Here is a 230686-nt window from a genome sequence, read left to right as displayed (position 1 = left end):
GAAGGATTCGGACCGCTCGGCCGTCCATTTGATCGGCCGGCCGACCTTTTTCGATGCCCACGTGAGCGCGACGTCTTCCGGGTAAAGAAAGATCTTCGAGCCGAACCCGCCGCCCACGTCCGGCGCAATCACCCGCACCTTGGCTTCAGTCAGGCCCAGCACGAACGCCGACATCAGCAGGCGTTCCACGTGCGGGTTCTGGTTGGCGACGTAGAGCGTGTAGCTGTCGTCCTGGCGCGAATGGCTGGCGTTGACGGCGCGCGGCTCAATCGCGTTCGGAATCAGCCGGTTGTTGACGATATCCAGCTGCGTCACATGCGTGGCCTTGGCGAAGGCGGCGTCGGTGGCGGCCTTGTCGCCGTGGCCCCAGGTGTAGCAGGTGTTGTCGGGCACGTCGTCGTGCACGGCGGAGCCGGCCGTTGGTGCGGTGGCGGTGTCCACCACGGCGGGCAGTTCGTCGTACTCCACGTCGATCATCTCGACGGCGTCCTTGGCGATCTTCACCGATTCGGCTACCACCAGCGCCACCTGGTCGCCCACGTGGCGCACCTTGCCTTGCGCGAGCACGGGGTGGGGCGGCTCCTTCATCGGCGTGCCGTCAATGCTGTGGATCAGCCAGCCGCACGGCAGGCCGTTGACCTTGTCGGCAGCCAGGTCGTCGCCCGTGAGTACGGCCAGGACACCCGGATGCTTACGCGCCGCATCCGCGTTGATGTGCTTGATGCGGGCATGCGCATACGGCGAGCGCAGGAATACGGCGTACGACTGGTGCGCTTGGACGACGTCGTCCGTGTACTGTCCGGCGCCTGTGAGGAAGCGGAAGTCTTCCTTGCGTTTGACGGATGCGCCGATCAGGTGGTTGTTGGGTTCTGCGGGAGCGTTCATGGTGGTCTCCTCGCTCATGTCAGGCAGCGTGGGCGCGCGCGGCGGCCAGGTTTTGCAGTGAGGCGTCGCTGCCCTCGGCCTCGGCCATGGCTTCGGCGCCCTTCATCACGGCGCGCACGATGTTGTGATACCCGGTGCAGCGGCATAGGTTGCCGTCGAGCTGCTCGCGCACCATGTGTTCATCCGGATGGGGGTGTTGCGCGACCAGCGCCGTGGCAGCCATCACCATGCCGGGGGTGCAGAAGCCGCATTGCAGGCCATGGCACTCGCGAAAGGCTTCCTGCATCGGGTGCAGCGCACCATCTTTTGACAGCCCTTCGATGGTCGTCACTTCGGCGCCGTCAGCCTGGACGGCCAGGATGTTGCACGATTTCACCGCGCGTCCGTTCATGTGCACCGTGCAGGCGCCGCACTGCGCGGTATCGCAGCCAACGTGCGTACCGGTCAGGCGCAGGTGCTCGCGCAACAATTGGACCAACAGGGTATGGGGTTCGACACTGACGGTGACAGGCGCACCGTTGACCGACAGCTTGAGGCTGATCGCCATGGAAGTCTCCTTGGGGGATGGGCGCCGGGTGCCACGCTGTGTGCCTTCCTTGCAGCGGAAATGCGTGCGTGGTCTCGATATCGGTGGTCGCGGCTCTACTCAGTAAAGCACAGGCAAATGAGAAGACAACCGCAGCGCGGTTGGGGGCAGCAGAGGTGAAAGGAGGATGCCGCGGCACGCAGCGGGTTGCGCAAAGCAGGCGCCGCAGAAATGACAAAGGGCCGGAATCCGGCCCTCGATTGGCACCAGGCGGTCATGACCTGGCGGGTGTGGCGGCGAGTGTAAAAACACGCGGCCGGCGCACGGTACTTCTGGTATTGCGATGACTACGCTACACAGCTAGCTTGGGCACACGCCCATCGACAATGCAGGCGGATTAGGCCTTGGCGGTGCGTTGCGTGCTGAACAGGTTCGCGATTGCCGAGAAGAACTGGGCGAAGGAGAACGCATGGCCCGACGGGCGGCGATAGTAGTAAATACCTTCCGACATTTCGCGCTCGATGAGTTCGCGTTCGAGTTGGTCGGTCAGCTTCAGGTCGTTCGTGTTTTGCATGATTGGCCTCTTAGGGATTTCCCGGTTAGGGAATACCCCTATGATAGACCAAATATTGCAATGCACCATACGTAAGCCTACGTATGCACCAGCCGGCGTTGTTTGGCTACCACGCTCACGTTGCGGTGCACCATCGTGGTGCTCGCGCCGCATGGGGCCTTTATTTGACCGGAATCGGCTGGCTGGCCGGGATCGGCACCGCCGTCACGCTGTTCTTGGGGCTGCCGGAAATGACCTTGTCCGAATAGGTCAGGTAGACCAGCACGTTGCGCTTGCGGTCGACCGTGCGCACCACGTGCAGCGTCTTGAAGATGAGCGACAAGCGCTGCGTGAACATGTCGTCCTGCTGCGGCAGCGGCTTGACGAAGGTGATGTCACCGACTTGGCGGCAAGCCACGGCGGCCTCGCTCACGTCTTCGGCCACGCCCAGCGTGCCCTTGATGCCACCCGTGCGGGCGCGCGATACGTAGCAGGTGACGCCTTGCACGAGCGGATCATCAAAGGCCTCGATGACGATCTTGTCCGAGCCGGTGATGCGGAAATTGGTGCTGACGCTGCCGATGTCTTCAGCACGGGAGCACGCCGTCGTGCACAGCGTGCCGACGGTCAGGAGAAGCGTCAGAACGCGGATGGGGGAGCGGGCAAAGGAGCGCATCGTCATATGGGTATTTAGAAGAAAGCGTCTTGAGGCAAGGTCAAAGCAGGGATTCCGGCGGCCACGGCGGCGTCGTTTCGTCAACGAAGGTGGGCCGGACGTCGGCATGCTGGCGGGAGTGCTCGATGCGGCGGTGCAGGGCGTCCATGAACACCTTCACCTTGGCCGGCATCAGACGGCGGCCGGGGAAGATGGCATACACGCGCATCGGCGGGGATTGGAAATCGGTCAACACCTCTTGCAGCGCACCCGAGGTGATCAGATCCGTGGCGAACACGGATGTGATGCGCGCAACACCCAGGCCGGCAATGGCCGCCTGCATGCGCAGTTCGCTATTGGAGGTGCGCATGCGGAAGTCCAGCGGCAAGTTCATGGTCTCGCCGCCGGGTGTGCGGAACTGCCATTCGGATTCGTTCGAGATACCGAGGCAGGGCCAATCGGCCAGTTGATCGGGGTGGGTAAGCGGCCCCAGGCGTTCCAGCAGTTGCGGGGCGACCACCACCGCGCGCCGCAGGTCGAACACGCGCTGGGCGACCAGGCCGGAATCGGGCAGCGGCCCACGCGGTACGGTCAGCATGATGTCGTAGCCCTGGGCAAGCGGGGCGATCTGGCGCGGGGCCACATCCACCTCGATGCGCAGGCCGGTGTGCTTGCGCATGACTTCCAGCACAACCTCGGCAAATTGTCTGGCGGCAAATTCATAGGGCATGGCAATGCGCAGGGTACCTGCCGGCGACTGGAACGTCGCCGCCGCATCTTCTGACACTTCGCGCAGCCGCTGGAACAATGGGCCGGCGTCGCGCAGCAGGGCCTCGCCGGCGTCGGTCAGGCGCAGGCGACGCGTACTACGCTCGAACAGGCGCGCGCCCAGTTTGCCTTCCAGTCGTGACACGGCTGTGCTGACCGATGACTTGGGCAGCCCCAGCCGGTCAGCCGCACGCGTGAAGCTGCCAAGGGTGGCCACGGTGCAAAACGTGTCCCAGTCGTTCCAGTCCGTCGTTCGCATAATTGAACAATGAATTTGTGGGATGGCGGTTTCCGCCGGTTTTCAGGCAAATTACCATCCCAGCATGAACACGCCAAGCACAGACCACATGGTTTCCCCCGCGCCCGCGCCACGCCCCCCGGTTGCCGAATCGACCGTCGGCAGCCGCATGGAATTGCGCATGGTGGGCATGGTGATCGGGCTGGCGACGGGCGTGGACTACATGTCCAACCTGATGTTTTCGATTGCGGGGCCGCATATCGAAGGCGGGGTGCTGGCCTCACAGGATGTTTACCTGTGGGCTGTGACGGCCTATGCAGCGGCGGCCAGCCTGGCGATTCTGGTGATGGGCCGGCTGGCCGATCACATGACGTACCGCAAGCACACGTTGCTGTCGCTGGGGGTGTTCATCGTCGGCACGCTGATGTGCGCGGCAGCCGAGGGCGGCACGATGCTGATCGTCGGCCGGGCCGTGCAGGGGTTTGGCGGCGGGCCGATGTTGTCTACCTCGCGCATCTTCGTGCAGCACAGCCCGGCGCATGAACGCCGCACGATGATGAAGGGGATGATCTACGGCATCTTCGGGTTGAGTTGCGTGTCGCCGATCCTGTCGGCCGCGCTGAACGAGCAGTTTGGCTGGCGCGCCACCTTTGTCGCGCAGTTGCTGGTGGCCGTGGTGGTGTGCGTTCTGGTGGCGGCGTTCTATCCGCACCCGAAAATGCAGGAGCGCAAGAGCGACTTCGCTTCGCTCGATTGGCCGTCCGCCATTGCGTTCGGGCTGGCTGCGCTGATTGCGCTGCACGGGTTTCAGCAGGCGCGCTTCGTGCACCCGGATGGCTCGCCTGCGCAGGTGGTGCCGATCATTGCCGTGGTGGCGCTCATCCTCTGGATCGGTATCCGCCAGACAGGCCACCCGCTGCCGTGGGTGGACCTGCGCGCCACGCTGCAACGCCGTTTCATGATGGGGATGGTCTTTTACGCCATCTATTACATGTTTGCCAGCGCGTGGAGTTTTCTCTCATCGAGCCTGTTGCAGAACGGCCTGGGCTTCCGTTATGAGACCACTGCGCAGCTCATCAGCCTGGGCGGGCTGGTGACGGTGGTGCTGGGCATCTTGAACTTTCAGTTGACCAACGTGCTGCCGCCCAAGCGGGTGCTGATCTCCATCGGCTTTGTGCTGATGGCGACGGCGCTGTTGTGGATGTCGCATGTGGCGATGCCGGGGGCCTCGGTGGCGGCAGTGGCACCGGCCTTCATGATCGAAGGCATGGTGGGGATGTTTGTGGTGATCCAGGTGGCGGGGCTGACGTATGTGGATCTGCCGGCCAAAGATTTCGGCCATGCCTATCAGTTCAAGGGGATCATGCGGGCCTGGGCGCAGGCCTTCGGCACGATGGGCGCCACGCTGCTGCTGCAGCGGGGGCAGGCGCAGCATCGGACGGATCTGGTGGGGCATGTGAGTGCGCTCACGCCGGCCTGGCAGTGGCCGCATCCGTTGCAGGGGGTTGAGTTGGTGCGGATTTCTGCTGAGATTGATCGGCAGGCGACGTTGCTGGCTGTGGGGGACCTATTTGCCTGGGGGGCGGTGGTTGCACTGGTGTGTGCTGGGGCGATTTGGTTGCAGCGGCATTTGCGCTGAGTTTGCGTTGCGGGTGCATCCCCTGTTTCATCCCCTGCCGGGGCTGACTCACTTTCTTTGTCTTGCCAAAGAAAGTAAGCAAAGAAAGGCGCGCCCGAGATGGCGACTTCCCCTTGAATTTATGTCGCAGGGAGGGGAAGGAGGCAAACTCGCTGCGCTCAGACAAGCCTCCTTCCTTTTTCCTCCCTGCAACAGAAATTCAAGGCGCCATCTAGGGCAGGGTACGGCCACACCGTCTGGGGGCATGTGCTGACGCTGGGTGTGCTTGGCTGGCTGGGGATCAATCCAGTTTTTGTTCTTGTGCGGTGGCTTGCGGCACCTTGCAGTTGAACGCGGGGGCTGCCTCTGCCAAATCCAGGTAGCCCATCAGGGTGGGCGCCAGCACTTTTAATACTTGCACCGTCAATGCGCTGGTGAACTTGTACTTGGCCGCATCCGCGCCAGCCACATAGGCGACGACCGTGCCGAAGTAGCGATCCCCCAGGTAGAAGACGAACGCGCCCGAACGGCTGACCACGCGTTCGGAGATGAGCCCGCCGCCGCGACTGAAGGTCTTGAAGCGGTTGTCGCCCGTGCCGGTTTTGCCGCCCACGGCGACGGGTTTGCCGTCTGCATCAACAAAGGTGCCGTCGATGCGCTTGGCGGTGCCGCCTTGTACGACGCCGGCCAACGCGGTTTTGACGATGGACGGAATCTCTGGCGGCAACACGCGCTCGCCAGCGCCAGGGTCGCGGCAGAGCAGCACTTCGTAGGGCGTGTTGGCGGCAAAGCGCAAGCGGTCGATGCGCACGCTGGGCAGGCGTATGCCGTCGTTCTCGATGATGCCCATCAGCTCCGCCAGTGCGGCCGGGCGATCTGCGGAGGCACCGATGGCTGTGCCGTACGACGGCACCAGCGATTCAAACGGATACCCAAGCCGCTTCCACATCGTGTGGATGGACTGGAAGGCCTCGATCTCCAGCAACTGCTTGATGCGCTTGTCCTGCGCGCCCTTGCGGTGGGATTGCAGCAGCCACTTGTAGACGGCCTGCCGCTCGGCTGCGCTGTCCTGGTTGACCTGCGCCAACGTGGCCTGCGGATGCTCACGCAAGTACGCCACCAGCCACAGCTCCAGCGGATGCAGCCGTGCGATGTAGCCGCGGTCCGCCAGGTCGAAGCGCTGGATCGCATAGTTGTTATAGAGCTTGGTGACTGTCGCCTCATCCAGCTTGGCGCCAGGCAGATAGGCGCGAATGAAGGCCGCCATTTTGTCCGGCCCGGCTTGCGGGTTGATGCTGCGGAAGATCGTTGCCAGCCGCACGGGGGTCGCATGCGTGCTCTGCACGAGCGTGTCTTCCTGCTCCTCAGCCGTCTTGCCCCGGTATTTCTTATAGAAGCGGCCCATGAAGAGCTTGCCTTCGCGGTCGGCAAAGCGTTGCAGGTAGATCTGCCGTTGGGGGGAATCCGTGTCCTCCAGTGCTTCTGCGCCGGCGCTGGGCAACTGGTGCTGAAAGTAGCGCGAGATGTCGCGCATGATCCGCACGAAGACGAGGTTGACGGAGTGCTTAAGCCCCTCGCGCACGGTGAATTGCTGATAGCTCTCCCATTTCTCGAAGTTCTCGAAGCTCTGCATGCCGCCGCCGGTGGTAAACCATTCACCGGCGTTGCCGGAGTACTTGCGCTCCATCGATGCTTCCAGCATGGCGTTCAGGGAGCGGTCCTGCGCGTGTGCGAGGTAGTCGACGGCCCAGCGCTCGATCGGGTTCTGCGGGGAGATGTTGAGCTTGCGCAGCGCGGCCGGCGGCTGGTCGACATAACGCTTGTGCAGCTCGGCCACGATCTCCAGATAGGTCACCAGCGTGCGCAGCTTGGCGGTGGAGCCCAGATCCAGTTTCACACCTTCGTTGATATCGAATGGCTGGTCGAAGGTATCGGCCTGCACCAGCACGCGGTTGCCACCGGGCGCGCGTTCGTAAAGCGTAAAGCTATAGGTGACGCCGCGCGGGTCGCCGTGTTCGAGCATCTTGTCGCCGACGAGGCCGGCGGCCTTGGCACGTGCCGGGTCTTGCAGCTTGCGCAGCTCGGTGGTGATCTCATGCTGCAGCGGCGCGTCGAGTGTGCTGCTGGCGGTCAGGTCCAGCCGGTCGAGTGCATACATGCGCGGCACGCCCAGCATGCCCGCCAGGTTGACGCGCACGGCGTTGGTGCCTTTGCGCTCGATGGGTGTGGCGGGTGGGTGCACGCGCTGGGCCTGCTGCTTGAGCGATTGCGCAAGTGCCGAATCACGCAAATCCGCCGGAACGACGCCTGCCGTGGCCAGGATGCGCAGGTAGGCATTCGTCAACGATTCGAGATCGTCGAGATTCTCCTGGTAGTACGACGGCCGCCGCTGCGACACCAGCAGGCTCAACGCCTCCTTGTACGCCAGCGCGCGGGCAGCTACCGGCGCGGTGGAATCTGCCGCCAGCAGTTTGTTGACCTCCGCAAAATCGCGCCCGTACCAGACCCACAGTGCATCGCCAATGCCCTGGATTTCGCCAAAGCCGGCGCGCGCGCCCAGCGGCACGGTGTTCAGGTAGGTGACGGCGAGCTGGTGGCGCGCGGCGGTGGTGTCTTCGCCATTCAGATAGGCGCGTACGGAGGCGGAAGCCATCTGCCGCAGTTTCTCGCTGGGGGAATCGGTGCGGCCTTCGGGTGAGTGACGGTATTTTTCGATTTGCGTGGCGAGTGTGCTGCCGCCGGGGGATTCGTGCTCCGAATCGGCCAAGCGAAGCGCGCGGTCCCACACGGCGCGCGCCAGGCGGGTCCATTCAACGGCGGGGTTGCGCTTGGGATAGTCGGTTTGGAGCAGGGTGCGGTTCTCGATCCCGAGTAGCGAGTTGACCAGCAGCGGCGGAACGGCGTCAAAGCGGTCGTAGATGCGTTCGGGGTGACGCACGCGGTAGATTGGTCGGCCGTCATCGTCGAGCAGTTCCAGGCCGGCCTGGTCTTTCTCACGGTAAGGCGCATTCAGGCCGCGCTCCATGAGTGAGAGCATGTCGTTTGACGGCACGGCTTGCTGGGCGACGATGTAGCCCCGCGTATGCAGGCGGTCGAGAAATGCAGGGAGCTGGTGGTAGCCCAGGCGCTCGTCGTATGGGCCGGAATTCGGGTAGCGCGCGGAAGCGTTGGGCCCCGGCTTGACGGGAAAGGTTTGCGCTTTGCCCAGGCGGGCGAGGTAGTCGGCCTGCCACGCCGATGTCCGCAATTCTTCGGCGACAAACCAGGCAGCTACCGCAAGCAGCAGGAGTGGCGCGGCAATCAGGGCCAACAACTTGAACGGGCGGCGTATTCTTTTCACTCGCTACGCTCCAATCGCAGGCAGACGGGCGCTTCACTTCAATCTAGCCCATGCGGCCGTCGTGTCCAGTCCACCGACATGCCTCCGCATGTGTAACTTTGCGCGCCCGTATTGCAAGGCTTACGTCGGCCGGTAGTGCGGAATCTTCTGCTCTTCGTACAGCCGGTAGGTCAGGTTCAGTATGGCCTGGATGTCTTCCGACTCATCCAGCAGACGCGTGCTGAAGATAATGGGCGAGACCAGCTGCGGGTCGTCCAGTTCCATATAACTGACATCTTCGCGCTGCAGGCCGGCCACGCTGCGCGGCACCACCGATACGCCTTCGCCCGCGGCAACCAGCCCGAGGGCGATTTGCAATTCCCGTGCCTCGTAGATACTGGCCGGCTCCAGCGCACGGTCGTGGAACAGCGCGAGCACCTGGTCGGCATAGCTCGGGCGCGGCGCACGGGGGTAGATGATGAGCGTATCGCCCACCAGGTCGCGCAGCGACGCCGCAGGCTTGGCGCCCAGCAACGGATGGCCCGAGGGCAGAGCAACCATCAGCCGCTCATCGCGCAGCAGGATGCGGCGCACGTTCGGGTCTTCATAGCGGATGCGGCCGAAGCCCACGTCGATGCGGCCGTCCTTGAGCGCCTGGATCTGGTCCATGGTGGTCATCTCGTGCATGGTCAGATCGACCATCGGGTACTCCACCCGAAACCGCCGGATGACCTTCGGCAGCATCCCGTACAGCGTCGAGGCAACAAAGCCGATCGACAGGCGCCGCTCGATCTGGCCGACGCGCTGCGTCATCGAGGCCAGTTCAGCCGTCTGCGCCAGCAACTGGCGCGCGTGCGCGTGGAAGAAGCGGCCAGCCTCGGTCAGCTTGAGCGGGCGGCTACCGCGCTCGAACAGCAGCACGCCGATTTCCTCTTCCAGTTGCTGAATCTGTCGCGAGAGCGGCGGCTGTGCGATATGCAGGCGCTCGGCCGCGCGGGTGAAGTTCAGTTCTTCAGCGACGGCCACGAAGTAGCGTAGGTGGCGCAGTTCCATATCCAACCTTATAGGTATGAAGCCGATACTAAATCGGTGTTGGACGCAATAAATCGCGCTGCGTAATCTGGTTTCCACGTTGAACGCAGTTCTTCTGATACCTGGAAAACATGATTCGCTCGATCGAGGCCATTCTAGTGGATGTGCCGACCATCCGTCCCCACAAGCTCTCCGTTGCCACCATGCACGTGCAGACGCTGGTCCTCGTGCACGTGTGCTGCGAAGACGGCATCGAAGGCTGGGGCGAGGCCACCACCATCGGCGGCCTCAACTACGGCGAAGAGAGCCCCGAGAGCATCAAGGTCAACATCGACACGCATATCGCGCCGCTGCTGATCGGCATGGATGCACGCAACGTGGCGGCTGCCATGGCAAAGGTGCGCAAGACCATCCAGGGCAACCGCTTTGCCAAGTGCGCGCTGGAAACGGCACTACTCGATGCCCAGGCGCGTCGGCTGGGCGTACCACTGTCGGAACTGCTGGGCGGCCGCCTGCGTGACGCGCTGCCGGTGGCTTGGACGCTAGCCAGCGGCGACACCAAGAAGGACATTGCCGAGGCAGAAACGATGCTGGCCGAGCGCCGCCACCGCATCTTCAAGCTGAAGATTGGCCTGCGCCCGGTGGCCGACGACGTGGCCCATGTGCTGGCGATCAAGCGCGCGCTGGGTGACGCCGTGAGTGTGCGTGTGGACGTCAACCAGGCCTGGAGCGAACTCGACGCCGCCAACGGCATCGCCGCGCTGCAAGCCGGCGGCATCGACCTGATCGAACAACCGGTCCGCGCTGAAAACCGCGCCGCGCTGGAACGCCTCGCCCGTCAGTTTGCTGTGCCGATGATGGCCGACGAAGCGCTGCACGGTCCGATGGACGCCTTCGAACTGGCGTGCAGCGCGAGCGCCGATGTCTTTGCCGTGAAGATCGCGCAGTCCGGCGGGCTAGTTCCGGCCATGCAGGTGGCGGCCATCGCGCAGCTCGCGGGCATCAGCCTCTACGGCGGAACGATGCTCGAAGGTGCGGTTGGCACGGCTGCCTCGGCACACGTGTTTTCCACCTTCAGCGATCTGCAGTTCGGCACCGAGCTGTTCGGCCCGTTGTTGCTCACGCAAGAACTGCTGACCGAGCCACTGCAGTACCGCGACTTCATGTTGCAGGTGCCGACCGGCCCCGGCCTGGGCATCCAGATTGACCGCGACAAGCTTGCTCGCTTGCGCAGGCAATAAAGAAAAAACCAAGACAACAACACCCCACCAAGGAGACTGCGATGCTGTTCCACGTCCGCATGGATGTCCGCCTGCCTGCCGACATGCCCACCGATGTCGCCAACGAGATCAAGACGCGCGAAAAAGCCTACTCGCAGGAGCTGCAGCGCAGCGGCAAGTGGCGCCACATCTGGCGCCTGGTTGGCGAGTACGCGAACGTCAGCATCTTCGATGTGCAGAGCAACGCCGAGCTGCACGACATCCTGACGGCGTTGCCGTTGTTTCCGTACATGCAGATTGCCGTGACGCCGCTGTGCCGGCACCCGTCGTCCGTCCGCGGCGACGACGCCTGAGTCAGGAAGATTGCCCGGACATTCCCCCAAAAGAACCCAATGGAGACACCCATCATGAACGCGCGCGTATTCGAAACGAAAGAAGTGCAGGACCTGCTGAAGGCTGCGACCAACCTGGATGGCAAAGAAGGCAACGCCCGCCTGAAGCAGATCACCCACCGTCTGCTGGCGGATCTGTTCAAGGCCATCGACGATCTCGACATCACGCCGGATGAGGTCTGGGCCGGGATCAATTACCTGAACAAGCTCGGCCAGGACGGAGAGGCAGCACTGCTCGCCGCTGGTGTGGGCCTGGAGAAGTACCTCGACATCCGTATGGACGCCGCGGACGAAGCGCTCGGCATCAACGGCGGTACGCCGCGCACGATCGAAGGCCCGCTGTACGTGGCGGGCGCAACGGTGCGCGATGGCGTGTCCCGTATCGACGTTGACCCGGACCCGGCCGCGGGCCCGCTGATCATTCACGGCACGGTGACGGGCCAGGACGGCAAGCCGGTGGCCGGCGCCCTGCTCGAGTGCTGGCATGCGAACTCGAACGGCTTCTACTCGCACTTCGATCCGACCGGTGAGCAGAGCCCGTTCAACCTGCGCGGCGCCGTCCGGACCGGTGCCGATGGCAAGTACGAATTCCGCACGCTCATGCCGGTGGGCTACGGTTGCCCGCCGCAAGGCGCGACCCAGCAACTGCTGAATGGGCTGGCCCGCCACGGCAATCGTCCGGCGCACGTGCACTTCTTCGTCTCCAGCGATGGGCACCGCAAGTTGACGACGCAATTCAACATCGAAGGCGATCCGCTGATCTGGGACGACTTTGCCTATGCCACCCGCGAAGAGTTGATTCCGCATGTGGTCGAGAAAACCGGCGGTGCCGCGCTCGACCTGAAAACCGACGCGTACAAGGACATCGAATTCAACGTCGTCCTGACGCCGCTGGTGCAGGGCAAGGACAACCAGCGCGTGAACCGCCTGCGCGCTTCGGCCGAGGTCTGAGACCTTAGAACGCTAAGTGGAGACGACCATGTCCGCCTTGATCGACAAAGCCAACGAACTGGATCACCTGCTCTCGACCGCGGTGGTGGATGACGAAGAGGCGGGCATTTTCCGCTGCCGTCGCGACATCTTCACCAACCCCGGTCTGTTCGAACTGGAGATGAAGCACATCTTCGAGAACAACTGGGTGTATCTCGCGCACGAAAGCCAGATTCCGAACAACAACGATTACTACACCACGTGGATCGGTCGCCAGCCGATCGTTATCACCCGCGACAAGACTGGGGAGCTGAACGCAGTCATCAACGCCTGCGCGCACAAGGGAGCAATGCTGTGCCGCCGCAAGCACGGCAACAAGGGCAGCTTCACGTGTCCGTTTCACGGCTGGACGTTCTCCAACACCGGCAAGCTGCTCAAAGTGAAGGACGAAAAGACCACCGAGTATCCGGTGCAGTTCAACACGCACTGCTCGCATGATCTGCGCAAGGTCGCACGATTCGAGAACTACCGTGGTTTCCTGTTCGGCAGCCTCAACGCCGATGTGCAGCCGCTCGAAACGTACCTGGGCGAAGCCCGCGTGATCATCGACCAGATCGTCGACCAGGCGCCGGAAGGCCTGGAAGTGCTGCGCGGCAACTCCTCGTACGTCTACGACGGCAACTGGAAGATGCAGATGGAGAACGGCTGCGACGGCTACCACGTCAGCACCGTGCACTGGAATTACGCCGCGACGATGGGGCGGCGCAAGGAGGGCGGCACGCAGGCGGTGGATGCGAACAGCTGGAGCAAGTCTGTGGCGGGCGTCTATGGGTTCGAGCACGGCCACATCCTGCTGTGGACCCAGACGATGAACCCCGAAGTGCGCCCCGTCTATGCGCACCGTGACGAAATCAAGGCACGCGTGGGCGAGACGCAGACGGACTTCATCATCAACCAGACCCGCAACCTGTGTGTGTATCCGAACGTGTTCCTGATGGATCAGTTCAGCACGCAGATTCGCGTGGTGCGGCCGATCAGCGTGGACAAGACCGAAGTTTCGATCTTCTGCTTTGCGCCGAAGGGCGAGAGCGCTACCGATCGCGCAACGCGCATCCGCCAGTACGAGGATTTCTTCAACGTCACCGGCATGGGCACCGCGGATGACCTGGAGGAATTCCGCGCCTGCCAGAACGGCTATGCCGGCACCACCGCCCTGTGGAACGACCTCTCGCGCGGCGCGCCGCTGTGGGTGCACGGCCCCGACGAGAACGCCACGAAGATGGGCTTGAAGCCCCTCATCTCGGGCGAGCGTAGTGAAGACGAAGGCCTGTTCGTCTGCCAGCACGAATACTGGGTGCAAGTCATGCGCAATGCACTGAAGACGGAACGCGAAGGGGTGCCAGCATGAGCGCCGACTACCAGAACATCTGCGCGGCCCTGTACCGCGAGGCGCGCCTGCTGGACGACCGCCAGTGGGACGCGTGGCTGGAGTGCTACGCGGAAGACGTCACCTACTGGATGCCGGCTTGGGATGACGACGACCAGTTGACCGAAGACCCGCAGAGCGAAATCTCGTTGATGTACTACGCCAATCGCTGCGGGCTGGAGGATCGCGTCTTCCGCATCAAGACCGAGCGCAGTGGCGCGTCCACGCCGGAGCCGAGAACCAGCCACTGCATTACCAACGTGGAGGTCCTGGCCGAACGCGACAGTGAAGTCGACGTGCGCTACAACTTCCACACGATCAGCCACCGGTACAAGACCACTGACCACTTCTTCGGCACGATGTTCGTCACCCTGCGCAAAGCCGGTGACGACTTCCTGATCGCATCCAAGAAGATCGTCCTGAAGAACGACTACATCCGGCAGGTGCTCGACGTCTATCACGTTTGACCTCAGGTAGATGAACGACGCACGTATCCAAGGCAGTGGAGGTATCCCATGTCCAGTTTCACAGTTGCACTGAATTTCGAGGACGGCGTTACGCGGTTCATCGATTGCAAAGCGGGCGAGAAGGTGCTCGACGCCGCCTTCCGCGCCAAGATCAACCTGCCGATGGATTGCTCCGACGGCGTGTGCGGCACCTGCAAGTGCCGCGCCGAGAGCGGCAGCTACGACCTCGGTGACGATTACATCGACGACGCCCTGACCGAAGACGAGAAGAACACCGGCCTCGTCCTGACGTGCCAGATGGTGCCGCAAAGCGATTGCGTGATCGCGGTGCCGACCACGTCGACCACGTGCAAGACCGGGCAGAGCAGCTTCGGGGCAACGCTGTCGAAAGTCGAGCTGCACAACGATGCGGCGGTGGTACTCGAATTGGATGTCGATGCGACTGCGCCAGTGTTCCTGCCCGGTCAGTACGTCAACATCGGCGTGCCGGGGAGCGGCCAGCATCGCTCGTATTCGTTCTCTTCGGCGCCCGGTAAAACGAAGGTCAGCTTTCTGATCAAGAAGATTCCCGGCGGCGTGATGAGCACCTGGCTCGAAGCCGCAAAGCCGGGCGACAAGCTCGATCTGCAGGGGCCGTTGGGCAGTTTCTATCTGCGCGATGTGCAACGCCCGCTGTTATTCCTGGCCGGCGGCACCGGCCTTGCGCCGTTCCTGTCGATGCTCGAGGTGCTGGCGCGCGCCAATTCTCAGCAGCAGGTGCATCTGATCTACGGCGTGACGCGTGACCTTGACCTCGTCCAGGTCGAGGCCATCGATGCCTACGTGGCACGGCTGCCGAATTTCAGCTACGCCACCGTTGTGGCCGACGCCGCGTCGAGCCACCCGCGCAAGGGTTGGGTGACGCAGCACATCCCAGCCGACGCACTGAACGATGGTGACGTGGATGTCTATCTGTGTGGTCCGCCGCCGATGGTCGATGCCGTGCGCAAATACTTCGACGACGAAGGTGTGAAACCCAACAGCTTCCACTACGAGAAGTTCACGCCCAACGCAGTACCGAACGCAAAGGCAGCATGAGCATGCAACGATTCTCAGGCAAGGCCGTCGTCGTGACTGGGGCGGCGCAGGGCATCGGGCGCGGCGTTGCACTGGCGGCGGCAGAAGAGGGTGCCAAGGCGCTGCTGGTGGACCGCGCCGAACTGGTCTACGAAGTGCAGGCCGAAATCGCCGCAGCCGGCGGTCAGGCGCACGCTGTCACGGCGGATCTGGAAACCTACGCAGGCGCCCAGCATGCCGTGCAGACCGCACTCGACACCTTCGGCCGCATCGACGTGCTCATCAACAACGTTGGCGGCACGATCTGGGCCAAGCCATATCAGCACTATGAAGAGGCGCAGATCGAGGCGGAGATCCGCCGCTCGCTGTTCCCGACCCTTTGGTGCTGCCGCGCGGTGCTGCCGCACATGGTCGAGCGCCAGCAGGGTGTGATCGTGAACGTGTCGTCGATTGCCACGCGCGGTATCTACCGGATTCCGTATTCAGCGGCCAAGGGCGGCGTGAATGCGCTCACGGCGAGCCTGGCGTTGGAGCATGCGGGAGACAACATCCGCGTCAACGCCGTCGCCACGGGCGGTACGGAGGCACCGCCGCGCAAGATTCCGCGCAATGCGGCGCCCATGTCGGAGCAGGAAACCGTCTGGTACCAGGGCATCGTCGACCAGACCATTGCCTGCAGCCCGATGCACCGCTACGGCACGATCGGCGAGCAGGTGCGGGCGATCCTGTTCCTGGCATCAGACGAGGCCTCCTACATCACCGGGACAGTGCTGCCGGTTGGCGGCGGAGACCTGGGCTAGTCAGGGACACACTGCAGCTCCAGTGGGTCGCGCGATAAAAAAAACGCCAAGCGGGCACGCCGCTTGGCGCTGCACAACGTGGCATGAATGGACATTCATGCGACGGGGAACCGAACTGCTAAGGGGGGTGGGGCAGCAGTTCGATTCGTTCAGGTTAAGCATTGCAATTGTGAGGAAAGCAAGGCTTTGTCAAATGCCGGGGCTAATTCGCTGACGACCTGCAGTGTCCTACCACGCCTTATCTCAATGTCGCATGCATTACTAAGGTCGTGATATCCACGATCGATTCACATTGCGATTTTTCTTTCATCAGCAGCGACACTTATGGCTCGGTAGAACCACCGCATGCCATCCATCTCGGTTCTCATGAGGTCTGACTGCAAAATGCTTACATGAAAGTGATTGGGTGAGCATTTTCGCAAATATCCATCGACGAAGCGCTCACAATGCCCCTGATTCAAACGGCCGCCTGACCATAGATGAAACAAGGGCGCGAGGATCTTGCAATTGTTTGGAATTCCCCCGCGATAGGCATGCTATTTCTAGCCTTGTCACGCTGCTTCAACAAGGAACTTTCCTGAAAAAGAAAGCGGCCGACTGGTGCTGTACATAGTATCGATTATTAAAAATAAATAACGATATCTAAGTCAACGGGGAAGTAGCAATGCGGATCGCTGTATTGGAAGACGATCCTGGATTTCTTTCGCTGATGGAATCAGTGATTGATCGTCTAGGGCATGTTTGCGTTTCATTCTCGGACGGCATGCAGATATTCAAGAATCTGCAGCGCGAGTCTTATGATCTCCTGATTCTTGATTGGCATGTTCCAAGAATGTCAGGGATGGAAATACTGCTTTGGCTGAGGCAGAAAAAAGAAGATCGAACGCCCGTTGCTTTCGTAACAAGCGCGGCGTTCGAGTCGGAGATCGTGGCAGCCCTGCGTCAGGGCGCAGATGACTACATCATCAAGCCGATCAGCGCCGCCGTGCTGGAGGCCCGCATCGAAGCCATTCTGAGAAGGCTGTATCAGGAAGAGGCCGAAAGCACGCTCGAGCTGGGAGCGTTCAAGTTCGACAACGCGCGTCGTGTTGCCTTTGTGGAAGGTCGGGAGATCAAGCTCACAAGCAAGGAGTACGAGCTTGCCTACAAGCTTTTCTCCCGCAAGGGAAAGCTCCTGACGCGAGACTATCTGGTGAGCGCGATCTGGGGCGAGTCCTATGCTGGGGAGTCCCGCACGCTGGATACGCACATCTCGCAGATCCGGCTGAAGCTTGGACTGAACCCCGGAAACGGCGTGAAGCTGATCTCGGTGTACGGGGCCGGGTACCGACTGGAGAGCGCATGACGTGGGATGGGCGGGTTCTTCGCAACGGCCTTCTTGCTCTTGGCATGCTGATATCGGCGACGGTCCAGGCACAGGTACAGGCGGCGCCGGGAACGTCTGCCGACGAAATCCTGCAGCTGGCGGATCGCGTTGTTGGCCAGCTGGAGATGGGGCAATACGGCGCCGTCTGGGACGGGGCCGCACCCTTGGTTCGAGCGGTTGTCAGCAAAGAGGCGTTCGTCCAGCAGATGCAAGCCACCCACCGAGATGGTGGCGGGATACTGGATCATGGCTGGGCATCCATCGTTCGTATCGAATATCAGCATGATCGAGATATTCCGGACGGCCTCTATGCCAATGTCGATTATGCCGCGCATTTGAAAATGGGGGGTATTACATACAAGTTACTGAGCTTTCGAGCGGAGTTGGATGGGCAATGGCATTTTGTCGGCGACTCTGAGCGGAGGGGTTCAAACGGAATCCCTACGCGACCGGCAATTTTCTCGTTATCGCCAATTTCCTCGATCGGCCGCAGTCCAGCGCCTTGAGGCGATTTCTGCGGCCGGTATACCTAGATGGATACCGGGCCTTTCTGCGCCTCAGTTCTCAACGCCTCCTCTTTTGAATTGACGGATCAGCCCGTCGATTGATTCACATTTGCTACATTTCTTAGTTGAGAGAAACTCGCGGTGAATCGCTCTGCTGAGATTTGACATTGCATTGCATTCGCTTGTAGAAATTTTGCATTGAACGCGTCTCCCCTTATTACATTTGCTTCAAGAATGCCATCAACTCCGACGTAATCGGAGGCACGCCGCATACGGCCGTCAGGCATTCAATAAGAAAAGCAGAGCGAGCATTTTATCGTGCCGCTTCTGCGTAATACGTTTTCTGGGGAAGCGAATTGAACCTGATCTATAAGACAAAACACAGCGCCGTCAAAAACCTGACGGTTGTGGTGGCAGAGACATGTCGCGGCGGAGGCAAGACCGGCACGGCACGGGGCAAGACCGTTGGTGCGCGTGTCTCGCAAGCAGGCGGTGAGTGGCACAGGAAGTCTGCCATCGCGTTGGTGCTGGCGACTCTGCTCGGCGGCACCGCCCATGCCCAGTACACGAATGGCACGTTCGGCACGGCAACGGGCACCGCGGTGGCCATCGGCAGCGGTACCGGCGCGAATGCCGCCAGTGCATCGGGTGCGGCTTCTGTTGCCATCGGTAGCGGCGCGGCAGCCACGGGCGGCTCGACGAGTGCTGGCGCCATCGCCATCGGCAGCGCAAAGGCCGGTACATCGGGCACGGCGTTTCAGAACGGTGCCATCGCCATCGGGCAGGGTGCGCAGGCATTGAGCAGCAACCCCACTGGCGGCACATCGCCGATTGCCATCGGTGCGACCTCCAACGCGAACGGCACGGGTTCTCAGGTCGCCATCGGTGACCAGGCAGTGGCGACGGGCGTCGATGCGATCGGGATCGGCGGACATGCGAATGCCGCCGGCGTAAAAGCGACCGGCAACGAGTCCACCGCAATCGGCCAGTCTTCCGCCGCCACGAATACAGGTTCCGTTGCGCTGGGCTATTCCGCCACTTCATCCGGTGTCGGCTCGGTGGCGTTGGGCGGCAACGGTACGGTTGGCTCCAGTGCGACGGGCAATGCGTCGTTTGCCGTGGGCGGTGGCGCTTCGGCCGCGACGGCGGGCGCAATTGCAGTGGGCTCCGCTGGCGCTGGTGGGGTGGCTGCAGGAGGCGCTGGCGCGCAGGCGAAGTCGGGCGTGGGTGTGATAGCGATCGGTGCCGGCGGCACGGGTGGTTCGGCCGCGGGCGCGACCGGAGGCGCAGGTGCCGCGGCAACCGGCTCGGGCTCCATTGCCCTCGGTGATGGTGGAGCTGGAGGCTCTGCAGCTGCGGGCTCGGGCGGTGCAGGCGCAGTGGCAAGCGGCACAAGCGCGATCGCTATTGGCTCGGGTACGGCTGGGTCCACAACCGCAGGCTTGGCCGGGGCGTCAGCCACGGGCAGCAGTGCGATTGCCATTGGCGCGGGCTCTTCGAGTGCGGGGGCAGGCGCATCGGCACTCGGTACATCGGCATCCGCTATCGGGGGGAATAGTGTTGCCCTGGGCAACGGGGCGGTTGCCAACTTTACGAAGGATGTGGCACTGGGTTCGGGTTCCTCCACGGCTGCCGCTGTGAGTACCGCAAGCGTGACCGTGGCAGGCACGACCTATGCCGTGGCGGGCACCGGCCCGACAAGCACGGTGAGCGTGGGCACCGCAGGTGGGGAACGCACCCTCACCAATGTCGCAGCAGGCCGCGTCAGCGCCACCAGCACAGATGCCGTCAACGGCTCCGAACTCTACGCCACCAATCAGGCGATCGCTGCTGTCAATACGGTCGCCAACAAGGGCTGGAACGTGACGACGGCGCAAAGCGGCACCGGCACGGCCGCGGGTACTACCGTGACCAATGTCGCACCGGGCGCCACCGCAACGTTCACCGCAGGCAACAACGTCGCCATCACGCAAAACGGCGCAAACATCACGCTGGCAACCAGCATGACGCCGACGTTCACCAGCGTGACAACCGGCAACAGCGTGCTGAACACCAATGGCCTGACGATCACGGGTGGCCCGAGTGTCACCAGCGCGGGCATCAACGCTGCCAACACCACGATCACGAACGTGGCTGCCGGCACGGCATCGACTGATGCGGTGAATGTGAGTCAACTGAATGCCGTCAACGCGATCGCCGGTGCCGGCTGGAATGTCAGTGCACAGGGCGCCAACGCCACCAACGTCGGCCCGAACAGCGCAACCGGCACCAAGGTGGATCTGAACAACACCGACGGCAACATCGCCGTGAGCAAGACGACGGCAAGCAACAACGTTACCTTCAACCTGGCGCCCAACGTCAACGTCGCCAATAGCGTGACCGTGGGCCCCGCTGCCAGCGGTACAACCATCACAGCGACGGGCGTGACAACCAACGGTGGCAATGGCCCGAGTCTGACCACGGGTGGCATCAACGGCGGAGGCCTGACGGTCACCAACATTGCACCGGGGGTCAATGGCACGGATGCCGTGGACATGAACCAACTCAACGCGGTCAGCGCGGTTGCGAACAAAGGTTGGAACGTGACGACGGCCCAGACGGGTACCGGCACGGCCAGCGGCACCTCTGTGACCAATGTCGCACCGGGTGGCACGGCAACGTTCACCGCAGGCAACAACATCGCCATCACGCAGAACGGATCGAACATCACGCTGGCAACCAGCATGACGCCGACGTTCACCAGCGTGACAACCGGCAACTCGACGTTGAACAACGGCGGTCTGACGATCACTGGCGGGCCGAGTGTGACCAGCACAGGCATCAACGGTGGTGGCTTAGCCGTGACCAATATCGCGCCCGGCGTCAATGGCACGGATGCCGTGGACATGAACCAACTCAACGCGGTCAGCGCGGTTGCGAACAAAGGCTGGAACGTGACGACGGCCCAGACGGGTACCGGCACGGCCAGCGGCACCTCTGTGACCAATGTCGCACCGGGCGGCACCGCAACGTTCACGGCGGGCAACAACGTCACCATCACGCAGAACGGCTCAAACATCACGCTGGCAACCAGCATGACGCCAACGTTCACCAGCGTGACGACCGGCAACAGTGTGCTCAACACCAACGGCCTGACCATCATCGGCGGCCCGAGTGTCACGAGCGCCGGCATCAACGGCGGCGGCCACGCCATCACCAACATCGCGCCCGGTGTAAATGGCACCGACGCGGTCGACGTGAACCAGCTCAACTCCGCCGTGCAGGCGGCGGGTGCAGGGTGGGGCGTCAGCGCGCAGGGTGCAAATGCGACTACGGTGTCGTCGGCAAGCCCGACAGGCAGCACCGTTGATCTGAACAACACCGACGGCAACATCGTCGTGAGTAAGTCGAAGACGAGCAACAACGTCAGCTTCAATCTGGCGCCCAGCGTCAACGTCGCCAATAGCTTGACCGTCGGCCCGGCCGCCAGCGGCACAACCATCACGTCGACGGGTGTGACGACCAACGGCGGCACGGGCCCGAGCCTGACCACCACAGGCATCAACGCTGCCAACACCGTCATCACCAACGTGGCAGCGGGCACAGCCCCGACCGATGCGGTGAACGTGAGCCAACTCAACGCCGTAAATGCGACGGCCGGTGCCGGCTGGAATGTCAGTGCACAAGGCGCGAACGCCACCAACGTGGGCCCGAACAGCGCAACGGGCAGCACTGTTGACCTCAACAATACGGATGGCAACATCGTCGTGAGCAAGTCGAAGACGAGCAACAACGTCAGCTTCAATCTCGCGAACAACGTCAATGTGGCAAGCAGCGTGACGGTGGGGCCGTCGGCCAGCGGCACAACCATCACCTCGAGTGGCGTAACCACCAATGGCGGCACGGGCCCGAGCCTGACCACCTCGGGCATCAACGCCGCCAACACCGTCATCACCAACGTGGCGGCCGGTACAGCCCCAACCGATGCGGTGAACGTGAGCCAACTCAACGCCGTAAATGCGACGGCCGGTGCCGGCTGGAATGTCAGTGCACAAGGCGCGAACGCCACCAACGTGGGCCCGAACAGCGCAACGGGCAGCACTGTTGACCTCAAAAACACGGACGGCAATATCGTCGTGAGCAAGTCGTCGACAAGCAACAACGTCACCTTCAACCTGGCGAACAACGTCAACGTGGCCGGCAGCGTGACGGTGGGGCCGGCTGCCAGCGGCACGAGCATCACTTCGACAGGCGTGACCACCAATGGTGGTAGCGGCCCGAGCCTGACCATCACCGGCATCAATGCAGCCAACACCGTCATCACCAACGTGGCGAAGGGGCAGGTTTCTGCGACCAGCACGGATGCCGTCAACGGCTCGCAGCTCTATGCGACCAACCAGACGATTAACAATCTTGTCAGTTCCGTGGCAAATGGCGGTGTGGGGCCGGTGCAATACAGCAATCCGTCTTCGCCCACGACGCCCAATGGTGGTAAGCCATCGCAAGACCTGACACTGGTGGGAGCCGCAACCGGGCCGGTGACATTGCACAACGTGGCCCCCGGCGTTGCGCAGACCGATGCCGTGAACGTCGGCCAACTCGGTAGTGCTGTGGCTGGCCTGGGCGGCGGGGCATCCATCAACCCGTCGACCGGCGCGGTCACTGGGCCGACCTACACCGTCAGCAACGCCAACGGTACAACGTCCACCGTCAATAACGTGGGTGCGGCGCTGGACGCAATCAACAGCACGGGCATCAAGTACTTCCACGCCAACAGCACGGCTCCGGACAGCCAGGCATTGGGCATGGACAGTGTCGCGATCGGTCCGAAGGCCATCTCCAACTATGCCGGCGACATCGCACTGGGCGCTGGCAGCGTGACTGCAGCAACGGTTGCCACGCCTTCTGCCACGATCAACGGAACGCTCTATACGTTTGCCGGTGGCGCCCCGATCAGCACCGTCAGTGTGGGCGCACCGGGTGCCGAGCGCACCATCACCAATGTGGCAGCAGGGCGGATCAACGCAAGCAGCACAGATGCGATCAATGGTTCGCAACTGAACGCCGCCGATCAGGCCATTGCCGCGCTGAGCAGCAAGGTCAACAGCCTGGGCTCGACGGTGGCAAACAACCTGGGGGGCGGTTCGAGCTACAACACGTCGACCGGCGCGGTGACATCGCCAACGTATGGCAACGTAGGCAACGGCAGCGGTGGGTTGGGTAACAACGTCGGTGGGGGGACTGGGCCAGCGGCCAATGTGTCTTCAGGCCTGCAGGCTGCAGCCAACACCTGGATCACAGGCAACCCGACCACCTATACGCCCCCGCTGGCCACTGGAGCAAACAGCACTGCTGCTGGCAGCGGTGCCGTCAGCACGGGCAACAACTCTGTCGCGCTGGGCGGCAACTCCAGCGATAGCGGGCGGGCAAACGTGGTGAGCGTGGGGGCAGCCGGCGCCGAGCGGCAGATCACCAATGTGGCTGCCGGCACGCAGAGCACGGATGCCGTCAACCTGAGCCAGCTCAACTCCGCGATCGGCCAGTCGAACGCCAACGTGACACAGCAGCTCAATGGCTTGCAGCAGAACGTCAACAACGTGGCACGTAACGCCTATGCCGGGGTTGCGGCGGCAACCGCGCTGACGATGATCCCCGACGTCGACAAGGACAAAACGCTCTCGCTCGGCATCGGCTCGGGCTTCTATCACGGCTATCAGGCCGTGGCCGTGGGTGGCACCGCACGTGTGACCGAGAACATCAAGGTTCGGGCCGGGGTCAGCACGAGCCCCGGCAACGGCACGACATTCGGCATGGGCGCATCCATGCAGTGGTAAGCCGCATGACCCAATCCACAGAGCTCCTCAGCACACATTCATCATGAAGACATCCGCAATTTGGGTATTGACCCTTGCCGTGCCGTTGGCCGCGTGCTCAAGCGCGTCGGGGCCAACCTTCAACGCTTATCAGGTCAACCCGCAAGACGGCCTGCCGACGTACCGCGTCGAATGCCATGGTCTGCTCCAGGGGCAGAGCGTCTGCACCGACAAGGCCAAAGAGATGTGCGGCGACCTGCCTGTGCGCCCGCTGGAACCGGTGACACCGTTCGGCCGCAGCACCGATGTGCGTACATTGACCTTCCAGTGCGGGCAGGCGCCCGCCAAACCTGTCACGGCGACGGAGCCGGTGCCGGTGCCAATTGCCATGCCGGTTGTGGTCAAACGCCTTGACCTGGGTGGGGATGCCAATTTCGATACCGACCAGGCTACGCTCACGCCCGCGGCCAAACGCAAGCTGGACCAGCTTGTTGCTGATAGCCGTGGCATCACCTTCAAGCACGGCGAGATCAGCGGCTTCACAGATTCGCGTGCCTCAGCTGCACACAACCTTGCACTCTCACAGCGCCGTGCCGACAGCGTGGCGGCCTACCTGCGCGAGCATGGCCTGCAATGCGACGATTTGATCGTGCGTGGTTTCGGCAAGGACAGCCCGGTTGCTTCCAATGCCACGGCAGCAGGGCGCGCGATGAACCGCCGGGTCGAGATTCGTCTGATCCAGTCTTGACCGATAGCGTGAGTCAGCACGCTGCTGCAAAAAACAAAAACGGCGCCAATGCGCCGTTTTTTTGCGATGTGCCTTTGCGGCTGGGCTGAAAGTTCAGCCGCGGGGCTTAGCCGAGGTACGAACCCGACTTGCCAACCACTTCAGCGTACGCCAGGTTGTCATCCCAACCCTTGCGGAAATAGTTGACGACTGCGCGCAGCAGCGACGGGCGGCGAGCGGCTTGAACTTGGGCTTCACCGGCGAACTTCGGGGTGTAATAGGCTTGCTGGATCATGATGTTTTCTCTCGTTCTCTAGGGTTTTCCCGAGTATAGGGTTATCCCTAGGGCTGAGCAATGTTGCACGCGATACTTTCAGTACATTCTGAATATCACCCGCTCCTGATGTGCGGGCTGCCCGGTAGGTGACGAAAAAAGCGCTCGCTCGCATTTCTCCGAAAAATTTTTTGCGCAAAGATCACCGCAAGACCGCCGACGTTTTGCCGAAAAACATGGCTTCATCGTGCTTTGTCGGTAATTTTTGCAGCAAAAAGCGTTGATCTGTCCGCTTGTTGATTGACCGGCAAGCCGCCTACCATACGCCGCCATGTGCCGGTTCCGTTCTGCAACACGACGGGGCCGGCGTCGCTACTTGGAGGTTCGTATGGCGTATCCCCCCATCCCCGTGTCGGCCGCATCGGTTCATGGCGCGCAAGGTGCCCGCTCGGCCAACACGGCGTGGCAGGCGCGCAGCCGTGCGGCCGTCTGGCATCCGTGCACGCAAAACGCACGGCTCGATGCCATGCCGCCGCTGCCCATCGCACGCGGCCAGGGGCCGTGGCTGATCGACTTTGACGGCAAGCGCTATCTGGATGGCACCAGTTCGTGGTGGGTCAACCTGTTTGGTCACGCCAATCCGCACATCAATGCGGCACTCAAGACACAGCTTGACTCGCTGGAGCACGTGATGCTGGCCGGCGCCACGCACCGCCCGGCGGTCGAGTTGGCGGAGCGCTTGATTGACCTGACGGGCGGAGCGCTCGGCCACAGCTTCTTCGGCTCGGATGGCGCATCCGCGGTGGAAATCGCACTGAAGATGAGCTTCCACGCGCATCGAAATGCAACAAGCAGCGCAGGGCAGGGCGCGCGCAACCGCTTCATCTGCCTGGAACACGGCTACCACGGTGAAACGCTCGGCGCGCTGGGCGTGACGGATGTGGCGATCTTCCGCGATGCGTATGACCCGCTGATCCTGCAATCGCACCGCGTGCCGTCACCTGACGCACGCTTGGCTGGTCTGGGCGAAACCGCCGCCGACGTGGCAGAGCGCGCACTGGCTGCGTTGCGCGATTGCCTGAGTACCAACGCCGGCACCATCGCCGCCGTCATCATTGAACCGCTGGTGCAGTGCGCCGCCGGCATGGCCATGCACGACGTGAGCTACCTGCGCGGCGTGCGTGCGCTGTGCGATGAGTTTGGCGTGCACTGGATTGCGGACGAGATTGCCGTCGGCTGCGGCCGCACCGGCACCTTCTTCGCGTGCGAGCAGGCCGGCGTGTGGCCGGATCTGCTGTGCCTGTCCAAGGGTATCAGCGGCGGGTATCTGCCGCTGTCGATCGTGCTGTCGCGCGATGCCATCTACAACGCCTTCAACGACGACGCGCCGGTACGCAGCTTCCTGCATTCGCACTCGTACACGGGCAATCCGCTGGCCTGCCGGGCGGCGCTTGCCACGCTTGACTTGTTTGCGGAGGAGGACGTCTTCGCCCGCAACCGCGTGACCGCCGCGCGCATCGCGCAGGGGCTCGCGCCGCTATCGCACGACGCACGATTTGCGCATCTGCGGCAGACCGGGATGATCACCGCGTTTGACGTGCACCCCGACGTGGCCGGCGCGCGCTTTGCTGAACGCTTTGCGTTGACTGCGCGCACGCACGGGCTGCTGCTGCGCCCCATCGGCAACACCGTCTATCTGCTGCCGCCCTATGTGCTGACCGACGAAGAAACCGACACCCTGGTCGAGCGCACGCTGCAAACCCTGGAGGACACGCTCGCCCATGCAGGCGATGCGTACGAAGGAGAAACCTATGCGATTGCTTGACGACCTGCAGGCGGGCCTGGACGCCATTGACGCCGCCCACTTGCGTCGCGTGCGCCGCACCGCCTATAGCCCGACCGACCGCAGCCAGCGCATCAGCGTGCCGGGTGGAGAGCCGCGTGACATTCTTGGCTTCTGCGGCAATGACTACCTGGGCCTCGCAGCGCATCCCGCCCTGGGCGAAGCGGTGGTGGAGGGCATACGCCAGTACGGTTTCGGCAGCGGTGCATCGTCTCTGGTCAGTGGTCATTCGATTGCGCATGCGCGCTTGGAGGCTCGCATGGCAGCGCTGCAGGCACCGCACATTCCCGAAGCGGATGCGCTGGAGTTCTGCACCGGCTATATGGCCAACCTGGCCGTGGTGAGTGCCTTGGCGCAGTCTGGCGGCATCCAGCCGGCCCAAGACTGCACGATCTTCTCCGACGCGCTAAACCACGCCTCGCTCATCGACGGCGCGCGGCTTTCGCGGGCGCGGGTCTTGGTCTATCCCCATGCCGACGTGGCTGCGCTGGAGGCGCTCCTCGCCGCCAGCACGAGCCGCAACAAGCTGATCGTGACCGATGGCGTGTTCAGCATGGACGGCGACATCGCGCCGCTGCCCGAACTGCTCGCGCTGGCTGAGCGTTACGACGCCTGGCTCATCGTGGACGATGCGCACGGTCTGGGCGTGCTCGGCGAGAACGGCGCGGGTGTGTTGTCGCACTTCGGGCTGCATTCGGAGCGTCTCGTTTACGTCGGCACATTCGGCAAGGCAGCGGGAGGCGCGGGTGCGGCCATCGTGGCGCACCGCATGGTGATCGACTGGCTGGTCCAGCGCGCACGCACCTATATCTTCACGACGGCCACACCACCGGTGATTGCCTGCGCAGTGGAAGCCGCGCTGGACGTGATTGCGAGCGAGGAGGGCGCCGAACGCCGTGCGCGCCTGAACCGCCATATCGCGGTATGGAGCGCGCATGCGCAGCGTCTGGCGGCCCGCTTCGGCTGGCAGTGGATGCCATCGCCCACGGCCATTCAACCCATCGTCATCGGGGAGAACGCGCCTGCACTGGAACTGGCCGCCGCACTGGAGCGCGAAGGCATCCGCATCGCCGCCATCCGCCCACCGACGGTACCGGCCGGTACGGCGCGACTGCGCATCACACTGTCGGCTGCGCATACTGCCGACGACATCGAGCGGTTGGCACAGGCGCTGGAAGCGGCCGGCCAATCGCTGCACTCGCCTGCCAAGGCTGCCTGAAATGCCGCCGCGCTTCGACTGTTTCGTGACCGGCACCGATACCGAGATCGGCAAGACGTTGGTTAGCGCCGCATTGCTGACCAAGTTGGCCGATGCCGGCTACCGCAGCGCCGGCCTCAAACCGATTGCGGCTGGCACGCTGCCTGACGCGTCAGTGCGCACCAATGAAGACATCGAGCAGCTACGCGCCGCCGCTTCGGTGGATCTGCCGCTTGCAACGATTTGCCCGTGGTTGCTGGATGCGCCGATGTCGCCGCACCTGGCGGCTGCACGCGAGGGCGTAACGATTGCGCTGCCGCCCATTCTCGATGCATTCGTGCAGGCCAAGTCGCTGGCCGACGCGGTCGTGGTGGAGGGCGTAGGCGGTTTTCGCGTGCCGCTGTCCGACGATTTTGATACGGCAGAAATGGCCGTGGCGCTGGGCCTGCCAGTGGTGCTGGTGGTCGGACTGCGCCTGGGCTGCCTGAACCACGCAGCGCTGACCGCCGAGGCAATCGCCGCGCGCGGGCTGCACCTGGCGGGGTGGGTTGGCAACGTGGTCGACCCGGCTATGGCTGGTCTGGACGATAACGTCGCCACCCTGCGTCGCTGGATCGGGGCGCCGCATCTGGGCACCATTCCGCGTCTGCCGCACGCAGATGCACGCCTTGCTGCTGCACACCTCGACATTGCACCGTTGCTTGCACGCTGAACCGCTGGCCAGCGCTACACTGTCCACCCTCGAAAGACAGGATGGAGGCGGTTGTCATGCGCGCAATGCGTTGGCTGGCGGCGATCATGATGGTGGCCACGCTGGCAGGGTGTGCCGCGTTGGAATCCCCAGTGACGAAGGGGCAGCGCCTGGTCGGCAGTGACCAATCTGCGGTGCAGGCGCAGTTTGGCCCGCCGCGCGAATCCTACCCGCTGGATGGCGGCACGCGCTGGCTGTATCCCACGCAGCCTTATGGCCAGTTCACCTACGCGGCAGATTTTGATGCCAGCGGCAAGCTCATCGACTTCAAGCAGGTGCTGCGCAGCCTTGAGTTTGCCCAGGCCAAGATCGGCGTCTGGACCAAGGACGACGTGCTGCGGCATTTCGGCAAGCCGGTCGAAACGGCGTATTTCTCCCGCATGGACCGTCTCGTCTGGTCATACCGTTTCAAGTCGGACGACGTCTGGCCATCTCTGATGCATTTCTACTTTGATCCGGCTGGCGTGCTGCAGCTCACGCAGATCACGCCCGACCCACTGTATGACCCGGATCGCCCGCGCCTTTTCCGTCGATAGGCCGAGACAGCGCACCGGATTGATGCTGAGGTGCCAAGCCGGATTGCCATGCAACACCGGCTGCCCAGAGCGCACCGCCCAGCAGAACCGCGTCCTTGATGATGAATCCATCAAGGCCAATACCCGGTGTGGTGATAAGAAACGAGAGCGTGCTCAGCAAGGCGCCGGCAATCCCCAGTGCGCCGATCAAGCGCACGCGCCAGTGGCCGCGCCAGAGCATGGCCAGCGCCAGCACGATTTCAGCCACGCCAATCAGGTTGGACACACCTTGCTTGCTGAGCACGGTATAGAGCCACGAAAACAGCGGGCTGTTGCTCGTGAGCGGATAGATGGCCTCTGCCTCAACCGCGGTGAACTTGTATGCGCCGTACCCCAGAAAGATCAGCACAACGGTGTAGAAAACGATGGCCTGCCCGGTTTTCTGTAGGGCCGACGGGGAAAACAGTTCTCGTTGCATGCAATACCTCCTGGTGGATTTCCGTCTGGTGACCGGTGTTCAGAAGCGCCTCTGAGAGGGGGCAACCTGTCTGCCCCGTCGCTCAGATGCGAGCTATGCAGGTTGGTCGCCCAGGCATGCGATACCTGACACGTCGGTAGCAATTTCCACACTTTTGACCGCGCCTTTTCCGCCGATACGCCGTCCGTTGATCTGGCACAACCTGTTTGTGCGCTCAGGGTTCCTCCGGCATTGCGCGCTGTGCGCTGCGACCTAAGCTAAGCGTTAGGAGAGGCGGGTATCGCTGGGTACCTGCCGGAGCAACCCGGCATCAGACCGGGCGCGCATATTGGGGGTGCATCATGCTGACGCATCGCTGGGTCGACATCGACCCGATCGAAGCAGAACACCATCCGCTATATGGCATTGCCGGCTGGCTGCCATGGGTGCTGGCCGTTGCCATTGCGGGGCCGACCTGGGTGTTCTGGCAAGGCTTGTCTATTGATGCGCTGCAGTTGGCTGGTTCGGATCTTTTCGACGCCAACACGCCAGGCAGCGGGGCCGTCAATCTGACCACATTGCTTTACTTGATCTCCTGCGTGACGGTGCTGGTGCTGGCCACCACGCACGACAGCGCATTTCGGCCAGCCATGATCGTGCACATGGCGCTGCTGCCCCCGCTGATCGGGCTGATGCTGATGGCGGGTGGTGTTCCGGGGGCACGTGCCACCGTGGTCGACGGCGTGGTGATAGCCGTAGCGATGCTGTTGACCTGTGGCGTCTACCTGCAATTCTCACGCCGCGTGCGCGTGACGTTCGAGCTGCGCGATCGGGCGCCCGCTGAACAAGCCGATCTCAAGCACCCTCAACGGGCTGCGGCGGGTTGACCAGCGTCACCATCACGTAGCTCATGATGGTCAGCAGGAACCACGCGCCAAGCTTGGCGATCGACACCATTTCCCAGCTCTGCAACTGGTTCGGATAGAGCCAGGTGCGTGTGAATGTGCCGATGTTTTCTGCCAGCCAGATGAACAGTGCGACCAGCGTAAAGCCGAGTAGGAACGGCATGCGCCGGTGCACGCGATCAATGCGGAAATGAATCCAGCAGCGGCGAAACGCCATGGCAATCAGCACCATCAGCGCGTAGCGCAAATCCCACCAGTAGTGGTGCAGGAAAAAGTTGGCGTAGATGCCCAGCGAGAGCAGGGCAGTGACCACCAGCGGCGGATGGTGCGAGAACCGCAGATCAAACTCGCGCCACGCCCGCGCGATATAGCTGCCCACCGAGGCATACATGAAGCCGGTAAACAGCGGTACACCACCGATGCGCAGCAATGACGCCTCTGGATAGATCCATGAGCCGACGGCTGTCTTGAACACCTCCATGCCCGTGCCGGCCACGTGGAACATCAGGATCACCTTGGCTTCATCCCACGTTTCCAGCTTCAGCCAAAGCAGGGCGATCTGAATGATGACCGCGGCAATCGTTAGCGCGTCGTACCGGGCAATCGGCGCATTGGCCGGATACCAGAGGTGCGTACCGATCAGCAGGGCGACCATCAGCCCGCCAAACAGACACGCCCACGCCTGCTTGATGCCGAAGACGACAAACTCGTGCAGCCCCGCCGCCAGTTGGCCATGGCGGGCAGCCCAGACACCGGTCAGGTCGCGCCAATATGTGAAGCGGGCCCGCAGGCCCGCTCGTATCGAAACGCTATCGCTCGTCATTCAGTCGATGCGCGCGAATCGCGGCACCTGACGGCCGTCAATTTCCACCATCTCGTGGAACATCGTCGACGGGCGTGTCCAGATCGTGCCGTTGGCAGCGCGATAGACCGTCATCTTGATGGATGGATCCGGCTCGTACGTGGCCTCGCACAGCCATTCGTATTCGCCGCCCTTGTAGTGGCGGTAGCGGTGCACCGGGGTGTCTTGCATGGTGGGCTCGGTGCTCAATGTTGCGTGGGCTTGTCTTCTTCGTCCACGTACGGCACGTGCTTGCCTTCCTGCGTCTGCGCGCCGAGCTTGGCATCTTCCATGGCGTCTTGATACGCCAGCATGGCGGCAGCCACGGCTTCGGGCTCGCCGTTGAACGAGATCACGCTCTCGCCGCAGTTCGGGCATTCGCCGCCAAAGATGGCGTGGATGCCAGGCATGTCGCGCGGCTCCATCCCTTCAAACTCGGTGAAGGCGGTCTGGCAGGCGCCGCAGACCAGCTTTTCAGGACGCAGCGCGTCCAGCCGGGATTTCGCTTGGGTAACGCGTTCGGCTTGCGTGCCGCGTCGTTTGGCTTCGCCCATGATGACCTCCCAGATCGGGTAAAAACGTTGAAGACGGGATGATACCGAAGGGCGATGCCAACAAGATGATTGCGCGGTGATGCTGGCTCAGCGTGCGGCGCAGGTTGCCGCCGGCACCTCTTCGGATTGCCGTGCCAGGCGCAGCGAAAGCGGAAATGCGATGCATCCGAAGGCGGCTACGCACGCAACAAATGCCGCCAGTGCGGAAACGGTGCCCGGCAATGCGGCAACCGTGTAGATGGCTGCCGATCCGGCGGCCAGATGCATCGCCCCCATCAGGCCCGAAGCGGCACCCGCTGTGGACGGAAAGCTCGTCACACCGCCCGCAAACGACAGCGGTATCAGTACACCATTGGCCAGCGTGATGATGGAGATGGCAAAGATCACCGGCCAGGGCGTGCTCACGCCCGCCAGCGCTACGCCGACCAGGCACGCTGCGCCAAGCGCAAAGAATGCATAGCCGACGCCGAGCAGCCGATCGAGCGCATACCGGCCCGCAAAATGTCGCGACACCAGGTTGCTGAAGATGTACGTGACCGACAGGCTGATGTAGCACGTGCTTGCGGCCTTGGGCCCCAGCCCCATGTGTTCAAGAATCACGGGTGACGCTGCCAGATAGCCGAGGTAGGCCGCATAGCCGACGCACAGGTTGAGCGCGTACGTCCAGAAGCGCGGCTGACGCAGCAGCATCGGGTAATTGCGGAACGTCACGAACGCGCTGCGCTGCCGACGCGCTTGGGGCATGGTTTCCGGGATATAGAGCAGCATCAGCACGACCGCCGCGACGCCCAGGGTGGCGGTCAGCAGGAACGGTGCGTGCCACGAGACGGCGTCCGTCAGATAGCCGCCCACCAGCGGCGCCAGCGCGGGCGACGCCCCGACGATCGGCATGATGGTGGTGAAGATGCGCGCGGCCCGCTTGGCATCGAAGATGTCGCCGATGATGGCGCGGCCAATCACCATTCCTGCCCCGGCACCGAGCGCCTGGAATACGCGCGCCAGGCCAAACAGCGCCACGCTGGGCGCCAGGGCACAGGCGATCGACGCCAGCGCATAGATCATCATGCCGCCGATCACCAGGTGCCGGCGCCCGTAGGTGTCCGACAGCGCGCCATACAGCGCTTGCGCGACCGCCAGCCCGATCACGTACACGCTGAAGGTCTGCTGCAAGGCTGTGATGGGGGCATCCAGCGCCTGGGCTGCGAGCGGCATGCCGGGCAGGTTGATGTCTGAGGCAACCAGGCCGGAGGCGCTCAGCAAGACGAGCGTGCTCAGCAGAATGCCCTGGGGAATCGTCAGATGCGGCGTCAGGCCGGGCCGATGTGTGGCGGTATCCATGTCAAGTCCTTTCGCAATCGGTGCGAAGTCGCGATGCGTTGACTCTATGGCCGCCCATATAATGCTGTCCAAGACTGAATTTGGCAGACTTGATGCACTACAGGACTCACCATGGAACTGCAACAGCTCCGGTATTTCGTCGCCGTGGCAGAGACGGAAAACGTTGGGCGTGCCGCTGAACGGCTGCACATCTCGCAATCGCCGCTCTCGCGCCAGATCCGCCAGTTGGAAGATCACCTCGGGCTGCAACTGTTCGAGCGCGTCAAACAACGCGTGCGGCTGACCACCGCAGGCCGGGATTTCCTCCAAGAGGCCCGCAACCTGCTCGCCCAGGCCGAACGGGTGGAAGAGCAGGCGCGCCAGGCGGGCAGGGGAGAAGCCTGCACGCTCGGCATCGGCTATTGCGAAGGGGTGATCCACAGCGGGCGGCTACCGGCTGCCCTGCGGCAGTTCCGGGCGGCGTATCCGCGTGTGAACCTGAAGCTGTCAACCATGCGCTCCGGCGAACAGGCCGAGGCGCTGGAGCGTTCAGCGATCGATGTCGGCTTCGTCTACAACCCGCCAAAACCCGATGGCACCCTGGCCAGCCGCCTGCTGACGCGCGAGCCGTTCGTGCTGGTGGTGGCCGAAGATCATCCGCTGGCCGCTCGGCCCACTGTGACGGCACAAGACCTGGACGGCCTGCCGTGGATCGCGTTTCCCAAGGCGCTCAACCCGGCGGGGCGCGTGCGGCTGCTGGAGGCGTGCGAATCGAGCGGATTCCGTCCGGATATCCAGTTCGAGGCGCCGCAGATCTCGATCATCCTGGGGCTGGTCAGCGCAGGCCTGGGTGTGGCCGTCATGCAGGACAGCATCCGGCGCATGAACCCGCCCGGCGTAGTATTCAAGCGGGTGGACTGGCTGCCGCTGGCGGTGGAGGTCCATTTGCTGTGGCGGGAACAGGCGCAGAGTGCGGCGCTGTGCAATTTCATGGATGTACTGGGCGCCCCGGCGTGACGATCATCAACCGTTGGGTGGCATCACGGCTGCTATAGTGCGACCCCATTTCGCCAATTTCATGCAACTCGATCGATATGTCCGTCATTCCAGCTTGTCCGCTATGCGCCTCTGAAAACACCTACCAAGATGGCGAGCTCTTCATCTGCCCGGATTGCGCGCACGAATGGAACCCGGCAGCGCAGGAAGTCGAAGTGGAAGCTGAGCCCGTGATCAAGGACAGCAACGGCAACATTCTGAACGTTGGCGATTCAGCCACGCTGGTCAAGGATTTGAAGCTCAAGGGCGGGTCGGGCACGCTCAAGGCCGGCACCAAGATCAAGAACATCCGCTTCGTTGCGGGCGATCATCCGATCGATTGCAAGATCGATGGGGTGAGCTATCTGCTCAAGCCGGAGTTTTTGAAGAAGGCTTAGTCAAGAACGGGTTGGGATCGGCGATGCTGGTTCGTATCAAATTTAACATAATGCAAATTATGAGAAAAACATCCAGGCCAGAGAACAGTGCCGCCAGCGAGCTGATCAGCCCATCAACCCGCCAGCCCGCATCCGCACATCACTCGGCCAGCGCGGCCACCATCCCAACCCGCTTCGGCACGCCCGCCATGATCGTTGCGACCGCGATGGCCAGCACGACCGCGGCGCCCACAAACACGCCAGCCGCACCGTTCGCATCGAACACAACGCCGCCAGCCGCTGCGCCAGTCGCGATGGCAAGTTGGATGGCCGCGACAATCAGGCCGCCAGCACTCTCGGCCTCATCCGGCACCGTGCGCGTAACCCACGTCGACCAGGCCACCGGCACGCCGCCGAACGCCATGCCCCAGAGTGCGATCAGTACGGCGTCGATGACCGGGGCACGGCCCAGCGCGACGAGCGCGATGCCGAGCACCACCATCAGCGCCGGCATTGCAATCAACATCGGCCGCAGACGGCGCTCAAGCACACGGCCGGCGAGCGACGTACCGACAAAGTTGGCGATGCCGTAGCCCAGCAAAATCGCCGACAGCCCGTTCACACCCACGCCGGCAACCTGTTCAAGGAACGGCCGCAGATACGTGAAGAACGCGAAATGCCCGGTGAATACGAGGATCGTGGCAAACATCCCGATGCCGACGGTCGGCCGGCGCAGCACGTCGACCAGCGTGCGCAGCCGGGTCGTTCCGCTCGGCGCCATCGACGGCAGTGTCGCGATCTGCGATGCAAAGGCGATGGCACCCAATGCTGCCGCCGCCAGGAACACATTGCGCCAGCCAATCAGATGGCCGAAGTAACTGCCTAGCGGTGCGGCGGCAATCGTCGCGACAGCAACGCCGCTGAAAATGATCGACAGTGCGCGCGGCACCATCGCGGCGGGCACGAGCCGCATCGCGGTCGCGGTTGCCATGGTCCAGAAGCCGCCGAGTGCGATGCCCAGCACCACGCGGCCGATCAGGATCGTCGTCAGGTTGGTCGCAAATGCAACCGCCAGGTTGGATGCGATGAGCAGCACCGAGAACGCCAGCAGCACGCGGCGCCGGTCGATCGCGCGGGTCGCGGCGGCTGTCAGCAGGCTTGTAACGAGGGCGACCGCTGCGGTGGCTGTCACGGCCTGCCCGGCAACGCCTTCGGTCACGCCCAGGCTTTCGGCCATTGGCGTGAGCAGGCTGGCGGGCAGGAATTCGGCCGTGACGAGCCCGAACACGCCAAGCGTCATTGCAAAGACCGCGCCCCAGGCCGGTTCACGGGGGGCCGCGATTGAGGCGGTGGTGGAGATTCCGGGATTCATGCGTCGTTCCGTATGAGGAAACATCAGGGAAAGTACCAATAAGGGCGCATGGTAGGCCCTGATGATGGGACGGTCTATGACATACAATCCGTTATTGTTGATTGATCGTCCGGAACCCATGTCCGAGCCCCTGCTTTCTCCCCTGCCCGACGTGCATGACCTTGTCAGCGAGCTGTTGCTGGGCATGCGGTTGAGCGGCGTTCAATACCGGCGCATCCAGGTCGCACGGCCCTTCGGGTTGAGCTTCGGCCATGCGCCGGGGCGTGCACAGTTCCATTTCGTTGGGCGCGGGCCTGTGCTGCTGCGGGATGCGACCGGCGCGACGATGTGGCTTGAAGCCGGTGATGCGATCCTGCTGCCGCACGGCAGCACGCATGCGCTGATGTCTGATGTGGATGCCCCGTGTCGCGAAATCGGTGGCTTTGAGGCTGCCAAGATCTGCGACACGGTCGCATCGGTCGGTGTGTCGTCGTGCGCCGGGACGGAGCAGACGGCCGGCGATGCGCTGATCTTCAGTGCGTGCATGGAGCTGGATCTGGGCGGCATGCAGCCGCTCGTCGGCACGATGCCGCAGTTCATGCATGTTGGCACCCTGCTCGCCCGTTACCCTGAAATCCGCCCGATGCTCGACGCGATGGAACGTGAATCGTGCTCAGAGCGCGCGGGTTTTGCGGGCATCCTCGCGCGGCTCGCCGATGTGGTGGCCGCATTCATCGTGCGTGGCTGGGTCGAGTGCGGCTGCGGCGACGCAACGGGCTGGGTGCAGGCACTGCGCGAACCGAAGCTTGGCCGCGCGATCGTCGCGCTGCATCGTGATCCGGGCCGCAATTGGAGCGTTGCAGAGTTGGCTGCGCAGGCGGGCGTGTCACGCTCCGTGTTTGCCGAGCGCTTTCTTGCGGCGACCGGGATGACGCCGGTGCGCTACCTGACCGAACTGCGGATGCGGCTTGCCGCGCAATGGATCGCGCGCGACCACGAGGCGATCGAAGCCGTCGCCTATCGGCTTGGCTACGGGTCACTTGCTGCGTTCAGCCGGGCATTCAAGCGGGTGGTCGGACGGCCACCGGGAGCAGTACGCGCGGAAGCTGGCGCATGACGCACCACGCATGCCGGCGCGTCGTCTTGCCGACGTTCAGCGTTGGCGGTAGCTCTGCGCGAAGTGCCGGATCTCCTTGCTGAACTCCGCACAGACATGCGTCATCAGGTCTGCCGACCGATAGACCATGTAGACGTTGAAGTCGGGCAATTCATCCTCCATCGGCAGCACGTCCAGCGAGCCGGGCACCATGCGCAAGGGGCCGCCAGTGCCGCTGAAGACAAAGTCCGACCACATGCTGATGAGATCGGTCTTGGTGGCCAATTGCAGCCCGAGCAGATTGGATCCGCTCTGCACGATGCGGCGCGGGATGTCGAGCCGGTGCAGGCGCATCAGGCTGACCATCGGGCTGCCGGGGTCATCCAGCGGATCCAGCACGAGCCAGTCTGCATCAAGTAACGGGCGCAGCCGACGCACCCGTCGCAAGGGATGGCCGGGGCGCACAGCCAGGCGCATCGATACAGAGAACAGCGGTTCCCACTGAAAGCTACCAGTGCCAGGCCCGCTGTTGCTGGAGATCAGCGCGAGATCGAGCCGCCCTTCGCGCAAGCCCTCCAAAAGCTGCTGCGGACGTTGCTCGAAGCCGCGCAGTGCAACGTTGGGAAAACGCGTGCGCAACGCTGCCATTGCGTCAGGTAGCGGTCCACCGGAGGCCACGGCGGTAAAGCCGATATTGAGCTCGGCTTCTGCGTGCCCACGGATGGATTCAATGTCTTCCAGCGCGTGACGCAACTCCTGCTCAACCACGCTGGCGCGCTTGACCAGCGCCATCCCATACGCCGTCAGGCTCACACCACGCACCGAGCGCGACAGCAGCGTGACGCCCAACTCCCGTTCCAGTTCAGCAATGGCCTTGGAGAGCGCCGGCTGCGAGATATGCAGGCTGCGCGACGCCTCATGGATGCTGCCGTGCTGTGCCACCGCCAGCAGGATGCGTAGTTGGTGCAGCTTCATGTGGCCCTCCTCTTCTCTCGGGCTGCGCCCTCGCACGGGGCAAGCCTCTTCACCACGGTGCGCCCCGACGATAGGTGACGCGGTCGTCCCTATGTGTCTGATGCCTGTTGGGCAAGGCTTCGCGGGCTTTCCCTGATGGCGGATACGCACCGGTTATGACGGTGATTCTATTTGGTTATCGGGATGAATATTTGCGATTTTTTCTGCGCGCGCGTTCCCGGAATACTTCAAACGCCCAAGGGCTCGCAGAAGCCCTTCCCCAACTCGCGGATGGAGACCCTCATGAACGACGCCACCCTGCAGCCGGCCCTGCCCGCCTCGGCCATCGCTACACCCAAGCCCACCAGCCAGGCGCGGTTGATTGCGGCATGCTCGATCGGCAATGCGCTGGAGATGTACGACTTCACGGTCTACAGCTTCTTTGCGCTGATGATCGGCAAGCTGTTCTTCCCGTCGGATAGCGCCTATGGCTCGCTGCTGCTGGCGGTGGCGACGTTTGGTATCGGCTTTGTGATGCGGCCGCTGGGTGGCTTCGTGATCGGCAACTATGCCGACCGCCACGGACGCAAGGCCGCCATGACACTGACGATCGGCCTGATGGTCATCGGCACGCTGTGCCTGGCCGTCGCGCCGACGTACGCCACCGCAGGCCTGTTTGGCCCGCTGGTGATTCTGGCGGGGCGTCTGCTGCAGGGCTTTTCGCTGGGCGGTGAGATTGGTGCATCGACCGCCATGCTGATGGAGTCCGGCGGCATCAAAGGGCGTGGCTTTCGCGTGAGCTGGCAGTTGGGTAGCCAGGGCATCGCCGCGCTGTGTGGCGCGCTCACTGCCGCCATTCTGTACGGCAGCCTATCGCCGGAAGCGCTGCAGAGCTGGGGCTGGCGTGTGCCGTTTTTCCTGGGCCTGCTGATTGCGCCCGTCGGTCTCTACATCCGATCGCACCTGGACGAAACCCATACGGCCGAAACGCACGCACCCAGCCCGCTCGGCATGCTGTTCCGCGAGCACGGCGGGCTGGTGGTCAAGGGCGTTCTCACCATCATCGGTGGGACGGTAGGCACGTATCTGGTGATCTATTTCATGCCGACCTACATGATCCGCGAGCTGCATCTGCCGGCGTCGCTGTCGTTGCTCGCGGGTTGCGTGACGGGCCTGACCAGCTTTGGCGCTTCGCTGCTTTCCGGTTGGCTGGCCGATCGTCTGCCGCGCCGCAAGCCGCTGGTGGTGGGCGCAACGCTGGTGACCGTGGTGCTGCTCTATCCCGCCTTCTGGCTGATGACGCATTACCCGAGCGTGCCGCTGGTGCTGGCGCTGTCGGCGCTGCTGACCGGCACCCTGTACCTCGGCACCACGCCCATGCTGCTCATGATGATGGAGTTGCTGCCCATCAAGGTGCGCGCCAGCGGCCTGTCGGTGATCTACGCGATTGGCGTGACGGTGTTTGGCGGCTCGTGCCAGTTTGTCGTGACGTGGCTGCTGGCCCGCACCGGCAATCCGCTCTCCCCTGCCTTCTACATGATGGCGTGCAGCGCCATCACGCTGTTGACCGTGCTGAGCCTGCGCGAAGCGCGCGAGTCTCACTAACAACCCATTCCCATTCCAGCAAGGAGCCCCGACATGACCAAAGCGCCTACGCTCACGCCCTTTCAACTGCTGCCGCATCTGCTGCCCCCCATCCATATCGACGCAGAAACCTTCGTCAACATCCGCCGCCAGATCCACGCCCAGCCCGAACTGGGTTTCGAGGTGGGCGGCACGAGCATGCTGGTGGCCGATCTGCTGAAAAGCTGGGGCTACGAGGTGCACACCGGCATCGGCAAAAGCGGCGTGGTGGGCCAGTTGAAGCTCGGTAATGGCACCCGCAAGCTCGGCATCCGTGCCGACATGGATGCACTGCCCATCATCGAAGCCACCGGCCTGCCCTATGCCAGCCGCAACCACGGCAAGATGCACGCCTGCGGCCATGACGGGCACACCGCCATCCTGCTGGCGGCAGCCAAGGCACTGGCCGACAGCCGCAACTTTGACGGCACGCTCAACCTGATCTTCCAGCCCGACGAAGAAAACCTGTGCGGCGCACGCGCCATGATTGAAGACGGGCTGTTCGAGCGTTTTCCGTGCGATGCGGTGTTCGCGCTGCACAACATGCCGGGCGTGGCGGCTGGCAGCTTCCGCGTCTTGCCGGGGCCGGTCAGTCTGTCTTCCGATGTGGCGGACGTCACCATCAAGGGCGTGGGCGGGCATGGCGCGATGCCGCATCGTGCGAGCGATCCGATCGTGGCATCTGCGGCCATCGTCACTGCGCTGCAGACCGTGGTGGCCCGCAATGTCGCGCCGGATGACACCGCCGTTGTCTCCGTTGGCTTCATCCGTGGCGGCATGACGCACAACGTGATCCCCGAATCGGTGACGATCGGCGTCAACGTGCGCGCGGCGCGGCCGGAAACGCGCGCCATGGTGGAGAAGCGCATCCGCGAGATCGTCAGCCTGACCGCACAGGCGCATGGCGTGGAAGCACAGATCGACTATCGCCAACTGACCCCGCCCATGGTCAATACCTTGGCCGAGACCCAGCTCGCGCAGCAGGTCTGCACCGAACTGGTTGGCGCAGACAACGTCGTCACGCAGGCGCCCAAAGGACTCAACGGCAGTGAAGACTTTGCCTGGATGCTCAATGAAGTGCCCGGCTGCTACCTGATTCTGGGCAATGGCGAAGGCGAATTTGGTGGCTGCATGGTCCACAATCCCGGCTACGACTTCAACGATCAGGTGCTGCCGCTGGGCGCAGCCTGCTGGGTGCGACTGGCGCAAACCTACCTGTCCGCCTAATCCCCTGAGTGCAGATGAGAGCCATGCAAAACGTCGCCCTGTCCTCCGCAGCAACACATTCGCCGACGCACCAGGAGATCGTGCAGTGGAGCGCGATCGAGCTGTCTAGGCGCATCCACGCGCGTGACGTTTCCTGCGTGGAAGTCATGGAAGCCTTCCTGGCACAGATCGATCGCCTCAACCCAACGGTCAACGCCGTGGTGGCTCGTGTGGACGCCGCGTGGGCGATCGACCAGGCGCGCGAGCGCGATGTGCTGCTGTCGCAAGGGCTGTCGGGTGGCTGGATGCATGGTTTTCCGCAGGCGCCCAAGGATCTGACGGCTGTCGCCGGCATGGTGACGACGATGGGCAGCCGTGCGCTGGCGCGCAACGTGCCGGCGCGCGACAGCATCATGGCGGAGCGCCTGCGCCGGCAGGGCACGGTGTTCATCGGCAAGACCAATACGCCCGAGTTCGGCCTGGGCTCGCACACCTACAACCAGGTCTATGGCATCACGCGCAACGCGTGGAACCCGGCCCATTCGGCCGGTGGCAGCAGCGGCGGTACGGCAGTCGCGGTGGCGCTGCAGATGCTGCCGGTGGCAGACGGCAGCGACATGATGGGCTCGCTGCGCAATCCCGCCGCGTGGAACAACATCTACGGCCTGCGCCCCAGTCTTGGCCGCGTGCCTTACGGCCCCACCGGCGACGTGTTCTTTCAGCAACTGGGTACCGAAGGCCCGATGGCGCGCAATCCGCAAGACCTTGCCTGGCTGCTTGCCACCCAGGCGGGCTACGACCCGCGTGCACCGCTGTCATTGCAAGACGATCCTGCCGGCTTCACGCGCCCGCTGCATCGCGATTTCCGGCAGGCGCGCATTGGCTGGCTGGGCGACTTTGGCGGCTATCTGGCCGTTGAGCCGGAAGTCATGGCCGTCAACGAGCGGGCGTTGGACACCTTCCGCAACCTGGGCTGCCACGTTGAGGCTCTGCAGCCGTTCTTCCCGATGGATGCGCTGTGGGAATGCTGGTGCACGCTGCGCGCCATGATCGTGACCGGCAACCTTGGCCAGCTGTACGCCAACCCAACCACGCGGGAGTTGCTCAAGCCCGAAGCGATCTGGGAAGTGGAACAAGGCCATCGCCGCGGGGTGGTTGACATCAACCGCGCCACTACCACCCGCGCGAACTGGTATCAGGCGTTGCTGGCACAGTTTGCCGAGTACGACTTCTTGGTCCTGCCGAGCAGCCAGACCGCACCGTTCGCGGCAGAGGAACATTGGCCCAAGACGGTTGCCGGCCGCGCGATGGATACGTATCACCGCTGGATGGAAGTGGTCATCGGCCCGACGCTTGCCGGTGTTCCGGCGGCAAGCTTGCCGTCGGGCTTCACAGCCGATGGTCTTCCGCTGGGTCTGCAGGTGATTGCACCACCGCGCTCAGACTTTGCCTTGCTGCAGCTTGCCGCCGCATGGCACGAGGCATTTGCGCCGGCGCACAGCACATCGCCCTTGCTGCGCTGATCGTCTGCAGAATGGACTACGCAGCGGCTTCCAGATCGGCAATCACTGCCGCCAGGAATCTTGCCGCTTCACCGCCGGTTACGACGCGGTGGTCAAACGTCAGACTCAGCGGCAAGACACGGTGGACGGCAGGCGCGCCGCCGGCCGCAACCACCTGCTCGTGGATGCGCCCTGCGCCCAGAATTGCCACCGTGGGCGGCACGACGATCGGTGCGGCATATTTGCCCGCGATCATGCCGAAGTTCGACAGCGTGATCGTGTTGCCGCGCAGCTCTTCCGGTGGAATCTTGCGCGCCTTGATGTCGGCGCGCATGCGATCCAGCCCGGCACGCAGGTCGGCGGCATCTCGATGCGCGACGTTGCGCAGCACGGGCACAAACAACCCGTCTGGCAGATCCACAGCGATACCCACGTCGATTTTTTCCAGCACGTGGCGCCGCCCGGCATTGCCGTCAAACCAGGCGTTCAAGCCGGGCACTGCGCGGCAGCCAGCCACCAGCGCACGGATCAGACGGATCGTCACGTCCGTGCCCGGCGCCCAGGCGTGAATGTCGGCATCATCGATGACGGTGGCAGCAGCCACCTCGTTCTGCGCACGGGCCATGTTCTGGGCCATCGCACGCCGCACGCCGCGCAGCACTTCGGGCGGGCCCAGATCGGCAAACGTCTTGGCGGCACGTTCGACATCGGCGGCGGTGATCACGCCATCCGGCCCCGACGGCGTGACCATCGAGAGGTCCACATCCAGCTTGCGCGCCAGTGCCCGGACAGCGGGCATCGCCTTGACACCACCCGCGCCGGCGCCTGCTGCGCCTCGGCCCAGCGCGGCGGGCGCTTCGTGCACCACGTGTTGCCCCGCCGGCATCTGGCCCACCACCGTGCCGGCATCGGCATCGCCCCCACCGTCGCCCTCAAAAGCGACCAGCGCCGCGCCAAGATGCACGATGTCGCCGGGTTGACCGAACAGCTTGGCAACGCGGCCCGATTGCGGCGACGGAATCTCCACGATCGCCTTGGCGGTCTCCACCGATACCAGTGGCTGATCGGCCTGGATGGCATCGCCCACCTTGACGTGCCATTCCACGATCTCCGCCTCTTGCAGCCCCTCACCGAGGTCCGGCAGTTTGAAGACGATCATTGTTCAGGTGCCCTCCAGCGTTTTCCTGACCGCCGCGAGAATGCGCTCCACGCTCGGCAGGTAGTGGTGCTCAAGCCGGGGCAGCGGCATGACCACGTCGTAGCCCGTCACGCGCTGCACGGGTGCCAGCAGTGAATACAAGCCGTGTTCAGCAATGTTGGCGGCAATCTCCGCGCCTACCCCTGACGTGCGTGCGGCCTCGTGCACGATCACGCACCGGCCGGTCTTGGCCACCGATGCCAGGATCGAATCCATATCCAACGGCTTAAGCGTGGCCACGTCGATCACCTCGGCGGCGATGCCCTCTTCGGCAAGCTGGTCGGCAGCGGCCAGCGTTTCCTGCAAGGCACCGCCCCAGCTCACCAGCGTGACGTCGGTGCCGTCGCGCAGCACAAAGCAGGTATCCAGTGGCAGGGCTTGACCGTCGTCTTCCACCGGTTGCTTGAACACGCGATACAACCGCGTCGGCTCGAAAAAGATCACCGGGTCCGGATCACGAATGGCTGCCAGCAGCAGCCCATACGCCCGCGCCGGAGACGACGGCACCACCACGCGCAACCCCGGCATATGCGTGAACAGCGCCTCCGGGCTTTCCGAGTGGTGCTCAGGTGCGTGGATGCCACCGCCGCTGGGCGCGCGAATCACCATCGGGCACGACAGCCGCCCGCGTGTGCGGTTGCGCAACCGCGCGGCGTGGTTGAGCACGTTGTCGATGGCCGGATAGATGAAACCGCTGAACTGGATCTCCACCACCGGCTTGAGGCCCACCGCCGCCATGCCGATGGCCGTGCCGGCCAGCGCGGTTTCCGCCAGCGGGCTGTCGAGCACACGCTGCGGCCCGAAGCGTGCCTGCAACCCCACCGTGGCACGGAACACACCGCCATTGACGCCAATGTCTTCGCCCAGCAGCACAACGGACGGGTCGTGCTCCAGCGCATGCGCCAGCGCCAGGTTGACGGCCTCGACGAGGTTGACGTCAGCCATGTGCACCCCCGTTGGAGGCGAATGCCAGCGCCATGGCACGCTGCCATTCGAGTGCGCTGGGCAAGGTCGCGTACAAGTGGTCGAACATCGCATCCGGCCCCGGATGTTCGACAGCCATGTATTCGGCAACCGCCTCTTCTACCTGCGCATAGCAGGCGCGGCCGAGTTGGTCTTCCTGCGCCTTGTCCCACGCGTTAATGCTGGTCAGGTACTTGCGCAGTCGCAGGATGGGCTCGGCTTCCCAGGCTTGCTTGACGATGTCGGAATCGCGGTAGCGCGTGGCGTCGTCGGCGGTGGTGTGGTCGCCTAGGCGGTACGTCACGGCTTCAATGAGCGTGGGGCCGCCCCCCGCCCTGGCGCGATCCAACGCTTCCTGCGCGGCTTGCCGTACCGCAATCACATCGTTGCCGTCGACCTGCAGGCCGGCAATCCCGGCGGCGATGGCTTTTTGCGCCAGCGTCTGCGCAATGGTCTGCCGGCTACGCGGCACCGAGATCGCCCACTGGTTGTTGTTGATGATGATTACCAGCGGCGCGTTCCACACGCCCGCGAAGTTCATGCCTTCGTAGAAATCGCCCTTGGAGGTGCCACCGTCACCGATGATCGCGACCGCCACGCGGGGCTCGCCGCGCAACTGGAACGCGTAGGCCGCACCCGCTGCGTGGCACACCTGGGTGCCGATCGGCACGCAGTTCGGAAAATCATTGGGTACCTTGCTGAACGCGCTGCCGCGCTCGTCGCCGCCCCAGTACAGCAGGCTCTCGGCCATCGTGACGCCGCGCAGCAATTGCGCGCTGTGGTCTCGATAGGACGGGAACAGCACGTCGTCCGAATGCATGACGCTGGCGACGCCCACACCAATCGCCTCCTGCCCCACAGAAGACGCAAACGTGCCAAGCTTGCCGGTGCGCTGCAGCGCAACCGCCTTGGTGTCGAATGCACGGGTGAGCACCATCGCGCGGTACAGCGCGAGGAGCGTTTGCACGTCCTGCGCAAACGCCGGGAGTGGCTGGACCGGCTTGCCCTCGCGGTCCAGGACCTGCAGATAGTCGATCTGAAAGCTGCCGACCGTGGTCATGACTGCAGCCCCTTTGTTCTTTTGGTCTCCTTCCCACACTAGACGTTGGGCGACCGAAAACAAGCCCAGCCGTTTGGCTGAGGCGCGTGGGGGTGTAGACGGCGGCTTTCGCTTTTGCGGTGCAGCGTGCTGCGTTCAGAACTCCACGTCCAGCTCGTCGATGTCTTCGGTCTCAAGCTGTGCGGCTTCCATCCACTCGCGCACGAACGGATGTTTGAGCACGGTCGCGCAGTACTCGGCGATGTCCGGGTCGAGCTTGACGTCGTAGGTGAGAAAGCGCGTCACAACCGGGGCGTACATCGCATCGGCCATGCCGGGCGCCTTGCCGAACAACCACGGGCCGCCATAGCGCTGCAGGCATTCGCGCCAGATGGCGACGATGCGTTCGATATCGTCCTGCGCACGCGACCAGACCCGGAAGTTTGGAAACTGTGCGCGCAAGTTCATCGGCAATGCAGAGCGCAGTGCGCTGAAGCCGGAATGCATCTCGCCACAGACGGCGCGGCAATGCGCGCGCGCCGCGCGGTCGGCCGGCAGCAGATGCGCCTGCGGACGGATCTCGTTGAGGTATTCGGCAATGGCAAGGGTGTCCCACACCTTGATGCCCTCGTGGTGGAGACACGGCACGAGAATCGACGGCGACAGCAGCAGCAACTCGGCACGCGCGGCGGCATCGTCGACCGGCACCACCACCGTTTCAAACTCGATGCCGGCCAGCCGGGCGAGCAGCCAGCCCCGCAACGACCACGACGAATAGTTGCGGCTGCTGATGGTCAGCGTAGTGGTCGTCCGGCTCATGGCGGTCTCCGTGGGTGCCTGCCTGGGCGCGCTTCACCAAATCTGGACGTTCTGCACCGAAACGCCGCATGCGCACCATTGCATGACGTGGCGCGCAGCCCGCGCAAAGCAGGCCGTCGTCGCCTGGCGCGCGCTATGTCGCCTTGGATGGCGCGCCGTGCCTGGCGATTCGCAAACACCATGCCAGTGCAAACCGGTCTGGCATATGACTTGCCTTGCCCCTTGTCTGACCGGTACGCCCACGCTGCAGGCCTGCGCCAACGACGCCATGAATATCCTTGCCTATCCCGCCTACCAGGCGATCACGGAGCTGATGCGGCCGTGGCGGGATGCTGCAGCCATTGCGCGGGCAACGATTGCGGCGACCCCCGCGTTGGCCGAGAGCCCACACGGCCGCTACATCGATGCCTGCTGTGAGCTCGTACAGATGGCCGGCCTATCGCACCACCGGCCGCCCTTTGGCATCGACACCGTGCGCTCGGGCGGTGAGCCTGTCGCCGTAACGGAAGAGATCATCTGCAATACCCCCTTTGGTGCGTTGCTTCATTTCCGCAAGGCCGGCGGTCCGCAGCAGCCACGGGTGCTGATCGTCGCGCCGATGTCCGGACACTTCGCCACGCTGCTGCGCGGCACGGTGCGGACCATGCTGGCCGACCACGATGTGTACATCACCGATTGGCACAACCCGCGCGACATTCCGCTGTCCGCCGGCAGTTTTGGTTTTGGCGACTACGTTGGCCACGTTATCGGGTTCCTGCAACAACTCGGGCCCGATGCTCACCTCGTGGCCATCTGCCAACCCACCGTGGCCGCGCTGGCTGCCGTGGCGCTCATGGCTGAAGACGGCGACCCCGCCCAGCCCGCCAGCATGACGCTGATGGCTGGGCCGATCGACTGCCGCGTCAATCCGACCAAGGTCAACGCACTGGCCAACAGCCGGCCGATCGAGTGGTTCGAGCGCAACCTGATCAGCGTGGTGCCAGCAGGCTTTGTGGGTGCGCAGCGGCGTGTGTATCCAGGCTTCATGCAGTTGTGCGCCTTCATGTCGATGAACCTGGATCGGCACGCGGCATCGTTCTCTGACCTGCACCATGAGCGCGCGAAGGGCGACCCAACCAAGGCCGAGACGATCCGCACGTTCTACGAGGAGTACTTCGCCACCACTGACCTGACGGCCGAGTTCTACCTGGAAACCGTGAGCACGGTGTTTCAGCAGTACGCGCTGCCGCTCGGGCAGTTGCGCGTAGGTGGCCGACGGGTCGAGCCGCGCGCCATTCGCCATACCGCCTTGCTGACCATCGAGGGCGAGAAGGACGACATCTGCGCGGTCGGCCAGACGGTGGCCGCGCAGGACTTGTGCAGCAGTCTTAGGCCGTACATGAAGCGGCACCACGTGCAGACCGGCGTGGGGCACTACGGTGTATTCAATGGCCGCAAATGGGAAACGCAGATCTATCCGATGGTGCGCGCCACCATCCATGACCATGAACCGCGTGAGCGCAGCGCAGCCACCGCGTCGCAGGCCGGTGGTCAGGTTGTCAGCCTGCGTAACTGGATCGAATCCTCAAAGGCCGCGGCTCCCGGCCAGATGTAGCCAATCCCACACGGCCCGCACGGCGCCTTCCTCCAGGCGTGTTGCTGGCATCACGGCCCAGAACGCATAGCGGCGGATGACCGGCCCCTCGAACGGCTGCACGAGCGCGCCCGCATCCAGCGCGTCGCGCACCAACGGCAGGTTCGCCAGGATCACGCCCTGCCCCGCCATGGCCGCAGACATGGCGTGCCCGTCGTCGGACAGCACGATGCCCGACTCGATCTTGAGCACGTGTTCGATGCCAGCCGCACGGGCCCACAGAGGCCAGCCGATGGGTTGTGGCAACGTGCGCTGCCATTCCGAGTGGATGAGCGGCACACGCGCCAGATCGTCGTGCGACCGGATGTTCAGCCCCGGGTGGCAGACCGGTGCATAGGCGTCGTCAAAGAGGTGCTCGGCGACGAGGCCAGCGCTGGCGGCAGGCGACTCGCCATAACGCACGGCCAGATCCGCACTGCCGCCATGCAGATCGACCACCGTGTCGGACGCATGGATGCGCAGATCCACCTCCGGATGCTGCGTGGCGAACTCCCCGAGCCTCGGCACGAGCCAGCGTGCGGCCAGCCCCATTGGCGCGGTGAGCGTGACGCGCTGGCGGGCCGGCTGAGCCTCCGGCGCCCGGATGGCATCGACGGCCTGCGCAAACGCATCAAAGCCCGTGTTGAGCACCGGGTACAGCCGCTCGCCGGCCTTCGACAACCGTAGCGCGCGCACCTGCCGCTCAAACAGCGTCACACCCAGCGTCTCTTCCAGCCGGCGGATCTGGTGGCTGATGGCCGTGGGCGTGACCGACAGTTCGTCGGCAGCGCGCTTCATGCTGAGATGGCGCGCGGTGGCCTCAAAGGCCCGCAGCGCGCTCAGGGGTGGGAGTTTCCGCATGCGCGGATTGTGTCACGGGCACGTTACCCGCATCGTCGGCGTGGATGAATCCATGTCATCCATCGTGCGCAAAACTTGTCGTTTGTCGCAGTGCAGCGCGGTTCATAGAGTGGGCACACCTCCACTCACAACGGATTCGACATGACCCGTCTTCTGCACCTTGATTCCAGCGCCCGGCCGGGCAGTTCCGACACGGTGCGCCACGGTTCGCATACCCGCCGGCTCTCGGCACGCTTCGTGGCGCGCTGGCGCGAACGTGAGCCCGATGCGCACATCGTCTACCAAGACGTCGGCGCACAACCGCCGCCGCCCGTGGATGGCCACTGGGTGCACGCCGCGTTCACGCCCCCCGCACAACGCGAACCGTGGATGCACGACCGGCTTGCGCAAAGCGACGCACTGATCGACGAGTTGCTCGCTGCGGATGTGATCGTGGCCGGCGTGCCCATGTACAACTTCGGCATGCCGGCGCAGTTCAAGGCCTACATCGACAATATCGTGCGCGTAGGCCGCACCTTCGGCTTCGACCGCAGCCGCGCTGGTGCGCCCTACTGGCCGCTGCTTGCCGGCATGAACAAGCGCCTCGTCATCCTCAGTTCACGCGGTGACTTCGGCTATAGCCCCGGCCAGCGCATCGCCCATATGAACCACGTGGAAGGCGGTGTGGCCACGGCGTTCGGCTACATCGGCATCACCGATGTGGCGTCGGTTGCGATTGAGTACGACGAGTTTGCGGATGATCGCCTGCACGCATCCATTGCGGCAGCAGAAGCCGGCGTCGATGCGCTGGTTGCGCGTATGGCGGTCGGCGTCATTCCGGAGGTGATCTAGTCAGGCATGGGAGCGATCGTGTAGCAGTTTTCTACGCACGGCGTAACACAACTCAAGACTGGCGAAAAAGCGTGACAGGACAATGGCTTTCCATTTCCGCTCAGGGAGCCAGGATGTTCTCCGATTGCCACGAACGTATCGCAAAGCTCAAGACGCAAGACCCACGCTTCTCAAGGCTGCTCCGTCGCCACACCGCGCTGGAGCAGCATGTCCGCAACATGGAATCCGCCAAGGCCACGCCGGCCCAGCCCGTGCTCGCGATGCTCAAGCGCGAGAAGCAAGTGCTTGAAGGTGAGCTTCGCGCCATCCTGCAAGGGATGCCGGTCGCTGAAGCGGCTTAGTCAATCAACCGCCCGTCCGGCTCGAAGAACGGGTGCGGGCCATCGAATTCGCCCACGTAGGCGAGATGGCTCACCAGCCCCTGGCCCGTCACCCATGCATGCACCTTGTAGGCGGGCGGCTCCATTACAAAGCCGGGCTTGCCTGCCGGGTCCAGATCCAACGCCACCTGGTGCGCGGGCGATGGGCAGGTCGATGCCACCGTGCCCGCAAAGCGTATGTCGATGGAGCGATGCAGATGGCCGCAGATGATGCGCTCGACATTGCCGGCCGCGCGCACGATCTGCGCAAACGGCGGGATGTCGTCTTCAGCCAGCGACTGCACATCCATGTGATGGATGCCCGTGGCAAACGGCGGATGGTGCATGGCGATGACGGTCGGGCGCTGCGTTTCCTGCGCCAGCGCATCGGCCAGCCAGCCGAGCCGCTGCATGCCCAGGCGGCCGCCCGGGTGACCGGCGTCCAATGTATCGAGCACGATCAGGCGCACGTCGCCAATGTCGGTCCAATACTGGAAGGCATGCGGGTCTTGTGCCGCAGCCGGAATGGGCGCGAGCCAGTCGGCAAAAGCCTCGCGCGCGGCGTCTCGCGCGTCATGGTTGCCGAGTACCGGCAGCATGCGGATGCCTGCTGCATCCAGCGGGGCCAGCACGGCGCGCAGGTGCGCGTATTCCTCGGGGGAGCCGGCATCCACCAGATCGCCGGTCAGCACAATGGCCTCGGGGCGCTCCGGCTGCGCGAGGACGTGCGCCACGGTGCGTGCCAGATAGGCGGCGGAATCGACGCGCCGATACGCTAGTCGCCCCGGGCGCTTGATATGAAGATCGGTCAGTTGCAGGAAGTGCATCACGCTTGCAAGGTGAGGAGTCGGTCTGCCGGAACATCAAAGCCGACCGCATGGCCCGGCGCAAAGTGCTGGCGGCCGGGCACGTCAATGAACAACGGCGTGGCCGACACCCCCGCCACGCGCACTCGGGTGCGGAACCCGAGAAACACCGCCGATTCCACCGTGCCCTTGAGCGCGGCATGCGCCGGATCGGCCAGCACGGCATCTTCCGGGCGGAAGAACACGGTATCGCCCTCGCCCGCCAGCACGGGCACACGACCACCCGCACAGACGAACGCACCATCCCGCCGCAGGCCGTCTAGCCGGTTCATGATGCCGATGAAATCCGCCACATGCCGGTTGGCCGGTTGGAAGTAGATCTCACGCGGCGTGCCGATCTGCGCGATGCGCCCGGCTTCCATCACGACGATGCGATCGGCCAGTGCCATCGCCTCTTCCTGGTCGTGTGTGACATAGATAGTGGTGATGCCGAGGCTGCGCAGCAGGCGGTCCATTTCGGCGCGCACGGATTCGCGCAGCTTGGCGTCGAGCGCCGTGAGTGGTTCGTCGAGCAGCAGCACGCGCGGTTCGGGCGCCAGGGCACGCGCCAGGGCCACACGCTGGCGCTGGCCGCCGGAGAGCTGATCGACAGCGCGATCGGCATACGGCGTGAGATGCATCATCTCCAGTAGCGTGTCTGCACGGGCGCTGATCTGCGTGTCGGACAGGCCATTCTGGCGACGCTGGATGCGCAGGCCGTATTCCACGTTGCCGCGCACGCTCAGGTTGGGAAACAGTGCGTAGTTCTGGAACACCATGCCGACACGGCGACGCTCAATCGGGCGTGCGGTGACATCCTCGTCGCCAAAGCGCACGGTGCCGCCCGCATCTGGCGCCTCCAGCCCGGCGACGATGCGCAGCGTGGTGGTCTTGCCGCAGCCCGAGGGGCCGAGCAGCACGACGGTCTCGCCTGCGCCGATATCGAGGTCGAGCGGGTCCAGCACACGCTGGCCGCCGAAGTGCTTGCCGCAGCCGCGCAACTGGATCGGCACGGGCGCGAGATTGAGAGAATCGTTGCTCATCGGGAAGTCTTTCCGTTGCGGGTGTCGCTCGTGCGCAGCCCGCCAAAGCGCTGCATCAGCACCAGCAGCGGCACGATCATGACGAAGAAGATCAGCGTGTAGGCGCTGGCAATCTCCAGGCGCATCGACGCATAGGTGTCGGCCAGGCCGACCGGCAGGGTCTTGGTTTGCGGGGTGTGCAGCATCCAGGTCAGGTTGAATTCACCCACCGACAGCGTCACCACCGTCAGCGCGCCGGCCAAGATGCCGGGCTGTACGTTGGGCAGCACGATGGTGCGAAAGCGCTGAGCAAACGTTGCGCCCAGGCTGGCGGCGCCCTCCTCCAGCGTCTTCAGGTTCTGTCCCGACGCCACGGCCGCCACCGAGCGCACCATGAATGGCAGCGTGAACACCACGTGCCCGACGACGATGAACCAGAGGCTTTCGCGAAAACTGCCGAATCCGCCATACGCGACGATCAACCCCAGCGCCGTCGCCAAGCCCGGTAGTGCCACGGGCAGCGTCAGGAATTCTTCGATCAGGCGGCTTGTGCGGCTCTGGCGGCGCGCCAGCACATAGCCGGCCGGCACGCCTGCGGCCAGCACGATCACCAGCGTGCACAGCGCCACGAGCAGCGACATCCAGATCGAGGCCTGGTACATGTCCCACACCTGGGCGACCCAATCGAGCGTCCAACCGCTCTTGAAACCGCGGATGTAGTTGCGTGTCAGGCCCACGGCCATCGACAGCACAACCGGCACGATCAGGAACAGGCAAAGCAGCAGCGTGATGAGCCACTGCGAGAGGGAAAGCAGGCGTTTCATGCTGCCGCTCCCGTCTGCCCACCACTGGCCGTGCGCGCAATTGCCAGCACCAGCCAGGTCACTACACCCAGCACCACTGACAGCGCCGCCGCCATCGCAATGCCTGCGTTGAGCGTGAACTCGGTATAGATCGTCATCGGCAACACGTCGATTTCGGTGGCGAGCGTGAAAGCCGTGCCGAACGCGCCCATCGACGTGGCAAAGCAGATCGCCCCGGAGGCGATGAGCGCGGGCGCCAGCCCCGGCACCAGCACATCGCGCGTCACCTGCCACGACGACGCCCCGAGCGAGCGGGCCGCCTCTTCCAGCGAGCGGTCGAGCTTTTCCGCTGCCGCCATCACCGTCAGCACCACGCGCGGGATCGAGAAATACAGGTAGCCGAGAAACAGACCACCGATGGAATAGGCGAAGACCCATTTCTCACCGGTCAACTGGCGTGTCAGGTCACCCAGCAGGCCCTGGCGCCCGGCCAGCAGGATCACCATGAAGCCAACCACCACGCCCGGAAACGCCAGCGGAAACGTCAGCATGGCCGTGATGAGCCGTTTGCCCGGTACGTTATGGCGCACCAGGAACAGCCCCGCGATGGTCGAGAGCACAAGCGTTGCCAGTGTCACGGCCGCCGACAGCAGCACCGTGGAAACAAGACTACTCAGATAGCGCGGCGTGGTGAGCGCTGCCGTGTAAGTGGCGATCAGGCCTTCGCTGCCGCTCACACGCAGCAGCGCAGCCATCGGCAGCAGCCAGAACGCACAGAACAGCGCGACGGCTGGCGCCAGCAACGCCACCCGCCACCGTGCGGGCAGTACCGCGTCCTTGGGCAAGGTGGTTCGGGTGACGGTGCTCATGCTCAGCGGACCTCGTCCAGATAGCGTGTGCCGAATGCCTGCTGGCCGGCAGCCATCTTGTTGAAGTCGACCGTTTTCACGCGGGCGTATTCGCTGGCCGGCAGGAAGCGCGATGCGGCTTCCTTGCTCATGGCGTTGGCACGCACCGGACGCAGGTAGGCGTTGGCCCACAGTGCCTGGCCTTCATCCGACAGCACGAAATCCAGCACCTTCTTGGCGTTGTCGGCATGCGGCGCGCCGGCGGTCAGGCTCATCACGTACGGCACGGCAATCGAGCCCTCCTGCGGAATCACGAACTCCACATTGGCGTGATCCTTGTACTTGGCGCGGTAGGCGTTGAAGTCGTAGTCGAGCAGGATGGGGATCTCACCGGCCACGACACGGGCGTAGGCCGTTTGCTTCGGCACGATCGGCGCGTTCTTCTTCAGTTGCTTGAACCACTCGATGCCGGGGGTGAAGTTGTCCAGCGTGCCGCCCAGTGCCTGGTTGACTGCCACGGCGCCCACATAGCCAACGAATGCGCTGCTCGGGTCCAGGTAGCCGACCATGCCCTTGTACTCAGGCTTGAGCAGATCCTTCCATGAGCGCGGCACGGGCTTGCCCTCCAGCGCGTCCTTGTTGACGAAGAAGCCCAGCGTGCCGGAGTGGATCGAGAAAAACGCGCCGTCCGGGTCCTTCATGCCGGCCGGAATGTCTTCCCAGTGCTTGGGCTTGTAGTTGGCGACCAGACCCTTCTCTTTGGCCTGATATGCGGACGTGATACCCAGATAGGCCACGTCCGCCACCGGGTGCGACTTCTCCGCCAGCATTTGCGCGATGGCCTGGCCGGAGTTCTTGTTGTCGAACGGCACGGTGATGCCGGTCTTGTCCTTGATGGCCTTGATCTGGCTGGCCCAGTCGGCCCATTCCGGCGGGCAGTTGTAGCAGATGGCGACCTGCTGGCCGGCCGGCTGAGCCTGCACCGGCGCTGCGAGGGCGAAGGCGCCAGCAGCGATGGTGGCACCAGCAAGGCCGCACGCGCGCAGCCATTGAACGAGACGTTTCATCGAGACGCTCCTTGCGTATCAGACGTGAGGGAAGAAGGCACAACGGAAAGCGATGCGGGCACGGCCGGCGCTTTGGCCAGCGTGCCGCCATGCAGCAGGCGATGCGGCAGCGTGATCGAGGGTACGACCTCGCCCGCGATGCGGCGGGCCAGCGCCTGGGCGGCATCCGCGCCAATCTGGCGATGCGGTTGCGCCACCGTGGCAAGCGTGGGCATGAGCCACTGCCCCATCGCCAGGCCGTCAAAGCCGATCACGCTGACGTCTTCCGGCACGCGCAGGCCCATCTCGCGCAGCGAGCGGATCGTGAGCAATGCCAGGCGGTCGTTGCTGCAGAAAATGGCGGTCGGGCGCGGTGGCGCCAGCAGACGGGCCAGTTCGGTGGGCAGCATGGCATCGGCGTTGAAGTCGATTTCCACCGGCGGTTGCGGGGCAATGCCAGCGGCTTCCAATGCCTCGCGGTAGCCGTCGTGGCGTAGCGCGGCACGGTCCGATGCCGACAGCGTGCCGGTCAGCATGCGGATCTGCTTGTGGCCCTGCGCCAGCAACGCGCGGATGGCATCGCGCGCAGCGGCCCGGTTGTCGACGGTGACGCAGCAGCGTGCGGGAATGCGCGGCTGGCCGACGGTGTCGTTGTAGACCAGCACGTACGGCACGTGCTCGGCGTCCAGGCGATCGAGATGGGGGTTGGCGGCGGCATCGGCCACCGTCAGGACCAGGCCGTCGACGCGCTGCTCCAGCAGGGTCTCGATGGCACGGGCTTCGCGCTCAAGGTCGTAAGCGGTGGTCATCAGCATGACACGCTGGCCCGTGATGGACGCCGCGTCTTCAATGCCCTGCATGCACTCGGCAAACACCGGGTTGGCCAGCGAGGGCAACACCACGCCCAGCAGCCCCGTATGCATCGCGCGCAGCTGGCGGCCCAATGCGTTGGGGCGGTACTGCAGCGCATCCATGGCGGCCTGCACGCGGGCGAGCGTCTCGGCGCTCACACGCTCCGGCGTATTGACGGCACGCGACACGGTGGCGATGGAGATGCCCGCCCGTGTTGCCACGTCCTTGATGCTGCTTGCCACGGCGCCCTCGTTTGAATTTGTAAACGTTTACATCGTAGGCGACCGGAGTGACTGTTTCATGACAGGCGATGCTGCACTGCAGCCACCAGTGCAATGCAGCATGACCACTGTTGCGCATAGCAAAGTTACAAAGCTCGCATATGCTTCTTACGAGCCGAGACATGCGCGGGTGAACGCGGCGCGCCAGCATGCGCCCTGCAAGCATGGCCCGCTTGCTGCTCTGTCGTTCTGACCGCCTGCTCTTGCCGCCAGCCTGGAGACTGAAGACGTCATGCGTGTATCGCCCGCCTTCGATGTGCCCGCCAATACCCCGTCTGCCCTGCCCGACCTTTTGCAGCACTACAGCGCCGTGCGGACACAGTCCCTGGCCCTGGCTGCGCCGCTGTCGGACGCCGATGCCACCGTTCAGTCGATGGACGATGCCAGCCCCGCCAAATGGCACCTGGCCCATACCACGTGGTTCTTCGAGGAGTTCATCCTCGGCCCCAACGTGCCGGGTTACCGCTCGCCGGATGCGCGCTACCGCTACCTGTTCAACTCGTATTACGAGACCGTCGGCGCACGGCACCCACGCCCACGCCGGGGCATGCTCACGCGCCCGACACTCGATGCGGTGCGCACCTATCGTGCGCATGTGGATGCGGCCATGCAGCAGTTGCTGGCCGAAGGCGTATCGGCGGAGCTTGCCCGGCTGATCACGCTCGGGTTGCATCACGAGCAGCAGCACCAGGAGTTGCTGTTGACCGACCTGCTGCACCTGTTTGCGCAGAACCCACTGTGTCCGGCCTACGCGCAGATTCGCCCCGCGCCAGTACGGGCGACTGGAGCACAGCCAGGCTGGGTCGCATTCCAAGGCGGCGCCGCGCAGATCGGCAAGACCGATTCCGGCGCCGACTTCATGTTCGACTGCGAGGGCCCGCGCCACACCGTCTGGCTGGAACCCTACGCACTGGCGACACACCCCATCACCAACCGAGAGTGGATCGCTTTCATGGAGGACGGCGGCTATCGCCAGCCCACGCTGTGGCTATCCGATGGCTGGGCCTGGGTGCAGCGCGAAGGAGTCGACGCCCCGCTCTATTGGCGCTCTGACGTAGATGGCGCGGCGGGTTGGCAGCAGATGTCGCTGCATGGTCTGCAGCCCGTTGACCTGGACGCGCCCGTCACGCACGTCAGCTTCTACGAGGCCGATGCCTATGCCCGCTGGGCCGGCGCCCGCCTGCCCACCGAGGCCGAATGGGAGCACGCCGCCGAGGGCATGCCGGTGCAAGGCAACTTCGCCGATCGTGGCGCGTTCATGCCATTGCCCGACCATGGCATCGCCCAGGCCGGCGGACTGCGGCAACTCTTCGGAGATGTATGGGAATGGACCGCCAGCCCCTATGGCCCCTACCCGGGCTTTCAGCCGGCCGAGGGCGCCGTGGGTGAGTACAACGGCAAGTTCATGTGCAGCCAGATGGTGCTGCGCGGCGGGTCATGCGTGTCGCCCGAGGGGCACCTGCGGGCGACGTACCGCAACTTCTTCTATCCGCACCAGCGCTGGCAATTCACCGGGGTGCGGTTGGCGCGACGGGCGTGATGCGCATCGCGCCCGGCCGCAATGCAGTCGGTGCCTAGCGGTTGCTATCGAACAGCATGTTGGTTGGGGTGCCGATCGCGTCTTGGCTACGCGGTGCTGCTTCAGCCGGTTTGGCGGCCGGCATCGACGTTGGCGCATCGGGCACCTGGGGCTTCTTGGCAGGCTGGGCAGTTGCCGCCGCCGGCGCTTGTACTGGAGCGGGCTTGCCCGCCTGCTCCGCCAGCTTGCGCCGGCGTGACTCCAGCCCCGTCGCAATCTCGTCCTGGTGATACCGCTTGGCAAAGTCGATCACGTCCATCTTCTGCTGGTTGCGCAGGTTCATGTCCGCGCCCTCGTCCAGCAGCAGCTTGACCGTGGTGATGTGGCCGTTCATGGCCGCCATCATCAGCGGCGTCGTGGCGTTGGGGCTTTCCGCGTCGATGTAGGCGGCGTGGTCGAGCAAGTATTTGACGACGTTATCGTGCCCATTGGTGGCGGCGTAGTGCAGCGCGGTCCAGCCGGTCTTGTTGACCTCCACCTCGTACGTTTCCACCATCAGCTTCACCATGGACAGCAGGCCCTGGTAGGCGGCCATCATCAGCGCGTTCTCGCCAGCAGCGTTGGTGCGCTCGAAATCGATGTTCTTGGCGCGGATCAGCGCCTCGGCCACGTCGAGGTTCTTGTCCTTAAGCGCATCCACCAGCAGCGGATTGCCTTCGCGCGTGTTCAGGTTCGGGTCCACGCCCTGCGCAACGTACTTCTGCACCAGCACCGGCCGGTTGTATTCCACCGCAGCGCGCAGGTCGTCCTGCGGCGTGGCGAATGCGGCGCTCGACAGCGCCATCGCCAAGCTGGCGGCCAGTGTGATTTTTCGCATGGTTTGCTTCAAGTGATACCGCAACTTATCGCGGTATTTTATTGAATAGATTGAAAAAATTCTCAGTCGTGACACCGGCAATACGGTCCAGCGGTTCCCCGCGGAGCGTCGCGATGAATTCACCCACATGCCGCACATAGGCCGGCTCGTTGGTCTTGCCGCGAAACGGTACCGGCGCCAGGTAAGGCGAATCGGTCTCGATCAACATGCGGTCCAGTGGCACCTTCTTGGCGGTTTCCTGCAGGTCCACCGCGCTCTTGAACGTGACGATGCCCGAGAACGAGATGTAGAACCCCAGGTCCAGCGCGGCCCTGGCCACATCCCAGCTTTCGGTAAAGCAATGCATGACACCGCGCGCGGTCTGGGCGTCTTCTTCGCGCATGATGGCCAGCGTGTCGTCCGCCGACGAGCGCGTGTGGATCACCAGCGGCTTGCCGGTCTGCTTGGAGGCGCGGATATGCGTGCGAAACCGCTCGCGCTGCCACTCCATGTCGGCCACGGTGCGGTCGCCCAGGCGGTAGTAGTCGAGCCCGGTCTCGCCGATGCCGACCACGCGCGGGTGATCGGCCAGCGCCAGCAGGCGCTCCAGCGTCGGCTCTTCAATGCGCGTGCCTTCTTCGATGTCCGCTTCGGCATCCGGGTGCACACCCACGGTGGCGTACACGTTCGGCTCCTGCTCGGCGATCTCCAGCACGCTGGGGAAGTCTTCCAGCGTGACGGAGATGCACAGCGCATGCGTGACGCGGTTTTCGCGCATGCGGGTCAGCAGCTCCGGCAGGCGCGCCCGGAGATCCGGGAAATTGATATGGCAGTGGGAATCGACAAACATCAGAAAATCAGTAAGTTACGGCGCAAACTTTGTGCGCCGTCTCAGAAGAACGTCACAGCGTTTGCGTGGGGCGTTGCGAGTTGATCTGCTTGCCCAGCAGCTCTTCAACGACGCGGCGCAGCGTGCGGCACGGCTCGTCTTCACCCAGGTGCACGCCAATCCCCGGCGTCTTGTTGGGCGTGCCGACGGGCGTGATCCAGGCCACCTTGCCGGCCACCTGGTACTTTTGCGGACGGTCCAGCAGCGACAACACGAGGAAGACGTCTTCCCCGATACGGTAAGGGCGCTGGGTCGGCACAAAGATGCCGCCGTTCTTCAGGAACGGCATGTAGGCGGCGTGCAGGCCGGCTTCATCCTTGATGGCCAGGGAGACGATGCCCGGGCGCGTCGGGGCGCCGGCAGCCATGCCAGGAGCGGCAGGGGCGCCAGGGGTGACCGGTGTACCAGGCGTGCGAAGAGGTGCAGTGCTCACAGAGGTTCCAGGAGTTCAGTGTCAGGCAGCCGGGAAGAGCTGCCGGTAATCCAGCAAAAGGCTTTCGATGACGAGCCGCGCGGCCAGCGGGTGCTGCTCGGTGCGGCGTCGCTCCGGCAAGGCACGCGCGAAACGTTCCAGGCGGTCCAGCGGGATGGCGCTTGCGCAGCGCTGCAATGCGTCGCGTTGTCCCGGGAAATACCGCGGGCGCCCCGCTAGCCTCGCCGCCATCAGATCAAAGACCCATCGGTGCATGGTACTGAGAACGGCCGGAACGGACAATTTCTGTAAATGATCAGCGGTGGCCAGTGCATCGAGTTTCGAGCCTTGGCCCAACTGTTCTAGCAAGAACTGCAACAGCGGCCGGTCTTCGGACTCGGCGGCAGACAGCGCGGCCAGCGGCGCATTGCCGTATTCAGCCAGCAGGTTCTGCGCATGTGGCACGCCCTGCTGCTCCAGCCACTGGCGTGCGGCCTCGGGGTGTGGCGGCTGCAGCGGAAACTGCCGGCAGCGCGACAGGATGGTCGGCAGGATACGGTCGATACGGTCCGTTACCAGCAGGAAGACGGTGTCCTGCGGCGGCTCTTCCAGCGTCTTGAGTAGGGCATTCGCCCCCTCGGTCTGCAGGGCGTCTAGCGGATACAGCACTACCACGCGCAGCCCCGCCCGGTGCGTGCCCACGCCAATGCCTTCGATCAGGTTGCGCACCTGCTCCATGCGGATGATCTTGCTGGGCGCCTTCTTCTTGCCCTCGGCGTCCTTCTCCGTTTCGGGCGCGTCTTCCATCGCCTCGGGGCGCACGAGGTGGAAGTCCGGATGGTTGCCCTGTGCGAACCAGTTGCAGGCCGCGCAGGTACCGCATGGCTGACCGTCGGCCGCGGGCGTGTCGCACAGCAGACCCTGCGCAAAGTGCATGGCGAAATCGCGCTTGCCGGTGCCGGCCTGGCCGTTCAGCAGGATGGCGTGCGGCAGCTTGGCTCGCATGGCCTGCAGGCGCGCCCAGTCAGCGGATTGCCAAGGATAAAGCATCATGAATCAATGGGTTACGCTAGATTGTTGATGCGAAAACTCGCCGTGAAACCATTATTTCGGTATTGGAAATTGCGTGCCAAATCAAAGCGTTGCAAGCAACTTCTCTAAGTCTTTCTGGAGTTCACCGCGCTCGCGGTTGGCATCCAGCACGACAAAACGCTGCGGCTCGGTGGCGGCTCGGCGCAGGTATTCGGCGCGCGTGCGCAGGAAGAACTGGGCGGACTCCGCTTCGAACTTGTCGGGCGTGCGGGCGTCGGCCAGGCGTGCGGCGGCAATTTCAGGGGCCAGGTCGAAGAGGATGGTCTTGGTTGGCTGCAGGCCCTGCTGCACCCACTGCTCCAGTGCTTCGAGCCGGTCGATGGCCAAGCCCCTGCCCCCGCCCTGGTAGGCGAAGGTGGCGTCGGTGAAGCGGTCGGAGATGACCCAGTCACCGGCGTCGAGCGCAGGCTGAATCACCTCGGCGATGTGCTCGCGGCGGCTGGCGAACATCAGCAGCGCTTCGGTTTCCAGGTGCATGCGCTCGTGCAGCAGCACCTCGCGCAGACGTTCGCCCAGGGGGGTGCCACCCGGCTCACGGGTGACAACCACCTTTTTGCCCTGCGGCGCGAGCTTGGCCTGCAATTGCTGGGCGAACCACGCCAGGTGCGTGCTCTTGCCCGCCCCGTCGATACCTTCGAATGTGATGAACTTGCCAGTCATGGTTGGCCGCGCACGTATTTATTGACGGCCCGGTTGTGGTCCGTCAGGTTGGTCGAAAACTGGCTGCTGCCGTCGCCGCGCGCCACAAAGTACAGCGCGTCGGATGTTGCCGGATTCAGCGCCGCCTGCAGCGAGGCCATGCCCGGCAGCGAGATCGGCGTAGGCGGCAGGCCGGCGCGCGTGTAGGTGTTGTACGGCGTGTCGGCCTGCAGGTCGCGCTTGCGCAAATTGCCGTCAAAGCCAGCACCGATGCCGTAGATGACGGTCGGGTCGGTCTGCAGCAGCATGTTCTTGCGCAGGCGGTTGACGAACACCGCCGCAATCATCGGCCGGTCGATCTTCTGGCCGGTCTCCTTCTCGATGATGGAGGCCATGGTCAGGGCTTCGTACGGGGTCTTGTACGGCAGGTCGAGCGGCCGCTTGGCCCAGGCGTCGGCCAGGCGCTTCTGCATGGCCTGGTAGGCGTGGCGGTAGAGCTCCACGTCGCTACTGCCGCGCGCAAACAGGTAAGTATCGGGGAAGAACAGGCCTTCCGGATTGGCTTCGGGCGCGCCAATTTTGCGCATCAGATCGGCATCGGACAGGCCAACCGTATCGTGCTTGAGCGCAGGCTCCGCATCCACCGCCGCGCGCATCTGGCGCATCGACCAGCCCTCAATGACGGTGACGACGTAGTGCGTGACCTCGCCTCGCGCCATTTTGTCGAGGATGGACAGCGGCGTGGCGCCGGCTTCCAGCTCGTAGCCGCCAGCCTTCAGGCTCTTGGCGTTGCCGGTGGCGCGCGCCACCAGCGAGAACAGCTGCGGTTGCACGCCCACGCCCGCACTGGCGAGCTGCTTGCCGACCGAGATGACGCTCGAGTTCGGCTTGATCACGACTTCCAGCGACGGGGCCGGAAGGCTTACCGGCTGCTGGGCCCACCACACCACGCCGCCTGCCGCAGCAAGCGCGATCAGGATCGCGAGAACAACCAGGCGTTTGAGAAAAGAGAACATTGCGTTGCGAATCTATGCGCGGAACCGCCCGACCATGGCCTTGTCCGCACTCTTGAAATGGGTTGCGAGGGCACAAACTGCCCGTCAGACAGCCTCATATAATACCGGGTCAACCTCTGGCAGCCTGCACACCATGAATGACGTTTTTCAGGATTTCGTCGATACGCTCAGCTTTCCGCCGCTCGACGTACAGTTTGACGCTGCCGCACGCGGCAGCGTTCTGTGCCCGCCGACCAATCTCGCGCGCATTGCCGTTGAAGGCGCGGATGCGGCCGAATTCCTCCATAACCAGTTGACCAACGCCGTCACGGGCCTGGGGCCCAACCAGGCTCGCCTGGCCGGCTACTGCTCGCCTAAAGGGCGCCTGCTGGCCACGCTGTTGATGTGGCGTCAGGCCGATACGATCGTGCTGCAGGCCGACAAGCTGGTCGCCCCGGCGCTGAGCAAACGCCTGTCGATGTTCGTGCTGCGCGCCAAGGCCAAGCTGCGGCCGATGGACGAGTTCATCGCTATCGGCGTGGCCGGGCCGGATGCGGCTGACGCGCTGCGCGAAGCCGGCGCCGTGCTGCCGGAGTCAGACGCCATCTACGCGGTCGCACAGCAGCCGGCCACGGTGGGCCAGCAGGTTGGTGCAGTCATCCGCTTGCCCGACGCCGACGGCCGTCCGCGCTATCAATGGATGGTGCACGCCGAGCATTTCCAGCATGCGTGGAAGACGCTGTCGTCGCGCCTCTCGCTCGTCGGCACGGAGGTGTGGGACTGGTTGAGCCTGCAGGCAGGTGTGCCGCAAATCACCCTGCCCACGCAAGAGCAGTTCGTGCCGCAGATGGTGAACCTGGAGTTGTTGGGCGGCGTCGATTTCAAAAAGGGCTGCTACCCCGGCCAGGAAATCGTCGCGCGCAGCCAGTATCGCGGCACGCTCAAGCGGCGCATGCAGCGCGCCCACGTGAATGCCCCCACCTCCGCAGGCGCCGAGGTCTACAGCGCAGCCGATCCGAACCAGCCGTGCGGCATGGTCGTGAATGCGGCGATGGCACCGGACGGCGGCACGGACTTGCTGGTCGAATTGAAGCTGGATGCGCTGGACACCGCCATCCACCTCGCCACGTTTGACGGCCCAGTACTGACGTTGCAGAACCTGCCGTACACGATTCCCGTTTCAGAAAACGCCTGATACCGGACACCCACCATGGCCGACCACCTGTTCGTCTACTTCCGCATCGCCGAGCGCGACGCTGCCGCCGCCCTGCCACGCTGGCAACGCTGGCTCGACACGGTGGAAGAAGCAACCGGCGTGGCCGGCACGGTGATGCGTCGCCCCGAACTACGCGACGGGCAGGCCACGTGGATGGAGTGCTACCACGACATCCCGCCGGCCTTTACCGCCACGCTGGCCGGTCTGTGGGAGACCGGCGGCCCGCGCGAATTCGTCGCAGGCGAACGCCATACCGAGCTTTTCGTCGATCTGGAAAACGGTTAGGCCCGTATCCATGTAATCGTCATCGCAAAAGTTCGGCCGGCTGCTATGCTTGGCCGAAGCCCTCGCGACACAGGTCATCACATTGACCACTCGCTTGGCATGTTCAAAGGAAGTGCTCATGTGTTTGATTCTCACGGCCTGGCACGCCCACCCCGCCTACGCGCTGGTGGTGGCCGCCAACCGGGACGAATTCTATGACCGCCCCGCCGCGCCACTGGCGTGGTGGAGCGATGCGCCCAACGTACTGGCCGGGCGTGATCTGGCCCAGGTGGTCGGCCATGCAGGCACGTGGATGGGGATGACACGCGACGGCCGTTTTGCCGCGCTGACCAACTACCGTGCGCCGTCCGAGCGCCGCCCCGATGCGCGTTCGCGCGGTGAATTGGTCTCCAATTTTCTGATGGCCGAAGAGGCGTCGATCCCGACGTACCTCGATAGCCTCACCACCCGCGACCGCGCCTACAACGGCTACAACCTGCTGACCGCCACGCGCGACGAGCTCTGGTGGACCAGCAACCGCGCAGACGCCCCACGCAAGCTGGCACCCGGCGTGTACGGGCTGTCGAATGCGCTGCTCGATACGCCGTGGTTCAAGGTGCGCCATCGCATGGCTGCGTTTGCCGAAGCCTTGGCCGCGGATACAGGCCGGCACGGCAACGCGCTGGACGTGGCCCGCTACATCAACCTGATGGCCGAGACGCGAGAAGCCCCCACCGGCGCCCTGCCCGCCACCGGCGTGGCGCCTGAGTGGGAAAAGCTGCTCTCCGCCGCTTTCATTCGCTCGCCGCGCTACGGCACGCGTGCCACCACCGTGCTGCGCATCCGCCACGATGGCTGCTTCGACGTGACCGAGCGCCGCTTCGACGCACAGGGGCAGATTGGCGAAACGCGCTACCTTGGCGCGCTCGATACCGTCACGCACGCCGATACGTAAGCGCGGCACAGGGGCTACGCCCGTTTTTGCGCCGGCTCGACTTCCGTAAAGCCATAGCCACCCGGGCGCAGCGCCGAATGCTCACGCTTGGATTGCACCAGCGGATAGAACATCTGTGCAGTCCACCGTTCTGCGCCGTACAAGGCGTCATCCTGCAAGCCGATCTGCGCGGGGTACTTGCGCGTGATGTGGGCCGTGCCGAACAGCACATCCCAGAAGAACAGCAGGTTGCCGAAATTGCCCTTGTAGTGGCCAATGCCATCGGCGTTGGTGAGCGCGTGGTGTGCCCAATGCGTGGCGGGTGTGGAAATGGTGCGCTCAATCACCCACATCAACGGGCGCAGCGCGCGGATGCGGTACAGCGGCGCATCCCATGGCCAGGCGCAGTGCGCACCCAGGATGACGGCCACCTTCACCACCAGATACACCCCGTAGACGCTGCCGAAGCCCAGGTACACCGCCACCCCGCCGATCCACAGGCCGGGCATCATCAGGTAGTAGAAGAAGTTGTTGCGGTATGTGATGCGCACGCTCATGTACGACGAGCTGTGATGCGCGCGGTGCAGCGGCCATAGCAGCGGCGAATGCGAGGCGCGGTGCCAGAGGTATTGCGTGAGGTCGTCGCCGATCAGCAGCAGGCCCGTCATGGCCCACCACGGTAGGTTGGCCCAGGCGTTGTGCTGCGCGGGCATGAGCCAGTTGCACAGCGCGTTGCTGCCCAGCAGCGCAATCGGCTGGGTGATGGCGACCAGGCTGACGAACATCAGCACTTCCAGCCACGCATCGTTGGCGGTGGCCTTGCCGCTGACACTTGCTTGGTAGCGCCGGGTAACGAACTCCATGGCGCCAAAGCCCAGGATGCAGGCACTGATCAGGAGCAACTGCTGGTGTGAACTCATCGGGGTGTCTCCTCGCTTGTCTTGCGAATTTTTGTGAAGACAAGCCTAGGAGGGCTGATTCAATGCGTCCAATGCATAATGAGCATCCATTCAATGCAATAGACGCAACACCATGGACTTGCGCCGCCTGAGTCACGTCGTTGCCCTGGCTGACACCCTGCACTTCGCCCGTGCCGCCGAATTGGTGCACTTGAGCCAGCCCGCCTTCAGCCGCAGCATCCAGGCCATTGAAGATGACCTGGGCATCCGCCTGTTCGACCGGGATGTGGGCGGTGTGCGCCCCACTGCAGCAGGTGATTTCGTGATCGCACGGGGGCGCAAGCTGTTGTTCGAGGCACGGTGCCTGCAGCGTGACGTAGATCTCTACCGCGACAGCCAACTGGGCGATACCGCCTTTGGCGTGGGGCCGCTGCTGACCGCCACGCTCATGCCGCAGGCACTGCGGGAGCTGCGGCAACAGCATCCGCAGGTGGCGCTGCGCATGGAAGTCGGCAACTGGGTGCAACTGCTGGAAAGCCTGCGCACGGAGAACATCGAGTTCTTCGCAGCAGACGTGCGCGACATGCCAAGAGACGCTGCGCTGGACATTCAGCCGATTGGCGGTCAGCCGCCCCACCTGTACGTGCGGGCTGGCCATCCGCTGGCGCAGCACGAGCACACGCTGCGCGAAGTGTGGGAGTACGGCATTGCCGTACCGAAGCTGTTGAGCCCCTCAAAGGTGGAACTGGCCGCCCTGCTGGGCCTGCCGGCGGGCGAGGAAGCCAGCATCGCGCTCGAATGCGACAACTATGGCGTGCTCAAGACAGTGGCGCTCACCACCGACACCGTGCTGGGCGCAACGGATGCTGCGGTATGGGAGGAACTGGAGTCCGGCACGCTCGTCCGGCTGGCAGTGAAAGGCTGGCTGTCGCCGCCATCCATCACGGGGATTGTGCGACTGCACGGCAGAACGTCGTCGCCGGCGGCACAGGCAGCAATCGAAGCGATCGTGCGCGCCGCCCGGGCGATCAACGTGTAGGTGGTCTGTTACAGCACGCGGCGCATGGTCCGGTGCGGGATGCCGGCCTCTTCAAACTCTGCGCCCTCGGCCGCAAAGCCCGCGCGCGCATAGAACGGCATCGCGTGGGTTTGCGCGTTCAGGATCAGTTCCGGATAACCGAGCGAGCGCGCCTTGTCGATCAACGCCTCCAGCACGCGCGCGCCAACGCCTGTGCCGCGCGCTTCCTTGCGCACCGCCATGCGGCCGATATGGCCGTCAGGCAGCAGGCGGCCCGTGGCCACTGCACGGCCAGCCGTGTCGCGCGCGAGGGCGTGCCAGCATTGGTCGTCCCATTCATCCCATTCGAGTTCGACAGGCACGCCCTGCTCGATAACAAACACGTCGTAGCGGATGGCGCGCGCTTCTTCGCGCACGGCGTCCCAGCGGTCGACTTCAACGCCAGCAAGCGGGCGGACAGATTCAGGGGCAGTCATGCTCAGTTCTCACACTTCAGGCTTCAAGACTTCAAAATTGAGGATGCGATCGCGCAGCGGGTCGGGGATCGGCGCGGAGGTCTGCGTGGCAGGATCGGCGCACACGTAGATGACTTCGCCGGTGACGAGGTGCTCCTCTGCGCGATACATCTCGATGATAAAGCGCATGCTCGAGCGGCCCAGACGTGCCACGCGGCAACGCAGGTCCAGCTCGTCGTCAAAGCGCGCGGACGCATGGTATTCGAGCGTGGATTTGACCACGTAGAAGTCGACACCAAACGTATCGACCACATCCACCGGATACCGCACGCCGATGCTGCGCCAGTACTCGGTGATACAGACATCGGCATATAGCAGGTAGTGGCCGTTGAAGACGATGCTCTGCGCATCGACTTCGGCCCAGCGCACACGCAGCGGCGTGCTGTGGCGGAAATCCTCAATCGCCATGCGGGTCTCCTTGGTGTTCGGGGTTACTCAGTTTCAGTGCCGAAGGCGCGGCGCAGTGCCGTGGCGGCGTCTCGATGAGCATCTTCAACTGCCGGCACAAAGCGGCCGATCTTGAAGAAGTCGTGGATCATGCCTTCATACAGCTTCAGTTCGACCGGCACCTCCGCCGCACGCAACTTGTTCGCGTAGCGAATGCCAGCATCGCGGATGGGGTCGAAGCCAGCTACGGCAATCCACGCGGGGCACACGCCCTGTACATCGGCGCCGTGACCACCGGCATCCAGCGGGGCGAAGCGCCAGTCGTCGCGGTCGGCATCGTCGCGCAGGTATTGCGAGAAGAACCAGTGAATCATCTCCTGCGTGAGCAGGTAGCCCTCGGCGAATTCACGATGCGACGGTGTGTTCTCCCGCGCTGTGGTGCCGGGGTAGATCAGCAGTTGCAACACCGGCTGAAAGCCACGGTTGCGCGCTTCGACTGCGGTGACGGCCGCCAGCGTACCGCCTGCACTGTCGCCACCGAACGCGATGCGTGCCGGGTCTGCGCCGATGGTGGCGGCTTCGTCGAACACCCACTGCAGCACGTCGAAGGCGTCGTTGGCCGCAGTCGGAAACTTCCAGTCAGGCCCGAGCCGATAGTCCACCGACAACACCATCGCCCCGGATTTGGCCGCGAGCGAGCGGCAGAGCTGATCGTGCGTCTTGATGCTGCCCACCGTAAAACCGCCGCCGTGGAAGTACACCAGCAACGGCAGCGGATCGGCCCAGCTCGCTTCGCGCGCGGCATAGGTACGGATGGGAATCGCATGACCGTCGCGCGCGGAGACCGTCAGGTCATGCACGGCTTCCAGCGGGATGCTTGGGATATCAACAATCGGGCTGCTCTTTTCGTAGGCGATCTTGGCGTCGGCGGGGTCGAGCGCATTCAACGGCGGACGCTTGGCACGCGCCACCAGATCGAGCAACTGGGCGACGTGCGGGTCGAGAGACGGGTGCTGCATGAGGGCGAGAACTGAACGATCGTTCTAATTTGGCTATTATCGGAGTATCCATTGAACCACGCCCGCACGACAAGACGGGTGATGCACACATCCTTCGGAGACAGCGCATGGCCCTCATCTACTACCTCACCCACGTCCACCTAGGTTTCGGCACGGTCAACGAACTGAAGGGCGAATGCGCACGCGTCGGCATCCGCCGGCCGATGATCGTGACCGACAAGGGCGTGGCCACCGCCGGGCTGGCCCAGCGGGCCATCGATGCCACGGGTGGGCTGCCCGTCACCGTGTTCGACGAAACGCCCTCCAACCCGACCGAGGCGATGGTGCTGAAGGCCACCGCGCAATACAAGGAAGCCGGCTGCGACGGGCTGATCGCCATTGGGGGCGGGTCGTCGATCGACCTGGCCAAGGGCATTGCCATTGCGGCGACGCACCCCGAGCCGCTGACCACCTACGCGACCATCGAGGGTGGCAGCACAAAGATCACGGAAGCAGCGGCACCGCTGATCGCCATTCCCACCACGGCCGGCACTGGCAGCGAGGTGGCGCGCGGCGCCATCATCATCCTGGAGGACGGCCGCAAGCTTGGCTTTCACTCTTGGCACCTGCTGCCCAAATCTGCCATCTGCGATGCGGAATTGACGCTCGGCTTGCCGCCCATGCTGACGGCCGCCACCGGCATGGATGCCATCGCGCACTGCATTGAGACGTTTCTCGCGCCCGCCTTCAACCCGCCTGCTGACGGTATCGCACTGGATGGCCTGGAGCGCGCCTGGGCCAACATCGAGCGCGCCACGCGTGATGGTTCAGACCGCGATGCGCGGCTGAACATGATGAGCGCCTCCATGCAGGGCGCGATGGCATTCCAGAAGGGGCTCGGGTGCGTGCATTCACTGTCGCACCCGCTGGGCGGTGTGAAGGTAAACGGCAAGACAGGGCTGCACCATGGCACGCTCAACGCGGTGGTGCTGCCGGCAGTGCTGCGCTTTAACGAGACAGCGGAATCTGTGGTGCGTGACAACCGCTATGCGCGCATGCGTCGTGTGATGAATCTGCCGGCGGGCGCCGACCTCGCCCAGGCCGTGCATGACCTGACCGCACGGCTAGGCTTGCCGACAGGCCTGCGCCAGATGGGCGTGCCGGAAGATGCGCTGGAGCATGTAGTGGAAGGCGCCCTCCTCGACCACTGCCACAAGACCAACCCGCGCATCGCCACAGCGGACGACTACCGCCGCATGCTGGCGGAATCGATGTAACGTTGAGAACGCGTTACGAAACGAACGGCCGGATCAACGCAGTAATGCGCTCCGGCTGTTCGTGCACCACCCAGTGCGTGCCGTTGGGAATGCGCTCAAGACGCATATCGGGAATAAAGCGCTCCAACCCGTTGAGCAGGCCCTTCGGCAGCGCCATGTCCATCTCGCCCCAGATCACCAGCGTTGGCACCTTCACGACAAACGCTTCGGGCGGCATCTGGTCGATGCGCAGCGGCGCGGTGCCCTCGGTGGGCGGGTGCAATGGCGAAGCGCGGTAGTAGTTCACGCCGCCCGTCAGGCCATGCGAGCCGCCCTCGCCCGGTTGGCTCCATGCAGCGTGATAGCGTGCCCGCACCTCCGGCGTAAACCACTCGGCCACCGGCTGTCCCATGCCGTGGAAGAAGCCTTCCAGCTTCTCGAATTCGTTGGCGGCCAGCGCCTCTTCCGAGCCCGGTTTGCGCAGCCAGTTCATGTACGCCGATGAAGCCTGCTGTGCCGGATCGCTCAGCAGCGCATTCGCAAACACCCACGGGTGCGGTGAGTTGACGATCACCAGCCGTTCAACCAACTCCGGATGCTGGATTGCCAGGTTCCAGCAGATCGCGCCACCCCAATCGTGCGCCACCACGATGGCGCGCTCATACCCCAGCGCCGTGATGAACTGCACCAGATCCTGCACCAGCAGCTTCGGGCGATACGCATCCACCGCCGCTGGCTTGCTCGACAGGTTATAGCCGCGCATATCGGGCGCCACGGCAAAGTGCGTATCACCGAATGCCGCAAGCTGTGCTTCCCACTCGTACCAGAACTCCGGAAAGCCATGCACGAACAGCATCAGCGGCCCACCGCGCTTGCCGGCGCTGGCGTAATGCAGCCGCGTGCCGTTGGGCAGATCGGCGAACTGCGATTCAGTGATGGCGGCTGCAGTGGTGGCGGTCATGGCGGCTCCGGAGTCTTGGGGTGAGCGTTAGTCGCGCAGTGCATCCACTAGGCGTGCGCGCACGTCCGGCTTGCCCTCGAACGGGTCTGACGGGTTGCGCTGCGAGATGATGTCTTCAAAACGATGCTGCACCGGCGCCAGCGCATGCGGGTGCGAGTAAATGTAGAAGCTCGCATCGCGAATCGCATCAAACGTCATCTGGCCAACCTGTTCCGCCGTCACCTTGCCGGAGCTGACCGCCTTGTCCGACATGGCTTGCGACACAAGCTGCGATTTCGTGGGCGGCGCCGTATTGGCGAGGTCCTGTGGGCGATTGCGGTGTGATTTCGTAATGCCCGTCGGCACAAAGTACGGGCACAGCACCGAGCAATGAATCTGTTCGGTCACCAGGCTCAAGTCCTGATACAGCGATTCGGACAACGCCACCACCGCGTGCTTGGATACGTTGTAGATGCCCATGGCCGGCGCATTCAGCAGCCCCGCCATCGACGCCGTGTTGACGATATGGCCCTCGTACGACGGGTCTTTCTTCGCCGCTGCCAGCATCAGCGGCGTGAAGATGCGCACGCCATGGATCACGCCGTGCAGGTTCACGCCCAGCACCCAATCCCAATCGCGCTCGGAGTTCTCCCAGATCAGGCCACCGGCGCCCACGCCTGCGTTGTTGAATAGCAGGTTGACCTTGCCGAACGTCTTGATGGCGGCATCCGCCAGCGCCTGCACGTCTTCCACCTTCGACACGTCAACGCGCAGGCCGATGACTTCCACGCCCTGCGCTGCAAACTCAGCCACCGCGGCATCCAGCGCGTCCTGCTGGATATCGGCCAGCACCAGCTTCATGCCCAACCCGGCCGCGTTCTTCGCGAACTCTTTGCCGAAACCCGACGCACCACCCGTGATGACGGCCACGCCGCCTGCGAATTGCTTCATACGTGTCTCTCTCGTGTTGTTGTCATGAAAGGTGATCGAAACAGCAAGCCCCCTTAGCCTGCCGCTTCAACCTTGCGCACGGCGTAACCCACGCGCGGGAAATGCACCACCACCTTGCCAACGCGTGCGTCTTCACGCAGCACGCCCACCGTGTCGCGGGTGGAAACGATCAACTCGCCTTCGATCGGGTCGACGCCGTAGTCGACGGCGGCCACCGTCACGCGTGTGCCCTTGGGCAGGCCGTAGCGATCGTCGAATGGCGTGTTCGGCTCGGTCAGCGCGTGCGGTGTGGCGGCGCGGGCAACGTCCAGCGCTTCGGCCGGCGTCATCGGCTGGGCCTGCGAGTGCCCAAACGCGGCGATGCGATGCATCCACGCCACGACCTCCGGATGCGCGTCCAGAATGCCCGCCACGCCCGTTGCTCGGCGGATGAACCACAGGCAGTGGTAGACGGAGAAATCAGCCACGCTCGGCTGCTCACCGAACAGGAAGATGTGCTCACCGGTGGCGAGTTGCCGCTCCAGTTGCGCGAGGAAGACATGCAGCGTGGAGGCCGCCTCCTGCGGCGGTGTGCGCAGCCCGGTACCGCCTGCGCGCATGGCCTTGCGGTCTTCAACGAAGGCTTTGACAAACTCCTCAGGCATGCTGCCGAACAGACTTTGAAAACCGGCAGGCTGCATGACAAAGGTGGCTGACGCCCAGAACAGCGTCGTATCCGCCCATTGCGCCATGGCAAATATCGCCGCCGCCTGCTCGGACGGCACCAGCTTTGGTAGCGGATGAATCGATTCGAGCACCTGCGCAATCAACGCGGTGTCGCAGTAGATGTCTGCGCCGATCTGCAGAAACGGCGTGCGCCGGTAGCCGCCCGTGAGCGGCATCACATCCGGCTTGGGCAGGATGACGGGCACCGTGACGGACTTCCACGGCTGGTCTTTGTAGCCGAGGATCAAACGCACCTTCTCTGAAAACGGCGAGGTGGCGTAATGATGCAGAATCAGATCCGTCATGGATGCTCCAGGTGTTTAGGACCGATCAGTCGAGCAGATCGGGTTGTTCTTTGACGATGCGGGCATAGAGCGGCTGGAACTGGAACCACCCTGCCTGCGCCGAGCCGACGATGGAATACGCCTGCCGCGCAGCGGCATCGGAAATCGTACGCGGTGCCTCGCCGGTGCGTGCGGCTGCAGCTTCGGCCAGCAGTTGCACCTGGCAGGAGCGCTCCATGGTGATGAACCACCAGGCCGCCTCGTCCACCGTCTTGCCGACGGTCAGCAGGCCGTGGTTCTGCAGGATGGCGGCCTTGTTGTTGCCGAGTGCCTCGGCAATGCGCTGGCCTTCATCCAGCTCGACCACCACACCGCCGAAATCGTCATACACCGCATGGTCGCCATAGAACGCGCACACGTCTTGCGTGAGCGGGTCGAGCTTGCGGCCGAGCGTCGACCACGCGCGGCCATACGTGCTGTGCGAATGCGCTGCAGCCACGGCATCTGGCCGTGCCCCATGCACGCGCGAGTGAATGGCAAACGCCGCTGCGTTGACCGGGTAATCCCCCTCGACCACGTTGCCGTGGTGATCGCAGCGGATCAGGTTCGACACCGTCACTTGGCTGAAGTGCACACCGAAGGGGTTCACCCAGAAGCTGTCCTGGTGCTCCGGATCGCGCGCCGTAATGTGCCCGGCCACGCCTTCGTCGAAACCGAATTTGGAGAACAGCCGGAACGCTGCGGCCAGACGCTGTTTGCGATGCAGGCGTTCTTCGGCAACGGTGGCGAATTGCGGCGGGCGCGGCAGGTTGCGATAACGGGCAGCAGCCTCGGGGCTGAGGCTGCTGGCCATGTCTTCGGGCCGCTTGGCTTGGGCGGTGTCGGGTGCGTTCATGGTGTCTCCTTCACGCAAAGATTGTGGGTGGAGCCATTCTGTTGCGGCCCTCGCCCGGCGGACTGTCAAGCGATTGACAGTCCGCGCATGGACGTCGAAACGTCAGGTCAAAACGTCAGACCAGCTTCACCAGTTGCTTGCCGAAGTTCTTGCCCTTGAGCAGACCTATGAAGGCTTCCGGCGCACTTGCCAGACCGTCTGCCACGCTCTCGCGGAATTTCAGCTTGCCCTGTGCCACGAAGCCACCCAGCTCGCGCAGTGCTTCCGGCCACACGTCCATGTGTTCGGAGACGATGAAGCCTTCGATGGTCAGGCGCGACACCAGAATCAGTTGCGGGTTCTGCAGCGGCAGCGGCTGGCCGTCGTAGCCGGCGATCATGCCGCACATGGCGATCCGGCCGAAGGCGTTCATGCGCGACAGCACTGCATCCAGAATCGAACCGCCAACGTTCTCAAAGTACGAGTCGATGCCGTCGGGCGTCGCTTCCTTGAGCATTTTGTAGAGCTCTTTCGGATCCTTGGCGGCCTTGTAGTCAATGCAGGCATCAAAGCCCAGCTCGTTGACCACGTAGTCGCACTTGTCCTTGCCGCCGGCAAAGCCCACGGCACGGCAACCCTTGAGCTTGGCGAGTTGGCCAACCACGCTGCCCACAGCACCCGATGCGGCGCTCACCGCCACGGTTTGGCCCGGCTTCGGCAGCATGATCTTGTTCAGGCCGTACCATGCGGTCACGCCGGGCATGCCCACCGAACCCAGGTACGCCGACAGCGGAATGTGGCGCGTATCCACCTTCTGGATGCCGCGGCCATCCGACACGCCTACTTCCTGCCAGCCGAACATGCCGACCACGTTGTCGCCCACGGCAAATGACGGGTTCTTGGAGGCCTCCACCACGCCCACTGTGCCGCCGATCATCACTTCATCGAGCGGCTGCGGCTGCGCATACGACTTGCTGTCGTTCATGCGGCCGCGCATGTACGGATCGAGCGATAGGAAATGGTTGCGCACCAGCACTTGGCCGTCCTGCAGTTCGGGGATGTCGGCCGTCTCCAGGCGGAAGTTGTCCGGCGTCACGGCACCCTGCGGACGGGACGCCAGAACGATGCGCTGATAAGTCTTCGACATGAAAAACACTCCTAGGTAAGCGAATGGGTCACTTCTGATGCATGAGGAAATCTGCCAGCGCACCAAAGGCCGGCAGCGTGATCGGATCGTTGGCGCCGTTGGCGGCGATGGGGTGCGAGGCATAGCGCACGACCGTCATCTGGGCCACCGGATCAATATAGATCGCTTGGCCATGGATGCCGCGCGCCTCGAAAGCGTGGTGGGCATTGTTCGAGATCCACCACATATTGCGGTACGACCAGCCCGGCAGTGTGGCGTAGCCGGCCTTGGCAAACTTGGCAGGATCACCACCGCGGCGGATATCGTCGATCACGCTCTTGGGCAGGATCTGGCGGCCGTTGAAGCGGCCGTCGTTGCGGATCATCTCGCCAAAGCGGGCCAAATCACGCAGCGTCGTGTTCAGACCACCACCACCGGATTCGGTGCCGATACTGTCCACCCCAAAGTACGCATCGTTCTCTGCCCCCATCGGTTGCCAGATGCGCTCGGACAGCAGCGCGGCCAATGATTTGTTGGACGCGCGACGGACGATCCAGGCCAGGACTTCTGCGTTGACGGTCTTGTACGAGAATGCCTCGCCGTGCTCGCCTTCCTTCTTCAGCGTGATGAGATAGTCGTAAAAGTTGTCCGGCCCTTTGTAGCCTGCTGGGCGCGGCAGCATGCCGCCGGCACGGGCGTAGGCCCAGACATCAGCATTCGGGTCGGCGTAGTTTTCGGAATAGTGCACGCCGATAGTCATATCCATGACCTGGCGCACGGTGGCATCGCTGTACGCACTGTCCTTGAGTTCCGGCACGTATTGCGTGACAGGCGCGGCCGGATCGAGCTTGCCGTCTGCCACCAGCATGGCGGCCAGCGTGCCTACAAACGATTTCGTGACCGACATGGCAATGTGCTGTGTGTGCGCATCGAGCGCGCCAAAGTAGCGCTCGTACACCACCTTGCCCTTGTGCATGACGAGGATGCCGTCGGTGTAGGTCAGCTTCAGGGCTTCGGCAAAAGTGCGGCGCACGCCCTCAGGGTCGGTGAACAGCACGCCGTTGATATCGCGTTCAGCGCGCGGCAGCTTGCTAACCGGGCCATCGCCGTGCCAAACCGCGCGTGTCGGCACGAATTCACGCACGTGGCTGTAGCCATAGCGCGTGCGGGGGAACATGTTGCCGGCCAGGTCGAAGCGGATGATGCGATCGGGCGGCGGCGGGAAGCCCTGCATCCAGCCCATCTTGTTCGGGTCGGATTCATCAGCCGTGAGGGGTTTCTGCACCGGAGGGTTCGGGGCAGGCGGTGCCTGCACGGCGGTGGGCGTCTCCGCGGCCGGCGCGGAGTTGGAGGCGCATCCTTCCAGGGTCATGGTCAGTCCGGTGCAGCAAAGCAGCGTGATGGCAAAAGCGGACGCCGTCCGCCGTGCGGGTTGTTGCATGGTTGTCTCCGTGGTTGCTCTTCTTATGTGCCGGACGCTGTCCGGTGTGCAACTGGGTACTGCCTTACTGCAACTACGTAGGTCAATCAGCCGTCCGCGCCTGGCTCGGGGGTGCGCGGCGGCGGCATACGCTTGACGAACTTGAACGTGCCCGAGCCGCGGGCGACCAGCTTGCCGGTGTCGTCCGTCACCTCACCCTCGCAGAAGGCCATGGTGGTGGACTGGTGCACGCAGCGCGCACTGGCCTTGAGCGTGCCGCGCCCGGGCTGCATGAACGCCGTCTTCATCTCAATCGTCACCACGCCGCGGCCATGCACATCGGCGGAGCGGCCAGCCATGGCCATGGCGACGTCGAGCATCGTCATGGTCACGCCGCCGTGGGCCATCTCCCAGCTGTTCATGTGGCGCTCTTCCAGCGCCAGCTCGACGATGCCCTCGCCATCCGCCGCCTTCAGGCAGCGCATGTCGATGAGCTTTAGGAAAGGAATGTCGATCGGAAAACCGTTGTTGTCTGCGCTCATGCTGCGTTCAAAAGAGTGGAAAGCAGCCGAAATTAGACCACGCTCACGCCACCATCGACGGCAAGGATCTGCCCGGTGATGTGCTTGGACGCATCCGACGCGAACAGCGCAGCCACGCCCTTGAGGTCTTCGTCATCGCCAATGCGGTGCAGCGGCGACTTCTCGGTCAGCTTATCGACGCCGAGTTTCTCCAGCGAACCGCGCGTCATCTTCGAGGGGAAGAAGCCCGGGGCGATGGCGTTGACGGTGATGTTGTGCTCGCCCCATTCGCCGGCCAACGCGCGCGTAAAGTTGACCACGGCGCCCTTGCTGGTGTTGTACGCAATCGTGTCGAGCGAGCCCGGCGGGTTGCCTTTCAGGCCGGCAATCGATGCCACGTTGACGATCTTGCCGTACTTGCGCGGGATCATCGAACGCTTGCCGATCTGCTGCGTGAGCAGGAACAGGCCACGGATGTTCAGGTTCATCACCTTGTCCCACGCCTCAACCGGGTGGTCTTCGGCCGGCGCACCCCACGTGGCACCAGCGTTGTTGACGAGGATGTCGATGTGGCCCAGCTTGGCGAGCGCCTCGTCAGCCAGGCGCTGGATGTCGGCTTCGACCGCGCCGTCGGCGGCAATCCAGTCGGCCTCGATACCGAGCGACTTCAGGTGTGCCTGCGCTTCCTTCAGTTCATCAGCCTTGCGCGCCGATAGCACGATGCGCGCGCCCTGCTCACCCAGTGCTTCGGCAATCTGCAGGCCAAGCCCGCGCGAACCGCCGGTGATCAGCGCCGTCTTGCCGGAAAGATCGAACAGATGCTTGAGCGTACCCATGGTGTCTCCTGTCTATCGTTGTCGTTGTTAGAACCAAGCGTCCTGCATATCCAGCGTGGTCGTGTCGAGCGAGCCCAGCAGCGCGATCTGCGGGTCGATCTTGGGCAGTTCCCACTGGAAGAAGTAGCGCGCGGCTTGCAGCTTGCCGCGGTAGAAATCGGCATCCTCGCCTTGTGCGTTCGGCAATGCCTTGGCGGCGGACAGCGCCTGCTCCAGCCAAATCCAGGCCACGACCACGTGGCCGAAGGCCTCCAGGTAGACCGATGCATTGGCCAGCGCCACGCGCGGGTCGCCGGCGGCCCACAGCGTCTGCGTGACCTTGGCCAGCTTCTGCGTGGCCATGCCGAGCGCGCGGCCGTAGCTGATCAATGTTTCATCGCCGGTCTCCAACGCGCGGCCGACGGTGGCTTGCACACGCTCGCCGAGCGCGACAAATGCTGCGCCGTCCTGCATCACAACCTTGCGGCCCAGAAGGTCCAGGCCCTGGATGCCGTGCGTGCCTTCGTGGATCGGGTTGAGACGGTTGTCGCGGTAGAACTGTTCGACGTTGTATTCACGCGTGTAGCCGTAGCCGCCGTGCACCTGGATCGCCAGGCTGTTGGCCTCCAGGCACCACTGCGACGGCCAGCTCTTCGCGATGGGCGTGAGGATGTCCAGTAGCAGGCCGAGCTTGGCGCGTTTCGCTGGATCGGTCTCACCACGTTCTTCATCGACGAGCTTGGCGCAATACAGGTTCAGGCCGAGTGCGCCTTCCACATACGCCTTCTGGGCCAGCAGCATGCGGCGCACGTCTGCGTGGTCAACGATGCGGATTTGCGGAGATGCCGCATCCTTGCCCGACGGACCGATGGGGCGGCCTTGCGGGCGATTGCGCGCGTAGTCCACCGCGTGCAGGTAGCCCGTGTAGCCCAACATCGTCGCGCCCATGCCGACGCCAATGCGCGCCTCGTTCATCATGTGGAACATGCACGCCAAGCCCTTGTGCGGTTCGCCAACGAGGTAGCCGATGGCGCCGGCACGTGGCTGGCCATCTGCTCCTTTGGGGCGGAACTGCGTGCCCTCGCCAAAGTTCAGCAGGCAGTTGGTCGTGCCGCGATAGCCCATCTTATGATTCAGGCCGGCCAGCACCACGTCATTGCGCTCGCCAAGCGAGCCATCGGCATTGACCAGAAACTTGGGCACGATGAAGAGCGAGATGCCCTTCACGCCCGGAATCAGCTTGCCATCTGGGCCGGGGATCTTCGCCAGCACGAGGTGGACGATGTTGTCCGACAGTTCGTGCTCGCCGGCGGAGATCCACATCTTGTTGCCGGTCAGGCGGTATTGCGCGCCGAGCGGCGATTCGCCTTCGTACTCGGCGCGCGTGACGATGTCCGACAGAGATGACCCGGCCTGCGGCTCCGACAGGCACATCGTGCCGTAGAAGCGGCCTTCCATCTCGGGCTGCACAAACGTCTCGATTTGCGCGGGCGTGCCGTGGGCAAGCAGCAGGTTTGCGTTGCCGATGGTGAGGAACGGATACGAGCTCGTGCCGACGTTGGCAGCCTTGAAGAAGCCGAAGCCGGCCTTCTCGACCACGGTGGGGAGTTGCATGCCGCCGCGTTCGAAGTCTTGTCCTGCGGCCATCAGGCCGGCCTTGTTGAAGGCGTCCAGCGCCACCTTCACTTCGGGAATGATGTGAACCGTGGTGCCGTCGAAGTGCGGCTCTTGCTGGTCGTTCTTCTTGTTGTGCGGGGCGAAGAGGTCCGTTGCGATGCGCTCGCACGTGTCGAGTGCGGCATCGAAGGTTTCGCGGGAATGGTCAGCGTAACGTGGAATGCGGGTGAGCGATTCGACGTTGAGCCATTCGTAGAGCAGGAAGCTCAGGTCGCGGCGCGACAGCAGCAGAGAAGACATGATGTTAGTGGTCCATCCCTTGTTTCATCCCCTGCCGGGGCTGACTCACTTTCTTTGTCTTGCCAAAGAAAGTAAGCAAAGAAAGGCGCGCCCAAGATGGCGAAAGATTCCTTGAATTTCCGTAACCGGGCGGAGACGGGAAAAACTCGCTTCGCTCAGACAGTTTCCCGTCTTGTTTCCGCCCGCTTACAGAAATTCAAGGCGCCATCTAGGGCAAGAACGGCCAAACCGTCTGGGTGCATCGGCTGGCGCTCATGCGGGTTTCGTTGGTGCCAGAAAAAAGGCTCCCGTTTTGAGTGGGAGCCTGTGTCTCTTTAGAGCACCTCGAACAGACCAGCAGCGCCTTGGCCGCCGCCGATGCACATGGTCACGACCACGTACTTGACGCCACGGCGCTTGCCTTCGATCAGCGCATGGCCGACCAGGCGTGCGCCCGACACGCCGTACGGGTGGCCCACAGCGATGGCGCCGCCGTTGACGTTCAGACGGTCCATCGGGATGCCCAGCTTGTCGGCGCAGTACAGCACTTGCACGGCAAACGCTTCGTTCAGTTCCCACAGGCCGATGTCTTCGACCTTCAGGCCGGCTTTCTTGAGCAGCTTGGGCACGGCAAACACCGGGCCGATGCCCATTTCGTCCGGCTCGCAACCGGCCACAGCAAAGCCACGGAACACGCCCAGCGGCTGCAGGCCCTTGGCAGCGGCCACTTTGCCGTTCATCACCACGGCAGCGGATGCACCGTCGGAGAACTGGCTGGCGTTGCCTGCCGTGATCACGCCGCCGGGCACGGCCGAGCGGATCTTCGCCACGCCTTCCAGCGTGGTGTCCGGGCGAATGCCTTCGTCCGCGGAGATGGTCACTTCGCGCGTCATGAGCTGGCCGGTCTTGGCATCGGCTACGCCCATCACCGTGGTCATCGGGACGATTTCGTCGTTGAACTTACCAGCGGCAGCGGCGGCGGCGGCACGCTGCTGGCTCTGCACGCCGTATTCGTCCATGCGCTCCTTGGCGATGTTGTAGCGCTTGGCGACGTTCTCGGCGGTCTGGAGCATGTTCCAGTAGATCTCGGGCTTGTGCTTGTTGAGCCAGCCTTCGGTCATCATGTGGCGGTTCATCTCTTGCTGCACGCACGAGATGGATTCCACGCCGCCGGCCACGAAGATGTCGCCCTCATCAGCAATCACGCGCTGCGCGGCCATTGCGATGGTTTGCAGGCCCGACGAGCAGAAACGGTTGACGGTCGCGCCCGGCACGGTCACGGGGCAGCCGGCGCGCAGGGCGATCTGGCGGGCGATGTTGGCGCCCGTCGCACCTTCTGGGTTCGCGCAGCCCATCAGGATGTCTTCGACTTCACCCGGCTCGATCTTGGCGCGCGCAATGGCGTGCTGCACGGCATGGCCGCCCAGCGTGGCGCCGTGGGTCATGTTGAAGGCGCCCTTCCAGCTCTTGGCCAGGCCGGTACGTGCGGTGGAAACGATGACTGCTTCGGTCATGGTGTTGCTCCTCGTATCTGGTGGCGGGCGCGGCTTCTAAGCGCACCCGATGTATTCCGTTATCCGTTCAGAACTTCGTGCGACTGCAACCGCGCGATACCCGCATCCGTCATGTTCTGCCACGCCTGCGCAAGCGACCCATTCAGGTCAATCGCGCGGCAAGCATCCTCAATGACAGCCACGTCCAGCCCCGCAGCACGCGCATCCAGCGCCGACCACGCCACGCAAAAGTCCGTGGCCAGACCGACGCAGAACACGCGCTTAATCCCAAGCTCGCGCAGGCAGCCGAGCAAACCGGTCGGCGTCTTGCGGTCCGCTTCAAAGAACGCGGAGTAGCTGTCGATGTGCGGGTGATAGCCCTTGCGGACGATCAACTGCGCATGTGGCACGTCCAGCCCATCGGCCAGAGCAGCGCCGGTGCTGTGCTGCACGCAATGGGTAGGCCATAGCACCTGCTGCCCGTACGGCAAATCAATCGTGCCGAACGGCTCTTTGCCAGCATGATTGGCCGCGAACGACACATGCTCGCGCGGGTGCCAGTCCTGCGTCAGCACCACACGTCCGAATGCCTTGGCGAGCCGGTTGACGACCGGGATGACCTGGTCGCCGTCCGGCACCGCCAGCGCACCGCCGGGCAGAAAATCTTTCTGCACGTCAATGACCAGCAGGCAGTCGGTGGGCGTGAGTTGCATGGCGGTTCAGTCGCTTGCGTCGATGGCTTAGCCGTTGAAGCCCTTGCCTTCATCGGCCAGCTTCTGCAGCAGCGGCGCAACCTTCCACGCTTCACCGTGGTAGCCCTTGCTGTAGCGGTGCATGGTCTGAGCGACGTTGTACAAGCCGACGGTGTCTGCGTAGAGCATCGGGCCACCGCGGAACAGCGGGAAGCCGTAGCCGGTCAGGTAGACCATGTCGATGTCCGACGCCTTGGAGGCAATGCCCTCTTCCAGGATCTTTGCGCCTTCATTCACCAGCGCGAACACCAGGCGCTCGACGATCTCTTCATCCGAGATCTTGCGGCGCGTGATGCCCAGGTCCTTCGAATGCTGGACGATCATGTCGTTGACTTGCTGGTTCGGATACGGCTTGCGGTCGCCCGGCTTGTAGTCGTACCAGCCGCCGCCCGTCTTCTGGCCGAAGCGGCCCATCTCGCACAGCAGGTCGGCCGTCTTCGAGTAAACGATGTCCGGCTTGTCCACGGCGCGGCGCTTGCGGATGGCCCAGCCGATGTCATTGCCGGCCAGATCGCCCATGCGGAACGGGCCCATCGCAAAGCCGAACTTCTCGATGGCCTTGTCGACTTGCTCCGGCAGCGCGCCTTCGTCCAGCAGGTAACCGGCTTGGCGGCTGTATTGCTCAATCATGCGGTTGCCGATAAAGCCGTCGCACACGCCCGAGACCACGGCCGTCTTCTTGATGGCCTTGGCCAGCTTCATGACGGTCGCCAGCACGTCCTTGGCGGTCTCCTTGCCGCGCACCACTTCCAGCAGCTTCATCACGTTGGCCGGGCTGAAGAAGTGCATGCCGACCACGTCTTGCGGGCGCTTGGTGAAGCTGGCGATCTTGTCCACGTCCAGCGTGGAGGTGTTCGACGCCAGAATCGCACCTTGCTTGACGACTTCGTCCAGCTTCTTGAACACGACTTCCTTGACGCCCATTTCTTCAAACACGGCCTCGATGACGAGGTCGGCGTCTTTGATGTCGTCGTACGAGAGCGTCGGGGTTAGCAGCGCCATGCGTTGCTCGACCTTCTCCTGCGTCAGCTTGCCCTTCTTGGCGCTGTTCTCGTAGTTCTTGCGGATAGTGGCGACGCCGCGGTCCAGCGCCTCCTGCTTGGTTTCCAGCATCGTGACCGGAATGCCCGCGTTCAGGAAGTTCATGGAGATACCGCCACCCATGGTGCCGGCACCAATCACGGCAACCTTCTCCACCTTGCGCACCGGGGTGTCTTCCGGCACATCGGGGATCTTGCTGGCAGCGCGTTCGCCGAAGAAGGCGTGACGCAGTGCGCGCGATTCGCTGGTGTTCACCAGTTCGATGAACAGGTCACGCTCGAACTTGATGCCGTCGTCAAAGCGCTTCTGCACGGCGGCCTGCACGGCGTCGACGCACTTGCCCGGTGCCGGGAAGTTCTTGGCGACAGCGGCCACGGTGTTGCGGGCAAATTGCAGGAAACCTTCGGGGTTGTCGTGCTCGATCTTGCGGTCACGCACCTTCGGCAGCTTGCCCTCGGCAGCGGCCTTCAGCGCAAAGTCGATGGCACCGGCCATCAGGTCGCCTTCGACCATCTGGTCGAATAGGCCGCTCTTGGCCAGCTTTTCCGACGGAATGGCAGTGCCCGAAACGATCATGTTCAGAGCGGGCTCCAGGCCGATCGCGCGCGGCAGGCGCTGCGTACCGCCGGCGCCCGGCAGAATGCCCAGCTTCACTTCCGGCAGCGCGATCTGCGCGCCCGGTGCGGCCACACGGTAGTGGCAGCCCAATGCCAGTTCCAGCCCGCCGCCCATCGCCACCGAGTGGATGGCGGCCACGACCGGCTTGCTGCTCGACTCAACCGCCTTGATGACAGCGTGCAACGTCGGCTCTTGCGTTGCCTTGGGCGTGTTGAACTCGCGGATATCAGCGCCGCCCGAGAAGGCCTTGCCTGCACCGGTGATCACAATGGCCTTGACGCTGGGGTCATCACCAGCCTTGACCATGCCCTCAACGATACCCAGGCGCGTGGAATGGCCAAGGCCGTTGACCGGCGGGTTGCTGAGCGTAATGACGGCAACGCCGTCCTGGACCTTGTACTCCGCAGTCATGCTGGTTCCTTTGGTGATGCGAGGGCCGGCTCGATTGATGCCAAAGCAGCGCACCGTGCCTCGCGGTTGAACTGTCTCTTAAGTATCGTTTTTTTAACGCGCGGTAAGGCCGCGACTCGACACAGAATACACAAAATAGCACGGTCGTTCAATTTTTATTTTTGCGCTGCACGGCGCCGTTCAGCGGGCCATGCAGCGGGCTGCGGCAGGTTCAAACGCGTGTGCTGCAGCGTCGATTTTTTGCCCGGCACATGACGGTTTTGATAGAGTCGCGCATTTCGTTGCTTGGGATGATCCTGGGTGCCCATCAGGCGCGGGGACGTCTCGTCACATTTCGTCGATTCCATTCGCGATCCGAGCGGAATCGTCCACTCTGTATCCATGTCAGAACACGCTACCCCGTCCACAGAGACGCCGGGCTTGCGCCGCACCTTGCGCGCGCGCCATCTCACCATGATCGCCATTGGCGGATCGATCGGTACCGGGCTCTTCGTTGCCTCGGGCGCGACGGTCTCGCAAGCGGGCCCCGGCGGCGCACTCGCCGCCTACATCCTGATCGGGGTGATGGTCTACTTCTTGATGACCAGTCTGGGCGAGCTTGCCGCCTATATGCCCGTCTCCGGTTCGTTCGCCACCTATGGCGCGCTGTACGTGGACGAGGGCTTCGGCTTCGCGCTGGGCTGGAACTATTGGTACAACTGGGCGGTGACGATTGCCGTTGAGCTGGCGGCCGCGCAGCTCGTCATGCACTACTGGTTCCCCGATGTACCGGGCGTGCTGTGGAGTGCGGTGTTCCTCCTCATCATGTTCCTGCTCAACGCCATCTCCGTACGGGGCTTTGGCGAGGCGGAATACTGGTTCGCGCTCATCAAGGTCGTCACCGTCATCTTCTTCATCGGTATTGGCCTGGCGATGATCTTCGGGATCATGAAGGGCGGCCCTCAGTCGGGCCTGCAGAACCTGACGATGGGCGATGCGCCGTTCGTGGGCGGGCTGCCGGCGATGATCGGCGTGGCGATGATCGCGGGGTTCTCGTTCCAGGGGACGGAGCTGATCGGCGTGGCGGCGGGCGAATCGGCTGATCCGGCGCGCACGATTCCGCGTGCGGTCAAGCAGGTGTTCTGGCGGATCCTGCTGTTCTATGTGCTGGCGATCTTCATCATCGGTGTGCTGGTGCCGTACACAGATCCGAATCTGCTCTCCACGGAAGTCACCAACATTGGCGTGAGCCCGTTCACGCTGGTGTTCAAGCATGCCGGCCTGGCGTTTGCGGCCGGGCTGATGAACGCGGTGATCCTGACTGCCGTGCTGTCGGCGGGTAACTCGGGCATGTACGCGTCCACGCGCATGCTCTACAACCTGGCGACCGAAGGCCGTGCACCGCGCATCTTTGCGCAACTCACCAAGAACGGCGTGCCGCGCAATGCGCTGCTGGCCACGACGGCCGTTGGCGCGCTGTGTTTCCTCAGCTCGCTGTATGGCGACAAGACGGTCTATCTGTGGCTGCTGAATACGTCGGGCATGACCGGCTTTGTGGCGTGGCTCGGCATTGCCATCAGCCACTATCGCTTCCGCAAGGGGCTGGTGGCGCAGGGGCATGATCCGGCGCAGTTGCCATATCGCTCGAAGTTCTTCCCGTATGGTCCCCTCTTTGCGTTCGGGCTGTGCCTGATCATTACGCTCGGCCAGAACTACCAGGCGTTCACCAGCGGCACGATCGACTGGCCCGCGGTGATCGCCACCTACATCGGTATCCCGGTCTTCTTCCTGATCTGGATTGGCTACCGGCTTGTGCGGGGCGGCGGCATTGTCCGTTACCACGACATGCACTTCCCGCGCCCGCCCGTGGTGCGTGATCCGCTGGCCGGCCAGGACCCTGGCCCCGAACTGCCCACCGTCGCTCTCCCCACACAGCAATAACACTCGCCCCGCCTGCCGTTTGCCTCGCATTCGGCGGGCGTTTTTCATTTGCGCGCCCCACCCTGGCGCACCCGCTATGCACACACCGATTACCCCGACCGGCCTCGAAGCCCAATCCGAACTGCGCCGACGCCTGCGCTCGCGGCACATCATGATGATCGCCCTGAGCGGCGCCATCGGCACGGGCCTCTTCGTGGCGTCTGGCGCATCGATTGCAACGGCTGGCCCCGGCGGCGCCTTGCTCACCTACACGCTGATCGGCGTGATGGTCTATTGCCTGATGACGAGCCTGGGTGAGCTGGCCGTGCATCTGCCAGTGTCGGGATCGTTCGTGACCTATAGCCGCCTGTATGTGGAAGAAGGCTTCGGCTTTGCGCTCGGCTGGAACTACTGGTTCTCGTTAGCCGTGACGGTGGCCGTCGAGCTGGCCGCCGCGCAACTGGTGATGAAGTACTGGTTTCCGGGTGTGTCGGGCATGGTGTGGAGCGCGGCGTTCCTGCTGCTGATGTTCGGCCTCAACGCGATCTCCGTGCGTGGTTTTGGCGAGGCGGAATACTGGTTCTCGATGATCAAGGTGGTGACGATTGTCGTATTCCTGCTGATCGGCCTGGCGATGATCTTCGGCATCATGCACGGTGGCCCGCAGTCAGGCTGGCAAAACTTCACCGTGGGCGATGCGCCGTTCGTGGGCGGCCCCGCTGCAATGATCGGCGTAGCCATGATCGCGGGGTTTTCGTTCCAGGGCGTTGAGACCGTCGGTGTGGCCGCTGGCGAAGCGGAGAACCCCTCTCGCACGATCCCACGCGCCATTCGCCAGACGTTCTGGCGCATTCTGCTGTTCTACGTGCTGGCGATCCTGATCATCGGTGTGTTGCTGCCCTACACCGATCCCAACCTGCTGCGCAATGAGGCAACCGATGTTGGTGTGAGCCCGTTCACGCTGGTGTTCCAGCATGCAGGCCTGGCGTTTGCCGCCGGGATGATGAATGCGGTGGTGCTGACCGCACTGCTGTCGTCGGGCACATCGAGCCTGTATGTATCGACGCGGATCCTGTACGACCTGTCACTCGAAGGCCAGGCGCCGCGCTGGTTTGCCAAGGTGTCGGGCGATGGCGTACCACTTCGGGCGCTGCTGGCCACTTCGGCCGTGGGCGCACTGTGCTTCTTCAGCTCATTGTTTGGCGATCAGGTGGTCTATCTGTGGTTGCTGAACACGTCGGCGGTAACGTGTTTCATTGCCTGGTTTGGCATTGCCGTGGCGCACTACCGCTTCCGCAAGGGCTTCGTGAGCCAGGGCCATTCGGTGAATCAACTGGCGTATCGGTCGCCGTTCTTCCCGTTCGGGCCGATCATGGTGGCGATCCTGTGCGTGGTGATCATCCTTGGGCAGAACACCAAAGCGCTGTTTGCACCGATCGACAACTTCGGCCCGTTCGTTGCGACGTACTGCGGGGTGTTCCTGTTTATGGCGATTTGGTTGGGGTACCGCTGGAAGTTCAAGACGCGGTTTGTGAAGTATTCGGAGATGCAATTTAGCGGGGAGCATCTCCAGCAGGCCAAGGCGGCCTCGGAAGCCGCCTCGCCTGCTGCCGGCGCCATCGCTCACTGAGCGACGGCCACAGGTTCACGGCCCAACGGATCGCAGCGTCGAAAGATTGACCGCATTGGCCATCGCCGCATAGCCCGCGTCATTCGGGTGCAGGTGGTCTCCGCCGTCGAACGCCGGCAGCAGGTTTTGTGGACTTGCCGGATCGCGCACTACCGCATCGAAATCGACCACCGCATCGAACGCGCCACTGGTACGGATCCAGTGATTCACCGCTTGGCGCGTCGCCTCTTTCTGGGCCGACCAATAGTTCGGATACGGCACCTCCGAGCCCTTGAACGGCATCAACGTGCCGCCCATGATCTTGATGCCGTGTTGCCGGCTACGCACGATGATCTGCCGGTACCCGTTGATGATGTCTTCCGCCGCAACAAGCGGGCTGGAGGGAGCCAACGATGTACCGGGAAAGCCAATATCGTTGATCCCCTCCAGCAGGACGACCCACTGCACGCCCGGCAGGCTCAGGACATCCCGGTCATAGCGCGCCAGAGCGCTCACCCCTGCCAAGTCTGCGAGGACGCGGTTGCCGGCAATCCCCTGGTTGAGCACGGCAAACGCGCCCCACGGGCCATTGCTATTCAGGCGCTTTGACAGCACATCCGGCCAGCGCTTGTTGGCATCGGTCGTGGAATTCTGGCCATCCGTAATCGAGTCCCCAAACGCAACGACGGTGCGCGGCTGGTTCTGTGTCTTGACCAGCAAGCCCGACACGTAGAACCGGCTCGTGTGCCGCGTTGACGATGGCTGATCGGGCGCAGCCGTGTTGTCGCCGCTCGATACATAGGCGGTTTGCGCCGCGTAGTTGTGGATCGTGCCCAGCGTCGTCGCGTTGGGCAGGAACAGTGAGATGGCAACATCCGACAACGGTGCAACGGGAAGGTCGATCGGGTCACTGATCAACGGTGCGCCGGCATAGAGCGTGGTGGTGGCTTTTCCGCCAAACGTGACAGTGCGATCCGAGTTCGGGAGGATTCTCGATCCCCCGGCAGATAGCGCAACATGCACCGGGCCGACGATCACGGGCGCCGTCCCAAATTCATTGCTCAACCGCAGGCGCAACTGGCCGCCACCCGCACTGGTATGGACGATCTGGCGAATGGTCGTTGCTGCGGGAAAACTCTTAGGCGCAGTCGGATAGATATTGCGATCCGCGCTGGTTGTCCAGGTTGCTACCCAACGGTCATTGAATCCGTTGGCCCGATTGTCCTCGTCGGCATGCAGCGCCGGAGAGGTCAGTGAGATCAAGGTGATCGCCGCGATTGCACGGCCAAGACGCTGCGGAAAGAAGCTTCTGCGCATGTGGTGTCTCCATTGAGTGTTATCGCATGAGTCGGGCCAGATCGAATGCGTGGCCCATTCGATTCGTAGCGACCGATCTCGCTGACTTCAAGGAGAAATTTGTCAACTGAGGGAGCAACTCGACAAAAGAAGAAGCCCGCACGGTTCTCCATGCGGGCCCTCTGTCGAACGAGAAGCTCAAAGCGGTGTTTAAACCTCCAGCCACTCCTGCCGGACTTTCGCGTCCGCCTTCAGCTGCTGGGGCGTTCCCTCAAACACGATCTGCCCATGCCCCATCACATACACACGCTGTGAGATGTCGAGGGCAATGGCCAGCTTCTGCTCCACCAGCAGCACCGAGATCCCCCGCTCCTTGAGCGTCTTCAGATACTCGCCCACCAGCGTCACGATCAGCGGTGCCAGCCCTTCGGTCGGCTCGTCGATGATGATGAAATCCGGATCACCCATCAGCGTGCGGCACAGCGTCAGCATCTGCTGCTCGCCGCCGGAGAGCACACCTGCCGGCGTGTTCTCCCGCTCCTGCAGCCGGGGGAACATCCGGTACATGTCTTCCAACAGCCAACGCGGTTTCGGCTGACTCGGGTTGCGCTTCTCGCCCAGCAACAGGTTCTGCCGTACCGTCAGCGTCGGGAAGATGTCGCGGTTCTCCGGCACATAGCCGATACCCTGATGCGCCACTTCGAAGGTGCGCATACCGCTCACATTCTTGCCGCGCAGCAGGATCTCGCCTTCGTGCTTGACCATGCCCATGATGGACTTGGCCAGGGTCGAGCGCCCCACCCCGTTGCGGCCGAGCAAGGCGACGATCTCGCCCTCGCCCACGTGCATGTCGACACCGTGCAGGATGTGGCTCTTGCCGTAGTACGCGTGCAGGTCGCGTACTTCGAGCATGGGAGTATTGGTTGCCATCAATGCGCTCCTGCAGGTTCGTCCAGCGTGGTGCCGAGGTAGGCCTCCTTCACGCGACGATTGTTGCGAATGGCCTCGGGCGTGTCGGTGGCAATCACCTCGCCGTAGACCAATACCGAGATGCGATCGGCCAGGCCAAAGACCACGCTCATGTCGTGCTCGACCATCACCAGCGTCTTGCCGACTGTCACCTTGCGGATCAAGTCGACTGCGTGGTCGGACTCGGAGCGGCTCATACCGGCAGTCGGCTCGTCCAGCAGGATCACGTCGGCACCGCCGGCGATGGTGATGCCGATCTCCAGCGCACGCTGTTCGGCATACGTCAGCATGCCTGCGGCGGCATCGCGCCGATGCGTCATGCCAATCTGCTCAAGCACCTCCTCGGCGCGTTCACGTGCATCGCGCAACTCGGCCAGCTTGTGCCAGAACGAGTACTTGTAGCCCAGCGACCAGAGCACTGCGCAACGCAGGTTCTCGAACACCGTCAGCCGATGAAAGATGTTGGTGATCTGGAAGCTGCGCGACAGGCCTTTGCGGTTGATCTCGAACGGGGCGAGACCGCTGATCTCTTCACCATTCAGGCGCACGCTGCCCGAGCTGGCTGGGAAGCGGCCCGAGATCAGGTTGAACGTGGTCGACTTGCCTGCGCCATTCGGGCCGATGAGCGCGTGGCGCTCGCCCTTGCCGATGGTGAGGTTCACGCCCCGGATGATCTCGGTCTGACCGAAACGCTTGCGGACATCGCGCAGTTCCAGCGCGGGAATGGGTTGGCTCATGGTTGCGGCTCCTGCAAGGCGTTGTCCCAGGCGGTGCGCAGCTTGCCCGCTGCGACACGTAGGCCGAAGGCACCCACCAGCCACAGCACGGCGGTCACGGCCCACGGCATCCAGGTGGTCGGTGCGACGGACATGCCGAACAGCGTTGCCACGCCGCCCGAACCCTCGTCCTGCACGGCGTAGATCATCTCTACGGTGGAAATCAGCGCCACCAGCAGGATGGCCGCCGGCACGAATGCCACGCCGTAGGCCGGCAGCAGCGTCTTCAACTTGCCGCGCCGCGCGATCGGCAGATGCATCACCAGCAGGCTGGCGATACCGCCCGGCGCATACATGACCATCAGCACGAAGAACAAGCCCAGATAAAGCAACCACGCCTTGGTGATACCCGACAGCGCCACGGTAAAGAACACCGTGAGCACCGCGCCAATGATCGGACCGAAGAAGCTACCCATACCGCCAATGAACGCCGCCAGCAGCACCGCCCCCGACCTCACCGCCGAGACGTTCTCAGCCGTCACAATCTCAAAGTTGATGCAAGACAGCGCCCCGGCAATGCCCGCGAAGAACGCTGACAGAATCACCACCAGAAAACGCACGCGCTGCGTGTTGTAGCCGATGAATTCCACACGCTCCGGGTTGTCACGCACGGCGTTGGCGATACGGCCCAGCGGCGTCTGCGTCCACGCGTACATCAGCGCCATCGAGATCAGGCACCAAGCGGCGATCAGGTAATACACCTGGCGCGCCGGGCCAAAGCTGACGCCGGCAAGCGCATCGCCGATGCTGCGGTTGGTCGACACACCGCCTTCGCCACCGAAGAAGTCCGGAAACATGAGCGCGCTGGCGAAGACCATCTCGCCGATGCCCATCGTGATCATCGCGAACGTCGTGCCAGCCTTCTTGGTGGTGACGTAGCCGAAGATCACGCCGAACAGCGCGCCGCCCAAGCCGCCCACGATGGGCAGCAACGCCACGGCCAGCGGCCCGGCAACACCCAGCGTCTGCATCGCGCCGATCTTGTTGAGCACGTGCACGGCCATGAAGGCACCCAGGCCGGCGTACACCGCGTGCCCGAACGACAGCATGCCCGACTGCCCCAGCAGCATGTTGTACGACAGCGCGAAGATGATCATGATGCCCATCTGCGAGAGCAGCGTGATGGCAAAACCCTGCGGCCAGATCAGCGGCAGGACGATCATCACCAGCGCCGTGATGCTCCAGATGAGCCAGCGGGCGAGGTTGACCGGCCTGAACTTCATTGTTCGCGCGCGATCATTGGCCGGCAATGCCCCTTGTTGTTGCGCTTGTTGGTGCATAGTGCGTTCCATTTAGCTCTCCCGCGTACCCATGAGCCCACGCGGGCGGAAGATCAGCATCAGCACCAGCAGCAGGTACGGCAGCACCGGCGCGACTTGCGCAATCGTCAGGTTCCAGACCGAGATGAGCGGCACGTCCGGATGGAGCGTGACACCGATCGTCTGGAGCACGCTCGTCACCGAAATATCCAGCGTGACGGCAAACGTCTGAATGCAGCCGATCAGCAGCGATGCGATGAACGCGCCCACCAGCGACCCCATGCCGCCCACCACCGCCACCACGAAGACGATGGAGCCGACTGCCGCCGCCATCGACGGCTCGGTCACGAAGGCGTTGCCGCCGATCACGCCGGCCAGCCCGGCCAATGCACAGCCGCCGCCGAACACCAGCATGAACACACGCGGCACGTTGTGGCCGAGCGCTTCCACCATGTCTGGATGCGTGAGCGCGGCCTGAATGACCAGGCCGATGCGCGTGCGCGTGAGCAGCAGGAAAATTCCCACCAGCATCAACAGCGACACCAGCATCATGAACGCGCGGTACTTGGGGAACGACGACGTGAACAGCGTGAACAGCGGACCGTCCAGCACCTCTGGCACGCGGTATGGCACGGCCGGCAGGCCCCACACCAGCTTCACGCCTTCTTCAATGAGGTAGGCCAGGCCGAAGGTGAACAGCAGCTCGGCAACGTGGCCATAGCGGTGCACGGTACGCAGGCCGAAGCGCTCGACCACCGCACCCAGGGCGCCCACCAGCAGCGGCGCCACGATCAGCGCGGTCCAGAAGCCCAGATACCCGCTGACGACGTAGGCGAAATACGCCCCCAGCATGTAGAAGCTGGCATGCGCAAAGTTGAGAACGCCCATCATGCTGAAGATCAGCGTCAGGCCCGAAGACAGCATGAACAGCAGCAGCCCGTAGCTGATGCCGTTCAAGAGATTGATGACTAGAAATTCCACGCTACAGCCCTCTCGGCAAGGCATGGACCGTCCCGCAAAAATGCGGCAGCGGCCCACGCCTTTCCCCGTTTAAAACATCGCCGCACGATAGCATCGGGCGGCCCTTCGGCACACCACCTACCGTTTTACTGCGGACGTTTCATCTGGCAGGAGGTCGGCTGCGACGCGACGTACTGGTCGAGCACGGCGTCGGTCTTCCAGCCGTAGCCGGTGTTTTCCTGGTCGTATTTGACGTTCTTGCCGTTGGTCTTTTCCCAGGTGGCGATGTAGAGCGGCTGCTGGCCCTGGTGGTCCGATGCGCGCATCTCGAAGGTGCCGTTCAGGCTGTCGACCTTCATGCCTTCGAAGGCCTTGGCGACCTTGGCTGGCTCGGCCGACTTGGTCTGCTTGATGGCCTTGGCCAGCATGGCAACACCGGTGTACGAGGCCATCAGGTAGAAGTCGTCGTTGTACTTCTTCTTGAAGCCGTCGACGATGTCCGCACCCTTGTAGCCGTCGTTGTTGACGTTCCAATAGCCGACAAACTTCACGTGGTCGGCGCCGGCTGCGCCCATGGCGGTCGGCACACCTGTCGTGGCACCGTAGTACGTATAGAAGTTGGCGTTCAGGCCCGCATCCTTACCTGCCTTGATCAGCAGAGCCAGATCGCTACCCCAGTTGCCGGTGATGACGGTATCTGCGCCGGACGATTTGATTTTCGAAACGTACGGCGAGAAGTCCTTCACCTGTGCCAGCGGGTGCAGATCCTCACCCACGATCTCGATGTCCGGGCGCTTGCGCTTGAGGTATTCCTTGGCCGCACGCGCCACCTGGTGACCGAACGAATAGTTCTGGTTGATCAGATAGACCTTCTTCACCTTCGGGTCCTTGGCCAGGTAACTGGTCAAGGCTTCCATCTTCATGTCGGAGTTGGCGTCCAGGCGGAAGTGCCAGTAGTTGCACTTGCTGTTCGTCATGTCCGGGTCGACCGCCGCGTAGTTCAGGTAGACGATTTCCTTGCCCGGATTACGCTCGTTGTACTTGGCTACGGCGTCTTCCAGCGCCATGCCGACGCTCGAGCCGTTGCCCTGCACGATGTAATGGATGCCCTGGTCGGCCACCTGCTTGAGCACGGTCAGGCTCTCCTGCGGCGAGAGCTTGTTGTCGAACCCCACCACCTCGAACTTGGTGCCGTCGCCGGCCCAGTTCTTCTGCGTGGCCATGTCGGCGATGTACTGCCAGCTGCGCAACTGGTTCTGGCCCAGCGCGCCCATCAGGCCAGACAGCGGATCAATCCAGGCGATCTTGACGGTTTCAGCGGCGGATGCAGCAGCGCTCCCCAGCGCCCCACCGATTGCCACCACACTTGCCACAGCCACAATCAACGGACGGAACTTCGTCATGCGTGTCTCCTTCAGGTGGTGGAGTCGCCGGCGAGTCACTCTCCCGCGTGCCACGGATGGGCACGTCGGCTGCTTGCGTCTCCAGGTTGCAACGCGCCCGGGCTTCATTCCGCCGCATCCCGACTGCTGGTGGGTGCGCGGCGGCTGGCCCTGATCCGGTTGTCTTACGTCCGCCGTCCTCACGCCCGGCCTGTTGCCGGTGCGCGGGCGGCGGTTTCTGTTCTGACTGCTAGGCCTGTGCGGCCGGGAACTGGTAATCCTTGAACTGCTCGCGCAGCTTGAGCTTCTGCATCTTGCCGGTAGCCGTGAGCGGAATCTCGGTGACGAACACCACGTCATCCGGAATCCACCACTTGGCAACCTTGCCTTCGAAGAACTTGAGCATCTCCTCACGCGTGAGTTCGGCGCCCGGCTTCTTCATCACCACCAGCAGCGGACGCTCGTCCCACTTCGGGTGGTGGCAGGCAATGCACGCTGCCATGTGCACGGCGGGGTGCGCGGCGGCCACGTTCTCCACATCGATGGACGAAATCCACTCGCCGCCGGACTTGATCACGTCCTTGCTGCGATCGGTGATCTGCATGTAGCCGTCGGCATCGATATTGGCAACGTCACCCGTCGGGAACCAGCCGTCCACCAGCGGTGAATGGTCACCGCGGAAATAGCTGTCGATGATCCACGGCCCACGCACGTACAGGTCACCGAAGGCCTTGCCGTCCCACGGCAACTCGTGGCCTTCTGCATCGACGATCTTCATGTCGACGCCATAGATGGCGCGGCCTTGGCGTTCGAGCACGTGCTGCTTGGCTTCTTCAGGCAGATCGGCGTGTTTGCCCATCAGCTTGCAGGTCGTGCCCAGCGGCGACATCTCCGTCATACCCCAGGCGTGGATGACTTCCACGTCGAGCGATTTCAGCGTCCGGATCATGGCCGGCGGCGCAGCCGAGCCACCAATCACGGTACGGCGGAATGTCGAGAACCTGAGGTTATTGGACTGCACGTGCTGCAGCAGGCCCAGCCACACGGTCGGCACGCCGGCGGAGAAGGTCACCTTCTCCTGCTCGAACAACTCGTAGATGGAAGCGCCGTCCAGCTTCGGCCCCGGAAAGACCAGCTTGGCCCCCACCAGCGGCACCGAATACGGGAGCCCCCACGCATTGACGTGGAACATCGGCACCACCGGTAGGATCACGTCCTGCGCTGAGCACCCCAGCGCATCCGGCAATGCCGATGCGTATGAGTGCAGCACAGTGGAACGATGCGAATACAGCGCGCCCTTCGGATTGCCCGTCGTACCCGACGTGTAGCAGAGGCTGGAAGCGGTGTTCTCGTCGAACTGCGGCCAGGTGTATTCGGCGCTTTGCGCATCCAGCAGCTCTTCATAACAGAGCATCGGCACGCTGGAGTTAGGCATGTGCGCCCGGTCAGTCATCGCCACCCAACCCTTCACGTTCGGGCAATGCGCAGCAATGCCCTCGATGAGCGGCACGAACGTCAGATCAAAGAAGACGTACTGGTCGTCAGCGTGATTGACGATGTAGGCGATCTGGTCTGGAAACAGCCGCGGGTTGATGGTGTGGCACACCGAACCCGAGCCAGACACACCGTAATAAATTTCAAGATGGCGATAGCCGTTCCAGGCCAGCGTACCGACGCGCTCGCCGGGCTGCACGCCCAGTGCGGCCAGCGCATTTGCCAGTTGCTTGGAACGATCCCGCACTTGCCGGTACGTGGTGCGATGGATATCGCCCTCGACACGGCGTGACACGACTTCAGTCGAACCGGAATTGCGCGCTGCATGTTCGATGATGGTCGAGATGAGCAAAGGGTTGCTCATCATTTGTCCCATCAGGGCCATGGTGTCTCCTAAAAAAACTGAACAACCGTTCTATTTTTTGGGCCGATTGTTCCCGTGATCGTCTAGCACGTCAACGGGTTGTTGTTGTGCGCTGCGGCATGTCACACAATCGCGGCCCCCATGTTTACCCGGCCATCTGAAAAACCCTGGGAACCGTTGTGGTGCAAGGGTTCGCAGGCTGTAGCTTTTTTTTACTCGCAAGTACAATACGCGATAGCGTTGCTGCGTCTCAACATGGCGTTTTCCCCTACGCAGAGCGCATTTTTCTGCACTGCGGAATTCACAACACTTGACGATTCGGCACTGTTTTTGCGCCATTTCCTGTGCTAATCGAGCGCCCCGATCCATGCCGACTTCCCCTGCCGTCCTGCCTGACGATTCCCTTATCAGCACCTTCGACTGGGCCGACCGCCCCGCCGCTGCCCCCGGATTCTCCGCACTGGGTGAGCGTTTTCTAACGCGTCTGCCACCCATGCCGATGTCCTCGGCGGGCGCACCGTATCTCGTGGGCTTCTCACCCGATGCGGCCGCCCCGCTGGGCATTGCGCGCGCAGCACTCGATACACCTGCCGGCCTGGATGTGTTCACGGGCAACACGATTGCCGCATGGAGCGATCCGCTCGCCACGGTCTACTCCGGTCACCAATTCGGTGTGTGGGCCGGCCAGCTAGGTGATGGCCGCGCGCTGCTGCTCACTGAGCTGCAGACCGCCAACGGCCCCTGCGAAATCCAGCTCAAAGGCGCCGGCCGCACGCCGTATTCGCGCATGGGCGACGGACGTGCCGTGCTGCGCTCGTCCATCCGCGAATTCCTGTGCTCGGAGGCGATGGCCGGCCTCGGCATCCCGACCACGCGCGCGCTGTGCGTGACCGGCTCCGATGCCCCGGTGCGCCGCGAAGAGATCGAAACAGCCGCCGTCGTCACGCGCCTGGCGCCGTCGTTTGTGCGCTTCGGTCACTTCGAGCACTTTGCCGCCAACGAGAAGCTGCCCGAACTGCGCGCGCTGGCTGACTACGTCATCGACCGCTTCTACCCGGACTGCCGCACCGCACCACAGCCTTACCTGGCCATGCTGCGCGAAGTCGCCCGCCGCACCGCCGAGTTGATGGCGCAATGGCAGGCCGTCGGCTTCTGCCACGGCGTGATGAACACCGACAACATGTCGATCCTCGGCCTCACGCTCGACTACGGCCCGTTCGGCTTCCTGGATGGCTTCAACGCCAACCACATCTGCAACCACTCCGACACCGGCGGCCGCTACGCCTACGCCCAGCAGCCGCAGATCGGCTACTGGAACCTGTTCTGCCTCGCACAGGCCCTACTGCCGCTGTTCGGCGAAGATCCCGACGTTTTCGTTGACTTGAGTGACGAAGCGCAGGCCCAGCCCGCCATTGATGCCGCACAAGACACGCTGCTCACCTACCGTGACGTCTACGGCGCGGCCTTCCACGCCCGCTACCGCGCCAAGCTCGGCCTGTCGACCGCTCAGGATGCCGATGAGACCCTCTTCGGCGACCTGTTCAAGCTGCTGCACACGCAGCGTACGGACTACACGCTCTTCTTCCGCCACCTCGCCGATGTGCGTCGTGACGACACACCCGCCGCGGCAGAAGCGCGCACCGTGCGCGACTTCTTCTTCGACCGCGCCGCTGCCGACGTGTGGCTGGCCGCGTATCGCCAGCGCCTGCAGGCCGAACCGCAATCCGACGATGAACGCGCGACCGCCATGCACCGCGTCAACCCGAAATACGTGCTACGCAACCATCTGGCCGAGATCGCCATCCGCCGCGCCAAAGAAAAAGATTTCTCCGAAGTCGAGAACCTGCGTGCCGTGCTGGCCCGTCCGTTTGACGATCACCCCGGCTTCGAGCACTACGCGCAGCCGGCACCGGATTGGGCGTCATCGCTGGAGGTCAGTTGCTCGTCGTGATCCGACATACCGACATGCGCCGCGCGTGATGCGCCGGAACTGACGCCATGCTCTAATCCGCGCCTGTCAGGATCGCCGCCGCAACACGACAAAACAACGTCAGCCGCCCACGAAGCGGCTGTCGATACCAACAAGGAGTCTCATCACCATGACCGTCCAGAAAACCAACGCCGAATGGCGTGACCAGCTCTCCGACATCGAATACCGCGTCACTCGCGAGGCCGCCACCGAACGCCCCTTCACCGGCGAGTACTGGGACCACTGGGAGCGCGGCGTCTACAACTGCGTGTGCTGCGGCACCCCGCTGTTTGGATCGTCGACCAAGTTCGATGCCGGTTGCGGCTGGCCGAGCTATTTCCAGCCTATCAACGGCGAGGTAATCGCCGAGAAGACCGACCATTCGCACGGCATGTTGCGCATCGAGGTGCAGTGCAAGAATTGCGGCGCGCACCTGGGCCACGTTTTTGAAGACGGTCCTGCGCCGACCGGCCTGCGGTATTGCATCAACTCGGCTGCGCTAAAATTCGGCGATTGATCTTTCGCATAGGCCCGCGCAAGCGCCCTACACGCACATTCACGCATGAAATTCCTGTTCGATCTGTTCCCGGTCATCCTGTTCTTCGCTGCCTTCAAGGTGGCCGGTATTTATGTGGCGACCACCGTCGCGATGGTCGCCACCGTGCTGCAGATCGCCTGGGTGTGGTTCAAGCACCGCAAGGTGGACGCCATGCAGTGGCTGTCGCTGCTCATCATCGGCGTGTTTGGCGGCGCAACGCTCATCTTCCACAACGACACCTTCATCAAGTGGAAGCCGACGGTGCTGTACTGGCTGTTTGGCGTTGTACTGCTGGGTAGCGTCGTGTTCGTCCGCAAGAACCTGATTCGCGCCATGATGGAGCAGCAGGTGTCGCTGCCCGAGTCGATGTGGGGCCGCCTGAACCTAGTGTGGGCCATCTTCTTTCTGGCCATGGGCGGCCTGAATCTGTACGTGGCTTACAACTACGACACCGACGTCTGGGTCAACTTCAAGCTGTTCGGCTCGATGGGCCTGATGGTGGTGTTCATCCTGGTGCAAAGCGTCTGGCTGGCGCGCCACATGCAGGAGCGCCCCGCCGAGGCCGCCAATGACCCCAGCGCCAAGGACAACTCGAAGGAACAGATCTGATGGCCGCAGACCCGCGCGAAATCGAGCGCCTGTTGCGCGAAGCCTTTCAGCCTGCCCACCTCGTCGTTGAAGACGACAGCGCCAAGCACGCCGGCCACGCCGGGGCAGCCTCTGGCGGCGGGCATTACAACGTCGACATCGTCAGCGCGGCCTTTGCCGGCAAGAGCCGCGTGGCGCGTCATCGCATGGTGTATGATGCGCTGCGCACGCTGTGGCCCACCGCCATTCATGCCCTGGCGATCCGCGCGGTCACACCCGAAGAAAACGTCTGAGTCCTTCCCTCGAACGCAATCCCATGAAGATTTCCAGCCTTACCGCCAGCCTGCTGGCTGTTGCCCTTGCTGCGACCGTCGCACCTGCCCTGGCCCAGAACGCTGCCGTGGTCAACGGCAAAGCCATCCCGAGCGCCAAGGTGGACGCGCTGATCAAGAAGTCGGGTCAGCCCGAATCGCCGGAGCTGCGCGGCAAAGCCCGCGAGATGCTGATCGACCGCGAACTGATTGAGCAGGACGCCGCCAAGCGTGGTCTGCTGGAGCGCGATGACGTGCAGGAACAGCTCGCTGCATCCCGCCTGAACGTGCTGGTTGCCGCCGAGTTTGAAGACTACGTCAAGAACAGCCCCGCCACCGAAGACGAACTGCACAAGCAGTACGACAAGATCAAGGCGCAGTTCGGCAACGGCAAGGAATACCACGCCCACCACATCCTGGTGGACAAGGAAGCCGACGCCAAGGCGATCATCGCCAAGCTCAAGGCCGGCGGCAATTTTGAAGCCATCGCCAAGGCACAGTCGAAGGACAAGGGATCGGGCGCCAACGGCGGCGATCTGGACTGGGCCAATCCGGGCACCTACGTGCCGGAGTTCTCGGCAGCGCTCACGGGCCTGAAGAAGGGTGAGATCACCCAGACGCCAGTCAAGTCGCAATTCGGCTGGCACGTGATCCGCCTGGACGACACGCGCGACGCGAAGATCCCGTCGTACGAAGAGGTCAAGCCGCAACTGCTCGAAATGATGATGGGCGACCAGAACTGGCAACGCAGCAAGTTCCAGGCAATGCTGAAGGATCTGCGCGAAAAGGCGAAGATCCAGTAACCAGCGCCCCGCACGGGGCCGTCAAAAAAGGGGCCTCGTGCCCCTTTTTGATTTTTGGGCCGCCGATAGATAGCGCGCAACCCGAAACCCTTGCCCAGTCAATCAGGTATGCCCCAAAACGCTTCTGAAGTGTTTGCTGAAAAGCGGTGAGATTTGTCTCATAATGTGCGCCCACGTGCGCCAGCTTTGCACTGCTTCGGTGCGCTCAAGAACGTCTGAAAACCAACCACGCCAGCGCGGGCTCATCCCGCCCGTTGTCAGAGCGAAACCACCCAAAAGGGAAACAGGAGATCCGTATGTCCAGCTTCAAGAATGCCGTTCGCCTTGCAGCGCTTGCCGCCATTCCGATGGCGCTTCTGCAAGCCACGCCGGCACTGGCCCAGGCCACCAAGTCGGTCGAAGTGTTGGCGATCGTTGAGCACCCGGCACTCGATGCCATCCGCGACGGCGCCAAGGAACAGCTGAAGGCCGAAGGCTTCGACGCCGGCAAGAACCTGAAGTGGGAATACCAGAGCGCCCAAGGCAGCACCGCTACCGCCGCGCAGATCGCCCGCAAGTTCATCGGTGACAAGCCGGATGCCATCGTCGCCATCGCCACGCCGTCGGCGCAGGCTGTTGTGGCTGCCACGAAGACCATCCCGGTGGTGTATTCCGGCGTGACGGACCCGGTTGCCGCGCAACTGGTCAAGAGCTGGGAGCCGACCGGCACCAACGTGACCGGTGTGTCGGACAAGCTGCCACTGGACAAGCAGATCGCTCTGATCAAGCGCGTGGTGCCGAATGCCAAGCGCGTGGGCATGGTCTACAACCCGGGTGAAGCCAACTCGGTGGTGGTCGTCAACGAACTGAAGAAGCTGCTGTCGGCCCAAGGCATGACGCTGGTGGAATCGGCTGCTCCGCGCACCGTGGACATCGCTCCGTCCGCCAAAAACCTGATCGGCAAGGTCGACGTGATCTACACGAACACCGACAACAACGTGGTGTCGGCGTATGAGTCGCTGGTGAAGGTGGCCAACGAAGCGAAGATCCCGCTGGTGGCTGGCGATACGGACAGCGTGAAGCGCGGTGCCATCGCTGCACTGGGCATCAACTACTACAAGCTCGGCCAGCAGACCGGCAAGGTCGTCGCCCGCATCCTGAAGGGTGAGAAGCCGGGCGCGATCGCTTCGGCCGGCAGCACCGATCTGGAACTGTTCGTGAACGAAGGCGCCGCCAAGAAGCAAGGCGTGACCCTGTCGGCAGACCTGCTGAAGGACGCCAAGGAAGTCATCAAGTAACTCGCAAGGCGCCAGGTCGGCCTCCGCACAACCGGAGCCGGCCCGGCGCGGGTCTGGCTGCCCGAGCCCCAACGTGGCTATCCGCCGCATAATGGCCGGGCGCTTACGCTCCTACCCACAAGCGTCCCCGTTCATTGCACACAGGCCGGTGCCCAACCACCGCGCTTTACTCTGTCATGTCACTGTTTTCATTGCTCGGCGCCCTGGAGATCGGTCTGATCTTCAGTCTCGTGGCGCTCGGGGTGCTGATCTCCTTCCGCATCCTCAACTTCCCTGACCTCACTGTCGACGGCAGCTTCCCCATGGGCGGCGCGGTGGCGGCCACGCTCATCGCCGGCGGACACGATCCGTTCGTGTCGACCCTGTGCGGCACGCTGGCCGGTGCCTTCGCGGGCTTCGTCACGGGCTGGCTCAACGTGCGCCTGAAAATCATGGATCTGCTCGCCAGTATCCTGATGATGATCGCGCTGTACTCGGTCAACCTGCGCATCATGGGCAAGCCGAACGTACCGCTCATCTCTGAGCCGACGGTGTTCTCGCTGCTGCAGCCGGAATGGATGCCTGACTACGTCTTCCGCCCGGTGCTGCTGGGTGTGGTCGTGGTGATCGTCAAGCTGCTGGTGGACTGGTTCTTCTCCACGCAGATTGGCCTGTCGTTGCGTGCCACCGGCGCCAACCCGCGCATGGCGCGCGCCCAAGGCGTGGCTACCGGCCGCGCCACGCTGGCCGGCATGGCGCTGTCCAACGCGCTGGTCGCCCTTGCTGGTGCGCTTTACGCGCAAACGCAAGGCGGCGCTGACGTGTCGATGGGTATCGGCACCATCGTCATCGGCCTGGCTGCCGTCATCATCGGCGAGACCGTGCTGCCGGCACGCCGCCTGGTGCTGACCACGCTGGCCGTGGTGGTGGGCGCGATCTTGTATCGCTTTTTCATCGCCCTGGCGCTCAACAGCGATTTCATCGGCCTGCAGGCGCAGGATCTGAACATGGTGACCGCCGCGCTGGTGGTGATCGCGCTCGTGCTGCCGGGTGTGCGCCGCAAGGTGTTCGGCAAGTTCGCCAAGACTGCAACCAAGGGGAACTGACATGCTGAGCGCACAAAACCTCACCCTCACCTTCAACCCCGGCACCCCCATCGAAACGCGCGCACTGCGCGGCCTGTCACTGGAGATTCCCACGGGCCAGTTCGTGGCCGTGATCGGCTCGAACGGCGCTGGCAAGTCGACGTTCCTGAACTCCATCAGCGGCGACCAGTTGGTCGATTCGGGCAGCATCACCATCAACGGTGAAGACGTTACCCGCAAGACCGCATGGCAACGTGCCGACAAGGTCGCCCGCGTGTTCCAGGACCCGATGGCCGGCACCTGCGAGAACCTGACCATCGAAGAGAACATGTCGCTGGCCATGTGCCGCGGGCAGCGTCGCGGCTTCAAGTTCGCGACCAACCGCAAGTGGCGCGAGATCTTCCGCGAGCAACTGCGCCGGCTGGACCTCGGGCTGGAGAACCGCCTGACCGATCGCATCGGTCTGCTCTCCGGCGGCCAGCGCCAGGCCGTGAGCCTGCTGATGGCCTCGCTGCAGCCGTCGCGCATCCTGCTGCTGGATGAGCACACCGCCGCGCTGGACCCGAAAACGGCTGCCTTCGTGCTGGAGCTGACCGCCAAGATCGTCTCGGAGTCCAAGCTGACGACGATGATGGTGACGCACTCCATGCGCCAGGCGCTCGACTACGGCGACCGCACGGTGATGCTGCACCAGGGCAACGTGATCCTCGACGTGCAAGGCGAGGAGCGCAAAGGCCTGGATGTGCCGCACCTGCTGCAGAAGTTCGAAGAAACGCGCGGCGCCAAGGTGGACGACGACGCGCTGCTGCTGGGCTGATGCCGGCGTAACGCTTCAACGCACCATGAAGAACGGGCACCTTCGGGTGCCCGTTTTCTTTTCACCCATGGAGTCGCCGCCAAGCCGCCTGCCTACAATGCACAGTCAACCGTGATGTCTTTCGCATTCTTGAACACCCTGCCATGACCAAGGCACGCCGTCCGGCCATCAGCATTGCGCCCGATCAGAACCAACAAGACGCGCCAACGCTGTCGAAAGGGCAGAAATCATTCAACGCACTGATCAAGCAGATCGAGAATCGGCGCAAGCGGCTAGCTGACTGGGAGGCAGCCACCATCCAGTTTCAGGGCCGGTATGCCGGCGAGTTCTTGCCGCTTGAGCGAACACGCGTCGATTTGCAAATCCGGATGGTGCGCAGCCTTGACCAGGCCTACGAGCACGATGGGCTCACCAAGCCCGAGCGCCGCAAGATATCCGCCCTCATCGTCGATCTGGCCGGCAACTTGATCGATGAAGAAGCCAGCCTCAAGGCCATCTACAACAAGTACAGCGGAACGGACTTCGATCGTGAAGCCTCAGCACAAGCCGCGGAAATGAAATCGCGGCTGGAGGCGATGCTTGGTGTCGATCTGGGGGATGACGCGGATGCGCATTCGCAGGACACCGTGCTGAAACGCGCCCGAGCGCACATCGAGCAGCAGGCGGCGAAAAAGGCAGCACTCGCAAGCAAGCGCGAAGCCCGCCGGGCTGCCCGGGAAAAATCCCCCAAACAGCTTGCGGCGGAAGCACGCGAGCAAGAGGAACAGGCGCAGATCACCCTGTCCATTCGCGAGGTCTATCGCAAGCTCGCCAGCGCCCTGCACCCCGACCGCGAGACCGATCCACAGGAACGCGATCGGAAGACTCGGCTCATGCAGCGCGTCAACGAGGCCTATGACAAGGGCAACCTGTTGCACCTGCTGGAGTTACAGCTTGAACTCGACCACATCGACCAGCGCTCAATCAACCACCTGAGCGAAGCGCGGCTGACGCACTACAACGAGATTCTGAAAGACCAGGTGCGCGAACTCGACCGACAAATCCACCGCGTCGAGACGACGTTCCGGCACACCTACGGGTACCATCGGGCCGGGGCGCTATCTCCGGATGCGCCCCTGCAGAACCTCGCCACCAACATCGGTGCCCTGCACCACACGATTCGCAACCTTGAGCAGGACCTTGCCGCATTTGACGACATCAAGGATCTGAGGCGCATGTTGAAACGCGCGCAATCGACCAGCGATTCGATACCCTTTTGAAAGGGAATCGGTTCAATCCAACAAAACGGGCACCCGAAGGTGCCCGCCCTGTTTGGTGCGACCGAAACTACGATCAGAAGCGGTGCTGCAGACCCGCCGTCACACCAATCTGGCTGTTGCCGTAGCCAACCACATCACGCGACAGGCTCACGTTCTGGCCGTTCTGGGCCTTGGCGTAGGCCGCCGACAGATACGCCGTGGTGCGCTTGGACAGCGCGTACTGGCCACGCAGCGAGAACAGGATCGGATCCGCCGAGTTGTTCACGCCCTTGATGTTCTGCTTGTACACCGCGCCGTACAGCGTGAACGCCGGCGTGAAGTCGTAGCTGGCACCGGCCCAATACATGTCGCTGCGCTGGGTGGCGGCGGTCGTGGTGAACGCGCGCTTGTAGTTGCGGTAGCCCGCGAACAGCTTCAGTGCACCGAAGTCGTAGCTGGCACCGGCGTGGATGCCCTGGATGTAGTCCGTCGTGTCAGCCGGCGTCACGCTCGTGCCCGCGCCGTTCTGGCGATCCCACGTGGCGGCAGCCGAGAAGCCGCCCACGCTGTAGCCGACACCCAGGTCGTACTTGGACGAGCGCTTGAAGTTGCCTGCTGCCTCGCCAAAGCCAACGGTGGCGCCCAGCTTCAGGCCACCGAAGGTGCCGTCATAGCGGATGGCATCCGACGAGCGCGAGAACAGACCGTCCTTGCGGCCGCCCGTGGCGGTGGACGACGTGGCCCACGAGTAGTTCGGTGCGTAGCCCATCGGGTCATACGGCAGCATGAAGTCGTACGTGGTCGTGAAGGTGCGACCGGCCACCACTTGGCCAAAGCCACCTGCCAGACCCACCACGGCGCGGCGGTCGAACAGCACGTTGTCGGTGTCCAGCTTGCCGGTGTCGACGGCGATGCCGCTTTCCAGGTTGAACAGGGCCTTCAAGCCGCCGCCCAGGTCTTCCGTGCCGCGCATGCCCCAGCGCGACGTATTCTTGCCGCCCGACACCAGACGGGTGACGCTGCCACCGTTCTGGCCAGCGTGGTTCACATACTCGACGCCCGAGTCGACGATCCCGTACAGGGTCACGTTGGAGGATTGTGCGGCTGCAGAGCCGGCGGTGGCGAATGCAACTGCCGCCAGCGCCATCGAAGTCATTTTCATCAGGTCTCCCTTATTCGTTGTCCTGCCGCAAGCGCCGCCGTGACGGGGTCTTGGGCGGCACGGATCGTATGAGGGACGCACTTTCAGTTCACTTTCGATTGCCGGGAAATTGGGAGGGTGTACCTAGGCAGAATCGGGGGTTTCCCCTAGCTTCAAAACGCGGAGGGATATCTGTATTTCTCTGCGGCTCTGCAAGAAGAATCCGATATGCGCATCCTGTTGGTCGAAGACAACCTGAAGCTGGCCAGTACGCTGGAAGAAGCCCTCAGCCAGGCCGGCTTTACGGTTGACTGCGTGCACGACGGCCACGCGGCTGATCTGCTGCTGACCACGCAGGACTACGCCCTGGCCATTCTCGACCTCGGCCTGCCGCGCCTGGATGGGCTGGAAGTGCTGCGCCGCCTGCGCGCCCGCAAGAACCCCCTGCCGGTGATGATCCTGACCGCACACGGCGCCGTGGAAGAACGCGTGCGCGGCCTGAACCTCGGGGCTGACGATTACCTTGCGAAACCGTTCGACCTGACCGAAGTGGAAGCGCGCGCCCGCGCATTGATCCGCCGCAGCCACGGCCACGAGAGCACGCAGTTGCAATGCGGCCCGCTGCACTACGACGGCATCAGCGGGGCCTTCACGCTCAACGGCGAACTGCTCGCCCTCACCGGCCGCGAGCGCGCTGTGCTGGAGGTGCTGATGCTGCGCGACGGCCGCGCCGTCAACAAAGCCGCCATCTCGGAAAAGATCTTCAGCATCAACGAATCGGTCAACGCCGATGCCATCGAGATCTATGTGCACCGCCTGCGCAAGAAGCTCGACGGCAGTGGCGTGGCCATCGTCATGCTGCGCGGACTCGGCTATTTGCTGGAAGCCACACCGGGCGCGCCAGCAGATGCGGCCCCATGAGCCAGCCGAGCCTACGCCGGCAGCTCTCGCTCTGGCTGCTGTTGCCGCTGTTGGGGCTGCTCGCGCTGGATGCCTGGCTGACCTACGCGCGCGCCATGAACGCCGCGCACGCCGCGTTTGACCGCACGCTGGGCGCATCGCTCAAGGCCATGCACGAAGGCGTACGCCTGCGCGAAGGGCGCTTCGGCATCGACCTGCCCTATCTGGCGCTGGAAATTCTGGAGTCGGAAACCGGCAGCAGCATCTTCTACCGGATTGCCGATACCGCTGGCAACACGCTCACCGGCTACAACGAACTGCCTCTGCCCGGTGGGCGGCAACCCACGCCGTATCACTCCGTTTTCTACGACACCACGTTCCGCAATATGCAGGTGCGCGTAGCAGCCCAGGCGGTACCCGTGCGCGACGCGCAGTCCTCGCAGATTCAGTTGGTGTGGCTACTGGTGGGCGAAACGCTGGAGCCGCGTGAGGCGTTGGCCCACGAGATCCTGGCGGGCTCGCTGCAGCAGGAAGTGCTGCTGGTGGTGCTGGCCGTCGGCATTGTCTGGCTGGGCGTACGGCGCGGGCTGCGGCCGTTACGGCAGTTGAGCGAAAGCATGGCCGGCCGCGGCACCGATGAACTGGCCCCCCTGCACCAGCACGGCTTGCCTGCGGAAGTCGCCCCGCTGGTGGAGGCCATCAACCAGTACGTGGCGCGCCTGCTGCGCATGGTGCAGGCCCGCAAGCGCTTCTTTGCCGATGCGGCACATCAATTGAAGACGCCGCTGGCCGTCATCCAGGCGCAATCGGAACTCGCCCTACGCGAGCCCGACGGCGATCGCATCCGCCGCCACCTTGAGCCGCTGCACGGCACCGTGCGACAGGCCGCGCGTGGCGTGCAGCAGTTGCTGTCGCTTTCGCGTCTGGAAACCGACAGCGGTTACGCCCCGCAACTCCAGCCGCTGCGCCTCGACACGCTGGCCGGTGATGTGGCGCTCGAACTGGCACCGGTGGCACGCAAATCCGGCGTCGATCTCGGCTTTGAAGGCGACGAACCCGTGACCGTGGCCGGCGAGCCCCAGTGGCTGCAAGAACTGGTCGGCAACCTGCTTGACAACGCCATCCTCTATGCCGGCCACGGCGCGCGGGTCACGCTGCGGGTCAAACGGCAGGCGATGGCCATGCTCGGCGAACAGGCCGTGCTGCAAGTGGAAGATGACGGCCCCGGCATTGCCGTGCCCGAGCGCGATGCGGTCTTCAGCCGGTTCTATCGTGGCGCTGTATCGGAGGGCCACGACGGCAGTGGCCTGGGCCTGGCCATTGTGCGCGAGATTGCGCGCATGCATGGTGGCACCGTTGCACTGTCGGAAACACATGGCGGTGGGCTGACTGTCAGCGTCTATCTGGCGCTCGCGCCGGTCGACGAATCTGTGTAGCGGTTGCTGCAGGACAACATCTATTTCTGAGCGACACGGCATGCGGCCACGCGCCGTGCACCGTTTGCGTGACGACGCGGCGCACCAATTCCAGGCAGATTAATCGCCCGGTCTGCTCCGGCAGAATTGGCTCCATTCCCCATCTGTAACGCCCGCCGCACCTGCGCTGGCCGCGACCTACACTCAGAGCACACCCCAGTCGTCACCCAATCGGCCGCCGAGCTTGCTCGGGCAAGGCATCCGGGGTTTTCCCTATTGTGGTGCCGTGGGCCCCTACGCCCATTGGCCGTGCCTGTGGCACCGCCTGAAATGGCTCCATCAAATAACCAGGATTGGGTCCACTTTGCAAAACAATGAGCCGCTATAGTCCATCCACAAATCGTCACAACACGACATGTTGACCGGCCCCGATGGGCTTAGGAACGGCAGGAGGCAGCAAATGAAAACCGACGACGTGATCGTCAGCTTTCGCGGTGTACGCAAGACGTATGACGGCGAGACCCTCGTAGTCAAACACTTGGATCTCGACATCTACCAGGGCGAGTTCCTCACCCTGCTCGGCCCCTCCGGCTCGGGCAAGACCACCTGCCTGATGATGCTGGCCGGGTTTGAATTCCCGACCGGCGGCGAGATCCGCCTGGAAGGCGCGCTGCTCAACAACGTGCCGCCGCACAAGCGCAACATCGGCATGGTGTTCCAGAACTACGCGCTGTTCCCGCACCTGACGGTGGCGCAGAACGTGGAATACCCGCTGACCGTTCGGAAGATTCCCGCCAGCGAGCGCGCAGACCGCGTGCACAAGGCCCTGCAGATGGTGCGCATGGAAGGCTTTGCCAAGCGTTACCCCGCGCAGCTCTCCGGCGGCCAGCAGCAGCGCATTGCCCTTGCCCGCGCGCTGGTGTTCGAGCCCAAGCTGGTGCTGATGGATGAACCGCTGGGCGCGCTCGACAAGCAACTGCGCGAACACATGCAGTACGAGCTGAAGTCGCTGCACGAAAAGCTGGGCGTGACGTTCGTCTACGTGACGCACGACCAGGGCGAAGCGCTCACCATGTCCGACCGCGTGGCGGTGTTCGACAAGGGCATCGTGCAGCAGCTCGACACGGTGGACAGCCTGTACGAACGCCCCTGCAACGAGTTCGTCGCCAACTTCATCGGCGACAGCAACACGCTGCGCGGCACCGTCACCCGCATCGACGGGGACTACTGCGAGCTGCAGCTCAACGACGGCGCGCGCATCCTGGGCCGCAACATTGCCGGCGCCAGCGTTGGCGCCACGGCCACCGGCTGCATCCGCCCCGAGCGCATGCGCCTGGCGGAAGGGGCTTCCGCCGCCGGCAACGCCATCACCGGCCAGACACGCGGCCTCGTCTACTTTGGTGACCACGTGCGCATGCGCTGCGCCCTGCCCGATCAACCCGAATGTTTCGTCAAGGTGCCCCTGGGCACGCGTGCGCTAGAAGGCTTTGCCCCCGGCGCGCCGATCCAGCTTGAATTCGCACCCGAACACCTGCGCGTTTTTGCATGACGCACGCGAGCAACCCTGCCCGCATGCCACGACCACACGTTGTACCCACACGCCAAAAAGAGGAGCCAGGAATGAAACACATCGCCAAGACGCGTCTGTCCGTACTTGCCGGCGCGTTCGCCATTGCATTCGGTGCACACGCTGCAGAGATCACCGTCGTCAACTTTGGCGGCGCCAACGGCGACGCGCAGAAGGCCGCCTTCAACAAGCCGTTCGAGACGCAGACCGGCAACAAGGTCACCGTGGTCGAATACAACGGCGAGCAGGCCAAGATCAAGGCCATGGTGGAAGCCAAGCACGTCAACTGGGACGTGGTGGAAGTCGAATCCGGCGACATCGGCCGCGGCTGCGACGAGGGCCTGTTCGAGAAGCTCGACTGGAGCAAGATTGCCAAGAAGCCAGACCTGATTCCGGAGTCCCCGCAGACCTGCGGCGTCGGCTTCTTCGTGTGGTCGACCGCGTTGGCCTACAACGCCGACAAGCTCAAGACCGCGCCCACCGGCTGGGCCGACTTCTGGGACGTGAAGACTTTCCCGGGCAAGCGCGGCATGCGCAAGGGTGCGCGCTACAACCTGGAGTTCGCGCTGATGGCCGATGGCGTGCCGGTCAAGGACGTCTACAAGGTGCTCGCCACCAAGGACGGCCAGAACCGCGCGTTCAAGAAGCTCGACCAGTTGAAGCCGTACATCCAGTGGTGGGAAGCCGGCGCGCAGCCGCCGCAGTTCCTGGTGGCCGGTGACGTGGTGATGTCCACCGCATTCAACGGCCGCATCGATGCCGCACAGCGTGAAGGCAAGAACCTGAAGGTGGTCTGGAACGGCAGCATCTACGATCTGGACTACTGGGCCATCCCCAAGGGTGCACCCAACAAGGCGCTGTCCGAGCAGTACATCGCCTACACACTGTCGCAGAAGCCGCAGCAGGAGTACGCCAAGCACATCGCGTACGGCCCGGCCAACGTGGCGGCCATCAAGGCACTGGATGCCAAGACGCAGGCCAACATGCCCAACTCGCCCGAGAACGCCAAGAACGCCGTGCTGCAAAACCTGCAGTTCTGGACCGACCACGGCGACGAGCTGGAACAGCGCTTCGCCTCGTGGGCGTCGAAGTAACGATGTAGTGCAGTGACCGCGCGGATGCTGTGTCGAGTCGACATGGCATCCGCCGGATGAATCTCCGCAGCATTTGGCGAGGGCAGCTTGAACACCATGACGATCGCGGCTGAATCGGTTCCGGAATCGACGGCCAAACTCAAACGCGAATTGAAGAGCGCTGAGGCGCGCAGGCGTGCCATGGCGCTGGCGCTGGTGGCGCCGCTCGCCATCTTTCTGCTGCTGATCTTTGTGGTGCCGATCGGCGCCCTGCTCACGCGCGCCGTGCAGAACCCCGAGGTGGCCGACGCGCTGCCCAAGACGGTAACCGCGCTCAAGAACTGGGACCGCAAAGCCCCACCCGCCGATGCCGCCTACGTTGCATTGGCCGCTGACCTCACCACAGTGAGCGAAGGCGAAGCGATGGGCGCCCTGGCCCGCCGCCTGAACACCGAAATCCCCGGTTTCCGCTCGCTGGTCGCCAAGACTGCGCGCGCCATGCCGCTGGCTGATGACCAAGGCAAAGCACTCACACTCACGCCCGAACAGACCCGCGCCAAGCTCCTCGAACTCGACGACCGCTGGGGCGACACCACCTACTGGCAGGCCATCGCCAAGAACGGCAGCCGCACGTCGCCGTTCTACCTGCTGGCCGCCCTCGATCACCGGCAAGATGCCTTCGGCCATATCGAAGCCACCGATCCCGACGAGCAGATCTACGTGACGGTGTTCATCCGCACCTTCGTCATCAGCGCGATGGTGACGCTGTTCGCGCTGCTGCTCGGCTACCCGCTGTCGTACTGGATTGCCTCGCTGCCGGAGCGCCGCGCCAACCTGGTGATGGTGCTGGTGCTGATCCCGTTCTGGACGTCCATCCTGGTACGTGTGGCGGCGTGGATCGTGCTGTTGCAGACCGAGGGCCTCATCAACCACGGCCTGATGGACCTCGGCATCATCAAGGAGCCGCTGGCGCTGCTGTTCAACCGCGTGGGCGTGTACATCTCGATGACGCACATCCTGCTGCCGTTCATGATCCTGCCGCTGTACAGCGTGATGAAGTCGATCCCGCCGACGTACCAACGCGCAGCCGTGTCGCTGGGCAGCCATCCGTTTGCCGCATTCTGGCGCGTGTACGTGCCGCAGACGTATCCGGGCATCGGCGCCGGTGCGCTGCTGGTGTTCATCCTCGCACTCGGCTACTACATCACCCCCGCGCTGCTGGGCGGCCCGAACGACCAGATGGTCAGCTACTACGTGGCCTACTTTACCAACGTCACCATCAACTGGGGCATGGCCTGCGCGCTGGGCGCCCTGCTGTTGCTCGCCACGCTGGTGCTCTACGCGGTGTATGGGCGCTTTACCCGACCCAAGGTTCGCGTCGGTTGAACGGAGCCCATCGACTATGAAACTCGCCAAACCGATGTTCGCCCCGCACACCTCGCTCGTCGAGCGCGTGTGGTACTTCACCCTGCGCGGCCTGGCCGTGCTCACGCTGCTCTACCTCGTGCTGCCGGTGCTGGTGATCGTGCCGCTGTCGTTCTCGTCGAGCACGTTCCTCTCGTACCCGATTCCGAGCTATTCGCTGCGCTGGTATCAGAACCTCGTCACGTCGGATGAATGGCGCATGGCGGCCAAGAACAGCTTCATCGTCGCGCCTGCGGCCACGATCGTGGCAACGGTGCTGGGCACGCTGGCGGCCATCGGCCTGAACAAGGCGGACTTTCGCGGCAAGGGCTTGCTGATGGCCGTGCTGGTGTCGCCGATGATCGTGCCGGTGGTCGTCGTCGGTGTCGGCATGTATCTGTTCTTCGCGCCGCTGGGGCTCGCCAATACGTATATCGGACTGATCCTCGCGCATGCGGCGTTGGGCGTGCCGTTTGTGGTGACGACGGTGTTGGCGACGCTGCAGGGTTTCAACCACAACCTCGTGCGGGCGAGTCTGTCGCTGGGCGCCAATCCTGTGATGACGTTCTTCCGCATCACCCTGCCGGTGATTGCGCCGGGCGTGATTTCGGGGGCGCTGTTTGCCTTTGCTACGTCGTTTGACGAGGTGGTGGTGACGCTCTTCCTGGCCGGCGCGGACCAGGTCACACTGCCGCGTCAGATGTTTACCGGGATTCGCGAGAACATCTCGCCGACCATCGCCGCGCTGGCGACGATCCTCATCGTGTTCTCGACTTGCCTGCTGCTGACGTTCGAGTGGCTGCGTGGGCGTGCGGCCGCCAAGGCCGTTGCGTAGGCCAACCTCAAAACCGGTTGATCATCCCGATCTGCACGCCACGCACGGGCGCGCCGGGGTAGGCAGTCGGCAAGCCCGTCACGTTGACGCCGCGCAGCGTGAAGGTGGCATTGCCGCGATTGCGCAACGCACCGGCGCTGGCATACAGCATGAGCCTGCGCGAAACTTCGTACTCGGTCGCGGCGCTGAACTGGTCCGCATTCGCATTGCCGCCCGAACGATCACGCACGCGGGCATAGCCCACCGAGGCACGCCAGCGCGCATTGAATGCATAGCGCGCCGAGACCGACACCCCGTCGTTGTGCGCGCGCGGCGACCCGCCATCGCTGTTGAAGAACGCCAGGTACGCGGTGGTCTTGCCGATGCGGTACGACACGCCGCCGAGGTTGGCCCGCAGCGCCCCGCTACCGTTGGTCTGCTGGTGCGCATACGACGCGTGGAACGGTCCGTTGCTGTAGGCAATGGTCTCGTAACTGCCGGCCAGGCCTGTGCCGCTGCCACCATTGCTACTGTCGCGCGCGGCCATCATCAGCGTTGCCGTCCAACCGCCGAGGTTGGGCGACAAGTACGTGACGCCATTGTTGGTGTACGGCGTGATCCTGGAGAAGTTGTTCAGGCCCGAGGCAATCGTGCCCGCGCCAAAGGCATCCAGCGCCCCCTTGAAGGGGATGTAGATGGGCGAATACTGGCGCCCCACACGCACCTCGCCCCACGGCGCACCCACGCCGATCCAGGCCTGACGGTTGAACAACGTGCCTGGCGCAGCAAAGGAACCGTCATCCGAGCCGAAACCGTTTTCAAGCGTAAATAGAATGCGCGTGTCCGCGCCGATCGGCTCGGCGCCGCGCAAGCCGAAGCGTGAGCCGCGATAGGCGCCCGAATCCATCCGCGGCGTCCACGTACTCCCCGCGTTCGTCACTTCGATGCTCGTATCGAGCGAGCCGTACAGCGTGACCGTGCCCTGTGTGGCCTGTGCGCCTTCCGCGCAGGCAGCCTGAACGCCGAACCCTGCCGCGAACGCGACGCACACCAGCCCATACGGCCGCACGTGCCCGCGTGAAGGAAAAATCGACATGCGTTGTGTTCCCTCTTTGCCCAAGTTGGGCTCCCCAATAAAAATCGGCCGCATGCGCAAACATTGGGCGCATGCGGCCGTGTCCAGCCCAGCTTGGTTTACTTCAGCGCGTAGGCGATGACGTAATCCCCACGATCGGGCGACTGACGCGCCCCACCCGCCGAGATCAGGATGTACTGCTTGCCCGTTTTGGGCGACACGTAGCTCATCGGACCGCCTTGGCTACCCACGGGCAGGCGGGCCTTCCAGACCTCCTTGCCGGTGCTGCTGTCGAATGCGCGCAGGTAGTAATCCTGCGTGCCGGCAATGAACACCAGCCCGCCCTGCGTCGCCAGCGTACCGCCTAGCGTCGGCATGCCCACCGGCATCTTCATGCCCATCTTGATGCCCATCGGGCCCGTGTCCTGCACCGTACCGACCGGCACCTGCCACAGGATCTTGCGCGTCGTCAGGTCGACCGCCGACAGCGTGCCGAACGGCGGCTTCTGGCACGGCACGCCCAGCGGCGACATGAAGCGATCCTTATTGACCGCGTAAGGCGTGCCCTTGAGCGGCACCGCCCCCATGCCTGCGTTGACGGCTTCCCCGCCGTTGCTGGCAGGCGTGTTGGCATCCGTCTTTTGCGGAATCATCTGCACCCACAGCCCCAGGCGCATGTCGTTGACGAAGATGACGTTGTGGTTCGGGTCGGTCGACACGCCGCCCCAGTTCATGCCACCCAGCGAGCCTGGAAAGCTCAGCGACACATCGGTATCCGGCGCCGTGAACAGGCCGTCATAGCGCATCGACTTGAACTTGATACGGCACATCAGCTGGTCAAACGGCGTGGCGCCCCACATGTCCGACTCCTTGAGCGGCCCGGCGCCAATGGTCGGCATGCCGACCGAGAACGGCTGCGTCCTGCTGTACTGCTCCCCCGGAATCTTGGCCAGCTTCACGGGGCGCTCTTCCACCTGGGTGAGCGGCTGGCCGGTCTGGCGATCCAGCACGAAGAGCTGGCCCGACTTGGTGCCGAACACAACTGCCGGCTTGGTGGTGCCGCCCGCCTGCGGAAAATCGATCAGCGTCGGCTGCATCGGGATATCGAAGTCCCACAAGTCGTTATGCACGGTCTGGTAGACCCACTTCTCCTTGCCCGTGGTGGCATCGAGCGCCAGGATCGACGTGGCGTACTTGTGGTCCAGCGGCGTGCGGTTCGCGCCCCACAGGTCCACCGACGAACTGCCCATCGGGATGAACACCGTGTTCATCGCTGCGTCGTACGACATCGGCGCCCAGGAGTTCGGCGTGCTGCGCTTCCAGGTTTCGCCTGGCTTGAGCGCCGCATTCGGGTCATCATGGCCGGGGTCGAACGCCCAGCGCATCTGTCCGGTGATGACGTCAAAACCGCGCATCACACCGCCCGGCATGTCGGTCTGCACGTTGTCCGCCACGCGTCCGCCCAGGACGACGGTGGTGCCGGCCATGGTCGGCGCGGAGGTGAGCTGGTATTTCGGATCGCTCGCGTCACCCATGCCGGCTTTAAGGTCCACCGTACCGTGGTTGCCGAAGCGTTCGCACAGGGCACCGTCGTCTGCATTGATGGCGATGAGACGCGCGTCGATCGTGTTCATCAGAATGCGGCGCTGGCACGGATCATCGGCCGCGATGGCCGGAGCGATCACCGGGGTGGCGCCTGCGGCGGTGGGCTGCGCAACCGGCTGCGTGGCGTCGAAATAAGCCAGACCGCGGCAGCGGTTCCAGACCTGTGCTTTCGCGTTGATCTCGCGCTTCCAGAGTTGCGCGCCGGTGTCAGCATCCAACGCGATGACGTTGTTGTGCGGCGTGCAAAGGAAAACGCGGTCACCGATCTGCAGCGGCGTTTCCTGGTCTTCCGCACCGCTGCCGGTGGGGCTCAACGGCACGTCGCCGGTGTGGGCCGTCCAGGCCACCTGCATCTGGCCAACGTTGTCGCGCGTGATCTGGTCCAGCGCTACGAAGCGGCTGCCGCCGGGCGTGTTGCCGTAGTGGCTCCAATCCTTCTGAGCCTTGTTCTTGTCCAGCGGCACTAGCGGCTGCGGCGCGCCGCTGAACGCGACGGTGGGATGCGGCACAAACATCTGCGCAAACGTTACCCCCATCGCCACGGCAATCGCTGCGGCCAGTGCGTAAGACACACCCGCAGCGGGCGCTTTGGACTCGCGCTTGCGCAACGCAGGCCACGTGGCCAGCAGCAGCGCCGTCAACCCGGCCGGCAGCATGAGGCGCGACACCAGCGGCCAGAAGTCGAAGCCCGCATCCACCCACGCCCAGGCCAGCGTGCCAATCAGCACCAGCCCGTATAGCGGCACCGCTGCGGCGCGGCGACGGAACAGCTGGATCGCCGCCAGCACCGTCACGATGCCTGCGACGAGGAAATATGCACTCCCGCCCAACGAAACCAGCTTGGCGCCGCCGACTGCAAAAAACAGCCCCGTCAGGAGCAGCACGAGCCCCAGCAGCCAGCACCACACATCCAATGCGCCCGGCGAGCGCCCGTTACCCTTCGACATAAACGCCTCAACAATCCTCAAATCCAGTGGGCGGGTGCGGTTTTGCTGCACCCGCACATATTTTAGCTTTGATTCTGCTAAGGCAATGGTCAGGCTGCGGATTCTTGCATTTGGCTGCGCCCGGGGGGCGAAGTGCGCGACGCTAACCGCGAGGTTCAGAGGAACATCCCGCCCGAAGCCTCAATCCGCTGCGCATTGATCCACCGGTTGTCCGGCGACAGCAGCGACGCCACCACGCCACCAATGTCATCCGGCACGCCAGCGCGGCCCAGGGCCGTGTTGGAGGCCACCATGGCGTTGAGATTCGCGTTGTCACGCACGGCACCGCCACCAAAGTCCGTCTCGATGGCACCGGGCGCCACCACGTTCACCGCAATGCCGCGCGCGCCAAGCTCCTTCGCCAGATACTTGGTCAGCACCTCGATCGCGCCCTTCATCGCCGCATACGCGCCATAGCCCGGCAGCGCAAAGCGCGCCAGCCCCGACGAGATATTGACGATGCGCCCGCCGTCGGCCATCAGCGGCAGCAGGATCTGCGTGAGGAGGAACACGCCCTTGAAGTGCACGTTCATCAGTTCGTCGAACTGAGCTTCGGTCGTCTCGGCCACGGTGGCGTGCACGCCGACGCCTGCGTTGTTGACGAGGAAATCGAAACGCTCGGCCTTCCATTGCGCCAGCACACCGCGCACGGCATCCGCAAACGCCGGGAAGGTAGCGATCTTGCCGGTGTCGAGTTGCAGCGCGGCGGCGCGGCGGCCCTGAGCGGTCAGCTCGGCCACCAGCGCATCGGCGTCTGCGCGGTTGCTGCGGTACGTGAAAATCACGTCGGTGCCGCGCTGGGCCAGCTTCTGCACCATGTTCTTGCCGAGGCCGCGGCTGCCGCCGGTCACGATGGCGATGGGGGTATGGGTCTGGGTCATCTTGCTCTCCGTTGGGTTAAGGGTGCGGGTTGTCACACTGCGCACCGTGAGAGCATGGTATTAGGCGATAAAACAAGAATAAATCTCGCCTATCCTATTTCTGTGTTTGCCCACAGATAACAATCGCCCCACCCTCGCCATGTCCACCAACCGACTCGAAGCCATGCAGATCTTTGTGCGCGTGGCTGAACTTGCCAGCTTTACGCGCGCCGCGGAGGCGCTGAGCATCCCCAAGCCGGCCGCCTCGGTGGCGGTGCAGCAGCTGGAGACGATGCTCGGCACGCGCCTGCTGCACCGGACCACCCGCAAGGTGCAACTCACGCAGGACGGCCAGACCTTCTACGAGCGCTGCCAGGACCTGCTGGCCGACATGGATGAACTGCAGACCATGTTCCGCCAGAGCCCGCAGGCGCTGCGCGGCCGGTTGCGTGTCGACATGCCGGTGGGCGTTGCACGCCGCATCGTCATCCCCGCCCTGCCCGGCTTTCTGGACGCGCATCCCGATCTGGAAATCGAACTCTCCAGCACCGACCGCCGCGTCGACCCGGTGCGAGAAGGTTTCGATTGCGTGCTGCGCATCGGCGCGCTGACCGACAGCAGCCTGATCGCCCGACCGCTCGGCCAACTGCATCAGGTCAACTGCGCCAGCCCCGCGTACATCGCACGCTATGGCATGCCGACGACGCTGGAAGACCTCGACCACCATCGCATCGTCCATTACGTGCAGACGCTGGGGACGAAATCGCCGGGGTGGGAATACACGGTGGATGGCCGTTCGGCGTTTCGACCGATGCAAGGCGCGGTGACGGTCAGCTCGGCGGAAAGCTATGACGCTGCGTGCCGCGCAGGGCTGGGGATGATTCAGGCGCCGGTATATGCGGGGCTATCATCCGCCATTGCAGATGGAACGCTGGTGGAGGTGATGCCCGACCTGCGCCCGCCGCCGATGCCGGTGTCGCTGGTGTATCCAAACCGGCGGAATCTGCCCGTGCGGGTGCAGGTGTTCATGCACTGGATGGAGGGGTTGTTGGGTCCGTATCTGGAGGCGCGGCCTTCGGGTTCGTTGTAAGAGCCGCTAACAAAACTGTCCTGGCAAGGCGTGCCGACGCAGACAGTACTGAAGTGCGGCAAGGAGGCGCAATGACGCCAGGGCGGTTTTGTTAGCGGCTCTAAGTCGCCTGTCAAATGACCTGTTTGCCTCGAACAGGTCGCCTCCTTTCCATTTGAGACGCCGCTGAACCTATAAAATACGGCTTCGCCGCGATTCCCGTGGCAACCGCACTCAGCACCCATGTTACGTTTAAGCGAAGTCAAACTCCCTCTGGACCATGCCGACGACGATCTTGAAGCCGCAGTTCGCGCGCGCCTCAAGGATCTCGGCGTTGCGGCAGACGGGCTCGTCCGTTACACCGTATTCCGCCGTGCCCACGATGCACGCAAGCGCTCGGATATCAAGCTGACCTATATCGTCGACGTCGAAGTCAAGGACGAGGCGGCGGTGCTCAAGCGGATTGCCGGCAAGCCGCATTGCGGGGTGACGCCGGACATGACCTACCGCTTTGTTGCGCAGGCACCCGAGCACACGACGCGCCCGCGTCCGGTGGTGATCGGCATGGGGCCATGCGGCCTGTTCGCGGGGCTGATCCTCGCGCAAATGGGGTTCCGTCCCATCATCCTCGAACGCGGCAAGGCCGTGCGCGAGCGCACCAAGGACACCTTTGGCCTGTGGCGCAAGAGCGTACTCAACCCGGAATCCAACGTGCAGTTTGGCGAAGGCGGGGCCGGGACGTTTTCCGACGGCAAGCTGTATAGCCAGATCAAGGATCCGCACCACTATGGCCGCAAGGTGCTCGAAGAGTTCGTCAAGGCGGGCGCACCGGAAGACATCCTGTATCTGAGCCGGCCGCACATTGGCACGTTCCGCCTCGTCAGCATGGTGGAAAAAATGCGCGCGACCATCCACGAACTGGGCGGCGAAGTGCGCTTCGAAACCCGGGTTGACGATATCGAAATCGATCAGGGCAAGGTGCGCTCGCTCAAGCTCTCGAACGGTGAAACGCTGCGGTGCGACCACGTCGTGCTGGCCGTTGGCCACAGCGCCCGCGACACCTTCCAGATGCTGCACGATCGCGGTGTGTATATGGAAGCGAAGCCGTTTTCGCTGGGTTTTCGCATCGAACATCCGCAGGGGCTGATCGATCGCGCCCGCTTCGGCAAGTTTGCGGGCCACAAGCAACTCGGCGCGGCTGACTACAAGGTGGTCCACCACTGCAGCAATGGCCGGGCGGTCTACAGCTTTTGCATGTGCCCAGGCGGCACGGTGGTCGCGGCAACCTCCGAGCCGGGTCGCGTGGTCACCAATGGCATGAGCCAGTATTCCCGCGCCGAGCGCAACGCGAATGCGGGCATCGTCGTCGGCATCACGCCGGAAGACTATCCCGGCGGGCCGCTGGCGGGCATCGCGTTCCAGCGCAAATGGGAAGAGCGGGCATTCGAACTCGGCGGCGGCAACTACCAGGCGCCCGGTCAACTGGTCGGTGATTTCATCGCCGGCCGGCCGTCGACGTCGCTTGGCTCCGTCATCCCGTCGTACAAGCCGGGCGTGCACCCGACCGATCTCAGCACGGCGCTCCCGGACTACGTGATCGAAGCCATCCGTGAAGCACTCCCCCAGCTCGATAAGAAGATCGCAGGCTTCGCGCTGCACGATGCTGTGCTCACCGGCGTGGAGACGCGCACTTCTTCACCGCTGCGGATTCGCCGCAAAGACAATTACCAAAGCATGAACGTCGAAGGTCTGTATCCGGCTGGCGAAGGTGCCGGGTATGCCGGTGGCATCTATTCGGCGGCCATCGACGGCATCGAAGTGGCGCAAGCGGTAGCACTCAATCTGACATCAACACACGCGTCCTGACGTGTGGGAGTGAGGGCGGCTGGTGAGCCGCCGCACGACGCGAACGCGCGGTCTCCTGAAGCCAGCAAGTCATGCACGCGTGCGCTCGGCAATATGCGGGGCGCTCATCGGCCATTGCAGATGGCACGCTGACGGCGGTGAGCCCGCTTCTCGTCCACCGCCGATGCCGGTGTCTTTGGTGTATCCGAACTGGCGGGATCTGCCCGTGCGAGTGCAGGTATTTATGAATTGGATGGAGGGGTTGATGCAGGGGTATGTGGAGCGTGGTTCGGGCGAGTAGGGAAATTGTGGGTCAGATGATCTGTCTACAAACGAAGAGCACCACAACCACCCAGAAACTCAGGCCGAGGATAAAAACCGGGTTCTGCCCCATCTGCTTTGGATCGCATCGGTTCAGAGTGAACACTCTGACTAGGACCGCACCGGTTCCCCAGAGAAAATGGCCACCCACGACGTCCAGAATGAAACCTGCAATCCAATCCAGCATCCTCAGCCTCGTTGTTGGGTCACTAACATTGCATGCTATTTGCACAGATTACTGATCTCGCCATTGGGTTCCGAATCCCCGCGTTATCTTTTCGAAATAAGAACGGCACCTGATCAGTCAGAGCAATTGGCCAAACCGAACAACGTTCGATGCAAGCGCCCTGTCCTTGATGGCGTTTGTTCACGCGAAAATACCAAAAAAAACGCGCCGGGCGTAACCTCGGCGCGTCTTTCATTGCCTTGATCGCAACAACAGCCAGAATCACCCCACGCTGCCGCCAGCCTCCTGCCGGCCCTGCATCGACAACAACGACGCAGGCACCCAGCCATCCAGCAGCTTGAGCAGCAGGCCAAAAACGCTCGCCCCCGCCAAAACAAACGCGGTATTCCGCAGCGCGGTGGGATACCCGATCTCCCCGGCATTCAAGAACGGATAGGGATACCACCCGCTCAACGCGCCATGCACGAAAGTGTATGCAAGCCAAGCCGCGGGCCAGATCAGCGACAGCGCGACGGTCGACCACCCGATGCGTGGCCGGGGGCCAAACAGCAGCCAGCCGACAAGCGCCATCCATGGCGAGACGTAGTGAAAGCCGTTTGACGCCAAAAGCGCCAATCCGGTTGCCTTCGAGGTCGGCGCAAGCACGATGTGAAACACCAGCCCCGTTGTCGCGATGCCGAGCAAACCATCCAGCCTGAGTACGCGCCACCATTTGCCATCTCGCGCAGGGTCCATCACGAGAGAGATGGCAGCCACCGCAACCAGGATGTTGCTTTGGATGGTGAAGTAGCTGAACAACCGGACAAGCCGCGTGGCAAGCGAGACCTGGCTACCCACACCGCTGACGGTCACGCTGAGCTGCACGATCAGTGCAACGACAATGACAGCGGCCAACACGGCATGCCATGCCCGTGCCGGCCGCATCGGTGATGCATTGGCCAACTCAGCCACGCATCAACCCATCCACTTGCGTGCGTTACGGAACATGCGCATCCACGGGCTGCTGCCGTCACCGGCGGTTTCCCAGTCCTTCGGATGCCAGCTCATCTGCACCGCGCGGAACACGCGTTCCGGGTGCGGCATCAGCGCAGTGAAACGACCGTCGTGCGTCGTCACCGAGGCAATGCCCTGCGGCGAGCCGTTCGGGTTCAGCGGGTACGTCTGCGTAACCTGGCCGCGGTTGTCGACATAACGCAGACCCACGGCCACCTTGCTGATGTCGCCTTGCTGCGAGAAATCGGCATAGCCCTCGCCGTGCGCGACGACGATGGGGATACGGCTGCCTTCCATGCCCGCGTAGAAGATCGACGGGGACGCGTCCACCTGCACGGTGACGAGGCGGCCTTCGTACTGCTCCGACTGGTTGCGCGTGAACTTCGGCCATGCGCCTGCGCCCGGGATGATCGGGGCGAGGTTTGCCATCATCTGGCAGCCGTTGCACACGCCCAGGGCGATCGAATCGGTGCGGTTAAAGAACGCGGCGAACTGCTCGGCGAGCATGCTGTTGAAGAGGATGGTCTTCGCCCAGCCTTCGCCCGCGCCAAGCACGTCACCGTAGCTGAAGCCGCCACACGCAACGAAGCCCTTGAAGCCGGCCAGCGTGGTGCGGCCAGCCAGCAGATCGCTCATGTGGACGTCGTAGGTGTCGAAGCCGGCCTTGTCCATCGCGTAGGCCATTTCGATCTGCGAGTTCACGCCCTGCTCACGCAGGATCGCCATGCGCGGGCGGGCGCCCGTGGCGATGAACGGTGCGGCCACGTCTTCCGCAATGTCGAACGTGAGCTTGGGCGAGATGCCCGGGTCTTCGGCATCCAGAAGGATGTCGTATTCGCTCTGCGTGCACTCGGGGTTGTCGCGCAGGCTGGCGATGCGCCAGGAGACGTCCGTCCAGGTGCGCTGCAGTTCGATGCGCGAGGCGCTAAAGACCTTCTTGGCGTCGCGCCAGATTTCGATGTGGCCATTGGCGTTCGGCGCGCCGATGACGTGGCTGCAGCCGGCCAGGCCGTGCTCGCGCAGCACTGCGAAAACGGCATCGCGCTGGGCCAGCGGCACTTGAATGACGGCGCCGAGTTCTTCGGCGAACAGTGCGCGCAACGTCAGATCCGCACGGCGGCCGGAAACTTGCAGCGCCCAGTTCTTGGCGTCGCCATGATCGGCTGCATCGTCCAGCGTGAGCATGTCGACGTTGATCGACACGCCGCAGTGGCCGGCGAACGCCATTTCGCAGACGGTCGCCCACAGGCCGCCGTCGGAGCGGTCGTGGTAGGCCAGCAGCGAACCGCTGACGTTCAGTTGCTGGATGGCGGCGAAGAAGCGCTTGAGGTCTTCCGCGTCGTCCACGTCCGGCACGCTGTTGCCGATCTGCTGCGTGACCTGCGCGAGGATGCTGCCGCCCATGCGGTTTTTTCCGCGGCCCAGGTCGATGAGGATCAGCGTGGTGTCGGCCTGTGCGTTGGCCGACTCGACTTGCTTGAGTTGCGGCGTGAGCGTCTTGCGCACGTCCGTCACTGGCGCGAACGCCGAGACGATGAGCGACACCGGCGCGACCACTTCCTTGGCCTGACCGTCGTCTTCCCACTTGGTGCGCATCGACAACGAATCCTTGCCCACCGGAATGCTGATGCCCAGTGCCGGGCACAGCTCCATGCCGACGGCCTTGACGGTGTCGTACAGGCGGGCGTCTTCGCCGTTCACGCCGCAGGCAGCCATCCAGTTGGCCGACAGCTTGAGTTGCGTGAGCGAGTCGATCGGCGCGGCGGCGATGTTGGTGATGGACTCGCCAATCGCCATGCGGCCCGATGCCGGTGCGTTGATGACGGCCAGCGGCGTGCGCTCGCCCATCGTCATCGCTTCGCCGGTGTAGCCCTTGTAGTCAAGCGTGGTAACAGCCACGTCAGCCACCGGCACTTGCCACGGGCCGACCATCTGGTCGCGCGTGTTCAGGCCGCCGACAGTGCGGTCACCGATGGTGATGAGGAACGACTTGCTGGCGACGGTCGGGTGACGCAGCACGTCGCGCGCGACGATCTCCAGGTCCAGGCCGGTGACATCGACTTCCGGCAGTTCCTGCGACACGCGGCGAACGTCGCGGTGCATGCGCGGCGGCTTGCCGAGCAGCACGTCCATCGGCATGTTGACCGGGAAATGGTCGGCGCTATCGACCGGAGCATCGCTGTCGACGACTTGCAGTTGCTGTTCGTCCGTAGCGAAACCGACTACCGAGAACGGTGCGCGCTCGCGCTCGCACATGGCCTGGAAGCGCGGGAAATCGCCCGGGGCGATGGCCAGCGTGTAGCGCTCTTGCGATTCGTTGCACCAGATTTCGGCGGGGCTCAGGCCCGACTCTTCCAGATGCACCTGGCGCAGATCAAAGCGTGCGCCCTTCTCCGCGCCGTCGACGATTTCCGGGAAAGCGTTGGAGATGCCGCCCGCGCCCACGTCGTGAATCGACAGGATCGGGTTGTCTTCACCCAGCGCCCAGCACGCGTTGATGACTTCCTGCGCGCGACGCTGCATTTCGGGGTTGCCGCGCTGGACCGAGTCGAAGTCCAGGTCAGCGGTGTTGGTGCCGGTCGCCATCGAGCTGGCAGCGCCGCCGCCCATGCCGATGCGCATACCCGGGCCGCCCAGTTGGATCAGCAGCGTGCCGGCCGGCAGGCCGTGCTTGTGCGTGTGGCCGGCGTCGATGTTGCCGATGCCGCCGGCAATCATGATTGGCTTGTGATAGCCGCGCACCGTGCCGCCGACGTTCTGCTCGTAGACGCGGAAGTAGCCGCCCAGGTTGGGTCGGCCGAATTCGTTGTTGAACGCAGCGCCGCCGATCGGGCCTTCGATCATGATCTGCAGCGGCGAGGCGATGCGCTCCGGCTTGCCGATCGGGCCGGCTGCGGCCTCGTTCGGGTTGCGGTGTGCCACGGGCTGGGCCGTATCGCGGGCGTTTTCCCACGATTGCACAGCTTCGGGCAGCAGCAGGTTCGACACGGTGAAGCCGGTCAGGCCCGCCTTGGGCTTGGCGCCACGGCCGGTGGCGCCTTCATCGCGGATTTCACCGCCCGCGCCGGTCGATGCGCCCGGGAACGGCGAAATGGCCGTCGGGTGGTTGTGCGTCTCCACCTTCATCAGCGTGTGCGTGAGCGCTTCGCGACGGTTGTATTGCGGCACGCCCGTTGCGGCTTCGGTGCCAGAGTGCGGGAACCAGCGCTCGGCCATGCCGCCTTCCATCACGGCGGCGTTGTCGGAGTACGCGACGATCGTGCCCTGCGGCGCGAGCTGGTGCGTGTTACGGATCATCGCGAAGAGCGACTTGTCCTGCGTATCGCCGTCGATGGTCCAGTCGGCGTTGAAGATCTTGTGGCGGCAGTGCTCGCTGTTGGCCTGCGCGAACATCATCAGCTCAACGTCGGTCGGGTTGCGTTCGAGCTTGCGGTAAGCGTCGACCAGGTAGTCGATTTCGTCGTCGGAGAGGGCCAGGCCCATTTCGACGTTGGCGGCTTCCAAGGCCTGGCGGCCACCGGCGATATCGACAAAGCGCAGTGCCTTGGCGGGCAGCACGTCGAACAGGCCGTAGCCGGCTTCGCGCGAGTCGATGACCACTTCCGTCATGCGGTCGTGCAGGTGCTCGGCCACGGCGGCGCGGGTGGCGTCGTCCAGGTGCTTGGCCGCACCGGTCAGGCTGCGGATGAGGCCCTTCTTGCATGTGACGGTGAATTCCACGCCGCGCTCGATGCGATGGATTTGCGGTAGCGCGCAGTGGCGGGCGATTTCCGTCGCCTTGCTGGCCCACGGCGAGATCGTGCCGAAGCGCGGGATGACCACGAAGCGGTCGCCTTCGACATCCGCTGGGGCGGGCGAGCCGTAGGTCAGCAGCGCCTGCACACGGGCCGATTCATCGGCCGACAGCGGTGTGTCGGCGGCGACGAAGTGCAGGTATTGGGCACTGACGGCTTCGATATCGGGATCGATGCGCTTGAGGGTGGAAAGCAGGCGTTGCTGGCGGAAGGCGGACAGCGCGAGAGCGCCGGGAAAGCACGAGAAATGCGCCATGGTGGGCAAGGCAGGAGTCGCTGGAAGAGGAATTCCCCGGCGTGCGCGGGAAAACCGCTATTGTACCTTGCCCCGCCCCTGTTACCGACGGTCAAATCGCCTGGAAATGCGCTTGTCTCGGCCAGAATTGGCCCAAACCGCCGGTTTTACAGCGACGTGGCCGAGCGAGCTGCCTGTTCGTACAGCCCCGTCAGCACGCGCAGCAGCCGCGCCAGCTCGCCAATCTCCGCATTTTCCTCGCCACTGGGCGAAATATTGCTGGTCAGGCACTGCTCGCGGATCTCGCGATAACGGGCGCAGGCCTTTTCGCCAGCAGCCGTGGTGGTATAGGTGACTTCCTTGCCGCTGCGCGTGCCTTCCACAAGCTCCATTCCCTGCAGCTTCTTGAGGGAATACGTGACGAGGTGGGTGTCTTCCACGTTCAGCACGAAACAGATGTCGGCCAGCCGTTTGGCGCGGCCCCGGTGGTTGACGTGATGCACCACCAGCACATCGAGGAATGTCAGGTCGCGCACACCGGCAGCCGCCATGCAGCGCACACACCAGCGGTTGTAGGCGTTGTAGGCGGTATTCAGCGCGAATTCGAACTCGGACAACTCAGGGCTGCGCGCCGACACCAGATGCGACGAAGACACGATCGGCCCGCCCTTGCTTCCTTCATTGGCAGCGGCTTCCGGCAGATCGGCTTTCGGGGTGGAGGGCGATTTAGACATGCGCAGCTCAGGGAAAAAGGATCGGAAACAGTCTGGGACGCGGGCTATTGTAAGAGAATAGATCGTCATGTCTGCCCTGGTTAGACCCATCATGTCCGCACATCCGACCTGGCGCGAAATCCTCATCAACGGCGCCCTGGCCGCACACCACGGCGCTGATCTGCTCTTTGGCACGGCAGGCATTCGCGCGCTGGAAGCCGCCGCCTACCGCTCCCTCGCCCCCTTCACCCTGATGGCCCGCGCCGGCGAGGCCGCCGCCGACTGGCTTCAGACGCGGGCGCCACACGGCCACCTGCTCTTTGTCGCCGGCCCTGGCAACAACGGCGGTGACGCCCTGGTCGCAGCCACGGTGCTGCACCTGGCGGGCCGCGCAGTCACCGTGTGGCTGGCAGCCGATCCGGCCAAACTGCCCGACGATGCCCGCCGCGCGTGGACCGAGGCGCGCGCCGCCAACGTACCGATCGAGCTTCTGCACACACCTGCCTCCGTCCCGGCAACGACCACGGCCATCGTCGATGGGCTGTTCGGCATCGGGCTGGCGCGGCCGCTGACCGGGCTGCATGCAGCGCTGGTCGACACGCTCAATGCCAGCGGCCTGCCGGTTTATGCGCTCGACATTCCTTCTGGGCTGAATGGCGATACGGGCCAACCGCCGGCGCAGGGATCACCCGTCGTGCGTGCACGTGCCACGCTCACGTTCCTCGCGGTCAAACCGGGCTTGCTGACCGGCTGCGGTCGCGATGCTGCCGGCGACATCGCACTGGCTGACCTGCAGGCCGCGCAGCCCGCGTACGACGGTGTGATTGAAGCAGAAGCGCTCATCAACACGCCCGCACGCTGGCTCGCCCATCTGCCGCGTCGCAGGCACGATGGTCACAAAGGGTCGTATGGCAGCGTGGCGATCGTCGGAGGCGCACATGGCATGGTGGGCGCCCCGCTGCTGACTGCACGTGGGGCGCTGTACCTGGGTGCAGGCAAGGTGCACGTCGTGTCGTTGGCGGCGGATGCACCGCGCGTGGATTCCGCTCAGCCCGAACTGATGCTGCATACGTGGGGCAAGCTCGACCTGGGCAGCATGCAAGCGCTGGCGGTGGGCCCAGGCATGGGTACCGCCAAGGATGCTGAAAGCGCGCTCGACCATCTGCTGGATCGGATGCTGTCGTCGCGCATCCCCGCGGTGTTCGATGCCGACGCCCTGAACCTGTTTGCCAAGGTGCCCGCGCTGCTCGCGCATCTGACGCAATTGGCGCAAAGCGGCGTGCCGGTGGTGCTGACACCGCATCCGCTTGAGGCCGCGCGCCTGCTTCAGCTCGACACACCGACCGTCCAGCGCGACCGTCTGGCCGCCGCCAAGGCACTCGTCAACCGGACGGGTGCCGTCGTCGTACTCAAGGGTTCAGGCACTGTGATTGCTGCACCGGGCATGACACCCGCCGTCAACCCGACGGGCAACGGCGGTTTGGCCTCGGGCGGCACCGGCGACGTGCTCACCGGTATGGTGGGCGCGTTGCTTGCGCAGGGCGTGCCGGCGCGCGAGGCGGCGCTGTCCGCCGTCTGGCTGCATGGCAGGGCGGCGGACGATCTGGTCGCCTCGGGCGAGGGCCCGATCGGCCTGCACGCAAGTGAACTGTGCGCCCCAGCACGGCGTGCGCTCAACGCATTGCTGGCGTCAGACACGCGCGGATAGAAAAGCGCCACGATGCGCCGTTATACTGCGCATTCGTTTTTGCAACTCGATGTCATACCGCATGCCCACAGCCTTTCCTGCTTGGCAATCCCTGACGCAACATGCCCAAACCATCCGCGCCGCTCATATGCGCGACTGGTTTGCCGCGCCGGACGCCGAGGAACGGGTGCGCGCCTTCACCCTGGAAGCGGCGGGCCTGACGGTCGACTACTCAAAAAACCGCATCACCTCCGACACGCTCGCCCTGCTGCTGCAATTGGCCGATGAAGCAGGCGTGCTCGCGCTGCGCGACGCCATGCTGCGCGGCGACTGCATCAACAACACCGAGCACCGCTCTGTCTTGCATGTCGCCCTGCGCGGCCGAGCGGAAGACGACTACCGCGCCGACGGCGAACCCGTCATGCCCGAGGTGCTGCGCGTGCGCGCCCAGATGCGTGACTTTGCCAACCGCGTGCACAGCGGCGCCTGGACGGGCCACTCCGGCCAGCGCATCACGGACATCGTCAACATCGGCATTGGTGGTTCGGACCTCGGCCCCCGCATGGTGTGTCGTGCGCTCGACCATCTGGCTGTGCCGCAGGTACGCGTGCATTTCGTCTCGAACGTCGACGGCACGGATCTGGCCGAAACGCTCGACCACCTGAACCCCGACACCACGCTCGCCATTGTCTGCTCCAAGACGTTCACCACGCTTGAGACGATGGCCAATGCGCACAGCATGCGCCGCTGGTTTGTCGAGCACGGCGTGGCGGAAGATCAGCTCAAGCACCACTTCGTTGCCGTCTCCACCAACCGTGAAGCCGTCGCACAGTTCGGCATCGACCCTGACCACATGTTCACCTTCTGGGACTGGGTGGGCGGGCGCTTCTCACTGTGGTCTGCGGTGGGCCTGTCGATCATGCTGGCGATCGGCCCGCAGCAGTTCGAAGCGATGCTCGACGGCGCGCGCGCAATGGACCGCCATTTCGCCACGGCCGCACCGCGCGAGAACCTGCCGCTCATTCTCGGGATGCTGTCGGTTTGGTATCGCGGCTTTTTCAACGCTGCAAGCGCCTGCACGGTGCCCTACTGCGCACCGCTGGAACTGCTGACCGACTTCATGCAGCAACTGGAGATGGAGAGCAACGGCAAGTCGGTCCAGCGCACCGGTGCTGCCATTGATACCGACACCGGCCCCATCGTCTGGGGCACGGCGGGCACCAATGGCCAGCATGCGTACTTCCAGCTGATCCACCAAGGCTCGCAGATCGTGCCGGTGGATTTCATCACCACGCTGGAGCCGGTGCGCAATCTGCCCGGCCACCATGCCAAACTGCTCGCCAACTGCTTTGCCCAAGGCGAAGCACTGCTGCGCGGCCGCACCGAGGATGAAGTCCGCGCAGGCGGTGTGACTGACGAGGCGTTGGTGCCGCACATGGTGTTTGAAGGCAACCGCCCAAGCACGACCATCCTGATGGAGCGACTCGATGCCGCATCATTCGGCGCGTTGATTGCCTGCGCTGAACACCGCACTTTCGTGCAAGGTGCAGTGTGGAATATCAACTCGTTCGACCAGTGGGGCGTGGAGCTCGGCAAGAAGCTCGCCAAGCCGATTCAAGCAGAATTGGAAGGCGCGCCCGCCTCGGTGGCACATGACGCATCGACGGCTGCGCTGATCCGTCGCGCCAAGGCAGCGCTCTAATCGATCAAAGCTCGGTGACGGTTTCGTCGCCGACCAAGTGACCCGCTTCAATGGTGAGGATGCGGTTGCAGCGCGCCGCAACCGAACGGTCGTGCGTGACCAGCACGAGCGTGGAACCTGCGCTCTGATTCAGTTCGAACATCAAAGCGATGACAGCCTCGCCGGTGGCTGTATCAAGGCTACCCGTCGGTTCATCCGCAAAGAGGATGTCCGGCTCGGTCACAAACGCCCGGGCCAACGCTACGCGCTGCTGCTCACCGCCCGACAGCGTTTTGGGATAGTGGGAAAGCCGCGCGCCAAGACCAACACGTTCCAGCAGCGTTGTGGCGCGACGGCGCATCTCCGCAGTACTCACATCGCCCTGCAGCTCGAGCGGCAGCATCACGTTCTCCAGCGCGGTCAGATGCGGCAGCAACTGGAACGACTGAAACACGAAACCCACGTGACTGCCGCGAACGGCTGCACGGCCATCCTCATCCAGCCCGAACAGATCGTGACCCAGCAGTTTGACCTTGCCAGCGCTCGGCAGGTCCAACCCTGCCAGCAACCCAAGCAACGTCGATTTGCCCGAGCCCGACGCGCCGACGATGGCCAGCGTCTCGCCCGCTTCCACACGGAAGCCAACATCGCTCAGAATAGGCAACTCACCGGTGGCATCGCGCACGGTCTTGTGCAGCGAATCGACTTCAATCACCCAGGTAGCGGAAGACGACATGATTGGACAGGTAGGTAGTAGAAGGCGCAGCTTGAAGGCACTGGTCGCGGCACTCGGCTGCACCATGGTCGGCATGCTGCCCGTCACGCAGGCGTCAGCACAAAGCGCGCCCACAGCGCATCGCGTGGTGGTGCTGGGCGATAGCCTGTCGGCGGGATACGGCCTGGCGCAAGGCACCGGCTGGGTCGCACTGCTCGACAAGCGCCTCAAAGAACGGAAGCCTGATTATAGCGTCGCCAATGCAAGCATCAGCGGCGATACCACGGCCGGTGGCCGCTCACGCCTGCCCGCTGTGCTGGCGCGCGAGAAGCCCTCCGTGGTGATCCTGGAGCTGGGCGGCAACGACGCACTGCGCGGTCTGTCGCTCGCCTCCAGCGAAGCCAATCTGAAGGCGATGATCGATGCGTCGCAAGCTGCGGGCGCCAGGGTACTGCTGGTCGGCATGCGCATCCCGCCCAACTATGGCCCCGACTACAGCGACCGGTTCTTCGCCATGTACGGCAAGCTGTCGCAGCAGTACAAGCTGCCACTGGTGCCCTTCCTACTTGAAGGCGTGGCCCAACGTCCTGACTGGTTCCAGGAAGACCGCATCCACCCGATTGCCGCAGCTCAACCGACGATGCTCGACAACGTCTGGCCAAAACTGGAACCTCTGCTGAAGGTGCGGGTCGGAGGGTGACGGCTCGGCCGCGCCGACTGGCTCGCAAGAAGCCTGGCGCGCATCACAGCCGCATCTCATACGGGGGAATGCCATGAAGCTTTTGACCGGCGCGCTGCGTGCGGCGCGCGACAACAAGCGGTTCCTGGTCGGCATGTCGCTGCTGTTTGCCTTCCGGGCCTGCATTGCCGACTGGGCGGTGGTCCCCAGCGGCTCGATGAATCCAACGCTCATCGAGGGCGACTACATCCTGATGAACCGGCTGGCCTACGGTGTACGTGTGCCTGCCACCACCGTCTGGCTCAAGCGTGGCGACGAGCCAAGGCGCGGCGACGTCGTCGTGTTCTCATCGCCCGAAGATGGCACAAAACTGGTCAAGCGCCTGATCGGTCTGCCCGGCGATGTTGTCGAGATGCGCGGCGAAGCGCTTTTCATTAACCACCAGCGCATCGCATACACGCCGCTACCTGACGTTGCCCCCGGCGCGTTGCCGCAAGCCACCGCGGCCCTGCCACACGAACTTTGGTCTGAGGCCCTGCCCGGGCAGGCGCACACTGTAATGGTCTTGCCTGAAGTGGCTGCACTACGCGATTTCGGCCCGATCACCGTGCCAACAGACCACTACCTGATGCTTGGCGACAATCGCGACAACAGCCACGACTCGCGCTACTTCGGGCTCGTCCCGCGCAAGAACCTGATTGCACGCGCCTCGTACGTGGCCGTGTCGTTCGATCCAGACCGCTGGTATATGCCGCGTCTTGCACGCATCGGCAAACCAATGGACTAAGCCTGCGCCCGCGGGCATAAGAAAAGCCCCCTCAGTGAGGGGGCTTTTTTGTCAGGCTTGCGATGACGCGCCTAGCTCAGTCATCTCCCGAGCTGGACGGCTTGGCAGCGTCGACCACGCTGCTGTTGATCTTCACCTTCGAGCGGGCTTTCAATGCTTCATAGTAGGCATTGAAGTCGGCCTGGCCGGCAGCTTGCGCCAACTGCTGCGCATCGGCGGCACGGCGGGCTTCATCCACGTTGGCCGGCGGCAGCACCTTGTTGATGCGGTACAGCGCATAGCCTTGGGCACCCAGATCGACACCAATGGTGGTCGGCAGCTTCGTGGCATCGGCACGCAGGATGGCCGTGAGTGCCGGCGCTGGCGTGCCCTGAGCCTGCTGACGCGACACCGTCTGCGCCGCGCTGAAGCCATCGGCACTGTTGCTCTGCTTGACCGCAGCCAACTTCTCTTCGCCGGCCTTCTTAGCCAGCGCAGCCGCTTGCTCAGCAATCACCTTGGCCTTGACCTGCTCACGCACATCGGCCAGCTTCTTGACCGTCGCCGGGCGATATTCCGCCGCACGCGCTGCCACCAGGGTGGTCGGACCCACCTGGATGGCTGCCGTATTGCGATGGTTCTTGATGACGTCGTCGGCAAACAGCGCCTTGAGTACCTTCTCGTTGCCGATCGGGCTGTTGGCCAGCGCCGGGTTCGGCGTGCGCGTCACGTTGTCGATGGTCTGGATTTGCAGCTTCAGCTTGTCGGCCACCGGCTTCAGGCTGTCAGACTGATCTTCAACCGCGTTGGAGAACGCGTCGGCCAACTCGGTGTACTTCTTGTTGGCCAGCTGGGTGCGCACTTCGCGTTCCAGTTCGGGCTTGACGGCTTCCAGCGGTTGCACGCCACCACCCTTCACTTCCTCAAGCTTGATGATGTGGAAACCGAAGTCGCTCTGCACGACATCGCTGATGTCGCCCGGCTGCTTGAGCGCAAACAGCGCGTTCTCGAACGGCGGAACGGTCGCGCCTTTGCCCAGGAAGCCCAGTTCACCGCCCTGCGCGGCCGAGCCCGGATCGCCCGAGTACTTCTTGGCCAGTTCTGCGAAGCTCGCCGGGTTCTTGCGCACTTCGGCCAACACTTCTTCAGCCTTCTTTTTGGCGGCGTCCTTGTCGGCAGGCTTGGCGTTGTCCGGCAGCTTGATCAGGATGTGCGCGGCGCGGCGTTCTTCCTGGGTCTTGAAGCGCGCGGCATTCTGATCGTAGTACTCCTTGATCTGCTCGGGCGTGACCGGAATCTGCTTCATCATGTCTTCGCCCGAAAACACAACGTAGTCGGCCTTGACCTGCTCCGGCACCGAGAACTCTTGCTGGTGCGCGTCGTAATAGGCCTGGATGGCCTTGTCGTCGACGTTGACCTTGGCAGCGTAGTCAGTCGGCTTGAACACCAGGGCCTGCACTTCGCGCTGCTGGTCACGTACCTGGATCAGGTGGTCCACCAGCGACTTCGGCACAAAGGCCGTCGACACGATCGACTGCGGAATTTGCTGCTGCGCGAGCTCAAAGCGCAGGTTGTTTTCCAACTGCTCCGGCGTCATGTTCTGCGCGGCCAGCAGTTGCACATAGGCTTGCTCGTCGAACGAACCATCCGGCTTGCGCAGCGCTGCCACGGCCGGGATCTGCAAAATCGTGTCGCGAACCTTATCGTTCGAGACGTTCAGGTTGGCATGCGCGACTTCATTGGAGAGCACGCGCTGCTGAATGATGCCGTCAAGCACATCACGACGCATCTGCGGCCCTTCGAACTGGCGCGGATCGTACTGCGCGCCCAGCATCTGGCGCAGGCGGTCGGTCTGCTCGCGCACACGATTGTCGACCTCGGCGGTAGTGATGACCTTGCCGTCGACCTTGGCTGCGTCGTGCGAGCTGTCCATGAAGCTCGAATAGCTCTGCACGCCAAAAAACACGAACGAAGGGAACACCAGAATCAGCAGCACCAGAAACATCAAGCGCCGATGCGTACGTACGAATTCAAGCATGCTGGACCGGAGTGATTAGAATGATGGGAAATCGGGCGATTCTATCAGGTGCTGCGACCGCCTCGCTCATTCTGGCATGCTGCTGATCTGCAGCCGCCGCTCGACGATATGCTGTCGCATCGCATCCAGCGCGCCGGACAGGGCGCCGGCCAACTCCGGATGTCCTGCGATGCCTGCGGCATCGAGCTTCGCGCCCAACACTGGCAGCGCGATCGATGCAGACATCACCAGATCGGCCGACATCACTGACAACGTTTCCTTAAGGGCCGCGTCAGCATGCGTCGCGCGCGGCGACGCGTTGAGTACCGCGGTTGGTTTGTCGACGAACGCTTCGCAACCAACGACCCAGTCCAGCGCATTCTTCATCACGCCGGTCACCCCATGCGCATATTCGGGGCTGGCGATCAGTACCCCGTCAGCCACGTTGATCTGCTCACGGAACGCCTGTACAGGTGCCGGCACTGGGGATTCGGCGTCCGGATTGAACAGTGGGAATTCACCGAGGCGCGCGAACGTCGTAATGGATACACCTTGCGGCGCGGCCATGCTCGCGGCGCGCAACAGCGCTGTGTTGATGGAGGCCGCACGCAAGCTACCGGAGACAGCCAACAGTCGGATGATCTGCAATGCATGGCTCCTGAATGGCGCTGCCCTGCAGCCGGCTAGCGCGTCGCGCTTCACTGAAGGCAGATAAGACAAAGGCCCGAACAAGTCGGGCCTTTGCTATGTTCTGGCGGAGCGGACGGGACTCGAACCCGCGACCCCCGGCGTGACAGGCCGGTATTCTAACCGACTGAACTACCGCTCCAGATTGGGTCGGACTGCACGACGCACGGAGCGGCATTGCGAACGATGGTGGGTGCTGAGAGGCTCGAACTCCCGACCCGCGCCTTGTAAGGGCGCTGCTCTACCAACTGAGCTAAGCACCCGTTCGCACTGCCGGCACAGGCCGGACTGTCCGGTGCCCACATTCGTTGTCACCCGAATGTTGTGAGCACCAAAGCCCACTAGTTTAGCGCATCTTTTAGCGCTTTGCCAGGTTTGAATTTCGCAACTTTGCCACCTTCGATTGTGATGGTAGCTCCGGTGCGCGGATTGCGCCCGTTGCGCGAAGATCGCTTGCCGACCAGGAACGTGCCAAAGCCGACCAGCGTGACTGACCCGCCGTCGCACAACGCATCCTTGATACCGCCGATCAGCGCGTCGATGGCGCGCCCGGCTGCGGCTTTTGACATGTCGGTCTGCGCCGCCACATGGTCGATGAGATCCGTCTTGTTCATCGCGCCACCTCCCCGAACACCCGCTTAGTGTGGATTCATTAAAGTGGCCGCCAATCGACGTGTCAAGGCGAAGAACCGCCTACATCTCGCCGCCTATCGCGCAAAGAAAAAGGGCCCGAACAACGTCGGGCCCCTCTTCAACCTATGCAGGTCATGGCATCAGTGATGCACCATCTCCTGCGCCTTGCCGTCGTCAGTCTTGGCAGCTTCGGGCGCGGGCTTGGTTTCCTCTTCCGGCAGCGGCTCAGGCTTGCGCACCAGCGCGAGTTCCAGCACCTTGTCGATCCAGCGCACCGGCTGAATCTCAATGCTGTTCTTCACGTTGTCCGGAATGTCCGTCAGATCCTTTACGTTCTCTTCCGGAATCAGCACCAGCTTGATGCCACCACGATGTGCGGCCAGCAGCTTTTCCTTCAGGCCGCCGATCGGCAGCACTTCGCCGCGCAGCGTGATTTCGCCAGTCATCGCCACATCGGCGCGCACCGGAATTCCGGTCAGCACCGACACCAGCGCCGTCGTCATCGCAATCCCTGCAGACGGGCCGTCCTTGGGCGTCGCGCCTTCAGGCACGTGGATGTGGATGTCGCGCTTCTCAAACATCTCATCCTTGATACCCAGGCGAGCGGAGCGCGAACGCACCACCGAACGCGCAGCCTCGACCGATTCCTTCATCACATCGCCCAGCGAACCGGTGCGGGTGATGTTGCCCTTGCCCGGCATCAGCGCGGCTTCGATGGTCAGCAGATCGCCGCCCACTTCCGTCCATGCCAGACCTGTCACCTGACCCACCTGGTCTTCCTTGCCGGCCAGACCGAAGTCGAAGCGACGCACGCCGAGGAATTTGTCCAGATTGTCCGAATCCACCTTCACGGACGTACCGGCTTCCTTCTTCAGCAGCAGTTGCTTGACGACCTTGCGGCAGATCTTCGAGACCTCGCGCTCCAGCGAACGCACACCCGCTTCGCGCGTGTAGTAGCGGATGATGTCGCGCAGCGCGGCTTCAGTCACCTCGATCTCGCCTTCCTTCAGACCATTGTTCTTGATCTGCTTGGGCAGCAAGTAGCGGCGGGCGATGTTGACCTTTTCGTCTTCCGTATAGCCCGACAGACGAATCACTTCCATCCGATCCAGCAACGGCGCCGGAATGTTCAGCGAGTTCGACGTCGCCACGAACATCACGTCCGACAGGTCGAAGTCCACTTCGATGTAGTGGTCCTGGAACGTGTGATTCTGTTCCGGGTCCAGCACTTCGAGCAGCGCCGACGACGGGTCACCGCGGAAATCCGCACCCATCTTGTCGATTTCGTCGAGCAGGAACAGCGGGTTGCGCACGCCGACCTTGGTCAGGCTCTGCAGGATCTTGCCCGGCATCGACCCGATGTAGGTACGGCGGTGACCGCGAATTTCAGCTTCGTCACGCACGCCGCCCAGCGCCATACGCACGAACTTGCGGTTCGTTGCACGCGCCACCGACTGCCCCAGCGAAGTCTTACCCACGCCCGGCGGCCCCACGAGGCACAGGATTGGTGCCTTCAGCTTGTCAACACGCTGCTGAACCGCGAGGTACTCGAGAATGCGTTCCTTGACCTTCTCCAGACCGTAGTGGTCCTGATCCAGTACCTGCTCAGCATTCGACAGGTCGTTGTTGACCTTGCTCTTCTTGCGCCACGGCAGGCCCACGAGCGTGTCGATGTAGTTGCGCACGACCGTTGCCTCGGCCGACATCGGCGACATCAGCTTGAGCTTCTTGAACTCGGAGTCGGCCTTCTTCTTGGCCTCCTTGGGCATGCGAGCGGCCTTGATCTTCTTGTCCAGCTCTTCGAGATCAGCGCCTTCTTCGCCTTCGCCCAGTTCCTTCTGGATGGCCTTGACCTGCTCGTTCAGGTAGTACTCGCGCTGCGACTTCTCCATCTGGCGCTTGACGCGACCACGGATGCGCTTTTCCACCTGCAGGATGTCGATCTCGCCTTCCAGCTGCGACAGCAGACTCTCCAGACGTTCGGTGACGTTGAACATCTCGAGAATTTTCTGCTTCTGCTCGAGCTTGATCGGCAGATGCGCGGCGATGGTGTCAGCCAGACGACCCGGCTCATCGATGCCCGACAGCGAGGTCAGGATCTCCGGCGGGATCTTCTTGTTCAGCTTCACGTACTGATCGAATTGCGACACGATGGCGCGACGCAGCGCCTCGGTTTCGGCCGATTCAGTCGGTTCCGGGCCGACGGGCACTGCTTCGCAGAAGAAGTGCGATTCGTCGTCGGTCACGGTCAGGATATTGGCGCGTTGCGTGCCCTCGACCAGCACCTTCACGGTGCCGTCCGGCAGCTTCAGCATCTGCAGGATGTTGGCGATACAACCGACCTCGTAGAGGTCCTTGTCGGTCGGCTCATCCTTGGCGGCCGTCTTCTGCGCCACCAGCATGATGCTCTTGCCCGCTTCCATCGCGGCTTCCAGCGCCTTGATGGACTTGGGGCGCCCCACGAACAGCGGAATCACCATGTGCGGAAACACCACCACGTCACGCAACGGCAACAGCGGCAGGCGAATCTGCTCAGCGGGTAAAAGTTGGGTTCCGGACATTATTTTCCCCAGAAAGTCATGTAAGGGCTAAATTGGGCGCAGTGGCGGTTTTACAAGACCGCTGCTGCAAGTCGCATGCCGGCCCGGTTTCCCGAAGCAAAAAAGCCGCTCGCGAGCGAACGGCTTCCTGCATGGGATGCATACGGCGCATCCCCGCCGGGCATTCGCGTCAGTTGGAACCTGCAACCTTGGGTTGCTCTTCGTACATCAGCAAGGGCTTGCCGTCACCGGAGATCGTACTTTCATCGATCACCACTTTCTGCACACCCTTGTGGTTAGGGAGGTCATACATCACATCCATCAAAGCGTGCTCGACAATGGAACGCAAACCACGCGCCCCCGTCTTGCGCTTGATCGCCTTGCGGGCGATTGCCGTCAGCGCGCTCGGACGGATTTCCAACTCCACCCCTTCCATGGCCAGCAGTTTTTGATACTGCTTGACGATTGCATTCTTAGGCTCGACCAGGATTTCCATCAGGGCGGCCTCGTCGAGCTTGGCCAGCGTTGCCACCACGGGCAGGCGGCCAATCAGCTCAGGAATCAGGCCGAACTTGATGAGGTCTTCCGGCTCCACCTGCGGCAGCACTTCATTGACGTCGCGCTCTTCCTTGCTCTGCACTTCTGCACCAAAACCGATCCCGGTCTTGTCGGAGCGCTGGCGGATGATCTTTTCCAGACCATCGAACGCGCCGCCGCAAATGAACAGAATGTTGGTGGTATCGACCTGCAGGAAGTCCTGATTCGGATGCTTGCGGCCACCTTGCGGCGGTACCGATGCCATCGTTCCCTCGACGAGCTTGAGCAGAGCTTGCTGCACGCCTTCCCCAGAAACGTCTCTGGTAATGGAAGGGTTGTCAGACTTGCGCGAAATCTTATCGATTTCGTCGATGTAGACGATGCCGCGCTGGGCCTTGTCCACTTCGTAATTGCAGTTCTGCAGCAGCTTCTGGATGATGTTCTCGACGTCTTCGCCCACGTAGCCGGCTTCGGTCAGCGTGGTGGCGTCAGCGATGACGAACGGGACGTTCAGGAGGCGTGCCAGCGTTTGTGCGAGCAGGGTCTTGCCCGAGCCAGTCGGCCCGATGAGCAGGATGTTGCTCTTAGACAGCTCGACATCATCCTTCTTGCCGAGGTGCTTCAAACGCTTGTAATGGTTGTAGACCGCGACCGCCAGAATCTTCTTGGCCTGCTCCTGACCAATCACATATTGGTCGAGGCTCTGACGGATTTCATGCGGTGTCGGCAGATCGGACTTGACCGCAAGACCACCTTCCTTCTCGGAGATGGCGGCTTCGTCCCGGATGATTTCATTGCACAGGTCGATACATTCATCGCAGATGAAGACCGAAGGGCCGGCAATCAGTTTTTTGACCTCATGCTGGCTCTTGCCGCAGAACGAGCAGTACAGCAGCTTTTCGCCAGTCGAGCCTTTCTTGTCCGCCATAACGATTACCAGTAGTTCTTGGCAGCATCATACGCCAAATTATCTGGCGACGATCCGCTGGTGTTGTACAAAGCAAAAACGAGGCGCGAAGCCTCGTTTTTGACACCGCTTGACATGCTTTGCGCGCTTAACCAGTGTGCCGCCGAGGTGACCCGGAACACACCGGCTATCGCGCACATCGGCGTTTTACCGCTTGCTGATGACCTGGTCGATCAGGCCGTATTCCTTGGCCTGTTCGCTGCTCATGAAGTTGTCGCGGTCCGTGTCGCGGGCGATCTTGTCGACCGGCTGGCCGGTCGCCTCCGAGAGCACCGTGTTCAGGCGCTCGCGCAGGTACAGGATTTCGCGCGCCTGGATCTCGATATCGGAAGCCTGACCACGCGCGCCGCCCAGCGGCTGGTGAATCATGATGCGCGAGTTCGGCAACGCCAGACGCTTGCCCTTGGCGCCAGCGGCCAGCAGGAACGCGCCCATGCTGGCTGCCATGCCCATGCACAGCGTCGACACATCCGGCTTCACGAACTGCATCGTGTCGTACATCGCCAGACCGGACGACACCGAACCGCCCGGTGAGTTGATGTACAGCGAGATGTCCTTGTCCGGATTCTCGCTTTCCAGGAACAACAGCTGTGCCACCACGAGGTTGGCAGTCTGGTCGTTGACCTCGCCTACCATGAAGATCACGCGCTCCTTGAGCAGGCGCGAGTAGATATCGTAGGCGCGTTCGCCGCGGCCCGACTGCTCGACCACCATCGGCACCAGACCGAGCCCCTGCGTTTCGAGCGCAGAAGCCTGGGTACGGGCAAGTTGGTCGATCAGTTCATTGCGGATCATGCGGTTCTCCGGTGCTTAGTTCGGAAACTCTATCGATCGAATCAGCCTTGCGCCGGGGTGGCGGTCAGCTCTTCGAACGACACAGCCTTGTCAGTAACCTTGGCCTTGTCGCACACAAAATTTACCACGTTGTTTTCGAGCACGTAGGCTTCCATTTCAGCCAGGCGCTGTTGGTCACCGTAGTACCAGCGAATGACTTCCTTCGGATCTTCGTAGCTCTTGGCGAACTCTTCGATCTCGGCCTTGATCTGCTCCGGCTTGGCTTCCAGGTTGTTGGCCTTCACGACTTCAGCCAGCACCAGACCCAGCTTCACGCGGCGCTCGGCTTGTTGCGTGAACATTTCCGCCGGGATCGGCATGTTCTTGGCGTTGGGCATGCCGCGCGACTCGAGGTCACGACGGGCCATTTCGACCAGGCGCTCTTGGTCTTGTTCGACCAGCGACTTCGGCACATCCAGCTCTGCCACCTTCAGCAGCGCTTCCATGACTTGGTCCTTGAGCAGCGCGTGCGTGCGGCGCTTGACTTCACGCTCGAGGTTTTCGCGGATGTCGGCGCGCATCTTGTCGAGGTTGCCGTCGGCGATGCCCAGCGATTGTGCGAAGGCTTCGTTGACTTCCGGCAGGTGTGCCCACTCGACTTGCTTGAGCGTAACGGTGAACTCAGCCGTCTTACCGGCCACGTCCTTGCCGTGGTAGTCCTCCGGGAAGGCCAGCGGGAATTTCTTCGACTCGCCTTGCTTCAGGCCCAGCGTCGCTTGCTCGAACTCAGGCAGCATGCGGCCTTCGCCCAGCACGAAGCTGAAACCTTCAGCCTTGCCACCGGCAAATTCCACACCGTCGATCGTGCCGACGAAGTCGACCGTCACGCGGTCGCCGTTTTGTGCAACGGCAGCGCCGCCGTCACCGTGCTCACCAGCCTCGCCGCGCGCGTGGTAATGCACACGCTGCTTGCGCAGGATGTCGAGGGTCTTGTCGATTTCCGCGTCGGTGATCTCGGTCTTGGTGCGGGTCAGTTCCGCGCCGGCCAGATCGCCCAGCTTGACTTCCGGGTACACCTCGAAGGTGGCGTCGAATGCGACTTGGTCGTCGGCCACGCCTTCGGTCTTCAGCTCGAAGCGCGGTTGGCCGGCAACCTTCACGCCTTGCTCATTGGTGATGTCGAAGAACTGACGGGCAGCCTTGTCGTAGCGGACTTCGAATTCAACTTGTTGGCCGTATTGCTTCTCGACCATCTTCATCGGGACCTTGCCCGGACGGAAGCCCGACATCTTGACGGTCTTGGACAGACGCGCCAGACGGCTTTGCTTCTCTTGCTCCACTTCGGCCTTCGGGACAGCCAGGGTCACTTTGCGATCAAGCTTGCCGAGGTTTTCGATAGTCGACATGGTCGTAATTCCAGAATCAGATGAAAGTTGCGTCGAACGGCGCAGCGCCAGCAGCAGCCGTGGTTCAAAGTTCTTGGTCTTGCCGGGCTTGCGCGGATGCGACGCGAGGGCCGCTCAGGTGACACTTCGGCGGCTTAAACGGGTGCAACAGGCGCGTTCGGGCTGGCAAACGCAAAACGCATATTATGGCATGGAACGCTCGCCGGCCCTGATTTTTTGGGTCAGAACGCTTGGAAACCCCTTCAAACAGTGGGTTAGTCGAGCGTATCCGCTGCTTCAGTTTCAGCAGGTGCAGCACCCTGCCCGCGCCCTTGCCCATGCTGCAACGCACGTAGGACAAAGCGCCCTGGATCGAGCGCCGCCGCAAGGTCAACTTCCAGCGGTAACGGCCCACCGTCGATCTGCGCGGCGAGCAATTCCGCGCCCAAGACCGACCATGTGAGGCCGCGCGAGCCATATGCAAGTGCGGCATACAGCCCTGGCACGCGAGGCAGTTGCGCATGCGGCCCGCGCAGGCGGAAACCCGGCGCCATGGCCACCGCCTCATCGACCACCGCGCCAATCAGCGGCAAGCGGTTGGCGGACACGCACCGCACCCCGACATACCCATGCAGTTGCGCTGGGTCCAGCCTCGCCAACGCCTGCGATTGCTGCGGCTGCATGCCTGCCAGCCGCTTCAGGTTGGCGGCGTGATCGCTGGTGCGCTCGGCCAGATCAGAATCGCCCGGTTGGAACGATGAGCCGATCCGCACGGAATTCGCATCGGGTTCCGCTGGCAGCAAGTAGCCATCACCGCACACCACGGCGCTGGGCCAAACGGCGCCCTGCTCAAGGCTGGCGACGGGCACATCCGTAAGCTGGCCGCGCACCGGCTTGAGCGACGCAGACGACAGCGGCGCCAGCCGGGCCGCATCCAGGCTATTGGCGAGGATGACGACCGGCGCGCTGGCAATCACGCCACCGTGAGCGTCGAACGCTTGCCACTTGCCATCCGTTTGGAGCAGCGAATCAACTCGGGTGCGCCAGCGCGCATCAATTGCGTTGGCTGCTGCGGCGAGGTTCGCCCGACAGACGTCGGGCGGCGCCACCCAGCCAGCCTGTTCGAACCACCAGCCACCCTGGGGCACGCTTGCGCCGACGCGGTCAGCAGCCTGGCTGGCGCTCAACCAATCGATGTAGCCGGTGGGGTACCCGAGCGCCTGCACGATGCGTTGCTGCTCGGCGGCATCGTCTTCGTGTTCAGCGAGCTGCAGTACGCCGGTGGGCTGGAAGCCGGTGGCAAAACCCGCGCGGTCGAGTGCGTCCCACTGCCGACGTGCGAGCAGATTGCCAGCGCGCGACAGACGGGAGAGCACGCTGTCATCAATGGACACATGCGGATGCATGGCTGCGGCACGGTGCGCTGATGTGCCGCGAGCGGGCCCCTCGTTCGCATCGATGAGCGTGATGCGCCAGCCGCGTGCGGCGAGGCGTTCCGCGACGGAGCAACCGGCCAGCCCCGCGCCAAGGACGATAGCGTGGCGCTCAGACCAAACGGGCGCTTCGACCGGACCGCGTCGCGTCTTCCAGTGCGTTGGAAACTGCGCGACGGTCATATCGCGCTTGGTGCCGAAGCCCGGCGCCTTGCGTGCCTCGAAGCCGGCTTCCTGCAGGCCGCGTCGTACAAAGCCTGCCGCCGTGTACGTTGCCAGCGTGGCGCCAGCGCGGGCGACACGCGCGAGCTGCTTGAACACGCGCGGCTGCCAGAGGTCCGGGTTCTTGGCGGGCGAGAAGCCATCCAGATAAAACGCGTCGGCGGCGCAAGACAGTTGCGGCAGCATCTCCATCACATCGCCAAGCAGCAGCGTGAGCGTGACGCGGCCCTCATCGAAGACGAGACGATGCACGCCCGGCACGGGTACGGGCCATGACTGCCGCAACGCTTCGCCGAGCGGCGCAAGCACGCCCTCTTTCGGATGGACGAAGGACAAGCCCGCGCGATCGAACGGGTGCTTCTCGATGGAAACGAAATCGAGCCGCGCACAACGCTGTGGATCGTCACGCCACGCTGCCCACGTCGCCAGGAAATTCAGGCCTTGGCCGAAACCGGTCTCGACGATCGTGAAGGCGCCTTTGCCCTGCCACGCGCCCGGCAAACCGTTGCCGCCCAGGAAGACGTGCTGCGCCTGTGCGAGACCACCTTCGGTGCTGTGATAAACGTCGTCGTATTGCGCGGAGAACGGCGTGCCGTCTGACGTGAGCTGGGGCGTGGCGAGAACGAGGCCGCGTGGCATGGAACACCTGGGAGAGAAGCGACGGATTGTACCGCCGCCCTCCCCGCCCACCTTGATCTGACGCAGGTGCGTGCGGCTATACGTCAGCAACCGGTAGCGTGCCCATGATGCGGCGATACCACGCGTGGAAATGCTGCATGCCGTCTTCCAGCGGCGACTGGTATGGGCCGGTTTCCGACACGCCGCGTGCCATCAGTGCGCGGCGGCCCGCGTCCATGCGCTCGCCGATCTCGTCGTCCTCGATACAGGTTTCCATGTAGGCCGCGCGCTGCGCCTCCACGAACTCGCGCTCGAACGCGGCGATCTCTTCCGGGTAGTAGAACTCGACCACGTTGACGGTGTCCTGTGGCCCTTTTGGATACAACGTGGAGAGCACCAGCACGTGCGGATACAGCTCGATCATGTGGGTCGGGAAGTACGTCACCCAGATCGCACCGAAGTCGGGCGAGGTGCCGGAGCGATAGTCGAGCAGCCGGTCATGCCAGGCGCCGTACACGTCCGAGCCCGGCTGGCTGAGCGCCTGGTGGATGCCTACGCGCTGCATGCTGTACCAGTCTGCAAACTCCCATTCGAGGTTGTCGCACGTGACGAAGTGGCCGAGGCCGGGGTGGAACGGTGCGACGTGGTAGTCCTCCAGGTAGACCTCGATGAAGGTCTTCCAGTTGTAATTGCATTGGTGGACTTCTACGTGGTCGAGCACGTAGTCACCGAAATCGAACTCGGGGCGGGCGAACAGCGGTGCCATGTCGTGCGCCGGGTCGCGTGGGCCTTCGAACAGCAGGCCGTGGCAGTTGCGTAGGGTGAAGCGCTGCAGGTTCTTGCACGGTGTGCTGGTGAACTGTGGTGCGCCGATCAGCTCGCCGCGGTCGGTGTACGTCCAGCGGTGCAAGGGACAAACGATGTTGCCGCCAGCCGCGCGCAGGTTGCCGGTGGCATTGGCGAGGCCGGTCACGTTGCCGGCTTCCCCACCAAGAATCAGCGCCTGCCGGTGGCGGCAGACGTTGGACATCAGTTCTACGCCGCCGGCATTGCGCACCAGCAAGCGGCCGCCGTCCTCCTGGGCGAGGCGGCGCCAGTCGCCAGGTTCGGGCACGGCTTTTTCATTGCCGATATAGCAGGCGGATTGCTTGAAAATGGTTTCGAGTTCGCAAGCGAACAAGGCGTCGTCGAAGTACGCGGCGACGGGCAATTGGGTATGCGCTGGCATCACGTGCGCCAGGCGTCCGATATCGGTCATCGGGGTCTCCAACACGGTGTGGCGGGCGGTTCAGTGTTCACGCTGAGCCAGCATCCGCCCCATCAGGTATCGGGGGGAGAGGAAAAAGCGCGCACTACGACGCTTCGGCCAGCAAGCGGGCGATACGCGCGTCGAGCGAGAGCTTTGGGCAGGTGCTGCATTTCTCGCCGTCGTGGCGGCGAAAGTGGTGGCAGCAGACCTTGCGGTCAAGCGCGAGCGCGGGTGTGCCATCACGTGCACGGTAGGCGAAGAAGCCGCAGCCGCCGGCAATGCCAAGGGCGGCCAGCCACGCCTCCCCTATGGCAGTCACGTCTGCATCTGACAGCGACGTGTGTGGACGCACAGCCATCAACGCGCCGAGCACACACTCGGCCTGCAAGCGATCTGCAGCGCGCTCATGCAAAGCGACCCGTGGTTTGAGCGCTCGGCGGATTGCGCCGCAGAACGCCCGCAACTCAGCGGCAGCAGCGTCCATCCGCTCGGAGAATGTGCCGCCGACCGGCGCATGCACGGGCAAGTTGAAGCCACTGGGGAAGCCCGCCTTCACTGGCTGCGCGAGGCCCGCCAACCGGGGAACCAATCCATCCAGATGCACGGCAATCACACACAGATAGATCGGCTGCCAGATCGCCAGCCCCCAACAGCGCAGGGCGAGGTAATGCGCGCCCGCCTCCGGATAGGCCTGCGCCCAGTGATCGCACAGTGCCTGCAATGCAACGTTGTCGTCCAGGCGCAGCGCATTGGCGGGCGGTCCCCCGCCCTGCTCGCCGCGCAAGCTGGGAATGACACGCTGCGCCAGCCTTAGCACCTGGGCTAGGTCCGGGTTCGGTGTCGGCGCCGGACGCCAGACTTGCGGCAAGGCAAAGTCCGCCCCCGCGGCGTCTTCAACGAAGGCGCGCATGCCGTCTGTCATGCAGCCGCTTCCACCACGTCCGTCGCTTCGGCTTGCACGGCAAGTGCCGCACGACGGAACTTGGCGATCGGGTTGACCAGGTTGCCTGCGATCTTCAGGCTTGATGCCGGGTCGGCCAGGTTCACCATCTGCACGTTGTTGCCGAGCTGCAGGCGGTTCAGGCACGAGTGCAGGAACTCGGGCACGAACATGTCGTAGTGCGCGTACTTGGCGGCATGCTCAGGATGGGCGTCCTGATAGTCATAGACGCAATCGGCCACGGCGCCCCAGAACTGGTCTTCGGTGCAGCAGCCGTTCTCCATCAGCACGTGGTTGATGTGGCGCAGCACGCCATCGAACACGTCGATGAAGATGCCGAGCAGCTTGAAGTTGTCGGGCACCTCCACCGCCAAGCGCTGCACACGTTCGGGCAGCCACTCGCGCGCCTTGATGTCGAGGATGGCGCATTCCTCGGCAATGTCTTTCATGATGGCGCGCACGGGCACGTGGCTGTCCATCACGAGGATAAGGTTCTCTCCGTGCGGCATGAAGGTCAGCTCATAGGCGTAGAAGCAATGCAGCAGCGGCGTGAGATACACCTGCAGGTACTGGCGCACCCACGTGAGCGCAGGCAGGCCCGAGCGGCGGATCAGCTCGGGCATCAGCGCATGGCCGTCCTTGTCGACGTGCAGCAGCGCCGCCATCGTCATCAGGCGTTCGCCCGGCTTGAGCAGCGGCAGCGGGTTCTCGCGCCACAGCGCCGAGAACTGCTTCTTGTACGGCGTATCCACCGGAATCGCCGCTTCGTAGTAGAAGTTTCGGAAGCCGATGGCCGCCACTTCCTGCAGGATGGTGAAACCGTTCTCGCGCAGGAAGCCATCTTTCGAGACCAGCTCCTTGATGAACTCGTTGATGGCCGGCGTGCCCGACATGTAGTACGGCGAGAGCCCGCGCATAAAGCCCATGTTCAGGATCGACAGCGATGTCTTCACATAGCGCTTGGTGCGATCGCTCGTGTTGAAGAACGTGCGGATGGATTGCTGGGCGATGTAGTGATCGGCGCTGTAGTCCAGGCAAATAATCTTGCGCTGGGCCACGTAGCCCGCAAACGCGATGGAGAGCTTATTGAACCACTGCCACGGGTGCGCCGGCATGAAGTGGTAGTCGGCAGGGTCCACGCCCTTGGTGGCAACCTGGCGCGTGAAATCGTCCACCGTGTCCTGGCCGAGTTCTTCCACCAGCATTTGCGCGTAGTTGAGCGTGGAAAGCGTTGACGGCGTGGCGTGATCCTTGTGCACGGCCAGCCAGATCACGCGGATGTCGGAACCGGCCTCAGGCGCATAGGCCTGATAGTCGACTGAGGTGAAGCCCAAGCGCCCATTGTTGGCGACGAAGCCGGGGTGCCCTTCGATCATGGCGACTTCGATGGCCTGGAAATCGGTGGCCTCCGCCAGTTGTGCACTGCTGGGTGCGTCGGCCTTCATGCGTTTGAACGCGCTGCCGAATAGCGTGCTGCTGATCTCGTCGAGGTAGATGGGCAGCAGCTCGTCACGGATACCAAGCCGCTGACGGCATTCGATGATGAACTGCAGCGCGTCGAGCGGTTGCTCGGCATCCTCGACCAGACGGCGAATCGATTCCGGTTGGATGAACCAATGGCGCATCGCGAGTTGCTGCGCTTCAAACTGGTAGCAGACCTTGCCGTCATCAGAGCGCACCTGGTACTGCGCGAACCCGCCGGCCGTAGCATGCAGATGCTCGGGCTCCAGGATGAGTTCGTGCGCATACTCGGCAATCGCCTTGCGCAACAGGCGTCGATTGGCCTGCGCCCAGACTTCCGGCGTAAGGTGGGCGGCTGCCTGGGCCGGGTGTTGCGAGAGCTGATTGTGGATCGAGACGTTCATGGCGAATCCTTTGGTTTAAGCAATGGCGGTGGCGCGGGTGGCTTGTTCAAAATCCCGCCGGGTGCAGAAAGCGAGGCTGGCGATTTTCTCGGTGAAGACAACGTTGCGGTCGTAGACGAAACCGGCGGCGCGGTTGATGGCGTGAATACGTGTGTTGTTGGCGTCGGGCTCAACCACGATGCGTGCTGCGCCCAGGCGCTCGAACATGAAACGCATGAGTGCGAAGAACACAGTGCGCGTGTAGCCGGCAATGCGCACATCCGATGGCCCGATGAAGATATGCATGCCAAGGTCGCCCGGTTGCACGTTGTAGAACGTGCGGATGCGATCGTGGGCGGGGTCATAGCACTCGGCCAGGAAAGCCGGGCGACCGCCCTGCCACACCAGGTATGCGGTGGCGTGGCCGGAATCCATCAGGTCCTGATAGACCCGACCGACTTCGGCTTCCGTCTTGTCGCGCATCAGCCAGAACGATGCGCGCTCCGGCTGAAACCAGCGATGCAGCATCGGGATGTCTTCCGGAATGCGCAGCAGGTGGAAGGTGAAACCGTCCGCATCGGTGTACGGCGCGCTTTCTACATCGGCACGGCGGTGGATCGTGCGGGCATCAGTTGGCATGGGCCGGCGCCTCCAGGTTGGCGGGTGCGTCTGCCCTGCCTGCGTCATCTGCATGGCCCGCGCTGGGCACGTTCAAGATCAGCCGATCCAGCAGCGCCGTCAGCACGAAGCCACCGGCGGCTAGCAGGAACGGCAGATGCAGCCCGTAGCGATTCACGATCGCCCCGGCTGCAAACGACGACAGCAGCACGCCCATGTTTTGAAAGAAATTGGTGATGCTGTAATCGTGCGCGTAGCGCTGCGGCGTAGAAAGCCGGAACAGGTTCACCTCCAGCTTCACGATGATCTGGAAGAGCGCCCAGCCATACAGCACGCGCCCAAGCACGATCAACGCAGGGTTCGGCGCCGCATGCAGCAGCAGACCCACCATGCCCAGCAGCAGATTGCCCACCGTGTGATCCGGCAATTGACCGCCGCGCGCACGAATACGGGCATGCAGCCGCAGCGCCACGATGGCGACCACGCCCGGAATGGCAAACGCCATGCCCGAGACGAACTCGCTGTCGAGCCCAGACACCTGCTGCCAGTACACCGAGAAGAACGGGCGGATCAGATACGCGCTGAAGTCGAACACCAGCATCACCAGCGCCAGGCGCAGGATCGGCAGACGGTCGCGCCAGCCGGTGCTGGGCACGCGTGCAGCTTCAGCAGCGGCGGCCTCGGCATGCTTGCCCGAGTTGATGCGCACGATCTTGCCGCTGCGGATCAGGTGCATGCACACGCCCATCTGGAAGAAATCGCCCGCCGCCATGGCGACGATGCTGGCGCGCGGCCCCCACGTCTGCAGCACAAGGCCACCCACCACCGCCCCGAAGATGGCACCAAAGTGCACCACCACCGAGAGCGTACCCACCGTGGCAGCGTGCTGCTCCTTGGGCGTGAGTCGCATCATGTACGGATACATCAGCAGGTAGCTGCTCTTGCACATGAACATCAGCATCGACAGCACCCAGTACGTCACCACATCGGGCGCCCAGTCACTCAGCAGGCTAAAGGTGCCTGCTGCGAACTGCGTGTAGACCAGCAGATACAGCGGCTCGACGCGCTTGGCCACACGCGCCCAGATCGGCAGCGTGCACATGACGGCAATCGAGATGGCCGCCACATACGCCCCCACGTGCACGGGGCTGTCCAGCCCATAGCGCGACGCGAAGAACTGCGGGTAGAACGGGATCAGGATCGCATCGCTGATGACGGCAAACACCGTCATCAGAATGATGGTGTTGCGCAGCGTCATACGGCTTCCTCGACAGGCGCCTTCACGCGCTCGGTAACACTCCGCTCAGCTGCCAGCGGGATGAACTCCGGCGTGGCCGGAATCGCAAAATCCTGGATGGCCACACGCGGCTCGATCTTGTAGTGCTCGACGCCCGTCAGCTCTCGGATGATGTAGGAGTTGCGATAGCAGCTCATGCCAATGTCCTGATTGGTCACGCCGTGCGTGTGCAGCCCCGCGTTCTGCACGTAGACCTCGCTGCCGTTGACGTCTGCCGCGTAGTTGCGGGAGAGCTGGTAGCGGCCCTTGGCATCCCAGCGCAGCCGGTGGCGAATGCCATCAAGGAACGCCGGGATGTTTTGCTCGTAACCCGTGGCGAGCACGAGCTCTTCTGTGCGATGGGCGTAGCGCGTACCGCTATCGACCTGCTGGAACTCGATCTCGTAGGTGCCGGTGGTGGCGTCGTGGCGGCACGCCTGCAGCTCGCAATTGGTAATCAGGTGCGTGCGCAATTCGCCCACCTTGCGCTTGTCGTCGAGCAAGTCGTAGATCTGGTTGATCAGGCTGGTGTTCACGCCCTTGTACAGGCTGTCCTGCGCACGGACGATGGCATCTTTGCGGCCGTCGGGCAGGCTGTAGAAGTGGTCGATGTAGTCCGGCGAGAACATCTCCAGCGTCAGCTTGGTGGTCTCCATCGGGAAGAAACGCGGCGAGCGCGTGATCCAGACCAAGCGGTAGTCGTGCTTGTCGCTCTCCTTGAGCAGGTCGTAGTAGACCTCCGCCGCGCTCTGCCCGCTGCCGACGATGGTGATGGAGCGTTTCTCGTGCAGTGATTCACGCATGTCGATGTAATCCGCGGTGTGAAGATAGCGGTGGCCATCGCGCCGCACGCACGCCGGAAACGACGGCGACGATCCCACACCCAGCACCAGCTTGCGCGCATGGAGGACGAATGGCTCGCGCTCCGCGCCGCGAAAGCCCGAGATCACGTAGCAGCCGCGCTGCGCGTCGTAGGTCAGTGCCTGCACGTCGTGGTGGAAGCGCGCACAGGTGAGCTGCGCGACGACCCACTTGCAATAGCGGTTGTACTCCGCCCGGCTCAGGTAGAAGTTCTCGCGGAAGTAATACGAATAGATCTTGCCTTCCTGCTTGCAGTAATTCAGGAAGCTGAAGCGGCTTTTTGGATCGGCCAAACTGACGAGATCTGCCAGGAATGGATTCTGCAACGTGGTGTTATCAATCAGCATGCCAGGATGCCAATTGAATTCCGGCGCACGCTCCAGAAATACCCCATTCAAATCGGCAATGGGTTCAGCCAGACAAGCCAGGCTTAAATTAAACGGGCCTAACCCAATGGCAATAAAGTCATGAACTTCTGATTCCATCACGTCTGAACCTCCTGATTTACAAAAGCGATGACAAAAAAACTTCAGCCGGGCGAACGCGCACACGCTTCCCGTCGGCTGGCGGCATCAGGCCGCGCCTAGGCTGGGTAAATTCAGGTGGGGAGCAGATCACGACCGATGCGTGCCGGCCGCTGAAGGATCATGGAATATCGCGGATGCGATATCAGGACAGACTCTGAATAGCCCGACGACTTCAATGCAAAGCCGCCGGGTAACAAGCTAAGTCACGATACTACACAAACATGATGATGCTTGCGTGAATAAATCTTAATTACCACTGATACGAAATGGTCGCCATCACGTTGCGGGCATCACCCCAATAACAGTAGTTGCTGTTCATGCACGATGCCACATACGTTTTATTAAAGAGATTCTTTGCCGACAATTGCAGCTTTGCGCCCTTGAGCGATGGGTCCCAACGCGCGAGATCGATACGCAGCATCAAATCGACCAGCGTGTACGGCGGTACCTTGAAGCTGTTGGCGCTGTCGCCATAGCTCGTGCCAACGTAGCGCACCCCCACACCCGCCGTGTAGCCTGGCATGAAGGTCCAATCGCCCCACACCGATGCCATATGACGCGGTGCCTGGTACGGCGTATTTCCTACGAAGCCTTCGGTGGACTCGACAAACTTCATGTCGGTGAACGTGTAGTTGGCCAGCAGCGAAACGTTGTCGGTGATCTGTGAACGCGCCTCCAGTTCCAGCCCGCGCGTACGCACCTTGCCAGTGGGCACGTAATAGACCTGGGCAGCAGGCCGGTTGGCGATGTTCTCCTGTTCCAGGTTGAATACGGCAGCCGACAGCAGCGTGCTCGAGCCCTTCGGCTGATAACGCACACCCGCCTCGAACTGCTTGGCGGTGGCCGGTTGCAGCAGATTGCCCCGCTGATCCGTTCGGATGCTCGGGTTGAAGCCATCGGCATAGCTGAAGTACGGAGCGATACCGTTGTCGAACAGGTAGACCACCCCCGCGCGCTTGGTGAACTTCGAGCCGTTCCACTCTGACGGCGTGCCGGTGCCATACAGGTTGGATGCCTTGGCGTGGTCTTCACGCACACCCAGCGTGAAGCGCCAGCGGTCGATGGCGATCTGGTCCTGCAGGTACACACCGGTCTGCTCCAGCCAGCGGTCGATCGGCGCCGCCGAAACACCTGTCAGCCCCGGATTGCCATAGACCGGGTTGAACGCGTTGATCGGGTCTGCGCTGCCGGATTCCCAGAAGCCATCGACGTGGCGCTTCTGGTAATCCAGACCAACCAGCATCGTGTGTTTGACGGGGCCGGTCGTGAACTTGCCTTCAAGCTGGTTATCAACGGTGTAGGCGTGGGTGGCCTCCTTGGCGCCGGCGTAATAGCGCGTGAGGTTGTTCGCATCGGCCCAGCCATAGCCGTAGATCTGGCGCATGCGCACGTCACCGTATACGTAGCGGAAGTTCTGGCGCGCCGTCCACTGGTCATTGAACGTGTGCTCGAACTGGTACCCCAGCATGCGCTCGGTGCGGCGGAACTTCTCGACCGTCGGGTCGCCATCGAAGAAGTAGCGCGAGATGGTGCGGCCGTTGTGCGGGAACAGGCTGCCCTCTGCCGGCACACCGCTATTGAAACTACCTTCTGGATCGTGCTGCAGATACGCCTGCAGCAACAGGTGCGTGTCGGGCGTGAAGTTGATGGCCAGCGACGGCGCGATCGCAAAGCGCTCTTCCCGCACATGCTGGAACTGCGAATCCATACCACGCGCGAGGCCAGTTACGCGGAAGGCCATCACGCCGTTCTGATCCACCGGCCCGGAGATGTCGAACGCGCCTTCAACACGGTTGCGGTTGCCTACCGTGAACTCGACTTCGTGATACGGCTGGAACAGCGGCTTTTTGCTGACCAGCGACACGACGCCCCCTGGCGAAGCCCGCCCGAACAGAACAGAGCCCGGCCCCTTGAGCACGTCAATGCGCTGCAGGAAAGTCGGATCGATCTGGAATGAGCTATAGCTGCCCTGGTCCCCCTGCAGGCTCAGGCCATCAAGCAGCGCGTTGTTGACGCTGGCGTCATTGAAGCCGCGCAGCGCAACGTAGTCATAGCGATTGGCCGCCCCGACCAGACCAGTGAACGCGCCCGTCGTGTAGTTCAGCGCTTCCGACAAGCCACGCGGCCGCTGGTCTTCCAGTTGCTGTTGCGTGATCACGGAGATCGACTGCGGCGTTTCGATGATCGGCGTATCGGTCTTGGTGCCGGCCGAGCTTTGCTTGGCGACAAAGCCCTTGCCGGGGCTCTGCGCTGTCTCACCGCGGCCGACTACGGTCGCGGTGGGCAGTGTGGCATTCACCTCTGCGGTGGTACTCTGCGCCATCACTTGCGCGGGTAGCGCTGCCCCCAGCAGCACTGCGCAAGTCAGCCGTGCAGCAAGCGCCAACGGGCGCAGCGTCGGGCCGGAAATCGGGCAAGTCGTTTCAGATGGAAAAACCGTTGTTGTGTTGATGTGCTTTGGCATGGTGTGTTGGAAGATGCGTGTGATTTCCACACCCATCGACGATCCACACGGCAAAAGCGGAACTCGATTTGGAACTTTTTTTCGATCAGGCCCTCGCGCACGTCGAACAACGCTCAACCGCTTGCACGAGGTACTTGCGCACCATGCGCGTTGATTTGCCAAGCTGCTCGGCAATGCACGCATGGGACTGCCCTTCGATGTAGCGCAGGCGAACGGCTTCGCGCGCGCTGGGCGACAGCGTTTCCAGCATCGTGCTCGTGTGCTGCAGCGTCTGCGCCTGTGCCATGCGCTGCTCCGGTGACGGTGCATGGCCGAACTGCTCATACCGCAATGTCAGTTCATCCAGGCAGGCACACTCGACACGCCGCCGGCGCGCACGGTCGATCATCAGATGCTTGGCGGTGGTGGTCAGGTAAGCACGCGGCTCGCGCACCTCGCTCAACGCATCGGGCACGGCCAGCACGCGCACGAAGGTGTCGTGCAGCACATCTGCCGCCTCCTCCGGACACGCGAGCTTCCTGCGCAGCCAGGCGAACAGCCAATCGCTGTGGCAAACGTAAAGCGCGTCGATGTCGTGCAGCGGGTTGGGCTGAACGGCCGGCATGCGGGCTCCCGGAAATGGACCGGACGCACGCAACTACGTACACATGGCGCCCATATAAATGAGAATCATTCTCATTGTAAGGGTCGAGCAACCATGCTCGCAAATGGGGATTCGAAAGGGAGCACTAAGAATGGACGCGCGGCAGCAAGACGCCCTTAAGTCGCGTCGTCCGTTGAGCGGTGCCGCCACGCCATCAGGGCAACGGCCAGGGCAGCCAGCGACAGGCCGATCGCCAGCCCCGTCATGCGGCCGGAGCGGCGCGCTTCATCGGCCTGCTCGCGCGCTTCGATGGCCTGGCGCACGGTTTCCCAGAAGGCCTCGCGGTGCTCGTTCTCGTCAAAGATGGACATGGCACGCTTCCCTGTTGTCTGCACATGGTTTTGCGCTGCTTGCCTTGTCATCGTAGGGAACGTGCAGCGGGCGCGCCACCGCACGTTTCGCGTAGGCGTCCGAGTTCAGGCCGCGGCAACAGGCTTGCCGACCGGCGCGGACGGTGCGCCGGGGGTACCAATACGTGCATCGGCGTCACCCAGCCCCAGATCCATCGCATCAGCGCGCTCGGCAGTGGACAGCTCGTCTGCGCGATAGCCCGTGCGGTTGAGCAACACCAGCGTGCACGCCAGCGACACCAGCGCATACAGCGCCGACGACGCTGCCACGCCCACGATGTTGCCGGTGCTGTTGAGCATCCACTGCGCAAACACCGGCGTGCCACCGCCCACCACCAACGAGCACAGCTGATACGCCAGCGACAGCCCGGTATAGCGGATGCGCGTCGGGAACACGCGCGCCAGGATCCCGCCGATGGCGCCGTAGAACATCGAATGCGGAATCGTCGCCAGGCACATGCCCAGCAACGCAATCGAGTACACCTTGGTCTCGATGGCGAAGAACATCACCGGCATGAGCAGGAACTCGGGCAGCACCATCAGGCAGATCGCACGGCGCATGTCCATGCGCGAGACCAGCCACGCGCCCAACGGCTGCGTGATGAACTGCACCACCAGTGCAATCGCGATGATGCCGAGGAAGGTGTCTTGCGCGTAGCCGAGTTCCTTCGTGGCCCACGCCAGCGCAAAGTTGCTCTTCAGGTACGTCACGTGGATGAGCGGCAGCGTGCCCGCGCCCAGCAGCACCAGGCCCCAGTGGTCGCGCACCACATCCTTGAGCGGCAGCTTGACGGTCTTCTTCTGCGCCAGCACGCGCTTCATGTCGTCGGACTCTTCCAGCTTCAGGCGGATCACCATGCCCACGATCACCAGCAGCGCCGACAGCAGAAACGGCACACGCCAGCCCCAGAGCATGAATTGCGGTGTGGGCAGCGCGCTCAGCGCAAAGAACACCAGCGTCGCCAGCAGGTTACCTGTGGGTGAACCTTGCTGCGCAAACGCGGAGTACAGAATGCTCTTGCGCTTGGGCGCGCTCTCGCTGGCGATCAGCACCGCACCGCCCCACTCGCCGCCCACGGCCACGCCCTGAATCACGCGCAGCACCACCAGCCCCACCGGCGCCCACATGCCGATCTGCGCATAGCTGGGCAACAGGCCGATACCCATCGTCGCGAGCCCCATCAGGATGAGCGTGACGATGAGCGTCGTCTTACGGCCGATCTTGTCACCCAGGTGGCCGAAGATGATGCCGCCGATGGGCCGCGCGGCAAAGCCAGCCCACAGCGTCACGAACGACAGCAGCGTGGCGATGCCCGGGTCCAGCGTCTTGGAAAAGAACACCTTGCCGAAGACCAGCGCGGCGGCAAGCCCGTAGATGTAGAAGTCGTACCACTCGATGGTGGTGCCGATGAACGCGGCAACCGCGGCACGGCGCGGCTGCAGATTCGCAGCCTGGGGCGCGGACTGGTGGGGCATGTTGGTCTCCTTGGTGGTACTGCCGGTTCGGTGCGGCCTCTGTCGGGCCGTCTGCCGTGTTGTGGTGAAGCTGCCTTAGTTCATTTCAGAACGCCCGCCTCGAACAGGCGCTGCCGGGTTTCCGTATCGATGCCGAGCGAAGCCAGCACGGCATCGGTATCGGCACCGAGCGCAGGTGGCGCATTGCGATACGTGGCCGGCGTGCGCGACAGCTTGATCGGCGAGCCCGTACCACGGTACTCACCCAGCTCGACCACCATCTGCCGATGCAGGGTGTGCGGATGGCGCGCCACCACGTCCACGCTCAGCACCGGCCCGCATGGCACGCCACCCTGGATCAGGTCTTGCGCGAGCGTCTCGCAATCGAAGCGCGCCAGTTGCGCCTCCAGCGCCTGCTTGAGTTCCGGGCGATGCGCGCAACGGCTGCGGTTGTCGGCAAAGCAAGCATCTTCCACCAACTCGGGCACACCGATGTGCGTGCACAGCTTGGCAAACTGGCGGTCATTGCCCACGGCCAGAAAGATGGGCGTGGTGCCAGTCTGATAGCTGTCGTACGGCGTGATGTTCGGGTGCGCATTGCCACTGCGCTGCGGCACCTTGCCGGAGCCGAAGTAGTTGGGCAGATGCGGATGCAGTAGTGACACGCCGCAGTCGTACAGCGCAATGTCGATCGATTGGCCGCGCCCGCTCTTCTCGCGCTCCGCCAGCGCCAGCAGGATGCCGGCCAGCGCGTTGAGCCCCGTCACCATATCGACGATCGGCAGGCCGACGCGCATCGGGCCGCCATCGCGCTCGCCATTGACGCTCATGAGGCCTGCCATGGCCTGGATGGCGGCGTCGTAGCCGGGCAGCCCACCCAACGGGCCGTCGGGACCGAAACCGGAGACGGCGCAATGGATCAGCCGAGGAAGGCGCGGCTGCAGATCGCGCTCGAAATCCATGCCCCAGCGTGCCAGCGTGCCAGGCTTGAAATTCTCGACCAGCACATCGGCCTCTTCCAGCAATTGCCAGAGCACCGCACGGCCCTCGTCGCACGACAGGTCGACCGAGATGCCGAGCTTGTTGCGGTTGACGCCATTGAAGTACCACGCCGTGTCGCTCTCATCGAACGGCGGGCCCCAGGTGCGGGTTTCGTCGCCGACGGGGGGTTCGAGCTTGATGACCTGTGCGCCGTGGTCGGCCAGCGCCTGCGTGCAGTACGGCCCGCCAAGCACGCGGCTCAGGTCGATCACCTTCAGGCCATGCAACGCGCCATTGACCGCGCTCATTGCTTGCCTCCTGCTGGCAGCGCCTGCACCGCCAGCGCCAACGAAACCTCGCGCTGCTTGACGAGGGCATCGAACAGCAGCGCATCGTCGCTCTCCGGCAGGGCCAGCGGATCAACCGGTAGCAGTTTGTGCCGCAACACCAGATGCGCAAGCGCCAGACGCCGATGATCCGGCGCCAGACGCACGCCTTCCACCGCCATGAAGATCGCCGTGGTGATGTGGTACAGCGCGGAACCGGCCTGCCGCACAAGTTCGTCGCTGCCCTCTTCGGCCACCTTGGCGATGGTGCGGCAGACGCGGTCGAGCGTGGCACGCAGCAGCGCATCGCTCTGCGCCGGCAGCGTAACGCCATCGAGCAACTCCCGCAGGTACGCACGCAGTGGCTCCAGCGCGCCTTCACGCTTCACGGCGCGGGCGATGTCGAGCGCGACGATGTTGCTCGTGCCCTCCCAGATCGAGCCGAGATGCGAATCCCGCACGAGGCGCGCGTCGCTCCACTCTTCGATGTAGCCGGTGCCGCCACGCACTTCCATCGCATCGCCGGTCACGCGGCGCGCATCGCGGCAGGCGCGGAACTTGACCAGCGGCGTCAGGATGCGCACGCACTTGGCGGCCTGCTCGTCGCCGGCATCGGCCAGCGGCAGCAGCTGCGCGATCTGCATGAACATCGAGCGCGCCTGCTCCGTCGGCAGCAGCATCTTCAGGAGTTGGCGCTGCATCAGCGGCATGTCGATCAACTTGCGGCCAAAGGCTTCGCGATTGCGCGCGATGTGCAGCGCCTCGGTGGTCGCGCGGCGCATCAGGCCAGCGGCGCGCACGCCGTTCGACAGCCGCGACATGTTGATCATGTCGGCCATCTGGTGGAAGCCGCGGCCGATCTCGCCGATCAGGTAGGCGGTGGCGCCTTCGAGCACGATCTCCCCGCTGGCCATGGAGCGGGTGCCGAGCTTGTCTTTCAGGCGGATGATCCGGTAGTTGTTGCGTGCGCCATCCGGCAGCGTCTTGGGCAGCAGGAACAAGGCCAGGCCGTTGATACCCGACGGCGCACCGTCCGGACGGGCCAGCACCATGGCAAGGTCGGCGTCGGCGTTGGAGCAGAACCACTTGTCGCCGTACAAGCGCCAGGTTTGTGTGCCGTCGGGTGCGGTCTCTAGCGCAGCGCGCGTGGCGATGCGAGCGACGTCCGAGCCGGCGGCCTGCTCGGTCATGAACATCGCGCCCTGGTACAGCACGTCAAAGTCACGCGAAGCCAGCATCGGCAGATAACGCGCCACCAGTGCCGGATCGCCAAACTTGCGCAGCGTACGCGTGAGCGAATCCGTCATGCTGACGGGGCAGCACAAGCCGAATTCGGCCTGCACAAACAGATAGGTAAGCGCGTATTTGACCAGCGGCGGCGGCGCGCTGCCGACGTGACTCATCGATGCGAGGCCAAGTTCTGCGTAAGCCACACGTTCGAGTGCGACGTAATCGGGGTGCTTGTCGATGCTCTGCAGCGCCTCGCCGCGGCGGCTACGGTGGCGCAATTGCGGCGGGTTGTGGTCGGCACTGGTGGCCCAGGCATCGAGCTCGTCCGAAGCGCGCAGACCCAGCGACTTGAGCTGCGGCTCCAGCTCACGGTATTGCGCGTCACCCAGGTACAGCTGCAGCAGGCGCCCGAGATCCGGATCGACGCGGAAGAAGTTGATGCCCCGGCTATCGGGGATGTTCTGGTGGCCAACGGGCTGGCCAATGATTGGTTCGCGGGCGATGTCGTTCATGCGGGTGGCCTCGCTGTCTCCTGTGTTGTCCGGCCAGCATAGGAACACCATCGATAATCGTCCAATACAGGTTTTGTCCTGTACGATAAACAATCCTTATCGTTGAGCGAGACCGCCATGGACCTGAAGCAGCTGCGCTATTTCGTTGCCGTGGCGGAAGAACTGCACTTCGGGCGTGCGGCACAGCGGCTGTTCATCTCGCAGCCGGCGCTGAGCTTCGATATCCGCAAGTTCGAAGAGCAGTTGGGCGTGCAACTGCTCGCGCGCACCAACAAGAGCGTGGCCCTCACCAACGCCGGCCAGGTGCTGCTGGACGAGGCTCGCAAGCTGCTGCAGCAAGCGGCCGAGGTCGAGCGCATCACGCAGCGCTCCGCGCACGGGCTAGCCGGGCGGCTGCGCGTCGGCTTCGTCAATTCGATGCTGTATCGCGGCCTGCCACGCGCGGTCGAGCGCTTCGAGGCCGATCACCCAGCGGTGGAGATCATCCTGCGCGAGATGAACACCGGCGAGCAGGTCCAGGCCATTCAGCGCCAGCAGATCGATCTGGGCTGCGCCTACTGGGGCACGTTCCCCGCCGAAGTCGTCTCCACGCCGATCTTCTCCGAACCCTTCGTCGCCTGCCTGCCCGCCGGGCACACGCTGGCCCGCCGCAAGAGCCTCGCACTGGATGCGCTTGCGCAGGAGCCGTTCATCCTCTTCCCACGCACGGTATCACCGCACTATCACGACCTGATCATCGCGCTGTGCGTGGATGCCGGTTTCAGCCCGGTGATCCGCCACGAGGCGCGGCTCTGGCAGACCGTGGTGACGATGGTGGGGTTCGGGATGGGCGTGGCACTGGTGCCCAAGACACTGCAGCACGCAGGCGATGCGCGCGTCAGCTTCGTGCCGCTGGCCGGCGGCAAAAAAGAATCGCCCGTGCTGTCATTGCGACGCACGGGCGATGCAGAGCCGGTGGCGAGCCGCTTTCTCGAATACCTCGAAGCGGCCGCGCGGGAAAACGTGAACCCCTGAACGCTCAGGGCTGGCCGGTCAGCTTGAACTTCGTCAGGCAGACATGCTTGGCCAGCTTCTCCTTGCCGATCACCACGGCATCGGTCTTGCCATAGGGGTCACCGGTCTGCACGTCCTCCTCATCCTTGTAGCTGCCCTTCACGTACTTGGTATCGCACTGGTCGTACTTGTTGCAAACCTGGAGCTTGGTGCAGATGGTCTGGCCATCGCGCTCGTAGATGTAATACGTGGCGCCGGAGTATGGCGGGCGCGGATAGTTTTCGGTGCGGACGGTGATGTCAGCGGCGTGGATGACGCCAGATGCGAGCGCAAGCGTGAGCGCTGCGAATGCCTTGTACATGGATGAGTCCCTTTCCTGGTTGGGCGATGCGTGCGAGACGCATTGTGCTGGAGTTTCCCGCCCAGCCGTTCAGGCCATCACCGATGATCTTGACGGCGTCGTCGTCGGCCTTGTTCGTGACGATGATCTCTAGGATGTGCATCCACCGCCCTACTGTGTCCGCGGCGGCAAGATCGCACTGCCCGACCCAGGCATGGGCCGCATGTGCGGCATCATGTTGGTGTTCAGGTGGTACATCACCCAGAGCGAACCGCTGAGCGTGATGACCACCAGCACCAGCGTGAACATCAGCGACAGCATGTTCCAGCCGCCCTCCGACTTGGCGTTCATGTGCAGGAAATAGATCATGTGCACCACGATCTGCACGGCGCCAATCAGCAGGATCGCAACAGCCGTGGTCGACGACTTATCGAACACGTTGCCCATCACCAGCCAGAACGGAATCGCCGTCAGGAAGACGGACAGGACGAAACCCGTCAGGTAGCCACCTAGTGTGGCGTGCGGCCCGACCTCTTCTTCGTGATGCTCGTGATGATGACCGTGGCCATCACCGTGTCCGCTGATCGTTTGGTCGTGCGCGCTCATGGCAGCGTTCCCATCAGGTAGACGAAGGTAAAGACGCCGATCCAGACGACGTCCAGAAAGTGCCAGAACATCGACAGGCACATCAGCCGGCGCTTATTGGCGGTAATCAGCCCGTGTTGCGACACCTGCAGCATCAGCACGATCAGCCAGATCAGGCCGAACGTCACGTGCAGCCCGTGGGTGCCAACCAGCGAGAAAAACGATGTCAGGAAGGCGCTGCGCTGCGGCCCTGCTCCCTCATGGATCAAGTGCGCAAATTCGTAGAGTTCCACCGCAAGAAACGCCGCACCGAAGAGCCAGGTGATGGCCAGCCAGATCTGCATGGGTGCAATCTTGTTCTGCTGCATCTGCAACATAGCAAAGCCATACGTGATTGACGACAGCAGCAGGAAGGACGTGTTCAGCGCCACCAGCGGCAGCTCGAACAGTTCCGCCCCGGTGGGCCCGCCCGCATACTCGCGGCCCAGCACGCCATAAGCGGCAAACAGGCACGCGAAGATCAGGCAATCACTCATCAGGTAGATCCAGAACCCGAGCAGCGTGCCGTTGGGCACGTGATGCTCTCCGGTAACGTGGAACTGGTAGCCACCCGGCGGGACCACATCCGCCCCGGCGGTACCGTTCGCATGCAGGGGTACGGTCGTATCAGCCATGGCTTGCCATCAGTTGGGTACGTGATGCTTCGGTCCGGACCACGTCTTCCGCGGGGATGTAGTAGTCGCGCTTGTAGTTGAAGGTGTGAATGATGGCCGAGAGGATCGTGGCCGCAAATGACGCAACGGCCAGCCACCAGATATGCCAGATCAGCGCAAAGCCGCACAGCGTGGACAGCCCCGCCAGCAGGATGCCTGCCGCCGTGTTCTTCGGCATGTGGATCTGGACGAAGCCCTCTTGCGGGCGCTTGTAGCCGTACTGCTTCATCTGCCACCAGGCATCGGAGTCATGCACGAGTGGCGTGAACGCGAAGTTGTACTGCGGCGGCGGCGATGAGGTCGACCATTCAAGCGTACGGCCGTTCCATGGGTCACCGGTCGTATCACGCAGTTCTTCGCGGCGCAGGAAGCTCACAACGAGCTGGATCAGGAAGCAGGCAATGCCGATGGCGATCAGCAGCGCGCCGAATGCAGCAAGTTGGAACCAGATCTGCAATGAGGGATCGTCGAAATGGCTCATGCGGCGGGTCACACCGCGCATGCCCAGCCAGTACAGCGGCATGAACGCAAAGTAGAAGCCGATGAACCAGAACCAGAACGAGGCCTTGCCCCACGACGACACCAGCCGGTAGCCGAACGCCTTGGGAAACCAGTACGTGATGCCCGCCATGAGCCCAAACAGCACGCCCCCGATGATCACGTTATGAAAATGCGCGATCAGGAACAGGCTGTTGTGCAGCGAGAAGTCCGCCGGCGGCACCGCCAGCAACACGCCGGTCATGCCGCCAATAGCGAAGGTGACCATGAACCCGATGGTCCACAGCATTGGCGGCTCGAAGCGGATCTTTCCGTGGTACATCGTGAACAGCCAGTTGAAGATCTTCGCGCCGGTCGGGATCGAAATGATCATCGTTGTGATCCCGAAGAACGAGTTGACGCTGGCGCCCGACCCCATGGTGAAGAAGTGGTGCAACCAGACCAGGTACGACAGCACCGTAATCACGACCGTCGCGTAGACCATCGACGCGTAGCCGAACAGGCGCTTGCGTGAATACGTGGCCACCACTTCCGAGAAGACACCAAACACCGGCAGTACTAGGATGTAGACCTCGGGGTGGCCCCAGATCCAGATCAGGTTGACATACATCATTGCGCTGCCGCCCTGGTCAACCGTGAAGAAATTGGTGCCGGCATAGCGGTCCAGGGCCAGCAACGTGAGCGCGGCCGTCAGCACCGGGAAGGCGGCCACGATCAGCGCGTTGGTGCACAGCGCCGTCCACGTGAAGATCGGCATGCGCATCAGCGTCATGCCCGGCGCGCGCATCTTGACGATGGTCACCAGCAGGTTGATGCCCGATAGCACGGTGCCGACCCCTGCCACCTGCAATGCCCAGATGTAGTAATCGACCCCGACGTCGGGGCTCGCCAGGATGCCCGACAGCGGCGGATACGCCAGCCAGCCGGTGCGCGCGAATTCGCCCACGAACAACGACATCATCACCAGGATGGCACCGCCCGTGGTCATCCAGAAGCTGAAGTTATTGAGAAACGGGAACGCCACATCACGCGCGCCGATCTGCAGCGGCATGACGAAGTTCATCAGACCAGTCACCAGCGGCATGGCCACGAAGAAGATCATGATCACGCCGTGCGCGGTGAAGATCTGGTCGTAGTGATGTGGTGGCAGGAAACCAGTGCTATCGCCAAACGCGACCGCCTGCTGCATCCGCATCATGATGGCGTCGGCAAAGCCGCGCAGCAGCATCACGATGCCCAGCACGATGTACATGATGCCGATCTTCTTGTGATCGATGCTGGTGAACCACTCGCGCCAAAGGTAGCCCCACACGCGGTAGTAGGTCAGCAGCCCCACCACTGCGAGGCCGCCAATCGCAACGACCGCGAAGGTGGCGAGCAGGATCGGCTCGTGGTACGGAATGGCCTCCCACGACAGGCGGCCAAAGATCAGGTTGGCGAGTTCGGAACGCTCGGGCATGGTTGTCACCTGGGCCTGGTTTGATCAATCGTGGCCGATCAACATTAGCGAAAAGCGTCAAAGGGGCGCAGGGTCGTGCGCTACTGCAACAGCCGTCGGTTGTCGTTGCTGGCGACATCCGGCGCAAAGATTGGCATGGCATCCGCCGTGGTGCTCGCGGTACAGATTTCCGCCGTCGGGTCGAACCGATCACTGCTGCGCACGCCGTTACGATTGCGCGCCATGGCCTTCGGTTGGCACGTCTGACCGTCTACACAACGGGTCAGGATGAGGTCGTAGAGGTTCGGTGCCACGCTGGCATAGCGTTGTACCGGTTCGCTTTCGCTGGGCTGGGCCAGCTTCTGGTAGGTGTCCTTCGACAACGGCGTGCCAGACGACTTGACCTGCTGGACCCAGCGATCGAAATCCTCGTTGGACAAGCCATGGAACTTGAACCGCATGTGCGAGAAGCCCGCACCGCTGTAGTTGGATGAAAATCCGTCGTAGATACCCGGCTGGTTGATGACCGCATGCAGCTTGGTTTCCATGCCCGGCATGGCATAGACCATGCCCGCCAGCGAAGGCACGAAGAACGCATTCATGACCGAGGTGGCCGTAATCTTGAACGCGATCGGCCGATCCACCGGCGCAGCCAGTTCATTGACGGTGGCGATGCCCTGCTCGGGGTAGAGGAACAGCCACTTCCAGTCCAGCGCCACCACCTCCACGGTGAGCGGTTTAACCTCCGCGGCAACCGGGCGGTGTTCATCCAGCCTTGTCAACGGCCGATACGGATCGAGCTGATGGGTACTGACCCAGGTGACGGCGCCCAGCGTGATGATGATCAGCAGCGGCGCGGCCCAGATCGCCAGTTCCAGCACTGTGGAATGGTCCCACTCCGGGTTGTAGGGCGCGTCTTTGGCACTCTCCCGGTATCGCCATGCAAACAGCAGCGTGAGAAAGATCACCGGCACGATGATCAACAGCATCAGGCACGTGGCGATGATGATCAGGTCCCGCTGTCGCAACGCCATGTCGCCAGCGGGCGACAACAGCACCGCATTGCTACATCCCGCAAGGATCGCCAATGAGGCGATTGCGGCACTTCGCAAAAGCGATCTTCCCGTTACTCTGAGGAGTGTCACCGCTGCATCGAAGCGTGGCATGGTCTCGGAAGTGGCGTGTGGTTAACGTCGCGTCGGGTGGTCCCCAACGATCTTTCGATTTGCCGTTGCAGTTTAGGCGCCTATTCTGGTGATTGCCGGACTTTGAGTGCTGCACGACATTCCTCCCGCTCCCGATGGAGACTCCACGATGGCCAGTCTGACCCACCAACATCGCGCGTCACCGACTGCACCTCCTGCACCAGGACATCATGAAGTGGCCCCCGCCGAGATCGCCACCGGCGTGGTGATCGGGCGCGCGTCGGAGTACTTCGACTTCTTCGTCTACGGCATCGCCTCGGTGCTCGTCTTCCCGACGGTCTACTTTCCGTTCACTGGCGAACTGGCTGGGTTGCTGTTCAGCTTCACGATCTTTTCGTTTGCCTTTATCGGGCGCCCGTTCGGCACGGCGCTGTTCATGCGCATCCAGCGCCGATGGGGGCGCGGTATCAAGCTGACCGCGTCGCTGTTTCTGCTGGGCACGGCCACGGTGGGCATAGCATTCCTACCACCGTATGCGTCGATTGGTCATTCGGCGATTTATCTGCTGGCGCTGTTCCGCTTCATGCAGGGCATTGCGTTTGGCGGTTCGTGGGATGGCCTGCCGTCACTGCTGGCCTTGAACGCGCCTGAGAACAAGCGCGGCTGGTACGCCATGCTGGGGCAACTGGGTGCGCCCACTGGCTTCATCATCGCGGGGGCGCTGTTCCTGTTCCTCTACTCCAGCCTGACCTTCCAGGAATTCATTGACTGGGGCTGGCGCTATCCGTTCTACGTGGCCTTTGCCATCAACGTGGTGGCGCTGTTTGCGCGGCTGCGGCTGGTGGTAACGCACGAATACACGCAGCTACTCGAAGAAGGCGAACTGGAGCCGATCAGCACCCTGCAGATGGTGAACGCGCAGGGTTTCAATATCTTCCTGGGGGCCTTCGCCGCGCTGGCCAGCTACGCCCTATTCCACCTGGTGACGGTGTTCCCGCTGTCTTGGGTGGTCCTGCGCAAAACGCAGAGTGTGTCTGCCGTGCTGGCGGTGCAGATTGTCGGCGCTGTGATCGCACTCATCGGCACGCTGATTTCCGGTTTGATTGCGGACCGCATCGGCCGGCGCACTACGCTGGCGGCCATGGCCGTGCTGATCGGCATCTTCAGCCTGGCCACGCCCTGGCTGCTCGACGGCGGTGTCGCTGGACAGGACACCTTCATCCTGGTGGGTTTTGGTCTGCTGGGGCTGTCGTACGGCCAGGCGGCCGGTGTGGTGACATCAAACTTCGAGCGCCGGTTCCGCTATACCGGTGCCGCCCTGACCACGGACTTCGGCTGGCTGTTTGGCGCGGCATTCGCGCCACTGGTGGCGCTCGGGCTGTCGTCGCTGTTTGGGCTTGCGGCGGTCAGCCTGTATTTGCTGTCGGGCGTGGCCGGTACGCTGATTGCACTGCGGATTAACCAGGCGCTGGGGACGCCTGATGCGTGAGTCTTTCCGCCGGGGGAACCCCGCTAGGCTAGGTGAGGCGCCATAAAAAAACGCCGCAGACATACAGCCTGCGGCGTTTTTCATGCCACTACGACGGAAACAACCCGCCGTAGCCCGACAACCCGATTACATCTGCACGGTGTCGGCCACTTCCTTGAAGTCTTCGATCTGGTCGAAGTTCATGTACTGGTAGATCTTGTCGCCGTTGGCGGTGAGCACGCCCATGTCGGCCATGTACTCTTCCTTGGTCGGGATTTTGCCCAGACGCGAGCAGATCGCCGCCAGTTCCGCCGAGCCCAGGTACACGTTCGTGTTCTTGCCCAGACGGTTCGGGAAGTTACGGGTCGACGTCGACATGACCGTCGCGCCTTCACGCACCTGAGCCTGGTTACCCATGCACAGCGAGCAGCCCGGCATTTCCGTACGCGCACCGGCCGTGCCGAACACGCCGTAGTGGCCTTCTTCGGTCAGCTGCTTCTGGTCCATCTTGGTCGGCGGCGCGACCCACAGCTTGACCGGAATGTCGCGCTTGCCTTCGAGCAGCTTCGACGCGGCACGGAAGTGACCGATGTTGGTCATGCACGAGCCGATGAACACTTCGTCGATCTTGGCGCCGGCGACGTCCGACAGCGTCTTCACGTCGTCCGGGTCGTTCGGGCAGGCCACGATCGGCTCGTGGATGTCAGCCAGGTCGATCTCGATAACAGCGGCGTACTCGGCGTCCGCATCAGGTTGCAGCAGTTCCGGATCAGCCAGCCAAGCTTCCATCGCCTTGATGCGGCGTTGCAGGCTGCGGGCGTCCTGGTAACCCTGCGCGATCATCCACTTGAGCAGCGTGATGTTGCTGTTCAGGTATTCGATGATCGGTTCCTTGTTCAGGTGGACCGTGCAACCGGCTGCCGAACGCTCAGCCGATGCATCCGACAGTTCGAACGCTTGCTCGACCTTCAGATCGGGCAGGCCTTCGATTTCGAGGATGCGGCCCGAGAAGATGTTCTTCTTGCCTTGCTTGGCGACCGTCAGCATGTCTTGCTTGATCGCGTACAGCGGGATCGCGTTGACGAGGTCACGCAGCGTGACGCCCGGCTGCATCTTGCCCTTGAAGCGGACCAGCACCGATTCCGGCATGTCCAGCGGCATCGTGCCGGTGGCGGCCGCGAAGGCGACCAGGCCCGAACCTGCCGGGAAGCTGATGCCGATCGGGAAGCGCGTGTGCGAATCGCCGCCGGTGCCGACGGTGTCGGGCAGCAGCATGCGGTTCAGCCACGAGTGGATCACGCCGTCGCCCGGGCGCAGCGCGATGCCGCCGCGCGTGCTGATGAAGTTCGGCAGCGTCTGGTGCGTCTTCACGTCCACCGGCTTCGGATACGCGGCGGTGTGGCAGAACGACTGCATCACCAGGTCGGCCGAGAAGCCCAGGCACGCCAGATCCTTCAGTTCGTCGCGGGTCATCGGGCCCGTGGTGTCTTGCGAGCCAACCGAGGTCATCTTCGGTTCGCAGTACGAGCCCGGGCGGACGCCCTGGCCTTCCGGCAGACCGCATGCGCGGCCGACCATCTTCTGTGCCAGCGAGAAGCCCTTGCCGCTGTTGGCCGGCTGGTGCGGCAGGCGGAACAGCGTCGACGGAGCCAGGCCCAGTGCTTCACGTGCCTTGGCGGTCAGGCCACGACCGATGATCAGCGGAATGCGGCCACCGGCGCGCACTTCGTCGAACAGCACATCGGACTTGACCTGGAATTCGGCGATGACCTTGCCGTCCTTCAGCGCCTTGCCTTCGTACGGGCGCAGTTCAACCACGTCGCCCATTTCCATTTGCGACACGTCGAGTTCGATCGGCAGCGCGCCGGCATCTTCCATCGTGTTGTAGAAGATCGGGGCGATCTTGCCGCCCAGGCACACGCCGCCAAAGCGCTTGTTCGGCACGAACGGGATGTCTTCACCTGTGAACCACAGCACCGAGTTGGTGGCCGACTTGCGCGAGGAGCCGGTGCCGACCACGTCGCCCACGTAGGCGACCAGGTGGCCCTTTTCCTTCAGCGATTCGATGAACTTGACCGGGCCGCGCTTGCCGTCTTCTTCCGGCGTGATGCCCGGGCGCGCGTTCTTCAGCATCGCCAGCGCGTGCATCGGGATGTCCGGGCGGGTGGTGGCGTCCGGGGCCGGCGACAGGTCGTCGGTGTTGGTTTCGCCCGTCACCTTGAACACGGTGATGGTCAGGCTTTCCGGCACTTCCGGACGGCTCGTGAACCACTCGGCATCGGCCCAGCTTTGCAGCACGGCCTTGGCGTTTGCATTGCCTTTGTCGGCCAGTTCCTTCACGTCATGGAACTGGTCGAACATCAGTAGGGTTTTCTTCAGTGCGTCGGCGGCGACAGCGGCGACGGCTTCATCGGACAGCAGCTCGATCAGCGGCTGGATGTTGTAGCCGCCCAGCATCGTGCCGAGCAGTTCGGTAGCGTGCGCACGCGAGATCAGCGCGCAGGCGGTCTCGCCCTTGGCCACGGCGGCCAGGAAGCCAGCCTTCACGCGGGCGGCTTCATCGACGCCTGCCGGCACACGATGGGTGATCAGGTCGACCAGGGTCTGCTCTTCGCCAGCGGGCGGGTTGGTCAGCAGTTCGACCAGTTCAGCGGTCTGTTGAGCCGTCAGCGGCAACGGGGGAATACCGAGCGCGGCGCGAGCGGCCACGTGAGCGCGATAGTTTTCAAGCATGGGGAGACCTGCTGGGATTGCGTTTCAGAGGACGGTTTTTCCGGCACTCCGAGTGCTACCCCGGGCGCCGCTTCGGCGCGATTCTAATCGCAACATCCCGCGAGGTCAAATGTCTTATATCTTATATAAGAGTCAGAAGGCAAAATGACGGCGTTCAGGTCCGATTCGGCTGCTAGGCCAGTGCCCTGCCCTAGGCAGCAAGACGTTCGCATTTGGCAAGCGACTTATCTGGATATCGCAGCGGGTTCGGCGCACGTGACGTGAAGAGCGGCGAGAACGCCCTCGGGGATCTCTCGCAATTCGCACGCAGTACCGGCGGAAATTCAGGAAAATCGGGTGCAAAACCGACAAAAACCAACTGGATTCTTGCCGACCAGAGAACCTACTGGCCCGATTGATAAGGGAATGCTGGTGCGAGGGAGGGGACTCGAACCCCTACACCATTGCTGGCGTCAGGACCTAAACCTGGTGCGTCTACCAATTTCGCCACCCTCGCTGGATGGATCGCGGCGCCCGCTGAAGGGGTGCCGGAAAGGAAGCCCGCAAGTATATCGCAGTCATTCGCAGGTTTCCATCCCCGCCCCGACGCGATTGGCCGGGGCGGTTATTCGGATGGGTGTGAACGTCAGGTAGTCGGCGCGGGAGCGTCGGCTTCAGGCCGCTTGACGCGGAACCACGCCGCATACAGCGCCGGCAGGAACAGTAGCGTCAGCACCGTGGCGATGATCAGGCCACCCATGATGGCCGCGGCCATCGGCCCCCAGAACACGCTGCGCGAGAGCGGGATCATCGCCAGCACCGCCGCTGCAGCCGTCAGGATGATCGGGCGGAAACGCCGCACGGCAGCTTCGACGATGGCTGTCCAGGTCGGCACGCCGGCCGCCACATCCTGCTCGATCTGATCCACCAGAATGACCGAGTTGCGGATGATCATACCGATCAGCGCGGTAATACCGAGCTGGGCCACGAAGCCCATCGGCGCCCGCAGCAGCAACAACGTCGCCGCCGCACCAATCAAGCCCAGCGGGCCAGTCAGGAACACCATCACCGAGCGCGAGAAGCTGTGCAGCTGGAGCATCAGCAACAAGAAGATGATGAAGATACATAGCGGCATCTGCGCGGCGATCGATGCACCTGCATTGGCGCTTTCCTCTTCCGCGCCGGCAATTTTGATCTGGTAATCAGGCGGCAGATCGGCGCGAATCTTGTCGAGCAGCGGGTTGATCTGCGCCGTCACCGTCGGGCCCTGCACGCCATCGACCACGTCGGACTGCACGGTGATGCCGTAGTCGCGGTTCTCGCGCCAGATCACGCCTGGCTCCCATGCAAAGCCCACGCGCGCCACTTGCGTGAGCGGCACGGTACGGCCGCTGCTGGTCGGCACCTGCACACGCTGCAAGGCATCGAGCGTGTTCCGCTCGTCTTCCTGCGGACGCATGACGATGTCGAGCAGCTTGTCGCCATCACGGTATTGGGCGATCGGCGCGCCAGACATCACCGTTTGCGTGACCTGCGAGATCGAACCCGTCGACACGCCAAGTGCGCGCGCCTTGTCCTGGTCGATATCCAGGCGCAGCACCTTGACGTTCTCGTTCCAGTTGTCGTTCACGCCCATGGTGTTCGGGTTGGCGACCATGATCGCCTTGACCTGGTCGGCAATCTTGCGCACGCCGCCAATGTCCGGACCCATCACGCGGAACTGCACCGGATACGGCACCGGCGGCCCGTTCGGCAGCAGCTTCACGCGACCACGTAAGTGCGGGAACTGCGATTTCAGCAAGCCGATGATGTGCTGCCGCACGCCCTCACGCGTTTCCAGCGAGGTCGGCATCACGATGGCCTGGGCCACGTTGGTCTGCGGCAGGATCTGGTCCAGCGGCAGGTAGAAGCGCGGTGCGCCGGAGCCGATGAACAGGGTCACGCTGTCGACGTTCTGCTCCTTGCGCATCAGCGTTTCAAAACGCTTGGCCTCGGTTTCGGTCTGGCTGAAGCTGGAGCCTTCTGGCAACCACAGCTCCACCATCAACTCCGGGCGGCTGGAATCGGGGAAGAACTGCTTCTCGATGAACTTGAAGCCGAACACGCCCAGCCCGAACGTCACCAACGTCACGACAATCACTGTTTTGCGATACTCCACGCACCAGTTCACCCAGCCACGGAAGCGGTTGTAGAACGGCGTATCGAACAGCTCGTGGTGGCCGCCGTCGCCCACGTGCGACTTGGTGCGCAACAGCAGGAAGCCGAGGTACGGCACAAACACCACCGCCGCAAACCACGACAGCACCAGCGCCAGCGCCGTCACCGCGAAGATGCCGAAGGTGTACTCACCCACCGTCGAACGCGCCAGCCCCACCGGCAAGAAGCCCGTGGCGGTGATGAGCGTGCCGGTCAGCATCGGCATGGCGGTGGAACTGTACGCAAAGGTGGCGGCTTCCATCTTGGAGAAGCCCTCTTCCAGCTTGCGCACCATCATCTCGACCGCGATGATCGCGTCATCCACCAGCAGGCCGAGCGCAATGATCAGCGCACCGAGCGAGATCTTGTGCAGGCCGATGTCGAAGATGTTCATGAACAGGAATGTCACCGCCAGCACCAGCGGGATCGTCAAGCCCACGACCAGACCCGGCCACACGTCGATGCGCAGCTTCGGCTTGGTATGCAGGCCCAGCGAGAGGAAGCTCACGGCCAGCACGATCACCACGGCCTCGATCAGCACGTGCACAAATTCGCCCACCGAGTTCTGCACCGATTTCGGCTGGTTCTGCACCTGCTCCATCTCAATGCCCATCGGCAGCTTCGCGCGAATCTTGTCGACCGTGGCGCGCAGGTCCTTGCCGAGCTGGATGATGTCGCCGCCCTTGGTCATCGAAATGCCCAGGCCGATGACTTCCTTGCCGTTGTAGCGCATCTTGGCGTGCGGCGGATCGATGTAGCCGTGCTTGACGGTGGCGATGTCGCCCAAGCGGATGTTGGTCGTGCCACCAGGGCCGCGCAGCGTGAGGTTCTCCAGATCGCGGATGTCCGAAAACTGGCCCGACAAGCGAATCTGCACGTTGTCGCTGGGCGTCACCAGCACTCCGCTGGGGCCGATGTTGTTCTGCTGGCCAATCTGTGTGGCGATGCTGTTGATGTCCAACCCCATCTGCGCCAACTTGGCCTGCTGGAACTCGATGTAAATCTTCTCGTCCTGATCGCCCAGCGTTTCCACCTTGGCGACATTGGGCACGCGCAGCAGTTGCTGACGAATCGAATCGGCGTAATCGTTGAGTTGGCGGTACGTAAAGCCATCGGCGGACAGCGCGTAGATCGAGCCGTACACATCGCCGAAGTCGTCATTGAAGTACGGCCCGCGCACACCCTGCGGCAACGTGGGGGCGATATCCCCCACCTTCTTGCGCACCGTGTACCAGAGCTGCTGCGTTTCCTTGGCAGGCGACGTGTCGCGCAACTGGAACGTGACCAGCGTCTCACCTGGCTTGGAGTAGCTGCGGATCTTCCAGGCGTACGGCACCTCCTGCAGTGCCTTCTCGATCTTGTCGGTCACCTGGCGCGACATCTGCTCGGCCGTGGCGCCGGGCCAGAAGGCCTGCACCACCATCGCGCGGAAGGTGAAGGGCGGGTCTTCATCCTGCCCCAGCTTGGAATACGCAAAGATGCCGCCGAGCAGCAGCGCCACCAGCAAAAAGCGCGTGAGCGGTTGATGCTCAAGCGCCCAGCGTGACAAGTTGAAACGGGAATGTTCCATGCGCGCGAAGGTTGGCGTGTTTGGGCTGGAAGCGCGGCTTAGCGGCGCGGCGTGATGGCGGACTGGGCCGACGGCTGATCCGCCGGGGCCATCGGCATCACCTTCTGACCGGCCTTGAGCAGGTGCACGCCGGCGGTCACGATGGTCTGGCCGGGTGTCAGGCCGCTGGTGACGAGCAGCACGTTGTCGCGTGGCTCACCCACCGTCACCGGCACGGGCTTGACCGTTTGCGATGCGGCGTCATACAGCCACACCACGTTCTTGCCCTGCTCCTGCAGCAGCGCGCTGATCGGCACGCGCACCCCGATGCCACCGCTGTCCGCACCACCCGATGTGCCAACTGTAGGGCGCACGAACCTGGCCACCGCCGTCATGCCCAGTTTCAGGTCGGGCGGCGGGTTGGGCACCGAAATCTTCACGGTGTACGTACGCGTGAGTGGGTCAGCCGCTGGCGCAATCTCACGCACCTTGCCCGGAATGCTGCGCGACTGGTCTGCCCACAGCTTGACGCTCACGTCGGGCGATTTGCGCAGCGTGTCCACCTGGTCTTCGGGAATGCCAACCACAACCTCTTTCTCGGCCGTCTGTGCCACACGCACGACCGGCTGGCCAGCAGACACCACCTGCCCGACCTCGGCGTCGACACCCGTCACTACGCCATCTGCATCGGCTTCGAGCGTGGCATAGGCGGCCTGGTTGGATTGATTGCGATAGCCCGCTGCAGCCTGCTCGTAGCGAGCCTGCGCACCGTCATAGTTGGCTTGATGGCGTTGCTGCTCAGCCGCACTAATGAACCCCTTGGCAAAGAGCTCAGAGAAACGTTTGAGATCGGCTGCCGCCAGATCGCGGTCGGTCTTGGCGGCCGACAACTGGGCCTGGGCAGATTGCTGCGCCAGCGCCAGATCGGCTGGGTCCAGGCGAGCCAGCACCTGCCCCTTCTTGACCGTCGCCCCCACGTCGACCAGCCGCGCGACGATCTTGCCCGGCACGCGGAAGCCCAGGCGCGATTCAATGCGCGGGCGCACATCGCCGGAGAATTCTGCTGTGCCGGCGCCCTGCTCGCTGGTGACCGTCAGGGTGCGTACGGGGCGGACTTCTGGCGCCTTGGGCTGTTCTTTGCTGCAGCCAGCGAACAGCGCTGCGCCGGTCAACAAGACCGTTGATACAGCCAGAGACCAAGAGCGCCCTCGCGACTGCGCAAGCGTGTCGGAGGAACCGGTGGAGTCGGAATGCGGGTACGACGGATACATCGCAGGCACGGCGGGCATGACACGCTCTCAGTAAATAACTGACCGGTCAGTAATATACCCACAGCAATGCGCAGGGTCAACGACACGGCGTGGTCTGATTGACTTTTATTGCTGACCGCCTGGCAGCGGCCTCCCACATGCTGCGCTGCAGCGCCATGTAGAATGGCCGCCCAGCTTATCTTCCGACATCACGTCCACCGCGACGGCCTCTTCCGTGACCCCCGACGACTACTGCGCCGACAAGGCCGCCCCGCCCGGCAGCGATGTGTACTACAGCGTATTGTTTCTGACGCCCGAGCGCCGCCGCGCGACCATCGCGCTGGAGGCTGTACGCCGTGAGCTGGAAGATGCCGTGCGCGATGCGACCGACCCGGCTGTCGTGCAAACGAAGCTGCAATGGTGGCGCCTGGAGCTGGCCCGTTTATTCGAAGGCCGCCCCGATCACCCCGCCACCAAAGCGCTGCAACCGCATCTGGCCGCCTATGACATTGGCGCAGTGCACCTGGGCGAACTGCTGGCAGGCGTTGAGGCCGACGCCATGCAGAACCGCTACCTGGACTGGCCCAACCTGCGTCGCCACGGCGACCAGGTAGCCGGTGTGGCGGGCCGACTGGCTGCACGCATCGCCGGCCATACGCATGCGCGCACGCTGGAATTCGCACGGCAGCTGTCGCTGGCTGAGCAGTTGGTCCACTTCATTCGCAACCTGGGGGAAGACGTTCGCCACAACCGCGTCTATGTTCCCGTGGACGAACTGCAACGCTTCAACGTGCCGGCCGCAGATCTGTTCAACCGCCGCTATGCAGAAGGCTTCAAGCCGCTGATGGCGTTCCAGGCCGAGCGTGCCCGCACGACCTACAAGGAAGCCCTGGCCGCATTGCCCGCTGAAGACCGCCGCGCCCAGCGCTCAGCGCTGATCCGCGGCGTGCTGGCCATGCGCCTGCTCGACGAGGTGGAAGCCGACGGCTTCCAGGTGCTTACGCAGCGCACCGACCTGACGCCGCTGCGCAAGCTTTGGCTGGCCTGGAAGACACAGATCAAGCGTTAATTACGTCTTGATGAGATCCAGCGGTGCAAACCGGCCGGCCAGCACCGCCTGCGAATCCATGCCCCACCAGCGCTCCAGCACCGTCGCGTAAAGCGAGCGGAAATCGACCGACGGGTCGAGATTGCCGCCACCATCCAAGCGCTCCAGCATCGGTCCCTGCCCGGACAGTCCCCCCTTCACACGACCGCCTGCCACGAAATGCGCGGCGGCGGTGCCGTGGTCCGTACCGTTGTTCAGGTTTTCGCGCGGGCGGCGACCGAACTCGGAATACGTCACGATCAGCGTGTCGTTCCAGCGGCCCAGCTCCGTGAGCGCACTTTTGAGCGAGGCAATGCCATCGCCCAACTGCTTCAGCAGGTTCGCCTGCGTGCCCTGCTGGTTGGTATGCGTATCAAAGCTGCCCAGCGACAGGCACACCACGGCCACATCGGCCCCGCCATGCCCGGGAGCAGCAACCACCTGCATCGCCGCCTTGATCGAGTTGCCGAAGCCGCCATCCGGAAAGTGCGTCTGGAATGCGAACTTGCCCGCCTTCGGACGCAGCCCGTCGGCGGCTTTGACGATATCCGCCTCGACTTTCAGCACGTGCTCAAGCGTTGCATTGCCCATGGCGTGAGACGGCATCGCCAGCTTCGCGTCGTTGAGGAACGCGTCCGGATTGGCCAGCGCCACCGCCCGGGAGCCGCCGTCGAGTGGGCCAAGATCCGCAGTGCCGATGATCACGCCATCCGCACCGAACGAAGCCGGCACCGGCCGCGCGGCAAACGCGCGTGTCAACCAGCCTTCGCGCAGGTACTGGTCGGAGCGCGACGCCGTATCCCAAATTTCGATCGAGCGGAAGTGCGAGAGATTCGGCTGCGGATACGACAGCCCCTGCACCACCGACAACTCGCCCGCCTGCCACAGCGGCATCATCGCCTGCAAAGACGGGTGCAGGCCGTAGCGGTCATCGAGTTGCAGCACCTGCTCACGCTTGATGGCAATGCGCGGGCGCAGCGCGTAGTACTGCGCGCTGGTGTACGGCACGACGGTGTTCAAGCCGTCGTTGCCGCCCTTGAGTTCAATGAGGATCAGCAGATTGCCGTAGCCCTTGCGCCCGCCTTGATCCCGCTGCCCTTGAGCAAAGACCACGCCCGGTAGACCGGATGCAGCGCCACCAAGGCCGAGCATGGCGCCCGCCTTCAGAAAATCGCGACGTTCCATGATGTGTGCTCCTGCAATCGTGGCGTTACTTCAACTGGTAGGCGGGGTCCATCATCAGCGTGCGCAGGTACGCGGTACCAGCCAGCTTGACGGGGATGGGCGCGGTGGGCTCAATCGGCAACACCGCGCGCTGGATCGAAATGCGCGGCCCAAGTTGCGGCGGGTCATCCCCATCCGCCCCGAACTGCGCCAGCCACTTGGACGAGTTGAACGACACCATCGTCTGCGACTGCGCCAGCTTGAAGCGGCCCTCCTGGCCCATGCCCTTGAGCGCTTGGCCCAGGCCCTGCACCGTGCCACCCTCTTTCAGGTCTGCACGCATGGCGGCCATCATCACGCCGGGCTTCTGCTGCTGGGCTTGCTGCGCAGGTGCTTTCATTTCGGTCGAACGGAACAACTGATCGAGAAACTGCTTGCGCCCCAGCAACGTGGTCGAGTTGATCCACGCATCGCCGCCCGGCCAGCCCTTCACGTTGGGCGGTGCCAGCAAGTTCTGCCCGAGCTGTGCAGACTTGATCGCGAACGGCGTCGGATCGGAGTACTGCACGTTGAACTCCTTGAGCGTGCCGACAATCATCTCCGCCGGCGACTTCACCAGCGTCGCGCGCGTCTGCGGCGCCCAGAAGGCCGGCGTCATGAACAGCTCGCGCAGGGCAACCTTGATGTCGTAGCCGCTTGAGCGGAACGCATCGGCCACGTGCTGCACCTGCGCCGCATCCGGGTCAGGCGAAACGAACTCGCGCCACAGCTTGGTCGCGATGAAGGTGGCCGTCTCCGGGCGGGACAGCAGGATGTCGAGCATCTGGTCACCGTCGTAATCGCCACTCTGGCCGAAGACGGTCTTCACGCCGGTGTCGTGAATCTGCGGGCGCCAGAGGTAGGCAAAGTCGTGCTCACGGTCGATGCTCCAGCCCGTGTAGGCGCGCGCCGCTTCCTTGATGTCCTGCTCGGTGTAATGGCCCTCACCCAGCGTGAAGAGCTCCATGACCTCGCGTGCGAAATTCTCGTTCGGCTTGCCCTTGCGGCTTTCAGCACCGTCCAGATAGATCAGCATCGCCGGGTCTTTGCCGATGGCGTGCAGCATCGCTCCGAAGTTGCCCACCGCTTCCTGGCGTAGCAGCACGTTCTGCCGGTACATCAACTGCGCAAACGGCACCTTCTGCGAGCTGGACACGAAGTGGTTATGCCAGAACAGCGTCATGCGCTCGGTCAGCGGCGACGGCGTCTTGATCATCTCGCCCATCCACCACGCGCGCAGTTCCAGCTCGTGCGCAGCATTCTTCTGGCGCGCGGCCTTGCGGGCGTCTTCGTCGGGCAGTTTGTTGTAGGGGATGATCGGTTCAGTGACCCACGCTGGCGGCGGCGTGGTGGCAACCGTGCCCGTCTGCGCCAGCACGCAATCGACGGCCTCTCGGTGCGTCAGCCCGGCATAGGTATCAAGCTCGCTCTCGGAAGGCGAAAAGCCGATGCGGGTGAGGAAATAGCGCGCGTCTTCGCGGTCCAGGCGCTGCTCGTCGGCAACGGGTGCCTTGGCATGCGTGCTGTGGCGATGCGGCTTGTCCTGCGTCGCCGCCTGCGCGTATTGGAGTGAAAACGCACCGGCGGCTGCCAGCGCGATGCAGATCACGGTGTCACGTACTCGCATGTCGGTCCCCCGAGTCGACCCTACTGCCCCTTTGCTGCTTTTGCCGGGGCAGCGACTGCGCGCCGTTCCTCGGCCCCTACCTAGCCGCCACGGTGATAGATGTCCCGCGTGACGTCATAGATGTTCTGACGCAACTGCTTGCGTTCCTCGGGGGACAGCTTGCGCTGCGGGGGTGGCGACGACCGGCCTTCGTTCTCGGCTCGGCGGTTTTCCATGGCGGCGGCACGGCGACGGCGTTCATCCGCCTCGTTACCGCGTCCTCCACCTTGGTTCCCGCCCTTGTGCGGTGCGGCGGCCTCAAAAAAGTTGCCGCCGTTGAATCGACCGAACCCGTTTCCGCCACCAAATCCACTGGGGGGCGCATTGTGCGGCCCACGTGCCTGTGCCGGCAGATACACCAGGCAGAGGGCGGCAGCACACGCCGTCAGCGCCAAGCGCTGCCGGAAACTTGCTGATCGATCCGTCAAAAGAGAGAGAGAAGCCACGTCCATGTTGCTGGAAACCGATGCGCCATGCATCATTGCGCGACAATCGATATCAGGCAACCGCATTGCACGCCAGTCCCCTTTATGGGGGTCAACACGATTTGACCCCAACTGAGGAACCGCCAACGCAGTGTAGCCGTGCGTCCTACAGACTGTTCGTGTGGCCCGGTAAATAATGTAACCGTCTGTTTCAATTGGGGTTCTACCGCGCCTCGAGCCTCTGTTTTTGTCGTTACCATTAGCGCCATGGAAAATTCTGGTCAAAAGATTCTCGTCGTCGACGACGATCCCCGCCTGCGCGATCTGCTGCGCCGCTATCTCGGGGAACAGGGCTTCACCGTGCTGGTGGCGGAAAACGCCACGGCCATGAACAAACTCTGGCTGCGCGAGCGGTTCGACCTGCTCGTGCTCGATCTCATGATGCCGGGCGAAGATGGCTTGTCGATCTGCCGTCGCCTGCGCGGCGCGAACGATCAGACGCCCATCATCATGCTCACCGCCAAGGGCGAAGACGTGGATCGCATCGTCGGCCTCGAAATGGGCGCCGACGACTATCTGCCCAAGCCCTTCAACCCGCGCGAACTGATTGCACGCATTCACGCCGTGCTGCGCCGCCGCGGGCCTGCCGAGATTCCTGGTGCGCCGTCGGAAACGCCCGAAACCTTCGCCTTTGGTGATTTCGTGCTGAACCTGGCCACGCGCACGCTCAAGAAGAACGACGAAGAGATCACGCTCACGACGGGCGAATTCTCCGTGCTCAAGGTGTTTGCGCGCCATCCGCGCCAACCCCTATCGCGCGAAAAGCTCATGGAAATGGCGCGCGGCCGTGAATACGAAGTCTTCGACCGCAGCCTGGACGTGCAGATCTCGCGCCTGCGCAAGCTGATCGAGCCTGACGCCAGCAACCCGCGCTTCATCCAGACGGTCTGGGGCCTGGGCTACGTGTTCATTCCTGATGGTGCCAAGTAAGGGCGCCGAGTAACCTCTCTCACCCGCAACCGACTTGCGCATTCCGCGTCCGGCCGCGCTGCGGCATCTGTTGATCAGTGTGTTTGGTTCGCTGTTCTGGCGAACCTTCATGCTGATCGCTCTGCTCATTGCGATCTCGCTGGGCGTCTGGTTCCAAAGCTTCCGCATTTTCGAGCGCGAACCGCGCGCGCAGCAGATCGCCATGCAGGTCGTCAGCGTGGTCAAGCTCACGCGCGCGGCGCTGCTGTATTCCGACCCGGCGCGGCGGCGCTTCCTGCTGCTCGACCTCGTGCAGAACGAAGGCATCAAGGTCTACCCGCGCGAGAAGGAAGACGAGTACCGCGAACCGCACACCAACCCGTACCTGACCCAGCTCGTCCAGCAGGAAATCCGCAATAGGTTGGGCGCCGAAACGGTGATCGCCACGGCGGTCAACGACATTCCGGGCGTGTGGGTGAGCTTCCAGATCGAGGGAGACGACTACTGGGTCGCCATCAGCCCGGATCGTTTCGAGCACGTACCGGGGCTGCAGTGGCTGTGGTGGTCGATGGCAGCGCTGGTGCTGTCGGTGCTGGGCGCGGCATTCATCACCTCGCGCGTGAACCAGCCGCTCAAGCGGCTGGCCGACACGGCGCGCGCCATCAGCGCGGGCGACGACCCGAAAGCACTGCCGGAAGCCGGCGGCACCGAAGTGGCGCAAGCGAATCACAGCTTCAACCAGATGGTGCGCGACCTCAAACAACTTGAGGCCGACCGCGCCGTCATGCTGGCGGGCATTTCGCACGACTTGCGCACACCGCTTACGCGCCTGCGCCTGGAAACCGAGATGAGCCCCGTCGACGAACAGACGCGCGAGTTGATGGTGGCCGACATCGAGCAGATGGACGCCATCATCGGCCAGTTCCTCGACTACGCGCGCCCTTCCAGTGAGATGCAGGAAGAGGTGGATCTGACCGAACTCGTGCGCGACACGGCACCGGTGTATTCGGCGCACGACGACATCGATCTCACACTCAAGCTCGCGCCGGAAGCCATCGCCCGCTGCAACCGGATGGAGACGCAGCGCATTCTCGATAACCTGATTGAAAACGCGCGCCGTTACGGCAAGACGCCCGGCACCGGTCGCGCCGACATCACGGTCAGCACCGTGCTGCAGAACAACGAGGTGGTGCTGTGCGTGGCCGATCGCGGCGCCGGTGTGCCCGTCGATCAGCTTGGGCTGCTTACGCGCCCGTTCTACCGGCTTGAATCTGCCCGCAGCGAGGCCAAGGGCGCCGGGCTCGGCATGTCGATCGTCAATCGCATCCTGCAGCGCAGCGGCGGCCGGCTGGTGCTGGAAAACCGCACACCGCCGGAAACCGGGTTGGTCGTCAGCGCCTGCTACACACGCTTCTGATCCACGCCGCTCAGGCATACCCCCTGCTTCTCACGGCTGTCATGCGCAGCGACTAGCGTAGTCGAATCAGCGTGCCCGGCGGATCTGCTATGGCGGCCGTTGAGATTATCAATTAGCCGGTTACGAGATCGTCAACCATACTGCAGCCGCCAGGCTGCGCTCTCCCGCCGCCGCTGCGTTCTTCGTCTCTCCGTCCCCCTCTTCCCATTGCCGGGGCGGCGGCGAGTCTGCGTTTGCAAGCTCTGTTCCCCCACTGCACAACTTCAGGAGAAGCTCATGAAGACCATTGGTGACAAGCTCGAACCGTTCAAGGTCGTCGGCGTCAAGCCGGGGTTCAATCATCACGAGGAAGGCGGCCAGTCGGCGTTCGAAGACATCACCGAGACCTCGTTCCCCGGCAAGTGGAAGGTCATCTACTTTTATCCGAAAGACTTCACCTTCGTCTGCCCGACCGAGATCGTCGCCTTTGCCAAACTCAACGGCGATTTCGAAGACCGCGACACCGTCGTGCTGGGCGGCTCGACCGACAACGAGTTCGTCAAGCTCGCATGGCGCCGCGAGCACAAAGACCTCGACAAGCTCAACCAGTGGTCCTTTGCCGACACGACCGGTGCCCTGATTGATCAGCTCGGCGTGCGCGAACATGAGGCCGGCGTTGCATTGCGTGCAACGTTTATCGTCGACCCGGACAACGTCATCCAGCACGTGTCGGTCAACAACCTGAACGTGGGCCGCAACCCGGATGAAGTGCTGCGCATTCTCGACGGCCTGCAGACCGACGAGCTGTGCCCGTGCAACCGCGCGGTTGGCGGTGCCACGCTGTAGTCGCCACACAAGGCATGCCGAATCGAAGCCCGCCCTGCGCGGGCTTTCCTTCTTCCAGCCACCGCTAATAGGAGCTGCCGATGGAATTCCTGCAGACGATAAAAGGCTTGATACCGGATTACGCCAAGGACATCCGCCTGAATGTAGACGGCACGATCGCACGGTCTTCGCTCGAAGGCACGGATGCGGTGGGCGTGGCGCTCGCGGCAGCCTTTGCCGCGAAGAGCAAGGTGCTGACTGAAATCATCCGTAATGCCGGCGTACTGTCGGCCGAGGAGACGACTGGCGCTCTCACCGCTGCTGCGCTGATGGGCATGAACAACACTTGGTATCCGTTTGTTGAGATGGCCGACGACGCCGACCTGAAAACGCAACGCGCCGAACTCCGCATGAACGCCTACAGCAGCCACGGCGGCATCGACAGGCGGCGGTTTGAGATGTATGCCTTGGCAGCGTCCATCGTCGGCAAGTGCCACTTCTGCGTGAGCTCGCACTACAAGCTGCTCAGGGAGATGGGCATGAGCACGCAGCAATTGCGCGACGTTGGGCGCGTCGCTTCGGTCATCAACGCGGCAGCTATTGTGATTGCGTCCGAATAGACCATCACGCGCCACAAACGAAAACGGCAGCGCCGGAGCAATCCGGGCTGCCGTTTTTCGCCAAGCGGCACTTCAGTCTTGATCAGCGCCTTCCGCACGGTAGAGCAGCACGATGGCCTGCGCGACGATGCCCTCTTCCTTGCCCTCGAAGCCGAGCTTCTCGTTGGTCTTGGCCTTGACGTTACAGCGCTCGGGCGCAATGCCGAGGTCTTCCGCCAGGTTGGCAACCATGCCCGGCACGTGCGGTGCGAGCTTCGGCTTCTGTGCGATGACGGTGGCGTCGACATTGCCCACGGCATAGCCGGCCTTGCGCACGCGTTGTACGGCTTCACGCAGGAGCACGCGACTGTCGGCGCCCGCAAAGGCAGGATCGGTGTCGGGGAAGTGCCGGCCGATATCGCCCAGGCCAGCGGCACCGAACAGCGCGTCAGTAATGGCGTGCAGCAGCGCATCGGCATCGGAATGGCCGAGCAGCCCGCGCGTGTGAGGAATGTCCACGCCGCCCAGGATCAACTTGCGGCCTTCCACCAGCGCGTGTACGTCGTAGCCCTGGCCAATGCGGATGTCCATCCAGTTCATGCTTGTGATGCCTCGTGAGGTTTGTCTTGTGCGTACTGCGCGAGGATGGCCTCAGCAAGCGCGAAATCGTCGGGGTACGTCACCTTGAAGTTGCGCAGCGCGCCGGGCACCAGCAACGGTTTGTGGCCGGCACCCTCAATGGCGCTCGCTTCATCGGTAACGATGCGGTGCTGCGTGAGCGCATCACGCAAGGCGCGTTCCAGCAAGCCAAGCGGGAACATCTGCGGTGTTTGCGCTTGCCACAGGCCATCACGCTGTACGGTGGCATCGATGTGCTGTTCGGCATCTGCACGCTTGAGCGTATCGGCCACTGGCAGCGCGAGGATGCCGCCAACGGCCTGCGAGCCTTCGCTCTCCACCGCGGCAACCAAGCGCGCGATCAGCGCAGGTGTCAGACCTGGGCGCGCCGCATCGTGCACGAGCACCCAATCGTCGTCGTGCGCACCCATCCCGCGCAACGCTGCCAACCCATGCGTGACCGACGCGTGGCGCGAATCACCGCCGCAATCCACTTCGACCAGCCTGGGTGCATCGAAACCGCCATCGGGAAAACGCTGCACGAGCGGTTGTGCGCCCGGCGTCGTCACGATCAACACAGAATCGATCTCGGGGCTCCCCAGAAAGGCTTGTGCGGTGTGCCACAACATCGGCCGCCCGGCGATCGCCTGATATTGCTTGGGCAAATCGCCGCCGGCGCGCGAGCCGGTGCCGGCTGAGGGAATCAGCGCAAAACGGCGTCGGCCTGGGCGGGAAGGTTCGGACATGGAGTGCAAGAGATGAGCGTGGATGCGGCGTTTGCACGGTTTTTGAGCCGTCACCAGCATGTAATTCGCGCGGATTTTATAATAGCGGCCAACGTCACGACACCCCGCCTGCAAACGCCGGCGGGGTGTCGTGCTTTGCCTTGCCGACCGGTCCTACAAGAACCCGACGTCTCCCATGTCCGATTTTTCGCTTTCTGCCCTGCCCGCCGTCAAACCGGGCGCGCGCCTCGTCTTCAGCGGCCTGCAAGGCGCGGCAGATGCCCTGCTGCTCGCACGCTACCTGGAGCAGCATCGCGCTGTCGTGCCGATGCTGGCGGTGGTCTGCGCCAATGCCGTCGATGCCCAGCGCCTGGCCGAAGAACTGCGCTGGTTTGCCCCGCAAGCGCGTGTGAAGCTGCTGCCGGACTGGGAAACGCTGCCGTACGACAACTTCTCGCCGCACCAGGACTTGATCTCCGAACGGCTGGCCACGCTGCATGACCTGCAGAACGGCGCGTGCGACATCCTGCTCGTGCCGGCATCGACGGCATTGCAGCGCATCGCGCCGCCGTCGTTCCTGGCGGCCTACACGTTCTTCTTCAAGAAGGGCGAAAAGCTCGACGAGGCTGCGCTCAAGGCGCAATTCACGCTGGCCGGCTACGAGCACGTCAGCGCCGTCATGCGCCCCGGTGAATACTCTGTGCGCGGCGGGTTGATCGACCTGTTCCCGATGGGCTCGCCGCTGCCGTACCGGCTCGACCTGTTTGGCGACGAGATCGAGACCATTCGCTCGTTCGACCCGGATACGCAGCGCAGCCTTTACCCCGTGAACGAAGTGCGCCTGTTGCCGGGCCGCGAATTCCCGATGGACGAGGCGTCGCGCACCGCCTTCCGCGGACGCTGGCGCGAGGTGTTCGAGGGCGACCCGACGCGCTCGCCCATCTACAAGGACATCGGCAACGGCGTGCCGAGCGCCGGTATCGAGTACTACCTGCCGCTCTTCTTCGAAGAGACCGCCACGCTGTTCGACTATCTGCCGGGCGCCACGCACTTGGCCTTCGTGGGCGACATCGAAGGCGCGGTGCGCCGCTTCTGGGCTGATACCACGCAGCGCTACAACTTCATGCGCCACGACCGCGAACGGCCGTTGCTGGAGCCCGGCGCGTTGTATCTGGATGAGGAAGCGTTCTTCGTGGCGGCCAAGCCGCATGCCCGTCTTGTGCTGCGCGCGGAGCCTGGCGATGCCCCGCTCTCGCTGCCGCTGCCAAACGTTGCGGTCAACCGCCGCGCAGAAGACCCGCTGGTCAACCTAGAATCGTTCCTGATGCGTGGCAACTGCCGCGTGATGATCTGCGCAGAATCCGCCGGCCGCCGCGAAACGCTCGCGCAGATGTTCGCCGCCAGCGGTCTGCATCCGGAAGGCGTGGCCGACTATGCCGACCTGATAAGCGGCGACGCCAAGTTCGTGCTGGGCGTGGCACCGCTGTACCAAGGCTTCATCCTCGGTGACGAACGCATCGCCATCATCACCGAGACCGAGCTGTACGCACAGACCACGCGCCGCGCCGGTCGCCGCAAGCAGGAACAGGCCACCGCCGTCGATGCGATGGTGCGCGACCTGGCCGAACTGAAAATCGGCGACCCGGTGGTCCACAGCGAACACGGCATCGGCCGCTATCAGGGGCTCATCTCCATCGACATGGGCAACGGCGAGGAGGAGTTCCTCCACCTCGACTACGACAAGGGCAACAAGCTCTACGTGCCAGTGCATCAGTTGCATGTGATCTCGCGCTACTCGGGTGCCGATCCGGAAACCGCGCCGCTGCATTCGCTCGGATCCGGCCAGTGGGAAAAGGCCAAGCGCAAGGCTGCGCAGCAGATTCGCGACACGGCGGCAGAGCTGCTGAACCTGTACGCACGCCGCGCGCTGCGCCAGGGCTTTGCCTTCCCGCTCACACCCGAGGACTACGTCAAGTTTGCCGAGAGCTTCGGCTTTGAAGAAACGCCCGACCAGGCCGCCGCCATTGCCGCTGTCATCGCTGACATGACCTCGGGCAAGCCGATGGACCGCCTCGTCTGCGGCGACGTCGGCTTCGGCAAGACAGAAGTCGCCTTGCGCGCCGCGTTCGTCGCAGTCATGGGCGGCAAGCAGGTCGCCATTCTCGCGCCGACCACGCTGCTGGCCGAGCAGCACTATCAGACGCTGGTCGACCGTTTTGCCGACTGGCCCGTGCGCATTGCCGAAATCTCGCGCTTCAAGAACAAGAAGGAAATCGACGGTGCCATCGAGGCCATCAACGCCGGCACCATCGACATCGTGATCGGCACGCACAAGCTGCTCTCTCCTGACGTCAAGTTCGATCGACTCGGGCTCGTCATCATCGACGAGGAACACCGCTTTGGCGTGCGCCAGAAGGAGGCGCTCAAAACGCTGCGCGCCGAGGTGGACGTGCTCACGCTCACCGCCACGCCGATCCCGCGTACGCTGGGTATGGCGCTCGAAGGCCTGCGCGATTTCTCGGTGATTGCAACCGCGCCGCAAAAGCGCCTGGCCATCAAGACCTTCCTGCGCCGCGAGGAAGACGGCGTGCTGCGCGAGGCCATCCTGCGTGAGCTGAAACGCGGCGGGCAGGTCTACTTCCTGCACAACGAAGTCGAGACCATCGAGAACAAGCGCGCCAAGCTGGAGGAGCTGATTCCGGAAGCGCGCGTGGTGGTTGCGCACGGCCAGATGCACGAGCGTGAGCTGGAGCGCGTGATGCGCGATTTCGTGGCCCAGCGCGCCAATATCCTGCTGTGCACAACGATTATCGAAACCGGCATCGACGTGCCGACCGCCAATACGATCCTGATCCACCGCGCCGACAAGTTCGGCCTGGCGCAGTTGCACCAGTTGCGCGGCCGCGTCGGGCGTTCGCACCATCAGGCGTATGCGTATCTGCTGGCGCACGACCTGGACGGCCTGACCAAGCAGGCACAGCGCCGGCTCGAAGCCATTCAGCAGATGGAAGAACTGGGTTCGGGCTTCTATCTGGCAATGCACGATCTGGAAATTCGCGGCGCCGGCGAGGTGCTGGGCGACAAGCAATCGGGCGAGATTTCCGAGATCGGCTTCCAGCTCTATACCGACATGCTCAACCAGGCGGTGAAATCGCTCAAGGCGGGCAAGGAGCCCGACCTGATGGCGCCGCTGGCAGCCACCACCGAGATCAACCTCGGCACGCCTGCCCTGCTGCCGCAGGACTATTGCGGCGATGTGCAGGAGCGCCTGTCGCTCTACAAGCGCCTGGCCAACTGCGAGAGCGGCGAGACCATCGACAACATCCAGGAAGAGCTGATCGACCGCTTTGGCAAGCTGCCACCGCAGGCGCAGTCGCTCATCGAAACGCATCGCCTGCGCATTGCGGCCGTACCGCTCGGCATCCGCAAGATCGACAAGGGCGCGGAAGCGGTCACGCTGCATTTCATACCCAACCCGCCCGTGGATGCGATCAAGATCATCGACCTCGTGCAGAAGAACCGGCAGATCAAGCTGGCCGGCCAAGACCGTCTGCGTATCGAGAACATCCCGGCCGAGACGGCCGCGCTGGCGCAGACGATTCGCCATGCCATGCGGCAATTGAGCTGATGCGCTAGCATCGCCGAATCAAAAGATAAGGAAACACCATGAGCACCGCTCTCTCTACGCTCGACTGGACCCGCAAGCTGGTCAGCTTCGACACCACCAGCCGCGGCTCGAACCTCGCCCTGATCGAAACCGTGCGCGACTACTTGCGCGGCGTCGGCCTTGAAGCGCATCTCTCACACAACGACGAGCGCAACAAGGCCAACCTGTTCGCCACCATTCCGGCGGCAGACGGCGGCTTGCAAGGCGGCATCGTGCTGTCGGGCCACACGGATGTGGTGCCGGTGGATGGCCAGAAATGGGACAGCGATCCGTTCAGCCCGGAAGTGCGCGACGGCAAGCTCTACGGCCGTGGCACGTGCGATATGAAGGGGTTCATCGCTTCGTCGCTGGCGCTGGTGCCGTCACTGTTGCAGGCCAGGCTGCGTGAGCCGGTGCATCTGGCGTTGTCGTACGACGAAGAAGTCGGTTGCGTGGGCGCGCCGCGCATGATTGAAGACCTGATCGCGCGCGGCATCAAGCCTGCCGGCTGCATCGTCGGCGAGCCCACCTCCATGCGCCCCATCGTTGCGCACAAGGGCATCAATGCTTACCGCTGCCGCGTGCATGGCCGCGCCGCGCATTCGTCGCTCACGCCACAGGGGGTGAACGCCATCGAATATGCCGCGCGCATCATCTGCTTCGTGCGTGATCTGGCGGATGAATTCCGCGCCCAGGGGCCGTTTGATGAGGCGTTTGACGTGCCGTTCACCACGTCGTCCACCGGGCTGATCAATGGTGGGATCGCGCTCAACACGATCCCTGCGCTGTGCGAGTTCGTGTTCGAGTTCCGCAACCTGCCGGGCGTGGATGCCCCCGCCATCCGTGCACGCGTGGAGCGCTATGTTCGCGAAACCATCGAGCCCGCCATGCAGCGCGAGCACCCGGACGCCCGCATCGAACTGGCCGAGATTGCCGCTGCACCATCGCTGGATGCTTCCGAGCAGGCCGCCATCACGCAGCTCGTGCGCGTACTGACCGAAGACAACGACAAGCGCAAGGTTGCCTACGGCACCGAGGCCGGCTTGTTCCAGCGCGCCGGCATTCCAGCCGTGCTGTGCGGCCCCGGCAACATCGAGCAGGCCCACAAGGCCAACGAGTACGTGGAGCTGGCGCAACTCGACGCCTGCGACCGCTTCCTCGCCAAGGTCGCCCACAGCCTGGCGGCGGAGACGGCCTCAGCCTGAATTTTGTGCTGCGCGCGTCTCACCTTTTGGTGGGGCGCATTCCTACCGGGGGCTTCGCTACAATAGCGCGCTTCCCCGGCGCATCCTTTCTCCCGTCCTCCCATGCCTGTCGTCCTGCAAAGCCTGTCGCCGCTGTCTACCGGCGATATCGAGTCCGTCCGCAGCCTGTTCGGCACAGCCGCGTTTGAAATGCGTGCGCCCAACGTCGCCGCCATCGAATGGGTGCACGAGCTGCCCAGCGAGCTGCGCGTCCAGCTCGACGCCATCTGCGCCAACCTGAGGCTGGACTACGCGTGGATTCCCGACGAGTGGACCTTTGGGGACTTCCGCGTGCTGGCGATGGACATGGATTCCACGCTCATCACCATCGAATGCATCGACGAGATTGCGGACTTCTGCGGGCTCAAGCCGCAGGTGGCCGCCATCACCGAAGCGTCGATGCGCGGTGAAATCAAGGATTTCAACGAGAGCCTGACGCGCCGTGTCGAGCTGCTCAAGGGTCTGGATGCAAGCGTGCTGGAACGCGTCTACAACGAGCGCCTGCAGCTCTCCCTGGGCGCAGAAAAGATGCTCAAGGCCGTGCAGGCCATGGGCATCCGCACGCTGCTCGTGTCGGGTGGCTTCGAGTTCTTCACCTCGCGCCTGCAAGAGCGCCTGGGGCTCGACCGCACGCGCGCCAATACGCTGGAGATCGTGGACGGCAAACTGACCGGCCGCGTGCTCGGCGAGATCGTCAATGCCGACGTGAAGGCGCAGACGCTCAAGGCGTTCTGCAAGGACATGGGCGTGACGCCGCATAACGCCATCGCCATGGGTGACGGTTCGAACGATTTGAAGATGATGGGTGTCGCCGGCTTGTCGGTGGCGTTCCGTGCCAAGCCCATCGTGCAGGCGCAGGCCGATGTGGCGTTCAACGTTGTCGGCTTGGATGGGTTGCTGAACCTCTTTCCGCAGCAGTAAGGAACAATGGCGACCAGCCAACCAGCCCGAAAAAAACTCGCACCGGTGGTGCGAGAAACGGTAGAAGCGCACGACTATGCGGCCTTGCTGGTCGAGATCAAGGCGCGTATTCAGGCTGCACAGTACGCAGCGCTGCGAGCGGTCAACAAGGAACTGGTCGGCCTCTACTGGGACATCGGGCAGTTAATCGTCGCACGCCAGCAAACCGAAGGGTGGGGCAAAGCCGTCGTACAGAAGCTTGCCACTGACCTACAGGCGAGCTTTCCGGGCACGGGCGGGTTTTCGGCATCTAACCTGTGGCGGATGAAGGGTTTCTTCGAAACCTACAGCGACACGACAAAACTCGCACCACTGGTGCGAGAAATCGGCTGGAGCCACAACCTCCTCATTCTCGAACGCTGCAAGGACGCTCAGGAGCGTGAGTTCTACCTGCGCATGACGCGCAAGTTCGGATGGTCGAAGAACGTGCTTGCACACCAGATCGACAACCAGAGCTACGAAAAGTCGCTCCTGGGCCAGACCAATTTCGATCAGGCCCTGACGCCGGCCTTGCGCGCGCAAGCCAAGCTGGCAGTCAAGGACGAATACGCCTTCGACTTTCTCGAACTGGGCGACCAGCACAGCGAACGCGAGCTTGAGCGCTCGCTGATCGCCCGCATCGAGGACTTTCTGCGTGCAATGGGCGGCATGTTTGCCTTTCTTGGCAGCCAGTACCGGCTTGAAGTGGCCGGGGACGAGTACTTCATCGACCTCCTGCTGTTCCACCGGCGCCTGCGCTCGCTGGTCGCCATCGAACTGAAGATCGGCAAGTTCGAGCCCGAGTTCATCGGCAAGATGCAGTTCTACCTGGCTGCGCTGGACGAACAGGTGCGCCAGGACGACGAGAACCCGTCCATCGGCATCATCCTGTGCAAGGAAAAGAAGCGCACCATCGTCGAGTACGCCTTGCGCGACGCAAGAAAACCGATCGGCGTGGCGACCTATGCCATCACCAAGAGCTTGCCGAAGGAGTTGCAGGGCCAGTTGCCCTCGCCTGAAGCCATCTCGCGCCTGTTGGAAACGCTGTAACAGCGACCACCTGCGGATGCAAAACGGGGCGCAACCTGTGCGCCCCGCTCCATTGCCCTGACGGACCGACCAGATCAGGTCCGCAGGTGCGTCTCCATTGCCTGCTTCAGGTCGGCGATCAAGTCACGCGGGTCTTCCAGGCCGATATACAGGCGCACGAAACCACCCGCGTTCTCCCAATCGGCCGGCGGCCAAGCGGTCGCCGTGCGCATCGACGGGATGTTGTACGGCAGCGCCAGGCTGTGCGCCCCGCCCCACGAAAAGCCGATCGCAAAGTAACGCAAGCCTTCGATGAAAGCATCGATCTGCGCCTGCGAATAGCGCTCGTGCAGCACGATCGAGAACAGGCCACTGGCACCGGTGAAGTCACGCTTCCAGTTGTCATGGCCTGGGCAGTCAGGCAGCGCCGGGTGCAGCACGCGCACGACTTCGGGCCGGTCGGCCAGCCATTCGGCCACTTCACGCGCGTGGGCGTCGTGCGCAGCCAGGCGCGTCGGCAGGCTCGGCAGGCCGCGCAGCACGAAATAGCAATCGTCCGCCGACACGCCCCAGCCCATGCGCATGCGCGTGGCCAGCAGCTTGTGGTGCAGCGCCTCGTCGTTGGTGATGGTGGCGCCCATCAGCACGTCGCTGCCACCGGACTGGTACTTGGTCAGCGCCTGCACGGAGATGTCGATGCCATGCGCGAACGGCTGGTAGTACACGCCGCCGCTCCAGGTGTTGTCGATCGCCGTGATGGCGCCTGCCGCACGGGCCACCTCAGCAATGGCGGTGCAGTCGGGCACTTCCATCGTCACCGAACCCGGCGCTTCCAGCCACACCAGCTTGGTGTTGTGGCGGATCAGATCGGCAATGCCTGCGCCGACCATCGGGTCGTAGTAGCGCACGGTGATGCCGAACTGGCGCGCCATCCATTCGCCATGGTCGCGGTTCGGGCCGTAGGCGTTGTCTGGGATCAGTACATCGTCGCCGGACTTGATGAGCGTGAAGTACACCAGCGAGATCGCCGCCAGGCCCGAGGGCAGCAGCAGCGCATGCGAACCGCCTTCGATCTGCGCCAGCGCCTGGCAAAGCGCGTCGGACGTCGGGGTGGCATGCAGGCCGTAGCGCCAGTGCACCACACTACCGCTGCCGAAGGCGCGCATATCAGCGAGGTTCTTGAACACCACGGTCGATGCGCGATGTGTGGCGTGCGAGAACGCAGCAAAACCCGGCGGGACATTCAGGTCCGGATGCACAGCCAGGGTTGCGGGAAACTTGGGCGGGAGCTTGGTATCGTCGTTCACGAAAGATTCCTGGTGAGTGGCGTACGTGCAGCCGATTTGGCAGATGGATGCTGCGGGCAACTGACCCGGCAGCTTACCAGTGCGCGCTGGATCGCGCGGGATTGACGGGCGGCAGCACCGGTGCAGGTGAGACCTGACCGGGTGCGGCGGGCATCAGCGGCGTGGCTGGCGTCACCGCATTGCTGTTGGCGGCGGCATCGTACGGGGGAATCACCACCACGGCGACCGGTCGCAGCACAAACGGCAGCGTACTGCCGCCGTGTGCGACATCCGTCCAGGTGCCATGCACGATGCCGTGCATGTCGATGGCGCCTTCCCATGTGCCGGTGACGTTCGTACCGTCGTCGGACTCTTCCATCAGGAAGCCGCCGTTTTCATATTCGCCAGTCACAAGGCGCACGCCCGGCCCTTTGCCCGCTGTGTACTCGCCGTGGACGCTGTCGATCTCACCGGGCTTGCGGCCGAGGCGCATGTGGATCGGCACATCCCCGATGACGCCGGTGTAGACGGGATATTTCGCGTAGTCGGGCTGGGGCTGCAACACGTGGGGTTGGTCGGTCTGGGCGGAGAACCCATTATCGGCCTTAACAGCCCTGGCGGCGCGCCGCTTGTCGCCATCCGCAATGGCGCGGTTCAGGCCGAGGTCACCCGGCTGCACGTTGGCGCCGCCGGCCGACACGTCATAGCCGTTGCTGGCAGCCGGCGTCTGGGCAGACGCCGTTGTCACACCTACGGCGCCCAGGGCCAGCACCAGCGCGAGCAATGCGCCGGCCGGCCCAGTCGGGCGCTCAATCAGAAGAAAGCGTTCAGATGCGTTCGAACACCGCCGCAATGCCTTGTCCTCCACCAATACACATGGTCACCAGCGCGTAGCGACCGCCAATGCGCTGCAGCTCGTGCAGCGCCTTCACCGTAATCAGGGCGCCCGTTGCGCCAATCGGGTGGCCGAGCGAGATGCCCGAGCCGTTCGGGTTGACCTTGGCCGGGTCCAGGCCCAGTTCCTTCGTCACGGCACAAGCCTGCGCGGCAAACGCCTCGTTGGCTTCGATCACGTCCAGATCCTTGACCGACAGGCCTGCACGCTCCAGCGCCTTGCGCGTGGCCGGCACCGGGCCGATCCCCATGATCTTCGGGTCCACGCCCGCGTGGCCGTACGACACCAGACGTGCCAGCGGCTTCAGACCACGCGCTTCGGCCACCGAACGCTCCATCAGCACCAGTGCTGCGCCCGCATCGTTCAGGCCCGAAGCATTGCCGGCCGTGACCGTGCCGTTTTCCTTGGCGAAGACCGGCTTGAGCTTGGTCATGTCGTCGATGGTGGCGTCGTGGCGGACGTGCTCATCGGTATCGAACTGGATGTCGCCCTTGCGCGACTTGATCGTCACCGGAACGATCTGGTCCTTGAAGTAGCCAGCCTGGATGGCGCGCGAGGCACGCTGGTGCGATTCCAGCGCGGTCTGGTCCTGCTGTTCGCGGCTGATGCCGAACTCGCGGGCGACATTTTCCGCCGTCACACCCATGTGGATGGTGTGAAACGGGTCGTGCAGCGCGCCGAGCATCATGTCGACCATCTTGGCGTCGCCCATGCGCGAGCCCCAGCGGGCAGCCGGCGCGAGGTACGGCGCGCGGCTCATGCTTTCGGCACCACCGGCAATGGCAATGTCAGCGTCACCCAGCAGCACGGTCTGCGCGGCGTTCACCACAGCCTGCAGGCCGGAGCCGCACAGACGGTTGACGTTGAACGCGGGCGTCTCAGCCGACACGCCGCCATTCACGGCCGCCACGCGCGAGAGGTACATGTCGCGGGGCTCGGTGTTGATGACGTGGCCGAACACCACGTGGCCAACTTCCTCGCCCTTCACGCCAGCACGGGCGAGGGCCTCGCGCACGACCAATGCACCCAGTTCACACGGCGCCACGTCCTTCAGGCTGCCGCCAAACGTCCCGATTGCGGTACGAACGCCGCTGACCACCACCACTTCACGTGCCATTGCTGTCTCCCATGCCATTGAAATTGAATGGCAACGAGTATAAACGCACGACCGTTCGCAAATTTTAGGTGCGATTACCTAATGGGCCAAAGTTGAGCTTGAGACTCAGACCTCGCCCCAGAGGTCGTGACCATCCGCGCCAGTGATCTTGACCGACACGAAATCGCCCGCCTTGTAGCGCTTGTATGGCTTGGACGGCGGCGCGATGTAGACCAGTCCGTCAATCTCCGGCGCATCTGCGGACGAGCGGCCAATGCCGCCATCCTGGTTCACCTCGTCGACCAGCACGCGCAGCGACTTGCCGACTTTGCGCTGCAGACGGCGGGCCGACACACGCTCCGCCACTTCCATGAAGCGCGCGCGGCGCTCTTCACGCACCTCGTCGGGCAGCGCGCCCGGCAGGTCGTTGGCGGTCGCACCTTCCACCGGCGAGTAGGCGAAGCAGCCCACGCGATCCAGTTCGGCTTCGGCGATGAAGTCGAGCAGCGTTTGAAACTCTTCTTCCGTCTCGCCCGGGAAACCGGCAATGAACGTGCTGCGGATGGTTAGCTCCGGGCACACCTCGCGCCAGGCGCGGATGCGGTCGAGCGTTTTCTCGGCATTGGCCGGACGCTTCATACGCTTGAGCACGTCCGGGTGCGCGTGCTGCAGCGGCACGTCGAGGTACGGCAGCACCTTGCCCTCGGCCATCAGTGGCATCACTTCGTCCACGCTCGGGTACGGGTAGACGTAGTGCAGGCGCACCCAGGCGCCATACTGCGAGGCCAGTTCGCCCAGCGCAGCCACCAGCTCGGTCATGCGCGTCTTGAGCGGTCGGCCATTCCAGAAGCCTGTGCGGAATTTGACGTCAACACCATAGGCGCTGGTGTCCTGCGAGATGACGAGCAGTTCCTTCACGCCGGCTTTCAGCAGGTTTTCTGCCTCCAGCATCACTTCCGCCACCGGGCGCGAGACCAGGTCGCCGCGCATCGACGGGATGATGCAGAAGCTGCAGCGGTGGTTGCAGCCCTCGGAAATCTTCAGATACGCGTAATGCTTGGGCGTGAGTTTGATGCCCTGCGGAGGCACGAGGTCGATGAACGGATCGTGCGGCTTAGGCAGGTGCGTGTGCACCGCTTCCATCACTTCGCCCAGCGCATGCGGCCCGGTCACGGCCAGCACCTTCGGGTGCACGCTGGTGATGATGTCCTGGCCGGCGGCGTCCTTCTTGGCGCCCAGGCAACCGGTGACGATCACCTTGCCGTTCTCGGCCAGCGCTTCGCCGATGGCATCCAGGCTTTCCTGCACCGCCTCGTCGATGAAGCCACAGGTGTTGACGACCACCAGGTCCGCCCCGCCGTACGTGCCGGAAATCTCATACCCCTCTGCGCGGAGCTGGGTGATGATTTGCTCGGAATCGACCAAAGCCTTTGGGCAACCAAGCGAAACGAAGCCAACTTTCGGGCTCTGGGTACTAACGTCGGACATGGGGACAACCTGATGTGGGGAGTGTTTGTGCCGCGCGCTTGACATGGTTTCGGTACGTGCATGAGCGCCGCGCGGATGCGCATTTTACCCTGCCGGAGCCGTCTGCCGGCCACCCTGATGCAGCGCATGCTCAATCACGCGCTGGATTTCCATCGGGTCCTGCAGACGCCGGATGGCATCGTGCAACTCGGCTGCCTGCGGCCACGTCCGTTTCAGGTAACCGAGCCATAGCTTGACCCGGCCATGCTCGTGCTTCGACAAGATGCGCGCATGCAGCTTCTTCAGATAGTCGGCAAGAAAACCCAGCACAATCGGCCATTCTTCCGCGGAGGGCTCCGGCTCCATCCGCCCGCGAATGCGCTGAGCCAGGAACGGATCAGACACGGCACCGCGGCCGATCATCACGTCATCACAACCGCTGACGGCGCGGCAGCGCTCCCAATCGCCCACGGTCCAGACTTCGCCATTCGCGATGACGGGCACGTGCACGGCATCCGCGATACGCGCAATCCACTCCCAATGGGCTGGCGGGCGATAGCCATGATCGCGCGTGCGGGCATGTACCACCAGCGACGCCGCACCACCTTCGGCCAGGGCGGTCGCACACTCGATCGCGCGCGACGTATCGGAAACACCCAGGCGCATCTTGGCCGTCACGGCAATGTTTTGCGGGACAGCAGCCCGCACCGCCGCCACGATCGTGTGCAGCACTTCCGGCGTATCAAGCAGCATGGCGCCGCCGCCGTGCCGATTCACCACTTTGGCCGGGCAGCCGAAGTTTAGATCGATACCATGCGGTGACAAGGTCGCGGCGTACGCGGCGTTCCGCGCAAGCCATTCCGGGTCGCTGCCTAGAAACTGAACGACCATCGGCGTACCGCTGGCGGTGTAGCCGCCGTTGGCGATTTCAGGCGTCTCGCGCTCGTAGGTGCGCAGGGGCAGCAAGGAGCCTGTTACCCGGACAAACTCGGAGACACATCCATCGAAGCCCCCGGCGCGGGTCAGCGTGTCACGCATGACGAAATCCGCGACGCCCTCCATCGGGGCGAGCAAAAGACGGCTCATGCGAAAGCGGCCACCCGGTCAATGTGCCGGAAGCTGGGGTTGAACATGGGAATCACCGAAGCGGGAGATCGAGATCTTGAAGTAATGCATAAAGCGCACGCATCAGCCTCTGAGGCCGCGCATTTTACCCTGCTACCCAATTCCCATCACCCAAACAAAAAAAAGGCGAACCGCAGTGCGATTCGCCTTTGTCCGCCAAGCTGGCCCGGCTTACTTCTTCTCAGGCGGCTGGTTGAACGGGAACGTCCCGAACATGTTCTTGGCCTGGCTCTGCATCTGCTCCTGCATCTGCACGAACAGGTTTTTGCTCTGTTCGATGTAGTTGCTCATCATGCCCTGCATCATCGGCCCCTGCATGTTCATGAACTGCGACCACATGTCGGGGTTGAAGCTGTTGCCGCTGTACAGATCCTTCGAGTTCTCGGCGAGCTTGCTCTGGATATCGACAAACGCCTGGATGTTCTTTTCCAGGTACGTGCCCATCATCCCCTGCATGGCGTTGCCGTAGAAGCGGATGATCTGCGCGAGCATCGAGCCGGAGAACATCGGCACACCGCCGGTTTCCTCTTCCAGGATGATCTGCAACAGGATGCTGCGGGTCAGATCTTCGCCGGACTTCGCGTCAACCACGCGAAACTCCTCAGTCTCCATCACGAGCTGCTTGACGTCTGCAAGCGTGATGTAGGTGCTGGTCTGGGTGTCGTAGAGCCGGCGGTTAGGATATTTCTTGATCAGCCGTTCGGTGCCCTTCTTGCTGGTGGCCATCGTGCCTTTCCGTGTTGGCGATGCTGCTGCGGTGCAGCCGATGCAGTGCGAAGTGACCGCACCAAGCGGTGCAGCAAAATACGCGGTTGCCCGGCTATTCCGATCTGCGTGGCAATGTGGCAACGCAGATGCATCCGGTTATGATCGGACGCCCCGTGTCTCCCTGCGGAGCGCCTCCGTGATTGGATTCTATGCGGATCGCCCTGCAAAGAAAAGGCGACCTCCCCCGGTAAAAACCCGCAGCATTTTGATACGGCTGATGCACCCGAATGCGTGTCGAAATGCAACGCAAATACACTGCTGCGACGCACTTGAGCATCGCAGCACCGAATGGGTAAAAACAGGTTGCGGGGGAAAAATTGCTGCGCCCATGCTGCAGCAAGACCGCAGCATGGGCGTTTGAAGGTCAGCCCATGTGCAGGCCGCCGTTGAGGGAGAAGTCAGCGCCGGTGGAGAAGCCCGACTCTTCGGACGCCAGCCATGCGCAAATCGAAGCGATTTCCGTCGGCTCACCCAGGCGCTTGACCGGAATCGTACCGACGATCTTGTCGAGCACATCCTGACGAATCGCTTTCACCATGTCGGTGGCGATATAGCCCGGCGACACGGTGTTCACCGTCACGCCCTTGGTCGCCACTTCCTGCGCCAGCGCCATCGTAAAGCCGTGCAAGCCAGCCTTGGCCGTCGAGTAGTTGGTCTGGCCAAACTGCCCCTTCTGACCATTCACCGACGAGATGTTGATGACGCGACCCCAGCCACGATCAACCATGCCGTCGATCACCTGCTTGGTCACGTTGAACAGCGACGTGAGGTTGGTGTCGATCACGGCATCCCAATCCGCGCGGGTCATCTTGCGGAACACCACATCACGCGTAATGCCGGCGTTGTTGACGAGGACGTCCACCTCGCCCACTTCAGCCTTGACCTTGTCGAACGCGGCCTTGGTCGATTCCCAATCGCCGACGTTGCCTTCGGACGGAACGAAATCAAAGCCCAGCGCCTTCTGCTGCTCGAGCCACTTTGCTTTGCGCGGCGAGTTCGGGCCGCAGCCTGCAACGACGATGAAGCCGTCGCGCGCCAAGCGCTGGCAAATCGCCGTTCCGATGCCGCCCATGCCGCCGGTGACGTATGCAATGCGTTTGGTCATGTCCACTCCTAGTCCTTGTTATTGGAACCGCCTGAGCCTTTCTCAAACGGAGATGCTTCGGATCGGCGCGCACCGCTTTCGTTCAGCGCGCGCCGATAACACTACAAAGATTTACGGACGCTCGACTGCCAGCGCCACGCCCATGCCGCCACCGATACACAGCGAGGCCAGGCCCTTCTTCGCATCGCGCTTCTGCATTTCGTGCAGCAGCGTGACCAGAATGCGGCAGCCCGATGCGCCGATCGGGTGACCAATGGCAATCGCGCCGCCATTGACGTTCACCTTGGACGTATCCCAGCCCATCTGCTGATGCACCGCCAGTGCCTGCGCGGCAAAAGCCTCGTTGATCTCCATCAGGTCCAGATCGTTTACCGACCAGCCGGCGCGCGACAGGCAACGCTTGGACGCCGGCACCGGACCCATGCCCATCACTTTCGGGTCAAGACCCGCGCTGGCGTAGGCACGAATGGTGGCCAGCGGGGTCAGGCCCAGTTCGCGGGCCTTAGCCGCAGACATCACGACCACGGCAGCGGCGCCATCGTTTAGGCCCGAGGCATTGGCCGCCGTAACGGTGCCAGCCTTGTCGAAAGCGGGCTTCAGGCCAGCCATCGAGTCCAGCGTCGCGCCATGGCGAACGAATTCGTCCTGCGCGAAAGCGATCGGATCACCCTTGCGCTGCGGGATCAGGATCGGAACGATTTCGTCGTTGAAGCGACCCGACTTCTGCGCAGCTTCTGCCTTGTTCTGCGAGGCCACGGCAAACTCGTCCTGCGCCTCACGCGTGATGCCGTATTCCTTGGCGACGTTCTCGGCGGTGATGCCCATGTGGTACTGGTTGTAGACGTCCCACAGCCCGTCCACAATCATCGAGTCGATGAGCTTCGCGTCGCCCATGCGGAAACCGTCGCGCGAACCCGGCAGTACGTGCGGTGCGGCGGACATGTTCTCCTGGCCACCGGCCACGACGATATCCGCGTCGCCCGCAATGATGGCGTTGGCTGCCAGCATCACGGCCTTCAGACCTGAGCCGCACACCTTGTTGATGGTCATGCCCGGCACCATGTTGGGCAGCCCGGCCTTGATGACGGCCTGGCGCGCCGGGTTCTGGCCCGAACCCGCGGTCAGCACCTGCCCCATGATGACTTCGCTCACCTGGTCCGGCGAAACCTTCGCACGCGAGAGCGCCTCGCGAATCACGGCTGCACCCAGATCAGGGGCGGCGATCTTCGCCAGCGAACCACCAAACTTGCCTACGGCGGTACGAACCGCCGATACGATCACAACATCGGTCATTTGCTTACCTTCCACAGTCGAAAGAGAGTCGGGAGACACTGTCGGCGGCCGCAGCCGCGACGGCAACGGGGGATCATGCGCGCGATCTTACGCTTTCTGTTTGACGTAACGGCCGGGTGCGGGCTCGATCTCCGAGTAGTCCGCATTGCCATAGCGTTTTGGGGCGGCCTTTTGTGCGCCAGCGTGTGACGCCAGCCAAGCCGACCAGTCGGGCCACCAGCTGCCCGGGTGCTCTTTGGCGCCCTCGAACCACGCATCGGCAGTCTCGGGCAGTTTGGTATTGATCCAGTGCGAGCGCTTGTTGGCCGCGGGCGGGTTGATGACGCCGGCAATATGCCCCGAGGCGCCCAGCACGAAGCGCCGCTTGCCCTTGAGCAGCGGCACCGACGCATACGCCGACTGCCACGGGACGATATGGTCTTCGCGTGAGCCGTAGATATAGACCGGCACATCGATCTTGCCGAGGTCCACAGGCGTGCCGCCCACTGCCAGCTTGCCCGGTTCCTTCAGGTCGTTCTGCAGATACGTATGGCGCAGATACCAGCAGTACCACGGGCCCGGCAGGTTGGTCGAATCGCCGTTCCAGTACAGCAGGTCGAACGGTGCGGGCGTCTTGCCCTTCAGATAGTTTTCGACGACGTAGTTCCAGACCAGATCGTTCGGGCGCAGGAAGGAGAAGGTGTTTGCCAGCTCCACGCCTCGCAGCAAGCCCGGGCCAGTCGGTGCATTTGCACCGATGGTCTGCTCACGCATCTCCACCTGGGCTTGATCGACGAAGACGTCGAGGATGCCGGTGTCGGTAAAGTCCAGCAGCGTCGTCAGCAGCGTCAGGCTCGCGGCCGGGTGCTCGCCACGCGCGGCCAAAACTGCCAGTGCCGTGGAGAGAATCGTGCCGCCCACACAGAAGCCCAGTACGTTGATCTGGTCCTGCGCCGAGATCTCACGTGCCACGCGAATGGCTTCAATCGCGCCGCCCTCGATGTAGTCCTCCCAGGTGCGCGAGGCCATGCTGACATCGGGGTTGCGCCACGACACGAGGAACACCGTGTTGCCCTGCTCCACCGCATAGCGCACCAGCGAATTAGCGGGCTGCAAATCGAGGATGTAGTACTTGTTGATGCACGGCGGCACCAGCAGCAGCGGCTTGGCATACACCTTGGCCGTCAGCGGCTTGTACTGGATAAGCTGGAAGTAATCATTCTCGAAAACGACCGCGCCTTCGCTGTTGGCCACGTTGCGGCCGATCTCGAACGCCGTCTCGTCAGTCTGCGAGATCTTGCCGCGCTCCATGTCCTGCAGCATGTTCAGGATGCCCGTACGCAGGGATTCGCCGCGCGATTCGAGCAGTTGCTTCTGCGCCTCCGGGTTCGTCGCCAGGAAGTTGGACGGCGACATAGCGGCCGTCCATTGCGACACGGCAAAACGCACGCGCTCACGGGTCTTGGCGTCGGCCTGCACGGCATCGGCCATTTCCATCAGCGTACGGGCGTTGAGCACGTAGAAGGCGGCGGCATAGCCGTAGAGCGGGCTCTTGCGCCAAGCCTCGTTGGCAAAACGGCGATCGGACGGCGCGACAGCCTCGGCGCTATCGCCGGTGCTCATGTGGCGCCAGATCTGAAGCCACTCTTCAAGGTATTTCTGCTGGATTTCAGCCAGGCGCTCAGACGGAATCAGCGCGAAGGGCACTGCGCCCTCGCCCATCATCTGGGCGCCATTGAACTGGCCAAGGCCAGGAGCGGCAGCGCCTGGCTGAGCGAATGCGCCAGCGTAGGCTTGCCATTGCTTGAACTGCTCAGCCCATTGAGCCGGATCCGGCAAGTTCTGCCAGGAGGCTTGGGTGTGGGCGCTAGATGCTTTGGAAGATGCGGATTGACGCGTTGCCATAGTGCCCTCATGCATGCGATACGCGCCGTTCCGGGTGGTTGTGCAGCGCAAATCGCAGTATTCCAGGGCATTGTTGCCTTGCCGTTTCAAGCCTGTCAATCGGAGTTGACCGATGATTGCCTGTAAACCGTGATCCAGTAAGGGTTTTGCCGAATCCGCCTGGGCGCGGCGCCCTTGAATGGCTAAGCACGGTGGCGGGCTATGGTCCAGCCGGTGCAATTTCGTGCGAGACTGCCCCATTGCGCAAACGCCGGGCGCCTTCCGCCATGTATATCGTCGCCATTGCCTGGGTTTACGTCGTCCTGATGATGTCCTTGACTGAGCAATCGTGGATTGCCGGCATCGGCACATTCATCCTGTACGGCGTGGCGCCGCTGTCGCTCTTCTTGTGGATTGTCGACTCGCCGGCACGCAAGCGGCGCAGACGAGCACGGGAAGCAGAGAATGACGGCGCCGCATCCAGCGACGGCGCCAACTGACGTTAATCAGCGTTATTCTGCGCGCCAGATCAGGGTAGCCATGCGGCCAGTCGTGCGATCGCGGCGATACGAATAGAAGCGATCGGCGTCCGTCATCGTGCACAAGCCCCCGCCGTACACATCTGTACAACCGACACGGGCGAGCCGCAGCCGGGCCAGCGCATAGAGATCGGCGAAGAATTTTCCTTCCGGCACGCCCTTCACGAACGCCGCTTCGGTAGCGGGCAGTTCATCAGGCTGAGCCGCGTCAATGAAGGCCTGGCGCACTTCAGCTCCCACCTCAAAGCACGATGGGCCGATCGCGGGGCCCAGCCATGCCAGCCATGTCGGATCGGCCTCCTGACCGCAGGCACGCAGCCGTTGCATCATCGCGTCGACCGTGCGCTCGATGACACCACCGCATAGCCCACGCCAACCGGCATGCGCCGCCCCGACCGTCACGCCACGCGCGTCGCTCAGCAGAACAGGCAGGCAATCGGCCGTCATGACCACGCAGACGCGATCGCGCCAAGACGCCACTGCGGCATCAGCCACCACTGGCGTTGATATGTCGGTAAGTTGATCCAGGTCCGCCACACCGGTGCCGTGTACCTGTTCCATCCACACCGGTTCAGCAGGCACGGCGGCACGCAGGATGCGGCGATTCTGCTCGACGGCATCCGGCGTATCGCCCACATGTTGACCGAGATTCAGGCCACCTGGCAGACCACCGGCCAGACCGTACGGGCCGGTGCTGACACCACCCAGCCGCGTGGTCGCCAGTGCCTTGACGCGTGGATGCGCCGGCCAGTCGGGGATGATCCAATCAGTTGAAATCGACATCGGGGTCCAGGTCCAGCGCTTCCATCAGCTCTGCGAAATCGTCGGGCACCTCGGCCATCCAATGGACCGACTTGCCGGATGCAGGGTGTACGAGCCCAAGGCGCACCGCGTGTAGCGCCTGCCGTGCAAACGGCACCGGCAACTGCGCCTTGATCGTCTGCGGCTTGCCGCGACGGAAGTTGCGCGTGTACACCGGATCGCCCAGCAGCGGGTGACCCTCCGATTCAAAATGCACGCGAATCTGGTGCGTACGGCCGGTCTCAAGCTGACAGCGCACGAGCGATACCTGCGCACGCCCCAGATCCACCACGTCGAGCGTCTTGAAATGCGTACGTGCCTGCTTACCGCTGGCCGTCTCGATGATGGCCATGCGGGTGCGGTCGCGCGGATCACGGCCGATCGGCGCATCGATGGTGGCCTCTTCTGGCGTTTCACCCCAGACCAGCGCCAGATAGGTCCGCTTGACCGTGCGCGCTTGCAACTGACGCACGAGATCGGTCTGTGCGGGCAACGTGCGGGCGACGACCATCAGGCCGGAGGTTTCTTTATCGAGACGGTGCACGATGCCCGCGCGCGGCAGCTGAGCGGCATCGGGATAGCGATGCAGCAAGCCGTTGAGCACCGTGCCGCTCCAGTTGCCTGCAGCCGGGTGCACAACCAGGCCGGCCGGCTTGTTGATGACGAGCAGCGTGTCGTCTTCGTAGACGACATCCAGGTCGATCGGCTCAGCCACGAAGGCGTTCTCATCGGCCGCGCGCTGCGGCACGACCTCGATGCGAGCGCCGCCGGATACCGCTGCGCGCGGGCGCACCGCAGCGCCATCCATGCGCACAGCACCGGCGTCGATCCATTGCTGCAGGCGGCTGCGCGAGTAATCGGGCAGCAGCTTGGCCAGCGCCTTATCTAAGCGCTCCCCGTGCAGGACTTCGGGAACCTCCACGACGATCGGCTCAGCCGCCTCTGCGCCACCGGGGGCAGGCAGGACGAGGGCCTCATCATCGAGCGCGTCTTCGGTTTCTTGCGAAGTGATGGAAACGTCAGCCGCTGCGTCATCTGACACGGGGCTTGGGCTATAATCCTTGATGCGATTTTTCATTGAGAAAAGGTGCCCATGTCGGTCACGAGCGTAAAGCAGGCGCGTTTTGGAGTACGAATCCGCGCACAAATCGGAGCAGTGTTGGCGGTAGGGTTTGCATGCCTGACCATTTCGGCCTGCGGCATCCTGCCAGAACAGCAAGACGAAACGGCTGGCTGGTCAGCCAACAAATTATATTCTGAAGCGAAGGAATCGCTCGATGGCGGCGACTACGCTAAGGCCGTCAAGTACTACGAAAAGCTCGAAAGCCGCTATCCGTTCGGCCCGTTTGCTCAGCAGGCGCAGATCGAAACCGCCTACGCCAACTACAAGGATGGCGAAACCGCCGCCGCGCTGGCTGCTGTCGATCGCTTCATCCAGTTGCACCCGAACCATCCCAGTGTCGATTACGCCTACTACCTCAAGGGCCTGATCAACTTCAACGACAACCTGGGCTGGCTTGGCCGCTTCTCGAACCAAGATCTGAGCGAGCGCGACCCGAAGGCAGCACGCGCCGCCTACGACGCGTTCAAGACGCTGATCACGCGCTTCCCGAACAGCAAGTACACGCCGGATGCGACCGCACGCATGCAGTACATCGTGAACGCGATGGCCGAGCATGAAGTGGGCGCTGCACGCTACTACTATCGCCGTGGCGCTTACCTGGCCGCAGTCAACCGCGCACAGGACGCCATCAAGGATTACGACCGTGCGCCAGCAGTTGAGGAAGCGCTCTACATCATGATGAAATCGTACGAAGCGCTGGGCATGAAGGACATGCGCGACGACACGGAACGCATCATCAAGCAGAACTACCCGAACAGCGATTTCCTCGCCTTCGGTCAGCGCAAGAAAGACAAGCCGTGGTACCAGATGTGGTAAGCAAGGCTTGAACAGCAGTAAAAAAGCCCGGTCCAAGTTGGCCGGGCTTTTTATTTGCGCGTCACGTCAGCATCAGTCTGATGCGGGCTCTGCCGGCGGCGTATCCGGCCGCAGCGAGCGTAGAAAACCCGCTGCCGTGTCGGCCTCACGCGTGCGCTTGAACGGCGGCAGGCTCTGCCAGATCTGCCGGCCGTAGTTCTTCTCTACTAAGCGCGGGTCGCAAATCATCAGCACGCCGCGATCGGTCTCGGACCGGATCAACCGCCCCGCCCCTTGCTTGAGCGTGATGACGGCATGCGGCAACTGGTGTACGGCAAACGGGCTCAAGCCCTTCTTTTCCAGTGCTTCCATACGCGCACTCAGCACCGGATCGTCGGGCGGCGCAAACGGCAGCTTGTCGATCACCACCAGCGATAGCGCCTCGCCGCGCACGTCCACCCCTTCCCAGAAACTCTGGCTACCGATCAGCACGGCATTGCCGAGCGTGCGGAAACGATCGAGCAACTCGGTGCGGCTGGCCTGCCCCTGCACAAGCAGCGGGAAATCCCAGCCGCGCTGGGCAAACTCATCGGCCAGACGTTCGGCTGCTCGGTTGACGGCACGCAGCGTCGTGCACAGCACGAAGGTCTTGCCGCCCGCCGCCTTGATCATCGGCAAGGCAGCGTCGAGCACGGCATCCGTAAAGCGCGGATCGCTCGGTTGCGGCAGATCACGCGGCACATACAACAAGCCCTGCGACGCATAGTCGAATGGGCTGTCCAGCGTCATCGACTGATCTCGATTCAGCCCAAGCTGTGCCGCGTAATGCGTAAAGTTGCCGCGCACCGACAGTGTGGCAGAGGTGAAGATCCATGCACGCGGCTGGCCTGCGCGCTGGCGCGAGAAGATCGGCGCGATGGACAGCGGCGTCAGATGCAGTTGCACGGAATTGGCAAACACCTCGACCCAGCGCACGCGCTCATCGAACGGCGCGGTTTCCACCGTCTCACCCTCTTCGTTCTTCACCACGGGCGGCGGCTTGGGGTTGGCCCATGCATCCAGTTGGTCGCACAGCGCGGCGGCGCGGCGATGGCATTGCTCGATGGTCTCAGCGCGTTCGGCCTGGGCCTCCAATGCGCCTGTAAAATCCGACAGCGCTTGCTCCAGCTTCGGCAACACTTCGTAGAACGGCTTGGCTGTCGCCTGATCGTTGTCGATCTGCTTGATCGACAGGCGCGCGCCGTCCTGGCGGAACACCAGGCGCAAATCACGTGCGGCACGCTCCAACGGCGCGGCAATGGCAACCCAGTCCATGGCATCACGCGCGTGCGACAGGCCCTCGGCCACGGCATCGCGTGCCAGTTCCAGAATCTGGTTGGTCGAAATCGTCTCGCCAAAGAACAGCGTGGCGGTTTCGGGCAACTGGTGCGCTTCGTCGAAGATGATCGTGTTGGCCGCCGGCAGCAGCTCAGCCATCCCAGTGTCCTTCAGCATCACGTCTGCAAAGAATAGGTGATGGTTGACCACCACCACATCGGCCTGCTGCGCTTCCTTGCGGGCACGCATGACGAAGCAGTCCTTGTAGTACGCGCAGTCAGAGCCGAGGCAGTTGTCACGCGTGGACGTAACGAGGTTCCACACCAGTGCGTTCTCGGGCACGGTGGACATCTCGGCCTTGTCACCCGTCTTCGTGGTCTTCAGGAAGAGATTGATCTGGCGCAGCCACGCGGCATCCTGACGTGAAGACAGGCGCCCGTTCTGCGACGTGCGTTCCAGGTGGTAATGGCAGACGTAGTTCGCGCGCCCCTTGAGCAGCGCCACCGACACCGGTGCATTCAGAGCCTTACGCACCGTCGGGATGTCACGCAGGAAGAGCTGATCCTGCAGGTTCTTCGTCCCCGTCGACAGGATCACCTTACCGCCCCACAGCATCGCCGGAACCAGGTACGCGTAGGTCTTGCCCGTGCCCGTGCCGGCCTCGACGATGAGCGAATCGGCGGCCTCGATGGCATTGGCCACCGCCTGCGCCATCGTCAGTTGCGAGCTGCGCGGCCGGTACGAGTCGATGCCCTTGGCCAGCGTGCCGTCGTCGGCAAAGAGCGTCGCCAGTTCGGCATGGTGAGCATCGGCGGGGACTGCTGCGGGAGCAGAGATGTCGCCAGCCGCATCGGAATCATTCGGCGGCTCGGCGAGCGGGGAAAGCGAAGTCAACGGAGAAAAGTCCCTGGGGGCAAATGAAGGAAGCCGCACGTGCTGGCGGCTTCTCAGAATTGGGATGGGCGATGCTCAGGCTGGTACGTCCGGTTCAAGCTGTAACTGTAGCAGCGTGATGGCGTCCTTGAGTTTCAACTTGCGCTTCTTGAGCCGTCGCAGTTGCAGCTCGTCGTGATCGATTTCCGACGCCAGCTTGTCAATCAGGAAATCAAGATCGCGATGCTCAATCTGCAATTCGATGATGCGACGTGAGATCGTGTTCAGATCGCTGTCCATCACTTCCTCCCGGGACACCCGTCCACGCTTCAAAGTTTAGAACCCCAACGGGCTCGCGTTGTTGTTGTTTTGTTCGTTGCGGCGCTTGGTCTGCTCGCGACGCTCTTCCAGTTCCTTCTGACGCTGCGCGGCGTCTTGTTGCTTCTCCTGGAATTGCTTGACGCTTTCCGCGCGCTTGGCAGCATTGGCAGCGCCCTGCTCTTGCGCGGCCTTGAGCTTGGCATTGTGCTCCGCCTGCTTCTGAGCGTTCGCCTGTGCGTTGGCTGCACGTTGTGGCGCCTCAGCCTGGCGCTGCACTTCGTTCAGGCGCTGCTGTTCCTGCTTGTTCTGGAAGTCGGTGCGGTTCTTCTGCTCAGCAGCTTCGCGTTGCGGACGCTCAGCGTTGTACTGAGCCTCGCGGATGGCACGATCCTGATCGCGGCGAGCAGCGCGGTCGGCGCGCTCGGCTTCATCCAGTGCCAACTCGCGCTCACGGATGGTGTGGAGTTCCGTGCGGCGCACATCCTTGGCTTTGTCGATGCAGCGCGTGACGAAGAACTTGTCGTAACAGGCACGCTCGGTCTGCGCATAGCGGTATTCGGCCCACGATTTGGCGCTGGTGATGCGGTCGTGTTCCGCACCGAAATCCGGTGGTGTGGCAGACACGGCTGGGGTCGACGCAGGGGTTGACACAGCGGCCGACTGAGATTGGCTCCACGCCGGCGCAGCACAGAGCGCGGCAAGCAGCAGAACCAGGCGAGAAACACGGCGCGCGCCAGCGCGGTGATGGGCGGAAAACGGGAGCGTAGGCATAACTTGCATTTTATCACCGCGCCTGTGCCGCAAACGTCGCGTGGGGCGCGCAATCAGCACCGGAACAGATTGTGCCTTATGGCAAAATGCGCGGCTTCCCATCGCACTCTCTGGAAGCAATGACCGATTCCGTGTTGCAGAAGATCGTCTCCCGCATTGCCGTTGAACTGGCGGTCAAGCCGCATCAGGTTGCCGCCGCCGTGCAACTGCTGGACGAAGGTGCCACCGTGCCCTTCATCGCACGTTACCGTAAGGAGGTGACGGACAACCTGGACGACACGCAGCTGCGCAACCTGGAAGAGCGCCTGCTGTACCTGCGCGAGCTGGAAGACCGCCGCGCGGCGATCCTGGCCTCCATTGAAGAGCAAGGCAAGCTGACCGACCCACTGCGCGCGGCCATCGAAGCGGCCGAAACCAAGCAGGTGCTGGAAGACCTCTACCTGCCCTACAAGCCCAAGCGCCGCACACGCGCCCAGATCGCCCGCGAATGTGGCCTGGAGCCGCTGGCCCAGGCGCTGCTGGCCGATCCGACACTCGACCCACAGGCCGAAGCCGCCAAATTCGTCAACGGTAACCCGACCGCTGATGGCGGCGTGCCCGACGTGAAGGCCGCGCTGGACGGCGCACGCGACATCCTCTCCGAACAATTTGGCGAAACGGCCGAACTGCTGGGCAAGGTGCGCGAGCACCTGTGGAACCAGGGCCTGGTGTCATCGACGGTGGTGGAAGGCAAGGAAACCGCCGAGGAAGAAAAATTCCGCGACTACTACGCCTACAGCGAGCCGATCCGCAACGTGCCGTCGCACCGCGCGCTGGCGCTGTTCCGTGGCCGCAATGCGGGCGTGCTGTTCGTCAAGCTCGGCCTGGGCGAAGAACAGGATGCGATGAGCCCGCACCCGTGCGAAATCATGATCGCGCGCCATGTCGGCGTCGAAAACAAAGGCCGCGCGGCGGACAAGTGGTTGTCGGACGTGTGCCGCTGGTGCTGGCGCGTCAAGGTGCAGCCGCATATCGAGACCGAACTGCTGACGCAACTGCGCGAATCAGCCGAAGCCGAAGCCATCAAGATCTTCGGCCGCAACCTGCACGATCTGCTGCTGGCCGCCCCCGCTGGCCCGAAGGCCGTGATGGGCGTCGACCCAGGCATCCGCACCGGCTGCAAGATCGCCGTGGTCGACCACACCGGCAAGCTGCTGGAGACCGCCACCATCTACCCGCACGAGCCACGCCGCGACTGGAACGGTTCGCTCGCGACGATGGCACGCCTGGCCAAGCAGCACAACGTGGCGCTGGTTTCCATTGGCAACGGCACCGCCAGCCGCGAGACCGACAAGCTCGTGCAAGACCTGATGCGCAACATGCCCGAACTCAAGCTGACCAAGATTGTGGTGAGCGAGGCTGGTGCGTCGGTGTATTCCGCATCGGAACTGGCGGCCAAGGAATTCCCGGAACTGGACGTGTCGCTGCGCGGCGCAGTGTCGATCGCCCGCCGCCTGCAAGACCCGTTGGCCGAACTCGTGAAGATCGACCCCAAGTCGATCGGCGTCGGCCAGTACCAGCACGACGTGAACCAGCGCGAGCTGGCCCGCGCGCTGGACGCCATTGTCGAGGATTGCGTGAACGCGGTCGGCGTGGATGTGAACACCGCCTCTGCCCCGCTACTGGCGCGTGTATCGGGCCTCAACTCGATCCTCGCCAAGAACATCGTCGAATACCGTGACGCCAACGGCGCGTTTGCCAACCGTGATGCGCTCAAGAAGGTGCCGCGCCTGGGCGACAAGACGTTCGAGCAGGCCGCCGGCTTCCTGCGCATCAACGATGGCGACAACCCGCTCGATCGCTCGTCTGTCCACCCGGAGGCTTATCCGGTGGTCAAGCGCATTCTGGACAGCATCAAGAAGGGCATCGTCGACGTGCTCGGCAACCGCGAAGCACTTCGTGGCCTGACCCCGCGCGATTTCACTGATGAGAAATTCGGCCTGCCGACCGTGGTCGACATCCTCTCCGAACTGGAAAAGCCCGGCCGCGACCCGCGCCCCGAGTTCAAGACCGCCACGTTCCAGGACGGCGTGGAAGACATCAAGGACCTGCAGCCCGGGATGGCGCTGGAAGGCGTGGTGACGAACGTAGCGGCCTTTGGCGCGTTCATCGACATCGGCGTGCATCAGGATGGGCTGGTGCACGTGTCGGCGCTGTCGACCAAGTTCGTGCGTGATCCGCACGAGGTGGTGAAGCCCGGCCAGATCGTCAAGGTCAAGGTGATGGAGGTGGACGTGAAGCGCAACCGCATCGGCCTGACGATGCGCCTGTCGGACGAGCCGGGCCAGACGCCGGCGCGCACCGGCGGCGGCGATCGCCCGAACGGCGGCGGCAATCGCCAAGGGGGGCAGCAACGCCGCGAAGCCGCGCCGGCGGGTGGCGCGATGGCGGCCGCCTTCGCCAAGCTCAAGCGCTGACGCGCGTTCTGCGCAGCGAAACCCGCCCAGTCTTCGGACTCGGCGGGTTTTTTCATGCCTCGCCCGATAACGTTACAAGTTCTTACGTGCGCGGAACTTTGCTAACACTCGGGCGTCGTCGGCACGTCTTTTTGGCCCGTTAAGGAGACACAGGCAACCACCGCCTGGTACCCACGAGGAGAACACCATGAAGACGAGCCACACCCTGATTGCCGCCCTGCTTGCTGTTGCCGGTACCGCCGCTTTTGCTCAAACCGCCCCGGTCACGCAAGTCCAGCAAGACAACCAGCAGATCCGCCAGGACAACCGCGACATCCGTCACGACAACCGCGATATCCGCCACGACCGCGCCGACATCGGCAAGGACAAGGCCGCCCTGGCTGACGAACGTGCCGAGCGCAACGCTGCCCAACGCCGTGAAGACCGTGATCTGGCCAAGGGCGACGTCAAGGGAGCCGAATACTGGAACAAGCAGCGCGCCCAAGACCAGCGTCAGGTCAACGCCGACCGCAAAGACCTGAACAAAGACCGCCGCGATCTGCACCACGACGTCAAGGACCGCAATCATGACGTCCATGCGCGCAACGACGAAGTCCGTGAGCGCAACCACGCTGCCTCGAAGATGTAATCACTGCAGGCATCCAAGCAAAACGGCCCGTGCGTCTCTCTCGCACGGGCCGTTTTGTCTTTCAGCGACGCGGGTCTTAAATCTCGACCTTGGTCCCCAACTCCACCACGCGGTTGGCAGGGATATGGAAGAAGTCCGAAGGCTTTGCGCCGTTCTGATGCATCCAGGCAAACAAGCGCTCGCGCCACATCGACATGCCCGGCAACTTGGACGGCACCACCGATTCACGCGCGATGAAGAACGACGTATCCATCAGCTCGCAGCGCGTGCCGATCTGCGGTTGGCCCAGCTCGAGCACGCGGTACACATCCGGCGTTTCCTTGAAGCCGTATTCCGCCTTGACGATGTAGATGCCGCTGCCCAGATCACGCACCGACACGCGGTGCTTGTCATCCACGTACGGAATGTCGCGCGTGACGAAGCTGATGAAGATCACGCGCTCGTGCAGCACGCGGTTGTGTTTCAGGTTATGCAGCAGCGACACCGGCACGAACTCGGTATTGCCGGTCAGGAAGACCGACGTGCCCTCCACGCGATGCGGCGGATGGGCCAGCAGGCCGGCCAGGAAGGGCTCCAGCGGAATGCCATCTTCCAGGCTGCGTGCGCGCAGCAGCTTCTTGCCCTTGTACCAGGTCATCAGCAGGAAGAACACGCCTGCGCCCAGCATCAGCGGGAACCAGCCGCCGTCGAGGATCTTCAGCAGGTTAGCCGCGAAGAACGCCAGGTCGACCACCAGGAAGCCAGCAATGACCAGCGTCACCAGCGCGGTGTTCCAGCGCCACACCGAGCGCATCACCACCGCCGCCAGTACCGTAGTAATGACCATCGTGGTCGTCACCGCAATACCGTAGGCCGCGGCCAGGTTGTCGGACTTCTTGAACGCGAGCACCACGCCAATCACCAGGATCAGCAGCATCCAGTTGACCATCGGCACGTAGATCTGGCCGATCTCTGCTTCCGACGTATAACGGATGCGCATGCGCGGCACGAAGCCCAGCTGAATCGCTTGGCTCGTCAGCGAGAACGCGCCCGAAATCACGGCCTGTGAGGCAATGACCGTGGCGGCCGCCGCCAGCACCACCATCGGCAGTTGGAGGGCCTCCGGCACAGAGCGGTAGAACGGGTTTTCGATTGTGCTCGGATCGACGAGCATCATGGCGCCCTGGCCGAAGTAGTTCAGCAGCAGGCTCGGCGCCACGATAAAGAACCACGCCCAGCGGATCGGGCGCGCACCGAAGTGGCCCATGTCTGCGTAGAGCGCTTCGGCGCCGGTCAGCACTAGGAACACGGAACCCAACACGATGAACGCCTGCAGCGCGTGGTCATGCAGGAACGAAATCGCATACATCGGGTTGATGGCTACCAGAATCTGGGGGGCCTTCACCAGGTTCATCAAGCCCAGCGCCGCCAGAGCGGCAAACCACAGCAGCATCACTGGCCCGAACAGCTTGCCGACCACCGACGTGCCGCTGCGCTGGATCAGGAACAGCCCCGTCAGGATCACCAGCGTGATCGGCAACACAAACGGCGACAGCGCGGGCGCCGCGATCTCCAGGCCCTCCATGGCTGAGAGCACAGAGATGGCCGGCGTGATCACCGCATCGCCGTAGAACATGCACGCCCCGAAAACGCCAAGCATCATCAGCAGCGACATGCGCTTGGAATTCTGATTGGCCGTACGCAGCGACAACGCCATCAGCGCCAGGATGCCGCCTTCGCCGTTGTTGTCGGCGCGCATGACGAACAGCACGTACTTGAGCGACACCACGATCACCATCGCCCAGAAGAGCATTGAAATGATGCCGAGCACCGCGGTGTTGGAGAACGGAATGCCGTGCTCCGGATTGAACGCTTCCTTGAGCGAGTACAGCGGGCTGGTTCCGATGTCGCCGAACACCACACCGACCGCGCCGATCACCATGGCGCGCAGGTTTACGTTGGTCTTGGGGGGGACCCCTGCTGCTGTAAGAACTTGACTCATGCGCTTGTAAATCGGCCGAACTACTGGCCGCTCAAAAAATAGTGCAATGCACAATGAGGGCGGATTGTACTCCGCGGCTTTCTCCCGCCAACCCCTCAAACGGGCAATCGTTGCCGCGCTGCATCAGGACAAATCCCCCTTGCCATTGGCGTTTCGGAGGTGTTTGAAACACGCCGATTCAGCAAACGACCGTTTGATATTGGCAGCAGAAAACGGTGTAAAGCCAAGCGCTATGCACCGCGTTGCCGGGTCAAGCATGCTGTGCTGCACATAGCCAAACGTAGGACAGCGGCGGACAGAACTTTGTAGGAGAATTCCCGACAAAGCTGAATTGCAAACTTTTCTGCCGACCATCTTGACGGCCGGACAGCAATCTTTAAGCAGGGACGAGCCTTGCCCTATTCATCCATCCGCACCTGGGGACGGTCGCAGACCGCACTGGCCGCACTGATCGTGCTGCTGGTGGTGGCTGTGGTGCTGTTCGCCATTCCACGCGTGATCCTGCCCTGGACGCAGTCGGCGTTCGCGCAGCGTTTAGATCCAGCGGTGTGGGCGGATTACACCGGCCCATATGACGTGGCGGCGACCCTGGTGGCCGTCAGCGCCATCGTCATCTACCTGACCCGGCGCTAGGGCCGGCGGGCTCCACTCAACGCGCCAGCGCGCGGGCACATTCCGCCACCAGCGACGGACCGCGATAAATCAACCCGGTATAGAGCTGCACAAGCTGTGCGCCAGCGTCGATCTTCTCGCGCGCGTGCTCGCCCGCCAGGATGCCGCCCACGCCAATGATCGGCACAGCATCGCCCAGCAAACCGCGCAGCGCGCGAATCACTCGCGTCGAACCTTCACGCACCGGCTGCCCCGACAGGCCGCCCGCCTCTTCCGCATGGGCCAAACCAGTCACGGCTTCGCGGCTGATCGTCGTATTGGTGGCGATCACGCCATCCATCTTGTGGCGCAGCAAGGCATCGGCCACGTTGGCGATCTGGTCGTCGTCGAGGTCCGGTGCGATCTTCAGTGCCACCGGCACGTAGCGCTTGTGCTGATCAGCCAGGCGCTGCTGTGCATCGCGCAGCGTACCGAGCAGGCTATCGAGTTCGCTCGCGCCCTGGAGCTGGCGCAGATTCTTCGTATTCGGCGACGAGATGTTCACCGTCACATAGCTGGCGTGTGGGTACACGCGCTCCAGGCAATGCAGGTAGTCGTCGACGGCGCGTTCGATCGGCGTATCAGCGTTCTTGCCGATGTTCAGGCCGAGCACGCCACCTGCCTCACGCCACTTCGATGCCTTCACGTTATTGATGAACGCATCGACGCCGCCATTGTTGAAGCCCATGCGGTTGATCAGCGCATTCGCAGCCGGCAAGCGGAACATGCGCGGGCGCGGGTTGCCAGGCTGTGCGCGCGGCGTGACCGTGCCCACCTCGATGAAGCCGAAGCCAAGCGCGCCAAGCGCGTCGATATAGGCGCCGTCCTTGTCTAGGCCAGCAGCCAGCCCCACCGGGTTCGGAAACGTCACGCCCATCACCGTGCGCGGTTGCGGCGCAATGCGCGCGCCAATGCAACTGGAGAACCCCATCGCATGCGCCCGCTTGAGCTGGTTCAACGTGAAGTGGTGCGCGTCTTCGGGGTCCATCGAAAACAGCAGCGGGCGGGCAAGCGGGTACAGGGCGTTGAGCACGGTCAGAGTCAGGAGAAGAACGCGAAAGGCCGCATTGTAAACGGCGCGCGCACTGCCATGCATCGTGTGCGCCGCATTCGAACACCACGATGTTCGATGAGTCTAAGTACCAAGTGCGGATTGACGTTGCAGGCACGTCGCACGAGCATCAGGCACCACCAAGATGCCGATTGCACGAGAAAGATGTTGCGTCGCCGCAGGGATTTCGATATAGTCTCGTTCTTCGACGGACGCGGGGTGGAGCAGTCTGGCAGCTCGTCGGGCTCATAACCCGAAGGTCGCAGGTTCAAATCCTGCCCCCGCAACCAGCCAGAAGTCGAACGTGTTTTTTACGGACGCGGGGTGGAGCAGTCTGGCAGCTCGTCGGGCTCATAACCCGAAGGTCGCAGGTTCAAATCCTGCCCCCGCAACCAACGACAAAAGTCGAACGGCTCGCTCCAACACCTGGGCCGAATAAAAAACACACCAGCAAAGCCCGCACTAGCGGGCTTTTTGCTTTTCTATGCGCTGCCGCAGTCCGCAGCTCAGTCGATACCCCGCCCCACGCGGGACCGCGTCACCTCGGTGATACACTGAGACATTCCACCTGCCTGAGTGCTCATGGTTCCCATGAAATTCTGTTCCAACTGCGGCCAGCCAGTCGTCTCGCGCATTCCCACCGGCGACAACCGACTGCGCGACGTTTGCGATCACTGCAATACGATTCACTACGTGAATCCGCGCAACGTGGTCGGCACCGTGCCCGTGTGGAACGATCAGGTCCTGCTGTGCAAACGCGCCATCGAGCCGCGCTACGGTTTCTGGACCTTGCCTGCAGGCTTCATGGAAATCGGTGAGACCACCGCGCAAGCCGCCGAGCGCGAAACGCAGGAAGAAGCCGGCGCCCGCATCGAGATCGGTGAACTGTATTCGGTGCTGAACGTGCCGCACGTGCATCAGGTGCACCTCTTCTACCTGGCCAGATTGAGCGATCTCGATTTCGCGCCGGGCGAGGAAAGCCTGGAAGTCGCGCTCTTCAATGAAGCCGACATCCCCTGGGACGACCTCGCCTTCCCGACCGTCATCCATACGCTTCGCTGCTTCTTTGCCGACCGCGCGGCAGGCAAACTGACCGACGGCAGCTTCCGCCTCCACACGCTGGACATCTACAAGCCAATGCGCTCGGCCACGGTCGACACACCGGCCACGACGTCGTAATCCAGCCTCAACATTTCTCCGCATCATGATCGCCTGGCTGGATCCGCACGATCCCTTTCCGCCGGTCGATCGCGCGCTCGGGCCTGAATCCGAAGCGCCTGGGCTGCTTGCGGCCAGCGCAGATCTCTCCCCGCAGCGGCTGCTGATTGCGTATCGGCAAGGCATCTTCCCCTGGTATGCGCAGGGCCAGCCCGTGCTGTGGTGGAGCACCGACCCGCGCATGGTGCTGCGCCCGGAAGACTTTCGCGTATCAGCCACCTTCCGCAAGACACTGCGCCGTGTGCTCGACAATCCGGCCTGGGAAGTGCGCATCGACCACGCCTTCCGCGAAACGATGATCGACTGCGCCACCACCGCACGCCCCGGCCAGCACGGTACGTGGATCACCGAGGATGTGATTCAGGCGTATACCGCCCTGCACCGCCGCGGCTATGCCCACAGCGTCGAGACCTGGTATGCCGGCAAGCGCGTGGGCGGTCTGTACGGCGTGTCGTTGGGCCGCATGTTCTACGGTGAATCCATGTTCGCCCACCGTACCGACGCCTCGAAAATCGCCTTGGCGGCACTGTGCGCCTTCCTCGGCAGTCAGGGCGTCGCGATGATAGACTGCCAGCAGGAGACTGAACATCTGGCGTCGCTGGGAGGAGCCCCGGTGCCGCGCGCAGCGTTTCTCGCGCATGTGCGGGAAGCGGCCAATGCGCCGGCCATCGTGCCGTGGCACTTCGACAAATCCGTGCTTCGTCGATGGACCGTGCGCAATGAGCAAGCTTAAGGAACTTCCTCTCTCGGCATTGCAGTTCTATGCCACCGCGCCTTACGCATGCAGCTACCTGGATGGCCGCTTGGCGCGTTCGCAGGTCGCCACGCCGGCGCACCTGATCAACGCGGACGTCTACTCGAAGCTCGTGCGCGCCGGATTCCGGCGCAGCGGCATCTTCACCTATCGCCCCCACTGTGACGACTGCCATGCGTGCACGCCCTGCCGCGTCGTGGTCGATCAGTTTTCGCCTTCGCGCACGCAACGTCGCGCAGCAGAGCGCCATCAGTCGCTGGAGGCGTTGGTCGCCCCGCTCACCTATGTCGAAGAGCACTACCAGCTCTACCTGCTTTACCAATCCGTCCGCCACGCAGGCGGCGGCATGGACCACGACAGCCGCGACCAATACGAACAGTTCCTGCTGCAAAGCCGGGTGAATTCGCGTCTGGTGGAGTTTCGCGAGCCGCCCGAATCGCCGTCGGCGGGCAAGCTGCGCATGGTGAGCATGATTGACGTGCTGGAAGACGGTCTGTCGTCCGTCTACACGTTCTACGATCCGACGGAGCACAAAGCGAGCTACGGAACGTACAACGTGCTCTGGCAGATCGCCCAGGCGCAGGCGCTGGACCTGCCCTATGTCTACCTCGGCTACTGGATCGAGCAGAGCCGCAAGATGGCCTACAAGGCCTTGTTCCAGCCGCTGGAGCTGCTGGTCAATGGTGAGTGGCGGCGATTTGAGGACGTGGCACCGGCCACGGAGTGAAACTCAGCGAGAGGTTCGCTCAATCCCAGCATCAATCACACCATATGCGCTGATATTGGAACTCTGGCTGTATTGCTCGCGCGAGGTTGTGCAACCACCCAGCGTGGCCCCAACGCATACCAATCCCACCGCCCACAGCACGGCACGTTTCCACCCAGTCACTCGGTTCATAGCGTCAGTTCCTCTCAAGGCGTGGCCGTCAGCCGCTCAGCCAGCACCGTGTTGTACGCGCGGACCATCCCCGGGATCAGGAACACGTCCACCAGAACCCACAGCCCGCCGATGACAGCCAGCACCCAGCCGGCCGTATTGCCCATATCGCGAAACGCCAGCCAGGTTCCGCCAATGTTGGCGACTGCCTGCGCAATGCCACTGCCCGACCGCTTCACGTAGAAACGATGTGCCCCCAGAAAGCCGAGCAGGAACCACCAGAGGTAGGCGACGCCCGTGGTCTTCTTCTGGGCGTCGTACAGCATGATTTCGCGGGCAGTTTCGTTCATGAGGTCGGCAAACGTGGGAGTTTCCGGTCAGACAGCAACGCCGCGTGCGCGTTCCATGTCGCGTACCGATTACATGCCGGCGAGCTTGGCCTCGGCCTTGTCGGCCCACAGGCGCATTTCCGCGAGCAGCGATGCGGGCGAGAACGAACAACTCTCCTCACTGAACGACACGGCCATGTCCAGCCGCTGCAGCATCGACCGGCGAACCTGATCGTATGCCGGCGGCAGCACAGCCAGCGGTGCGAGTGTGGCTTCATCACGCCAATGCTTGAGCAAGCGCGGAATGTCAGGCGACTGCGCGTGGCGATCCAGCGCGTCACGCAGCGTTTGCAGGGATTCAGTAGCGGTCATGCACGCGCCCTCTTTTCACGATACAGCTCACGGAATGTCTTACCGGCGGGCGCCGGCATGTCTCGTGTATCCGTCCAGCCCTTACCGACCGGCAGCGAATGGATCAGCTTCTTGTCGCCGCCCATCCAGCGCAGCACACGCGCCGCAACCCACGTACCCGCCGAGTACAGTGCCGGCCGCCGCGCCATGAAGCCCCATACACGCAAACCGAAACGCTCGGATTGCGGACGCAGTTCGCGCTCCATCTGCTTCTCGCGCAGCGTGCGCAGCAGGTCCGACAAGGGAATCGATGCCGGGCAGACGCGATTGCATTCGCCGCACAGCGTAGCCGCCTGCGGCAGGTCCAGCGCGTTCGACAATCCGACATAACTCGGCGTCAGCACACTGCCCATCGGACCTGGATACACCCAGCCATAGGCATGCCCGCCGATCTTCTGATAGACCGGGCAATGGTTCATGCACGCGCCGCAACGAATACAGCGCAGCATCTCCTGAAACTCGCCGCCGATCAGGCCACTGCGGCCACCATCGACGATGACGAAGTACATATGCTCAGGGCCATCTTTCTCGCCGGGCGCGCGCGGGCCGGTCAACAACGAGAAATAGTTCGAGATGGCCTGCCCCGTGGCCGAGCGTGGCAACAGGCGCATCACGGTCGCCAGATCTTCGAGCGTCGGCAGCACCTTCTCAATACCCGTCACCGCGACGTGCACGCGCGGCATGATCGTGCACATGCCTTCGTTGCCTTCGTTGGTGACGATGGCCACCGAGCCCGTCTCGGCAATGATGAAGTTACCGCCCGTCACGCCCATGTCGGCAGACAGAAATTCAGGCCGCAGCACTTCGCGCGCCTCGCGCGTCATCTCGGGGATATCGGTCAGGCGCGGCTTGTTGTGCGTCTTGGCAAAGAGGTCGGCAATCTCCTCCTTATCCTTGTGCACCACCGGCGCGATGATGTGCGACGGCGGTTCGCTATCGTTGATCTGGAGGATGTATTCGCCCAGATCGGTCTCGATGCTCTGCACGCCCATCTCGCCGAGCACCTGGTTCAGGCGCATCTCTTCGGTCACCATCGACTTGCTCTTGATGACCTTCTTCACCTCGTGCTTGCGGGCGATTTCCGCCACTAGGCGAGCGGCATCGGCCGTCGTTTCGGCAAAGAGCACCTTGGCGCCACGGCGCGTGGCCTCAGCTTCGAAGGTAGCAAGCCAGACATCGAGGTTCTCCAGCGCGCGGTTTCGGCGCTCTTTCAACGCCTCGCGTGTCGCCGGGAAATCAATCTCCTGAATAGCCGCCGCGCGCGCGGTGACGAACTTCGTTGAGAGCTTGGTGAGGTTCTGCTGCAGGCGCTTGTCGGCAAGCTTCTGCCCGGCACGCGCCTTGAATTCCATGCTGCGGACTTGCATGCGATTGCGTCTCCGTCGTGTTCTTGGCGCTCAGGCGTCGCCGGCAAGGACCTGCGCGATATGCAGCACACGCGTGCTCGTATCGCCTGTGCGGCGCAGTCGGCCTTCGATGTTGAGCATGCACCCAACATCGCCAAGCACCACGGCATCAGCGCCGCTGGCCTTGATGTTGGCGCACTTCTCGTCGGCGATGGCGGTGGAAATGTCACCGTACTTGATCGAGAACGTGCCGCCGAAGCCGCAACACGCCTCGCACGCCGGCATCTCGGTCAGTTGCACGCCGGGTAGTTTTCCGAGCAGCTCGCGCGGCTGCGTCTTTACGCCCAGCTCGCGCAGGCCCGAGCAGGAATCGTGATACGTGACGTGGCCCGTGAACTCGGAATCGAGTGATTCGATACGCGCGACGTTGACAAGGAAATCGGTCAGTTCGTGCACGCGGGGGGCCAGGCGCTCATAGCGGCCGGCAAGCTCCGGATCATCGCGAAAGAGATCGGCGTAACCCTTGCGGATCATGCCGCCGCACGAGCCGGACGGGATGACCACATAGTCGAACTGTTCGAATTCCTTGAGCGTTTTCTCGGCCAGATCGCGCGCCAGCGGGCGATCGCCAGAGTTATAGGCCGGCTGGCCGCAGCACGTCTGTGCGGGTGGCACCACCACGTCGTAACCGGCCTTTTCCAGCAACTTGAGCACCGAAAAGCCGATGTCAGGCCGCATCAGATCAACCAGGCAAGTGACGAACAGTCCTACGCGCATGGGGAGTCTCGTGTGTTCTTGGAAGCCGCCATTATGCGCCCGACGCCCAGCCAGCGCGGGTTTTCAGGCAATGAACTTCTTCATGCCGCCCATGAGTGCGCTTCACGATGCCCTCTCACGCACAATGCAAGCGCGACCGAGAATGCCCTCGAAAATGTCCGGAATCACGTATCCGGATGGTGCGCATTTTCACATCGTGGGATAAAATTTTGCATCGCATCCGCACCCATTCCTGCACCCATGGCAGAAGCAGACAAGGACCCCGGTAAGACGTCCATCCAGGTCATCGAACGCATGATGATGCTGCTTGACGCGCTGGCCGAGCACGCCGACCCGGTCAGCCTGAAAGCGCTGTCCGCCAGCACCGGCTTGCACCCATCCACCGCGCACCGCATCCTGAACGACATGGTGGCTTGCCGCTTTGTCGATCGCTCCGACCCCGGCAGCTATCGCCTCGGCATGCGCCTGTTGGAGCTTGGCAATCTGGTCAAGGCGCGCCTGTCGGTACGTGAAGCCGCGCTGGCACCCATGCGCGCGCTACACCGCCTGACTGGCCAGACCGTCAACCTGTCGGTACGCCAGGGCGACGAGATCGTCTACATCGAACGCGCCTACTCGGAGCGCTCGGGCATGCAGGTCGTGCGCGCCATCGGCGGCCGTGCGCCGCTGCATCTGACCTCGGTCGGCAAGCTGTTCCTGGCTGCCGATGAGATCGGCCGCGTGCGAGCCTATGCCACGCGGACCGGCCTGTCTGGCCATACGCGTACGTCGATTACCGATCTACCCAAGCTTGAGCGCGAACTGAACTGGGTACGCACCAACGGTTACGCACGTGACAACGAAGAGCTGGAACTCGGCGTGCGCTGTATCGCTGCCGGCATCTACGATGATTCGCGCCGGCTGGTGGCAGGCCTATCGCTGTCCGCACCGGCAGACCGGCTGCAGGACAGCTGGCTCGACAACCTCAAGGACACCGCCCTGCAGATCTCCAAGGGCATGGGCTACACCTATGACGAGGAGCCGGTGCGCGCGGAATGAGCGCCGTTTTTTACCCAACAAAAAAGCGCGTCATCGAACGCGCTTTTTTGTTGGGCCGATCAGGCTGCGACTCAGGCCCCGTGCTGCTCCGCAGCCAGCACCGTGGCCGGTTGCGTCGACACAGGCACATTGCGCAGTGGCGCAGCAGCCTGCGTAGCTGCCTCAACATGCGGATTGCGCTCCAGCCAGTTGCGCACGCGCGTGGCATCCGCAAAACGCGTCAGGTTGCCGGCCGAATCCAGGAACACCATCACCACGTTGCGGCCATGCACGTTGGCCTGCATCACCAAGCAGCGGCCTGCCTCGTTGATGAAGCCGGTCTTCTGCAGGCCGATGTCCCATTCACCGCCACGCACCAGGCGGTTGGTGTTCACGTAGTGCAGCGAGCGGCCATTGGCGTTGACCGTGTGCTCGGTGGTGGTCGTGAACTGGCGGATGGTCGGCACCTTGTAAGCGGCAACAACGATCTTGGCCAGATCCTGCGCGCTCGACACGTTGCTGCTCGACAAGCCGTTCGAATCGACGTAGTGCGTGTCGTTCATGCCCAGCTCATGCGCCTTGCGGTTCATGGCAGCGACGAATGCCGGACGACCGCCCGGATAGTTGCGGCCCAGCGCCGAAGCTGCACGGTTCTCCGACGACATCAGCGCCAGCAGCAGCAGATCTTCACGCGTGAGCATCGTGCCAAAGCGCAGACGCGAGCCGGTGTTGCGCTCGTAATCGCGATCGTCATCGGTAATTTCCAGCAGCTCGTCCATCGGCTGGTGCGCTTCGGTCACGACCAGCGCGGTCATCAGCTTGGTGATCGAGGCGATCGGCAGCACCGCGGCCGAATTCTTTTGGAACAGGACTTCACCGGTGTTCTGGTCCATCACCAGCGCAACCGACGAGCGCAGTGCCAGCGCATCCGGCGTGGCACGCAGGCCCATCGCTTCGCCCAGCGTCGGGCTGGCCGGCACGAAGGCGGCACGCACTGGGCGAGCACCGCGCTCAACCACGATCACGCGGCGCTTGCCCTTGACGGTCACGACCTTGCGGATTTTGGTGGCGGCAACGTCATCGCTGCTGGCTGCAGCAACCTTGGCGCCGGCTTTTTTGCTGGCGACTGTCTTGCCTTTGGATTTGGCTTTCTTGCTGGCGGCGGGTTTTTTGTCGGCGGTGGCAGCGTTGGCCACGGAGGCGACGGAAACGGCGGCGAGCGCGACAGTCATCAGCGAAGCTAGGCCGAGACGTCGGAAAAATGAGGAAACAGACCGTGACATGATTCGATCACCCGCGCGTGAGATGGCGCAAGTGTAGGCAAAAACAAAATTCTTAGCAAGATGAAGGACTTAGCTCACAGCCTTAAAGTTTGACCTCTGGAGCCTTATCATTCAGACATCATTTCGACGCAATTCCCTGCTACGGCAGTTCACAATTTGCGAAGAAAGTTGCGCATAGGGCACTTTCTGAGTATCGCGTCAAAACGTATTGCGAAGGCTCCGGGACAGAGCACCTCATCCCGCTCGAATTCCCACCTGGATGGTGACAATCACGGTTTACAACCTCGTCCAACACTTCCTCACAATGCGCCCGCGCTTACACGCCGACTGCATGATGGAAGTCTAACGACACATCGACCCAATCTGTTGACATAGCTTGACGATTTTTTGGCCTCTATTCGCCCCTTGCACGAAGATGTGCGCTGTAGTGTGCAAGCAGCGACGCGTTGACGTGTCAATCGAAGAACCGAGTGAAGTCGGAGACAGGTGCACGCTCGGTGATGAGTGTGTTTTCGATGGCGGATGCGTCGGCATACCCCATCGACATACCGCACACGACCATTTCGTCATCAGGCAACACCAGGTGCGCCTTGATGATGCGATGGAATTGCGTGAAGGCCGCTTGCGGACACGTATCGATGCCACGTGCACGCGCCGCCACCATCACGGCTTCGAGGAACATGCCGTAGTCAAGCCAACTCCCCTGCTCCATCACGCGATCGATGCTGAAGATGAGGCCGACCGGCGCATCGAAGAAGCGGAAGTTACGCGCGTGCTGTGCATGCATGCGCTCCTTCTCCGCGCGGCCGATGCCCAGCAGGCTGTATAGGTCCCAACCCACTTTGCGCCGGCGGCTTTGATACGGATCGACCCACGTGCGCGGGTAGTACGGATACTCCTCGCGATGCAGCGTATCGACCTCCGGATGTTCGTATGCAGCCAGTACGGATTCCGACAGTCGCGCCTTCGACTCGCCCGTCAGCACATAGACCTTCCATGGCTGCGTATTGCTGCCTGAGGGCGCACGGCGCGCGACATCCAGAATGGCTTCGATATCCTCCCGCGCGACAGGCTTGGGGAGGAACGCGCGAATCGAACGGCGCGACGTGATGGCCTGGTCGACGAGCTCGACCTCGTTGGGGCTGGGGCGGCGATCGTTCATGACAAGGCAGGTCACTCAAGCGGCGATGTTGGCGGCCAACGGTTCCAGCACAGCACGCAACGCCTCTGGCAGCGGCACCGGACGACGCGTTTCACGATCAACATAGACGTGTACGAAATGCCCTTGCGCTGCTGCGTCACGCGCATCGCCTCGGAACAGCCCTACCTCATAACGCACGCTGGTGTTGCCCAGGCGCGCAACGCGCAAGCCCGCAACCACCGGATCAGGAAACGACAGCGGCGCGAAGTAGTTGCACTGCGTCTCGATGACGAGGCCGATGGTGTCGCTGTGCTCGGGGTCCAGCACGCCTTGCTCGATCAGGTAGGCATTCACCACGGTATCGAAGTAGCTGTAGTAGACGACGTTGTTGACGTGGCCGTAGACGTCGTTGTCCATCCAGCGTGTGGTGATGGTGTGGAAGTGGCGGTAGTCGTCGCGCGTCTGTCGAGGCGTGCTCATGCTGGCGTGCACTCAGGTGTTTGGAAAACTACGAGGATACGCCAGCCAGTTTCAAGTCAGCGGCGCTTACTTGCGGATCACCAGCGCCACACCGCACGCAGCGATCACCATGCCGAGTGCGGCCAGCGGCGGAAAGCGCTCGCCAAACAGCGCCCAGGCCATCACCGCAGTCGTTGGCGGCGTCAGATAAAGGAGAGACGTCACCCTGGTCGCCGCGCCCTTGCGAATCAGCACGAACAGCAGCGAGATTGCACCGATGGACAGCGCCAGCACCGACCACACCAGCGAGCCAATCATCTGCGCAGTCCAGTGCACCTCGCGCGTCTCGAACAGGAACATGAACGGCAGGCACAGCAGCGCCGACGCGCCGAACTGAATGCATGCCCCCATACGCAGATCAAACACCGGGCAATGGCGCTTCTGATACAGCGTGCCAATCGTGATCGACAGCAGCGCGCCCACGCACAGCGCCAGCGTCGTCACGCCCACGCCGGCCAGATGCAGCTTGTTCGCCACCACCAGCCCCACCCCGGCGATACCGCACAGCAGACCCAGCCACTGGCGGCCCGTTACGCGCTCGCCGCGCATGGATACATACAAGGCCGTGAGGATGGGCTGCATGCCGACAATCAGCGCCGTCATCCCCGCCGGCATACCGAGCTTGACTGCCGCCCACACGCCGGCCAGATAGCCCCACTGCATCAACACACCCGCCACGGCGAGGTGACCAATCATTGTCCAATCGACGTCATGCGTGCCCGCGCGGCGCGGCAGCGGCACCCGCGCCAACCACACGAGCGGCAGCAGACACACCAGCACACCAACAAAGCGCAGGAAGAGGAAGGTGATCGGCTCGGCGTACGGCATGCCGTACTTGGCCACGATAAAACCCGTGCTCCAGATCAGCACGAACAGCCACGGCATGGCGGCCACGAACAAGGAATCGCGGGCCGGCGCAGGCGCGGCGGAATACGCTTGGGTCATGCGGAAAGCGGAAGAGAGATGGAAGCAGAGGCAGCCTCGTCGCGTGCCGCCCAGCGCTGTGCATGTCGGGCAGCCAGCGCGATCGTCTGCGCGTGGACGGCCACGGTGTCGTCGATATTGTTGCCATAGCCGCCCGCCATGGTAACGGCAATCGGAATCCGCCGTTGATATGCAAAATCAAACACCTGCTGGTCGCGTGCGGCCAGCCCTGCCATCGTCAGCTTGAGCCGCCCCAGACGGTCACCTTCGTGCGGATCGGCGCCAGCCAGGTAAATGATGAGGCTAGGCTTGAAGCGCCCGGCCAGGATGTCGAGCGCACCGGTCAGGGCTTCCAGATAGTCGTGATCGCCGCAGCCGTCGTGCAGGCCTACATCCAGGTCGGACGCCTCCTTGCGGAACGGGTAGTTCTTCTCACCGTGCACCGACAACGTGAACACCGAAGCGTCGTCACGCAGGATCGACGCGGTGCCATTGCCCTGGTGCACATCCAGATCGACGATGGCGACGGGAAACTCCGCGGGCGCCCTGCCCGGCTGACGCTGCATCCAACGCGAAGCGATGGCCGCGTCGTTGAAGACACAAAAACCGGCGCCCTTGTCTGCATAGGCGTGATGCGTACCGCCCGCCAGATTGACGGCAATACCGTCGGTCATCGCGGCTTCACAAGCTGCCATCGTTGCGCCGGCGGACCGGCGACTACGCTCCACCATCTCCGGCGACCACGGGAAGCCGATTTCACGCTGGCGCGCCGGATCCAGCAGGCCGGCACTCACCGCCTGCACATAACCAGGCGCATGCGCCAGCAGCAAAGCCTGGTCGTCGGCGCGCGGCGCTTCGTGCATCGCCAACCCGGGCACCTCGATCAACACCCGCTCGCGTAACTCACTGTATTTACGCATCGGAAAACGGTGACCAGGGGGCAGCGGCAGCACAAAGTGATCGGTATAGAACGCCCGCATGAGAGATAACAAATAATTGCAGCGCAACAGAATTGGCGAACGGACGCATCCTAACCTAGGCTGCGACAGTATGTTTTTTGAGACGAAATTGCCGCTTAATGCATGAGAGCGACTTCGTCACGCACCACAAATGCGCATTCTTTTGCCACAAAAAGTTGTGCCAAACGGTTTGCCGCGCAATTCCTGTGCACGAAAAATCAGCCAATTCTGATTTTTGTGCGATGCACAAAAGCCGCTTGACACTGGTTTGGCGTTCAACAACAATGGAATTGTTGCGATGCACCATCCCTAAGCCATCGCGATGTCGCCTGGAAGGCCCGACGCAGACCGTCATGCTTTGTACATCTGGGCGATCTAAATTTTGAATTTGATTCCCCGTCCACCTTGCATTGGAGAGACAACATGCTGACTCAGGAACAGATCGCTGCGGCGCACAAGGCCAACCTGGAAACCTTCTTTGGCCTGACCAACAAGGCTTTCGAAGGCGTCGAGAAACTGGTCGAACTGAACCTGCAAGTCGTCAAGGCTACCCTGGCCGAAAACGTCGAGCACGCCAAGAAGGCCCTGACCGCCAAAGACGCGCAAGAACTGCTGTCGGTGCAAACCGCTGCTGTTCAGCCGCTGGCAGAAAAGGTTCTGGCTTACAGCCGCCACCTGTACGAAATCGCTTCGGACACGCAAACCGAGTTCAGCAAGGCTGCTGAATCGCAAATCGCCGAAAACAGCCGCAAGCTGCAAGCGCTGGTCGACAACGTGTCGAAGAACGCCCCGGCTGGTTCGGAATCGGCTGTTGCCCTGGTGAAGTCGGCTCTGTCGGCCGCCAACAACGCGTACGACTCGGTCCAGAAGGCCACCAAGCAAGCTGTGGAACTGGCTGAAAGCAACTTCCACGCTGCTGCCAACGCTGCCAGCAAGGCAACCGCGCAAGCTTCGGCTCAAGCGCGTGCTGCCACCAGCAAGAAGACCACGACCGCTGCCTAATCGGTCTGAGGCTTTCTGCTCAAGCGGGTCTCCTTCGGGAGGCCCGTTTTGTTTTGGGCGCTCGAATCCATCCTCCAAACATATCGTTTGCGTGCATTTGAGCGGAACCGAAACGCATGCCCAGCGGTCAATCCCACCGTGTTCGTTAGTTTGTCTCCTCGGTACCGCCAGAGAAAAACTTGTCCTCAGTGGTGATCAGTGGGTACCTTTGACCCGGCCTCGGCCGGGTTTTTTGTGTGCGCTCGAATCGCCCAGCCCTTCAAACTGCGAACTTTTGTGGATGCCCGGCGCTCCATCCTATATTGCGGATTACCGCCCCTGCCCCACGCCGATGTCCCGCGAATCCCTGACCAAACGCGGCCTGATCTTTCTGGCCGCGCTCATCCTGCTCTTCGAAGAATGGATCTGGAACGCCATGCTGCGGGCAACTGCGCGACTGGTGAGGCACCCGTGGGTCCAGGCCGCAGAGCGCAGGTTGGCCACATTCGAGCCCATCGAGGCGCTGTGCGTGTTCATCCTGCCGATGCTGGTGCTGTTGCCCTTCAAGCTGGCCGCCTTTTACGTGTTGGCGCGCGGCAAGGTGATCGCGGGCACGCTGGTGCTGATCGTGGCAAAAGTGGCCAGCACCGCGCTGGGGGCACGTATCTACTACGTCGTCCGCCCGCAACTGCACACGATCGCGTGGTACCTCCACTGGGAGACGGCGTTCCTGGCCTGGAAGCGCCGCATGGTCACCGCACTGCGCGCCACGCCGACATGGCAAGCCCTGCAAGCGCGCATCGCCATCTGGCGGGCGCATCGCCATGGGCTGATACGTCTGGCTTGGCGGCGGCTGACCGCAACGCTGCGCTTGCTACGCCGGCACCGTCGCCGCGCCGAACCCCGGCACTGAGCCGTCCTGCGTACAAACAAGAAGGGCCGCTCAATTGAGCAGCCCTTCCCGTTTTACTGGCTTAGTTTTTCGGTTGCCCCAAAAACAAGACGGTTAATTGCAGATCAGCGCTTACGAGCCGGCGGCACATCCGTACAAACGCCTTCGTAGATTTCCGCGGCCATGCCCACCGACTCACCCAGTGTCGGGTGCGGGTGGATGGTCTTACCGATATCTACGGCATCTGCGCCCATCTCGATGGCCAGGCAGATCTCGCTGATGAGGTCGCCCGCATGCGTGCCGACAATGCCACCGCCGATGATGCGATGCGTTTCCTCGTCGAAGATGACCTTGGTGAAGCCCTCGTCGCGGCCGTTGGCGATCGCACGGCCCGAAGCGGCCCACGGGAACACGCCCTTGCCGTACTTGATGCCCTGTGCCTTGCACTGGTCTTCGGTCAGGCCGGCCCAGGCCACTTCCGGATCGGTAAAGGCCACCGACGGAATCTGCTTGGCATCGAAGTACGCCTTCTCGCCATGCGCGGCTTCCGCAGCCACGTGGCCCTCATGCACGGCCTTGTGCGCCAGCATCGGCTGACCGACGATGTCGCCGATCGCGTAGATGTGCGACACGTTGGTGCGCTGTTGCTTGTCCACGTCGATGAAGCCACGGTCCGTCACGGCCACTCCGGCCTTCTCGGCGCCGATGCGCTTGCCGTTCGGGCTACGGCCCACGGCCACCAGCACCATGTCGTAGCGCTGCGGCTCAGCCGGTGCGGCTTCGCCCTCGAACTTGACGTAGATGCCGTCCGGCTTGGCTTCGACACCAACGGTCTTGGTCTTGAGCATGACCTTGTCGAAGCGGCCCTTGTTCATCTTGTCCCACACCTTGACGAGGTCGCGGTCAGCGCCCTGCATCAGGCCGTCGAGCATTTCCACCACGTCGATGCGTGCGCCCAGCGTGCTGTACACCGTCGCCATTTCCAGGCCGATGATGCCGCCGCCGATGACCAACATCTTGGCAGGCACTTCACGGAGTTCCAGCGCGCCGGTCGAGTCAACGATGCGCGGGTCTTCCGGAATGAACGGCAGTTTCACGGCCTCGCTACCCGCAGCGATGATCGCCTTGGCGAAGCGGATGACCTTCTTCTCACCGGTGGTTGCCTTACCAGCGCCATCGGTCAGTTGCACTTCCAGGTGATTCGGATCGAGGAACGTGCCGACGCCGCGCACGACCTGCACCTTGCGTGCCTTGGCCATGCCAGCCAGGCCGCCGGTCAGCTTGCCGATCACGGATTCCTTGTGCTTGCGCAGTTGGTTGATATCAACCTTCGGCTCGCTGTAGACGATGCCGTGTGCGGCCATCGCCTTGACTTCTTCCATCACGGCGGCCGTGTGCAACAGCGCCTTCGACGGGATGCAGCCCACGTTCAGGCAGACGCCACCCAGTGTGGAGAAACGCTCGACCAGCACGGTATTCATGCCCAGATCCGCGCTGCGGAAAGCAGCCGAGTAACCGCCGGGGCCGGAGCCGAGAACGAGCATCTCGCATTCGATATCCGCGCCGCCAGCATGCTTGGCCGCTTGCGGAGCCGGTGCCGAAGGTGCGGGCACGGCAGCAGGCGCTGCGGCAGGAGCCGGCGCTTGGGCCGGTGCCGGCGCTGCGGCTGCACCGGCTTCCGCCGTGGCGATCACCGTGCCTTGACTGACCTTGTCGCCCACCTTGATCTTGACTTCGACAATCTTGCCGGCCACATCCGACGGCACATCCATGGTGGCCTTGTCGGTTTCCAGCGTGATCAGCGCCTGATCAACGGTGACGGCATCGCCCGCCTTCACCATCACTTCAATGACGTCCACGTCCTTGTAGTCGCCGATATCCGGCACCTTGATTTCCACCACGCTCATTCCTGACTCCTTGTTCTTGTCGTCGGCTGCAGGCACTCGCCTTGGCCGCCGACGCTTTCAATCCTGCAGACGCACCGTGTGCACTTCGATCGGGCCGCCGGAGCTCTTGTCGAACTCCACGCCCGCCGACACACCGACCTGCGCGACATCCGCCGCCGTCTTACCCGGCATATCGAACACCGCCGACATCGCCCCCAGCGCAAAATTGCGCCCCGAGCCGATGCCCCAGAAACGGTCGAACGAGAACACCTCGCGGTACGAATAGACGCCGTAGATGCCGGTTGCGTTGGCGATCAGGCAAGTGATCTGCGACGACTCGTAGGGGTCGTCGTCGTCTTCCTTGGTGTTGACGAAATACTCATCCTTGAGCTTTTCGTGCACCTTGAGGAAGGTCCGGAAGACGTCGTCGCGCGTGCCGAGACGGCACTCATCCGCTAGCCCCGTCAGCAAGCTGCGCATGACTGGGAAGTGAGCCGTCGTACCCGCCAGCGCGATCAACGAATCGCCGACCTGGAAGATCTTCTGGTTCTGCTCGTAGCCGCGCGCCAGGCGCGTATCGCCGAACGTCACCAGAGAATCGGCTGCGATTGCCACTTCGCCGTCTTTCTTGACTACCACGCACGTCGTCATGTCGTCCTCGCGAAAAATTCGCCGACCGCTGCAAACCCATGTGGGCCCTAAGGGAGATGATAGGCACAGGCCCGAAGCCAGATGCCCACCACACCCACTCGGTGCCCGCGCGGGCTTACAGGCTGACGCGGCGGAAGTCCGCCAGCAGGCTGCCCAGATACGCGTTGAAGCGTGCAGCCTCCGCGCCATCGATCACGCGGTGATCGTACGACAGCGACAGCGGCAGCGTCAGGCGCGGCACGAACTGCTTGCCGTCCCACACCGGCTTCTGATAGCCGCGCGACAGGCCCAGGATGGCCACTTCCGGCGCATTGATGATCGGCGTGAAGTGCGTGCCGCCAATGCCGCCCAGCGACGAGATCGAGAAGCAGCCGCCTTGCATCTGGTCCGGCTTGAGCTTGCCTTCGCGCGCGGCCTTCGACAGGTCGGCCATTTCCTTGGCGATATCGACCACGCTCTTCTTGTCCGCATCGCGGATCACCGGCACCACCAGCCCGTTGGGCGTATCGGCCGCAAAGCCGATGTGGTAGTACTGCTTGAAGACGAGGTTGTCGCCGTCCAGGCTGGCGTTGAAGGTCGGGAACTTCTTCAGCGCCGAGACCACCGCCTTGATCACGAACGCCAGCATCGTGAACTTCACGCCGGCCTTTTCGTGCTCCTTGTTCATCTGCACGCGGAAAGCTTCCAGCTCAGTGATGTCCGCTTCGTCGTTGTTCGTGACGTGGGGGATCATGACCCAGTTGCGATGCAGGTTCGCGCCCGAAATCTTCTTGATGCGCGACAGCGGCTTCGGATCAACCGGGCCGAACTTGGTGAAGTCCACCTTCGGCCACGGCAGCAG

At 63.3% G+C, this 230686-nt stretch carries 204 protein-coding genes, 5 tRNA genes and 1 pseudogene (2 of these 210 only partly in view); 81 read left to right on the top strand and 129 right to left on the bottom strand.

Annotated elements, in window-relative coordinates:
• The 5 genes from V6657_RS08685 to V6657_RS08665 all read right to left on the bottom strand — a co-directional run.
• On the bottom strand, positions 1-885 hold the start of the coding sequence (locus V6657_RS08685) for a xanthine dehydrogenase family protein molybdopterin-binding subunit (RefSeq protein WP_048933000.1). The gene continues 1494 nt to the left of window position 1, outside the view; 885 of the gene's 2379 nt are visible here — the first part of the coding sequence; it begins with the start codon at positions 883-885; its stop codon lies beyond the left edge, outside the window.
• Positions 886-904: 19 nt separating this feature from the next.
• Positions 905-1432, bottom strand: a complete 528-nt coding sequence (locus V6657_RS08680; protein WP_048932994.1) for a (2Fe-2S)-binding protein — start codon at positions 1430-1432, stop codon at positions 905-907.
• 376 nt (positions 1433-1808) lie between these two features.
• Positions 1809-1985, bottom strand: coding sequence for a hypothetical protein (locus V6657_RS08675; protein ID WP_021194451.1), 177 nt, complete (start codon positions 1983-1985; stop codon positions 1809-1811).
• A gap of 160 nt (positions 1986-2145) precedes the next feature.
• Positions 2146-2640: a CreA family protein gene (locus V6657_RS08670; RefSeq protein WP_048932999.1), complete on the bottom strand. Its 495-nt coding sequence runs from the start codon at positions 2638-2640 to the stop codon at positions 2146-2148.
• Positions 2641-2680: 40 nt separating this feature from the next.
• Positions 2681-3646, bottom strand: coding sequence for a LysR family transcriptional regulator (locus tag V6657_RS08665; RefSeq protein WP_048932993.1), 966 nt, complete (start codon positions 3644-3646; stop codon positions 2681-2683).
• A gap of 64 nt (positions 3647-3710) precedes the next feature.
• Here V6657_RS08665 and V6657_RS08660 point away from each other — a divergent pair, with 64 nt between their 5' ends.
• Positions 3711-5264 (top strand): MFS transporter, encoded by a 1554-nt coding sequence (locus tag V6657_RS08660; RefSeq protein WP_048932998.1) that lies wholly within the window; start codon positions 3711-3713, stop codon positions 5262-5264.
• A gap of 280 nt (positions 5265-5544) precedes the next feature.
• On the opposite strand, the gene V6657_RS08655 is transcribed toward V6657_RS08660, so the two are convergent.
• Positions 5545-8583 (bottom strand): transglycosylase domain-containing protein, encoded by a 3039-nt coding sequence (locus V6657_RS08655; protein ID WP_048932992.1) that lies wholly within the window; start codon positions 8581-8583, stop codon positions 5545-5547.
• Positions 8584-8703: 120 nt separating this feature from the next.
• A complete protein-coding gene (locus V6657_RS08650; RefSeq protein ID WP_048932991.1) occupies positions 8704-9615 on the bottom strand; it encodes a LysR family transcriptional regulator in 912 nt (303 codons plus the stop codon).
• A 110-nt stretch (positions 9616-9725) separates the two neighbouring features.
• On the opposite strand from V6657_RS08650, the gene V6657_RS08645 reads away from it, so the two are divergent.
• The 11 genes from V6657_RS08645 (at position 9726) to V6657_RS08595 (ending at position 24297) form a co-directional block, all read left to right on the top strand.
• On the top strand, positions 9726-10835 hold the full coding sequence (locus V6657_RS08645) for a muconate/chloromuconate family cycloisomerase (RefSeq protein ID WP_048932990.1): 1110 nt from the start codon (positions 9726-9728) through the stop codon (positions 10833-10835).
• A 41-nt stretch (positions 10836-10876) separates the two neighbouring features.
• Positions 10877-11167, top strand: a complete 291-nt coding sequence (gene catC / locus V6657_RS08640) for a muconolactone Delta-isomerase (RefSeq protein WP_048932989.1) — start codon at positions 10877-10879, stop codon at positions 11165-11167.
• A 54-nt stretch (positions 11168-11221) separates the two neighbouring features.
• On the top strand, positions 11222-12157 hold the full coding sequence (gene catA / locus V6657_RS08635) for a catechol 1,2-dioxygenase (RefSeq protein ID WP_048932988.1): 936 nt from the start codon (positions 11222-11224) through the stop codon (positions 12155-12157).
• 28 nt (positions 12158-12185) lie between these two features.
• The gene (locus V6657_RS08630; RefSeq protein ID WP_048932987.1) at positions 12186-13544 is read left to right on the top strand and encodes a Rieske 2Fe-2S domain-containing protein; all 1359 of its coding nucleotides are present in this window, start codon (positions 12186-12188) and stop codon (positions 13542-13544) included.
• Positions 13541-14029, top strand: a complete 489-nt coding sequence (benB, locus tag V6657_RS08625) for a benzoate 1,2-dioxygenase small subunit (RefSeq protein WP_048932986.1) — start codon at positions 13541-13543, stop codon at positions 14027-14029. The genes V6657_RS08630 and benB overlap by 4 nt, the downstream gene beginning before the upstream one ends.
• 48 nt (positions 14030-14077) lie before the next feature.
• Positions 14078-15106 carry a benzoate 1,2-dioxygenase electron transfer component BenC gene (gene benC / locus V6657_RS08620; RefSeq protein WP_048932985.1) on the top strand — a complete coding sequence of 343 codons (1029 nt, stop codon included), beginning with the start codon at positions 14078-14080 and terminating at the stop codon, positions 15104-15106.
• Positions 15103-15885 (top strand): 1,6-dihydroxycyclohexa-2,4-diene-1-carboxylate dehydrogenase, encoded by a 783-nt coding sequence (locus V6657_RS08615; protein WP_048932984.1) that lies wholly within the window; start codon positions 15103-15105, stop codon positions 15883-15885. The genes benC and V6657_RS08615 overlap by 4 nt, the downstream gene beginning before the upstream one ends.
• 664 nt (positions 15886-16549) lie before the next feature.
• Positions 16550-17230, top strand: a complete 681-nt coding sequence (locus tag V6657_RS08610; protein ID WP_048932983.1) for a response regulator transcription factor — start codon at positions 16550-16552, stop codon at positions 17228-17230.
• A complete protein-coding gene (locus V6657_RS08605) occupies positions 17227-17757 on the top strand; it encodes a DUF4019 domain-containing protein (RefSeq protein WP_048932982.1) in 531 nt (176 codons plus the stop codon). The genes V6657_RS08610 and V6657_RS08605 overlap by 4 nt, the downstream gene beginning before the upstream one ends.
• Before the next feature lie 356 nt (positions 17758-18113).
• On the top strand, positions 18114-23570 hold the full coding sequence (locus V6657_RS08600; protein ID WP_182570809.1) for an ESPR-type extended signal peptide-containing protein: 5457 nt from the start codon (positions 18114-18116) through the stop codon (positions 23568-23570).
• Between the two features lie 43 nt (positions 23571-23613).
• Positions 23614-24297 (top strand): OmpA family protein, encoded by a 684-nt coding sequence (locus tag V6657_RS08595; protein ID WP_048932375.1) that lies wholly within the window; start codon positions 23614-23616, stop codon positions 24295-24297.
• 106 nt (positions 24298-24403) lie between these two features.
• Here V6657_RS08595 and V6657_RS08590 read toward each other — a convergent pair whose 3' ends face one another.
• Positions 24404-24571, bottom strand: a complete 168-nt coding sequence (locus tag V6657_RS08590; protein WP_171017977.1) for a hypothetical protein — start codon at positions 24569-24571, stop codon at positions 24404-24406.
• Between the two features lie 367 nt (positions 24572-24938).
• On the opposite strand from V6657_RS08590, the gene bioA reads away from it, so the two are divergent.
• From bioA to V6657_RS08570, 4 genes are read left to right on the top strand one after another with little or no spacing between them, the layout of a single operon-like run.
• On the top strand, positions 24939-26375 hold the full coding sequence (gene bioA, locus V6657_RS08585; RefSeq protein ID WP_048932376.1) for an adenosylmethionine--8-amino-7-oxononanoate transaminase: 1437 nt from the start codon (positions 24939-24941) through the stop codon (positions 26373-26375).
• A complete protein-coding gene (gene bioF, locus V6657_RS08580; RefSeq protein ID WP_048932377.1) occupies positions 26362-27612 on the top strand; it encodes an 8-amino-7-oxononanoate synthase in 1251 nt (416 codons plus the stop codon). Before bioA ends, bioF begins: the two co-directional genes overlap by 14 nt.
• A gap of 1 nt (position 27613) precedes the next feature.
• On the top strand, positions 27614-28303 hold the full coding sequence (gene bioD / locus V6657_RS08575; RefSeq protein ID WP_048932378.1) for a dethiobiotin synthase: 690 nt from the start codon (positions 27614-27616) through the stop codon (positions 28301-28303).
• A gap of 56 nt (positions 28304-28359) precedes the next feature.
• A complete protein-coding gene (locus tag V6657_RS08570; RefSeq protein WP_048932844.1) occupies positions 28360-28878 on the top strand; it encodes a hypothetical protein in 519 nt (172 codons plus the stop codon).
• Here V6657_RS08570 and V6657_RS08565 read toward each other — a convergent pair.
• Positions 28826-29335, bottom strand: a complete 510-nt coding sequence (locus V6657_RS08565) for a DUF417 family protein (protein ID WP_082170120.1) — start codon at positions 29333-29335, stop codon at positions 28826-28828. The two genes, V6657_RS08570 and V6657_RS08565, sit on opposite strands and share 53 nt — an antisense overlap.
• Before the next feature lie 341 nt (positions 29336-29676).
• On the opposite strand from V6657_RS08565, the gene V6657_RS08560 reads away from it, so the two are divergent.
• Positions 29677-30201, top strand: coding sequence for a hypothetical protein (locus tag V6657_RS08560; RefSeq protein ID WP_048932379.1), 525 nt, complete (start codon positions 29677-29679; stop codon positions 30199-30201).
• On the opposite strand, the gene V6657_RS08555 is transcribed toward V6657_RS08560, so the two are convergent.
• The 4 genes from V6657_RS08555 to V6657_RS08540 all read right to left on the bottom strand — a co-directional run bounded on the left by V6657_RS08555 (position 30170) and on the right by V6657_RS08540 (position 32952).
• Positions 30170-31042: a DUF817 domain-containing protein gene (locus V6657_RS08555; RefSeq protein WP_053166306.1), complete on the bottom strand. Its 873-nt coding sequence runs from the start codon at positions 31040-31042 to the stop codon at positions 30170-30172. The two genes, V6657_RS08560 and V6657_RS08555, sit on opposite strands and share 32 nt — an antisense overlap.
• Positions 31043-31252, bottom strand: coding sequence for a DUF1653 domain-containing protein (locus V6657_RS08550; protein ID WP_048932380.1), 210 nt, complete (start codon positions 31250-31252; stop codon positions 31043-31045). It abuts the gene before it with no gap.
• A 14-nt stretch (positions 31253-31266) separates the two neighbouring features.
• On the bottom strand, positions 31267-31614 hold the full coding sequence (locus V6657_RS08545; protein WP_021194479.1) for a hypothetical protein: 348 nt from the start codon (positions 31612-31614) through the stop codon (positions 31267-31269).
• A gap of 87 nt (positions 31615-31701) precedes the next feature.
• On the bottom strand, positions 31702-32952 hold the full coding sequence (locus V6657_RS08540) for a multidrug effflux MFS transporter (RefSeq protein ID WP_048932381.1): 1251 nt from the start codon (positions 32950-32952) through the stop codon (positions 31702-31704).
• Between the two features lie 111 nt (positions 32953-33063).
• Here V6657_RS08540 and V6657_RS08535 point away from each other — a divergent pair, with 111 nt between their 5' ends.
• Both V6657_RS08535 and V6657_RS08530 read left to right on the top strand, forming a co-directional pair.
• Positions 33064-33948 (top strand): LysR substrate-binding domain-containing protein, encoded by an 885-nt coding sequence (locus V6657_RS08535; protein ID WP_053166309.1) that lies wholly within the window; start codon positions 33064-33066, stop codon positions 33946-33948.
• Between the two features lie 77 nt (positions 33949-34025).
• Positions 34026-34364, top strand: coding sequence for a zinc ribbon domain-containing protein YjdM (locus V6657_RS08530; protein WP_048932382.1), 339 nt, complete (start codon positions 34026-34028; stop codon positions 34362-34364).
• A 139-nt stretch (positions 34365-34503) separates the two neighbouring features.
• Here the strand turns inward: V6657_RS08530 and V6657_RS08525 are convergent, their stop codons facing one another.
• Positions 34504-35715 (bottom strand): MFS transporter, encoded by a 1212-nt coding sequence (locus tag V6657_RS08525; RefSeq protein WP_048932383.1) that lies wholly within the window; start codon positions 35713-35715, stop codon positions 34504-34506.
• 76 nt (positions 35716-35791) lie between these two features.
• Here V6657_RS08525 and V6657_RS08520 point away from each other — a divergent pair, with 76 nt between their 5' ends.
• The gene (locus V6657_RS08520) at positions 35792-36811 is read left to right on the top strand and encodes an AraC family transcriptional regulator (protein WP_048932384.1); all 1020 of its coding nucleotides are present in this window, start codon (positions 35792-35794) and stop codon (positions 36809-36811) included.
• Positions 36812-36847: 36 nt separating this feature from the next.
• Here the strand turns inward: V6657_RS08520 and V6657_RS08515 are convergent, their stop codons facing one another.
• On the bottom strand, positions 36848-37765 hold the full coding sequence (locus V6657_RS08515; protein WP_048932385.1) for a LysR family transcriptional regulator: 918 nt from the start codon (positions 37763-37765) through the stop codon (positions 36848-36850).
• A gap of 282 nt (positions 37766-38047) precedes the next feature.
• Between V6657_RS08515 and V6657_RS08510 the strand changes: the two genes are divergently transcribed.
• The 3 genes from V6657_RS08510 to V6657_RS08500 are packed head-to-tail and all read left to right on the top strand — an operon-like array spanning position 38048 to position 42096.
• Entirely contained in the window at positions 38048-39349 is a 1302-nt protein-coding gene (locus V6657_RS08510) for an MFS transporter (protein ID WP_048932386.1), read from the top strand.
• Positions 39350-39382: 33 nt separating this feature from the next.
• Positions 39383-40594: a M20 aminoacylase family protein gene (locus V6657_RS08505; RefSeq protein WP_048932387.1), complete on the top strand. Its 1212-nt coding sequence runs from the start codon at positions 39383-39385 to the stop codon at positions 40592-40594.
• A gap of 23 nt (positions 40595-40617) precedes the next feature.
• Entirely contained in the window at positions 40618-42096 is a 1479-nt protein-coding gene (locus tag V6657_RS08500) for an amidase (protein ID WP_048932388.1), read from the top strand.
• A gap of 16 nt (positions 42097-42112) precedes the next feature.
• Here V6657_RS08500 and V6657_RS08495 read toward each other — a convergent pair whose 3' ends face one another.
• From V6657_RS08495 to V6657_RS08480, 4 genes are all read right to left on the bottom strand, one after another.
• Complete coding sequence (locus V6657_RS08495; RefSeq protein WP_048932389.1) at positions 42113-43234, bottom strand: dihydrolipoamide acetyltransferase family protein; 1122 nt, start codon at positions 43232-43234, stop codon at positions 42113-42115.
• A 3-nt stretch (positions 43235-43237) separates the two neighbouring features.
• On the bottom strand, positions 43238-44218 hold the full coding sequence (locus V6657_RS08490) for an alpha-ketoacid dehydrogenase subunit beta (RefSeq protein ID WP_048932390.1): 981 nt from the start codon (positions 44216-44218) through the stop codon (positions 43238-43240).
• Positions 44211-45296: a pyruvate dehydrogenase (acetyl-transferring) E1 component subunit alpha gene (gene pdhA, locus V6657_RS08485; protein ID WP_048932391.1), complete on the bottom strand. Its 1086-nt coding sequence runs from the start codon at positions 45294-45296 to the stop codon at positions 44211-44213. The genes V6657_RS08490 and pdhA overlap by 8 nt, the downstream gene beginning before the upstream one ends.
• A 135-nt stretch (positions 45297-45431) precedes the next feature.
• Positions 45432-46094, bottom strand: coding sequence for a glutathione S-transferase family protein (locus tag V6657_RS08480; RefSeq protein ID WP_048932392.1), 663 nt, complete (start codon positions 46092-46094; stop codon positions 45432-45434).
• A gap of 268 nt (positions 46095-46362) precedes the next feature.
• On the opposite strand from V6657_RS08480, the gene phaZ reads away from it, so the two are divergent.
• Positions 46363-47688 carry a polyhydroxyalkanoate depolymerase gene (phaZ, locus tag V6657_RS08475; protein ID WP_048932848.1) on the top strand — a complete coding sequence of 442 codons (1326 nt, stop codon included), beginning with the start codon at positions 46363-46365 and terminating at the stop codon, positions 47686-47688.
• On the opposite strand, the gene V6657_RS08470 is transcribed toward phaZ, so the two are convergent.
• A complete protein-coding gene (locus tag V6657_RS08470) occupies positions 47659-48567 on the bottom strand; it encodes a LysR substrate-binding domain-containing protein (RefSeq protein WP_082170121.1) in 909 nt (302 codons plus the stop codon). The genes phaZ and V6657_RS08470 overlap by 30 nt on opposite strands.
• A 141-nt stretch (positions 48568-48708) precedes the next feature.
• Here V6657_RS08470 and V6657_RS08465 point away from each other — a divergent pair, with 141 nt between their 5' ends.
• Entirely contained in the window at positions 48709-49398 is a 690-nt protein-coding gene (locus V6657_RS08465; protein ID WP_048932393.1) for an NAD(P)H-dependent oxidoreductase, read from the top strand.
• Between the two features lie 113 nt (positions 49399-49511).
• Positions 49512-49739 carry a hypothetical protein gene (locus V6657_RS08460; protein ID WP_048932394.1) on the top strand — a complete coding sequence of 76 codons (228 nt, stop codon included), beginning with the start codon at positions 49512-49514 and terminating at the stop codon, positions 49737-49739.
• Here V6657_RS08460 and V6657_RS08455 read toward each other — a convergent pair.
• Genes V6657_RS08455 through V6657_RS08430 form a run of 6 tightly spaced genes read right to left on the bottom strand, consistent with a single transcriptional unit; the run spans position 49736 to position 55415 of the window.
• Complete coding sequence (locus V6657_RS08455) at positions 49736-50584, bottom strand: phosphodiesterase (protein ID WP_048932395.1); 849 nt, start codon at positions 50582-50584, stop codon at positions 49736-49738. The two genes, V6657_RS08460 and V6657_RS08455, sit on opposite strands and share 4 nt — an antisense overlap.
• A complete protein-coding gene (locus V6657_RS08450) occupies positions 50584-51645 on the bottom strand; it encodes an ABC transporter ATP-binding protein (protein WP_048932396.1) in 1062 nt (353 codons plus the stop codon). Before V6657_RS08450 ends, V6657_RS08455 begins: the two co-directional genes overlap by 1 nt.
• On the bottom strand, positions 51642-52448 hold the full coding sequence (locus V6657_RS08445) for an ABC transporter permease (RefSeq protein WP_048932397.1): 807 nt from the start codon (positions 52446-52448) through the stop codon (positions 51642-51644). The genes V6657_RS08450 and V6657_RS08445 overlap by 4 nt, the downstream gene beginning before the upstream one ends.
• Positions 52445-53296, bottom strand: a complete 852-nt coding sequence (locus V6657_RS08440) for an ABC transporter permease (RefSeq protein WP_048932398.1) — start codon at positions 53294-53296, stop codon at positions 52445-52447. Before V6657_RS08440 ends, V6657_RS08445 begins: the two co-directional genes overlap by 4 nt.
• Before the next feature lie 2 nt (positions 53297-53298).
• Positions 53299-54342: an ABC transporter substrate-binding protein gene (locus V6657_RS08435; protein WP_048932399.1), complete on the bottom strand. Its 1044-nt coding sequence runs from the start codon at positions 54340-54342 to the stop codon at positions 53299-53301.
• Positions 54339-55415 (bottom strand): LacI family DNA-binding transcriptional regulator, encoded by a 1077-nt coding sequence (locus V6657_RS08430; RefSeq protein ID WP_048932400.1) that lies wholly within the window; start codon positions 55413-55415, stop codon positions 54339-54341. The genes V6657_RS08435 and V6657_RS08430 overlap by 4 nt, the downstream gene beginning before the upstream one ends.
• 271 nt (positions 55416-55686) lie before the next feature.
• Here V6657_RS08430 and egtB point away from each other — a divergent pair, with 271 nt between their 5' ends.
• On the top strand, positions 55687-56994 hold the full coding sequence (gene egtB, locus V6657_RS08425; RefSeq protein WP_048932401.1) for an ergothioneine biosynthesis protein EgtB: 1308 nt from the start codon (positions 55687-55689) through the stop codon (positions 56992-56994).
• A gap of 34 nt (positions 56995-57028) precedes the next feature.
• Here egtB and V6657_RS08420 read toward each other — a convergent pair whose 3' ends face one another.
• The 6 genes from V6657_RS08420 to mltG all read right to left on the bottom strand — a co-directional run bounded on the left by V6657_RS08420 (position 57029) and on the right by mltG (position 61877).
• Positions 57029-57892: an ankyrin repeat domain-containing protein gene (locus V6657_RS08420; RefSeq protein WP_048932850.1), complete on the bottom strand. Its 864-nt coding sequence runs from the start codon at positions 57890-57892 to the stop codon at positions 57029-57031.
• Positions 57876-58679 (bottom strand): TatD family hydrolase, encoded by an 804-nt coding sequence (locus V6657_RS08415; protein ID WP_048932402.1) that lies wholly within the window; start codon positions 58677-58679, stop codon positions 57876-57878. The genes V6657_RS08420 and V6657_RS08415 overlap by 17 nt, the downstream gene beginning before the upstream one ends.
• Positions 58680-58731: 52 nt before the next feature.
• Positions 58732-59151, bottom strand: a complete 420-nt coding sequence (locus V6657_RS08410) for a PilZ domain-containing protein (RefSeq protein ID WP_048932403.1) — start codon at positions 59149-59151, stop codon at positions 58732-58734.
• Positions 59152-59172: 21 nt separating this feature from the next.
• Positions 59173-60183 (bottom strand): DNA polymerase III subunit delta', encoded by a 1011-nt coding sequence (locus V6657_RS08405; protein ID WP_048932404.1) that lies wholly within the window; start codon positions 60181-60183, stop codon positions 59173-59175.
• Positions 60184-60264: 81 nt separating this feature from the next.
• On the bottom strand, positions 60265-60882 hold the full coding sequence (gene tmk, locus V6657_RS08400) for a dTMP kinase (protein WP_048932405.1): 618 nt from the start codon (positions 60880-60882) through the stop codon (positions 60265-60267).
• Positions 60879-61877 carry an endolytic transglycosylase MltG gene (gene mltG, locus V6657_RS08395; RefSeq protein ID WP_048932406.1) on the bottom strand — a complete coding sequence of 333 codons (999 nt, stop codon included), beginning with the start codon at positions 61875-61877 and terminating at the stop codon, positions 60879-60881. Before mltG ends, tmk begins: the two co-directional genes overlap by 4 nt.
• A gap of 133 nt (positions 61878-62010) precedes the next feature.
• On the opposite strand from mltG, the gene V6657_RS08390 reads away from it, so the two are divergent.
• The 3 genes from V6657_RS08390 (at position 62011) to V6657_RS08380 (ending at position 64291) form a co-directional block, all read left to right on the top strand.
• Positions 62011-63051: a folate-binding protein YgfZ gene (locus V6657_RS08390; protein WP_048932407.1), complete on the top strand. Its 1041-nt coding sequence runs from the start codon at positions 62011-62013 to the stop codon at positions 63049-63051.
• Positions 63052-63066: 15 nt separating this feature from the next.
• On the top strand, positions 63067-63357 hold the full coding sequence (locus V6657_RS08385; RefSeq protein WP_048932408.1) for a DUF4936 family protein: 291 nt from the start codon (positions 63067-63069) through the stop codon (positions 63355-63357).
• A gap of 118 nt (positions 63358-63475) precedes the next feature.
• Positions 63476-64291 carry an NRDE family protein gene (locus tag V6657_RS08380; protein WP_048932409.1) on the top strand — a complete coding sequence of 272 codons (816 nt, stop codon included), beginning with the start codon at positions 63476-63478 and terminating at the stop codon, positions 64289-64291.
• A 14-nt stretch (positions 64292-64305) separates the two neighbouring features.
• Here the strand turns inward: V6657_RS08380 and V6657_RS08375 are convergent, their stop codons facing one another.
• Complete coding sequence (locus tag V6657_RS08375) at positions 64306-65190, bottom strand: sterol desaturase family protein (protein ID WP_048932410.1); 885 nt, start codon at positions 65188-65190, stop codon at positions 64306-64308.
• A gap of 112 nt (positions 65191-65302) precedes the next feature.
• On the opposite strand from V6657_RS08375, the gene V6657_RS08370 reads away from it, so the two are divergent.
• Positions 65303-66208 carry a LysR family transcriptional regulator gene (locus V6657_RS08370; RefSeq protein WP_048932411.1) on the top strand — a complete coding sequence of 302 codons (906 nt, stop codon included), beginning with the start codon at positions 65303-65305 and terminating at the stop codon, positions 66206-66208.
• 8 nt (positions 66209-66216) lie between these two features.
• Here the strand turns inward: V6657_RS08370 and V6657_RS08365 are convergent, their stop codons facing one another.
• The 3 genes from V6657_RS08365 to V6657_RS08355 are packed head-to-tail and all read right to left on the bottom strand — an operon-like array spanning position 66217 to position 68108.
• Positions 66217-66663 carry a GNAT family N-acetyltransferase gene (locus V6657_RS08365; RefSeq protein ID WP_048932412.1) on the bottom strand — a complete coding sequence of 149 codons (447 nt, stop codon included), beginning with the start codon at positions 66661-66663 and terminating at the stop codon, positions 66217-66219.
• A 9-nt stretch (positions 66664-66672) separates the two neighbouring features.
• Entirely contained in the window at positions 66673-67110 is a 438-nt protein-coding gene (locus V6657_RS08360) for a thioesterase family protein (RefSeq protein WP_048932413.1), read from the bottom strand.
• Positions 67111-67133: 23 nt separating this feature from the next.
• On the bottom strand, positions 67134-68108 hold the full coding sequence (locus tag V6657_RS08355; protein WP_048932414.1) for an alpha/beta hydrolase: 975 nt from the start codon (positions 68106-68108) through the stop codon (positions 67134-67136).
• Positions 68109-68215: 107 nt separating this feature from the next.
• On the opposite strand from V6657_RS08355, the gene V6657_RS08350 reads away from it, so the two are divergent.
• Entirely contained in the window at positions 68216-69364 is a 1149-nt protein-coding gene (locus V6657_RS08350; protein WP_048932415.1) for an iron-containing alcohol dehydrogenase, read from the top strand.
• Between the two features lie 13 nt (positions 69365-69377).
• Here V6657_RS08350 and V6657_RS08345 read toward each other — a convergent pair whose 3' ends face one another.
• The 13 genes from V6657_RS08345 to V6657_RS08285 form a co-directional block, all read right to left on the bottom strand.
• Positions 69378-70304, bottom strand: a complete 927-nt coding sequence (locus V6657_RS08345; protein WP_048932416.1) for an alpha/beta hydrolase — start codon at positions 70302-70304, stop codon at positions 69378-69380.
• 27 nt (positions 70305-70331) lie between these two features.
• Complete coding sequence (locus V6657_RS08340; protein WP_048932417.1) at positions 70332-71234, bottom strand: SDR family oxidoreductase; 903 nt, start codon at positions 71232-71234, stop codon at positions 70332-70334.
• Positions 71235-71287: 53 nt separating this feature from the next.
• Entirely contained in the window at positions 71288-72244 is a 957-nt protein-coding gene (locus V6657_RS08335; protein ID WP_048932418.1) for a glutathione S-transferase family protein, read from the bottom strand.
• Between the two features lie 25 nt (positions 72245-72269).
• Positions 72270-73118: a class II aldolase/adducin family protein gene (locus V6657_RS08330; protein ID WP_048932419.1), complete on the bottom strand. Its 849-nt coding sequence runs from the start codon at positions 73116-73118 to the stop codon at positions 72270-72272.
• Positions 73119-73233: 115 nt separating this feature from the next.
• Positions 73234-74244: an NADP-dependent oxidoreductase gene (locus V6657_RS08325; protein ID WP_048932420.1), complete on the bottom strand. Its 1011-nt coding sequence runs from the start codon at positions 74242-74244 to the stop codon at positions 73234-73236.
• Between the two features lie 28 nt (positions 74245-74272).
• Positions 74273-75664, bottom strand: a complete 1392-nt coding sequence (locus V6657_RS08320; RefSeq protein WP_048932421.1) for a serine hydrolase — start codon at positions 75662-75664, stop codon at positions 74273-74275.
• 86 nt (positions 75665-75750) lie between these two features.
• Positions 75751-76185, bottom strand: coding sequence for a PaaI family thioesterase (locus V6657_RS08315; RefSeq protein ID WP_048932422.1), 435 nt, complete (start codon positions 76183-76185; stop codon positions 75751-75753).
• Between the two features lie 32 nt (positions 76186-76217).
• Positions 76218-77000, bottom strand: a complete 783-nt coding sequence (locus tag V6657_RS08310; protein WP_048932423.1) for an SDR family oxidoreductase — start codon at positions 76998-77000, stop codon at positions 76218-76220.
• Positions 77001-77027: 27 nt separating this feature from the next.
• Positions 77028-78896 carry an acyl-CoA dehydrogenase gene (locus tag V6657_RS08305; RefSeq protein ID WP_048932424.1) on the bottom strand — a complete coding sequence of 623 codons (1869 nt, stop codon included), beginning with the start codon at positions 78894-78896 and terminating at the stop codon, positions 77028-77030.
• 314 nt (positions 78897-79210) lie between these two features.
• Entirely contained in the window at positions 79211-80389 is a 1179-nt protein-coding gene (locus tag V6657_RS08300) for an acetyl-CoA C-acyltransferase (protein WP_048932425.1), read from the bottom strand.
• 59 nt (positions 80390-80448) lie between these two features.
• A complete protein-coding gene (pncA, locus tag V6657_RS08295) occupies positions 80449-81081 on the bottom strand; it encodes a bifunctional nicotinamidase/pyrazinamidase (RefSeq protein ID WP_048932426.1) in 633 nt (210 codons plus the stop codon).
• A gap of 27 nt (positions 81082-81108) precedes the next feature.
• A complete protein-coding gene (locus V6657_RS08290) occupies positions 81109-83190 on the bottom strand; it encodes a 3-hydroxyacyl-CoA dehydrogenase NAD-binding domain-containing protein (protein ID WP_048932427.1) in 2082 nt (693 codons plus the stop codon).
• 155 nt (positions 83191-83345) lie between these two features.
• Positions 83346-83537 (bottom strand): hypothetical protein, encoded by a 192-nt coding sequence (locus V6657_RS08285; protein WP_048932428.1) that lies wholly within the window; start codon positions 83535-83537, stop codon positions 83346-83348.
• A 34-nt stretch (positions 83538-83571) separates the two neighbouring features.
• On the opposite strand from V6657_RS08285, the gene V6657_RS08280 reads away from it, so the two are divergent.
• Both V6657_RS08280 and V6657_RS08275 read left to right on the top strand, forming a co-directional pair.
• A complete protein-coding gene (locus tag V6657_RS08280; RefSeq protein ID WP_048932429.1) occupies positions 83572-85110 on the top strand; it encodes an amino acid permease in 1539 nt (512 codons plus the stop codon).
• A 76-nt stretch (positions 85111-85186) separates the two neighbouring features.
• Positions 85187-86719, top strand: coding sequence for an amino acid permease (locus V6657_RS08275; RefSeq protein ID WP_048932430.1), 1533 nt, complete (start codon positions 85187-85189; stop codon positions 86717-86719).
• A gap of 15 nt (positions 86720-86734) precedes the next feature.
• Here V6657_RS08275 and V6657_RS08270 read toward each other — a convergent pair whose 3' ends face one another.
• From V6657_RS08270 to V6657_RS08240, 7 genes are all read right to left on the bottom strand, one after another.
• Positions 86735-88015 carry an SGNH/GDSL hydrolase family protein gene (locus tag V6657_RS08270; protein WP_053166312.1) on the bottom strand — a complete coding sequence of 427 codons (1281 nt, stop codon included), beginning with the start codon at positions 88013-88015 and terminating at the stop codon, positions 86735-86737.
• 189 nt (positions 88016-88204) lie between these two features.
• Positions 88205-88924, bottom strand: a complete 720-nt coding sequence (locus V6657_RS08265; RefSeq protein ID WP_048932431.1) for an ABC transporter ATP-binding protein — start codon at positions 88922-88924, stop codon at positions 88205-88207.
• A complete protein-coding gene (locus tag V6657_RS08260; RefSeq protein WP_048932432.1) occupies positions 88924-89700 on the bottom strand; it encodes an ABC transporter ATP-binding protein in 777 nt (258 codons plus the stop codon). Before V6657_RS08260 ends, V6657_RS08265 begins: the two co-directional genes overlap by 1 nt.
• Positions 89697-91031: a branched-chain amino acid ABC transporter permease gene (locus tag V6657_RS08255; RefSeq protein ID WP_048932433.1), complete on the bottom strand. Its 1335-nt coding sequence runs from the start codon at positions 91029-91031 to the stop codon at positions 89697-89699. Before V6657_RS08255 ends, V6657_RS08260 begins: the two co-directional genes overlap by 4 nt.
• The gene (locus V6657_RS08250) at positions 91032-91979 is read right to left on the bottom strand and encodes a branched-chain amino acid ABC transporter permease (protein WP_031329260.1); all 948 of its coding nucleotides are present in this window, start codon (positions 91977-91979) and stop codon (positions 91032-91034) included.
• A gap of 125 nt (positions 91980-92104) precedes the next feature.
• Positions 92105-93361 carry a branched-chain amino acid ABC transporter substrate-binding protein gene (locus V6657_RS08245; protein ID WP_048932434.1) on the bottom strand — a complete coding sequence of 419 codons (1257 nt, stop codon included), beginning with the start codon at positions 93359-93361 and terminating at the stop codon, positions 92105-92107.
• 229 nt (positions 93362-93590) lie between these two features.
• On the bottom strand, positions 93591-95219 hold the full coding sequence (locus V6657_RS08240; protein ID WP_048932435.1) for a 3-(methylthio)propionyl-CoA ligase: 1629 nt from the start codon (positions 95217-95219) through the stop codon (positions 93591-93593).
• A 346-nt stretch (positions 95220-95565) separates the two neighbouring features.
• Between V6657_RS08240 and V6657_RS08235 the strand changes: the two genes are divergently transcribed.
• The 9 genes from V6657_RS08235 to V6657_RS08195 all read left to right on the top strand — a co-directional run bounded on the left by V6657_RS08235 (position 95566) and on the right by V6657_RS08195 (position 103824).
• Complete coding sequence (locus tag V6657_RS08235) at positions 95566-97149, top strand: YdiU family protein (RefSeq protein WP_048932436.1); 1584 nt, start codon at positions 95566-95568, stop codon at positions 97147-97149.
• Positions 97150-97297: 148 nt separating this feature from the next.
• Positions 97298-97684 (top strand): peptide-methionine (R)-S-oxide reductase MsrB, encoded by a 387-nt coding sequence (msrB, locus tag V6657_RS08230; RefSeq protein WP_048932437.1) that lies wholly within the window; start codon positions 97298-97300, stop codon positions 97682-97684.
• Between the two features lie 45 nt (positions 97685-97729).
• Positions 97730-98314: a septation protein A gene (locus V6657_RS08225; protein WP_048932438.1), complete on the top strand. Its 585-nt coding sequence runs from the start codon at positions 97730-97732 to the stop codon at positions 98312-98314.
• A complete protein-coding gene (locus V6657_RS08220; RefSeq protein WP_048932439.1) occupies positions 98314-98586 on the top strand; it encodes a BolA family transcriptional regulator in 273 nt (90 codons plus the stop codon). The genes V6657_RS08225 and V6657_RS08220 overlap by 1 nt, the downstream gene beginning before the upstream one ends.
• A gap of 23 nt (positions 98587-98609) precedes the next feature.
• Positions 98610-99407, top strand: a complete 798-nt coding sequence (locus tag V6657_RS08215) for a peptidylprolyl isomerase (protein ID WP_048932440.1) — start codon at positions 98610-98612, stop codon at positions 99405-99407.
• A 296-nt stretch (positions 99408-99703) separates the two neighbouring features.
• Positions 99704-100684, top strand: a complete 981-nt coding sequence (locus V6657_RS08210; RefSeq protein WP_048932441.1) for an ABC transporter substrate-binding protein — start codon at positions 99704-99706, stop codon at positions 100682-100684.
• 176 nt (positions 100685-100860) lie between these two features.
• Positions 100861-101769, top strand: coding sequence for an ABC transporter permease (locus tag V6657_RS08205; RefSeq protein ID WP_048932442.1), 909 nt, complete (start codon positions 100861-100863; stop codon positions 101767-101769).
• Between the two features lies 1 nt (position 101770).
• The gene (locus V6657_RS08200; protein ID WP_048932443.1) at positions 101771-102565 is read left to right on the top strand and encodes an ABC transporter ATP-binding protein; all 795 of its coding nucleotides are present in this window, start codon (positions 101771-101773) and stop codon (positions 102563-102565) included.
• A 143-nt stretch (positions 102566-102708) separates the two neighbouring features.
• Positions 102709-103824: a J domain-containing protein gene (locus V6657_RS08195; protein WP_048932444.1), complete on the top strand. Its 1116-nt coding sequence runs from the start codon at positions 102709-102711 to the stop codon at positions 103822-103824.
• 73 nt (positions 103825-103897) lie between these two features.
• Here the strand turns inward: V6657_RS08195 and V6657_RS08190 are convergent, their stop codons facing one another.
• On the bottom strand, positions 103898-104965 hold the full coding sequence (locus tag V6657_RS08190) for a porin (protein ID WP_048932445.1): 1068 nt from the start codon (positions 104963-104965) through the stop codon (positions 103898-103900).
• A 207-nt stretch (positions 104966-105172) separates the two neighbouring features.
• On the opposite strand from V6657_RS08190, the gene V6657_RS08185 reads away from it, so the two are divergent.
• The 6 genes from V6657_RS08185 to V6657_RS08160 all read left to right on the top strand — a co-directional run bounded on the left by V6657_RS08185 (position 105173) and on the right by V6657_RS08160 (position 112138).
• Positions 105173-105865 carry a response regulator gene (locus V6657_RS08185; RefSeq protein ID WP_048932446.1) on the top strand — a complete coding sequence of 231 codons (693 nt, stop codon included), beginning with the start codon at positions 105173-105175 and terminating at the stop codon, positions 105863-105865.
• Positions 105862-107280 carry a sensor histidine kinase gene (locus tag V6657_RS08180; RefSeq protein ID WP_048932447.1) on the top strand — a complete coding sequence of 473 codons (1419 nt, stop codon included), beginning with the start codon at positions 105862-105864 and terminating at the stop codon, positions 107278-107280. The genes V6657_RS08185 and V6657_RS08180 overlap by 4 nt, the downstream gene beginning before the upstream one ends.
• A 439-nt stretch (positions 107281-107719) precedes the next feature.
• On the top strand, positions 107720-108808 hold the full coding sequence (locus V6657_RS08175; protein ID WP_048932448.1) for an ABC transporter ATP-binding protein: 1089 nt from the start codon (positions 107720-107722) through the stop codon (positions 108806-108808).
• Between the two features lie 71 nt (positions 108809-108879).
• Complete coding sequence (locus V6657_RS08170) at positions 108880-109920, top strand: ABC transporter substrate-binding protein (RefSeq protein ID WP_048932449.1); 1041 nt, start codon at positions 108880-108882, stop codon at positions 109918-109920.
• A gap of 96 nt (positions 109921-110016) precedes the next feature.
• A complete protein-coding gene (locus V6657_RS08165) occupies positions 110017-111285 on the top strand; it encodes an ABC transporter permease (protein ID WP_048932852.1) in 1269 nt (422 codons plus the stop codon).
• A 16-nt stretch (positions 111286-111301) separates the two neighbouring features.
• On the top strand, positions 111302-112138 hold the full coding sequence (locus tag V6657_RS08160; RefSeq protein ID WP_048932450.1) for an ABC transporter permease: 837 nt from the start codon (positions 111302-111304) through the stop codon (positions 112136-112138).
• 7 nt (positions 112139-112145) lie between these two features.
• Here the strand turns inward: V6657_RS08160 and V6657_RS08155 are convergent, their stop codons facing one another.
• From V6657_RS08155 to V6657_RS08145, 3 genes are all read right to left on the bottom strand, one after another.
• Entirely contained in the window at positions 112146-113213 is a 1068-nt protein-coding gene (locus V6657_RS08155) for a porin (RefSeq protein WP_053166314.1), read from the bottom strand.
• A 98-nt stretch (positions 113214-113311) separates the two neighbouring features.
• Complete coding sequence (locus V6657_RS08150) at positions 113312-115744, bottom strand: glucose/quinate/shikimate family membrane-bound PQQ-dependent dehydrogenase (protein WP_048932451.1); 2433 nt, start codon at positions 115742-115744, stop codon at positions 113312-113314.
• A 155-nt stretch (positions 115745-115899) separates the two neighbouring features.
• On the bottom strand, positions 115900-116664 hold the full coding sequence (locus tag V6657_RS08145) for an SDR family oxidoreductase (protein ID WP_048932452.1): 765 nt from the start codon (positions 116662-116664) through the stop codon (positions 115900-115902).
• 139 nt (positions 116665-116803) lie between these two features.
• On the opposite strand from V6657_RS08145, the gene V6657_RS08140 reads away from it, so the two are divergent.
• The 3 genes and pseudogenes from V6657_RS08140 to V6657_RS08130 all read left to right on the top strand — a co-directional run.
• Positions 116804-117733, top strand: a complete 930-nt coding sequence (locus tag V6657_RS08140; RefSeq protein ID WP_048932453.1) for a LysR family transcriptional regulator — start codon at positions 116804-116806, stop codon at positions 117731-117733.
• Positions 117734-117955: 222 nt separating this feature from the next.
• Positions 117956-119578 carry an NAD(P)/FAD-dependent oxidoreductase gene (locus V6657_RS08135; protein ID WP_048932454.1) on the top strand — a complete coding sequence of 541 codons (1623 nt, stop codon included), beginning with the start codon at positions 117956-117958 and terminating at the stop codon, positions 119576-119578.
• Between the two features lie 151 nt (positions 119579-119729).
• Positions 119730-119858 (top strand): annotated as a pseudogene (locus V6657_RS08130) (LysR family transcriptional regulator); the annotation flags it as partial.
• 12 nt (positions 119859-119870) lie between these two features.
• Here V6657_RS08130 and V6657_RS08125 read toward each other — a convergent pair.
• The 4 genes from V6657_RS08125 to V6657_RS08110 all read right to left on the bottom strand — a co-directional run bounded on the left by V6657_RS08125 (position 119871) and on the right by V6657_RS08110 (position 125821).
• Positions 119871-120065, bottom strand: a complete 195-nt coding sequence (locus V6657_RS08125; RefSeq protein ID WP_048932455.1) for a hypothetical protein — start codon at positions 120063-120065, stop codon at positions 119871-119873.
• A 261-nt stretch (positions 120066-120326) separates the two neighbouring features.
• Positions 120327-121016: a Pr6Pr family membrane protein gene (locus tag V6657_RS08120; RefSeq protein ID WP_200900877.1), complete on the bottom strand. Its 690-nt coding sequence runs from the start codon at positions 121014-121016 to the stop codon at positions 120327-120329.
• A gap of 3 nt (positions 121017-121019) precedes the next feature.
• Positions 121020-125108 carry a phosphoribosylformylglycinamidine synthase gene (gene purL, locus V6657_RS08115; RefSeq protein ID WP_048932457.1) on the bottom strand — a complete coding sequence of 1363 codons (4089 nt, stop codon included), beginning with the start codon at positions 125106-125108 and terminating at the stop codon, positions 121020-121022.
• Between the two features lie 146 nt (positions 125109-125254).
• A complete protein-coding gene (locus V6657_RS08110) occupies positions 125255-125821 on the bottom strand; it encodes a winged helix DNA-binding protein (protein ID WP_048932458.1) in 567 nt (188 codons plus the stop codon).
• Between the two features lie 91 nt (positions 125822-125912).
• Here V6657_RS08110 and V6657_RS08105 point away from each other — a divergent pair, with 91 nt between their 5' ends.
• Both V6657_RS08105 and pgi read left to right on the top strand, forming a co-directional pair.
• Positions 125913-127508, top strand: a complete 1596-nt coding sequence (locus V6657_RS08105; RefSeq protein WP_048932459.1) for an NAD(P)H-hydrate dehydratase — start codon at positions 125913-125915, stop codon at positions 127506-127508.
• A 61-nt stretch (positions 127509-127569) separates the two neighbouring features.
• Complete coding sequence (gene pgi, locus V6657_RS08100; protein WP_048932854.1) at positions 127570-129189, top strand: glucose-6-phosphate isomerase; 1620 nt, start codon at positions 127570-127572, stop codon at positions 129187-129189.
• Between the two features lie 4 nt (positions 129190-129193).
• Here pgi and V6657_RS08095 read toward each other — a convergent pair whose 3' ends face one another.
• On the bottom strand, positions 129194-129904 hold the full coding sequence (locus tag V6657_RS08095; protein WP_048932460.1) for an ABC transporter ATP-binding protein: 711 nt from the start codon (positions 129902-129904) through the stop codon (positions 129194-129196).
• Positions 129905-129968: 64 nt separating this feature from the next.
• Here V6657_RS08095 and V6657_RS08090 point away from each other — a divergent pair, with 64 nt between their 5' ends.
• Positions 129969-130583, top strand: a complete 615-nt coding sequence (locus V6657_RS08090) for an arylesterase (RefSeq protein WP_048932855.1) — start codon at positions 129969-129971, stop codon at positions 130581-130583.
• A gap of 73 nt (positions 130584-130656) precedes the next feature.
• Positions 130657-131349 carry a signal peptidase I gene (gene lepB / locus V6657_RS08085; protein WP_048932461.1) on the top strand — a complete coding sequence of 231 codons (693 nt, stop codon included), beginning with the start codon at positions 130657-130659 and terminating at the stop codon, positions 131347-131349.
• Between the two features lie 76 nt (positions 131350-131425).
• Here lepB and V6657_RS08080 read toward each other — a convergent pair whose 3' ends face one another.
• From V6657_RS08080 to V6657_RS07975, 22 genes are all read right to left on the bottom strand, one after another.
• Complete coding sequence (locus tag V6657_RS08080; protein ID WP_048932462.1) at positions 131426-133366, bottom strand: SurA N-terminal domain-containing protein; 1941 nt, start codon at positions 133364-133366, stop codon at positions 131426-131428.
• A gap of 66 nt (positions 133367-133432) precedes the next feature.
• On the bottom strand, positions 133433-133993 hold the full coding sequence (locus V6657_RS08075; protein WP_048932463.1) for an NADPH-dependent FMN reductase: 561 nt from the start codon (positions 133991-133993) through the stop codon (positions 133433-133435).
• A gap of 104 nt (positions 133994-134097) precedes the next feature.
• Positions 134098-134174: transfer RNA gene (locus tag V6657_RS08070), tRNA-Asp, on the bottom strand.
• Positions 134175-134219: 45 nt separating this feature from the next.
• Positions 134220-134295, bottom strand: a tRNA-Val gene (locus V6657_RS08065).
• A 78-nt stretch (positions 134296-134373) separates the two neighbouring features.
• Positions 134374-134646: an HU family DNA-binding protein gene (locus tag V6657_RS08060; RefSeq protein ID WP_021194571.1), complete on the bottom strand. Its 273-nt coding sequence runs from the start codon at positions 134644-134646 to the stop codon at positions 134374-134376.
• A 159-nt stretch (positions 134647-134805) separates the two neighbouring features.
• The gene (gene lon, locus V6657_RS08055) at positions 134806-137226 is read right to left on the bottom strand and encodes an endopeptidase La (protein WP_048932464.1); all 2421 of its coding nucleotides are present in this window, start codon (positions 137224-137226) and stop codon (positions 134806-134808) included.
• Between the two features lie 169 nt (positions 137227-137395).
• Entirely contained in the window at positions 137396-138670 is a 1275-nt protein-coding gene (gene clpX / locus V6657_RS08050) for an ATP-dependent Clp protease ATP-binding subunit ClpX (RefSeq protein WP_021194573.1), read from the bottom strand.
• Positions 138671-138856: 186 nt separating this feature from the next.
• Complete coding sequence (gene clpP / locus V6657_RS08045; protein ID WP_048932465.1) at positions 138857-139504, bottom strand: ATP-dependent Clp endopeptidase proteolytic subunit ClpP; 648 nt, start codon at positions 139502-139504, stop codon at positions 138857-138859.
• A 41-nt stretch (positions 139505-139545) separates the two neighbouring features.
• Entirely contained in the window at positions 139546-140889 is a 1344-nt protein-coding gene (gene tig, locus V6657_RS08040; RefSeq protein ID WP_048932466.1) for a trigger factor, read from the bottom strand.
• A gap of 254 nt (positions 140890-141143) precedes the next feature.
• On the bottom strand, positions 141144-143162 hold the full coding sequence (mnmC, locus tag V6657_RS08035) for a bifunctional tRNA (5-methylaminomethyl-2-thiouridine)(34)-methyltransferase MnmD/FAD-dependent 5-carboxymethylaminomethyl-2-thiouridine(34) oxidoreductase MnmC (protein WP_048932467.1): 2019 nt from the start codon (positions 143160-143162) through the stop codon (positions 141144-141146).
• A 76-nt stretch (positions 143163-143238) separates the two neighbouring features.
• Complete coding sequence (locus tag V6657_RS08030; RefSeq protein ID WP_048932468.1) at positions 143239-144399, bottom strand: aromatic ring-hydroxylating dioxygenase subunit alpha; 1161 nt, start codon at positions 144397-144399, stop codon at positions 143239-143241.
• 94 nt (positions 144400-144493) lie between these two features.
• The gene (locus tag V6657_RS08025) at positions 144494-145312 is read right to left on the bottom strand and encodes a siderophore ferric iron reductase (RefSeq protein ID WP_048932469.1); all 819 of its coding nucleotides are present in this window, start codon (positions 145310-145312) and stop codon (positions 144494-144496) included.
• On the bottom strand, positions 145309-147195 hold the full coding sequence (locus V6657_RS08020) for an IucA/IucC family siderophore biosynthesis protein (RefSeq protein ID WP_048932470.1): 1887 nt from the start codon (positions 147193-147195) through the stop codon (positions 145309-145311). Before V6657_RS08020 ends, V6657_RS08025 begins: the two co-directional genes overlap by 4 nt.
• Positions 147196-147210: 15 nt before the next feature.
• Positions 147211-147813: a GNAT family N-acetyltransferase gene (locus V6657_RS08015; RefSeq protein ID WP_048932471.1), complete on the bottom strand. Its 603-nt coding sequence runs from the start codon at positions 147811-147813 to the stop codon at positions 147211-147213.
• Positions 147803-149050 (bottom strand): MFS transporter, encoded by a 1248-nt coding sequence (locus V6657_RS08010; protein WP_048932472.1) that lies wholly within the window; start codon positions 149048-149050, stop codon positions 147803-147805. Before V6657_RS08010 ends, V6657_RS08015 begins: the two co-directional genes overlap by 11 nt.
• Positions 149047-150414, bottom strand: a complete 1368-nt coding sequence (locus V6657_RS08005; RefSeq protein ID WP_048932473.1) for a SidA/IucD/PvdA family monooxygenase — start codon at positions 150412-150414, stop codon at positions 149047-149049. Before V6657_RS08005 ends, V6657_RS08010 begins: the two co-directional genes overlap by 4 nt.
• Positions 150415-150706: 292 nt before the next feature.
• Positions 150707-152920: a TonB-dependent siderophore receptor gene (locus V6657_RS08000; RefSeq protein ID WP_248694688.1), complete on the bottom strand. Its 2214-nt coding sequence runs from the start codon at positions 152918-152920 to the stop codon at positions 150707-150709.
• A gap of 85 nt (positions 152921-153005) precedes the next feature.
• A complete protein-coding gene (locus V6657_RS07995; RefSeq protein WP_048932474.1) occupies positions 153006-153524 on the bottom strand; it encodes a sigma-70 family RNA polymerase sigma factor in 519 nt (172 codons plus the stop codon).
• Positions 153525-153679: 155 nt separating this feature from the next.
• A complete protein-coding gene (locus V6657_RS07990; protein WP_048932475.1) occupies positions 153680-153874 on the bottom strand; it encodes a hypothetical protein in 195 nt (64 codons plus the stop codon).
• Positions 153875-153979: 105 nt separating this feature from the next.
• Entirely contained in the window at positions 153980-155389 is a 1410-nt protein-coding gene (locus V6657_RS07985) for an MFS transporter (protein WP_048932476.1), read from the bottom strand.
• Positions 155390-155469: 80 nt separating this feature from the next.
• Positions 155470-156657 carry a CaiB/BaiF CoA-transferase family protein gene (locus V6657_RS07980; protein WP_048932477.1) on the bottom strand — a complete coding sequence of 396 codons (1188 nt, stop codon included), beginning with the start codon at positions 156655-156657 and terminating at the stop codon, positions 155470-155472.
• Positions 156654-158417, bottom strand: a complete 1764-nt coding sequence (locus tag V6657_RS07975; RefSeq protein ID WP_048932478.1) for an acyl-CoA dehydrogenase family protein — start codon at positions 158415-158417, stop codon at positions 156654-156656. Before V6657_RS07975 ends, V6657_RS07980 begins: the two co-directional genes overlap by 4 nt.
• 117 nt (positions 158418-158534) lie before the next feature.
• On the opposite strand from V6657_RS07975, the gene V6657_RS07970 reads away from it, so the two are divergent.
• Positions 158535-159431 carry a LysR family transcriptional regulator gene (locus V6657_RS07970; protein WP_048932479.1) on the top strand — a complete coding sequence of 299 codons (897 nt, stop codon included), beginning with the start codon at positions 158535-158537 and terminating at the stop codon, positions 159429-159431.
• Between the two features lie 4 nt (positions 159432-159435).
• On the opposite strand, the gene V6657_RS07965 is transcribed toward V6657_RS07970, so the two are convergent.
• The 5 genes from V6657_RS07965 to cyoA form a co-directional block, all read right to left on the bottom strand.
• Entirely contained in the window at positions 159436-159771 is a 336-nt protein-coding gene (locus V6657_RS07965; RefSeq protein ID WP_048932480.1) for a hypothetical protein, read from the bottom strand.
• Between the two features lie 150 nt (positions 159772-159921).
• Positions 159922-160356, bottom strand: a complete 435-nt coding sequence (gene cyoD / locus V6657_RS07960; RefSeq protein ID WP_048932481.1) for a cytochrome o ubiquinol oxidase subunit IV — start codon at positions 160354-160356, stop codon at positions 159922-159924.
• Positions 160353-161009, bottom strand: a complete 657-nt coding sequence (gene cyoC, locus V6657_RS07955) for a cytochrome o ubiquinol oxidase subunit III (RefSeq protein WP_048932482.1) — start codon at positions 161007-161009, stop codon at positions 160353-160355. The genes cyoD and cyoC overlap by 4 nt, the downstream gene beginning before the upstream one ends.
• The gene (gene cyoB, locus V6657_RS07950) at positions 161002-163005 is read right to left on the bottom strand and encodes a cytochrome o ubiquinol oxidase subunit I (RefSeq protein ID WP_048932483.1); all 2004 of its coding nucleotides are present in this window, start codon (positions 163003-163005) and stop codon (positions 161002-161004) included. The genes cyoC and cyoB overlap by 8 nt, the downstream gene beginning before the upstream one ends.
• A gap of 80 nt (positions 163006-163085) precedes the next feature.
• Positions 163086-164150 carry a ubiquinol oxidase subunit II gene (gene cyoA / locus V6657_RS07945; RefSeq protein WP_048932484.1) on the bottom strand — a complete coding sequence of 355 codons (1065 nt, stop codon included), beginning with the start codon at positions 164148-164150 and terminating at the stop codon, positions 163086-163088.
• A gap of 148 nt (positions 164151-164298) precedes the next feature.
• Here cyoA and V6657_RS07940 point away from each other — a divergent pair, with 148 nt between their 5' ends.
• Positions 164299-165618 (top strand): MFS transporter, encoded by a 1320-nt coding sequence (locus V6657_RS07940; protein WP_048932485.1) that lies wholly within the window; start codon positions 164299-164301, stop codon positions 165616-165618.
• Between the two features lie 126 nt (positions 165619-165744).
• On the opposite strand, the gene acnB is transcribed toward V6657_RS07940, so the two are convergent.
• The 4 genes from acnB to V6657_RS07920 form a co-directional block, all read right to left on the bottom strand.
• Positions 165745-168330, bottom strand: a complete 2586-nt coding sequence (acnB, locus tag V6657_RS07935) for a bifunctional aconitate hydratase 2/2-methylisocitrate dehydratase (RefSeq protein ID WP_048932486.1) — start codon at positions 168328-168330, stop codon at positions 165745-165747.
• Positions 168331-168739: 409 nt separating this feature from the next.
• Positions 168740-168826, bottom strand: a tRNA-Leu gene (locus V6657_RS07930).
• 129 nt (positions 168827-168955) lie between these two features.
• Entirely contained in the window at positions 168956-172075 is a 3120-nt protein-coding gene (locus V6657_RS07925) for an efflux RND transporter permease subunit (protein ID WP_048932487.1), read from the bottom strand.
• A gap of 38 nt (positions 172076-172113) precedes the next feature.
• Positions 172114-173334, bottom strand: coding sequence for an efflux RND transporter periplasmic adaptor subunit (locus tag V6657_RS07920; protein WP_048932857.1), 1221 nt, complete (start codon positions 173332-173334; stop codon positions 172114-172116).
• A gap of 205 nt (positions 173335-173539) precedes the next feature.
• On the opposite strand from V6657_RS07920, the gene hpnD reads away from it, so the two are divergent.
• Complete coding sequence (gene hpnD / locus V6657_RS07915; protein ID WP_048932488.1) at positions 173540-174373, top strand: presqualene diphosphate synthase HpnD; 834 nt, start codon at positions 173540-173542, stop codon at positions 174371-174373.
• Here the strand turns inward: hpnD and V6657_RS07910 are convergent, their stop codons facing one another.
• From V6657_RS07910 to V6657_RS07900, 3 genes are all read right to left on the bottom strand, one after another.
• Positions 174374-175576 (bottom strand): DUF1501 domain-containing protein, encoded by a 1203-nt coding sequence (locus tag V6657_RS07910; protein WP_048932489.1) that lies wholly within the window; start codon positions 175574-175576, stop codon positions 174374-174376. It abuts the gene before it with no gap.
• Between the two features lie 25 nt (positions 175577-175601).
• Positions 175602-177221, bottom strand: a complete 1620-nt coding sequence (locus tag V6657_RS07905; RefSeq protein WP_048932490.1) for a DUF1800 family protein — start codon at positions 177219-177221, stop codon at positions 175602-175604.
• Positions 177222-177301: 80 nt separating this feature from the next.
• Complete coding sequence (locus V6657_RS07900) at positions 177302-177742, bottom strand: hypothetical protein (RefSeq protein WP_338755070.1); 441 nt, start codon at positions 177740-177742, stop codon at positions 177302-177304.
• Positions 177743-177952: 210 nt separating this feature from the next.
• Between V6657_RS07900 and ompR the strand changes: the two genes are divergently transcribed.
• From ompR to V6657_RS07880, 4 genes are all read left to right on the top strand, one after another.
• Positions 177953-178675, top strand: coding sequence for a two-component system response regulator OmpR (ompR, locus tag V6657_RS07895; RefSeq protein WP_004627064.1), 723 nt, complete (start codon positions 177953-177955; stop codon positions 178673-178675).
• 34 nt (positions 178676-178709) lie between these two features.
• Positions 178710-180071 carry an ATP-binding protein gene (locus tag V6657_RS07890; protein ID WP_048932492.1) on the top strand — a complete coding sequence of 454 codons (1362 nt, stop codon included), beginning with the start codon at positions 178710-178712 and terminating at the stop codon, positions 180069-180071.
• A gap of 276 nt (positions 180072-180347) precedes the next feature.
• Complete coding sequence (locus V6657_RS07885; RefSeq protein ID WP_021194604.1) at positions 180348-180896, top strand: peroxiredoxin; 549 nt, start codon at positions 180348-180350, stop codon at positions 180894-180896.
• Between the two features lie 80 nt (positions 180897-180976).
• The gene (locus V6657_RS07880) at positions 180977-181495 is read left to right on the top strand and encodes a carboxymuconolactone decarboxylase family protein (protein ID WP_048932493.1); all 519 of its coding nucleotides are present in this window, start codon (positions 180977-180979) and stop codon (positions 181493-181495) included.
• 72 nt (positions 181496-181567) lie between these two features.
• On the opposite strand, the gene ispF is transcribed toward V6657_RS07880, so the two are convergent.
• Positions 181568-182074, bottom strand: coding sequence for a 2-C-methyl-D-erythritol 2,4-cyclodiphosphate synthase (gene ispF, locus V6657_RS07875; RefSeq protein ID WP_048932494.1), 507 nt, complete (start codon positions 182072-182074; stop codon positions 181568-181570).
• A complete protein-coding gene (ispD, locus tag V6657_RS07870) occupies positions 182071-182838 on the bottom strand; it encodes a 2-C-methyl-D-erythritol 4-phosphate cytidylyltransferase (protein ID WP_048932495.1) in 768 nt (255 codons plus the stop codon). Before ispD ends, ispF begins: the two co-directional genes overlap by 4 nt.
• A 175-nt stretch (positions 182839-183013) precedes the next feature.
• Here ispD and mfd point away from each other — a divergent pair, with 175 nt between their 5' ends.
• The 4 genes from mfd (at position 183014) to V6657_RS07850 (ending at position 189696) form a co-directional block, all read left to right on the top strand.
• Positions 183014-186445, top strand: a complete 3432-nt coding sequence (gene mfd, locus V6657_RS07865) for a transcription-repair coupling factor (RefSeq protein ID WP_048932496.1) — start codon at positions 183014-183016, stop codon at positions 186443-186445.
• A gap of 38 nt (positions 186446-186483) precedes the next feature.
• Complete coding sequence (gene argE / locus V6657_RS07860; protein ID WP_048932497.1) at positions 186484-187668, top strand: acetylornithine deacetylase; 1185 nt, start codon at positions 186484-186486, stop codon at positions 187666-187668.
• A gap of 102 nt (positions 187669-187770) precedes the next feature.
• A complete protein-coding gene (serB, locus tag V6657_RS07855; RefSeq protein ID WP_048932498.1) occupies positions 187771-188628 on the top strand; it encodes a phosphoserine phosphatase SerB in 858 nt (285 codons plus the stop codon).
• A 6-nt stretch (positions 188629-188634) separates the two neighbouring features.
• Positions 188635-189696, top strand: coding sequence for a PDDEXK nuclease domain-containing protein (locus V6657_RS07850; protein WP_048932499.1), 1062 nt, complete (start codon positions 188635-188637; stop codon positions 189694-189696).
• 74 nt (positions 189697-189770) lie between these two features.
• Here V6657_RS07850 and V6657_RS07845 read toward each other — a convergent pair whose 3' ends face one another.
• From V6657_RS07845 to phaR, 6 genes are all read right to left on the bottom strand, one after another.
• Positions 189771-190982 carry a cystathionine beta-lyase gene (locus tag V6657_RS07845; protein ID WP_048932500.1) on the bottom strand — a complete coding sequence of 404 codons (1212 nt, stop codon included), beginning with the start codon at positions 190980-190982 and terminating at the stop codon, positions 189771-189773.
• A 73-nt stretch (positions 190983-191055) separates the two neighbouring features.
• On the bottom strand, positions 191056-191814 hold the full coding sequence (locus V6657_RS07840) for a hypothetical protein (RefSeq protein ID WP_048932501.1): 759 nt from the start codon (positions 191812-191814) through the stop codon (positions 191056-191058).
• The gene (bktB, locus tag V6657_RS07835; RefSeq protein WP_048932502.1) at positions 191789-192973 is read right to left on the bottom strand and encodes a beta-ketothiolase BktB; all 1185 of its coding nucleotides are present in this window, start codon (positions 192971-192973) and stop codon (positions 191789-191791) included. Before bktB ends, V6657_RS07840 begins: the two co-directional genes overlap by 26 nt.
• A 105-nt stretch (positions 192974-193078) precedes the next feature.
• Positions 193079-194440 carry a 30S ribosomal protein S12 methylthiotransferase RimO gene (rimO, locus tag V6657_RS07830; RefSeq protein ID WP_048932503.1) on the bottom strand — a complete coding sequence of 454 codons (1362 nt, stop codon included), beginning with the start codon at positions 194438-194440 and terminating at the stop codon, positions 193079-193081.
• Positions 194441-194524: 84 nt separating this feature from the next.
• A complete protein-coding gene (locus tag V6657_RS07825) occupies positions 194525-195505 on the bottom strand; it encodes a tRNA-dihydrouridine synthase (protein WP_048932504.1) in 981 nt (326 codons plus the stop codon).
• A 210-nt stretch (positions 195506-195715) separates the two neighbouring features.
• Positions 195716-196270, bottom strand: coding sequence for a polyhydroxyalkanoate synthesis repressor PhaR (gene phaR / locus V6657_RS07820; protein WP_021194616.1), 555 nt, complete (start codon positions 196268-196270; stop codon positions 195716-195718).
• Between phaR and V6657_RS07815 the strand changes: the two genes are divergently transcribed.
• Positions 196257-196673, top strand: a complete 417-nt coding sequence (locus V6657_RS07815) for a hypothetical protein (RefSeq protein ID WP_137884632.1) — start codon at positions 196257-196259, stop codon at positions 196671-196673. The genes phaR and V6657_RS07815 overlap by 14 nt on opposite strands.
• A 3-nt stretch (positions 196674-196676) precedes the next feature.
• On the opposite strand, the gene V6657_RS07810 is transcribed toward V6657_RS07815, so the two are convergent.
• The 3 genes from V6657_RS07810 to phaC form a co-directional block, all read right to left on the bottom strand.
• A complete protein-coding gene (locus tag V6657_RS07810) occupies positions 196677-197417 on the bottom strand; it encodes a 3-ketoacyl-ACP reductase (protein WP_021194617.1) in 741 nt (246 codons plus the stop codon).
• 111 nt (positions 197418-197528) lie between these two features.
• Positions 197529-198710: an acetyl-CoA C-acetyltransferase gene (locus V6657_RS07805; RefSeq protein WP_048932505.1), complete on the bottom strand. Its 1182-nt coding sequence runs from the start codon at positions 198708-198710 to the stop codon at positions 197529-197531.
• A gap of 87 nt (positions 198711-198797) precedes the next feature.
• Positions 198798-200594, bottom strand: a complete 1797-nt coding sequence (gene phaC, locus V6657_RS07800; protein WP_048932506.1) for a class I poly(R)-hydroxyalkanoic acid synthase — start codon at positions 200592-200594, stop codon at positions 198798-198800.
• Between the two features lie 266 nt (positions 200595-200860).
• On the opposite strand from phaC, the gene V6657_RS07795 reads away from it, so the two are divergent.
• Complete coding sequence (locus tag V6657_RS07795) at positions 200861-201073, top strand: hypothetical protein (protein ID WP_048932507.1); 213 nt, start codon at positions 200861-200863, stop codon at positions 201071-201073.
• Between the two features lie 12 nt (positions 201074-201085).
• On the opposite strand, the gene pgeF is transcribed toward V6657_RS07795, so the two are convergent.
• Both pgeF and V6657_RS07785 read right to left on the bottom strand, forming a co-directional pair.
• On the bottom strand, positions 201086-201895 hold the full coding sequence (gene pgeF / locus V6657_RS07790) for a peptidoglycan editing factor PgeF (protein ID WP_048932508.1): 810 nt from the start codon (positions 201893-201895) through the stop codon (positions 201086-201088).
• On the bottom strand, positions 201879-202991 hold the full coding sequence (locus V6657_RS07785; protein ID WP_048932509.1) for an RluA family pseudouridine synthase: 1113 nt from the start codon (positions 202989-202991) through the stop codon (positions 201879-201881). The genes pgeF and V6657_RS07785 overlap by 17 nt, the downstream gene beginning before the upstream one ends.
• A gap of 15 nt (positions 202992-203006) precedes the next feature.
• On the opposite strand from V6657_RS07785, the gene V6657_RS07780 reads away from it, so the two are divergent.
• Positions 203007-203852 (top strand): outer membrane protein assembly factor BamD, encoded by an 846-nt coding sequence (locus V6657_RS07780; protein WP_048932510.1) that lies wholly within the window; start codon positions 203007-203009, stop codon positions 203850-203852.
• Between the two features lie 72 nt (positions 203853-203924).
• Here V6657_RS07780 and V6657_RS07775 read toward each other — a convergent pair whose 3' ends face one another.
• The 3 genes from V6657_RS07775 to V6657_RS07765 all read right to left on the bottom strand — a co-directional run bounded on the left by V6657_RS07775 (position 203925) and on the right by V6657_RS07765 (position 207122).
• A complete protein-coding gene (locus tag V6657_RS07775; RefSeq protein WP_171017947.1) occupies positions 203925-206042 on the bottom strand; it encodes an ATP-dependent DNA helicase in 2118 nt (705 codons plus the stop codon).
• Between the two features lie 75 nt (positions 206043-206117).
• Positions 206118-206321 (bottom strand): DUF465 domain-containing protein, encoded by a 204-nt coding sequence (locus V6657_RS07770; protein ID WP_021194625.1) that lies wholly within the window; start codon positions 206319-206321, stop codon positions 206118-206120.
• A 36-nt stretch (positions 206322-206357) separates the two neighbouring features.
• Entirely contained in the window at positions 206358-207122 is a 765-nt protein-coding gene (locus V6657_RS07765; protein ID WP_048932512.1) for a hypothetical protein, read from the bottom strand.
• A 110-nt stretch (positions 207123-207232) separates the two neighbouring features.
• On the opposite strand from V6657_RS07765, the gene V6657_RS07760 reads away from it, so the two are divergent.
• Positions 207233-209569, top strand: a complete 2337-nt coding sequence (locus V6657_RS07760; protein ID WP_048932513.1) for a Tex family protein — start codon at positions 207233-207235, stop codon at positions 209567-209569.
• A gap of 187 nt (positions 209570-209756) precedes the next feature.
• The gene (locus V6657_RS07755) at positions 209757-210197 is read left to right on the top strand and encodes a hypothetical protein (protein WP_048932514.1); all 441 of its coding nucleotides are present in this window, start codon (positions 209757-209759) and stop codon (positions 210195-210197) included.
• Between the two features lie 76 nt (positions 210198-210273).
• Here the strand turns inward: V6657_RS07755 and V6657_RS07750 are convergent, their stop codons facing one another.
• Positions 210274-212178, bottom strand: a complete 1905-nt coding sequence (locus V6657_RS07750) for a potassium transporter Kup (protein ID WP_048932515.1) — start codon at positions 212176-212178, stop codon at positions 210274-210276.
• 393 nt (positions 212179-212571) lie between these two features.
• Here V6657_RS07750 and V6657_RS07745 point away from each other — a divergent pair, with 393 nt between their 5' ends.
• Positions 212572-212811, top strand: a complete 240-nt coding sequence (locus V6657_RS07745; RefSeq protein ID WP_048932516.1) for a hypothetical protein — start codon at positions 212572-212574, stop codon at positions 212809-212811.
• 16 nt (positions 212812-212827) lie between these two features.
• Here V6657_RS07745 and V6657_RS07740 read toward each other — a convergent pair whose 3' ends face one another.
• On the bottom strand, positions 212828-213862 hold the full coding sequence (locus V6657_RS07740) for a quinone-dependent dihydroorotate dehydrogenase (protein WP_048932858.1): 1035 nt from the start codon (positions 213860-213862) through the stop codon (positions 212828-212830).
• Positions 213863-214093: 231 nt separating this feature from the next.
• Between V6657_RS07740 and V6657_RS07735 the strand changes: the two genes are divergently transcribed.
• The 5 genes from V6657_RS07735 (at position 214094) to V6657_RS07715 (ending at position 216579) form a co-directional block, all read left to right on the top strand.
• Positions 214094-214170, top strand: a tRNA-Met gene (locus V6657_RS07735).
• Positions 214171-214198: 28 nt separating this feature from the next.
• Positions 214199-214275, top strand: a tRNA-Met gene (locus tag V6657_RS07730).
• A gap of 196 nt (positions 214276-214471) precedes the next feature.
• Positions 214472-215059: an NUDIX hydrolase gene (locus V6657_RS07725; protein WP_048932517.1), complete on the top strand. Its 588-nt coding sequence runs from the start codon at positions 214472-214474 to the stop codon at positions 215057-215059.
• Between the two features lie 25 nt (positions 215060-215084).
• Positions 215085-215831 (top strand): leucyl/phenylalanyl-tRNA--protein transferase, encoded by a 747-nt coding sequence (aat, locus tag V6657_RS07720; protein ID WP_048932518.1) that lies wholly within the window; start codon positions 215085-215087, stop codon positions 215829-215831.
• Complete coding sequence (locus tag V6657_RS07715; protein ID WP_048932519.1) at positions 215818-216579, top strand: arginyltransferase; 762 nt, start codon at positions 215818-215820, stop codon at positions 216577-216579. The genes aat and V6657_RS07715 overlap by 14 nt, the downstream gene beginning before the upstream one ends.
• 185 nt (positions 216580-216764) lie before the next feature.
• Here V6657_RS07715 and V6657_RS07710 read toward each other — a convergent pair whose 3' ends face one another.
• The 4 genes from V6657_RS07710 to V6657_RS07695 all read right to left on the bottom strand — a co-directional run bounded on the left by V6657_RS07710 (position 216765) and on the right by V6657_RS07695 (position 219592).
• Complete coding sequence (locus tag V6657_RS07710; protein WP_048932520.1) at positions 216765-217079, bottom strand: TM2 domain-containing protein; 315 nt, start codon at positions 217077-217079, stop codon at positions 216765-216767.
• 69 nt (positions 217080-217148) lie between these two features.
• Positions 217149-217430: a hypothetical protein gene (locus V6657_RS07705; protein WP_048932521.1), complete on the bottom strand. Its 282-nt coding sequence runs from the start codon at positions 217428-217430 to the stop codon at positions 217149-217151.
• On the bottom strand, positions 217427-218836 hold the full coding sequence (locus V6657_RS07700; protein ID WP_048932522.1) for a LutB/LldF family L-lactate oxidation iron-sulfur protein: 1410 nt from the start codon (positions 218834-218836) through the stop codon (positions 217427-217429). Before V6657_RS07700 ends, V6657_RS07705 begins: the two co-directional genes overlap by 4 nt.
• A 30-nt stretch (positions 218837-218866) precedes the next feature.
• On the bottom strand, positions 218867-219592 hold the full coding sequence (locus V6657_RS07695; protein ID WP_048932523.1) for a (Fe-S)-binding protein: 726 nt from the start codon (positions 219590-219592) through the stop codon (positions 218867-218869).
• Between the two features lie 240 nt (positions 219593-219832).
• Between V6657_RS07695 and V6657_RS07690 the strand changes: the two genes are divergently transcribed.
• On the top strand, positions 219833-220630 hold the full coding sequence (locus V6657_RS07690) for an IclR family transcriptional regulator (protein WP_048932524.1): 798 nt from the start codon (positions 219833-219835) through the stop codon (positions 220628-220630).
• A gap of 71 nt (positions 220631-220701) precedes the next feature.
• On the opposite strand, the gene pbpG is transcribed toward V6657_RS07690, so the two are convergent.
• The 5 genes from pbpG to V6657_RS07665 all read right to left on the bottom strand — a co-directional run bounded on the left by pbpG (position 220702) and on the right by V6657_RS07665 (position 225456).
• Positions 220702-221892, bottom strand: a complete 1191-nt coding sequence (pbpG, locus tag V6657_RS07685) for a D-alanyl-D-alanine endopeptidase (RefSeq protein WP_048932525.1) — start codon at positions 221890-221892, stop codon at positions 220702-220704.
• Positions 221893-222346: 454 nt separating this feature from the next.
• On the bottom strand, positions 222347-223054 hold the full coding sequence (locus tag V6657_RS07680) for a nitroreductase (RefSeq protein ID WP_048932526.1): 708 nt from the start codon (positions 223052-223054) through the stop codon (positions 222347-222349).
• A gap of 15 nt (positions 223055-223069) precedes the next feature.
• A complete protein-coding gene (locus V6657_RS07675; protein ID WP_048932527.1) occupies positions 223070-223513 on the bottom strand; it encodes a thioesterase family protein in 444 nt (147 codons plus the stop codon).
• A 66-nt stretch (positions 223514-223579) separates the two neighbouring features.
• Positions 223580-224497: a DMT family transporter gene (locus V6657_RS07670; RefSeq protein ID WP_048932528.1), complete on the bottom strand. Its 918-nt coding sequence runs from the start codon at positions 224495-224497 to the stop codon at positions 223580-223582.
• Entirely contained in the window at positions 224494-225456 is a 963-nt protein-coding gene (locus V6657_RS07665) for a histone deacetylase (protein WP_048932529.1), read from the bottom strand. The genes V6657_RS07670 and V6657_RS07665 overlap by 4 nt, the downstream gene beginning before the upstream one ends.
• Before the next feature lie 402 nt (positions 225457-225858).
• Here V6657_RS07665 and V6657_RS07660 point away from each other — a divergent pair, with 402 nt between their 5' ends.
• Together V6657_RS07660 and V6657_RS07655 are read left to right on the top strand one after the other, a co-directional pair.
• Positions 225859-226437, top strand: a complete 579-nt coding sequence (locus tag V6657_RS07660; protein WP_021194645.1) for a phasin family protein — start codon at positions 225859-225861, stop codon at positions 226435-226437.
• 331 nt (positions 226438-226768) lie between these two features.
• A complete protein-coding gene (locus V6657_RS07655; protein ID WP_048932530.1) occupies positions 226769-227329 on the top strand; it encodes a hypothetical protein in 561 nt (186 codons plus the stop codon).
• A 104-nt stretch (positions 227330-227433) separates the two neighbouring features.
• Here V6657_RS07655 and lpdA read toward each other — a convergent pair whose 3' ends face one another.
• The 3 genes from lpdA to aceF all read right to left on the bottom strand — a co-directional run.
• The gene (gene lpdA / locus V6657_RS07650) at positions 227434-229215 is read right to left on the bottom strand and encodes a dihydrolipoyl dehydrogenase (RefSeq protein WP_048932531.1); all 1782 of its coding nucleotides are present in this window, start codon (positions 229213-229215) and stop codon (positions 227434-227436) included.
• 57 nt (positions 229216-229272) lie between these two features.
• Complete coding sequence (locus V6657_RS07645; RefSeq protein ID WP_048932532.1) at positions 229273-229845, bottom strand: MFS transporter; 573 nt, start codon at positions 229843-229845, stop codon at positions 229273-229275.
• A gap of 115 nt (positions 229846-229960) precedes the next feature.
• Positions 229961-230686: the end of a dihydrolipoyllysine-residue acetyltransferase gene (gene aceF, locus V6657_RS07640; protein ID WP_048932533.1), read on the bottom strand. 951 nt of this gene lie beyond the right edge of the window; 726 of the gene's 1677 nt are visible here — the last part of the coding sequence; its start codon lies beyond the right edge, outside the window — the gene reads right to left on this strand; the stop codon is at positions 229961-229963.

It is taken from the genome of Ralstonia sp. RRA (assembly GCF_037023145.1).
Taxonomy (GTDB): domain Bacteria; phylum Pseudomonadota; class Gammaproteobacteria; order Burkholderiales; family Burkholderiaceae; genus Ralstonia.
This window is presented reverse-complemented; position numbering and strand designations above follow the sequence as displayed.

What these genes read in the sequence shown, in the direction of transcription:
- V6657_RS07655 (WP_048932530.1), top strand. Translation starts at nt 226,769, where the DNA reads ATGTCCCGCGAATCCCTGACCAAACGCGGCCTGATCTTTCTGGCCGCG.
- V6657_RS08125 (WP_048932455.1), bottom strand. Translation starts at nt 120,065, where the DNA reads ATGCTGGATTGGATTGCAGGTTTCATTCTGGACGTCGTGGGTGGCCAT.
- lepB (WP_048932461.1), top strand. Translation starts at nt 130,657, where the DNA reads ATGAAGCTTTTGACCGGCGCGCTGCGTGCGGCGCGCGACAACAAGCGG.
- acnB (WP_048932486.1), bottom strand. Translation starts at nt 168,330, where the DNA reads ATGCTTGAAAACTATCGCGCTCACGTGGCCGCTCGCGCCGCGCTCGGT.
- aat (WP_048932518.1), top strand. Translation starts at nt 215,085, where the DNA reads ATGATCGCCTGGCTGGATCCGCACGATCCCTTTCCGCCGGTCGATCGC.
- V6657_RS08145 (WP_048932452.1), bottom strand. Translation starts at nt 116,664, where the DNA reads ATGACCCAGACCCATACCCCCATCGCCATCGTGACCGGCGGCAGCCGC.
- V6657_RS08265 (WP_048932431.1), bottom strand. Translation starts at nt 88,924, where the DNA reads ATGGCAACCAATACTCCCATGCTCGAAGTACGCGACCTGCACGCGTAC.
- V6657_RS07940 (WP_048932485.1), top strand. Translation starts at nt 164,299, where the DNA reads ATGGCCAGTCTGACCCACCAACATCGCGCGTCACCGACTGCACCTCCT.
- V6657_RS07985 (WP_048932476.1), bottom strand. Translation starts at nt 155,389, where the DNA reads ATGCCCCACCAGTCCGCGCCCCAGGCTGCGAATCTGCAGCCGCGCCGT.
- V6657_RS07880 (WP_048932493.1), top strand. Translation starts at nt 180,977, where the DNA reads ATGGAATTCCTGCAGACGATAAAAGGCTTGATACCGGATTACGCCAAG.
- V6657_RS07660 (WP_021194645.1), top strand. Translation starts at nt 225,859, where the DNA reads ATGCTGACTCAGGAACAGATCGCTGCGGCGCACAAGGCCAACCTGGAA.
- V6657_RS08215 (WP_048932440.1), top strand. Translation starts at nt 98,610, where the DNA reads ATGAAGATTTCCAGCCTTACCGCCAGCCTGCTGGCTGTTGCCCTTGCT.
- mnmC (WP_048932467.1), bottom strand. Translation starts at nt 143,162, where the DNA reads ATGCCACGCGGCCTCGTTCTCGCCACGCCCCAGCTCACGTCAGACGGC.
- bioA (WP_048932376.1), top strand. Translation starts at nt 24,939, where the DNA reads ATGGCGTATCCCCCCATCCCCGTGTCGGCCGCATCGGTTCATGGCGCG.
- lpdA (WP_048932531.1), bottom strand. Translation starts at nt 229,215, where the DNA reads ATGAGCGTGGTGGAAATCAAGGTGCCGGATATCGGCGACTACAAGGAC.
- V6657_RS07715 (WP_048932519.1), top strand. Translation starts at nt 215,818, where the DNA reads ATGAGCAAGCTTAAGGAACTTCCTCTCTCGGCATTGCAGTTCTATGCC.
- V6657_RS08305 (WP_048932424.1), bottom strand. Translation starts at nt 78,896, where the DNA reads ATGTCTTCTCTGCTGCTGTCGCGCCGCGACCTGAGCTTCCTGCTCTAC.
- V6657_RS07760 (WP_048932513.1), top strand. Translation starts at nt 207,233, where the DNA reads ATGACCGATTCCGTGTTGCAGAAGATCGTCTCCCGCATTGCCGTTGAA.
- mfd (WP_048932496.1), top strand. Translation starts at nt 183,014, where the DNA reads ATGTCCGATTTTTCGCTTTCTGCCCTGCCCGCCGTCAAACCGGGCGCG.
- V6657_RS08185 (WP_048932446.1), top strand. Translation starts at nt 105,173, where the DNA reads ATGCGCATCCTGTTGGTCGAAGACAACCTGAAGCTGGCCAGTACGCTG.
- V6657_RS08235 (WP_048932436.1), top strand. Translation starts at nt 95,566, where the DNA reads ATGCCGACTTCCCCTGCCGTCCTGCCTGACGATTCCCTTATCAGCACC.
- V6657_RS07645 (WP_048932532.1), bottom strand. Translation starts at nt 229,845, where the DNA reads ATGACGACGTGCGTGGTAGTCAAGAAAGACGGCGAAGTGGCAATCGCA.
- V6657_RS08445 (WP_048932397.1), bottom strand. Translation starts at nt 52,448, where the DNA reads ATGAAACGCCTGCTTTCCCTCTCGCAGTGGCTCATCACGCTGCTGCTT.
- V6657_RS08020 (WP_048932470.1), bottom strand. Translation starts at nt 147,195, where the DNA reads ATGAACGTCTCGATCCACAATCAGCTCTCGCAACACCCGGCCCAGGCA.
- argE (WP_048932497.1), top strand. Translation starts at nt 186,484, where the DNA reads ATGAGCACCGCTCTCTCTACGCTCGACTGGACCCGCAAGCTGGTCAGC.
- V6657_RS08565 (WP_082170120.1), bottom strand. Translation starts at nt 29,335, where the DNA reads ATGCAACGAGAACTGTTTTCCCCGTCGGCCCTACAGAAAACCGGGCAG.
- V6657_RS08285 (WP_048932428.1), bottom strand. Translation starts at nt 83,537, where the DNA reads ATGGAATCGACGAAATGTGACGAGACGTCCCCGCGCCTGATGGGCACC.
- V6657_RS07675 (WP_048932527.1), bottom strand. Translation starts at nt 223,513, where the DNA reads ATGAGCACGCCTCGACAGACGCGCGACGACTACCGCCACTTCCACACC.
- V6657_RS07770 (WP_021194625.1), bottom strand. Translation starts at nt 206,321, where the DNA reads ATGGACAGCGATCTGAACACGATCTCACGTCGCATCATCGAATTGCAG.
- V6657_RS07980 (WP_048932477.1), bottom strand. Translation starts at nt 156,657, where the DNA reads ATGAGCGCGGTCAATGGCGCGTTGCATGGCCTGAAGGTGATCGACCTG.
- V6657_RS08225 (WP_048932438.1), top strand. Translation starts at nt 97,730, where the DNA reads ATGAAATTCCTGTTCGATCTGTTCCCGGTCATCCTGTTCTTCGCTGCC.
- V6657_RS08570 (WP_048932844.1), top strand. Translation starts at nt 28,360, where the DNA reads ATGCGCGCAATGCGTTGGCTGGCGGCGATCATGATGGTGGCCACGCTG.
- V6657_RS08150 (WP_048932451.1), bottom strand. Translation starts at nt 115,744, where the DNA reads ATGTCGAAGGGTAACGGGCGCTCGCCGGGCGCATTGGATGTGTGGTGC.
- V6657_RS08645 (WP_048932990.1), top strand. Translation starts at nt 9,726, where the DNA reads ATGATTCGCTCGATCGAGGCCATTCTAGTGGATGTGCCGACCATCCGT.
- V6657_RS08525 (WP_048932383.1), bottom strand. Translation starts at nt 35,715, where the DNA reads ATGAATCCCGGAATCTCCACCACCGCCTCAATCGCGGCCCCCCGTGAA.
- V6657_RS08435 (WP_048932399.1), bottom strand. Translation starts at nt 54,342, where the DNA reads ATGAAACGTCTCGTTCAATGGCTGCGCGCGTGCGGCCTTGCTGGTGCC.
- V6657_RS07765 (WP_048932512.1), bottom strand. Translation starts at nt 207,122, where the DNA reads ATGCAAGTTATGCCTACGCTCCCGTTTTCCGCCCATCACCGCGCTGGC.
- V6657_RS07900 (WP_338755070.1), bottom strand. Translation starts at nt 177,742, where the DNA reads ATGATGCATGGCGCATCGGTTTCCAGCAACATGGACGTGGCTTCTCTC.
- V6657_RS07710 (WP_048932520.1), bottom strand. Translation starts at nt 217,079, where the DNA reads ATGAACGAAACTGCCCGCGAAATCATGCTGTACGACGCCCAGAAGAAG.
- V6657_RS08080 (WP_048932462.1), bottom strand. Translation starts at nt 133,366, where the DNA reads ATGCTTGAATTCGTACGTACGCATCGGCGCTTGATGTTTCTGGTGCTG.
- V6657_RS08000 (WP_248694688.1), bottom strand. Translation starts at nt 152,920, where the DNA reads ATGCCAAAGCACATCAACACAACAACGGTTTTTCCATCTGAAACGACT.
- V6657_RS07780 (WP_048932510.1), top strand. Translation starts at nt 203,007, where the DNA reads ATGTCGGTCACGAGCGTAAAGCAGGCGCGTTTTGGAGTACGAATCCGC.
- cyoB (WP_048932483.1), bottom strand. Translation starts at nt 163,005, where the DNA reads ATGCCCGAGCGTTCCGAACTCGCCAACCTGATCTTTGGCCGCCTGTCG.
- V6657_RS08175 (WP_048932448.1), top strand. Translation starts at nt 107,720, where the DNA reads ATGAAAACCGACGACGTGATCGTCAGCTTTCGCGGTGTACGCAAGACG.
- V6657_RS08260 (WP_048932432.1), bottom strand. Translation starts at nt 89,700, where the DNA reads ATGAGCCAACCCATTCCCGCGCTGGAACTGCGCGATGTCCGCAAGCGT.
- cyoC (WP_048932482.1), bottom strand. Translation starts at nt 161,009, where the DNA reads ATGGCTGATACGACCGTACCCCTGCATGCGAACGGTACCGCCGGGGCG.
- benC (WP_048932985.1), top strand. Translation starts at nt 14,078, where the DNA reads ATGTCCAGTTTCACAGTTGCACTGAATTTCGAGGACGGCGTTACGCGG.
- V6657_RS08590 (WP_171017977.1), bottom strand. Translation starts at nt 24,571, where the DNA reads ATGATCCAGCAAGCCTATTACACCCCGAAGTTCGCCGGTGAAGCCCAA.
- V6657_RS07755 (WP_048932514.1), top strand. Translation starts at nt 209,757, where the DNA reads ATGAAGACGAGCCACACCCTGATTGCCGCCCTGCTTGCTGTTGCCGGT.
- V6657_RS08650 (WP_048932991.1), bottom strand. Translation starts at nt 9,615, where the DNA reads ATGGAACTGCGCCACCTACGCTACTTCGTGGCCGTCGCTGAAGAACTG.
- V6657_RS08460 (WP_048932394.1), top strand. Translation starts at nt 49,512, where the DNA reads ATGTTCTCCGATTGCCACGAACGTATCGCAAAGCTCAAGACGCAAGAC.
- V6657_RS08280 (WP_048932429.1), top strand. Translation starts at nt 83,572, where the DNA reads ATGTCAGAACACGCTACCCCGTCCACAGAGACGCCGGGCTTGCGCCGC.
- egtB (WP_048932401.1), top strand. Translation starts at nt 55,687, where the DNA reads ATGCGTGTATCGCCCGCCTTCGATGTGCCCGCCAATACCCCGTCTGCC.
- clpX (WP_021194573.1), bottom strand. Translation starts at nt 138,670, where the DNA reads ATGGCGGACAAGAAAGGCTCGACTGGCGAAAAGCTGCTGTACTGCTCG.
- V6657_RS07810 (WP_021194617.1), bottom strand. Translation starts at nt 197,417, where the DNA reads ATGACCAAACGCATTGCATACGTCACCGGCGGCATGGGCGGCATCGGA.
- V6657_RS08465 (WP_048932393.1), top strand. Translation starts at nt 48,709, where the DNA reads ATGACCCGTCTTCTGCACCTTGATTCCAGCGCCCGGCCGGGCAGTTCC.
- V6657_RS08595 (WP_048932375.1), top strand. Translation starts at nt 23,614, where the DNA reads ATGAAGACATCCGCAATTTGGGTATTGACCCTTGCCGTGCCGTTGGCC.
- V6657_RS08030 (WP_048932468.1), bottom strand. Translation starts at nt 144,399, where the DNA reads ATGACCGATATCGGACGCCTGGCGCACGTGATGCCAGCGCATACCCAA.
- V6657_RS08210 (WP_048932441.1), top strand. Translation starts at nt 99,704, where the DNA reads ATGTCCAGCTTCAAGAATGCCGTTCGCCTTGCAGCGCTTGCCGCCATT.
- V6657_RS08510 (WP_048932386.1), top strand. Translation starts at nt 38,048, where the DNA reads ATGAACGACGCCACCCTGCAGCCGGCCCTGCCCGCCTCGGCCATCGCT.
- V6657_RS08165 (WP_048932852.1), top strand. Translation starts at nt 110,017, where the DNA reads ATGACGATCGCGGCTGAATCGGTTCCGGAATCGACGGCCAAACTCAAA.
- V6657_RS08365 (WP_048932412.1), bottom strand. Translation starts at nt 66,663, where the DNA reads ATGACTGCCCCTGAATCTGTCCGCCCGCTTGCTGGCGTTGAAGTCGAC.
- V6657_RS08555 (WP_053166306.1), bottom strand. Translation starts at nt 31,042, where the DNA reads ATGACGAGCGATAGCGTTTCGATACGAGCGGGCCTGCGGGCCCGCTTC.
- V6657_RS08495 (WP_048932389.1), bottom strand. Translation starts at nt 43,234, where the DNA reads ATGATCGTCTTCAAACTGCCGGACCTCGGTGAGGGGCTGCAAGAGGCG.
- V6657_RS08505 (WP_048932387.1), top strand. Translation starts at nt 39,383, where the DNA reads ATGACCAAAGCGCCTACGCTCACGCCCTTTCAACTGCTGCCGCATCTG.
- pgeF (WP_048932508.1), bottom strand. Translation starts at nt 201,895, where the DNA reads ATGTCGATTTCAACTGATTGGATCATCCCCGACTGGCCGGCGCATCCA.
- clpP (WP_048932465.1), bottom strand. Translation starts at nt 139,504, where the DNA reads ATGATCCGCAATGAACTGATCGACCAACTTGCCCGTACCCAGGCTTCT.
- catC (WP_048932989.1), top strand. Translation starts at nt 10,877, where the DNA reads ATGCTGTTCCACGTCCGCATGGATGTCCGCCTGCCTGCCGACATGCCC.
- V6657_RS08605 (WP_048932982.1), top strand. Translation starts at nt 17,227, where the DNA reads ATGACGTGGGATGGGCGGGTTCTTCGCAACGGCCTTCTTGCTCTTGGC.
- V6657_RS08480 (WP_048932392.1), bottom strand. Translation starts at nt 46,094, where the DNA reads ATGAGCCGGACGACCACTACGCTGACCATCAGCAGCCGCAACTATTCG.
- V6657_RS08380 (WP_048932409.1), top strand. Translation starts at nt 63,476, where the DNA reads ATGTGTTTGATTCTCACGGCCTGGCACGCCCACCCCGCCTACGCGCTG.
- V6657_RS08025 (WP_048932469.1), bottom strand. Translation starts at nt 145,312, where the DNA reads ATGACAGACGGCATGCGCGCCTTCGTTGAAGACGCCGCGGGGGCGGAC.
- V6657_RS08135 (WP_048932454.1), top strand. Translation starts at nt 117,956, where the DNA reads ATGTTACGTTTAAGCGAAGTCAAACTCCCTCTGGACCATGCCGACGAC.
- ompR (WP_004627064.1), top strand. Translation starts at nt 177,953, where the DNA reads ATGGAAAATTCTGGTCAAAAGATTCTCGTCGTCGACGACGATCCCCGC.
- phaC (WP_048932506.1), bottom strand. Translation starts at nt 200,594, where the DNA reads ATGGCAACGCGTCAATCCGCATCTTCCAAAGCATCTAGCGCCCACACC.
- V6657_RS08205 (WP_048932442.1), top strand. Translation starts at nt 100,861, where the DNA reads ATGTCACTGTTTTCATTGCTCGGCGCCCTGGAGATCGGTCTGATCTTC.
- V6657_RS08155 (WP_053166314.1), bottom strand. Translation starts at nt 113,213, where the DNA reads ATGTCGATTTTTCCTTCACGCGGGCACGTGCGGCCGTATGGGCTGGTG.
- V6657_RS08660 (WP_048932998.1), top strand. Translation starts at nt 3,711, where the DNA reads ATGAACACGCCAAGCACAGACCACATGGTTTCCCCCGCGCCCGCGCCA.
- V6657_RS08615 (WP_048932984.1), top strand. Translation starts at nt 15,103, where the DNA reads ATGAGCATGCAACGATTCTCAGGCAAGGCCGTCGTCGTGACTGGGGCG.
- V6657_RS08200 (WP_048932443.1), top strand. Translation starts at nt 101,771, where the DNA reads ATGCTGAGCGCACAAAACCTCACCCTCACCTTCAACCCCGGCACCCCC.
- V6657_RS08140 (WP_048932453.1), top strand. Translation starts at nt 116,804, where the DNA reads ATGTCCACCAACCGACTCGAAGCCATGCAGATCTTTGTGCGCGTGGCT.
- pdhA (WP_048932391.1), bottom strand. Translation starts at nt 45,296, where the DNA reads ATGACCACGGTCGGCAGCTTTCAGATCGACTATCTGCAGGTCCTGGAC.
- rimO (WP_048932503.1), bottom strand. Translation starts at nt 194,440, where the DNA reads ATGTCCGACGTTAGTACCCAGAGCCCGAAAGTTGGCTTCGTTTCGCTT.
- V6657_RS07795 (WP_048932507.1), top strand. Translation starts at nt 200,861, where the DNA reads ATGTATATCGTCGCCATTGCCTGGGTTTACGTCGTCCTGATGATGTCC.
- V6657_RS08375 (WP_048932410.1), bottom strand. Translation starts at nt 65,190, where the DNA reads ATGAGTTCACACCAGCAGTTGCTCCTGATCAGTGCCTGCATCCTGGGC.
- V6657_RS08385 (WP_048932408.1), top strand. Translation starts at nt 63,067, where the DNA reads ATGGCCGACCACCTGTTCGTCTACTTCCGCATCGCCGAGCGCGACGCT.
- pbpG (WP_048932525.1), bottom strand. Translation starts at nt 221,892, where the DNA reads ATGTCACGGTCTGTTTCCTCATTTTTCCGACGTCTCGGCCTAGCTTCG.
- V6657_RS08450 (WP_048932396.1), bottom strand. Translation starts at nt 51,645, where the DNA reads ATGAGCAACGATTCTCTCAATCTCGCGCCCGTGCCGATCCAGTTGCGC.
- ispF (WP_048932494.1), bottom strand. Translation starts at nt 182,074, where the DNA reads ATGAACTGGATGGACATCCGCATTGGCCAGGGCTACGACGTACACGCG.
- V6657_RS08220 (WP_048932439.1), top strand. Translation starts at nt 98,314, where the DNA reads ATGGCCGCAGACCCGCGCGAAATCGAGCGCCTGTTGCGCGAAGCCTTT.
- V6657_RS08170 (WP_048932449.1), top strand. Translation starts at nt 108,880, where the DNA reads ATGAAACACATCGCCAAGACGCGTCTGTCCGTACTTGCCGGCGCGTTC.
- V6657_RS08670 (WP_048932999.1), bottom strand. Translation starts at nt 2,640, where the DNA reads ATGCGCTCCTTTGCCCGCTCCCCCATCCGCGTTCTGACGCTTCTCCTG.
- tmk (WP_048932405.1), bottom strand. Translation starts at nt 60,882, where the DNA reads ATGACTGGCAAGTTCATCACATTCGAAGGTATCGACGGGGCGGGCAAG.
- V6657_RS08315 (WP_048932422.1), bottom strand. Translation starts at nt 76,185, where the DNA reads ATGAGCGCAGACAACAACGGTTTTCCGATCGACATTCCTTTCCTAAAG.
- V6657_RS08680 (WP_048932994.1), bottom strand. Translation starts at nt 1,432, where the DNA reads ATGGCGATCAGCCTCAAGCTGTCGGTCAACGGTGCGCCTGTCACCGTC.
- V6657_RS07725 (WP_048932517.1), top strand. Translation starts at nt 214,472, where the DNA reads ATGAAATTCTGTTCCAACTGCGGCCAGCCAGTCGTCTCGCGCATTCCC.
- V6657_RS07965 (WP_048932480.1), bottom strand. Translation starts at nt 159,771, where the DNA reads ATGTACAAGGCATTCGCAGCGCTCACGCTTGCGCTCGCATCTGGCGTC.
- V6657_RS08190 (WP_048932445.1), bottom strand. Translation starts at nt 104,965, where the DNA reads ATGAAAATGACTTCGATGGCGCTGGCGGCAGTTGCATTCGCCACCGCC.
- V6657_RS08530 (WP_048932382.1), top strand. Translation starts at nt 34,026, where the DNA reads ATGTCCGTCATTCCAGCTTGTCCGCTATGCGCCTCTGAAAACACCTAC.
- V6657_RS08060 (WP_021194571.1), bottom strand. Translation starts at nt 134,646, where the DNA reads ATGAACAAGACGGATCTCATCGACCATGTGGCGGCGCAGACCGACATG.
- V6657_RS07705 (WP_048932521.1), bottom strand. Translation starts at nt 217,430, where the DNA reads ATGACCGCTACTGAATCCCTGCAAACGCTGCGTGACGCGCTGGATCGC.
- V6657_RS08520 (WP_048932384.1), top strand. Translation starts at nt 35,792, where the DNA reads ATGACATACAATCCGTTATTGTTGATTGATCGTCCGGAACCCATGTCC.
- V6657_RS07970 (WP_048932479.1), top strand. Translation starts at nt 158,535, where the DNA reads ATGGACCTGAAGCAGCTGCGCTATTTCGTTGCCGTGGCGGAAGAACTG.
- V6657_RS07695 (WP_048932523.1), bottom strand. Translation starts at nt 219,592, where the DNA reads ATGCGCGTAGGACTGTTCGTCACTTGCCTGGTTGATCTGATGCGGCCT.
- V6657_RS07885 (WP_021194604.1), top strand. Translation starts at nt 180,348, where the DNA reads ATGAAGACCATTGGTGACAAGCTCGAACCGTTCAAGGTCGTCGGCGTC.
- ispD (WP_048932495.1), bottom strand. Translation starts at nt 182,838, where the DNA reads ATGTCCGAACCTTCCCGCCCAGGCCGACGCCGTTTTGCGCTGATTCCC.
- V6657_RS07690 (WP_048932524.1), top strand. Translation starts at nt 219,833, where the DNA reads ATGGCAGAAGCAGACAAGGACCCCGGTAAGACGTCCATCCAGGTCATC.
- bktB (WP_048932502.1), bottom strand. Translation starts at nt 192,973, where the DNA reads ATGGCACGTGAAGTGGTGGTGGTCAGCGGCGTTCGTACCGCAATCGGG.
- V6657_RS08340 (WP_048932417.1), bottom strand. Translation starts at nt 71,234, where the DNA reads ATGAAGCAATTCGCAGGCGGCGTGGCCGTCATCACGGGTGGTGCGTCG.
- V6657_RS08255 (WP_048932433.1), bottom strand. Translation starts at nt 91,031, where the DNA reads ATGGAACGCACTATGCACCAACAAGCGCAACAACAAGGGGCATTGCCG.
- V6657_RS08180 (WP_048932447.1), top strand. Translation starts at nt 105,862, where the DNA reads ATGAGCCAGCCGAGCCTACGCCGGCAGCTCTCGCTCTGGCTGCTGTTG.
- V6657_RS08330 (WP_048932419.1), bottom strand. Translation starts at nt 73,118, where the DNA reads ATGAACGCACCCGACACCGCCCAAGCCAAGCGGCCCGAAGACATGGCC.
- V6657_RS08675 (WP_021194451.1), bottom strand. Translation starts at nt 1,985, where the DNA reads ATGCAAAACACGAACGACCTGAAGCTGACCGACCAACTCGAACGCGAA.
- V6657_RS08540 (WP_048932381.1), bottom strand. Translation starts at nt 32,952, where the DNA reads ATGGATACCGCCACACATCGGCCCGGCCTGACGCCGCATCTGACGATT.
- cyoD (WP_048932481.1), bottom strand. Translation starts at nt 160,356, where the DNA reads ATGAGCGCGCACGACCAAACGATCAGCGGACACGGTGATGGCCACGGT.
- V6657_RS08010 (WP_048932472.1), bottom strand. Translation starts at nt 149,050, where the DNA reads ATGACGCTGCGCAACACCATCATTCTGATGACGGTGTTTGCCGTCATC.
- bioD (WP_048932378.1), top strand. Translation starts at nt 27,614, where the DNA reads ATGCCGCCGCGCTTCGACTGTTTCGTGACCGGCACCGATACCGAGATC.
- lon (WP_048932464.1), bottom strand. Translation starts at nt 137,226, where the DNA reads ATGTCCGGAACCCAACTTTTACCCGCTGAGCAGATTCGCCTGCCGCTG.
- catA (WP_048932988.1), top strand. Translation starts at nt 11,222, where the DNA reads ATGAACGCGCGCGTATTCGAAACGAAAGAAGTGCAGGACCTGCTGAAG.
- V6657_RS08545 (WP_021194479.1), bottom strand. Translation starts at nt 31,614, where the DNA reads ATGGGCGAAGCCAAACGACGCGGCACGCAAGCCGAACGCGTTACCCAA.
- V6657_RS08240 (WP_048932435.1), bottom strand. Translation starts at nt 95,219, where the DNA reads ATGGCCCTGATGGGACAAATGATGAGCAACCCTTTGCTCATCTCGACC.
- V6657_RS07995 (WP_048932474.1), bottom strand. Translation starts at nt 153,524, where the DNA reads ATGCCGGCCGTTCAGCCCAACCCGCTGCACGACATCGACGCGCTTTAC.
- mltG (WP_048932406.1), bottom strand. Translation starts at nt 61,877, where the DNA reads ATGTTCTCTTTTCTCAAACGCCTGGTTGTTCTCGCGATCCTGATCGCG.
- V6657_RS07680 (WP_048932526.1), bottom strand. Translation starts at nt 223,054, where the DNA reads ATGAACGATCGCCGCCCCAGCCCCAACGAGGTCGAGCTCGTCGACCAG.
- V6657_RS07975 (WP_048932478.1), bottom strand. Translation starts at nt 158,417, where the DNA reads ATGAACGACATCGCCCGCGAACCAATCATTGGCCAGCCCGTTGGCCAC.
- V6657_RS08490 (WP_048932390.1), bottom strand. Translation starts at nt 44,218, where the DNA reads ATGGCTGACGTCAACCTCGTCGAGGCCGTCAACCTGGCGCTGGCGCAT.
- V6657_RS08630 (WP_048932987.1), top strand. Translation starts at nt 12,186, where the DNA reads ATGTCCGCCTTGATCGACAAAGCCAACGAACTGGATCACCTGCTCTCG.
- V6657_RS07905 (WP_048932490.1), bottom strand. Translation starts at nt 177,221, where the DNA reads ATGCGAGTACGTGACACCGTGATCTGCATCGCGCTGGCAGCCGCCGGT.
- V6657_RS08355 (WP_048932414.1), bottom strand. Translation starts at nt 68,108, where the DNA reads ATGCAGCACCCGTCTCTCGACCCGCACGTCGCCCAGTTGCTCGATCTG.
- V6657_RS07785 (WP_048932509.1), bottom strand. Translation starts at nt 202,991, where the DNA reads ATGAAAAATCGCATCAAGGATTATAGCCCAAGCCCCGTGTCAGATGAC.
- pncA (WP_048932426.1), bottom strand. Translation starts at nt 81,081, where the DNA reads ATGCAACTCACGCCCACCGACTGCCTGCTGGTCATTGACGTGCAGAAA.
- V6657_RS08245 (WP_048932434.1), bottom strand. Translation starts at nt 93,361, where the DNA reads ATGACGAAGTTCCGTCCGTTGATTGTGGCTGTGGCAAGTGTGGTGGCA.
- V6657_RS07665 (WP_048932529.1), bottom strand. Translation starts at nt 225,456, where the DNA reads ATGCGGGCGTTCTATACCGATCACTTTGTGCTGCCGCTGCCCCCTGGT.
- phaR (WP_021194616.1), bottom strand. Translation starts at nt 196,270, where the DNA reads ATGGCCACCAGCAAGAAGGGCACCGAACGGCTGATCAAGAAATATCCT.
- V6657_RS08270 (WP_053166312.1), bottom strand. Translation starts at nt 88,015, where the DNA reads ATGCGCAGAAGCTTCTTTCCGCAGCGTCTTGGCCGTGCAATCGCGGCG.
- V6657_RS08105 (WP_048932459.1), top strand. Translation starts at nt 125,913, where the DNA reads ATGTCCGCACATCCGACCTGGCGCGAAATCCTCATCAACGGCGCCCTG.
- V6657_RS07910 (WP_048932489.1), bottom strand. Translation starts at nt 175,576, where the DNA reads ATGGAACGTCGCGATTTTCTGAAGGCGGGCGCCATGCTCGGCCTTGGT.
- V6657_RS08405 (WP_048932404.1), bottom strand. Translation starts at nt 60,183, where the DNA reads ATGATGCTTTATCCTTGGCAATCCGCTGACTGGGCGCGCCTGCAGGCC.
- V6657_RS08360 (WP_048932413.1), bottom strand. Translation starts at nt 67,110, where the DNA reads ATGGCGATTGAGGATTTCCGCCACAGCACGCCGCTGCGTGTGCGCTGG.
- V6657_RS08300 (WP_048932425.1), bottom strand. Translation starts at nt 80,389, where the DNA reads ATGACCGAAGCAGTCATCGTTTCCACCGCACGTACCGGCCTGGCCAAG.
- V6657_RS08350 (WP_048932415.1), top strand. Translation starts at nt 68,216, where the DNA reads ATGGCCCTCATCTACTACCTCACCCACGTCCACCTAGGTTTCGGCACG.
- V6657_RS08325 (WP_048932420.1), bottom strand. Translation starts at nt 74,244, where the DNA reads ATGTCGAAGACTTATCAGCGCATCGTTCTGGCGTCCCGTCCGCAGGGT.
- V6657_RS07670 (WP_048932528.1), bottom strand. Translation starts at nt 224,497, where the DNA reads ATGACCCAAGCGTATTCCGCCGCGCCTGCGCCGGCCCGCGATTCCTTG.
- V6657_RS08440 (WP_048932398.1), bottom strand. Translation starts at nt 53,296, where the DNA reads ATGAGCACCGTCACCCGAACCACCTTGCCCAAGGACGCGGTACTGCCC.
- benB (WP_048932986.1), top strand. Translation starts at nt 13,541, where the DNA reads ATGAGCGCCGACTACCAGAACATCTGCGCGGCCCTGTACCGCGAGGCG.
- pgi (WP_048932854.1), top strand. Translation starts at nt 127,570, where the DNA reads ATGCCCACAGCCTTTCCTGCTTGGCAATCCCTGACGCAACATGCCCAA.
- V6657_RS08560 (WP_048932379.1), top strand. Translation starts at nt 29,677, where the DNA reads ATGCTGACGCATCGCTGGGTCGACATCGACCCGATCGAAGCAGAACAC.
- V6657_RS08455 (WP_048932395.1), bottom strand. Translation starts at nt 50,584, where the DNA reads ATGCACTTCCTGCAACTGACCGATCTTCATATCAAGCGCCCGGGGCGA.
- V6657_RS07750 (WP_048932515.1), bottom strand. Translation starts at nt 212,178, where the DNA reads ATGAGTCAAGTTCTTACAGCAGCAGGGGTCCCCCCCAAGACCAACGTA.
- V6657_RS08550 (WP_048932380.1), bottom strand. Translation starts at nt 31,252, where the DNA reads ATGCAAGACACCCCGGTGCACCGCTACCGCCACTACAAGGGCGGCGAA.
- V6657_RS07925 (WP_048932487.1), bottom strand. Translation starts at nt 172,075, where the DNA reads ATGGAACATTCCCGTTTCAACTTGTCACGCTGGGCGCTTGAGCATCAA.
- purL (WP_048932457.1), bottom strand. Translation starts at nt 125,108, where the DNA reads ATGGCGCATTTCTCGTGCTTTCCCGGCGCTCTCGCGCTGTCCGCCTTC.
- V6657_RS08310 (WP_048932423.1), bottom strand. Translation starts at nt 77,000, where the DNA reads ATGGGTACGCTCAAGCATCTGTTCGATCTTTCCGGCAAGACGGCGCTG.
- V6657_RS08335 (WP_048932418.1), bottom strand. Translation starts at nt 72,244, where the DNA reads ATGACGGATCTGATTCTGCATCATTACGCCACCTCGCCGTTTTCAGAG.
- V6657_RS07825 (WP_048932504.1), bottom strand. Translation starts at nt 195,505, where the DNA reads ATGAGCCGTCTTTTGCTCGCCCCGATGGAGGGCGTCGCGGATTTCGTC.
- V6657_RS08415 (WP_048932402.1), bottom strand. Translation starts at nt 58,679, where the DNA reads ATGTTTGTCGATTCCCACTGCCATATCAATTTCCCGGATCTCCGGGCG.
- V6657_RS08090 (WP_048932855.1), top strand. Translation starts at nt 129,969, where the DNA reads ATGGTCGGCATGCTGCCCGTCACGCAGGCGTCAGCACAAAGCGCGCCC.
- V6657_RS08500 (WP_048932388.1), top strand. Translation starts at nt 40,618, where the DNA reads ATGCAAAACGTCGCCCTGTCCTCCGCAGCAACACATTCGCCGACGCAC.
- V6657_RS08390 (WP_048932407.1), top strand. Translation starts at nt 62,011, where the DNA reads ATGAATGACGTTTTTCAGGATTTCGTCGATACGCTCAGCTTTCCGCCG.
- V6657_RS08320 (WP_048932421.1), bottom strand. Translation starts at nt 75,664, where the DNA reads ATGCAACAACCCGCACGGCGGACGGCGTCCGCTTTTGCCATCACGCTG.
- V6657_RS08005 (WP_048932473.1), bottom strand. Translation starts at nt 150,414, where the DNA reads ATGGAATCAGAAGTTCATGACTTTATTGCCATTGGGTTAGGCCCGTTT.
- V6657_RS08110 (WP_048932458.1), bottom strand. Translation starts at nt 125,821, where the DNA reads ATGTCTAAATCGCCCTCCACCCCGAAAGCCGATCTGCCGGAAGCCGCT.
- V6657_RS08015 (WP_048932471.1), bottom strand. Translation starts at nt 147,813, where the DNA reads ATGCCAACTGATGCCCGCACGATCCACCGCCGTGCCGATGTAGAAAGC.
- V6657_RS08290 (WP_048932427.1), bottom strand. Translation starts at nt 83,190, where the DNA reads ATGACTGCGGAGTACAAGGTCCAGGACGGCGTTGCCGTCATTACGCTC.
- serB (WP_048932498.1), top strand. Translation starts at nt 187,771, where the DNA reads ATGCCTGTCGTCCTGCAAAGCCTGTCGCCGCTGTCTACCGGCGATATC.
- V6657_RS08095 (WP_048932460.1), bottom strand. Translation starts at nt 129,904, where the DNA reads ATGTCGTCTTCCGCTACCTGGGTGATTGAAGTCGATTCGCTGCACAAG.
- V6657_RS08535 (WP_053166309.1), top strand. Translation starts at nt 33,064, where the DNA reads ATGGAACTGCAACAGCTCCGGTATTTCGTCGCCGTGGCAGAGACGGAA.
- V6657_RS08370 (WP_048932411.1), top strand. Translation starts at nt 65,303, where the DNA reads ATGGACTTGCGCCGCCTGAGTCACGTCGTTGCCCTGGCTGACACCCTG.
- V6657_RS08470 (WP_082170121.1), bottom strand. Translation starts at nt 48,567, where the DNA reads ATGCGGAAACTCCCACCCCTGAGCGCGCTGCGGGCCTTTGAGGCCACC.
- phaZ (WP_048932848.1), top strand. Translation starts at nt 46,363, where the DNA reads ATGAATATCCTTGCCTATCCCGCCTACCAGGCGATCACGGAGCTGATG.
- V6657_RS08515 (WP_048932385.1), bottom strand. Translation starts at nt 37,765, where the DNA reads ATGAAGCTGCACCAACTACGCATCCTGCTGGCGGTGGCACAGCACGGC.
- V6657_RS08160 (WP_048932450.1), top strand. Translation starts at nt 111,302, where the DNA reads ATGAAACTCGCCAAACCGATGTTCGCCCCGCACACCTCGCTCGTCGAG.
- msrB (WP_048932437.1), top strand. Translation starts at nt 97,298, where the DNA reads ATGACCGTCCAGAAAACCAACGCCGAATGGCGTGACCAGCTCTCCGAC.
- tig (WP_048932466.1), bottom strand. Translation starts at nt 140,889, where the DNA reads ATGTCGACTATCGAAAACCTCGGCAAGCTTGATCGCAAAGTGACCCTG.
- V6657_RS07805 (WP_048932505.1), bottom strand. Translation starts at nt 198,710, where the DNA reads ATGACCGATGTTGTGATCGTATCGGCGGTTCGTACCGCCGTAGGCAAG.
- V6657_RS08195 (WP_048932444.1), top strand. Translation starts at nt 102,709, where the DNA reads ATGACCAAGGCACGCCGTCCGGCCATCAGCATTGCGCCCGATCAGAAC.
- cyoA (WP_048932484.1), bottom strand. Translation starts at nt 164,150, where the DNA reads ATGCCACGCTTCGATGCAGCGGTGACACTCCTCAGAGTAACGGGAAGA.
- bioF (WP_048932377.1), top strand. Translation starts at nt 26,362, where the DNA reads ATGCGATTGCTTGACGACCTGCAGGCGGGCCTGGACGCCATTGACGCC.
- V6657_RS07850 (WP_048932499.1), top strand. Translation starts at nt 188,635, where the DNA reads ATGGCGACCAGCCAACCAGCCCGAAAAAAACTCGCACCGGTGGTGCGA.
- V6657_RS08610 (WP_048932983.1), top strand. Translation starts at nt 16,550, where the DNA reads ATGCGGATCGCTGTATTGGAAGACGATCCTGGATTTCTTTCGCTGATG.
- V6657_RS08345 (WP_048932416.1), bottom strand. Translation starts at nt 70,304, where the DNA reads ATGACCGCCACCACTGCAGCCGCCATCACTGAATCGCAGTTCGCCGAT.
- V6657_RS08665 (WP_048932993.1), bottom strand. Translation starts at nt 3,646, where the DNA reads ATGCGAACGACGGACTGGAACGACTGGGACACGTTTTGCACCGTGGCC.
- V6657_RS07990 (WP_048932475.1), bottom strand. Translation starts at nt 153,874, where the DNA reads ATGTCCATCTTTGACGAGAACGAGCACCGCGAGGCCTTCTGGGAAACC.
- V6657_RS07700 (WP_048932522.1), bottom strand. Translation starts at nt 218,836, where the DNA reads ATGCAAGTCCGCAGCATGGAATTCAAGGCGCGTGCCGGGCAGAAGCTT.
- V6657_RS08275 (WP_048932430.1), top strand. Translation starts at nt 85,187, where the DNA reads ATGCACACACCGATTACCCCGACCGGCCTCGAAGCCCAATCCGAACTG.